The sequence below is a fragment of the Roseateles sp. GW821-FHT03B02 genome (assembly GCF_059421025.1).
Genome location: NZ_JBWKUV010000006.1, coordinates 55,112 through 281,656 on the forward strand (window position 1 = coordinate 55,112; position 226,545 = coordinate 281,656).

204 protein-coding genes and 1 pseudogene (2 of these 205 only partly in view) are annotated in these 226,545 nt (G+C 68.4%); 122 read left to right on the top strand and 83 right to left on the bottom strand.

Going from position 1 to position 226,545, the window contains the following annotated elements; genetic code table 11:
* The 8 genes in view from AC07VX_RS16910 to wecB are tightly spaced (at most 21 nt apart) and all read left to right on the top strand, a layout consistent with a single transcriptional unit that may run on beyond the window.
* Window positions 1–588: the final stretch of a hypothetical protein gene (locus AC07VX_RS16910; RefSeq protein ID WP_493165745.1), read on the top strand. The gene continues 711 nt to the left of window position 1, outside the view; the window shows 588 of its 1,299 coding nt (coding positions 712–1,299); its start codon lies beyond the left edge, outside the window; the stop codon is at window positions 586–588.
* A complete protein-coding gene (locus tag AC07VX_RS16915) occupies window positions 582–1,862 on the top strand; it encodes an oligosaccharide flippase family protein (protein ID WP_493165744.1) in 1,281 nt (426 codons plus the stop codon). Before AC07VX_RS16910 ends, AC07VX_RS16915 begins: the two co-directional genes overlap by 7 nt.
* Window positions 1,863–1,873: 11 nt before the next feature.
* Window positions 1,874–3,082 (top strand): glycosyltransferase family 2 protein, encoded by a 1,209-nt coding sequence (locus AC07VX_RS16920; RefSeq protein ID WP_493165743.1) that lies wholly within the window; start codon window positions 1,874–1,876, stop codon window positions 3,080–3,082.
* Window positions 3,079–4,128, top strand: coding sequence for a glycosyltransferase (locus tag AC07VX_RS16925; protein ID WP_493165742.1), 1,050 nt, complete (start codon window positions 3,079–3,081; stop codon window positions 4,126–4,128). The genes AC07VX_RS16920 and AC07VX_RS16925 overlap by 4 nt, the downstream gene beginning before the upstream one ends.
* Window positions 4,125–5,342 (top strand): glycosyltransferase family 4 protein, encoded by a 1,218-nt coding sequence (locus tag AC07VX_RS16930; RefSeq protein WP_493165741.1) that lies wholly within the window; start codon window positions 4,125–4,127, stop codon window positions 5,340–5,342. The genes AC07VX_RS16925 and AC07VX_RS16930 overlap by 4 nt, the downstream gene beginning before the upstream one ends.
* A 16-nt stretch (window positions 5,343–5,358) precedes the next feature.
* Window positions 5,359–6,231, top strand: a complete 873-nt coding sequence (locus AC07VX_RS16935) for a dTDP-4-dehydrorhamnose reductase family protein (RefSeq protein WP_493165740.1) — start codon at window positions 5,359–5,361, stop codon at window positions 6,229–6,231.
* A 21-nt stretch (window positions 6,232–6,252) separates the two neighbouring features.
* Window positions 6,253–7,263 (top strand): SDR family NAD(P)-dependent oxidoreductase, encoded by a 1,011-nt coding sequence (locus AC07VX_RS16940; protein ID WP_493165739.1) that lies wholly within the window; start codon window positions 6,253–6,255, stop codon window positions 7,261–7,263.
* Window positions 7,256–8,392 (top strand): non-hydrolyzing UDP-N-acetylglucosamine 2-epimerase, encoded by a 1,137-nt coding sequence (gene wecB, locus AC07VX_RS16945; RefSeq protein WP_493165738.1) that lies wholly within the window; start codon window positions 7,256–7,258, stop codon window positions 8,390–8,392. The genes AC07VX_RS16940 and wecB overlap by 8 nt, the downstream gene beginning before the upstream one ends.
* Window positions 8,393–8,405: 13 nt before the next feature.
* Here wecB and AC07VX_RS16950 read toward each other — a convergent pair whose 3' ends face one another.
* Entirely contained in the window at window positions 8,406–9,512 is a 1,107-nt protein-coding gene (locus AC07VX_RS16950; RefSeq protein WP_493165737.1) for a Wzz/FepE/Etk N-terminal domain-containing protein, read from the bottom strand.
* Between the two features lie 2 nt (window positions 9,513–9,514).
* Window positions 9,515–11,416 (bottom strand): SLBB domain-containing protein, encoded by a 1,902-nt coding sequence (locus tag AC07VX_RS16955; RefSeq protein ID WP_493165736.1) that lies wholly within the window; start codon window positions 11,414–11,416, stop codon window positions 9,515–9,517.
* 266 nt (window positions 11,417–11,682) lie between these two features.
* On the opposite strand from AC07VX_RS16955, the gene AC07VX_RS16960 reads away from it, so the two are divergent.
* Window positions 11,683–12,810 (top strand): MraY family glycosyltransferase, encoded by a 1,128-nt coding sequence (locus AC07VX_RS16960; RefSeq protein ID WP_493165735.1) that lies wholly within the window; start codon window positions 11,683–11,685, stop codon window positions 12,808–12,810.
* Window positions 12,811–12,849: 39 nt separating this feature from the next.
* Window positions 12,850–14,334 carry a DEAD/DEAH box helicase gene (locus AC07VX_RS16965; RefSeq protein WP_493165734.1) on the top strand — a complete coding sequence of 495 codons (1,485 nt, stop codon included), beginning with the start codon at window positions 12,850–12,852 and terminating at the stop codon, window positions 14,332–14,334.
* Here AC07VX_RS16965 and AC07VX_RS16970 read toward each other — a convergent pair.
* A complete protein-coding gene (locus AC07VX_RS16970; protein ID WP_493165733.1) occupies window positions 14,331–15,092 on the bottom strand; it encodes an SAM-dependent methyltransferase in 762 nt (253 codons plus the stop codon). The genes AC07VX_RS16965 and AC07VX_RS16970 overlap by 4 nt on opposite strands.
* Window positions 15,093–15,276: 184 nt before the next feature.
* On the bottom strand, window positions 15,277–15,852 hold the full coding sequence (locus tag AC07VX_RS16975) for a Maf family nucleotide pyrophosphatase (RefSeq protein WP_493165732.1): 576 nt from the start codon (window positions 15,850–15,852) through the stop codon (window positions 15,277–15,279).
* A 32-nt stretch (window positions 15,853–15,884) separates the two neighbouring features.
* On the opposite strand from AC07VX_RS16975, the gene AC07VX_RS16980 reads away from it, so the two are divergent.
* The 21 genes from AC07VX_RS16980 (at window position 15,885) to acpS (ending at window position 32,807) form a co-directional block, all read left to right on the top strand.
* Window positions 15,885–16,436, top strand: coding sequence for a YceD family protein (locus AC07VX_RS16980; RefSeq protein WP_493165731.1), 552 nt, complete (start codon window positions 15,885–15,887; stop codon window positions 16,434–16,436).
* Between the two features lie 161 nt (window positions 16,437–16,597).
* On the top strand, window positions 16,598–16,783 hold the full coding sequence (gene rpmF / locus AC07VX_RS16985; protein WP_056876082.1) for a 50S ribosomal protein L32: 186 nt from the start codon (window positions 16,598–16,600) through the stop codon (window positions 16,781–16,783).
* A gap of 111 nt (window positions 16,784–16,894) precedes the next feature.
* Window positions 16,895–17,989 carry a phosphate acyltransferase PlsX gene (gene plsX / locus AC07VX_RS16990; RefSeq protein WP_493165730.1) on the top strand — a complete coding sequence of 365 codons (1,095 nt, stop codon included), beginning with the start codon at window positions 16,895–16,897 and terminating at the stop codon, window positions 17,987–17,989.
* A gap of 73 nt (window positions 17,990–18,062) precedes the next feature.
* On the top strand, window positions 18,063–19,046 hold the full coding sequence (locus AC07VX_RS16995) for a beta-ketoacyl-ACP synthase III (RefSeq protein WP_493165807.1): 984 nt from the start codon (window positions 18,063–18,065) through the stop codon (window positions 19,044–19,046).
* A 41-nt stretch (window positions 19,047–19,087) separates the two neighbouring features.
* The gene (gene fabD, locus AC07VX_RS17000) at window positions 19,088–20,035 is read left to right on the top strand and encodes an ACP S-malonyltransferase (RefSeq protein ID WP_493165729.1); all 948 of its coding nucleotides are present in this window, start codon (window positions 19,088–19,090) and stop codon (window positions 20,033–20,035) included.
* A 1-nt stretch (window position 20,036) separates the two neighbouring features.
* Complete coding sequence (gene fabG, locus AC07VX_RS17005) at window positions 20,037–20,780, top strand: 3-oxoacyl-ACP reductase FabG (protein ID WP_493165728.1); 744 nt, start codon at window positions 20,037–20,039, stop codon at window positions 20,778–20,780.
* A gap of 88 nt (window positions 20,781–20,868) precedes the next feature.
* Window positions 20,869–21,108 (top strand): acyl carrier protein, encoded by a 240-nt coding sequence (acpP, locus tag AC07VX_RS17010; protein WP_056204266.1) that lies wholly within the window; start codon window positions 20,869–20,871, stop codon window positions 21,106–21,108.
* Window positions 21,109–21,145: 37 nt separating this feature from the next.
* Entirely contained in the window at window positions 21,146–22,390 is a 1,245-nt protein-coding gene (gene fabF, locus AC07VX_RS17015; RefSeq protein WP_493165727.1) for a beta-ketoacyl-ACP synthase II, read from the top strand.
* A gap of 13 nt (window positions 22,391–22,403) precedes the next feature.
* Window positions 22,404–22,652 carry a hypothetical protein gene (locus AC07VX_RS17020; protein WP_493183919.1) on the top strand — a complete coding sequence of 83 codons (249 nt, stop codon included), beginning with the start codon at window positions 22,404–22,406 and terminating at the stop codon, window positions 22,650–22,652.
* Entirely contained in the window at window positions 22,646–22,783 is a 138-nt protein-coding gene (locus AC07VX_RS17025; protein WP_493165725.1) for a hypothetical protein, read from the top strand. Before AC07VX_RS17020 ends, AC07VX_RS17025 begins: the two co-directional genes overlap by 7 nt.
* Window positions 22,780–23,361, top strand: a complete 582-nt coding sequence (locus AC07VX_RS17030; RefSeq protein ID WP_493165724.1) for a sigma-70 family RNA polymerase sigma factor — start codon at window positions 22,780–22,782, stop codon at window positions 23,359–23,361. The genes AC07VX_RS17025 and AC07VX_RS17030 overlap by 4 nt, the downstream gene beginning before the upstream one ends.
* Window positions 23,355–23,870, top strand: a complete 516-nt coding sequence (locus tag AC07VX_RS17035; protein ID WP_493165723.1) for a hypothetical protein — start codon at window positions 23,355–23,357, stop codon at window positions 23,868–23,870. The genes AC07VX_RS17030 and AC07VX_RS17035 overlap by 7 nt, the downstream gene beginning before the upstream one ends.
* 64 nt (window positions 23,871–23,934) lie before the next feature.
* Entirely contained in the window at window positions 23,935–25,398 is a 1,464-nt protein-coding gene (locus AC07VX_RS17040; protein WP_493165722.1) for a Do family serine endopeptidase, read from the top strand.
* 572 nt (window positions 25,399–25,970) lie between these two features.
* Window positions 25,971–27,779 (top strand): translation elongation factor 4, encoded by a 1,809-nt coding sequence (gene lepA, locus AC07VX_RS17045; RefSeq protein ID WP_493165721.1) that lies wholly within the window; start codon window positions 25,971–25,973, stop codon window positions 27,777–27,779.
* Window positions 27,780–27,810: 31 nt separating this feature from the next.
* Window positions 27,811–28,788, top strand: coding sequence for a signal peptidase I (lepB, locus tag AC07VX_RS17050; protein ID WP_493165720.1), 978 nt, complete (start codon window positions 27,811–27,813; stop codon window positions 28,786–28,788).
* A gap of 7 nt (window positions 28,789–28,795) precedes the next feature.
* On the top strand, window positions 28,796–29,176 hold the full coding sequence (locus AC07VX_RS17055) for a DUF4845 domain-containing protein (RefSeq protein WP_493165719.1): 381 nt from the start codon (window positions 28,796–28,798) through the stop codon (window positions 29,174–29,176).
* 25 nt (window positions 29,177–29,201) lie between these two features.
* A complete protein-coding gene (gene rnc / locus AC07VX_RS17060; protein WP_493165718.1) occupies window positions 29,202–29,894 on the top strand; it encodes a ribonuclease III in 693 nt (230 codons plus the stop codon).
* Window positions 29,891–30,814 (top strand): GTPase Era, encoded by a 924-nt coding sequence (gene era, locus AC07VX_RS17065; RefSeq protein WP_493165716.1) that lies wholly within the window; start codon window positions 29,891–29,893, stop codon window positions 30,812–30,814. Before rnc ends, era begins: the two co-directional genes overlap by 4 nt.
* Before the next feature lie 112 nt (window positions 30,815–30,926).
* A complete protein-coding gene (gene recO, locus AC07VX_RS17070) occupies window positions 30,927–31,640 on the top strand; it encodes a DNA repair protein RecO (protein WP_493165714.1) in 714 nt (237 codons plus the stop codon).
* Window positions 31,637–32,404, top strand: a complete 768-nt coding sequence (locus tag AC07VX_RS17075) for a pyridoxine 5'-phosphate synthase (RefSeq protein WP_493165713.1) — start codon at window positions 31,637–31,639, stop codon at window positions 32,402–32,404. Before recO ends, AC07VX_RS17075 begins: the two co-directional genes overlap by 4 nt.
* A gap of 4 nt (window positions 32,405–32,408) precedes the next feature.
* The gene (gene acpS / locus AC07VX_RS17080) at window positions 32,409–32,807 is read left to right on the top strand and encodes a holo-ACP synthase (RefSeq protein WP_493165712.1); all 399 of its coding nucleotides are present in this window, start codon (window positions 32,409–32,411) and stop codon (window positions 32,805–32,807) included.
* Window positions 32,808–32,810: 3 nt separating this feature from the next.
* Here the strand turns inward: acpS and AC07VX_RS17085 are convergent, their stop codons facing one another.
* The 4 genes from AC07VX_RS17085 to AC07VX_RS17100 form a co-directional block, all read right to left on the bottom strand.
* Entirely contained in the window at window positions 32,811–33,821 is a 1,011-nt protein-coding gene (locus AC07VX_RS17085; protein ID WP_493165711.1) for a hypothetical protein, read from the bottom strand.
* A 108-nt stretch (window positions 33,822–33,929) separates the two neighbouring features.
* Window positions 33,930–35,609 carry a COG3904 family protein gene (locus AC07VX_RS17090; protein ID WP_493165710.1) on the bottom strand — a complete coding sequence of 560 codons (1,680 nt, stop codon included), beginning with the start codon at window positions 35,607–35,609 and terminating at the stop codon, window positions 33,930–33,932.
* 122 nt (window positions 35,610–35,731) lie between these two features.
* Complete coding sequence (locus tag AC07VX_RS17095) at window positions 35,732–37,288, bottom strand: POT-type proton-dependent oligopeptide transporter (protein ID WP_493165709.1); 1,557 nt, start codon at window positions 37,286–37,288, stop codon at window positions 35,732–35,734.
* A gap of 91 nt (window positions 37,289–37,379) precedes the next feature.
* Window positions 37,380–40,256 (bottom strand): Rne/Rng family ribonuclease, encoded by a 2,877-nt coding sequence (locus AC07VX_RS17100; RefSeq protein WP_493165708.1) that lies wholly within the window; start codon window positions 40,254–40,256, stop codon window positions 37,380–37,382.
* 673 nt (window positions 40,257–40,929) lie between these two features.
* Between AC07VX_RS17100 and AC07VX_RS17105 the strand changes: the two genes are divergently transcribed.
* The 4 genes from AC07VX_RS17105 to AC07VX_RS17120 are packed head-to-tail and all read left to right on the top strand — an operon-like array spanning window position 40,930 to window position 43,900.
* Window positions 40,930–41,868, top strand: a complete 939-nt coding sequence (locus AC07VX_RS17105; RefSeq protein ID WP_493165707.1) for an RluA family pseudouridine synthase — start codon at window positions 40,930–40,932, stop codon at window positions 41,866–41,868.
* Entirely contained in the window at window positions 41,865–42,524 is a 660-nt protein-coding gene (locus AC07VX_RS17110) for an HAD family hydrolase (protein ID WP_493165706.1), read from the top strand. The genes AC07VX_RS17105 and AC07VX_RS17110 overlap by 4 nt, the downstream gene beginning before the upstream one ends.
* Window positions 42,517–42,903 (top strand): Rieske (2Fe-2S) protein, encoded by a 387-nt coding sequence (locus AC07VX_RS17115; protein ID WP_493165705.1) that lies wholly within the window; start codon window positions 42,517–42,519, stop codon window positions 42,901–42,903. Before AC07VX_RS17110 ends, AC07VX_RS17115 begins: the two co-directional genes overlap by 8 nt.
* A gap of 1 nt (window position 42,904) precedes the next feature.
* Entirely contained in the window at window positions 42,905–43,900 is a 996-nt protein-coding gene (locus tag AC07VX_RS17120) for a S49 family peptidase (RefSeq protein ID WP_493165704.1), read from the top strand.
* A 15-nt stretch (window positions 43,901–43,915) separates the two neighbouring features.
* Here AC07VX_RS17120 and AC07VX_RS17125 read toward each other — a convergent pair whose 3' ends face one another.
* Both AC07VX_RS17125 and AC07VX_RS17130 read right to left on the bottom strand, forming a co-directional pair.
* The gene (locus AC07VX_RS17125; RefSeq protein ID WP_493165703.1) at window positions 43,916–49,276 is read right to left on the bottom strand and encodes a hypothetical protein; all 5,361 of its coding nucleotides are present in this window, start codon (window positions 49,274–49,276) and stop codon (window positions 43,916–43,918) included.
* A gap of 621 nt (window positions 49,277–49,897) precedes the next feature.
* The gene (locus AC07VX_RS17130; protein ID WP_493183920.1) at window positions 49,898–50,062 is read right to left on the bottom strand and encodes a hypothetical protein; all 165 of its coding nucleotides are present in this window, start codon (window positions 50,060–50,062) and stop codon (window positions 49,898–49,900) included.
* A 274-nt stretch (window positions 50,063–50,336) separates the two neighbouring features.
* On the opposite strand from AC07VX_RS17130, the gene AC07VX_RS17135 reads away from it, so the two are divergent.
* Both AC07VX_RS17135 and AC07VX_RS17140 read left to right on the top strand, forming a co-directional pair.
* The gene (locus AC07VX_RS17135; RefSeq protein ID WP_493165702.1) at window positions 50,337–50,633 is read left to right on the top strand and encodes a helix-turn-helix domain-containing protein; all 297 of its coding nucleotides are present in this window, start codon (window positions 50,337–50,339) and stop codon (window positions 50,631–50,633) included.
* Window positions 50,630–52,021, top strand: coding sequence for a HipA domain-containing protein (locus AC07VX_RS17140; protein ID WP_493165701.1), 1,392 nt, complete (start codon window positions 50,630–50,632; stop codon window positions 52,019–52,021). The genes AC07VX_RS17135 and AC07VX_RS17140 overlap by 4 nt, the downstream gene beginning before the upstream one ends.
* Before the next feature lie 432 nt (window positions 52,022–52,453).
* On the opposite strand, the gene AC07VX_RS17145 is transcribed toward AC07VX_RS17140, so the two are convergent.
* Window positions 52,454–52,792 (bottom strand): hypothetical protein, encoded by a 339-nt coding sequence (locus tag AC07VX_RS17145; protein WP_493165700.1) that lies wholly within the window; start codon window positions 52,790–52,792, stop codon window positions 52,454–52,456.
* A gap of 122 nt (window positions 52,793–52,914) precedes the next feature.
* Here AC07VX_RS17145 and AC07VX_RS17150 point away from each other — a divergent pair, with 122 nt between their 5' ends.
* The 4 genes from AC07VX_RS17150 to AC07VX_RS17165 all read left to right on the top strand — a co-directional run bounded on the left by AC07VX_RS17150 (window position 52,915) and on the right by AC07VX_RS17165 (window position 56,985).
* A complete protein-coding gene (locus tag AC07VX_RS17150) occupies window positions 52,915–54,537 on the top strand; it encodes a gamma-glutamyltransferase family protein (protein WP_493165699.1) in 1,623 nt (540 codons plus the stop codon).
* Window positions 54,534–54,908: a PPC domain-containing DNA-binding protein gene (locus AC07VX_RS17155; RefSeq protein WP_493165698.1), complete on the top strand. Its 375-nt coding sequence runs from the start codon at window positions 54,534–54,536 to the stop codon at window positions 54,906–54,908. Before AC07VX_RS17150 ends, AC07VX_RS17155 begins: the two co-directional genes overlap by 4 nt.
* A 144-nt stretch (window positions 54,909–55,052) precedes the next feature.
* Window positions 55,053–56,321 carry an MFS transporter gene (locus AC07VX_RS17160; protein ID WP_493165697.1) on the top strand — a complete coding sequence of 423 codons (1,269 nt, stop codon included), beginning with the start codon at window positions 55,053–55,055 and terminating at the stop codon, window positions 56,319–56,321.
* Window positions 56,322–56,394: 73 nt separating this feature from the next.
* A complete protein-coding gene (locus tag AC07VX_RS17165) occupies window positions 56,395–56,985 on the top strand; it encodes a GNAT family N-acetyltransferase (RefSeq protein WP_493165696.1) in 591 nt (196 codons plus the stop codon).
* Window positions 56,986–57,147: 162 nt separating this feature from the next.
* Here the strand turns inward: AC07VX_RS17165 and AC07VX_RS17170 are convergent, their stop codons facing one another.
* The 6 genes from AC07VX_RS17170 to AC07VX_RS17195 all read right to left on the bottom strand — a co-directional run bounded on the left by AC07VX_RS17170 (window position 57,148) and on the right by AC07VX_RS17195 (window position 63,216).
* Entirely contained in the window at window positions 57,148–58,140 is a 993-nt protein-coding gene (locus tag AC07VX_RS17170) for an alpha/beta hydrolase family protein (protein WP_493165695.1), read from the bottom strand.
* A 281-nt stretch (window positions 58,141–58,421) separates the two neighbouring features.
* Complete coding sequence (locus AC07VX_RS17175) at window positions 58,422–58,844, bottom strand: hypothetical protein (RefSeq protein ID WP_493165694.1); 423 nt, start codon at window positions 58,842–58,844, stop codon at window positions 58,422–58,424.
* A 444-nt stretch (window positions 58,845–59,288) separates the two neighbouring features.
* Window positions 59,289–60,548: a hypothetical protein gene (locus tag AC07VX_RS17180; protein ID WP_493165693.1), complete on the bottom strand. Its 1,260-nt coding sequence runs from the start codon at window positions 60,546–60,548 to the stop codon at window positions 59,289–59,291.
* Entirely contained in the window at window positions 60,545–60,958 is a 414-nt protein-coding gene (locus AC07VX_RS17185; protein ID WP_493165692.1) for an ExbD/TolR family protein, read from the bottom strand. The genes AC07VX_RS17180 and AC07VX_RS17185 overlap by 4 nt, the downstream gene beginning before the upstream one ends.
* Before the next feature lies 1 nt (window position 60,959).
* Window positions 60,960–61,865: a MotA/TolQ/ExbB proton channel family protein gene (locus AC07VX_RS17190; protein WP_495122021.1), complete on the bottom strand. Its 906-nt coding sequence runs from the start codon at window positions 61,863–61,865 to the stop codon at window positions 60,960–60,962.
* The gene (locus AC07VX_RS17195) at window positions 61,813–63,216 is read right to left on the bottom strand and encodes an MFS transporter (RefSeq protein WP_493165690.1); all 1,404 of its coding nucleotides are present in this window, start codon (window positions 63,214–63,216) and stop codon (window positions 61,813–61,815) included. Before AC07VX_RS17195 ends, AC07VX_RS17190 begins: the two co-directional genes overlap by 53 nt.
* Before the next feature lie 68 nt (window positions 63,217–63,284).
* Between AC07VX_RS17195 and AC07VX_RS17200 the strand changes: the two genes are divergently transcribed.
* Window positions 63,285–64,223, top strand: a complete 939-nt coding sequence (locus AC07VX_RS17200) for a LysR family transcriptional regulator (protein WP_493165689.1) — start codon at window positions 63,285–63,287, stop codon at window positions 64,221–64,223.
* Between the two features lie 97 nt (window positions 64,224–64,320).
* Here the strand turns inward: AC07VX_RS17200 and AC07VX_RS17205 are convergent, their stop codons facing one another.
* From AC07VX_RS17205 to AC07VX_RS17220, 4 genes are read right to left on the bottom strand one after another with little or no spacing between them, the layout of a single operon-like run.
* Window positions 64,321–65,511, bottom strand: a complete 1,191-nt coding sequence (locus tag AC07VX_RS17205; RefSeq protein ID WP_493165688.1) for an MCP four helix bundle domain-containing protein — start codon at window positions 65,509–65,511, stop codon at window positions 64,321–64,323.
* Window positions 65,512–65,537: 26 nt separating this feature from the next.
* On the bottom strand, window positions 65,538–66,215 hold the full coding sequence (locus AC07VX_RS17210) for a hypothetical protein (RefSeq protein WP_493165687.1): 678 nt from the start codon (window positions 66,213–66,215) through the stop codon (window positions 65,538–65,540).
* A 38-nt stretch (window positions 66,216–66,253) separates the two neighbouring features.
* Complete coding sequence (locus AC07VX_RS17215; RefSeq protein ID WP_493165686.1) at window positions 66,254–67,570, bottom strand: cytochrome-c peroxidase; 1,317 nt, start codon at window positions 67,568–67,570, stop codon at window positions 66,254–66,256.
* Window positions 67,571–67,599: 29 nt separating this feature from the next.
* Window positions 67,600–68,037, bottom strand: coding sequence for a FixH family protein (locus AC07VX_RS17220; protein WP_493165685.1), 438 nt, complete (start codon window positions 68,035–68,037; stop codon window positions 67,600–67,602).
* 397 nt (window positions 68,038–68,434) lie between these two features.
* Here AC07VX_RS17220 and AC07VX_RS17225 point away from each other — a divergent pair, with 397 nt between their 5' ends.
* On the top strand, window positions 68,435–68,683 hold the full coding sequence (locus AC07VX_RS17225) for a hypothetical protein (RefSeq protein ID WP_493165684.1): 249 nt from the start codon (window positions 68,435–68,437) through the stop codon (window positions 68,681–68,683).
* 48 nt (window positions 68,684–68,731) lie between these two features.
* Here the strand turns inward: AC07VX_RS17225 and AC07VX_RS17230 are convergent, their stop codons facing one another.
* The 3 genes from AC07VX_RS17230 to AC07VX_RS17240 form a co-directional block, all read right to left on the bottom strand.
* Window positions 68,732–69,538: a LytR/AlgR family response regulator transcription factor gene (locus AC07VX_RS17230; protein ID WP_493165683.1), complete on the bottom strand. Its 807-nt coding sequence runs from the start codon at window positions 69,536–69,538 to the stop codon at window positions 68,732–68,734.
* Window positions 69,539–69,603: 65 nt separating this feature from the next.
* Window positions 69,604–70,674, bottom strand: coding sequence for a sensor histidine kinase (locus AC07VX_RS17235; RefSeq protein ID WP_493165682.1), 1,071 nt, complete (start codon window positions 70,672–70,674; stop codon window positions 69,604–69,606).
* A 153-nt stretch (window positions 70,675–70,827) separates the two neighbouring features.
* Window positions 70,828–71,322: a DUF2938 family protein gene (locus AC07VX_RS17240; RefSeq protein WP_493165681.1), complete on the bottom strand. Its 495-nt coding sequence runs from the start codon at window positions 71,320–71,322 to the stop codon at window positions 70,828–70,830.
* A gap of 821 nt (window positions 71,323–72,143) precedes the next feature.
* On the opposite strand from AC07VX_RS17240, the gene AC07VX_RS17245 reads away from it, so the two are divergent.
* A complete protein-coding gene (locus AC07VX_RS17245) occupies window positions 72,144–73,649 on the top strand; it encodes a lyase family protein (RefSeq protein ID WP_493165680.1) in 1,506 nt (501 codons plus the stop codon).
* A 43-nt stretch (window positions 73,650–73,692) separates the two neighbouring features.
* Here the strand turns inward: AC07VX_RS17245 and AC07VX_RS17250 are convergent, their stop codons facing one another.
* The 10 genes from AC07VX_RS17250 to AC07VX_RS17295 form a co-directional block, all read right to left on the bottom strand.
* Window positions 73,693–74,409 carry a hypothetical protein gene (locus AC07VX_RS17250; protein ID WP_493165679.1) on the bottom strand — a complete coding sequence of 239 codons (717 nt, stop codon included), beginning with the start codon at window positions 74,407–74,409 and terminating at the stop codon, window positions 73,693–73,695.
* Complete coding sequence (locus AC07VX_RS17255) at window positions 74,406–75,074, bottom strand: SCO family protein (RefSeq protein WP_493165678.1); 669 nt, start codon at window positions 75,072–75,074, stop codon at window positions 74,406–74,408. Before AC07VX_RS17255 ends, AC07VX_RS17250 begins: the two co-directional genes overlap by 4 nt.
* Before the next feature lies 1 nt (window position 75,075).
* Window positions 75,076–75,576, bottom strand: a complete 501-nt coding sequence (locus tag AC07VX_RS17260; protein WP_493165677.1) for a c-type cytochrome — start codon at window positions 75,574–75,576, stop codon at window positions 75,076–75,078.
* A 111-nt stretch (window positions 75,577–75,687) separates the two neighbouring features.
* Entirely contained in the window at window positions 75,688–76,290 is a 603-nt protein-coding gene (locus AC07VX_RS17265; RefSeq protein ID WP_493165676.1) for a cbb3-type cytochrome c oxidase subunit II, read from the bottom strand.
* Between the two features lie 11 nt (window positions 76,291–76,301).
* Window positions 76,302–77,876, bottom strand: coding sequence for a cbb3-type cytochrome c oxidase subunit I (locus tag AC07VX_RS17270; RefSeq protein ID WP_493165674.1), 1,575 nt, complete (start codon window positions 77,874–77,876; stop codon window positions 76,302–76,304).
* Window positions 77,877–78,011: 135 nt separating this feature from the next.
* A complete protein-coding gene (locus AC07VX_RS17275; RefSeq protein ID WP_493165673.1) occupies window positions 78,012–78,734 on the bottom strand; it encodes an MgtC/SapB family protein in 723 nt (240 codons plus the stop codon).
* A 5-nt stretch (window positions 78,735–78,739) separates the two neighbouring features.
* Window positions 78,740–80,116: a patatin-like phospholipase family protein gene (locus AC07VX_RS17280; protein ID WP_493165672.1), complete on the bottom strand. Its 1,377-nt coding sequence runs from the start codon at window positions 80,114–80,116 to the stop codon at window positions 78,740–78,742.
* A 29-nt stretch (window positions 80,117–80,145) separates the two neighbouring features.
* Entirely contained in the window at window positions 80,146–81,513 is a 1,368-nt protein-coding gene (locus AC07VX_RS17285; protein ID WP_493165671.1) for an efflux transporter outer membrane subunit, read from the bottom strand.
* A gap of 14 nt (window positions 81,514–81,527) precedes the next feature.
* Complete coding sequence (locus AC07VX_RS17290) at window positions 81,528–82,670, bottom strand: HlyD family secretion protein (RefSeq protein ID WP_495119393.1); 1,143 nt, start codon at window positions 82,668–82,670, stop codon at window positions 81,528–81,530.
* Window positions 82,627–84,228, bottom strand: a complete 1,602-nt coding sequence (locus AC07VX_RS17295; protein ID WP_493165669.1) for an MFS transporter — start codon at window positions 84,226–84,228, stop codon at window positions 82,627–82,629. Before AC07VX_RS17295 ends, AC07VX_RS17290 begins: the two co-directional genes overlap by 44 nt.
* 553 nt (window positions 84,229–84,781) lie before the next feature.
* Between AC07VX_RS17295 and AC07VX_RS17300 the strand changes: the two genes are divergently transcribed.
* On the top strand, window positions 84,782–85,942 hold the full coding sequence (locus AC07VX_RS17300; protein WP_493165668.1) for an AraC family transcriptional regulator: 1,161 nt from the start codon (window positions 84,782–84,784) through the stop codon (window positions 85,940–85,942).
* Between the two features lie 143 nt (window positions 85,943–86,085).
* On the opposite strand, the gene AC07VX_RS17305 is transcribed toward AC07VX_RS17300, so the two are convergent.
* Both AC07VX_RS17305 and AC07VX_RS17310 read right to left on the bottom strand, forming a co-directional pair.
* Complete coding sequence (locus AC07VX_RS17305; RefSeq protein ID WP_493165667.1) at window positions 86,086–86,922, bottom strand: alpha/beta hydrolase; 837 nt, start codon at window positions 86,920–86,922, stop codon at window positions 86,086–86,088.
* Between the two features lie 401 nt (window positions 86,923–87,323).
* The gene (locus AC07VX_RS17310) at window positions 87,324–88,367 is read right to left on the bottom strand and encodes a hypothetical protein (protein WP_493183926.1); all 1,044 of its coding nucleotides are present in this window, start codon (window positions 88,365–88,367) and stop codon (window positions 87,324–87,326) included.
* Between AC07VX_RS17310 and AC07VX_RS17315 the strand changes: the two genes are divergently transcribed.
* The 3 genes from AC07VX_RS17315 (at window position 88,263) to AC07VX_RS17325 (ending at window position 91,130) form a co-directional block, all read left to right on the top strand.
* On the top strand, window positions 88,263–89,702 hold the full coding sequence (locus AC07VX_RS17315; protein WP_493165665.1) for an aminotransferase-like domain-containing protein: 1,440 nt from the start codon (window positions 88,263–88,265) through the stop codon (window positions 89,700–89,702). The genes AC07VX_RS17310 and AC07VX_RS17315 overlap by 105 nt on opposite strands.
* 120 nt (window positions 89,703–89,822) lie before the next feature.
* The gene (locus tag AC07VX_RS17320; protein ID WP_493165664.1) at window positions 89,823–90,077 is read left to right on the top strand and encodes a DUF6364 family protein; all 255 of its coding nucleotides are present in this window, start codon (window positions 89,823–89,825) and stop codon (window positions 90,075–90,077) included.
* Between the two features lie 222 nt (window positions 90,078–90,299).
* Window positions 90,300–91,130 (top strand): PEP-CTERM sorting domain-containing protein, encoded by an 831-nt coding sequence (locus AC07VX_RS17325; RefSeq protein ID WP_493165663.1) that lies wholly within the window; start codon window positions 90,300–90,302, stop codon window positions 91,128–91,130.
* A gap of 83 nt (window positions 91,131–91,213) precedes the next feature.
* On the opposite strand, the gene AC07VX_RS17330 is transcribed toward AC07VX_RS17325, so the two are convergent.
* Window positions 91,214–92,251: a PEP-CTERM sorting domain-containing protein gene (locus AC07VX_RS17330; RefSeq protein ID WP_493165662.1), complete on the bottom strand. Its 1,038-nt coding sequence runs from the start codon at window positions 92,249–92,251 to the stop codon at window positions 91,214–91,216.
* 620 nt (window positions 92,252–92,871) lie between these two features.
* Between AC07VX_RS17330 and AC07VX_RS17335 the strand changes: the two genes are divergently transcribed.
* The 4 genes from AC07VX_RS17335 to AC07VX_RS17350 all read left to right on the top strand — a co-directional run bounded on the left by AC07VX_RS17335 (window position 92,872) and on the right by AC07VX_RS17350 (window position 95,837).
* Window positions 92,872–93,969, top strand: coding sequence for a D-alanyl-D-alanine carboxypeptidase family protein (locus AC07VX_RS17335; RefSeq protein ID WP_493165661.1), 1,098 nt, complete (start codon window positions 92,872–92,874; stop codon window positions 93,967–93,969).
* Window positions 93,970–94,758: 789 nt separating this feature from the next.
* The gene (locus AC07VX_RS17340) at window positions 94,759–95,046 is read left to right on the top strand and encodes a toxin-antitoxin system TumE family protein (RefSeq protein ID WP_493165660.1); all 288 of its coding nucleotides are present in this window, start codon (window positions 94,759–94,761) and stop codon (window positions 95,044–95,046) included.
* Complete coding sequence (locus AC07VX_RS17345; protein ID WP_493165659.1) at window positions 95,043–95,444, top strand: HVO_A0114 family putative DNA-binding protein; 402 nt, start codon at window positions 95,043–95,045, stop codon at window positions 95,442–95,444. Before AC07VX_RS17340 ends, AC07VX_RS17345 begins: the two co-directional genes overlap by 4 nt.
* A 54-nt stretch (window positions 95,445–95,498) precedes the next feature.
* On the top strand, window positions 95,499–95,837 hold the full coding sequence (locus tag AC07VX_RS17350) for a YnfA family protein (RefSeq protein WP_493165658.1): 339 nt from the start codon (window positions 95,499–95,501) through the stop codon (window positions 95,835–95,837).
* Window positions 95,838–95,992: 155 nt separating this feature from the next.
* On the opposite strand, the gene merR is transcribed toward AC07VX_RS17350, so the two are convergent.
* Complete coding sequence (gene merR, locus AC07VX_RS17355; RefSeq protein WP_493165806.1) at window positions 95,993–96,415, bottom strand: mercury resistance transcriptional regulator MerR; 423 nt, start codon at window positions 96,413–96,415, stop codon at window positions 95,993–95,995.
* 52 nt (window positions 96,416–96,467) lie between these two features.
* Between merR and AC07VX_RS17360 the strand changes: the two genes are divergently transcribed.
* From AC07VX_RS17360 to AC07VX_RS17370, 3 genes are read left to right on the top strand one after another with little or no spacing between them, the layout of a single operon-like run.
* Window positions 96,468–96,809, top strand: coding sequence for a mercuric transporter MerT family protein (locus tag AC07VX_RS17360; RefSeq protein WP_493165805.1), 342 nt, complete (start codon window positions 96,468–96,470; stop codon window positions 96,807–96,809).
* 11 nt (window positions 96,810–96,820) lie between these two features.
* Window positions 96,821–97,099 carry a mercury resistance system periplasmic binding protein MerP gene (gene merP / locus AC07VX_RS17365; RefSeq protein ID WP_493165657.1) on the top strand — a complete coding sequence of 93 codons (279 nt, stop codon included), beginning with the start codon at window positions 96,821–96,823 and terminating at the stop codon, window positions 97,097–97,099.
* Between the two features lie 17 nt (window positions 97,100–97,116).
* Window positions 97,117–97,338 (top strand): GDCCVxC domain-containing (seleno)protein, encoded by a 222-nt coding sequence (locus AC07VX_RS17370; RefSeq protein ID WP_493165804.1) that lies wholly within the window; start codon window positions 97,117–97,119, stop codon window positions 97,336–97,338.
* 120 nt (window positions 97,339–97,458) lie between these two features.
* Here AC07VX_RS17370 and AC07VX_RS17375 read toward each other — a convergent pair whose 3' ends face one another.
* Window positions 97,459–97,689 carry a hypothetical protein gene (locus tag AC07VX_RS17375; protein ID WP_493165808.1) on the bottom strand — a complete coding sequence of 77 codons (231 nt, stop codon included), beginning with the start codon at window positions 97,687–97,689 and terminating at the stop codon, window positions 97,459–97,461.
* A 172-nt stretch (window positions 97,690–97,861) separates the two neighbouring features.
* Entirely contained in the window at window positions 97,862–98,848 is a 987-nt protein-coding gene (locus AC07VX_RS17380; RefSeq protein ID WP_493165656.1) for a LysR family transcriptional regulator, read from the bottom strand.
* A 48-nt stretch (window positions 98,849–98,896) separates the two neighbouring features.
* On the opposite strand from AC07VX_RS17380, the gene AC07VX_RS17385 reads away from it, so the two are divergent.
* The 3 genes from AC07VX_RS17385 to AC07VX_RS17395 all read left to right on the top strand — a co-directional run bounded on the left by AC07VX_RS17385 (window position 98,897) and on the right by AC07VX_RS17395 (window position 102,051).
* The gene (locus AC07VX_RS17385; protein ID WP_493165655.1) at window positions 98,897–99,970 is read left to right on the top strand and encodes a porin; all 1,074 of its coding nucleotides are present in this window, start codon (window positions 98,897–98,899) and stop codon (window positions 99,968–99,970) included.
* 213 nt (window positions 99,971–100,183) lie between these two features.
* A complete protein-coding gene (locus tag AC07VX_RS17390) occupies window positions 100,184–100,987 on the top strand; it encodes a substrate-binding domain-containing protein (RefSeq protein WP_493165654.1) in 804 nt (267 codons plus the stop codon).
* A gap of 41 nt (window positions 100,988–101,028) precedes the next feature.
* Entirely contained in the window at window positions 101,029–102,051 is a 1,023-nt protein-coding gene (locus AC07VX_RS17395) for a DctP family TRAP transporter solute-binding subunit (protein ID WP_493165653.1), read from the top strand.
* 230 nt (window positions 102,052–102,281) lie between these two features.
* Here AC07VX_RS17395 and AC07VX_RS17400 read toward each other — a convergent pair whose 3' ends face one another.
* The gene (locus tag AC07VX_RS17400) at window positions 102,282–102,944 is read right to left on the bottom strand and encodes a hypothetical protein (protein ID WP_493165652.1); all 663 of its coding nucleotides are present in this window, start codon (window positions 102,942–102,944) and stop codon (window positions 102,282–102,284) included.
* 436 nt (window positions 102,945–103,380) lie between these two features.
* On the opposite strand from AC07VX_RS17400, the gene AC07VX_RS17405 reads away from it, so the two are divergent.
* The 5 genes from AC07VX_RS17405 (at window position 103,381) to AC07VX_RS17425 (ending at window position 105,349) form a co-directional block, all read left to right on the top strand.
* A complete protein-coding gene (locus AC07VX_RS17405; protein WP_493165651.1) occupies window positions 103,381–103,830 on the top strand; it encodes an Hsp20/alpha crystallin family protein in 450 nt (149 codons plus the stop codon).
* Between the two features lie 25 nt (window positions 103,831–103,855).
* Window positions 103,856–104,248, top strand: a complete 393-nt coding sequence (locus AC07VX_RS17410) for an Hsp20/alpha crystallin family protein (RefSeq protein WP_493165650.1) — start codon at window positions 103,856–103,858, stop codon at window positions 104,246–104,248.
* Between the two features lie 16 nt (window positions 104,249–104,264).
* Window positions 104,265–104,810 carry an Hsp20/alpha crystallin family protein gene (locus tag AC07VX_RS17415; protein WP_493165649.1) on the top strand — a complete coding sequence of 182 codons (546 nt, stop codon included), beginning with the start codon at window positions 104,265–104,267 and terminating at the stop codon, window positions 104,808–104,810.
* Window positions 104,811–104,924: 114 nt separating this feature from the next.
* Entirely contained in the window at window positions 104,925–105,092 is a 168-nt protein-coding gene (locus AC07VX_RS17420) for a hypothetical protein (protein WP_493165648.1), read from the top strand.
* Window positions 105,089–105,349 (top strand): hypothetical protein, encoded by a 261-nt coding sequence (locus tag AC07VX_RS17425; RefSeq protein WP_493165647.1) that lies wholly within the window; start codon window positions 105,089–105,091, stop codon window positions 105,347–105,349. Before AC07VX_RS17420 ends, AC07VX_RS17425 begins: the two co-directional genes overlap by 4 nt.
* A 274-nt stretch (window positions 105,350–105,623) precedes the next feature.
* Here the strand turns inward: AC07VX_RS17425 and AC07VX_RS17430 are convergent, their stop codons facing one another.
* Entirely contained in the window at window positions 105,624–106,031 is a 408-nt protein-coding gene (locus AC07VX_RS17430; RefSeq protein WP_493165646.1) for a choice-of-anchor D domain-containing protein, read from the bottom strand.
* A gap of 534 nt (window positions 106,032–106,565) precedes the next feature.
* Between AC07VX_RS17430 and AC07VX_RS17435 the strand changes: the two genes are divergently transcribed.
* The 4 genes from AC07VX_RS17435 to AC07VX_RS17450 all read left to right on the top strand — a co-directional run bounded on the left by AC07VX_RS17435 (window position 106,566) and on the right by AC07VX_RS17450 (window position 113,655).
* A complete protein-coding gene (locus AC07VX_RS17435) occupies window positions 106,566–107,051 on the top strand; it encodes an RNA polymerase sigma factor (RefSeq protein WP_493165645.1) in 486 nt (161 codons plus the stop codon).
* Entirely contained in the window at window positions 107,048–108,106 is a 1,059-nt protein-coding gene (locus tag AC07VX_RS17440) for a FecR family protein (protein ID WP_493165644.1), read from the top strand. The genes AC07VX_RS17435 and AC07VX_RS17440 overlap by 4 nt, the downstream gene beginning before the upstream one ends.
* 78 nt (window positions 108,107–108,184) lie before the next feature.
* The gene (locus tag AC07VX_RS17445) at window positions 108,185–111,214 is read left to right on the top strand and encodes a TonB-dependent receptor domain-containing protein (RefSeq protein ID WP_493165643.1); all 3,030 of its coding nucleotides are present in this window, start codon (window positions 108,185–108,187) and stop codon (window positions 111,212–111,214) included.
* A 98-nt stretch (window positions 111,215–111,312) separates the two neighbouring features.
* A complete protein-coding gene (locus AC07VX_RS17450) occupies window positions 111,313–113,655 on the top strand; it encodes an alpha/beta hydrolase family protein (RefSeq protein ID WP_493165642.1) in 2,343 nt (780 codons plus the stop codon).
* Between the two features lie 138 nt (window positions 113,656–113,793).
* On the opposite strand, the gene AC07VX_RS17455 is transcribed toward AC07VX_RS17450, so the two are convergent.
* The 3 genes from AC07VX_RS17455 to AC07VX_RS17465 all read right to left on the bottom strand — a co-directional run bounded on the left by AC07VX_RS17455 (window position 113,794) and on the right by AC07VX_RS17465 (window position 116,549).
* Complete coding sequence (locus tag AC07VX_RS17455) at window positions 113,794–115,629, bottom strand: asparagine synthase-related protein (protein ID WP_493165641.1); 1,836 nt, start codon at window positions 115,627–115,629, stop codon at window positions 113,794–113,796.
* A 13-nt stretch (window positions 115,630–115,642) separates the two neighbouring features.
* Window positions 115,643–116,362 (bottom strand): lasso peptide biosynthesis B2 protein, encoded by a 720-nt coding sequence (locus AC07VX_RS17460; protein ID WP_493183921.1) that lies wholly within the window; start codon window positions 116,360–116,362, stop codon window positions 115,643–115,645.
* Between the two features lie 67 nt (window positions 116,363–116,429).
* Window positions 116,430–116,549 (bottom strand): rubrivinodin family lasso peptide, encoded by a 120-nt coding sequence (locus tag AC07VX_RS17465; protein ID WP_493165639.1) that lies wholly within the window; start codon window positions 116,547–116,549, stop codon window positions 116,430–116,432.
* A 355-nt stretch (window positions 116,550–116,904) separates the two neighbouring features.
* Here AC07VX_RS17465 and AC07VX_RS17470 point away from each other — a divergent pair, with 355 nt between their 5' ends.
* Window positions 116,905–117,870 carry a transposase gene (locus AC07VX_RS17470; protein ID WP_493165638.1) on the top strand — a complete coding sequence of 322 codons (966 nt, stop codon included), beginning with the start codon at window positions 116,905–116,907 and terminating at the stop codon, window positions 117,868–117,870.
* Window positions 117,871–117,909: 39 nt separating this feature from the next.
* Here AC07VX_RS17470 and ugpQ read toward each other — a convergent pair whose 3' ends face one another.
* Entirely contained in the window at window positions 117,910–118,641 is a 732-nt protein-coding gene (ugpQ, locus tag AC07VX_RS17475) for a glycerophosphodiester phosphodiesterase (protein ID WP_493165637.1), read from the bottom strand.
* A 49-nt stretch (window positions 118,642–118,690) separates the two neighbouring features.
* On the opposite strand from ugpQ, the gene AC07VX_RS17480 reads away from it, so the two are divergent.
* From AC07VX_RS17480 to AC07VX_RS17490, 3 genes are read left to right on the top strand one after another with little or no spacing between them, the layout of a single operon-like run.
* On the top strand, window positions 118,691–122,548 hold the full coding sequence (locus AC07VX_RS17480; protein WP_493165636.1) for a DUF3683 domain-containing protein: 3,858 nt from the start codon (window positions 118,691–118,693) through the stop codon (window positions 122,546–122,548).
* Complete coding sequence (locus tag AC07VX_RS17485) at window positions 122,545–122,910, top strand: 2OG-Fe(II) oxygenase (protein ID WP_493165635.1); 366 nt, start codon at window positions 122,545–122,547, stop codon at window positions 122,908–122,910. Before AC07VX_RS17480 ends, AC07VX_RS17485 begins: the two co-directional genes overlap by 4 nt.
* Window position 122,911: 1 nt before the next feature.
* Window positions 122,912–123,352, top strand: coding sequence for an HIT family protein (locus AC07VX_RS17490; protein ID WP_493165634.1), 441 nt, complete (start codon window positions 122,912–122,914; stop codon window positions 123,350–123,352).
* On the opposite strand, the gene AC07VX_RS17495 is transcribed toward AC07VX_RS17490, so the two are convergent.
* Window positions 123,325–123,825 carry a hypothetical protein gene (locus AC07VX_RS17495; protein ID WP_493165633.1) on the bottom strand — a complete coding sequence of 167 codons (501 nt, stop codon included), beginning with the start codon at window positions 123,823–123,825 and terminating at the stop codon, window positions 123,325–123,327. The genes AC07VX_RS17490 and AC07VX_RS17495 overlap by 28 nt on opposite strands.
* Before the next feature lie 434 nt (window positions 123,826–124,259).
* Here AC07VX_RS17495 and AC07VX_RS17500 point away from each other — a divergent pair, with 434 nt between their 5' ends.
* Both AC07VX_RS17500 and AC07VX_RS17505 read left to right on the top strand, forming a co-directional pair.
* Window positions 124,260–126,077: a S8 family peptidase gene (locus AC07VX_RS17500; RefSeq protein WP_493165632.1), complete on the top strand. Its 1,818-nt coding sequence runs from the start codon at window positions 124,260–124,262 to the stop codon at window positions 126,075–126,077.
* A 177-nt stretch (window positions 126,078–126,254) separates the two neighbouring features.
* Entirely contained in the window at window positions 126,255–127,094 is an 840-nt protein-coding gene (locus AC07VX_RS17505) for a hypothetical protein (protein ID WP_493165631.1), read from the top strand.
* A 215-nt stretch (window positions 127,095–127,309) separates the two neighbouring features.
* Here the strand turns inward: AC07VX_RS17505 and AC07VX_RS17510 are convergent, their stop codons facing one another.
* Window positions 127,310–128,677 (bottom strand): Fic family protein, encoded by a 1,368-nt coding sequence (locus tag AC07VX_RS17510; RefSeq protein WP_493165630.1) that lies wholly within the window; start codon window positions 128,675–128,677, stop codon window positions 127,310–127,312.
* A 357-nt stretch (window positions 128,678–129,034) separates the two neighbouring features.
* Window positions 129,035–129,292 carry a helix-turn-helix domain-containing protein gene (locus tag AC07VX_RS17515; RefSeq protein WP_493165629.1) on the bottom strand — a complete coding sequence of 86 codons (258 nt, stop codon included), beginning with the start codon at window positions 129,290–129,292 and terminating at the stop codon, window positions 129,035–129,037.
* Between the two features lie 191 nt (window positions 129,293–129,483).
* On the opposite strand from AC07VX_RS17515, the gene AC07VX_RS17520 reads away from it, so the two are divergent.
* On the top strand, window positions 129,484–130,092 hold the full coding sequence (locus AC07VX_RS17520) for a hypothetical protein (protein ID WP_495122022.1): 609 nt from the start codon (window positions 129,484–129,486) through the stop codon (window positions 130,090–130,092).
* Window positions 130,093–130,116: 24 nt separating this feature from the next.
* Window positions 130,117–130,590 carry an RNA polymerase sigma factor gene (locus tag AC07VX_RS17525; RefSeq protein WP_493165627.1) on the top strand — a complete coding sequence of 158 codons (474 nt, stop codon included), beginning with the start codon at window positions 130,117–130,119 and terminating at the stop codon, window positions 130,588–130,590.
* Window positions 130,591–130,656: 66 nt separating this feature from the next.
* On the opposite strand, the gene AC07VX_RS17530 is transcribed toward AC07VX_RS17525, so the two are convergent.
* Window positions 130,657–132,684, bottom strand: coding sequence for a M13 family metallopeptidase (locus tag AC07VX_RS17530; protein ID WP_493165626.1), 2,028 nt, complete (start codon window positions 132,682–132,684; stop codon window positions 130,657–130,659).
* 102 nt (window positions 132,685–132,786) lie between these two features.
* On the opposite strand from AC07VX_RS17530, the gene pstS reads away from it, so the two are divergent.
* The 17 genes from pstS to asnB all read left to right on the top strand — a co-directional run bounded on the left by pstS (window position 132,787) and on the right by asnB (window position 151,039).
* The gene (pstS, locus tag AC07VX_RS17535; protein WP_493165625.1) at window positions 132,787–133,830 is read left to right on the top strand and encodes a phosphate ABC transporter substrate-binding protein PstS; all 1,044 of its coding nucleotides are present in this window, start codon (window positions 132,787–132,789) and stop codon (window positions 133,828–133,830) included.
* Between the two features lie 14 nt (window positions 133,831–133,844).
* On the top strand, window positions 133,845–134,237 hold the full coding sequence (locus tag AC07VX_RS17540; RefSeq protein WP_493165624.1) for a gamma-butyrobetaine hydroxylase family protein: 393 nt from the start codon (window positions 133,845–133,847) through the stop codon (window positions 134,235–134,237).
* A 5-nt stretch (window positions 134,238–134,242) separates the two neighbouring features.
* Window positions 134,243–134,974 carry a bifunctional demethylmenaquinone methyltransferase/2-methoxy-6-polyprenyl-1,4-benzoquinol methylase UbiE gene (gene ubiE, locus AC07VX_RS17545; RefSeq protein ID WP_493165623.1) on the top strand — a complete coding sequence of 244 codons (732 nt, stop codon included), beginning with the start codon at window positions 134,243–134,245 and terminating at the stop codon, window positions 134,972–134,974.
* A 253-nt stretch (window positions 134,975–135,227) separates the two neighbouring features.
* Window positions 135,228–136,187, top strand: coding sequence for an EpsD family peptidyl-prolyl cis-trans isomerase (locus AC07VX_RS17550; RefSeq protein ID WP_493165622.1), 960 nt, complete (start codon window positions 135,228–135,230; stop codon window positions 136,185–136,187).
* Window positions 136,184–137,014 carry a polysaccharide export protein EpsE gene (gene epsE, locus AC07VX_RS17555; RefSeq protein ID WP_493165621.1) on the top strand — a complete coding sequence of 277 codons (831 nt, stop codon included), beginning with the start codon at window positions 136,184–136,186 and terminating at the stop codon, window positions 137,012–137,014. Before AC07VX_RS17550 ends, epsE begins: the two co-directional genes overlap by 4 nt.
* A gap of 16 nt (window positions 137,015–137,030) precedes the next feature.
* Window positions 137,031–138,461: a chain length determinant protein EpsF gene (gene epsF / locus AC07VX_RS17560; protein ID WP_493165620.1), complete on the top strand. Its 1,431-nt coding sequence runs from the start codon at window positions 137,031–137,033 to the stop codon at window positions 138,459–138,461.
* A 31-nt stretch (window positions 138,462–138,492) separates the two neighbouring features.
* Complete coding sequence (locus AC07VX_RS17565; RefSeq protein ID WP_493165619.1) at window positions 138,493–139,347, top strand: polysaccharide biosynthesis tyrosine autokinase; 855 nt, start codon at window positions 138,493–138,495, stop codon at window positions 139,345–139,347.
* Window positions 139,348–139,364: 17 nt separating this feature from the next.
* Entirely contained in the window at window positions 139,365–140,252 is an 888-nt protein-coding gene (gene xrtB, locus AC07VX_RS17570) for an exosortase B (RefSeq protein ID WP_493165618.1), read from the top strand.
* A complete protein-coding gene (gene epsI, locus AC07VX_RS17575) occupies window positions 140,249–140,956 on the top strand; it encodes an exosortase-associated protein EpsI, B-type (protein WP_493165617.1) in 708 nt (235 codons plus the stop codon). The genes xrtB and epsI overlap by 4 nt, the downstream gene beginning before the upstream one ends.
* A gap of 20 nt (window positions 140,957–140,976) precedes the next feature.
* On the top strand, window positions 140,977–142,101 hold the full coding sequence (gmd, locus tag AC07VX_RS17580) for a GDP-mannose 4,6-dehydratase (protein WP_493165616.1): 1,125 nt from the start codon (window positions 140,977–140,979) through the stop codon (window positions 142,099–142,101).
* 10 nt (window positions 142,102–142,111) lie between these two features.
* Window positions 142,112–143,062: a GDP-L-fucose synthase gene (gene fcl / locus AC07VX_RS17585; RefSeq protein ID WP_493165803.1), complete on the top strand. Its 951-nt coding sequence runs from the start codon at window positions 142,112–142,114 to the stop codon at window positions 143,060–143,062.
* Complete coding sequence (locus AC07VX_RS17590; protein ID WP_493165615.1) at window positions 143,062–144,582, top strand: lipopolysaccharide biosynthesis protein; 1,521 nt, start codon at window positions 143,062–143,064, stop codon at window positions 144,580–144,582. Before fcl ends, AC07VX_RS17590 begins: the two co-directional genes overlap by 1 nt.
* Window positions 144,579–146,021 (top strand): O-antigen ligase family protein, encoded by a 1,443-nt coding sequence (locus AC07VX_RS17595; protein WP_493165614.1) that lies wholly within the window; start codon window positions 144,579–144,581, stop codon window positions 146,019–146,021. Before AC07VX_RS17590 ends, AC07VX_RS17595 begins: the two co-directional genes overlap by 4 nt.
* Entirely contained in the window at window positions 146,018–146,929 is a 912-nt protein-coding gene (locus AC07VX_RS17600; RefSeq protein ID WP_493165613.1) for a glycosyltransferase family 2 protein, read from the top strand. Before AC07VX_RS17595 ends, AC07VX_RS17600 begins: the two co-directional genes overlap by 4 nt.
* A gap of 1 nt (window position 146,930) precedes the next feature.
* The gene (locus AC07VX_RS17605; RefSeq protein ID WP_493165612.1) at window positions 146,931–147,794 is read left to right on the top strand and encodes a glycosyltransferase family 2 protein; all 864 of its coding nucleotides are present in this window, start codon (window positions 146,931–146,933) and stop codon (window positions 147,792–147,794) included.
* Window positions 147,791–148,942: a glycosyltransferase family 4 protein gene (locus tag AC07VX_RS17610; RefSeq protein WP_493165611.1), complete on the top strand. Its 1,152-nt coding sequence runs from the start codon at window positions 147,791–147,793 to the stop codon at window positions 148,940–148,942. The genes AC07VX_RS17605 and AC07VX_RS17610 overlap by 4 nt, the downstream gene beginning before the upstream one ends.
* A gap of 216 nt (window positions 148,943–149,158) precedes the next feature.
* Window positions 149,159–151,039, top strand: coding sequence for an asparagine synthase (glutamine-hydrolyzing) (asnB, locus tag AC07VX_RS17615; RefSeq protein ID WP_493165610.1), 1,881 nt, complete (start codon window positions 149,159–149,161; stop codon window positions 151,037–151,039).
* A 28-nt stretch (window positions 151,040–151,067) separates the two neighbouring features.
* Here asnB and AC07VX_RS17620 read toward each other — a convergent pair whose 3' ends face one another.
* Complete coding sequence (locus AC07VX_RS17620) at window positions 151,068–153,446, bottom strand: heparinase II/III domain-containing protein (protein ID WP_493165609.1); 2,379 nt, start codon at window positions 153,444–153,446, stop codon at window positions 151,068–151,070.
* A gap of 171 nt (window positions 153,447–153,617) precedes the next feature.
* Here AC07VX_RS17620 and AC07VX_RS17625 point away from each other — a divergent pair, with 171 nt between their 5' ends.
* From AC07VX_RS17625 to AC07VX_RS17645, 5 genes are all read left to right on the top strand, one after another.
* Window positions 153,618–154,772 (top strand): glycosyltransferase family 4 protein, encoded by a 1,155-nt coding sequence (locus AC07VX_RS17625; protein WP_493165608.1) that lies wholly within the window; start codon window positions 153,618–153,620, stop codon window positions 154,770–154,772.
* Window positions 154,769–155,923, top strand: coding sequence for a glycosyltransferase family 4 protein (locus AC07VX_RS17630; protein ID WP_493165607.1), 1,155 nt, complete (start codon window positions 154,769–154,771; stop codon window positions 155,921–155,923). Before AC07VX_RS17625 ends, AC07VX_RS17630 begins: the two co-directional genes overlap by 4 nt.
* Window positions 155,916–156,665 carry a WecB/TagA/CpsF family glycosyltransferase gene (locus tag AC07VX_RS17635; RefSeq protein WP_493165606.1) on the top strand — a complete coding sequence of 250 codons (750 nt, stop codon included), beginning with the start codon at window positions 155,916–155,918 and terminating at the stop codon, window positions 156,663–156,665. The genes AC07VX_RS17630 and AC07VX_RS17635 overlap by 8 nt, the downstream gene beginning before the upstream one ends.
* Before the next feature lie 40 nt (window positions 156,666–156,705).
* Window positions 156,706–157,713, top strand: a complete 1,008-nt coding sequence (locus AC07VX_RS17640; RefSeq protein ID WP_493165605.1) for an NAD-dependent epimerase — start codon at window positions 156,706–156,708, stop codon at window positions 157,711–157,713.
* A gap of 63 nt (window positions 157,714–157,776) precedes the next feature.
* Window positions 157,777–159,102, top strand: coding sequence for a UDP-glucose dehydrogenase family protein (locus AC07VX_RS17645; RefSeq protein WP_493165604.1), 1,326 nt, complete (start codon window positions 157,777–157,779; stop codon window positions 159,100–159,102).
* Between the two features lie 3 nt (window positions 159,103–159,105).
* Here the strand turns inward: AC07VX_RS17645 and rfbC are convergent, their stop codons facing one another.
* From rfbC to AC07VX_RS17685, 8 genes are all read right to left on the bottom strand, one after another.
* Complete coding sequence (rfbC, locus tag AC07VX_RS17650) at window positions 159,106–159,666, bottom strand: dTDP-4-dehydrorhamnose 3,5-epimerase (RefSeq protein WP_493165603.1); 561 nt, start codon at window positions 159,664–159,666, stop codon at window positions 159,106–159,108.
* Between the two features lie 2 nt (window positions 159,667–159,668).
* Entirely contained in the window at window positions 159,669–160,559 is an 891-nt protein-coding gene (rfbA, locus tag AC07VX_RS17655; protein WP_493165602.1) for a glucose-1-phosphate thymidylyltransferase RfbA, read from the bottom strand.
* Window positions 160,556–161,452 (bottom strand): dTDP-4-dehydrorhamnose reductase, encoded by an 897-nt coding sequence (rfbD, locus tag AC07VX_RS17660; protein ID WP_493165601.1) that lies wholly within the window; start codon window positions 161,450–161,452, stop codon window positions 160,556–160,558. The genes rfbA and rfbD overlap by 4 nt, the downstream gene beginning before the upstream one ends.
* Window positions 161,449–162,507: a dTDP-glucose 4,6-dehydratase gene (rfbB, locus tag AC07VX_RS17665; protein ID WP_493165600.1), complete on the bottom strand. Its 1,059-nt coding sequence runs from the start codon at window positions 162,505–162,507 to the stop codon at window positions 161,449–161,451. The genes rfbD and rfbB overlap by 4 nt, the downstream gene beginning before the upstream one ends.
* A gap of 80 nt (window positions 162,508–162,587) precedes the next feature.
* A complete protein-coding gene (locus AC07VX_RS17670; protein WP_493165599.1) occupies window positions 162,588–164,021 on the bottom strand; it encodes a mannose-1-phosphate guanylyltransferase/mannose-6-phosphate isomerase in 1,434 nt (477 codons plus the stop codon).
* A 17-nt stretch (window positions 164,022–164,038) separates the two neighbouring features.
* Window positions 164,039–165,061, bottom strand: a complete 1,023-nt coding sequence (gene galE, locus AC07VX_RS17675) for a UDP-glucose 4-epimerase GalE (RefSeq protein ID WP_493165801.1) — start codon at window positions 165,059–165,061, stop codon at window positions 164,039–164,041.
* Window positions 165,058–166,305, bottom strand: a complete 1,248-nt coding sequence (locus AC07VX_RS17680; protein ID WP_493165598.1) for a porin family protein — start codon at window positions 166,303–166,305, stop codon at window positions 165,058–165,060. Before AC07VX_RS17680 ends, galE begins: the two co-directional genes overlap by 4 nt.
* Complete coding sequence (locus tag AC07VX_RS17685) at window positions 166,295–167,683, bottom strand: undecaprenyl-phosphate glucose phosphotransferase (RefSeq protein ID WP_493165597.1); 1,389 nt, start codon at window positions 167,681–167,683, stop codon at window positions 166,295–166,297. Before AC07VX_RS17685 ends, AC07VX_RS17680 begins: the two co-directional genes overlap by 11 nt.
* 133 nt (window positions 167,684–167,816) lie before the next feature.
* On the opposite strand from AC07VX_RS17685, the gene AC07VX_RS17690 reads away from it, so the two are divergent.
* The 6 genes from AC07VX_RS17690 (at window position 167,817) to aspS (ending at window position 174,379) form a co-directional block, all read left to right on the top strand.
* Window positions 167,817–168,359: a hypothetical protein gene (locus AC07VX_RS17690; protein WP_493165596.1), complete on the top strand. Its 543-nt coding sequence runs from the start codon at window positions 167,817–167,819 to the stop codon at window positions 168,357–168,359.
* The gene (gene ubiB / locus AC07VX_RS17695) at window positions 168,356–169,918 is read left to right on the top strand and encodes a ubiquinone biosynthesis regulatory protein kinase UbiB (protein ID WP_493165595.1); all 1,563 of its coding nucleotides are present in this window, start codon (window positions 168,356–168,358) and stop codon (window positions 169,916–169,918) included. Before AC07VX_RS17690 ends, ubiB begins: the two co-directional genes overlap by 4 nt.
* 66 nt (window positions 169,919–169,984) lie before the next feature.
* A complete protein-coding gene (locus AC07VX_RS17700; protein ID WP_493165594.1) occupies window positions 169,985–171,448 on the top strand; it encodes a high affinity choline transporter 1 in 1,464 nt (487 codons plus the stop codon).
* A 55-nt stretch (window positions 171,449–171,503) separates the two neighbouring features.
* Window positions 171,504–171,809 carry an FmdB family zinc ribbon protein gene (locus AC07VX_RS17705; protein WP_493165593.1) on the top strand — a complete coding sequence of 102 codons (306 nt, stop codon included), beginning with the start codon at window positions 171,504–171,506 and terminating at the stop codon, window positions 171,807–171,809.
* Window positions 171,810–171,820: 11 nt separating this feature from the next.
* Window positions 171,821–172,501 carry a DUF502 domain-containing protein gene (locus AC07VX_RS17710; RefSeq protein ID WP_493165592.1) on the top strand — a complete coding sequence of 227 codons (681 nt, stop codon included), beginning with the start codon at window positions 171,821–171,823 and terminating at the stop codon, window positions 172,499–172,501.
* Between the two features lie 87 nt (window positions 172,502–172,588).
* Window positions 172,589–174,379 (top strand): aspartate--tRNA ligase, encoded by a 1,791-nt coding sequence (aspS, locus tag AC07VX_RS17715; protein ID WP_493165591.1) that lies wholly within the window; start codon window positions 172,589–172,591, stop codon window positions 174,377–174,379.
* Between the two features lie 537 nt (window positions 174,380–174,916).
* Here the strand turns inward: aspS and AC07VX_RS17720 are convergent.
* Together AC07VX_RS17720 and AC07VX_RS17725 are read right to left on the bottom strand one after the other, a co-directional pair.
* Complete coding sequence (locus AC07VX_RS17720; RefSeq protein ID WP_493165590.1) at window positions 174,917–175,441, bottom strand: hypothetical protein; 525 nt, start codon at window positions 175,439–175,441, stop codon at window positions 174,917–174,919.
* 12 nt (window positions 175,442–175,453) lie between these two features.
* Window positions 175,454–176,572, bottom strand: coding sequence for a helix-turn-helix domain-containing protein (locus AC07VX_RS17725; RefSeq protein ID WP_493165589.1), 1,119 nt, complete (start codon window positions 176,570–176,572; stop codon window positions 175,454–175,456).
* Between the two features lie 762 nt (window positions 176,573–177,334).
* Between AC07VX_RS17725 and AC07VX_RS17730 the strand changes: the two genes are divergently transcribed.
* The 4 genes from AC07VX_RS17730 to clsB are packed head-to-tail and all read left to right on the top strand — an operon-like array spanning window position 177,335 to window position 180,674.
* Window positions 177,335–178,132 carry a curli production assembly/transport component CsgG gene (locus AC07VX_RS17730; RefSeq protein WP_493165588.1) on the top strand — a complete coding sequence of 266 codons (798 nt, stop codon included), beginning with the start codon at window positions 177,335–177,337 and terminating at the stop codon, window positions 178,130–178,132.
* 18 nt (window positions 178,133–178,150) lie between these two features.
* Window positions 178,151–178,627: a dihydroneopterin triphosphate diphosphatase gene (gene nudB / locus AC07VX_RS17735; RefSeq protein WP_493165587.1), complete on the top strand. Its 477-nt coding sequence runs from the start codon at window positions 178,151–178,153 to the stop codon at window positions 178,625–178,627.
* Window positions 178,624–179,415, top strand: coding sequence for an endonuclease/exonuclease/phosphatase family protein (locus tag AC07VX_RS17740; RefSeq protein WP_493165586.1), 792 nt, complete (start codon window positions 178,624–178,626; stop codon window positions 179,413–179,415). Before nudB ends, AC07VX_RS17740 begins: the two co-directional genes overlap by 4 nt.
* Window positions 179,412–180,674: a cardiolipin synthase ClsB gene (gene clsB / locus AC07VX_RS17745; RefSeq protein ID WP_493165585.1), complete on the top strand. Its 1,263-nt coding sequence runs from the start codon at window positions 179,412–179,414 to the stop codon at window positions 180,672–180,674. The genes AC07VX_RS17740 and clsB overlap by 4 nt, the downstream gene beginning before the upstream one ends.
* On the opposite strand, the gene hutH is transcribed toward clsB, so the two are convergent.
* Both hutH and hutU read right to left on the bottom strand, forming a co-directional pair.
* Window positions 180,668–182,173, bottom strand: a complete 1,506-nt coding sequence (gene hutH, locus AC07VX_RS17750; RefSeq protein ID WP_493165584.1) for a histidine ammonia-lyase — start codon at window positions 182,171–182,173, stop codon at window positions 180,668–180,670. The two genes, clsB and hutH, sit on opposite strands and share 7 nt — an antisense overlap.
* A gap of 8 nt (window positions 182,174–182,181) precedes the next feature.
* A complete protein-coding gene (hutU, locus tag AC07VX_RS17755) occupies window positions 182,182–183,858 on the bottom strand; it encodes a urocanate hydratase (RefSeq protein ID WP_493165583.1) in 1,677 nt (558 codons plus the stop codon).
* Between the two features lie 67 nt (window positions 183,859–183,925).
* Between hutU and hutC the strand changes: the two genes are divergently transcribed.
* The 6 genes from hutC (at window position 183,926) to AC07VX_RS17785 (ending at window position 190,316) form a co-directional block, all read left to right on the top strand.
* Entirely contained in the window at window positions 183,926–184,645 is a 720-nt protein-coding gene (hutC, locus tag AC07VX_RS17760) for a histidine utilization transcriptional repressor HutC (protein ID WP_493165582.1), read from the top strand.
* A gap of 70 nt (window positions 184,646–184,715) precedes the next feature.
* Complete coding sequence (locus AC07VX_RS17765; RefSeq protein ID WP_493165581.1) at window positions 184,716–185,255, top strand: HutD/Ves family protein; 540 nt, start codon at window positions 184,716–184,718, stop codon at window positions 185,253–185,255.
* Window positions 185,252–186,442: an imidazolonepropionase gene (gene hutI / locus AC07VX_RS17770; RefSeq protein WP_493165580.1), complete on the top strand. Its 1,191-nt coding sequence runs from the start codon at window positions 185,252–185,254 to the stop codon at window positions 186,440–186,442. Before AC07VX_RS17765 ends, hutI begins: the two co-directional genes overlap by 4 nt.
* Window positions 186,439–187,239 carry an N-formylglutamate deformylase gene (gene hutG / locus AC07VX_RS17775; RefSeq protein ID WP_493165579.1) on the top strand — a complete coding sequence of 267 codons (801 nt, stop codon included), beginning with the start codon at window positions 186,439–186,441 and terminating at the stop codon, window positions 187,237–187,239. The genes hutI and hutG overlap by 4 nt, the downstream gene beginning before the upstream one ends.
* Window positions 187,227–188,615: a formimidoylglutamate deiminase gene (gene hutF, locus AC07VX_RS17780; protein ID WP_493165578.1), complete on the top strand. Its 1,389-nt coding sequence runs from the start codon at window positions 187,227–187,229 to the stop codon at window positions 188,613–188,615. Before hutG ends, hutF begins: the two co-directional genes overlap by 13 nt.
* A gap of 147 nt (window positions 188,616–188,762) precedes the next feature.
* Complete coding sequence (locus tag AC07VX_RS17785) at window positions 188,763–190,316, top strand: methyl-accepting chemotaxis protein (RefSeq protein ID WP_493165577.1); 1,554 nt, start codon at window positions 188,763–188,765, stop codon at window positions 190,314–190,316.
* A 739-nt stretch (window positions 190,317–191,055) separates the two neighbouring features.
* Here the strand turns inward: AC07VX_RS17785 and AC07VX_RS17790 are convergent.
* The 6 genes from AC07VX_RS17790 to AC07VX_RS17815 all read right to left on the bottom strand — a co-directional run bounded on the left by AC07VX_RS17790 (window position 191,056) and on the right by AC07VX_RS17815 (window position 201,171).
* Complete coding sequence (locus AC07VX_RS17790) at window positions 191,056–193,041, bottom strand: hypothetical protein (RefSeq protein WP_493165576.1); 1,986 nt, start codon at window positions 193,039–193,041, stop codon at window positions 191,056–191,058.
* Window positions 193,042–194,135: 1,094 nt separating this feature from the next.
* Window positions 194,136–194,738 (bottom strand): hypothetical protein, encoded by a 603-nt coding sequence (locus tag AC07VX_RS17795; protein ID WP_493165575.1) that lies wholly within the window; start codon window positions 194,736–194,738, stop codon window positions 194,136–194,138.
* A gap of 140 nt (window positions 194,739–194,878) precedes the next feature.
* Window positions 194,879–197,965, bottom strand: a complete 3,087-nt coding sequence (locus AC07VX_RS17800) for an efflux RND transporter permease subunit (protein WP_493165574.1) — start codon at window positions 197,963–197,965, stop codon at window positions 194,879–194,881.
* 12 nt (window positions 197,966–197,977) lie between these two features.
* Window positions 197,978–199,057, bottom strand: coding sequence for an efflux RND transporter periplasmic adaptor subunit (locus AC07VX_RS17805; RefSeq protein ID WP_493165573.1), 1,080 nt, complete (start codon window positions 199,055–199,057; stop codon window positions 197,978–197,980).
* A gap of 24 nt (window positions 199,058–199,081) precedes the next feature.
* Window positions 199,082–200,533: an efflux transporter outer membrane subunit gene (locus tag AC07VX_RS17810; protein WP_493165572.1), complete on the bottom strand. Its 1,452-nt coding sequence runs from the start codon at window positions 200,531–200,533 to the stop codon at window positions 199,082–199,084.
* Window positions 200,530–201,171, bottom strand: a complete 642-nt coding sequence (locus AC07VX_RS17815) for a TetR/AcrR family transcriptional regulator (protein WP_493165571.1) — start codon at window positions 201,169–201,171, stop codon at window positions 200,530–200,532. The genes AC07VX_RS17810 and AC07VX_RS17815 overlap by 4 nt, the downstream gene beginning before the upstream one ends.
* A 412-nt stretch (window positions 201,172–201,583) precedes the next feature.
* On the opposite strand from AC07VX_RS17815, the gene AC07VX_RS17820 reads away from it, so the two are divergent.
* On the top strand, window positions 201,584–202,126 hold the full coding sequence (locus AC07VX_RS17820; protein ID WP_493165570.1) for a hypothetical protein: 543 nt from the start codon (window positions 201,584–201,586) through the stop codon (window positions 202,124–202,126).
* 308 nt (window positions 202,127–202,434) lie between these two features.
* Here AC07VX_RS17820 and AC07VX_RS17825 read toward each other — a convergent pair whose 3' ends face one another.
* A complete protein-coding gene (locus tag AC07VX_RS17825) occupies window positions 202,435–202,785 on the bottom strand; it encodes a nuclear transport factor 2 family protein (RefSeq protein ID WP_493165569.1) in 351 nt (116 codons plus the stop codon).
* 11 nt (window positions 202,786–202,796) lie between these two features.
* Window positions 202,797–203,816, bottom strand: coding sequence for an NADP-dependent oxidoreductase (locus AC07VX_RS17830; RefSeq protein ID WP_493165568.1), 1,020 nt, complete (start codon window positions 203,814–203,816; stop codon window positions 202,797–202,799).
* 129 nt (window positions 203,817–203,945) lie between these two features.
* Between AC07VX_RS17830 and AC07VX_RS17835 the strand changes: the two genes are divergently transcribed.
* Both AC07VX_RS17835 and AC07VX_RS17840 read left to right on the top strand, forming a co-directional pair.
* Window positions 203,946–204,839, top strand: a complete 894-nt coding sequence (locus AC07VX_RS17835; RefSeq protein WP_493165567.1) for a LysR family transcriptional regulator — start codon at window positions 203,946–203,948, stop codon at window positions 204,837–204,839.
* Between the two features lie 661 nt (window positions 204,840–205,500).
* Window positions 205,501–205,626, top strand: coding sequence for a hypothetical protein (locus AC07VX_RS17840; protein WP_493165566.1), 126 nt, complete (start codon window positions 205,501–205,503; stop codon window positions 205,624–205,626).
* A gap of 262 nt (window positions 205,627–205,888) precedes the next feature.
* On the opposite strand, the gene AC07VX_RS17845 is transcribed toward AC07VX_RS17840, so the two are convergent.
* Both AC07VX_RS17845 and AC07VX_RS17850 read right to left on the bottom strand, forming a co-directional pair.
* Window positions 205,889–206,932, bottom strand: a complete 1,044-nt coding sequence (locus AC07VX_RS17845; RefSeq protein WP_493165565.1) for an asparaginase — start codon at window positions 206,930–206,932, stop codon at window positions 205,889–205,891.
* Between the two features lie 47 nt (window positions 206,933–206,979).
* Window positions 206,980–208,686, bottom strand: a complete 1,707-nt coding sequence (locus tag AC07VX_RS17850) for a GGDEF domain-containing protein (RefSeq protein ID WP_493165564.1) — start codon at window positions 208,684–208,686, stop codon at window positions 206,980–206,982.
* A 38-nt stretch (window positions 208,687–208,724) separates the two neighbouring features.
* On the opposite strand from AC07VX_RS17850, the gene AC07VX_RS17855 reads away from it, so the two are divergent.
* Entirely contained in the window at window positions 208,725–209,537 is an 813-nt protein-coding gene (locus AC07VX_RS17855; protein ID WP_493165563.1) for a DUF429 domain-containing protein, read from the top strand.
* A 165-nt stretch (window positions 209,538–209,702) separates the two neighbouring features.
* On the opposite strand, the gene AC07VX_RS17860 is transcribed toward AC07VX_RS17855, so the two are convergent.
* Together AC07VX_RS17860 and AC07VX_RS17865 are read right to left on the bottom strand one after the other, a co-directional pair.
* The gene (locus AC07VX_RS17860) at window positions 209,703–210,203 is read right to left on the bottom strand and encodes a GNAT family N-acetyltransferase (protein WP_493165562.1); all 501 of its coding nucleotides are present in this window, start codon (window positions 210,201–210,203) and stop codon (window positions 209,703–209,705) included.
* The gene (locus tag AC07VX_RS17865; protein ID WP_493165561.1) at window positions 210,200–210,484 is read right to left on the bottom strand and encodes a type II toxin-antitoxin system TacA family antitoxin; all 285 of its coding nucleotides are present in this window, start codon (window positions 210,482–210,484) and stop codon (window positions 210,200–210,202) included. The genes AC07VX_RS17860 and AC07VX_RS17865 overlap by 4 nt, the downstream gene beginning before the upstream one ends.
* Before the next feature lie 289 nt (window positions 210,485–210,773).
* On the opposite strand from AC07VX_RS17865, the pseudogene AC07VX_RS17870 reads away from it, so the two are divergent.
* The 3 genes and pseudogenes from AC07VX_RS17870 to AC07VX_RS17880 form a co-directional block, all read left to right on the top strand.
* Window positions 210,774–210,932: pseudogene (locus AC07VX_RS17870) on the top strand (transposase); the annotation flags it as partial.
* 117 nt (window positions 210,933–211,049) lie between these two features.
* Window positions 211,050–211,181 carry a hypothetical protein gene (locus AC07VX_RS17875; protein WP_493165560.1) on the top strand — a complete coding sequence of 44 codons (132 nt, stop codon included), beginning with the start codon at window positions 211,050–211,052 and terminating at the stop codon, window positions 211,179–211,181.
* A gap of 122 nt (window positions 211,182–211,303) precedes the next feature.
* Entirely contained in the window at window positions 211,304–213,991 is a 2,688-nt protein-coding gene (locus tag AC07VX_RS17880) for a TonB-dependent receptor (RefSeq protein ID WP_493165559.1), read from the top strand.
* A gap of 43 nt (window positions 213,992–214,034) precedes the next feature.
* On the opposite strand, the gene AC07VX_RS17885 is transcribed toward AC07VX_RS17880, so the two are convergent.
* From AC07VX_RS17885 to AC07VX_RS17915, 7 genes are all read right to left on the bottom strand, one after another.
* Complete coding sequence (locus AC07VX_RS17885) at window positions 214,035–215,654, bottom strand: glycoside hydrolase family 43 protein (RefSeq protein WP_493183925.1); 1,620 nt, start codon at window positions 215,652–215,654, stop codon at window positions 214,035–214,037.
* Between the two features lie 88 nt (window positions 215,655–215,742).
* Entirely contained in the window at window positions 215,743–216,495 is a 753-nt protein-coding gene (locus tag AC07VX_RS17890; RefSeq protein ID WP_493165557.1) for an ABC transporter ATP-binding protein, read from the bottom strand.
* Window positions 216,492–217,337: an ABC transporter ATP-binding protein gene (locus tag AC07VX_RS17895; RefSeq protein ID WP_493165556.1), complete on the bottom strand. Its 846-nt coding sequence runs from the start codon at window positions 217,335–217,337 to the stop codon at window positions 216,492–216,494. The genes AC07VX_RS17890 and AC07VX_RS17895 overlap by 4 nt, the downstream gene beginning before the upstream one ends.
* Entirely contained in the window at window positions 217,337–218,224 is an 888-nt protein-coding gene (locus AC07VX_RS17900) for an ABC transporter permease (protein ID WP_493165555.1), read from the bottom strand. Before AC07VX_RS17900 ends, AC07VX_RS17895 begins: the two co-directional genes overlap by 1 nt.
* Window positions 218,221–219,252 carry an ABC transporter permease gene (locus AC07VX_RS17905; RefSeq protein WP_493165554.1) on the bottom strand — a complete coding sequence of 344 codons (1,032 nt, stop codon included), beginning with the start codon at window positions 219,250–219,252 and terminating at the stop codon, window positions 218,221–218,223. The genes AC07VX_RS17900 and AC07VX_RS17905 overlap by 4 nt, the downstream gene beginning before the upstream one ends.
* Entirely contained in the window at window positions 219,249–220,871 is a 1,623-nt protein-coding gene (locus AC07VX_RS17910; RefSeq protein ID WP_493165553.1) for an ABC transporter substrate-binding protein, read from the bottom strand. The genes AC07VX_RS17905 and AC07VX_RS17910 overlap by 4 nt, the downstream gene beginning before the upstream one ends.
* Before the next feature lie 8 nt (window positions 220,872–220,879).
* The gene (locus tag AC07VX_RS17915) at window positions 220,880–222,037 is read right to left on the bottom strand and encodes a mandelate racemase family protein (protein ID WP_493165552.1); all 1,158 of its coding nucleotides are present in this window, start codon (window positions 222,035–222,037) and stop codon (window positions 220,880–220,882) included.
* 174 nt (window positions 222,038–222,211) lie between these two features.
* Here AC07VX_RS17915 and AC07VX_RS17920 point away from each other — a divergent pair, with 174 nt between their 5' ends.
* Together AC07VX_RS17920 and AC07VX_RS17925 are read left to right on the top strand one after the other, a co-directional pair.
* Complete coding sequence (locus AC07VX_RS17920) at window positions 222,212–222,973, top strand: FadR/GntR family transcriptional regulator (RefSeq protein ID WP_493165551.1); 762 nt, start codon at window positions 222,212–222,214, stop codon at window positions 222,971–222,973.
* Window positions 222,974–223,028: 55 nt separating this feature from the next.
* Complete coding sequence (locus tag AC07VX_RS17925; protein WP_493165550.1) at window positions 223,029–225,869, top strand: TonB-dependent receptor domain-containing protein; 2,841 nt, start codon at window positions 223,029–223,031, stop codon at window positions 225,867–225,869.
* 144 nt (window positions 225,870–226,013) lie between these two features.
* Here the strand turns inward: AC07VX_RS17925 and AC07VX_RS17930 are convergent, their stop codons facing one another.
* Window positions 226,014–226,545 carry the 3' portion of an amidohydrolase family protein gene (locus tag AC07VX_RS17930; protein ID WP_493165549.1) on the bottom strand. 890 nt of this gene lie beyond the right edge of the window, so only the last 532 of its 1,422 coding nucleotides appear in the window; its start codon lies off the right edge, out of view; the stop codon is at window positions 226,014–226,016.

Consider the following 226,545-nt stretch of genomic DNA (forward strand, 5'->3'; position numbering starts at 1 on the left):
GTGGTGGCCGTGCTGGTGCTGGTGTGGGTGTCGCCCTATCGCGACGACGCGCTGGCGCGCGTGGCCGGCGTCCAGGAGACCGAGGTCGGCGCCAACGCGTCCAGCATCATCTACGTGATGGGCTGGGAGCATGCGCTGGAGAACCTCGGCGTGACCGGCGGCTTCGGGCTGGGCTTCAACCGCATGGGCTGCGAGCCCCGGCCGGTGACGGACACCGCCGACATCATCGAGCTGATGGGCCTGGGCGAGGCCAACTACAACGACGGCTCGTTCACGATCTCCAAGGTCCTCAGCGAGCTCGGCTGGCTGGGCATCGCCCTGTGGGCAGCGATGTGCCTGGTCTTCATCGCCTTCCTGCGCGGGCTGGCGCGTGGCGTGCGGCCGGGCCGCCGGCTGATGGTGGCGCTGCTGGTGGGCATGGCGTCGGTGCTGCTGCTGGGCAGTTTCATCCGCGGCACCGGCTACTTCTCGGCGCCCTTCCTCGCCGGCCTTTTCGCCCTCTTCGCGTTGCGCCGCCTGCTGGCCGAGGAGGCGCAGACCAATGCCATGCCGGCCGTGCCGGTGCAACCGGCGGAGGAGCCGTGCTGAGCCGCGGCCGCATGCTGCGCGACTCGGCGGCCAACCTGCTGGGCTTCGGGCTGCCGCTGGTGGCTGCCTTCTTCTGCATCCCGCAGCTCATCCACGGCCTGGGCGCAGACCGCTTCGGCGTGCTGACGCTGCTGTGGGCCGTGGCCAGCTACCTGGGCCTGCTGGACCTGGGCCTGGGCAAGGTGGTGACGCAGGAGCTGTCGGCCCCGGCGCCCGGTCGCGTCGCGCTGCCGCGCCCCGTCGTCGTCGGCAATGCGATGCTGCTGCTGGGTCTGCTGAGCCTCATGATCATCGCCATTGCCGGGCTGCTGCTGCTGGGCGCGGGCCTGCAGTCCAAGCCCCAGCCCTGGAAGCTGGACGCGCTGTGGGCCGGCGGCGTCATGCTGCTGGGCATCCCGGCGCTGGTGCTTTCCAACGGCTACAAGGGCATCCTGGAGGCCGACGGGCATTTCTCGATGGTCAACGCAGTGCGCGTGCCCATCGGCATCTGGACCTTTGCGGCGCCGCTGGCGGTCTGCGTGTTCTACGGGCCTTCGCTGGTGGGCATCTCCTCGGCGCTGGTGCTGGGCCGGCTGGCCAACCTGGCGGCTTACATGATCGCGTCAGGCGAATCGTGCTCGCCGCGGGCCTGGTTGGCGCAGCGCGACCGCAAGGTCCTCAAGGGCCTGGCGACGACCGGGGGCTGGATGTCGCTGAGCAGCCTGCTGAGCGCCTTCATGGGCTATGTGGACCGCTTCGTCCTGGCCTATGTGGCCGCGCCGGCCGTGGTGGCGTACTACGCGGTGTCGCAGGAGATCGTGACCAAGCTCTGGATCTTCCCGACCAGCGTCGTCACGGCCACCTTCCCGTCCATGGTCAAGGCGCATGCCGAGGCCGGCGTCGCCCGGCACGTGCTGTGGCGCTCGGCGGCGCTGGTGCTGCTGACCGTTGTACCCATCTGCGCCGTGCTGGGCATCTGGGCCCAGCCCATCCTGACGTTGTGGGTGGGCGAGAAGTTCGCCGCCGAGTCGCACCAGGTGCTGTCCATCCTCTGCGTGGGCATGGTGTTCGGCGGCGTCGCGGCCGTGCCTTTCACCGCGCTGCACGCCATGCGCAAGCAGCGGGTTGCCGCGCAGATCCACGCGGCCGAGTTCCCGATCTTTCTGGTGCTGATCGTGGTGCTGGCCAGTCAGTTCGGTGCCGTGGGCGCCGCCGTCGCCTGGGCGCTGCGCTGCGCGATCGATTTCTTCATCATGACCTTCTGGTGCGCGCGTGCCCTGATGGAAAAAGCATGAGCGCCGCTGCGATGAACCAAGCTCCGATCCGTCCCTTCCTGCTCTCCATCGTCATCCCGACGCGCAACCGCTTCGACTGCGCAAGCGCCTGCATCGCCGCCGCCCGCATCGCGGCGCCGCATGCCCAGATCGTCATCGCCGACTCCAGCGACGGCGACGAGCTGGCGGACCACGTGGCCGGCCTGTCCGTGCCGACCGGCCGCATCGACTACCGGCGCAGCCCCAGGGACGCCAACGTCGTCGAGAACTTCGAGTTCGCCCTGACGCATTGCGAGGGCGACTACGTCATCTTCACCGGCGATGACGACCTGGTCGGGCCGCAGGTCGAGGACGTCGCGGCCTGGGCGCAGCGGGAAGCGATCGACGCCGTCGTGCCCTACGGCAACCGTTTCGGCGTGGCCTATTACTGGCCGGGCGTGGACTCCAAGTATTTCGGCTCGGCCTACAGCGGCAAGGTCTTCGTCTGGTCGGCCAGCGGCCGCTGCACCGCCGTCGACCCGATGGCCGAGCTGCGCCGTGCCGAGCAGCATGTCGGCCGCGGCCTGGCGCTGCTGCCGCGCATCTACCACGGCATGGTGCGCCGGGCCACGCTGCTGGAGGCCAAGGCGCGCTTCGGTGCACTCTTCGGCGGCGTCAGCCCCGACATCTACAGCGCCATCCTCATCGCCAAGGTGGCGCGCCGCGTCGTCCACCTGGACTTCCCCTTCTTCATTCCGGGCGCTTCGCCGCGCAGCGAGGCCGGCTCCGGCGCCGCGCGCACCGACCGCGTGTCCTTCGACGACAGCCCCTACCTGAGGCGCTTCAAGGGCCTGCGCTGGAATCCGCTGGTGCCGAGGTTCTTCTCGCCCTACACGGTCTGGGGCTACTCGATGGTCGAGGGCATGCAGGTCGCGGGCCTGCCCGTCACGGCGCTGACCTATGCGCGCATCCATGTGCGCTGCCTGGCCTATTGCTTCGCCTACCGGCGCGAGATCTTCGCGGCGGTCGCAGAGGCCCGGGGCCGCTTCGGCCGCGGGCCGGTGGCGTTGGCCATGGCCGTCGCGGCGGCGGAGGAGGCGTGGCACACGGTGCGGCGCCTGCTGCCTCGGCTGCTGGTGCCGCGTGCCGGCGGCTGGGCGCGCCGCCATGGTGACGTGGCCGATTCCGTGGCCGCGCTGCGCCTGGTCACGGCCATCGTCGAACCCTTTCGGGCGCCGCACCTGAAAGGCCCCGAATCGTGACCGAGCAGGCCGGGCGCCTGCTGCTGTACGCGCCCAATGTCCATACCGGCGGCGGCTTCGTGCTGCTGCAGGCGCTGCTGGACGCATGGCCCGGCGGCCGTCCGTTCGTGGCCTGGCTGGACGAGCGGGCGCGTGAGCTGCTGGTCCTGCCGGCCGGCGCCAGCGTGCGATGGGTGCAGGCCTCGTTCGGCTCCAGGCTGGGGGCGGAGTTTTCGCTGTACGCCCAGGCCCGCGCCGGCGACCGCCTGCTGTGCTTCCACGGCCTGCCCCCGCTGCTGCGCAGCGCGGCGCCGGTCTGGCTGTTCCAGCAGAACCGCATCTACCTCGGCCAGATGCCGCTGGCCGCCTTCGGCTGGAAGACCCGGCTGCGCCTGCGCGCCGAGCAGGCCATCAGCCGCGGGCTGCGCCACCGCGTCGCGCGCTACTGGGTGCAGACGCCGTCGATGGCCCGGGCCGTGCAGGACTGGTATGGGCCGCAGCCGGCCGACATCCGGGTGCTGCCCTTTACGCCACCACCGCCACCGGCGCCGCAGACCGTGCCGGCGACGGCCGCGACCTGGGACTTCATCTACGTCGCCGACGGCGAGGGGCACAAGAACCACAGCGCGCTGGTGCAAGCCTGGCGGCTGCTGGCCGAGCGCGGCCTGCGGCCCACGCTGGCGCTGACGCTCACGGCCCGCGACGCCGGGCTGGTGGCCTGGGTGCAGGCGCAGGCCGCCGAACACGGCCTGCGCATCACCAACCTCGGGCCGCGCAGCCACGCCGAGGTCCTGGCGCTGTACCGCAATGCGCGTGCGCTGGTCTTCCCGTCCCGCAGCGAATCCTTCGGCCTGCCGCTGATCGAGGCGCGCCAGGCCGGCCTGCCCATCCTGGCCGGCGAGCTCGATTTCGTGCGCGACGTCTGCGAGCCGGTGCAGACCTTCGACCCCGGCTCGGCCGTGTCCATCGCGCGCGCCTTGCAGCGCTTTCTCGGCGAGTCCGAGGCGCCGCTGGAGCCTGCGCGAGCTGCGGACTTCCTGCAGGCGCTTTTCGCCCCAGATGCATGAAGGTGTTGCTGCTGAGCCAGCATTTCTGGCCCGAGTCCTTCCGCATCAACGAGGTGGCGCAGTCCCTCGTCGAGCAGGGCTGCGAGGTCACGGTGCTGACCGGCAAGCCCAACTACCCGGAAGGGCGGCTCTTCCCCGGCTACCGTGTCGGCGGCATCCAGCGCGAGCGCCACGAGGGCTACGAGATCGTGCGCGTGCCGCTGCTGCCGCGCGGCGCGGGCGGTGCCAAGGGGCTGGTGCTGAACTACCTGTCCTTCCTGTTCTGCGCCTGCCTGCTGGGCCCCTGGGCGCTGCGTGGCCGGCGCTTCGATGCCATCTTCGTCTACGGCACCAGCCCCATCCTGCAGGCCATCGCGGCCATCGTGCTGAAGTGGCTCAAGGGCGCGGCTCTGGTCGTCTGGGTGCAGGACCTGTGGCCCGACAGCCTGCAGATCACCGGCTTCGTGAAGAACCCGCGGCTGCTGGCCGCCGTTGCGGCCGTCGTGCGCTGGATCTACCGGCGCAGCGACCTGCTGCTGGTGCAGTCGCCGGCCTTCGTGGCGCCGGTGCAGGCCATGGCCGGCGGCACGCCGGTGCAGGTGCACGAGAACCCGGGCGACCGGGCCTCCTCTGCGCCGCGCGTGCCGACGTCGCTCAGGCTGGACGCGGCCGAGTTCAACATCGTTTTCGCCGGCAATCTGGGCACGGTTCAGTCGCTGGACTGCGTGCTGGACGCGGCCGAGCGTCTGGGCGCCGGCAGCGGCGTGCGCTGGGTGCTGGTGGGCAGCGGCGCGCGCGACGGCTGGCTGGCCGCGCAGGTGTCGTCGCGCGGGCTCCGGCAGGTGACGCTCGCCGGGCGACTGCCGCCCGAGCAGATGCCTGCCGTCTTCGAGCAGGCGGATGCGCTGCTGGTCAGCCTGACCGGCGGGCCGGCCTTGAGCCGCACGGTTCCGAGCAAAATACAGGCCTACCTGGCCGCCGGCCGGCCCATCCTCGCGTCGATGGACGGGGAGGGGGCTCGTGTCGTGCAGGCCGCGGGCGCCGGCATGGCCAGCGCGGCGGAGGATGCCGAGGGTCTGGCCGCCGCGGTGCTGACCTTGCAGGCCATGCCGCCCGAGCAGCGACAGGGGATGGGCGAGGCGGGCCGGCGCTACTACGCCGAGCATTACGAGCCCGAGCGCCTGGCCCGGGCCTTGGTGGGACATTTCGAGCGCGCCGTCGCGGCGCGCCGTTGACGAGAGTGATGGAGCGATGAATCAGAACAAGCGGCGCCTCCTGGTGCTGGGCGCCAGCGGCATGCTGGGCAACGCGGTGCTGCGCGTGTTTGCGGCCGATCCGGCCTACGAGGTGTTCGCCTCCGTCCGCAGCCACGGCGTGATCGCCACGCTGCAGGCCAAGGCGCCCACGGCGCAGTTCGTCGCCGGCGTCGACGTCGAGAGCCTGGACAGCCTGACGCGGGTGTTCGCCCAGGTGCGGCCGGACCTCGTCATCAACTGCATCGGCGTCGTCAAGCAGCTCGCCGAGGCCGACGACCCGCTGACGGCCATCCCCATCAACGCGCTGCTGCCGCACCGCCTGGCGCGCCTGGCGCAGGTGGCCGGTGCCCGGCTCATCCACGTCAGCACCGACTGCGTGTTCTCCGGCAAGAAGGGCGGCTACGTGGAGACCGACCCGTCGGATGCCTACGATCTCTACGGCCGCAGCAAGCTGATGGGCGAGGTCGACTACGAGAACGCGGTCACGCTGCGCACCTCCATCATCGGCCACGAGCTGTCCAGCGCCCACGGCCTGATCGGCTGGTTCCTGGCGCAGACCGGGCCGGTGCGGGGCTTCACGAAGGCGGTGTTCTCGGGCTTCCCGACGGTGGAGCTGGCCCGCATCATGAAGGACTTCGTCGTGCCGCACCCCCAGCTGCGCGGCACCTGGCATGTGTCGGCCGAGCCCATCGACAAGTACAGCCTGCTCAAGCTGGCTGCTGCCGAGTACGGCCGCGACATCGCCATCTCGCCCGACGACAAGCTGGTCATCGACCGCTCGCTGGACTCCAGCCGCTTCCGCGCGGCCACCGGCTACGCGCCGCCCTCCTGGCCCGAACTGGTGCGCGAGATGCGCGCCTTCGGCTGAACCGTACCTAGAAAGAATCCCATGTTCAAAGACAAAGTCCTGCTGATCACCGGTGGCACCGGCAGCTTCGGCAACGCGGTGCTGCAGCGTTTCATCAAATCCGACTTCGCCGAGATCCGCATCTTCAGCCGCGACGAGAAGAAGCAGGAGGACATGCGCATCGCGCTGAAGAGCGACAAGGTCAAGTTCTACATCGGCGACGTACGCGACTACGACAGCGTGCATGACGCGTTGAGCGGCGTGGACTACGTCTTCCACGCGGCGGCGCTCAAGCAGGTGCCGTCCTGCGAGTTCTACCCGATGGAGGCCGTCAAGACCAACGTCGTCGGCGCCGAGAACGTCATGCGCGCGGCCATCGCCCAGGGCGTCAGCCGCGTGGTCGTGCTGTCCACCGACAAGGCCGTCTACCCCATCAACGCGATGGGCATGTCCAAGGCCATGATGGAGAAGGTCATGGTCGCCAAGTCGCGGCTGTGCGACCCGGCCAAGACGGTGCTGTCCGCCACGCGCTATGGCAACGTGATGGCCTCGCGCGGCTCGGTGATCCCGCTGTTCCTGCAGCAGCTGCAGGACGGCAAGCCGCTGACCATCACCGACCCGACGATGACGCGCTTCCTGATGTCGCTGGAGGAATCGGTCGACCTGGTGCTGTACGCCTTCGAGCATGCCCGCCCCGGCGACATCTTCGTGCAGAAGGCGCCGGCCTCCACCGTGGGCGATCTGGCCGAGGCCATGCGCCAGCTGCTCAAGAAGGACAACGCCATCAACATCATCGGCACACGCCACGGCGAGAAGCTGTACGAGTCGCTGGTCTCGCGCGAGGAGATGGCACGCTCCGAGGACCTGGGCGGCTACTACCGCATCCCGGCCGACTCGCGCGACCTGAACTACGCCAAGTATTTCGTCGAGGGCCAGACGGCCATCTCCGAGATCGACGACTACACCTCGCACAACACCAAGCGGCTGAGCGTGGAAGAGGTCAAGCAGGTGCTGCTGCAGCTGGACCTGATCCGGGAGGCCGTCGATGCTTAAGGTCATGACGGTGGTCGGCACGCGGCCGGAGATCATCCGGCTGTCGCGCGTGATCGCCCAGCTCGACCTGCATTGCGAGCATGTGCTGGTGCACACCGGCCAGAACTACGACTACGAGCTCAACGAGGTCTTCTTCAGCGATCTGGGCATCCGCAAGCCCGACCACTTCCTGGAGGCCGCCGGCGCCACCGCCGCCGAGACCATCGCGCTGGTGATCCAGAACGTCGACAAGGTGCTGGAGCAGACCCGGCCCGACGCGCTGCTCATCCTCGGCGACACCAACAGCTGCCTGGCGGCCATTGCCGCCAAGCGCCGCAAGGTGCCCATCTTCCACATGGAGGCCGGCAACCGCTGCTTCGACTTCCGCGTGCCGGAAGAGATCAACCGCCGCATCGTCGACCACACGTCGGACATCAACCTGAGCTACAGCCAGATCGCGCGCGACTACCTGCTGCGCGAGGGCCTGCCGCCGGACCAGGTCATCGTCACCGGCAGCCCGATGCGCGAGGTCATCGAGCATTACCGCCCGGGCATCGAGGCTTCGGACGTGCTGCAGCGCCAGGGCCTCACCGAGGGACGCTACTTCGTCGTCAGCTCGCACCGCGAGGAGAACGTCGACGCGCCCGAGAACCTGCAGCGCCTGCTGAATGTGCTGAACGCGCTGGCCGAGCGCTACGACGAGCCGGTCATCGTCTCCACCCACCCGCGCACGCGCAAGCGCCTGGAGGGGCTGCTGGCCGCGCAGGCCATGCATCCCCAGGTGCAGTTCATGAAGCCCTTCGGCTTCCTGGACTACATCCAGCTGCAGTGCGGCGCCCGCGCCGTGCTGTCGGACAGCGGCACCATCACCGAGGAGTCGTCGATCCTGAACTTCCCGGCGCTGAACCTGCGCGAGGTGCACGAGCGCCCCGAGGGCTTCGAGGAGGGCGCCGTGATGATGGTGGGCTTCGACGTCGAGCGCGTGCTGGACGGCCTGCGCATCCTGCAGAGCCAGCCGCGCGGCGACGAGCGGCTGCTGCGACTGGTGCAGGACTATGCGCCGGCCAACGTGTCCGACAAGGTGCTGCGCATCATCGTCAGCTACACCGGCTTCGTGAACCGCAAGGTCTGGCGCAAGCCCGGCGCCTGAGGCCGGCCCGGCCTCAGGCGGGCCGCTTCTTCGCGGCGAATTCGCGGCTCAGCACGAAGGCTGCGCACAGCGCAAAGGCCAGGCCGAAGGCCACCAGCATGAAGATGCTGCGCTTGGGCTTGGACTTGCGCTCCGGCACCTGGGCCTCGTCGACGACCTGCAGCTGGCCGCCGTCGCGGCTCTCGTCGATCTTGGCGACTTCGTACTGGCGCGCGATCAGGTCGAACAGGGCTTCCTGGTACTTGAACTCGCGGTAGGCGCTGATGTAGCCGTTCTGGCTGCCAGGGGCCTCGGCCTGGCCCAGCTTGGCGACTTCGGCGCGCAGGCTGGAGACGAGGGTGGACTGGGCCACCACCTCGGCAGCGCCGTCGGCCATGGCCTGCCTGAGCACCTGCAGCTTCACTTCCGCCGCGGTCAGCTCGGCCTTGAGCTTGGCGAAGCCCTCGGCGGTGGCCTTGGGCTCGGCCTTGAGCGCGCCCGCGTTGATGCCCGTGCCGGAAAGCGCCTGCTGGGCGTCCGTCAGCTTGTCGCGCACCTGCTTGAGCTGGCGCTCGAAGAAGGCCCGGCGCTGCTGGGCCTCGGTCAGCGCGAGCCGCGCCGTGAGCTGGCGCAGCTCCTCGATGTAGGCACTGGCCATGGCGGCAGAGGTCTTGGGGTCCTCGTCGTCGACCTCGAGGGTGATGAGCCCGTCCTTGCGGCCCAGCGCCAGCCGCGTGCTGGCGGCCAGCTTGGTGCGGGCGTCGACCTTGAAGCGCTTGTCGTAGCGGTTCACGAGGTCGAAGCGCTCCACCAGGCGGTCGGCGACGGTCGTGCTCTGGGCCAGTGCCAGGTACTGGTCGCCCGAGGTCTTGACGCCGCCTGCGGCCACACCGGCCAGCGCGCCCAGCGAGGCCAGCGTGCTGGCCGCCGTACTTTGCGGCTGCTGCGGCGGCAGGAAGCTGACGCGGGCCGTGAAGGTGGGCGGCACCAGATAGCTGACGCCCAGCCCGATGGCGCTGGCCAGCAGCGGTGCGCCGATCATCAGGAACTTGCGGCGCCACAGGGCCGAGAGCAACTCGCCGGCCGACGGCGTCTCCGGGTTGGCCGCAGCCATGTCCATGCCGATGCTTGAGCTGTTCATCTTCAGTTCTTCAGGGTCTTCAGAGCCGCGGCACCCAGACCGAACTGGTACAGGATCTGCGTCCATTCCTTCGCCTCCTGGCTGAAGGAAGTCTTGTTCAGATCCTCGGGAACGAAGATCGTGTCGCCGGGCTGGGCGGTGAGCATCGCGAAGCTCGTGCTCATGCTGAACCAGCCGCTGCTTTGCTGCTTGGCGCTGACGACGCTGCCGTTGGCGCGGATGACGAAGGTGCTGGTCGTGTCGGCGCCGCGCGTCGGGCCGCCGGCCAGGCGCAGCATGTCGTCGATGCTGGCGCCGGCGTTGAACACGAAGCTGCCGCCGTTGAAGACGCTGCCGAACACGCCCACGGTGCTGGGCCGTGCGGGAATGACGACGCGGTCGCCGTCCTCCATGGCCAGGTCGGGCAGCGCGGCCGCGGTCGGCGCGATCTGCAGCACGATGCGGCCCGTCGGCTTGACGGCACGCAGGCGGTCGATCAGGCGGTTGGAGTTCTGGCTGCGGGCGCTCTGGGCGCTGGCCTCGTCGGCCGTCAGCGCCTTCTGCGTCACCTGCACCCGAGCGAATTCGGTCTCCAGGTCGCGCAGCGCGCGCTCGTACTGGCTTTGCTGCGAGATGCGCACGCTCTCGCGGCTGAACTCGGTGCCGTAGACGAAGGCGCCGTTGGTCAGGCCGCCTGCCGCCTTGACGACGTCGGTCAGCGTGCTGGTCGGCGGCACGATGTATTCGCCGGGCTTCTGCACCTCGCCCTCGACGCGCACGCGCTTGTTCTGGCGGTGCTGGGGCAGCACGGCGTCCAGGGCGTTGAAGGCGCGCACCACGTCGCCGCCGCGCAGCTGGACGTTGCCCTGGCCGGGCAGTTTCACCTCGGCGATGCGCACGTCGTTGCGCGTCTCCATGCTCTCGATGGCCAGCCGGTTGCGGTCCGCCACCGCGCTCAGGCCGCCGCCCATCAGCAGCAGGTCGTTGACCGTCTCGCCGGGCTTGAGCTCGAAGATGGCCTGGCGGTTGACGCTGCCGATGAGTGCGACCTGCTGGCCGATGGGGCCGATGTGCACGACGTCGTCCGCCTGAAGCACGCGGTCGCCGCTGCGGTCGCCGCGCAGCAGCAGGTCGTACAGGTCGAAGCTGCTGACCAGCTTGCCGCCGCGGCGCAGTTCGAGATTGCGGAAGCTGCCCGCCGCTGCCGGACCGCCCGATTGCACCAGCGCGTTGACGACAGTCGACAGGCTGCTGACGGTGTAGGCCCCGGGGCGCTGGGTGAAGCCGGTCACGTAGACGCGGATGCTGCGCAGCTTGCCCAGCGAAGTGCTGACGCGGTAGTTGCGGAACATCTGGCCGATGCGCTGGTCCACGACGGTGTTCAGGTCGGCATAGCGCACGCCGGCCACCATCACCGGGCCGACGCGCGGGATGGTGATGCGGCCGCTGCGGTCGACGGTGAGGCGCAGGTCGGCCTCGACGGCTCCCCACACATTGACCTGCACTTCGTCGCCGACGCTGATCACATAGTCCGACGGGATCTGGCTCGAGGTCTCGCCGAGCGGCGCCGAGCCCGGGCGCAAGATCGGCGCCATCAATTCCGAGCCGAAGCGCCGGATGTCGACGTCCTCGCCCACCGTGCGCTGCACATGGCGCTCGAATTCGGTCTGCAGCGCGTTGCGCGTGGCCAGGGCTTCGCGCGTCAGCGGCAGCGTGGGCGGCACCTGCAGCTGCAATTGCTGCTGCTGCAGTTGCAGCAGCTGGGCCTCGCGGTCGCGCGGCGTGTTGGTCGTGGCGGACTCGTTCTGGTTGTCGCTGCCGGCGCGGCTGGGAGCCACCAGGCGCACCGGGCCGGTCGGCGTCGCGTCGCTGTTCTCACCCGCGGCCAGGGCGGTGCCCGCCAGCCCCGCGGCCAGGGCGATCATGGCCAGCGCCTTCAGCGGTCCGGCTCCGCGCGCGGGTGGCAAGACGGACGGGCGATCCTGGGACGCGCTGATATTCATTGACGAGGCTCGTGTGGGTGAACGGCTTGCGCAAAAGGCATGCGCGAGCTTTGGGCGGAAGCGGCGCGGATTCTAGCCAGCGCTCCGGGGGGCTCCCGGCGCCGCGAGGGGGCTTGGCTACACTTCGTCCATTGGGTCGATAGGCGGGCTGGCCGCCACGCGTCCGTGCCCTCGACCCGCCGAAATCAATGCTGCCCATCCTCGCCCTGAGTTTTGCCGTCGCGGCGGCTGTGACGCTGCTCATCATCCGTTCCTCGCACCTGCATGGTGCCCTGTCGGCCGACCACGACCTGTCCGGCCCCCAGAAATTCCACTCGCGTCCGGTGCCCCGCATCGGCGGTCTCGCCATCTTTGCGGGCTTTGCCGTCGGGACGGCCCTGCTGGCCTGGCGCTTCCCGGCGATGCGGCAACTGGCCGCGCTGCTGCTGATCTGCAGCGTGCCGGCTTTTGTGTCCGGCGTCATCGAGGATCTGACCAAGCGCGTCAGCCCGTTGCGGCGCATGCTGGCGACCCTGCTGGCTGCGGCTCTGGGCGCCTGGCTGCTCGGGGCGCAGATCAAGGAGACGGCCATCCCGGGCCTGGACCTGATCGCGGCAACGGCGGTCGGGGGCTATGTGCTGGCCCTGCTCGTCGTCAGCGGCGTGTCCAACTCGATCAACATCATCGACGGCATGAACGGCCTGGCCTCCATGTGCTCGGCCATCATGCTGGCCGGCCTGGCCTATGTGGCCCTGCAGGCGGGCGACCCGCTGGTGGCGGCCATGGCCATCGCCGTCATCGGCGCCGTGCTGGGTTTCTTCATGTGGAACTACCCCTTCGGCCTGATCTTCCTGGGCGACGGCGGGGCCTATTTTCTCGGCTTCATGCTGTCCGAGCTCGCCATCCTGCTGCTGGTGCGCAACCCCGACGTGTCGCCGATGTTCCCGCTGCTGCTGTGCGCCTATCCGGTCTGGGAGACGGTGTTCTCTATGTACCGCCGCAAGGTCGTGCGCGGGCGCCCGGTCGGCATGCCCGACGGCATCCACCTGCACAGCCTTATCTACCGCCGCCTGATGCGCTGGGCCCTGGGCAGCAAGGACGCCGCAGTGCTGACGCGCCGCAACGCGCTGACGGCGCCTTATCTGTGGGTGCTGTGCAGCCTGTCGGTCGTGCCGGCCACGATCTGGTGGGACGACACCGTCATGCTGCAGCTCATCCTGGGCCTGTTCGTCGTCTGTTACGTGCTGCTTTACTGGCGCATCGTGCGCTTTCGCACGCCGCGCTGGATGGTGCTGAACTCGCGGGATTCCCGGCCCCGGGTAGCCCGGCCGGAGTAGGGCTGGAGGGGTTCCCCGTCCATCCGGGATAATCGCCGGATGCAAGAAACCCCTGAGTCCGCAGTCGCGGCGCCCGTCGAGGCGCCCGCGCCCGCCCGTTTTGACACTCTTCCCCTGGATGCCAAGCTCATCCGTGCGGTCGCCGATTCCGGCTACCTGACGATGACGCCCATCCAGGCCAAGGCGATCCCCATCGTCCTGGAAGGACGCGATGTCATGGGTGCGGCGCAGACCGGCACGGGCAAGACGGCGGCGTTTTCCATCCCGCTGCTGCAGCGCATGCTCAAGCACGAGAACCCCAGCGTGTCGCCCGCCCGCCATCCGGTGCGTGCCCTCGTGCTGGCGCCCACCCGTGAGCTGGCCGACCAGGTGGCAGAGAACGTCAAGAAATACGCCAAGCACACCCAGCTGCGCTCGGTCGTCGTCTTCGGCGGCGTGGACATGAAGCCGCAGACAGCCGCGCTGAAGGCCGGCGTCGAGGTGCTGATCGCCACGCCCGGCCGGCTGCTGGACCACATCGAGGCAAAGAACTGCGTGCTCAACCAGGTCGAGTACGTCGTGCTCGATGAGGCCGACCGCATGCTGGACATCGGTTTCCTGCCCGATCTGCAGCGCATCCTGAGCTACCTGCCCAAGGCGCGCCAGACGCTGCTGTTCTCGGCCACCTTCTCGCCCGAGATCAAGCGCCTGGCCCAGAGCTATCTGCAGGACCCCATCCTGGTCGAGACGGCCCGCCCCAACCAGACCGCGTCGACCGTCGAGCAGCGCTTCATCAGCGTCACCGACGACGACAAGCGCGCGGTGGTCAAGCAGATCCTCAAGGAGCGCTCGATCCGCCAGGCCATCGTCTTTGGTAACTCCAAGCTCGGCGTGGCGCGGCTGGCCCGTTCCTTCGAGCGCGACGGCCTGCGCACGGCGGCGCTGCATGGCGACAAGTCCCAGGACGAGCGCCTGAAGTCGCTCGACGCCTTCAAGCGCGGCGAGGTTGATCTGCTCGTAGCAACCGACGTGGCCGCACGGGGCCTGGACATCGCCGACCTGCCCGCCGTCTTTAATTTCGACGTGCCCTTCAACGCCGAGGACTACGTCCACCGCATCGGGCGCACCGGCCGTGCCGGCGCCTCGGGCCTGGCGGTCACGCTGGTCACCAAGTCCGACGCGCGCCTCATCGCCGACATCGAGAAGCTGATCAAGCGCAAGATCGACCTCGACGCCTTCGAAGTGCAGGACAGCCGCCCGCCGCGCTTCGAGCGCCCCCGCGAGGACCGTGAGCCTTCCTTCGAGGCCCGCCCTGCGGCGCGCCCCGCGTATCGCCCGCCCTATCACCCACCTGTGGCGCCCAAGGACCCGTTCTTCGACAAGCCCTACGAGGCCAGCGCCTCGGGCGAGCCGCCGGCCTGGGAAAAGGCCAAGGCGGCCGCGCCGGCAGGCGTCGGCAAGGGCCTGTCCAGCTACATCAAGCCCAAGAAGCAGGTTGCTGCGCTGTTCGGCGCCAAGCGCGCGCCGGCTCCGGCGGAGTCCTAGGCCAGGATCGCAAACACGGCCGGGATGCGGTCGGGCAGGGTGGTGCGATTGGCTCGCCAGTCGGCCACCGTGGCGGTCTGCGTCCAGCCGCCCGGCAGCGTCAGGCCGACGCTGATCGACAGCCGCGTGCCAGGCTTGAGCGCCGCCAGCAGCGCCTGGCGCAGCGCCTCGTTGCGGTAGGGCGTCTCGATCAGCAACTGCGTCTGCTGGGCCTTGGCCGACAGTGCTTCCAGCTCGCGGATGCGGGCCGTGCGCGGTGCGGCGTCCACCGGCAGATAGCCGACGAAGGCAAAGCTCTGGCCGTTCAGGCCGCTGGCCGCCAGCGCCAGCAGCAGCGAGCTCGGCCCCGACAGCGGCACGACCTCGATGCCGGCCTCGTGGGCCAGCGCGACGAGGCGCGCGCCCGGGTCGGCCACGGCCGGCAGGCCGGCTTCCGAGATCAGGCCCAGGTCATGTCCCGCCAGCGCCGGCGCCAGCAGAGCCTGCCAGGCGGCGCTGTCGTCGCCGGCCGGCCGGCCGCCCTTGGGCGGGCGCGGCAGCTCGGCGATCTGCATCGCCTGCAGCGGCTGGGCCAGAGGGGCGATCGCATCGACCCGCTTGAGCAGCGCCCGCGTCGTCTTGGCGTTCTCGGCCGCCCAGTGCGTGAGCCTGGCAGCCTGTTCGATGACGCGCTGGGGCAGCACCTCGCGCAGATCGAGCGTGTCGTCCACGCCGAAGTCCAGCGTGTTGGGCATGAGAAAAAGCCGTCCTTGGCTCATGACGGGGTGCCTTCACGAGTGGTTGCCGCGATATCGGTCTTTTCGGGCCGAGCGCTGGGCCGCTCCCGAGCCGGCCCGCTCTGGCGATGTGCTTGCGGTTCAATGCTGCAAGCATTGCCGTCCCCTCGGGGGGGCGACCACGTTGGCGCGCGTTCAGCGTCGCAAGACTGGGCGAGGCGCGCCGTCATGCCAGCGGCTCCAGGCCGGCGCGGCGCAGCAGCGCACAGGTACGGATCAGCGGCAGCCCGACCAATGCCGTCGGGTCGTCGGACTCGACGGAGGCCAGCAGCGCGATGCCCAGGCTCTCGACCTTGGCGCTGCCGGCGCAGTCATAGGGCTGGTCGGCGAGCAGATAGGCCTGGATGGCGGCATCGCTCAGTTCGCGCAGCCTCACGCGCACCTCGGCGCGCTCGATGGCTGCGAGGCCGGGCGCCACGACGGCCACGGCAGTCTGGAAGACGACCTCGCGGCCACTCATGCGCCGCAGCTGTGCGGCGGCGGCGGCGTGCGTGCCCGGCTTGCCGATGGCCTCGCCGCCCAGATCGGCGACCTGGTCCGAGCCGATGACGACGGCCCCGGGATGCAGCGCGGCGACCGCACGCGCCTTGGCCATGGCCAGACGCTCAGCCAGCGCCGCAGGTGCCTCGCCGGGCAGGGCGGTCTCGTCGACTTCCGGCGCCACCGCCTCGAAGGGCAGGCGCAGCCGGGCCAGCAAGTCCTGTCGGTAGCGCGAGGTGGAGGCGAGGATCAACTGGGGCATCGGGGCATTCTCGCCCGCCTAAACTCCAGGCCATGAAATCGCGCGCCTTTGTTCCCGAGAAGCTCGACGTCGCGGCGCTGGCCCATGACGACGCCAGCCTGGCCGGCGAATGGCCAGCCGTCCTGCTTGCGCGCCTGGCTGACTCGGCCGCTCCCGAGGCACCGGCCAGCGGCTGGCCGGCGCTGCAGTGGAGCCTGCACGGCGAGATGCGTCAGCCCAAGGGCGGCAAGGCCCAGACCTGGCTGCACCTGACCGCGTCGGGCCAGGTCGCGCTGACCTGCCAGCGCTGCCTGAAGCCGGTGCATGAAGACATCGACATCGACCGCTGGATCCGCTTCGTCGACACCGAGGCCGAAGCCGCGGCGCTCGATGTCGACAGCGACGACGACGTGCTGGCGCTGCCTCGCCACCTCGACGCGCGCGAGCTGATCGAGGACGAGTTGCTGCTGGCCCTGCCGCTGGTGCCCCGCCACGAGGTCTGCCCCGAGCCGCTGGCCCATGCCGACGACGAGGCCGAAGCGCAGGCCGAGGAGCGTCCCAACCCCTTCGCCAAGCTGGCCGCGCTGAAGCGCCGCGACGGCTGACGCCATGACCGATTGCGCCAATCCACGCTTCATGCAAGGTGTGTCTTGGCGATTCAGTGATCCGGTGCTACACTCGTGGGCTTTTCTGCGGCCTGGAGTTCGAGCTTTGATCTCACTCCCTGGGGTCGCGTCCCCAAACCCCGCAGATTCTGGAGAATTTCATGGCTGTTCAGCAAAACAAGAAGTCGCCTTCCAAGCGCGGCATGCACCGTTCCCACAACGCCCTGGTGACCCCGGGCACGGCCATCGAGCCGACGACCGGCGAAGTGCACCTGCGTCACCACATCAGCCCGACCGGTTTCTACCGTGGTCGCAAGGTGCTGAAGAGCAAGGCCGACGCGGCCTGATGGTGGCCGGTGCCGCCTGGTGCGGCGCCAAACTGTCGATGAATCTGCCGACCCGGCCTGCGTACCGCGCAGTGCCGGGTTTGGTCTTTGTGGCTCACGAAAACCACTGACATGACCGCGCCCCTGCCCGAAGCTATCCGCCTGGCCGTCGACTGCATGGGCGGCGATCACGGCCCCTCGGTCACGCTGCCCGCCTGCCGCGCCTTCCTCGACAAGCATCCCGGCGCCGAACTCATCCTTGTCGGCAAGCCCGAGGCGTTGACCGCCGCCGCGGCCTGGCCGCGCTGCCGCATCGTCGCGGCCAGCGAGGTCGTCACGATGGACGACCCGGTCGAGGTCGCGCTGCGCCGCAAGCGCGACTCGTCCATGCGCGTCGCCATCCAGCAGCTCAAGGCCGATCGCGACGGCAGCCCGGCCCTGGCCCATGCCTGCGTGTCCGCCGGCAACACCGGCGCGCTGATGGCCGTCGCGCGCTATCTGCTGAAGACCCTGGACGGCATCGACCGCCCCGCCATCGCCACCGTCATGCCCAACCAGCGAGGCCGCTTCACGACGGTGCTGGACCTCGGGGCCAACGTCGACTGCACGGCCGAGCACCTGCTGCAGTTCGCCGTCATGGGCAGCGCCCTGGTGTCGGCCGTCGAAGGCGTTGATGAGCCCAGCGTCGGCCTGCTCAACATCGGCGAGGAAGCCATCAAGGGCAGCGAGACCATCAAGCAGGCTGGCGAGCTGCTGCGCGCCGCCGGCAGTGCCGGCCAGCTGAACTTCTTCGGCAACGTCGAGGGCAACGACATCTACAAGGGCACGACGGACATCGTCGTCTGCGACGGCTTCGTCGGCAACGTCATGCTCAAGACGTCCGAGGGCCTGGCCACCATGATCGGCGCCTTCATCAAGGAAGAGTTCAGCCGCAATCTGCTGACCAAGGCCGCGGCCCTAATCGCGATGCCGGTGCTGAAGGCCTTCAAACACCGCGTCGATCACCGCCGCTTCAACGGTGCGGCCCTGCTGGGCCTGCGCGGCCTGGTCTTCAAGAGCCATGGCTCTGCCGATGCCTTCGCCTTCGAGAACGCCTTGGCCCGCGCTTATGATGCCGCCCGCAACCGGCTGCTTGACCGGGTCCACGACCGCATCGTCGCAACGCTGCAAGCCAAGGCGAACGATGCTGGAGACAACGCGGCGAATACCGTCGCGCAGGCTGCGTGAGCGACGCATGGCCGCCCGAAGGCGCTCGCGCCGCAGTGCGTAGCACGGAGGCTACCTTTTGACCCCCACTGGAATCCAACCCCCCCGCTATTCCCGCATCCTCGGCACCGGCAGTTTCCTGCCCGCCGACCGCGTGACGAACCAGGCCCTGGCCGAGCGCCTCGCGGCTGACGGCATCGAGACCTCCGACGACTGGATCGTCGAGCGCACCGGCATCCGTGCCCGCCACTTCGCGGCGCCCGACCAGGTCGCCAGCGACCTGGCCTTCCCGGCCGCGCAGGCGGCGCTGGAAGCCGCCGGCATCGTCGCCGAGGAGCTCGACCTCATCATCGTCGCGACGTCCACGCCGGACATGGTCTTCCCTTCCACGGCCTGCCTGCTGCAGCGCAAGCTGGGCGTGCATGGCTGCGCGGCCTTTGACCTGCAGGCCGTCTGCTCGGGTTTCGTCTATGCGCTGAGCGTGGCCGACTCGATGATCAAGAGCGGTGCGGCCAACAAGGCCCTGGTCGTTGGCGCCGAGGTGTTCTCGCGCATCCTGGATTTCAAGGACCGCACCACCTGCGTGCTCTTCGGTGACGGCGCCGGCGCCGTCGTGCTGGGTGCCAGCAGCGAGCCGGGCATCCTGGCGACCGAGCTGCACGCCGACTCGCGCCACGTCGACATCCTCTGCACGCCCGGCACGGTCTCGGGTGGACAGGTGATCGGCAGCCCGCTGCTGAGGATGGATGGCCAGGCCGTCTTCAAGGTGGCCGTCGGCGTGCTGGAGAAGGTGGCGCGCTCGGTGCTCGACAAGGCCGGCCTGACCGATGCCGACATCGACTGGCTCGTGCCCCATCAGGCCAACATCCGCATCATGCAGGGTACGGCCAAGAAGCTGAAGATGGACCTCAACAAGCTCATCGCCACCGTTGACGAGCATGGCAACACGTCGGCCGCCTCCGTGCCGCTGGCGCTGGACGTCGCCGTCCGCAGCGGCCGCATCCAGCGCGGTGACACCGTGATGCTGGAAGGCGTCGGCGGCGGCTTCACCTGGGGCGCCGCGCTGCTCAAATACTGAGCAGCGCCGGCAGCGCCGACGCATCAACTGGAACTGAACCTATGACTGCACCTTTTGCCGTTGTCTTTCCCGGCCAAGGCTCGCAGGCCGTCGGCATGCTCGACGCCTGGGGCGACCACACCGAAGTCCGCCGCACCCTCGAGGAGGCCTCTGCCGCCCTCGGTGAAGACATTGGCGCGCTGATCCATGCCGGCCCCAAGGAGCAGCTGGACCTGACGACCAACACCCAGCCCGTCATGCTGACGGCCGGTATCGCCTGCTGGCGCGCCTTCGTCGCCGAGACCGGCGCCATCCCGGTGGCCGCCGCCGGCCATTCCCTGGGCGAGTACACCGCCCTGGTTGCTGCCGGCGCGCTGAGCCTGGCCGACGCGCTGCCGCTGGTGCGCTTTCGCGCCCAGGCCATGCAGGAGGCGGTGCCCGTCGGTGCCGGTGCGATGTACGCCATCCTGGGCCTGGACGGTGACGCCGTGCGCGCCGGCTGCGCGCAGGCCGCAGCCGAGACCGGCGAGGCCATCGAGGCGGTCAACTTCAACGACCCCAAGCAGACCGTCATCGCCGGCAGCAAGGCCGGTGCCGAGAAGGCTGCCGAGATCCTGAAGGCTGCGGGTGCCAAGCGCGCGCTGCCGCTGCCGGTGTCCGCGCCCTTCCATTCCAGCCTGATGAAGCCGGCCGCCGAGCGCCTCAAGGAGAAGCTCGCCACGGTGCAGTTCCAGGCCGCAGCCTTCCCCGTCATCAACAACATCGACGTGGCCGTCACCGACAGCGATGCGGCCCTGCGCGACGCCCTGTACCGCCAGGCCTTCGGCCCGGTGCGCTGGGTCGAGGTCGTGCAGGCCCTGAAGGCCCGCGGCGTCGGCCACATCATCGAAGCCGGCCCGGGCAAGGTGCTGACCGGCATGGCCAAGCGCATCGACGGCGAGCTGCAGGCCGCCTGCGTCTTCGACCCCGCCTCGCTGGCCGAGGCCCGTGCGCTGCTGGGAGGTGGCTGAAATGACTGAATCCGCAAGCAAGGGCGTCGCCCTCGTCACCGGCGCCAGCCGCGGCATCGGACGCGCCATCGCGCTGGCCCTGGCCAGCGAAGGCTGGCGCGTCATCGGCACGGCCACGACGGAATCCGGCGCCGCCGCCATCACCGAGGCCCTGGCGGCCCATGGTGGCCGCGGCATCGCGCTGAACGTGACCGACGCCGCCGCCAGCCAGGCCGCCGTCGACGACATCGTCGCCAGGGAAGGCGGCCTGCACGTCCTCGTCAACAACGCCGGCATCACGCGTGACGGCCTGTCCATGCGCATGAAGGACGAGGACTGGGACGCGGTGATCGACACCAACCTCAAGGCCGTCTTCCGCCTCGCCCGCGCGGCCACCAAGCCGATGATGAAGCAGCGCTCGGGCCGCATCATCAACATCACCTCCGTCGTCGGCGCTTCCGGCAATGCCGGTCAGGCCAACTACGCCGCCGCCAAGGCCGGTCTGGCCGGCCTGACGCGCTCCCTCGCCCGTGAGCTGGGCAGCCGCGGCATCACGGTCAACTGCGTCGCGCCGGGCTTCATCGCCACCGACATGACCGAGGTGCTGCCCGAGGCACAGAAGGCCGCGCTGCTGGCCCAGATCCCGCTGGGCCGCCTGGGCGCGCCCGAGGAAATCGCCGCGGCGGTCGTCTTCCTGGCGTCACCCGGCGGTGCTTACATCACGGGCAGCGAGCTGCACGTGAACGGTGGCATGTACATGGCCTGATCCGGCCCGGGAGCCTCGATTTAGGGGCGCCCATCTAGAGCCCGTAGAATGCTGGGCTGTTTTCTGCAAACCTCTCCTGGAGGAGTTCATGAGCGATATCGAAGCACGAGTGAAGAAGATCATTGCCGAGCAACTCGGCGTGGCGGAAGCCGACGTTACGAATGAGAAGGCTTTCGTCGCCGATCTGGGCGCCGATTCTCTGGACACCGTGGAACTGGTGATGGCCCTCGAAGACGAGTTCGGCATCGAGATCCCGGACGAAGAAGCCGAGAAGATCACCACCGTGCAGCTGGCGATCGACTACGCCGTCAAGCACCAGAAGGCCTGAGCGCCTTCCTTCTCTCTGTAACTCTGATCCGCACTGCATGACCCGTCGCCGCGTCGTCGTCACCGGTCTTGGCCTGATCAGTCCCGTCGGCAACTCCGTTGCCGAAGGTTGGGCCAACATCCTCGCCGGTCGTTCCGGCATTGCCACCGTCACCCGTTTCGACGCCAGCAACCTGGCGTGCCATTTCGCGGGTGAGGTCAAGGGCTTCAACATCGAGGACTACATCCCCGCAAAGGAAGCCCGGCACATGGATGGCTTCATCCATTACGGCCTGGCGGCGGCGATCCAGGCAGTGCGTGACTCCGGTATCCCGACCGGAGACCAGCTGACCGAAGAACAGGCCGAGCGCATCGGCGTGCTCGTTGGTTCCGGCATCGGCGGCCTGCCGCTGATCGAGGAGACCAAGACCGAGCTGATGAACCGTGGCCCGCGCCGCATCTCGCCGTTCTTCATCCCGGCCTCGATCATCAACATGATCTCGGGCCACGTCTCCATCCAGTTCGGCTTCCAGGGCCCGAACCTGGCGATCGTGACGGCCTGCACCACGGGCCTGCACGCCATCGGTGAAGCCGGCCGCCTCATCGAGTACGGCGACGCCGACGTGATGATCGCGGGCGGTGCCGAAGGCGCGGTGTCGCCGCTGGGCATCGGCGGTTTCGCCGCGGCCCGGGCGCTCTCCACCCGCAACGACGACCCCGCGACCGCGTCCCGCCCCTGGGACAAGGACCGCGACGGCTTCGTGCTGGGCGAGGGCGCCGGCGTGCTGGTGCTCGAAGAGTACGAACACGCCAAGAAGCGCGGCGCCAAGATCTACTGCGAACTGGCCGGTTTCGGCATGGGTGCTGACGCGTACCACATGACCGCGCCCAACGTCGACGGCCCCAAGCGCTCCATGCGCGCGGCGCTGCGCAACGCGGGCATGAACCCCGACCAGGTCCAGTACATGAACGCCCACGGCACCTCCACGCCCCTGGGTGACGTGAACGAGACCAATGCCATCAAGCTGGCCTTCGGCGATCATGCCAAGAACATGGTCATCAGCTCGACCAAGTCCATGACCGGCCATCTGCTGGGCGGCGCGGGCGGCATCGAGTCGGTCTTCACGGCGCTGGCCATCCACGACCAGGTCGCGCCGCCGACGATCAACATCTTCAACCAGGATCCCGAGTGCGACCTGGACTACTGCGCCAACCAGGCGCGGCCCATGAAGATCGACGTCGCCGCGAAAAACAACTTCGGCTTCGGCGGCACCAACGGCACGCTGATCTTCAAGCGCGTCTGACCGCGCGCCGGCGATGCGCCGAACGCCGCCGGTCGTGTTGCATCTTCAGCCTCAGCCGGCCGTGCAGGCCGTCGTCGCGTTGATCGCGGCCCTGGCGTCGGGTGGCGTCGCCGCCTGGGCGTTCAGCCATCAGCCGCGGCTCGCCTGCCGGGCCTGGCGCGAGGCCGCCGTGTTGCCGCGTCGGCTCCTTTGGGACGGCCAGGCCCGGTGGCTTGCCGATCCCGGCCGCGAGACGACGCTCGGGTTGAACTCGCCGTGCTGATCGACCTCGCTGCCTGGCTGCTGCGCGCCAGCCCCGGCCCGCGGTGGCTGTCGCGCCGCCAGCAGGCGGCGCAATGGGGCGCCTTGCGCGCAACGCTGTCTGCCGCACCCGGCGGCGCCGTGCATCGATGAGTGCCGACGCCGACGCGCTGCTGGTGCGCGAAGCCCAGGCCGGCAGCCGTGCCGCCTTCGACATGCTGGTGCTGAAGTACCAGCGTCGCGTCGAGCGCTTGCTCGCGCGCAGCGTACGCGACCCCGCCGACGTGGCCGATCTCTGCCAGGAGACCTTCCTCGCCGCCTACCGGGCGCTGCCGGCCTTCCGCGGCGAGAGCGCCTTCTACACCTGGATCTACCGCATCGCGATCAACGCGGCCAAGCGCCACCGGGCGCGCCAGCGGCCCGTCGAGTCGCTGGACGACGACGAGGGAACTTTCGGCAGGGACGCGGCTCCAAGCGACGATGCGACCCCCGAGGCCCTGCTCGCCGGTCGCCAGCTGGCCAGGGAGCTGGACGATGCCGTCGCAGCGCTGGCCGAGGACCAGCGCCGTGCGCTGCTGCTGCGGGAGGTGGATGGTTTGAGCTACGACGAGATCGGCGAACTGATGGACTGCCCGCCGGGCACCGTGCGCTCGCGCATCTTTCGCGCGCGCGAAGCCGTCGCCGCGCGGCTGCGGCCGCTGCTGGGCGGCGGGGGAGGGCGGCGATGGTGAACCCAGCCGACGATGCGCTGAACGAGGCGCTGTCTGCCGTGATGGACGGGTGCGCCACGCCGGCCGACTGGGCGCGCGTGCAGGCCGCCTGGGCGAACGACCCGGGCCTGCGTGAGCGCTGGGCGCTGTGGCATGCCGCGGCCGATGGCCTGCGGGCCGCGGACCTGCCCGAACTGCGCCGCGAGCCCGCAGCTCTGCTCAGTGCGCTGCACGCCCAGCTGCCCGCCGACCACGCCGGGCACCGGCGCCCGCGCGACTGGTTCGCACCCGCCGCCGTCGCAGCCGGCTTCGTCGCCGTGGCCATCGGCATCGGCACGCTGCGGCCGCTGCCGGCGACGGACGCCGCGGTCGCTTCTGCACCATCAGCAACACCGCGGGCGCAGGGTCTTGGCGGGCTGAGCTTTGCGCAGACGGCGGCAGGCCGTACCCTCGCGGCCGATGCGCCGCTCGAGGTCATCGACTGGGGGCTGTCTCTTCCGGAGCCCCCAGCGTCCCAGTCGCAGCCTTGAAGCGCAGCCTGCCTGCCCCATCTGTCCCGTCCGTCACTGCCCCGCTGAGTCCCTGGAAATCCACATGCACGCTGAGAACCGCCTCCATCCCGCGCGCGCGCGCTTCCTGTTTTCGAGCACGGCCCTGGCGCTGGCCCTGGCGCTGGGCCAGGCCCCGGCCACGGCGCAGCCGCGCGAGTTGCCTGACTTCGCAGAGTTGGTGGAGCGCGTCGGCCCGGCGGTCGTCAACATCCGCACCGCCGAGAAGGTCAAGATGGCCGAAGGCCAGGGCGAGATGAACGAGCAGATGCAGGAGTTCTTCCGCCGCTTCGGCATCCCGGTGCCCAACCAGCGTCGCGGCACGCCGCGTGGCGGTGGCACGCCCGACGACGATGGCCCGATGCGCCGCGGCGTCGGCTCGGGCTTCATCCTCAGCGCCGACGGCTATGTGCTGACCAATGCCCATGTCGTGCAGGGTGCCGACGAGGTCATCGTCACGCTGACCGACAAGCGCGAGCTCAAGGCCAAGATCATCGGCGCCGACCAGCGCTCCGACGTGGCCGTCGTGAAGGTGGAGGCCAGCGGCCTGCCAGTCGTCAAGGTGGGCGACAGCAACAAGTCCCGCGTCGGCGAGTGGGTCATGGCCATCGGCTCGCCCTTCGGCCTGGAGAACACCGTGACGGCCGGCATCATCAGCGCCAAGCAGCGCGACACCGGCGACCTGCTGCCGCTGATCCAGACCGACGTGGCCATCAACCCGGGCAACTCGGGCGGCCCGCTGGTGAACATGCGCGGCGAGGTCATCGGCATCAACTCGCAGATCTACAGCCAGAACGGCGGCTACATGGGCATCTCCTTCGCGATCCCCATCGCCGATGCCGTCCGCGTGGCCGATGAGCTGCGCGCCGGCGGCCGCGTCGTGCGCGGCTTCCTGGGGGTGCTGCCCCGCGACATCACGAAGGAGGAGGCCGAGGCCCTGGGCCTGGGCAAGCCGCTGGGTGCCGTCGTGAGCAGCGTGACGCCTGGCAGCCCGGCCGAGAAGGGTGGCATCGAAGGCGCCGACGTGATCACCAAGGTCGACGGCAAGGTGGTCGAGAAGGCGCTGGACCTGCGCCGCATGATCGCGGCCGTGAAGCCGGGCGCCAAGGCGACGCTGACGGTGTTCCGCCGTGGCAGCTACAAGGATGTCGTCGTCACCGTCGGCGAGGTCGAGCGGCCCAAGGCCGGTGCCGAGGGCTCGGCCGAGAAGGAGGCGCCCGCCGCTGCCAATGCCAGCGCGGCGCTGGGGCTCAAGGTGTCCGAACTGACCGAGGCCCAGCGCAAGGAGCTGAAGCTCAAGTCCGGCGTCAAGGTCGACGGCGCCACGGGTGCCGCGGCCCGCGCCGGCCTGCGTGAGGGCGACCTCATCCTGTCGGTGGACAACGTCGAGGTGTCCACGGTGAAGGCCTTCCAGGCGCAGATCGCCAAGGCCGACAAGGCCAAGGTCATCAACCTGGTGGTGCGCCGCGACGACGTGGTCAGCTTCGTGCTGCTCAAGCCGGCGCGCTGAGCGGGCGCCGTGGGCTGGACAGCCCACGACGGCCGGTGCCAGGCGGATACCGGCATGGGGCGGTAAATCCTGGGCTGTCTGCTCGGGCTTTCCGCGATGCGGCAAGCCTGCGTCGGCCGCGAGTCGAGGTTGTCCACCGCTTAAGAAAGTTGGCGCCGGCTAACTTACCAAGAATGACGGGGATTGTTCGTGCGGGCCGTTAAAATGCAGCATTGATGAGCCCGGGATTGGGTGTCCGGAGGTGGAATCGATGCCCTCCGGCAACACCCCGATTTGATCCACAGGCGATCCACAGGAACTTGTGGATAAGCTGTGGTTAAAAATCCTTGTTGGCAGCCTGCAACGGCCGGAAAACCAATGCTGGTGCGGTTTCCCGGCCGGGCCTTTTGGCTACAATGAAGGCCCAACAAGCAGTTGCCATACCTTTTGTTGGAAGGCACGTCGCCTCTTCGACGTGCCTTTTTTTTGTTTACGGCGCGGCCCTTCGCGGGCCTTCACATCGCTGCGCGATATGAGCCTCCAACGCAACGGCTTTGCCGTTGCATGCCCGGCCACGCAGAGCAGCAGTCAGCATGAACCACATCCGCAACTTCTCCATCATTGCCCACATCGACCACGGCAAGAGCACGTTGGCCGACCGCATCATCCAGCGCTGCGGAGGACTGTCGGACCGCGAGATGGAAGCGCAGGTGCTGGACTCCATGGACCTGGAGCGCGAGCGCGGCATCACCATCAAGGCCCAGACCGCGGCGCTGCAGTACAAGGCCAAGGACGGCCAGGTCTACAACCTGAACCTGATCGACACGCCGGGGCATGTGGACTTCTCTTATGAAGTGAGTCGCTCGCTGTCCGCCTGCGAGGGCGCGCTGCTCGTCGTCGACGCGAGCCAGGGCGTCGAGGCGCAGACCGTGGCCAACTGCTACACGGCGCTGGACCTGGGTGTCGAGGTCGTGCCGGTGCTCAACAAGATGGACCTGCCGTCGGCCGACCCCGACAACGCCAAGGCCGAGATCGAGGACGTCATCGGCATCGATGCCGACGACGCCATCCCCTGCTCGGCCAAGACCGGCATGGGCATCGACGAGATCCTGGAAGCCGTCATCGCCCGCATGCCGCCGCCGCGTGGCAACCCCGACGGCGCGCCGCGCGCCATGATCATCGACGCCTGGTTCGACAACTACGTGGGCGTCGTCATGCTGGTGCGCGTGGTGGACGGCGAGCTGCGCAAGGGCGAGCGCATCCGCATGATGGCGACCAACACCGTCTACCCGATCGAGCATCTGGGGGTGTTCACGCCCAAGAGCGAGAACCGCGACGGGCTCAAGGCCGGCGAGGTGGGGTTCATCATCTGCGGCATCAAGGAGCTGGCGGCCGCCAAGGTGGGCGACACCGTCACGCTGGAAAAGAAGCTGCCCAACAACGCCGGCCCGGCTACCGAGGCGCTGCCCGGTTTCAAGGAAATCCAGCCCCAGGTGTTCGCGGGCCTCTACCCGACCGAAGCCAGCGAATACGACCAGCTGCGTGACGCGCTGGAAAAGCTCAGCCTCAACGACTCCTCGCTGCGCTACGAGCCCGAGGTCAGCCAGGCCCTGGGCTTTGGCTTTCGCTGCGGCTTCCTGGGCCTGCTGCACATGGAAATCGTGCAGGAGCGCCTGGAGCGCGAGTTCGACCAGGACCTCGTCACGACGGCACCCAGCGTCATTTATGAGGTCGAGCTGAACACCGGCGAGGTCATCCAGGTCGAGAACCCGTCCAAGATGCCCGAGATCGGCGCCATGCGCGAGATCCGCGAGCCCATCGTCACCGTGCACCTGTACATGCCGCAGGACTACGTCGGTGTCGTCATGACGCTGGCCAACCAGAAGCGCGGCGTGCAGCTCAACATGGCCTACCACGGCAAGCAGGTCATGCTGACCTACGAGATCCCGCTGGCCGAGATCGTGCTGGACTTCTTCGACAAGCTCAAGAGCGCCTCGCGCGGCTACGCGTCCATGGACTACGAGTTCAAGGAATACCGCGCCGCCGACGTCGTCAAGGTCGACATCATGATCAACGGCGACAAGGTCGACCCGCTGGCCATGATCGTGCACCGCAGCCAGAGCCAGTACCGCGGCCGCGGCGTGGCCGCCAAGATGCGCGAGCAGATCCCTCGCCAGATGTACGACGTGGCCATCCAGGCCGCCATCGGCGCCAACATCATCGCCCGCGAGAACATCAAGGCGCTGCGCAAGAACGTGCTGGCAAAATGCTACGGCGGCGACATCACCCGCAAGCGCAAGCTGCTGGAAAAGCAAAAGGCCGGCAAGAAGCGCATGAAGCAGATCGGCTCGGTCGAGGTGCCGCAAGAAGCCTTCCTCGCCATCCTGCAAGTCGACGACTGACCCCACCCCTCCTGCCTTGAAAACCTCCTCGATGAGTGCTCTGACCGGTGTTTTGTACGCGGCCCTGGTGGCCTACCTGGGCGGCTGGTACACCGGTCGATGGAGCGGCAACTTCGCGCTGCTGCTCTTCGTCCTCACTGCCGTGACGCTGCTCTACTGGCTGGCCGAGCGTTTCCATTTCGCGCCGGCCCGCCGTGCCGCGGCTGATGCGCTGGCAGCCAACGACGCCAAGCGCCGTGAAACCCTGGCCGCCCAGGGCATCGCCCGCGTTGACGGCGACATCGAGCCGGCCCGCCAGCAGATCCTGCAGCAGCCCTGGTGGCTGGACTGGACCGCCGGCCTCTTCCCGGTGATCCTGGTCGTGTTCCTGCTGCGCTCGTTCCTGTTCGAGCCCTTCAAGATCCCGTCGGGCTCCATGGTGCCGACGCTGCTCGTGGGCGACCTCATCCTCGTCAACAAGTTCCACTACGGCATCCGGCTGCCGGTGCTGAACAAGAAGATCGTCTCCAACAACGACGTCAAGCGCGGCGACGTGATGGTCTTCCGCTACCCCGAGGACCCCAGTACCGACTTCATCAAGCGCGTGGCCGGCATCCCGGGCGACGAGATCAGCTACGTCAACCAGAAGCTCTACGTGAACGGCCAGCCGGCGCCTGTGCAGCCCCAGGGCAACTTCTACGACGAGGACGGCCGCGTCTACCGCCAGCGGTTTCTGGAGAAGCTGGGCGACAAGGAGCACCAGATCCTCGTGCAGCCGGATGCGCAGCGCTTCTTCCGTGCCGACCGTGCCGACGGTCCCTTCCCGTTCAGCGAGAACTGCCGCTACACCCTCGAAGGCGTGACCTGCAAGGTGCCGGCCGGCCACTACTTCATGCTGGGCGACAACCGCGACAACTCGCGCGATTCGCGCTTCTGGGGCTTCGTGCCGGATGAAAACATCGTCGGCAAGGCCTTCTTGGTCTGGATGAATTTCGGTAACCTCAAGCGCGTCGGTACCTTCTTCGATTGATGCCCAGATGAGCCCCTGCCGCAGCCCCTCGTCCTCCCCCCGTCGCCAGCGCGGCCTTTCGCTGATCGGCCTGCTGTTCTGGGGCGGTGTCATCGCCGTCACCGCCGTCGTCGGCATGAAGGTCTTCCCGACCGTGCTCGAGTACTACACCGTGCAGCGGGTCGTCGACCGCATCGCCGCGAGCAATCCGCCCACCGTGCCGGCCGTGCGCCAGGACTTCGACAAGGCCATCCAGGTCGAATACTCCATCCAGAGCATCAAGGGCAGCGACCTCGTCGTCACCAAGGACAGCAACGACAAAGTCGTCATCGAGTTTGCGTGGGACAGGGAGATTGACCTCTTCGGGCCGGTCTACCTGATGATCAAGTACCGGGGCAAGTCGCATTGACGGCGTCGACGCCCGCCTCGGGTCAATGAACGCCTCGCTCGACGACCTGCAACGCCGCCTCGGCCATCGCTTCCAGCGGCCCGAGCTGCTGGTGCGGGCCATCACCCACCGCAGCTATGGCGCCGACCACAACGAGCGCCTGGAATTCCTCGGCGACGCCGTGCTGAGCCTGGCCGTCTCCAGCCTGCTCTACGAGCGCTACGCCGGCTCCGACGAAGGCGACCTGACCCGCGTGCGCGCCCACCTCGTGCGCGAGGACAGCCTGCACAGGCTGGCCCTGACCCTGGGCCTGCCGGCGGTGCTGAAGATGTCCGACGGCGAAGCCCGAGGGGGCGGCGCCCAGCGCCCCTCCATCCTGGCCGATGCCGTCGAGGCGCTGCTCGGTGCGGCCTACATCGACGCGGGCTACGACGCCGCCCTCGACATCGTGCGCCGCCTGCTCGGCGAGACCATCGCCACCTCGGCCAGCGCCGGCGATTTCGCCAAGGACGCCAAGACGGCGCTGCAGGAATGGCTGCAGGCCCGCCGCATTGCCGTGCCCAGCTACCGCATCGTCGCCACGCGCGGCCAGGCCCACGCCCAGACCTTCGAGGTCGAATGCGCCGTCCCTGCGCTCGACGTGGCCGAACTCGGCGAGGGCCGCTCGCGCCGCACGGCCGAGCAGGAGGCAGCCCGCCGTCTGCTGGATAGACTGAACGCCGAACGAGGCAAACCATGACCGAGCCCACTGTGCCCGCACCCGAAGTACCGCAGCCGTCCGCTCAACGTTGTGGCCTGATCGCCATCGTCGGCCGCCCCAACGTGGGCAAGTCGACGCTGCTGAACGCCCTCGTCGGCCAGAAGGTCAGCATCACCTCCGACAAGGCCCAGACCACCCGCCACCGCATCACCGGCGTGCGCACGGTGGACGAGGCCCAGTTCGTCTTCGTCGACACCCCCGGCTTCCAGACCAAGCACAACGCCGCGCTGAACCGCACGCTGAACCGTACCGTGCATGGCGTGCTGGCCGACGTGGACCTGGTGCTGTTCGTCGTCGAGGCCGGTCGCTTCGGCCTGGACGACGCCAAGGTGCTGGGCCTGCTGCCCGAGGACAAGCCCGTCGTGCTGATCGCCAACAAGCTCGACGCCGTGCACCGCCGCGCCGAGCTGGCGCCCTGGCTCAAGGGCATGCAGGAGCGCCGCAACTTCGCCGAGTTCGTGCCGCTGTCGGCCAAGAAGGAGGCCGACGTCACCCGCCTGTTCAAGATCCTCAAGCCCTATCTGCCCGAGCAGGGCTGGTTCTACGACGAGGACGCGCTGACCGACCGCAGCGAGAAGTTCCTTGCCAGCGAAATCATTCGCGAGAAGCTGTTCCGCCTGACCGGCGACGAGCTGCCCTACACCTCCACCGTTGTCATCGACAAGTGGGAAGAGGAGGGCGAGCTGCGCCGCATCAGCGCCAGCATCGTCGTCGAGCGCGACGCCCACAAGGGCATGATCATCGGCCAGGGCGGAGAGCGCCTGAAGCGCATCGGCTCGGAGTCGCGCCAGGAGCTGGAGCACCTGATGGACGGCCGCGTGTTCCTCGAACTGTGGGTCAAGGTGCGCTCGGGCTGGGCGGATACCGAAGAGCATCTGCGCAGCTACGGCTACGAGTGACATGGCGGCGTCGTCGGGCCGAGCGCCGGGCCGCTCCCAAGCCGGCCCACGCCCCCCCGGGGGACCGACCGGCGTACCCGCCGGGCGAGGGGCTCCAGGACAGCCGGCCTACGTGCTGCACCAGCACGACTGGAGCGAGTCCAGCCTCATCCTGGACCTGTTCACGCGCGAGTCCGGCCGCGTAGCCGTCGCAGCCAAGGGCGCCAAGCGGCCCTATTCGCAGCTGCGCGCCGTGCTGCTGCCGCTGCAGCGCATCACCGTCTCCTTGAGCAAGCCGGCCAAGGCGGACGGTGGCGAGGTGCAGACCCTGCGCGGCGCGGAGTGGGGCGGAGGCGCCACGCTGCCGGCCGGCGCCGCTCTGTTCTCCGGCTACTACCTGAACGAGCTGCTGCTCAAGCTGCTGGCCCGCCACGACCCCCATCCCCGGCTCTTCGATGCCTACGCCGACACGCTGGCCCATCTGGCCGAGGGCGATGCCGCGCTGCGCGCCTTCGAGCTCAAGCTGCTGGCCGAGCTGGGCCTGCTGCCCGACCTCAGCGTCGTCACGCCCACCCAGGCGGCCATCGACCCGGCGCGGCGCTACCAGCTGTCCGCAGAGTCCGGCCTCATCCCGCCCACCAGCGACGCCAGCCTGCCCGGCGTGCTGCTGATCCAGCTCCAGGCCGCGCTGCTGCACGGCAGCATGGCCGCGCTGCGCCAGGCCTGTGCGGCCGCACCCTCGACGCTCAAGACCACGCTGCGCGGCCTGCTCCACTACCATCTGGGCCACCAGCCGCTGCGCACCCGCGCCCTGCTGGTGGACGTGCAACAACTGCTCGATTCATGAACCCGCTCGCTCATGCCGGCGCCCGCTGCGCCCTGTCGGTCAACGTCAACAAGGTCGCGCTGCTGCGCAACACCCGCCACCTGGGCATCCCCAGCGTGCTGCGCGCCGCCGAGCAATGCCTGCTGGCGGGCGCGCAGGGCATCACGGTGCACCCGCGTCCGGATGCCCGACACATCCGCGCCGGCGATGTGGACGACCTTGCCGCGTTTCTGAAGGACTGGCCCCAGGCCGAGTTCAACATCGAGGGCAACCCGACGCAGAACCTGATGGACTTCGTGCGCAAGCACCGCCCCCACCAGGTCACCTTCGTGCCCGACTCGGAAGACCAGTTCACCTCCGACCACGGCTGGATGCTGCCGCAGGACGCCGAGCGCCTGAAGCCGCTGATCCAGGAGGCCCGGAGCCTGGGCGTGCGCGTCAGCCTCTTCATGGACCCCAACCCGGCCGCGATGGCCGCCGTTGCAGCGCTGGGTGCCGACCGCATCGAGCTCTACACCGAGACCTTCGCCAGCGCCTTCGGCACCGAACGCCAGGATGCCGTGCTGGCCGGCTTCACGGCCACGGCCGAGGCCGCACTGAGGGTGGGCCTTGGCATCAACGCCGGCCACGACCTCAACCGCGACAACCTCAGCGTGTTCCTGCGCCATGTGCCCGGCGTGCTGGAAGCCTCCATCGGCCACGCCCTCATCGCCGACGCGCTGGAGCTGGGCTACACCGAGACCGTGCGCACCTACCAGCGCGTCATCGCCACGGCCTACGTCTGACCGCGTGATCTACGGCATCGGCACCGACATCTGCGACATCCGCCGCATCGAGGTGACGCTGTCCCGGCGCGGCGAGCGCTTCGCCGAGAAGGTGCTGGGCGCCGACGAACTGCGCGTCTTTCGCGCGCGCCGCGCGCGCTCCGAGACGCGCGGCGTGCGCTACCTGGCCACGCGCTTCTCGGCCAAGGAGGCCTTCAGCAAGGCCATCGGCCTGGGCCTGCACCTGCCCATGCGACTGCCCGACTGCCAGATCCTCAACGAGGCCAGTGGCAAGCCGGTGCTGAAGCTGTCCGGCCCGCTGGCCGACTGGTTTGCCGAGCGGGCCCTGAGCGGGCTGGTGACGCTGAGCGACGAGAGCGACTACGCAGTCAGCTTCGTCGTCGTCGAACAGGCGCGCGCCTAGGCTTCAGGGCTTCTTCCTGGCCACCGGCCTGGCCAGCGACTCGCCCTTGGACTGCATGTCGATGTCCATGTCCATGAACATCCTGCCGTTGTCGGGGCCGTTCATCGTCATCTTCATGCTCATCGCCAACTGGCTGGACAGCGGCAGCCGGTCGGACAGGCGCAGGGCGCTCATGCCCTTGCCGCTACCCGTGATCTGCATCTGCAGCATCTGCGGCGGCGCATCGGGCGCCGCGGCGTCGGCTGCGGACGCGGCCGATGCCGCCGCCGCAGGCCTGGGCAGCGGGGTGTTGATGTCCATCTTCATGTCCATGCCCAGGTCGAAATAGGCCACGCCCTTGGCCACGCGGGCCAGCGTGTAGCGCACCTTGCTTTCCATGCCGCCCGCGCCGCCGGGCAGGGGCATGGGCAGGGCCATGGTCAGCGGCACCTCCACGCTCTCGCCGACCTTCAGCGGGCGCTGGGCCAGCGCCTTGTAGAGCTGCAGGCTCTCGCCGATCATGGCCTTGCCCTGCTTGCCCATGGCGGCGGCCAGCTCCGGCGGGGCGCCGTCGAACTTCTGCAGCTCGAAGGCGAAATCCCTGGGGTTGAAGCGGGCGGCGAAGCTCATGTCCGCCGCGTTGTTCTTGGGCAGGGGCATGGTGTTGCCACCCGCCTCCACGCTGCCGCCGCGGGCGGCGACGGACACCGTAATCGGCAGCCAGCCGTCGGCGTCGGCCGCATCGACCTTCAGGGTCTGCTGCATCTGCACGGACATCCTGACCGGCCCGGTCTGGTTCATGCGCTCGGCGGCCTGCGCGATCTTGGCGCGCTGCTCCTCGGTGGCGTCGGCGCCGGCCTCCACGCGCATCTTCATGACGGCCCGCATGTCGATCAGCTGGCGCTGATGCTGGCCGGTACGCGGCGTGGTGTCGAAACTGACGGCGATGGGCGTGGAGGGCGCCGCCTGCGCCATGAGGTGAAGGCCGAGCAGGGTGGCCGACAGGAGCAGGCGCAGCGGGAAGGCAGGGGTCACGAGAGCAGCTCCATGAAACATGCCGCCGGGCTGGCGGCCGGGCGGCATGGTAGGGGAGGCGGTGGATGGCTCGGTGCGGCGGGTGCCGGTAATTTGACCCGGCCCGGCTCAGCGAGCGTGGAACAGCAGGCGCTCCGCCAGCTCCCGGCGGGCGGGCGGCTGGGCCTGCAGGCGGTCCAGCATGGCGATGACGGGATCGCAGGGCGCTCCAGGCGCGCCGGAGGCTGCATCCGGCGCATCCACCCACAGGCGCGAGAGCATGCCCATCGCGGCCGAGCCCACGGAGCGGTCGAGCACTTCGATCTCGATGGGGCTGGGCGGCTTCGGCGTCCAGCGCGGCGGCGTGCCGGTGGCGGCGTCCAGCAGCCAGGCCGCCTCGCGGGCCTGCAACTCCAGCGGCAGTTGTTCGCGGGCGCTGAGGCGGCCGTCCAGCAGGTCACGGCAGGCCGGCCGGGTACCGGGCTGGGACGGCGTGCGCAGGGCCTTCAGCTGTTCGGTCACGAGCTGCACATAGCGCCGGCGCAGCACGCCGTCGGTGCCGTTGACCAGCCCGGGCACCTGCGCGGCCAGCGGCGCCAGCGCAGCGGCCTGCACGCCCTCGTCCGGGGCGCCGGCCGCGCGTGCGGCCAGCATGCGCCTGGCCACGCTGTCGACGGTGCCCGCAGTGCGCTTCTCCAGAGCGGCCCAGACGGGGTGGATGCGCAGCGCGTCGTCGTAGTCGGCCAGCGGTGCGCCGGCTGCCGGCAGCGGGACAGCCATCGTGCGCGGCGACGGCGCGATCAGTGAATAGGCCTGCAGCTCCTCGCGCGGCACGAACCACATGCCGCGCGACGGCGTGCGCAGCGTCTTGTCGATCATGGTCTCGGGCAGGCCCAGCTCGCGGTAGGTCTTGGCCAGCTGCTGGTTGGCCAGTTCCTCGAAGACGGGGTTGTAGGTGCCCGTCGACGCACGGTGGAAACCGAGCTGGCCCTCCGGCGCCAGATGGCGCGGGTTGCCGGCCAGGAAGACCAGCGTGCAGGCACTTGCGCAGGTACCGACGGCACGGGCTTCCTGCTTGTGCGCCTTCAGCGCCGTGGCCATGCGCTCGGCCTCGCGCACGCGGCCGCCGGGCGACACCAGCTCCACCCGTTTCAGGCCCTGCGCCGCCTCGCTGGTCAGCAGGCCGCGCAGGCGCTCGCCGTCGCCCATGCCGATGACGCCCTCCAGGCGCAGGCTGCGGCCATCGGGCGACAGCGTGAAGCTGGCCTGGCCGATGGGGTCGATGCCGCGCGCCATCTGCCAGAACTCGCCGAGGCTGGGCAGGAAACCGAACAGCACCGAGGCCGCCAGCTGCAGCGTGCCCACCACCAGGCTGATGCGGGCCAGCCAGCCCCACAGCAGCGAACCGTGGTGGCGCAGATAGGACGTGGCCGAGCGCCAGGTGCCGACCAGGCACCACACGTCCAGCGCAATCAGCAGCGGGAAGCCCAGCAGCACGACGATGGCGCTGAGCTGCAGCGAGTCGCCCTTGACGCTGATCCAGCTCATCAGGCCGGTCAGCAGCAGGGCCAGCGGCGTGGCGACGAGGAAGTTGTTCAGCCAGTAGCTGCGCGGCAGGCTCTGCTCGCCGCGCCAGTGGGCGGCGAAGTAGCCCACCTTGGGGGGCGTGGCCGGGCGCGGGGCGCGTCCGGCCCTGGGGCGAGGCCGGTGCGACGCCTCCTGCCAGGCGGCTGGCGGCTGCGCCGGCGGGGGCGGGACTTGGGCGTCGGCCGCTGCCGAGGTCGGGTCGATGTAGGGACGCTGAGTCATTCAGGGACCGCCAAAAAGAAATGCCGCCCGGGGGCAGTCGGGCGGCATCGTAGAGCGCAGCGGCGCGGTCGGGCGCCGCACGGCGCGGGTAATTTCACCCAGGCCGGCGGTGCGGCGTGACATCAGCCACGGTAGTTATCCTGCATCGGGTAGCGGCGCGCCACCAGCGCGAACAGCAGGGCCGCCACCAGCGCGAAGCCGGCAAAGAAGAACATCAGGCAGGCTGTCTCGCTGTAGCCCGTGGACTTGATGGCCTGCAGGGCGCCAGGGCTCTTGATGCTGACGTTGGACAGCAGCACCCACAGGTTGCCCACCGTCACCGACAGGCTCCAGAAGCTCATGATCGTGCCCTTCATGGACAGCGGCGCCTGGCTGTACGCGAACTCCAGGCCGGTGGCCGAGACCAGCACCTCGCCCAGCGTCAGCAGCGCATAGGGCAGCATCTGCCAGACGATGCTGACCGCGTCCCCCGCGTCCAGCCACAGCTGCAGTACACCCGCCACGATCCAGGCCGCGCCGGCCAGCGCGATGCCCGCGCCCATGCGGCGCAGCGCCGTCACCTGCAGGCCCATGCGCGAGAGCAGCGGGTAGAGCACGAGGTTGTTGAAGGGGATGAGGATCATCACCAGCGCCGGGTTCAGCGCCTGCATCATGGACGACTGGAACCACTCGGGCTTGCTCATCTGGTCGGCCTGCAGCACCCAGGTGGAGGCCTTCTGGTCGAACAGCGACCAGAACGGCGTGACCAGCGCGAACAGCACCAGCACGCGCAGCACGGCGCGCACGCCGTCCACGGCCTCGTCCGGGTGCACGCCGCGGGCGCGGTCCAGCTGCAGTGCGGCGCCGAGGCCGCCAAAGCCCATCACCAGCACCAGGGCCAGGCAGGCCGCGGCGACGAAGCCCAGGCCGCCGATCTGGCTCAGGCTGTAGGCCGCGCCTACGACGCCCAGGCCCGCGATGCCCATGCCCAGGCCGCCGGCCTTCAGCGCGGTCCACACCACCTTCAGGAAGTTGTGCGGGTTGGCGCCGCGCGGCGGCTGGTGGACGTACTTCTTGCGGCCGCTCCACAGGATCAGCGTGGCCAGCGCCATCAGCACGCCGGGCAGGCCGAAGGCCACGCTGGCGCCGAATCCCTTCAGGATGACGGGCATCAGCAGCGAGGCGAAGAAGCTGCCGAAGTTGATGATCCAGTAGAAGGCGTCATAGACCTTCTGGGCCAGCGAGCGCGAGCTCTTGTCGAACTGGTCGCCGACGAAGCTGCTCACCAGCGGCTTGATGCCGCCCGAGCCCAGCGAGATGAGGAAGAGGCCGAAGTAGAAGCCCCGGATGTTGTTCTCGAAGACCGCCAGGCAGGCGTGGCCGCAGCAGTAGACGAGGCTGAGCCAGAAGATGGTCGGGTACTTGCCGAAGAAGCGGTCGGCCAGCCAGCCGCCCAGCAGCGGGAAGAAGTAGACGCCGATGACGAAGGTGTGGAACACCTCCTTGGCCTCGGCCTTGCGCATGCTCTCCGGCACGGCCAGCAGCAGGCTGGTCATCATGAACACCGTCAGGATGTTGCGCATGCCGTAGAAGCTGAAGCGCTCGCATCCTTCGTTGCCGATGATGTAGGGGATCTGCGGCGGCATCTTGGCCGCGGGGCGGGCCGCGGTGGCGGCGTCGGCGGTGAGAGTGGTCGTCATGTGGGGCCTCGGGGTTGGGGCGCTGAATGTGAGAACGCCGCCCGGCTTGTGGCCGAGCGGCGTTCCTGAGGGGTGGATCAGCCGAGCTGGATCATGCCTCGAAAGGCAGCTTCACCTGGCTCAGATCCTTGCGGGTTTCCACGAGCACCAGCGGGCCCTCGTCGACGACGACGACCGGCGCCGGCTCGCGGCCCAGCGGGGCGGGGGCCGGCTCGGCCGCGATGGCAGCCTGGGCGGCGGCGATCTTGTCGGCGTCGGAGTTGACCCACTGCAGGCCTGCACCTTCGGCGATGGCCTGCAGCTGGCCCAGCGGCAGCTCGAAGGCTTCGACGACAGGCGCAGGGGCCGCGACCGGTGCGGCTGCGGCGGCCACGGGGGCCGGGGCCTGGACCGGCGCGGCAGGCGCCGCCGCACTGGCCATCGCGTCCTCGATCAGCGAGCTCTGCACGGGGGCGGCCGGCTCGGCCGTGCCGGCCTGCTCGTCAGCGGGCTCCTGGCCGTCGGCTGCGCCTTCCTCGCGGCGGTTGCGATTGCGACCACGGCCACCACGGCGGCGGCTTTCGCGGCCATGGCCTTCGCCGACGTCGTCGCTCTCCACGGCGGGCGCGGCTTCAGCGCCAGCGTCGGCCGGGGCGTCGGCGGGCGCGGCGTCCGCGCTGGTCTCGCCGGCGGCCTCGTTGCCGGTGGCCTGGTCGTCGCGGTCACGGCCGCCACGGCGGCGGCGGCGGCCACGGCCCTGGCGCTCTTCACCGGCCGGCGTGTCGCCGGTCGGGGGCAGGGCGGCTTCAGCCTGGCTGTCGACGAAGGCGGGCGGCGCGTCATGCACGGCGGCCAGTTCTTCGGTCAGCGGCGCGGCGACGGGCAGCGCGGCCTCGACCGGCGGGCGCTCCTGGCGCTCGCCACGCGGGCGGCGCTCGCCGCGCTCGGGGCGGTCGCCACGCTCGCCACGTTCGGCGCGCTCGCCGCGCTCCGGACGTTGTTGCTGCTGTTCTGGCTTGTCGGCGCCCTCGGCGCGCGGCTTGCGGTCGCCGCGCTCGCCACGGCCTTCGCCCGGCTTGCCATCGCGGCGGCTACCCTGGCCGCGCTGTTCGTTGCGCTCGCCGCGCTCGCCACGTTCACCGCGACGACCGCCGTCGCGGCGGCCGTCACGGCCACCTTCGCGCTTGGGCTTGTCGGTCGCAGCCGGCGCTGCCGGGGCGGCCACGGCCGGCTCCGGCGCGGGGGCGGGGCTGGCGCCGAACAGGTTCTTGATCCAGCCGAAGAAGCCGCCGCCGGCAGCCGCCGGCGCGGGCGCAACGACCACCGGTGCCGGTGCGGGCGCAGCCACGACGGGCGCGGGCGCCGGTGCCGGCATGGGCGCGGGCTGCTCGGGCAAGATGCCCTTGATGACCGGTTCCTGCTTGTTCTTCTTCTCGACGTCGCCGCGGCGGGTGATGCCCACCTCGTCCGTCGGCTCCTCGATCATCGTGTAGCTGGCCTGCAGGTTCTCCAGGCGCGGGTCGTCGTGGCGCAGGCGCTCCAGCTTGTAGTTGGGCGTCTCCAGGTGCTTGTTGGGCACCAGCAGCACGGTCACGCGCTGCTTGAGTTCGATCTTGGTGATCTCGGTGCGCTTCTCGTTCAGCAGGAAGGACGTGACTTCCACCGGCACCTGCACATGCACGGCGGCGGTGTTGTCCTTCATGGCCTCTTCCTGGACCATGCGCAGGATCTGCAGCGCGCTCGACTCGGTGTCGCGGATGTGGCCGGTGCCGTTGCAGCGCGGGCAGGTGATGTGGTTGCCTTCGCTGAGCGCCGGGCGCAGGCGCTGGCGGCTCATCTCCAGCAGGCCGAACTTGCTGATGGAGGCGAACTGCACGCGGGCGCGGTCGTTGCGCAGCGCGTCGCGCAGGCGCTGTTCGACGTCGCGGCGGTTCTTGGACTCCTCCATGTCGATGAAGTCCACGACGATCAGGCCGCCGAGGTCGCGCAGGCGCATCTGGCGGGCGATCTCGTCGGCCGCTTCGAGGTTGGTGCGGGTGGCCGTTTCCTCGATGTCGCCGCCGCGGGTGGCACGCGCCGAGTTGACGTCGACCGACACGAGGGCTTCGGTGTGGTCGATGACGATGGCGCCACCCGAGGGCAGGTTCACCGTGCGGCTGTGGGCCGTCTCGATCTGGTGCTCGATCTGGAAGCGGCTGAACAGCGGCGCGTCATCGCGGTAGCGCTTCACGCGATGGCCCTGGTCGGGCATCACGTGGTTCATGAACTGGTGGGCCTGCTCGAACAGGTCGTCCGTGTCGATCAGGATCTCGCCGATGTCGGACGTGAAGTAGTCGCGGATGGCGCGGATGACGAGGCTGCTTTCCTGGTAGATCAGGAAGGCGCCCTTGCCGGCCTTGGAAGCGCCGTCGATGGCCTCCCAGAGCTTGAGCATGTAGTTCAGGTCCCACTGCAGCTCGGCGGCGGAGCGGCCGATGCCGGCGGTGCGGGCGATCAGGCTCATGCCCTTGGGGTATTCGAGCTGGTCGAGGTTCTCCTTGAGCTCCTCGCGGTCCTCGCCCTCGATGCGGCGGCTCACGCCACCGCCGCGCGGGTTGTTGGGCATCAGCACGAGGTAGCGGCCGGCGAGGCTCACGAAGGTGGTCAGCGCCGCACCCTTGTTGCCGCGCTCTTCCTTCTCGACCTGGACCAGCAGCTCCTGGCCTTCCTTGATCGCGTCCTTGATGGTCGCGTTCTTGACGTCGGTGCCCTCGCGGAAGAACTGGCGCGAGATCTCCTTGAACGGCAGGAAGCCGTGGCGGTCCTCGCCGTAGTCGACGAAGCAGGCTTCGAGCGAGGGCTCGACCCTTGTTACGACGGCCTTGTAGATGTTGCCCTTGCGCTGCTCGCGGCCTTCGATTTCGGTCTCGAAGTCCAGCAGCTTCTGGCCATCGACGATCGCGAGGCGCCGCTCTTCCGGCTGCGTCGCATTGATCAGCATGCGTTTCATGTCATCACTCCTCACGCGCCGGGCGGGTCGAAACCGCCGCGAAGCGCGTACGTTCATCGTGCCGTCCGAAGACGGCTCAAGATGCACGGGCGATGGCTGAGAACCGAGGAAGGAATCGCCCTGGACCGAAAGCGCGGCCGACCGTGGGGGTCAGCGCGCAACCGGCGTTGGCGCGTGCGCCACAGCAGCGCTCACATGATCCGAGCTGCCGGCTCCCGTGCGCACCCGCCCGGCCGAGGGCCGGGGCAGGGCGGCCACACCGGGATCTAGCCGGGGCCGCAGGGGTGCGTGTGGGGGGAGGGGCATGCTCATCCGCGTGGGCTGCTGGACGCTGGTGACAGCTCGCGCGGCCCGGGGGCCTCGGCGCTCTGTCGCCATGGAAACCTTGTTGTCTGCGGGCGCCGTGTGCCTTGAAAACAATCCAGGGCAGCGGGGCTCGCGGGTTCTTGTGTCATCGCTCTGCCGCGTCGGGCGGCGGGCCGTTCACTCACTCGGGGAGCAAACCTGCCGGCCAACTTTCGCGTTGCATCGCCTGTGACCACCGGGGCTGGGCCCCGCCGGCCACACGTTACCGCCGCTAAAATCAAAAAAATCAAACACTTACGGCAGCAACGTGGTGAAAAGGATTATAGGGGCAGCCCCCGGCGCCCCTGCCACGGGGTCAACCACCGCCGTGAGTACGGACAAACCCGCGGTTCGGCGCGTCGTCGTCGACGAAGGTTCGGCCGGCCAGCGCCTGGACAACTTCCTGCTCCGCGAGCTCAAGGGCGTGCCCAAGACCCATGTCTACCGGGTCATCCGGGCCGGCGAGGTGCGGGTGAACAAGGGGCGGGCGCAGGCCGACACGCGCCTGGAGATCGGCGACGAGGTGCGCATCCCGCCGGTGCGCGTTCCCGAGAAGGCGGCAGCGCCCGAGGCCCCGGCGCGCGAGTTCCCGGTCGTCTTCGAGGACGAGCATCTACTGGTCATCGACAAGCCGGCCGGCGTGGCCGTGCATGGCGGCTCCGGTGTCAGCTATGGCGTCATCGAGGCGCTGCGCCGCGCGCGGCCGACGGCCAAGTTCCTGGAACTGGTGCACCGGCTCGACAAGGAGACCTCGGGCCTGCTGATGATCGCCAAGAAGCGCAGCGCGCTGGTCAACCTGCAGGACCAGCTGCGCGATCGCGAGACGGGCAAGACCTATGCCGCCCTGGTCTGGGGCGAGTGGCCGGACCGGCTCAAGGTCATCGACGTGCCGCTGGTGAAATTCGTCGGCAGCGACGGCGAGCGCTGGGTGAGGCCGGGCAAGGAAGGCGAGGAAGAGGCCAAGCGATCGATCAGCCTGGTCAAGGTGATGCAAAGAGCGCCGCGCTTCAGCCTGCTGGACGTGACCATCAAGACCGGCCGCACCCACCAGATCCGCGTCCATCTGCAGCAGGCCGGGCACGCCATCGTGGGCGACCCCAAGTACGGCGACTTCGAGCGCAACCGCGAACTGGCCCGCGGGCCGCTGAAGTTCGACCGCATGTTTCTTCACGCCCGCCGGCTGCGATTCACCCACCCTGCCACCGGGGCCGAGATGACGCTGGAAGCGCCGCTGCCGCCCGAGTGTGCGAAGCTGATGAACCCATGAGACCCCAACGTTTTGACCTGATCGCCTTCGACTGGGACGGCACCCTGTTCGACTCCACCGCGCTGATCGCGCGCAGCATCCAGCGCGCGGCTGTCGACATCGGCCTGCCCGAGCCCGAGTTCGAGCGTGCCAAGTACGTCATCGGCCTGGGCCTGCGCGATGCGCTGGAGCATGTCGTTCCCAACCTGCCGGCCGAGCGCTACCAGGACCTGGGCCTGCGCTACCGCCACCATTACCTGGCGTCCGAGAACGACGTGTCCCTGTTCGATGGCAGCCTGGAGATGCTGCAGGCGCTCAAGGCCCGCCACCACTGGCTGGCCGTGGCCACCGGCAAGAACCGCGTGGGCCTGGACCGGGTGCTGGCCCATGCGGAGCTGACGAACATGTTCGACGGCACGCGCACGGCAGACGAGACGCGCTCCAAGCCGCATCCGCAGATGCTCAACGAGCTGATGCGCGAGTTCGGCGTGGAGCCCGAGCGCACGCTGATGATCGGTGACACCACGCACGATCTGCTGCTCGCCGCCAATGCCGGCGTGCCCAGCGTGGGTGTCAGCTTCGGTGCCCACGACCACGAGACCTTCGCCGAGCACAAGCCGCTGTTCATCGCCCACTCCACGCGCGAGCTGCACGACTGGCTGATCCAGCATGCCTGAGCAGGACATCGCGCCGCTGCAGCGCCTGTGCGCCTCGGCCGAGCTGGCGGAGCGCGGCAAGGCGGTCAGCTTCGACGTCATCCAGTGGCGTGAGCCGGTGCGCGCCTTCGCGCTGCGCTTCGACGGCCGTGCCGTCGCCTACCTGAACCGCTGTGCCCATGTGCCAACCGAGATGGACTGGCAGGAAGGCGAGTTCCTCGACCACGACAAGCGCTACATCATGTGCAGCATTCACGGCGCCGTGTACGACCCGCTGACCGGCCAATGCCTGATGGGCCCCTGCAACCGCGGCCGGCTGACCAAGATCGAGCTGACCGAGCGCGACGGCGAGGTGTTCTGGCACCCGACGCGCGACACAAAACCCGCCTTTGAAGGTTGATATGAGCACCCCCGACGACGACCTGCCGCCTCCCATGCAAGAGCCCGTGGGCGTGCCGCCTGCGCCGCTGGTGGCGCCCCAGCATGAAGCCTTGCTGGCCCAGCTGGCGCGCGATTTCCTGCGCGAGCGGCGCCTGGAGCGCCGCTGGCGCACCATGTTCCGGCTGTTCTGGCTGGGCCTGGCGGGGCTGCTCGTCTACAGCTTGTGGCTGCAGGGGCGCCACGTCACGCCTTCGACGACGCCGCACACCGCCCTCGTCGAGGTGCGCGGCGAGATCGCCGCCGACACCGAGGCCAGCGCCGAGCTGCTGCTGGCCGCGCTGAAGGATGCCTTCAAGGACGACGGCGCCCAGGCCGTGGTGCTGCGCATCAACTCGCCCGGCGGCAGCCCCGTGCAGGCCGGCATCGTCTATGACGAGATCAAGCGGCTGAAGAAGCAGTACGACAAGCCGGTCTACGCCGTCGTCGAGGAGATGTGTGCCTCGGGCGCCTACTACATCGCCGCCGCGGCTGACGAGATCTACGTCGACAAGGCCTCGGTCGTCGGCTCCATCGGCGTGCTGATGGACGGCTTCGGCTTCACTGGCCTGATGGACAAGCTGGGCGTCGAGCGCCGCCTGCTGACCGCCGGCGACAACAAGGGCATGCTGGACCCGTTCAGCCCGGTGTCCCCGAAGCAGCGCGCCTATGCCCAGGCCATGCTGGACCAGATCCACCAGCAGTTCATCACCGTCGTGCGCGAGGGCCGCGGCAAGCGGCTCAAGGAAACGCAGGACACGTTCTCCGGCCTGTTCTGGAACGGCGAGCAGGCCGTCAAGCTGGGCCTGGCCGATCACTTCGGCAACCTGGACTACGTGGCGCGCGAGGTGGTCAAGGCCGAGGACGTCGTCGACTACACGCCCCGCGACAACGTCGCAGAGCGCCTGGCCAAGCGCTTCGGCGCCGCCATGGGTGCGGGTGCCGTGAAGGCGCTGCGGGAGCTGGCGCCTATCCGCTGACCCGATCCCGGCCGGCTACGCCGTCATGGCGTAGACCATCTCGAGCACGAGCAGCGGCCTTGGCTTCACGGCATCGACGGTGGCGTTCAGCATCAGCGTGAATGCCCACTGTGCCGGGCTGCCCAGGGACTGTTGCTGCCGTTGCCAGTTGGCCAGGGCCTGGGCTGCAGCCTGGGCCGTGGCCTCTGCAAGGGGCAGCTCATGCCCGAGGAATACCGGCACGGACGTCTGCAGGGCGGGGCGGGCGGCGTCCGGTGGTGCCAACGCGTACTGGCAGCGGGCCGCCAGGGATCCCAGCCACGGACCATGCTCCTGCCCAGGCGGCGCCAGCGCGGTGAACACGGCGGCCAGCGCCTGCGCCACGGTGTCTCCCAATGCCGAGATGTCCAGGGGCGCCTGCCAGATGTTCAGCGGCGCCATGCTTTGCTGGGCCTCGAGGTCCGGCGTGCGCAGGAGGAAGCCGTCCTGCGTGTCCGGCCCCTGTTCGCCGAGCAGCCTGGGGTTGCGCTGCACGGACAGCGAGGCCTGCGCACATTCGAGGACAGGCAGCGACAGCCCCGTCCAGGCGAAGCGGAGCTGCGGGACGATGCCTGGCAGCAGGCTGGATGCGACGCCGAGCGGGTAGGTCCTGGTGTCGCCGACAGGCTTGTCAGCCGTCAGCAGCATGGCTTCGCCGTCGGGCTGGATGACGCTGACGTCGGGCCAGAGGTCCAGCGCGGCGGGGGCCTCCAGGCGGGTCAGTACGAGGGCTGCAGGGGGTGCAGCGGCGTCGGCGGGGCGCGCAGCCGTGAGCCGCACCCGGTATGACAGGCGTTGCGGTTGCGGCGGTGCGGCATGGGCCGAGGAGCGGGCGTGGCCGCTGAAGCCCCCGGCGTGCTCCCAATGCTTGTCCCAGGCTTTCGCAACGGCGACCACCTGCTTGGCGAAGGTCTGCGCCAGGCGGGCCAGCGTGGCCTCGTCCGGGCGCGTGGAAGGATCGGCAAGACCGCCCAGCCGGGCCCAGAGCGGGTCGGCGACAGCCATGTACCGGGCCAGCGCGGAGGCCAGATCGGACCCTGTGGCATGGCGCGGGCCGAGCTGATGAGTTAGCCGTGGGGCATTGAAGTTGACCTCGACATGAACCTCGTCCTGGGCGGCATGCTCGCAGGCGTAGCTGAGCTCGTAGGTCCACCGGCTGGCCTCTTCCGGTGTTGCGGGGAGGGCAAAGCTGGGCACGGTGCGCTGTCCGAGCAGCACCGGCAGCGCGGGCAGGGTGCGCCTTGGCAGCGGCACCTCGGCGGCGCCCAGCGCCACCTGGGTGCTGGCCGGCCAGAGGGCCCCCTTGAGCGCAGGACTGAAGCCGATGCGTTGCAAGGCGTGGCCCTTGTCCGCTTCGAACTCGAGATCGCTGCATTCGTACTGCAGGTCAAGGTGGGCGCTGCTGTCGCGGGCTGCAGCGTCCGCGGCCACCAGCAAGGTCAGGAACGACGGGCTCGTGTCGAGCCGGATGCTGCCCGTCGCGGGCGTGCACGCAGGCGCGGATCGGACCTCTGTGGCCGCCGTTCCGACCGAGCCCTGCAGCCGGGCCCCGTGCCCGCCGGGCGACGTCCACGGCGACTGGACGGTCGTGTCGTACTGCAGGGCTGCCGACACCGCATAGGCCCGGGAGAGCTGCTCGCCCAGCGCCTGCTCCATGATGCTGCGGGCCTCGGCCTGCCCGGCGGCGGCGCGTGGATCCTCCAGAGCCAGCACGGCAGAGAGCCCGGCGGCGATGCCGCTGGACAGGGTCGCCTTGGCGCCCAGCACGTCGTCCAGTGACGCGCGGGCGGCTTTGTTGCGGTAGATGGCGTCGACGCAGGCTGCCGACAGGAACAGGTCCACGTCGGCAAGGAAACGTTGCGCCCAGGGCTCCGGGTCCACGTCCTCGAACGAGATGGCCGTGGCCATGGCCGAAAGCCCGCCGTCGTCCTGCAGGGACTGGATTTCCGCGCTCATGGAGACGGGGGCCGCATAGAGCGGCCTGAGCGCGAAGACGCGTGGCTGGGTGGCCTTGCCGTCGGGGGCCGTCACGCCCGGCGCGGCGCTGACTTGCGTGATGCCGCCGGTGCCGAAGTTCACCGCCCAGAGTTCGGTGCCGGCGTCGGCGGCCCGGCCTGTTGCCAGCCGCAACCAGGGCAGGTGCTCGTGCAATGCCGCCCCGGCAGGCGCCGTGCTCGACGCCGGGATGAAGGACTCGGACCGCTCGACCGGTCCGTCCCCGCGTCCGGTGCGAAAGGCCGGATCCACCGCATCGCCAGGGCGCTGCAGGCGCAACGCGACGCTGAGCCGGAAGGCCGCCGACGGGAACGGCCCCGCGCCGACGGCCGTCGCCGTGTCGAGCACCACCGCCGTCGGCGGCAGCAAGGCCATGGCCCCGGCCTTCAGGAAGGCGCGTCCCTGCAGGTCTTCCACCAGCTCGGCCAGGCTGATCACCACGCCCTGCGCGGCAAAGCGCCACACCAGGCTGTTGAGCGTGTCCCGATCGCGGGTCGTGAGGCGGCCCTGGGGGGTGTCGTGGTGGCTGAGCTGCAGCAGCAGGCCTGGCGCGACCAGGCCCGGCACGCCCGCATTGGCCTGCGCGAAGGCCACGGCGTCCAGGCCGTAGAGATCGGCGACCTCCGCCGGTGTCAACGGCGTGTTGCCCGGCAGCAGGGCCGGCGGACAGATCAGCAGTGCGCCCGGTGCCAGATGGTCGCTGGCGTCGCCGATGGCGGCGACGAGGTCGGCCAGCGTGATGGTGCTCGACCGCGCCTGAAGCTGGGCGAGCACGCCGCCCAGCGAATCGCCCGCCCGGGCCGTGACCTGGACGCCCGCCACCGTGATCGTGCCGGCAGCGAGGGTGCCGGGCATGGCCAGGTTGGCGGCGGCAAGCCTGAGGGCCGCATCCGTGCCGCCCGCTGCAGGCAGGAAGAGGGCGGCCACCCTGGCCAGGCTGTCGTCCGCCTGCACGGTGTAGGGCACCCGGACCTGCGCTGCGTCGGCCGGCAGCGACGCGGTGGCCGGCACCTGCAGCGGTGAGCCTGCCGGCACCCGCAATGCCGCATTGGCCTGCAGCAGCTGGGCGGCGGTGATGCCGTGGCGCAGGGCGAAGTCGTGCAGGCTGCACGGGTCGCCCGCGGCGGGCACCGGCGACTGCATGCTGCCCCAGCCGAGGCTGGCGCCGGCGTCGAAGAGGCCTGCGTTCTTCCCGTTGAGCGCTGCCAGTTCGGTGGCGCTGGCGCCGCTCGCGTTGCAGGACAGGCTGTCGGCAGCCGAGCCGGCACCTGCGGCGCGGCTCACGTAGTGCAGGGTGGTGAGCTGGGCCCCCGGCATGAACATGCCGTCCTGCGCCCCGTTGCGGGCAGCGATGGCGTCGAGGCCGTCGCTCACGCCCAGGGCTGCGAATGCCTGGCACACCTCCTCCAGCGTTCCGACGGGCTGGGTCTGGCCGGCGGGCGTCGCCCCCACCGTGACGGCGACATCGCCCATCTTGAAGACGAAGCCGTGGCGCAATACCCCCGGGGTCTGGCGGCAGTCGCCGGCGAGCAGCGCGGCGGTGGTGTGGTGCTGCGCTGCCAGCGCGTCCAGCGACTCCGACCCGGTCACCGGGACGACGGCGGCGGGCCTGGCGAGCACGGCGCCGGCACGCAGCGGCAGCTCGGCGTTGCGCATCAGCAGGGCGGCCGCCGTCAGCGCCGGCCAGTGGGCCGGTGCCCGGGCGACCAGCCCGTCAGCGGTGTCTGCCGCGGCGAAGTCGACGTGCAGGGGCACCGTCACAGCCTGCGCGCCCAGCAGCGCGGCGATCGGCGTGGCGGCGTTGGCCTGGGCGAGCTCGGCCCAGTCCGGCCCGTAGAGATCGCGCACCGAATCCAGCGTCCCGGGTGCAGCGGCGAAGGGACGCACGGGCTGCAGGGCCGCCGCGGCCCTGGCCGCCACGAAGGTTGCCGCGACGAAGGCCCGCAGCGGCTCCAGCCCCTCGAGCGCGACGGGCTCGGGATCACCGCGGCCGCCCTGGCGCAGCGAGGTGACGACCGACAGCGAGAGCTCCGGTTGAGCTAGCTGGAAGTGGATCGCAGCGAAGCGTTCGGCGAGTCGACGGGCGCCGTCCGTAAAGTCGTCGTGCGCCTGCCCGGGGCAGGGCTGCAGAAGGGATGGCTGCGCGGCGACGGTGATCCGGAGCTGCGCGCCGCCCTGCGCCGGCTGGAGCGTGAAACCGGTGGCCACGCCAGGCCAGTCGGCGACGGCGCCCAGCGGGTCCGTGTAGCCCACGGGGAGGGTGAGCGTGCCAGCGGCGGGCTGGGGCGCAGCGATCGCATCCCCCGGTGGGTCGGAAAAATCGAGCCGTATCACCACGCTGGATCCCACGCCGCGGTAAGGGTCCTGCTCGGGGTCTGGCAGTCCGGGAACCGCCGGGGCCCGGGATGGCGGCCCGAACCGGGCCACAGCCACGACCTGGTCGTGGCGCCAGCAACCGCCGTCCGGCTCGGCGGCGACCGTGCGGCCGGCACGGCGCCAGCGGTCGTTGCGGGCACGGCGCCGCGCATGCAGACCCAGCCCGTCGCAACTGACGGGCCCCGGCTGTATCGCGAATACTGGCGTCTCAGCAGGCGCTGCCACCCACTGGCAGGTCGCCTTTGAGAGCAGTGCCTGCAGCTGTGCCTGCCGCGTCAGGCTGCCGGATGCGGGCAGCATCAGGCTGAAGCCCACATGGCCCGGTGGTACCCGTGCGATCAGCGCCGTGTCGGATTCGTCGGCCGCCTCCAGATCCAGCGCCGTCGTCGTGGCGTCCAGTCCGGGCCCGACCAGCGCGGCGTTGTTGAAGGGCAGCAGCGTGCGTCCTGTCGCCAGCGCCGAGGCCTGCTGATCGCCGACGATCACCAGCAGTGTCAGCGTCACGCCGCCGTCGGCATCCAGTGCGCTGGCCGGCAGGTCGCCGCCGTCGCTGCCCGTGAAGCCGAAGCAGTAGCCCTGGCCACCGACCGCGCGCGCCTCGCAGAGCAGGCGCAGCCATGGCGCAAGTTCGTCGAGCGACGCGCAGCAGCTGTCCGGCTCGAATGCATCGACAAGACGGCCGATGGGGTTCTCCGACGCCATCCCTGCCGTCGCACGCGTCTTCACGATGAAGGTGAGGGACGGGTCCGTGGCCAGCTCGTCGAGGCAGGTCGTGCCGTCCGCACTGTCCGCACGGGCAATCAGCAGGCGGGCGACCGTGTCTTGGCCGCCGGTGGTTGCAAGATGGTGCTGCAGATCCGTCAGCAGCTCACGGTCGCCGGCGTCCGTGCCCTGCAGCGCGTACTGATGGGCGATGCCTGCGAGCCGGCGCAGCCTGACGTCGATCAGGGTGGCCCAGGTCACGTTCTCCAGAATGTCCGGCGGCACGCAGGTATCGGAACCTCTGTCGGCCGGCATCACGTCGTACGGGGTCGTGGCGCCGGCCCGTGCCCGTGCCCGCAGGGGGCCTGGAAAGGGCCACACGGTCGCAGTTCCCGTGAGCGATGCGTCCGTGGGGCGCGGGTGCGTGGCCAGGGTGGGCTGCAAAATGGGCAATGCCGAGTGGTGCAGCAAGGGCAGTCGGCGATCCAGCCGATAGGTACGCGGTGCCGAGGTCGCCAGCTTGAGCGACTGGGGTCCGGCGGCGATCGGCAGCGCGGGAGGTTCAACTTCTGGACGAATGGCGGACATCGCGCTGTTCTCCCCGTTGAGCGCCAAGGCGTCGAATTTGAATATGCCGCCGGCACCGCCCTGCCGGGTCTGTCAGGCGGTGCGATTGCAATGTGCTCAGCTTCGCGCCGACGCGCCGTTCACCGCTTGACGTGGATCATGCGCCCGCGCAGCGACCGCCCTGGCATCGGGCGGATGCCTGTGTCCACGACGGCATGCGTGGCCGCCGGGGCACTTCGGAGCTGGCGCGGCAGGACCGGGGACACCGGTATTCGCCGGTCGTCTTCCGGTCGATGCAAGCGCCCGCAAAGGGGGCATCGGCGTCGACGGTCAGCATCGTCAACGTCGGGACTTCTGATCGCTCGCAAGAAGGCCGAAGTCCTCGTCTTCAGTCATGTCGGACAAGCCGATGGGAATCGGTTCGTGCCATCGGGCACTCCGGGCCCGACGCTGACGGACGGCGCGAATGTGCTGAACCGCGAGCTCGCCGGTGAGTTCGCCCATGGCGCTGAGGCCTTGTCGATGAGTGACAAGTCGGCGTAGGACCTCGACTTGGGCTCTCGCCAGACCGGGCACGTCACCGGGCTCTGAACCTCGCCGGCGGCGCTTGAAGATTTCGGAATTCCAGTGCCAGCGTTCGTGGCGAGTCCTGGCGAGACCTCGTTTCGGAATTCAAGGAACTTGTTGCCAGCCGAGGCTTGGCAACGGTACGATTTCGGAATTGCAGAAATAGTTTCTTGACTTGCCTTGTAGACGCTGAAATTCCTGGAACTCCGAAATGACGCAAATCGCCACCTCCGATGACCTCCTGCGCATCGGCTCTTCCGCGGATCTCGGCCCTGCCATCCGTGCTCGGCGCCGGGAGCAATCGCTCAGGATTGACGACGCTGCTTCGCTGAGCGGCGTCTCCGTTGACTTGCTGTCCCGTCTTGAGAATGGCAAGGGCTCCGTGCGGGTGGACAAGCTGTTGACCGTGTTGGACAGCCTGGGCCTTGCCCTCATGCTGGGGCCCAAGAGCCATCCCCTGATGCAGGCTGAGCTGCAGGCTGGCGGTGAGTTGCCGGAGCATTCATGAGCGGTTCCGGCGTCCCAACCGTTGTCGCCCATCATCCCTGGCACGAGTTGGGCCTTTGGGCCGATGGCCAGAAGGTGGCCATGCTGGCCCACGAGCCTTTGAACGACCAGTGGGCGCTGCACTACGACTCAGCGTGGGTGGCCAGGCCGGGGGCGTTTGCGCTGTCGCCTGCGCTTCCCTTGCGGCCCCCTGCCGCTGGCTACGCCCGCGGTGCGGTGAAGCGCTTCGTGGAGAACCTGCTGCCCGAGGGGCGCGCGCTCGACATCACCGCCTCGACCTTCCACGTCTCGAAGTCGAACGTCTACGCACTTATCAGCGCCCTTGGCGCGGAGACCACGGGGGCATTGCGTTTCTGGCCTGCGGATGAGGCACCGTCGGCCATCGCGACCGCGCCGCCGCGAGAGGTGACGCGCGAGGAGCTCGACAGACGGCTGGCCGAGCGGGACCAGACGCCTTTGGTGGTTTGGGATGGCAAGGTTCGCATGTCCATTGCGGGCGTTCAGGACAAGTTGATGGTCTACCTCGACCGTCCGCTGGACGAGGGCGGTCGCTTGTTCCTCGTCGAGCCGCCCTTGGCCTCGACACACATCCTCAAGCCCGATCCCGGACGAGAGCTAACAGCGTATCTCGTCGTCAATGAGCACTTCTGCATGACGCTGGCTCGGCGCATGAAATTGCCGGTGGCGGACGTCGCCATCTACAGGACGCCGCGGCCAGTGCTGCTCGTCCGGCGCTTCGACCGCACCGCATTGCAAGGGGAAGCCGGCCCCGTCGTCCAGCGCGTGCACATCATCGACGCCTGCCAGGCCTCGGACCTGCCAGTGACCTACAAATACGAACGGAACCTCGGCAGCGGCGAGCACCTGCGCCACATCCGCGACGGAGTGAGCTTCGAGGTCCTATTCGGCAGGGCCGAGCAGACCGTGAACAAGGCTGCCGCGCGCATGACCTTGCTCAGGTGGGCCCTGTTCCAGTTCCTGATTGGCAACAGCGATGCACATGGCAAGAACTTCTCGTTCTTTGTCCACCGCGAGGGTCTGGAGCCGGCGCCCTGGTACGACTTGGTCAGCGTAGTCCAGTACCCCGGCATCGACCATGAGTTGGCCATGGCCTGGGGCGATGCGTTCTCGCTGGAAGAGGTGACGGCGTTTGCATTGGCGGACTTTGCGCAACGGTGCGGGGTCGACCGGCAGCTGCTCAGGCGCGAGGCCAGGCGGATGGCCAGGCTCGCCGTCGAACACGCGCCGCAGCAGGCTCAGGCCACCGACTACATCGACGAGGCCGAGCGGGCCTTCGCAGGCCAGTTGCGGGATTTCATCGTGGGACAGGCCGGGCGACTGACCCGGTTGGCCGATGACGCCGCGAAGATGAGAAGCGAGTTCCTGTGACAGTCAGCGGAGTCTAGGCAAGGTCTGTCCAAAAACCCGCCCATGACGTGCGCGCAGATGATTTGAGCTCGGGGCCGGCAGCAGGTCGCGCGCTGTAAGCTGATTGACGCCGCGGCGGGCACTTCTGGTCCGCCTGCGCAGCACTCGCCCGCGTCGGGAACTTCCCCTTTATGTGTCCAGCCGAGGAGGTCCTGCATTTCTTCTCCTCGTCGACCTCACCCCGCTCGGCGCGGATGATGGGGTCGCGCGCATGCGCGCCGGAATCGCAGACTCCACCGCCACCGCCACCGCCACCGTCGGCGACATTGAGCGACGGAAACTGACGCTGTTCGCAGGCGCGGTGAACACATCTTGAGAACGGGCGCCACGGCGTCGAGAACAAAAAAGCCGCAGCCCCTGGGGGCTGCGGCCTTGCGCGGAGCGCTGATGCGCTTACTGCGTCTTGGTTTCGGTCTTGGCGGGCATGTCGGTCTTGGCCGCCGCGTGGTGCTTCTTGGCGTGGTGCTTGCCGGCATGCTTGGCGCTGCTGGCGGCTTCGGCCGGCGCGGCGGCGGTCGCTGCTGCGGCAGGGGCCGTCGTGGCAGCCACGGGGGCGGGCTTGGCGGTCGTCGTGGCGGCCGGAGCCGGCGTTGCGGCCTGAGCCACGGCGCTCGCGGCGGTGGTCTTCGCGGCAGCCGGTGCGGCAGTGGCCGGGGTCGGGTTTTGCGCCAGGGCCACGCCAGAGGCGAGCGTGATGAGGGCGGTGGCGATGGTGGTCTTCAGCGTGTTCATCTTGAGGGCTCCAGGGTGGTTTCGGGATTCGGTTCGGCTTCGCGAAAGCTTGTGGAGACAACGACGCCTGCGCGCTCGGCGTTGACCCCGTTGCAAAGCCTTACAACGGCAGAATCACCCTCATGAACATCCCGCACCCTCCGCACCGCTTCGACTGGAAGGCTGGCTACCCGAGCCGGCGCAGCCCGCTGTTCGCGCGCAACATCGTGTCGACCTCGCATCCGCTCGCGGCCCAGGCCGGGCTGCGCATGCTGCAGTCCGGCGGCAACGCGGTCGACGCGGCGATCGCCGCTGCGGCCTGCATGACGCTGGTGGAGCCCTGCAGCAACGGCCTGGGCTCGGACGCCTTCTGCATCCTGTGGGATGGACGGCAGCTGCACGGCCTCAATGCCTCGGGCCCCGCGCCGGCGGCGTGGACGCCGGCGTTCTTCGGCGAGGCGGCCATGCCCCGGCGCGGCTGGGGCTCGGTCACGGTGCCCGGTGCGGTGGGCGGCTGGATGGCCCTGAGCGAGCGCTTCGGCCGGCTGCCCTTCGCCGACCTGATGCAGCCCGCCATCGAGATCGCCGAGCGCGGCTACGCGGTGCCACCCATCGTGCAGGGCAAGTGGGCCCTGGCCGCGGCCCTGGCCGAGATCACCTCGCAGCCCGGCTTTGCGCCGGCCTTTCTGCCGCATGGCCGCGCGCCCGAGGTGGGCGAGCTGTTCCGCTTTGCCGACGCGGCGCGCAGCCTGAAGCTCATCGCCGAATCCAGGGGCGAGGCCTTCTACCGCGGCGAGATCGCGGCGGCCCTGGCCCGCTTCGCGCGTGACACCGGCGGCGCGATGACCGAGGCCGACCTGGCCGCCTACCGGCCCGAATGGGTCACGCCGCTGGCCAAGGACTTCGGCGGGCATACGCTGCACGAGATCCCGCCCAACGGCCAGGGCATTGCTGCGCAGATGGCGCTGGGGCTGCTGGAGCACTGCAACCTGACGGCGCACGAGGTCGACAGCCCCGAGGCCCAGCACCTGATGATCGAGGCGATGAAGCTGGCGTTTGCGGATGTCTACCGCTTCGTCGCCGAGCCGAGCGCGATGACGGTCAGCTCGGCGCAACTGCTGGACCCCGGCTACCTGGCCTCGCGAGCCCGCCTCATCGACCCGGCCCGCGCCCAGGTCTTCGGCGCTGGCAACCCCGTGAAGGGCGGCACCATCTACCTGACCGCGGCCGACGAGTCGGGAATGATGGTGAGCTTCATCCAGAGCAACTACATGGGCTTCGGCTCGGGTCTGGTGCTGCCGGGCTATGGCATCAGCCTGCAAAACCGTGGCCACTGCTTCACGCTGGAGCCCGGCCATCCCAACCAGGTTGCGCCGGGCAAGCGGCCCTTCCACACCATCATTCCCGCCTTCCTCACCCGGGACGGTGCGCCGGTCATGAGCTTCGGCGTCATGGGCGGCAACATGCAGCCGCAGGGGCACCTGCAGACGCTGGTGCGCATGCTCTGCTACGGCCAGAACCCGCAGGCCGCCTGCGATGCGCCGCGCTGGCGCTTCAACGAGGGGCTGTCGATCAACGTCGAGCCACACATGCCCGCTGCCACCATCGACGCGCTGCGCGTGCGCGGCCACGAGATCGGCGACATCCACGACAGCTACCAGGACTTCGGTGCCGGCCAGTTCATCTGGCGCATGGGCGAGCCGGGCGTGGCGGGCTATGTGGCCGCCAGCGATCCGCGCCGCGACGGCGCAGCGGTGGGCTGGTGAAGGTGCAGGCGCTGCGCCTGAACCCCGGCGACGACCTGCGCGGCGCCCTGGCTCAGCGCACCGGCTTCGTCATCGCCGGCATCGGCAGCCTCGCGCAGGCACAGCTGCGCTTTGCCGGCGAGCCCGGCCCGACGCGCATCGAGGGGCCGCTGGAGATCCTGACATTGAACGGAAGCCTCACGCCAGACGGCGCCCACCTGCACGCCAGCGTGTCGGATGCCTCGGGGCGCGTGCTCGGCGGCCATGTCTGCGCGGGCTGCGAGGTGCGCACGACGGCCGAGTTGCTGGTGGCGCCGCTGCCGCCCGGCACGCTGTCGCGCGAGTTCGACGCTGGCACCGGCTACGCCGAACTGCGCATCCTCAATCCATGACCGCCGGCACGCGACACCGCCCGGCCGCGCTGCTAGCATGCTGCGCATGACCAAGCTGCTCGACCTCGACTGACGCCCGGCGCGTCGCCCATCCCGGCGGGGCCTGCCCCGCCTGTCGAGTCCTGTCGGAGCCATCCAAGCGTCATGTTCTCCAATTTCTTCACCCTCGCGCCCGGCGATCTGCTGCGCGACGTGGTCTACCGGCGGCTGTGGTCGTCCATCCTCATTTCCTCCCTCGGCGGTCAGGTCACCATGCTGGCCCTGCCGCTGACGGCGGCCGTGCTGCTCAATGCCAGCCCCACGCAGATGGGTCTGCTGCAGGCGATGGAGATCCTGCCCTTCGTGCTGTTCTCCCTGCCTTCGGGCGTGCTGCTGGACCGCGTGCGCAAGCTGCCGGTCTACGTGGCCGGGGAGACGCTGCTCGCCTTCGCGGTCGCCACCGTGCCGCTGGCCGCCTGGATGGGTTGGCTCAGCATGGGCTGGCTCTATGTCGTCGGCTTCGTGCTCGGCGCCGTGCACACCACGGCGGGCAGCGCCGCGCAGATCGTGCTGACCCAGGTGGTGCCGCGCGAGCGCCTCGTCGAGGCCCACGCCAAGAATGCGCTGGCCGGCTCGGGCGCCGAGGTGGTGGGGCCGGGCCTGGCGGGGGTGCTGATCAAGCTGCTCGGCGCACCGCTGGCCCTGGCGGTGGATGCGCTGGCCCTGCTGGCGTCGGCCGTCATCCTGCGCGGCATCCGCGTGAAGGAGCAGCTCTCTCCCGCTCGCGGGGCCTTCTGGGCCTCGCTGAAGGAAGGTCTGGCCTTCGTGCGCTCGCAGAAGCTGCTCGTCAGCCTGGCCACGGCCTGTGGCGGCTGGCAGCTCTTTCACAACGCGGCCCTGGTCGTGCAGATCCTGTTCGCCACGCGCGAGCTGCAGCTGGCGCCCCAGGTGGTGGGCCTGTCCTATGTCGCGCTGGGTGCGGGCACCGTGCTGGCCAGCATCTTCGGCCACCGCATCAGCCGCCGCATCGGGCCTGGGCCCTGCCTCGTGCTGGGCTATGCGGCCTGCGGTATCGGCTGGCTGCAGCTGGCGCTGGCGCCCGCGGGGCAGCTGGGCGTGGTCAGCTTTGCGCTGATGCTGTTCGCTTTCGGTGTCGGTGCCGTGCTCATCTTCATCAACTTCCTGTCGCTGCGCCAGGCCGTCACGCCCGCGCCCATGCTGGGCCGCATGACCAGCACGATGCGCTGGCTCATCCTGCTGCCGGCCGGCCCGGGGGCGCTGATCGGCGGCTGGCTGGGCGAGCACATCGGCCTGCGCGCGGCGCTGGCCTTCTCGGGCGTGGGCGCCTGCCTGCTGGCGGCGGCGGCCTGGCGGCATCCGGTCATCCGTGGCGTGCGCGAGCTGCCCAAGCCGGTGGAAGTGCTGGCGGCATGAGTGCCGTGACGCACCGCCCAGGGCCACGGCTCTTGTGCCCGGCGGGCCAGGCCGCAGGCCTGAGGGGGCGCCGGTGAGCGAGCAGGATCCTGTCCTCATCGACGTTCCCGAGCGCCTGGACGGCGAGCGCACGGTGCTGCTGGCGCCGCGGGCCGGGCTGGGCGCCGAGATGGCCGTCGTCATCACGCAGTCGCTGTCGCATCTGCGGCCCTGGATGCCCTGGGCCCAGAACGCACCGACGGCGGATAGCTCGGAGCTGGTGGTGCGCCGGATGCACGCCGACTTCATCGCGCGGCGTGACCTGTGCTTCCACATCTACGCCCGCCGCGCCGACGGCAGCCCCGGCCGCCTGCTGGGCGGCACGGGTCTGCACCGCATGGACTGGGCCGTGCGGCGCTTCGAGATCGGCTACTGGATCCGTCCCGAGGCAGCGGGTCGGGGGCATGTCAGCGAGGCCGTGCGCCTGCTGGTCGCGATGGCCTTCGACACGCTGGCGGCCAACCGCGTGGAGATCCGCATGGATCCGCGCAACCTGAGGAGCCGTGCCGTGGCAGAGCGCTGTGGCTTCGAGCTCGAAGGCATCCTGCGCAACGAATCTCTCGGCGTGGACGGGCGCCCCCGCGATACCTGTGTCTACGCGCGGCTGACTCGCCCGGCAGGTTGATCCGCCGTGGCAGAGCCCGCCTGAACTTCTCCTTCGGGCAGCGCACGGCGCCTGCCGGCCGTGCTGCGGCATGACGTTCCTGCGGTGTTGCACATGTCCGGCGACCATGGCGGCGGGTGATTGCGCACGGTCGGCCCGGCAGGCTGGCCACCCTTCGTGCCGTCAGCGCCTGAGGACGCGGTCGAAGAACGCCACGACCTCCAGGTTCATGCGCCTGTGGAAGGCCGCTCGGTCAAAGCCTTCAGGGTCGGTGCAGAGTTCGGGAATCTTCACTGCGCCGCAAGGCGCAGTGAACGACAGATGCCCCGCATCGGGAACGGCATGGAAGTCAGCGGTCTGGCCGTTCTGTGCGAGTGCCTCGATGATGAGCTTTGCATTGGTGGCATAGGGCACCTTGTCGTCCTTCTCGCCGCTCCACACCTGCACGGGAATCCTCACGGCAGACAACGCCGCAGGTGTCATCGTGAAACCGAGCCCCGGGCCGGCGACGACGATGGCCTTGATCCGCTTGCTGGTCTGCATCGGCTCGCCGGACTGCGCGTCCGCGTTCAGCAGCGCAGACTTGTGATGGTCGAGCACCTTGCAGACGAATTCAGGCGAGGCTGCGCAGTGCTTCGCTATGAGATTCATGTCCGGCTGTGCCCCGGCTGCCGTCAGGACGGTGAAGCCACCCGCCGAGAAGCCAAACGCACCCACCCTCTCCGCATCCAGGGCGTCGTGTGCATGCCACTTCGTCAGCATGTGCTCCACCGCCACGCGGAGCTGGCGATTGCGGCCGCTGTAGAGCGTGGCCGACCCGGAAGCACTCGGGTCCTGGAAGTTGTCTCCCGCGTGCATCGGCGCAGCAACCACGTAGCCGGCACTGGCGAGCGCGAGTGCCAGGTCGATGTGGCTGGCCATGCCGCCACCGTTGCCGTGCGAGATGATGACCAGGGGCAAGCGTCTGCCTTGCACCGCGGCATCCGGCACCGCGCCCATCGGACCCGGTGCGGCCCGCGAGTCGGTGGGGTACCAGACGCCAACGGCGAACACCTTCCCGTCCGTGTCGTTGGCGCCTGTGACTTCAAAGCCAACTCGCGCTTCCTCGGATCGCGCCGGCACACTCGCCATGGTCAGCAGTGCGACGGCTGCAAGTGCTCGAAAAATCCGGTTCATGTCGTCTCCTCGAAAGTCGGGTGACAGGCGCAGGTTACGGCCACCAGCCACCCGGCGGAACTGGCAGGAAGGTGCGCCAGCCGCACCTTCATGTCGCGGTCCTCAGTGGACCGGGCTCGATGAAGCCGCCAGGCAGCGCGGTGGAGCGACTCGTGAGCTCCCGGCAGGAAGCCCTTGGCGGGCGTCATGCGCGTCTTGGCCAGGCCCAACGGGCCGTGCCGGCTCCCTCGAGTCCCGCAGCGATCGGGTGCGATGGCGTTCTCGATCGCATGGCGCCGTGCTCAGCGAAGACCAAGGCCGCGCCGCTTTGCATCGCCGCGGGTGCGAGCCAGCATGCCCCAGCCCACCAGCACGGCCGCGGTGACGTCAAAGCTCATGCAGAACCCCGGCCAGGCCTGCGGTACGCCGGCGTTGTGCACGAGGTGGTGGTGCAGGGCGTCCATGACGCCGTGCCCGCCCAGTGCAGCCACGGCGATCCATGGATTCAACTTGAACCCCGCAACCGCCGAGACGATGAAGATGGCCGCTATCGCCACCTCGGCCGACATGACGGCGCCGCGGCCGTCGACGACGGCGAACGCAAGGTAGTACGACGCCACCGTCATCACGACGGCGGGGTAGAACGCCCGCTCACGGTCCAGCCCCAGTCCGGCGGCGGCCGCGCAAAACAACACCGCGAGGGTGATGCCAACGATGTATTCCATGTCTTGATCTCCTTGAGTCAGGGCAGCAGGTGCCGCAGGGCCTCGGGCGCTGGTACCCGGCCCGCCGCCTCGCACGGGTCGCCGCGCTTCAGGCCGGCCGACGGCATTTGCCAGCGGATGACGGTGTCCCTTCCCGTTCTCTGCCGGGCCGGGACCTGCGTCCGTTGGAGATGCCGCAAGGCGGCCTCGGGGCCGGGCCGCCGCGGGGCCCGGCCGGCCTGCTGCACTGCCTGTTCTTCAGCGTCGTCCACGTGGATGCTCCTGGTTGACGCAAACGCGACCTGCGTTCGCTGCGGTGCACTGTCGGCGTCAGCCACAGGCAGCGACAGCGGCAGGCGCCCAACGGTCGAAATCCGTCCGGCAAGGGTCCGAACGCACGACCGGACGGCGGGCGCCGGCACACGCGGGCCACAGCCCGGCGACGCGGCGGCATGGCCCTGGACTTCAGGCCGGTCGCAGCACGACCGAGAAGAACTTGATCCCGCTGGCGTTGTAATGCTTGAGCAGCAAGGTATTGCGGCCGGCGCGCAGGCGCACCCGCACCGTGGTTTCGACCAGGCCGTAGTTCATCAGCTGCGTGTGCAAGGTGTAGTAGGGCTGCCGATACCAGGGCTTGTCGCCGCTGTCGCTGGTCCAGACGGGCGCATCGTTGAGCCACAGCTTGCCTTCGTCGTCGACGCCGAGGTCCAGCCACACCTCCTGCGCCTGGTCCACGTGCAGTTCCGCATAGGCGTAGTAGATGCTGTTCTCGGCGTGAGGCTTTGCCTCGACGGGATAGGGCTGGTCGCCGCTGTAGCGCCACCCCAGCGTGCGACCGCCCTTGCCTGCATAGGCGGCATCCAGATCGACGCCCCACTCCGGCGGATAAGGCGCTTCCAGGCTGGCCCGCCCCTGGGCCTCGAACGGACCGGCGATGTACCAGCGGTCGAGGTAGATGCGGTCGGCAAACTGCCCACCGGCACCGAGACGGTGTCCGGTTCCCGGCCGCTGCGCCGGCGGCAGGTTGAGCGGCCGGCGCTCGGTGTAGATGTGATCCTCGAAGAACGCATACCCCGGGCCGCCGGATTTGCCGCCGCCCGGACCGCCAGGTCCGCCCCGTCCACCGGCTGCGCCACGCCCGCCCGGCGCCGGGCTCCTGACCAGTTGCACCGGCGCCCCGTGCAAGCCGGACTGCCGGCGCGCGGCCTCACGCGCCACGGCCGCCTGCGCCTGGCGCTCCAGTCGCGACAACTGCTCGTCGATGGTCCCGCCCTTGGCGCTCTCGGCAGGCATCTCGGCCTGAACCTGTCTCAGCGCCTGGTGCAGCGACAGCTTCAGCAGACGCGACAGGTCCTCGGCCCGCCGGCGCTGCTCGGCCTGCCGGATCGCCTGGACGGCCGCCTGCGCACGTTCGATCAGGGCTTGTGGCTGCGGGGACGGCACGCTCACGCTTTGCGCCGGCGCGCCCGCCAGCGCGCGTCGCGCCGCCTCCAGTGCCCGGACTCGCCGCTCCAGGTGCATCTGCCGGGCCGACTGCACCGAGGCATCGATGCGTGCCTGGTCCTTCGCACTGCGCAGTGCCTCCCTTGGCGGCCCGGCGGGCTGCGGACCGATGACCCACAGCAGCGCCAGCAGCACGGCATGCAACAGCAGCGAACCGACGAGGAAGGGATGGCGGTCAAGCCAGCCCAGCGCGTCACGCCGTGCCCAGCGGGACGGTTTCATGGCCGGGTGCGCAGCGAGACCGATGTCAGACCCTCACTGGCGCACAGGTCGAGAACGTGAACGATGTGCTGGTAGCTGGCCCGGCGGTCGCCCTCGATGCGCACCGTGCGCCGTGGCTGTTCGCGCGCCTCGTCGCGCAGCCGCTCGCGCAGAACCTGCACGCCGACCGTCTGGCCGCCGAGCTGGAAGCAGCCGCGCGCATCGACGCCGATCAGCAGGGGCTCGGTTGGCGCAGCCTGCGCACGCTGCGGCGTCACCTCGGCTGCGGGCAGTTCGATGGGAAGGTCCTGCGGCTCGCGGTCACCGGCCTGCTGCTTGAAGGCGGTGGCGACCATGAAGAACATCAGCAAGAAGAAGATGCAGTCGATCAGCGCGATCAGACCGATCTCCGGCTCCTCGGCATCCTGCATGTCAATGCGCATGGTGATGCACCGCCACCTGGAGTGATCTGTCCAGCACCTCGTTCAGCTGCGCTTCCAGTGCCAGCCCCACGGCCGTCAGGCGGTGCTTGAAGAAGTGGTGCAGTGCCAGCGCGGGCAAGGCGACGGACAGGCCGGCTGCCGTGTTCACCAGCGCCTTGCTGATGCCCGCGGCCAGCAGGGCGGGGTCGCCGAGACCGCCCGCGGTGGCGATGACATGAAACGCCTCGATCATGCCGATCACGGTTCCCAGCAGCCCGACGATGGGCGCCACCGTGGCCACCACCGCAAGCGCGTAGGCCTTCAGCTGCTGTTGCCGCAGGGCATGCGAGGCCATCTCCGCCGCCCGCGCCGCCAGGACGCCGGCATCGACATGGCGGTGTTCGAGCACGAAGGCCAGGATGCGAGCCAATGCGCTGCGATCGCAGTCCAGCAGCGAACGTGCCTCTTCGAGCCGCCCGGCATCCAGCAGCGACAGGAACTGGGGTACGAGCGCGGCCGGGGCCCAGCGCCCGGCCCTGAAATGCACGAGGCGCTCGATGGTGACCGCCAGGGCCAGCACCGACAGGGCGCCAATGGCGAGGACGCTGACGCCGGCATGGCGCAGTTGATGAAGCACATCGAGCTCCTGGGCCATGGCACAGGGGGCAGACACGAGCATCAGCGCGAACGCGAAGCTTTGGCATGAACGACGAGCTGGCATGGAAGCGTGAAGTTGAAGGCTCGGAAGATCGATGCTGGCCCGGCGGGCTGCCTGATCTCGCTGAACGCCACTGTCAGCCGCGCCGCCCGGGGGCGCGAGCGGCATGCGATCAAGGGTCTGATTCGCGGCGCGGTTGGTGCCGTCACGAGACCGGGTGGTGCAGGTCCGTGCCGACCGACCCGCCTGGCGTCGCATGGGGCGCCAGGCGCGGCGGCAACGCGCGGGCCGCCAGGCAGGCCGGCACAGCAGCCACGGCGGCCGCCGTGAAGGCGCCGGCCAGCGCGGTGACGAGCCCGAAGCCCGCATGGCGCGACAGGTACTCCGCCAGCACCGACACCCCGGTCGCACCGCCCAGGGCGCGCAGCATCATGGGCAGCGCGGTCGCGATCCCGGCCTGGGCTGGTGGGGCAGCGCGCTGCGAGACGATGGTCGTGACTGGCAGGACCAGCCCCAGCCCTGCGCCCAGCGGCAGCAGCACGGCCGACACAGCCCAGGGCGAGGTGATGCCGGCGTGCAGCAGAGTGGCCAGGAGCGCCAGCGAGCCGGCCATCAGGGTCGATGCCGCCACGGCCAGGGAGCGCGGCGCCCTGCCGCGCCGCAGCAAGGCGCCGGCGCGTCGCGAGGCGACCAGCAGTCCCGCCATCAGCGGCATCAGGTGTCCGGCCGATGCGGTGGGCGTCAGGTTCCGGACACCCTGGAGGAACAGGGGCACGAACACGACAGCCGTGAAAAGCGACATGCCGGCACTGGCCGCCAGCCAGGCATTGGCCGCAAAGCCCGGGCGGCTGAACAGGGACAGCGGCACGATGGGGTCGGCGGCACGGCGCTGACGCCAGAGCCAGACCGGCAGCAGCGCCATCGCTGCGGCGGCCAGGCCGGTGGCCGCGCTGGCGCCCACCAGGCGATGGCGCGTGGCCAGCAGTGCGCACACCAGCATGGCCGCCAACAGCGCCGCGCCGGGCCAATCCAGTGGGCGTCTTTCGCCTTGCGGCGGGGGCATCGGCGTGCGCGCGAGCCCGACCCAGGCGATCAGTGCCAGGGGCAACGCAGCCAGGAAGGCCCAGCGCCAAGAAAGATGCTCGGTGACGATTGCGCCCACCAAGGGTCCCGCCATGGTCGCCAGGCCGTAGGCGGCGCCAAGGCGTGCCACGCCCAGGCTGCGCGCACCTGGTCGTGCCAGCGCCGAGGTGGCCAGCAAGGTCAACGTCATCAGCCCGCCGCCTCCGAGGCCCTGCACGACCCGCGCGGCGACCAGCGCCTGCATTGTTGACGCAGTGCCACAGGCCGCTTCGCCCACCATGAACAGCCCGGCCGCCACCAGCAGGAGCGGCTTCACGCCCCAGCGGTCCGCCAGCTTGCCGTAGACCGGGATCGCCACGGTGGACGCCACGAGAAAGCCGGCAAACACCCATGACGAGCGGTCGGCTCCGCCGAGTTCGCGCACGATCGTCGGCAGCGCTGCCGACAGCAGGGTCTGGTCCAGGCCGGACAGCACGAGCAGCAGCGCCAGCAGCGCGGGGGTGGCGGCAGAGGGCGCGGTCTTCATCGGCGCGCAGTGTCGGAAGGCAAGTCACTTCCGTACAGTGCAATGTTTTGAATCATTGATTGCATCAGATGAAATCATGGGACCTCAACCTGCTGCGTGCGCTGGATGCGCTGCTGACGACCGGCAGCGTCACGGCCGCGGCAGAACTCCTGCACCTGTCGGTACCGGCCACCAGCCACACACTGGCGCGGGCTCGCGAGGCGATGGGCGACCCGCTGTTCGTGCGCGCCGGCCGCCGCCTGACACCGACGCCGCGCGCCCTGGCGATGAAGCCGGCCATCGCCCGCCTGTTGGCCGAAGCCGACGCGCTGGTGGCTGCGCCCGGCGAACGCGACGCCGCGGCGCTCGAGCGCAGCTTCGTCGTTCGCGCGCCCGACGGCCTGGTCGTGGCCTACGCCGCCGCGCTGGCGCTGGCGCTGCGAGAGGCCCTGCCGCGCGCCACGCTGCACTTCGTGCCCGAATTGCATGATGACCGCGGCGCGCTTCGCGACGGCCGCATCGACCTGGACCTCGGCAGCTTCACCGGACGCGACCCTGAAGTCGAGGCGATCGAGCTTTCGCGGCACGCGCCGCTGGGGGCCGTGCGGGCCGACCACCCACTGGCGCGGGGCAGGCTCACGGTGCAGCGCTACCTTGACGCGATGCACGTGGCGGTGACGCCGCGGCGCGGCGAACGCTCACCGGTGGACGACGCACTGGCGCAGCACGGTTTCGCGCGCCAGCTCGCGCTCACTGTCCCCAGCAGCTATGCCGCGCTGGTGGCCGCCGCGCGCTCCCCCTGGGTGGCCACGGCGTCCGAGCGCATCGTGCGCGCCATGGCGCCGGCGCTCGGGCTCGTCGCGTTCGCGCTGCCATTCGAGGCGCCGCCAGAACGCCTTTGGATGGCCTGGCATCCACGTCACGGCGCCGACGCTGCGCACCGCCGTCTGCGCGAGACGGTCCAGGCCGTCCTGATGCACGGTCCGGCCGCGACTTCGCCAAAAGGACAGCGCGCAGCGCGGCGCTGAGCCGCATCCCACCGGCGAGCCGGCCAGGCTCGGGCGTCGGCGCCCCATTCGCCAGCCGCGTGCCGGCTTCTGCACCCCGCTCGATTGGCACCCTGTGTCAATCAGACGCGACCTTGAAGGCATCGACGGCACGCACGAGCCCGGCGGCCTGGCGCTGCATGTCGAGCGCCGCCGCCGCCACCTCCTCGACCAAGGCGGCATGCCGTCGCGTGGCTTCGTCCAGGCCGTTGACGATCACACCTGCTTGCCCTGCACCTTGAGCCTGCTCTGCGCTGGCCATGCTGATCTGGGCGACGGGTTGGGCCAGATGGCTGTTGCCGGCGACGATGTCGGTGATCCTTCGGGAACTCAGGCTGATGCTCTGCATCGTGTCGGCCACCCGGCCCGCCGCGGCACCACCTTGCGCCACCACTGAACTCGCGCCCGCGGCGAGTTGTCCGGCCGTGTTGGCGTGGCCTTCGGCCTGCCGCACGGTCGCGCCGCGGGGCGCCGCCGAGGCGATGCGCGCGACAGCCGCCTGCATGTCGGCCATCGTGGCCAGCAGCGGACTGAATTCATCGCGCCTGTCGTCAACGACCCGCTGGGTGAGGTCGCCATCACGCACGCGCTGGGCCACCAGGCAGCACGCGGCGATGCGTCGCCGCATCAGGCGGGTGAGGCACAGGGAAGCGACGAGGCAGACTGCCGTCGCCGCGATCACCAGGCCGAGCAGCAGGTGGCGCGTGCCGTGCGCGTGGTCCCGGATCGCCTGGACTTCGGCGTCAAGCGCTGCGCGCTGACGCGTCTTCTCCTGATCCAGCGCGGACAGCAGTTCATCGTGCAGCGGGATGGTCTGGTCAACCAGGAACTCCAACGCCCGGTCGTTGCTGCCTGCCTCTGCCAGGCTGACATTGCCGGCGCCCGCGCGCCAGAACTGTTGGACCAGCGCCCAGATCCGATCCGTTGTGACCCGTTCCGCCGCGGTGTCATGGCGGCTTGCGAAGGCTTGAAAAGCGCCTTCGATGCGTCCGCGCTTCGTTTCGATGTCGGCCAGGGTCGCGGCCCGCTCCGGGGCCGCTTTCGCCAGCATCAGGTGCCGGATCTGCAGGGATATGTGCGTGACGTTCAGCTCGATGTCGGCGATGGTGACGAGCTGGGCTGCGCGTTTTGCGCCGGCATCGTTGGCGGCGTCGGCCATGTCGGCCAGTGCTGACCAGGCCACCGCCGCGACGCCGGCCATGGCAACGACCAGCAGCAGCCACGCTGCAAAGAGCCGCCTGGCGATACCAAGGTGGGCGGAAAACTTCATGGGTTCGTTGGTCCGATGGGGGGGCGTCAGCGGCAAGTCATCGCATGCAGCGTCGGCACCGGGGGCGCACCCGGCTTGACGAGTCCAGGGTCTGCGTCCTTCATTGCCACGGTGGCGGCGGGGGCGATCTCGTGAGGGCACGCCGGCGGTTCATCGAGTTCGCAGCGGCGCATGTCGATGCGGGCCAGGTGCAGCGCCACCCTGGCGGCAAGTCGCTTCAGCAAGGCGCGCTCGCCGCTTGCCCATAGGCGCGGGCCGCCGTCATGCCGGCAGCTCAGCACACCAATGGCTTCGGCGTTGATGGCCAGCAGCGCGTCCATGAAGGCACCCGGCGGGTCGCCCGGGGCGTCGCCACGTTCCAGTGCGCGTCCCAGCGCGTCTTCATGGCTGTCGCTGCAGGCGTACACGCCCAGCACGCGCACCTGCGCAAGATAGAGGTCCAGCGCTGCCCCCGGCGGCACCTGCAGCTGCGGCCCTCCCACCGAATCGGCCCGGCAGTGGCCCATGCGGACCAGCGTGCGGTGGCCGCAGACCACCGCGACACGCCACAGGTCGACCGTCGAGCAACAAAGCTGTCGGCGCAGATGGCAGGCCAGGGTGTCCGAATACTCCTGCCACGCCAGCAGGCCATCCGACATGGAGAGCGCCAGCGACTCGAGCGTGTGGGCAAGCTGGCGCGGAATTGCATCGAGCTGATGGGGCATGGGTTGCTCCCGCAGGCCCTCGGTGGGCGGGGCCGCGCTCACGGTGCAGCGCCTGCCAGGGGCTGCTCGGCACTCAGCGATCCAAGGAAGCTCACCACGTCCGCCAGTTCGGCATCGCTGAGCTCGATCGGGGGCCGCGTGTTGGCTTGCAGTGGCCGCCTGCCTGCTCGGCGGGCGGTGAGTTCCGATCGACCCACCGCGGCGCCCGGCGCTGCGACGTAGTGGCGGACAACCTGCTCCAGCGTGTCGAACTGGCCCGCATGCATGTAGGGCGGCCGCTGGGCCACGCCGCGCAGGCCGGGCGTCTTGAACGCCCCCTCCAGCGCCGGATCGTCGCTGACGATGAAGCGCAGCTCCTGGCACTGAGCGGGCTGCGCGTCGCTGAACGGCCCCAGGCAGTTGAACTCGTCGCCAAGCACCCTCGCCACCGCTGCGGCACGGCCGCGATCGGGGTTCGCGGCGCTGCGCGGCGGCACGCCTGTGTTGTGGAACTGCTGGTCGGTGAACAGCGGCCCGTTGTGGCAGCTGACACACTGGGCCTTGCCGATGAACAGGCGCAGGCCGCGCAACTCCGGCGGGCTCAGCAGGCCGGCGGCGGCGGGGTCGCGGCGGGCCAGGCCGTCCAGGTAGCGGTCCAGCCGCGAGGGTGCCAACGCAAGCGACTTTTCGTAGGCTGCGATCGCCTTGCCGATGTTGGCGAACACCCGGGACACGTCCTGCCGCTCGTGCGCCTGCATCGCCGCCCATGCGGCCTGCTGGGCCGCCGGCCCGAGGGGGCCGGCGTCGGGCGGCAGGCCGCCGAGCGGGGGCATCGTGCCGAACACGGCTTCATAGGCCACGCGGTGATGCTGCGCGATGGTTCGCGCGAGGCGCGTGCGGTTGGCGCCGTGCTCGGCGGCGTCTTCCAGCGGGCCCAGTGCCTGGGCCCACAGGCTGTCCTTGCGGCCGTCCCAGAGCAGCCAGGTGGCGTGGCCGCTGCCAACGATGGGCATGGCCCGGCGCGTGCCCGTCCCCAGGCCGCGGCTCACCGCCAGCCCATCCTGGAACTGCTTGCGCGCGTCGTGGCAGCTCGAACATGACACCGCGCCGTTGCTGCTCAGGCGCGGGTCGTTGAACAGCCGCTGCCCCAGCACCACGGCGGCGGGCAGGCGCTCCACCGCGTTGGACGGGTCGGCCGGCTGGGGCGGCAGGCGCTTCAGGCTGAGCGAGGCGAGCGTATCCAGCTCCTCGGCGTTCCAGCCCGAGGCGGCGCGCGGCGGTTCGGCGACATCGGCGCTGGCCCGTGTCACCACGAGCGCCACGCTGGCGGCGACGGCGCCGATCAGCAGCCAGATCATCGAGTCAGGTCGGCTCATCACGGTCTCCTTGCGAGGGGCGGCGCGCTTCAGCGAGCGGCGCCCGGCTGCGTGACCACCGTGTTGAACGTCAGCCTGTCGGCGCCTTGCGCGCCGTCGATCGCCAGCTTGATTTCCCACCAGCCGGTCATGCTGAACTTCATGCCCTCGATGAGGTAGGTGCCGGCCCGCAGCTCCTGCGTGACCCGGGGGCGTGTCGGCAGGCCGTGACCGTGCTGCGGCATGCCGCCATCGACCTGGATGCGGGCATGCGTCACCGGCACGCCGGCCGGGGTGGCGACGCTGACCTGCCACGCATGCAGCTGGTTGATGGCGGCAGGTGCAGCGGGAGGCTGCAGGGTCACGACGTACTTGCTGTCGACGCTGGTGCGCGTCAGCGCCAGGTCGAGGTCCTTGGGCGCGGACATGCAGCCCGCCGTGACGGCAAGCCCGGCGAGCGACAGCAGGGTGAGGAGAGGGCGATGCATGGGGTGGCTCCTGAGCGGTGGGGGTTGAGAGGGCCGGCCCGCAAGCGGGCTCGGTCAGTTGGTGAAGCCACTGTGCGGCGCGGCCCGCTGGCCCGACAGCCTCAGGCGACCAGCCGTGCGCTGGCGTCCGGCAGTGGTCGAACCTGGCGACCGAGCGGTCGGAGCGCGGCTGCCGGCGCCATCACGGGCGCGGGACGTTGCCGGGTTCGGCGCGGCCGGCTTGCAGGCGCTGGCCGGGCACGGCGTCGCGAGCCAACCCGCCATCCGGTCGACGCTGGCAACCGCTGCAGCCCCCGGGCGCGTCGCCCGTCGCACGGCGCTGTCGGGCTGCCCTGTCAAGCCGCGACAGTGGCGCCCATCGCAGACATCCCATCGATCAACCTTGAGAGAGCGCCCCATGAACCCAGCCCGAATCCCTGCCTGCTTCTCCTGCACTGCGGACCGGCATGGCACGCCGTCGCCGGACTGTGTGGACGGCTTGTCCGCCGATGCCGGGCGGCGCGTGGCCACGCCGCTGCGGCGGGCCGTGGCGGCGCTGTTCGCCGGATGCCGCGCGGCAAGCGCCGCCGAGCAATACCTTGCCGGCGCCGCTGATGCGCAGGACCTGCAGGTCCGACTGCACGCGCTCGAGCGCGCGCGCCCGTGACCCCCGGGCCCGGCGCGCCATGCGACCGGGCCCGGGGCACCGCCAGGCTCACATGGGCTTGAACAGGTGACCGAACGCGCGGCTGACCCTCAACGGCCGCTGCAGGCCGCGCACCGAGAGGCTGTAGTGGCCGTTCTCGTCGCGCGTGGCGCTGAGGATGGCGGTGCTGTTCACCATCACGCTGCGGTGCACCTGGATGAAGTCGGTCGAGTCGATCTGCGCCATCAGCTCGCGCAGGCTCATACGGACCAGCGCCTCGCCGGCCGGGGTCACGACGTTCACGTACTTCTCGGTGGCCTCGAAGCAGACCACCTCAGTGACCGGGATCATCCGCACGGTGTTGCCCACGCCGGCGCGGATGACCTTGATGCGCTCGACCGGCGCACCTTCGGGCTTGGCGATGGACTGCATGCGCTGCATCAGCGCCGCCATGTCCCCGGCCTGGGGGGAGGCCGCGCGGTCCGCCAGGCGCGACTTCAACCGTTCCACGCTTTGCTGCAGGCGTTCGGCCGTGGCAGGCTTGAGCAGGTAGTCCACGGCCGCGCGCTCGAACGCCGGCACGGCGAAGTTGTCGTAGGCCGTGATGAACACGAACAGCGGTTCGGCCCGCTCATCGGGCCAGTCGTCGGCGACCACCTCGGCCACCTCGATCCCCGTGCGGCCGGGCATCTTGATGTCGAGGAACATCACGTCAGGCAGGGACGCCAGCGCCAGCCCGGTGGCCTGCAGCCCGTCGTCGGCCACGCCGACGATCTGAAGTTCCGGCCACACCTGCTCCAGCAGGCGGGTCAGCGTGCGTGCGAGAACGGGCTCGTCCTCGGCGATGACGGCAGTCGGTGGTCGGCTCGGGGTCATGCAGCTCTCCTCGGCATGCGACTTGGGGGCTCCGTGCGCGTAGTAGCGCTCGATGCGGGCGGGATTCAGGTGGGAATGAACACGACGGCGCAGACGCCGGTGGGCTCGCGGCGTTCGAGGCTGAGGCGCGCGGCCGGGCCGTAGAGCGCGCGCAGGCGGTCCCGCACATGCTGCAGGCCATAGCTGGAGTTGGCCGGACGCGTCGTGGGGCCCTCGTCCTCGTCGGCCGGCAATCCCAGGCCACTGTCACTCACGCGGATCTCGATGCCCGTGGGCATGGCGCGCGCCACCACCTCGATGCTGCCTTGGCCAACCTTCGGTTCCAGGCCGTGCTTGATGGCGTTTTCCACCAGCGGCTGCAGCAGCATGGGCGGCACCTCGGTGCGCTCCAGCCCGGCCGGCAGCTCCAGCCGATAGCTCAGGCGCGGACCCATGCGCAACGCCATGATGTCCAGGTAGGCGCGCAGTTGCGCGAACTCCCGGCTGAGCGCCACCGACTCGGTCTGAGAGGCGGCCAGGGCGCTTCGCAGGTAGACGATGAGCTGGTCGATCATCAGCTCGGCGCGATCGACGTCCTCCCGCACCAGGGAGCGCACGTTGGCCATTGAATTGAAGAGCATGTGCGGATCCAGCTGCGCCCGCAGCAGCCGAAGCTGGGCCTCGACGGCTAGGCGCTGAGCCTCGGAACGTGCCGTCGCTTCCTTCGCAAGGGTTTCCCTGGTCGCGAAGTAGTGCAGGGCGATGCCGCCGGCCAGCACGGTGAAGAGGATCGGAATCAGGCTGATCTGCTGGTGCCCCACCATGCGTGTCGGCTCGCCCAGCAGGATGAAGGCGAACTGGTGGCCGACGAAGTAGCCCGTGGGGATCGAGATCAGCCCGATGAGCAGCCAGCGCAGAGCGGGGTTGAACTTGTCAAACCGACGCGTGCGCAGCAGCACATGGACACAGGCCATCAATGTCAGGCCGACGCATTCATGAAACACCAGCAGGCGTGGATAGGTTTCGAGCCCGGGAGCCATGAAGAACAGCAGTGTCGAGGCAAAGGCCCAGAAGGCCGCAGCGGCCGCGATGACCACGAGCGCACCCTTGAGCCGGTCCGGCCAGTAGCGGGCGATGGAGGCAGTTGACGAAGACATGCGAGCAACGGTGTTGCGAATCGAAAGTGGCCGAACCGACTCTAAGTCCGGTGTGGCCCACCACCAAGCGGCGGCGGGGCGAGCGCGCGGGCATGTCCATGAACGGTCGATTCTTTCGACCGAACGGTCTGCGCGAGCTTGTTCCATGGCGCTTCAGGACAGCGGGAATCCGCGGCCCAGGGCCATGACCGCGCCGATGCCGAGGCCATAGGGAATGTGCGCAAGCGGGCTGGCGAGCCAGGCATTGGCGCCGCGTGGGCCGCGCCGGCCGAACCAGCCCCAGCCGAATGCCGGCAGCAGCACGAACCAGGGCAGCGCAGACGTGGCCAGGCCGAACAGCAGGCCGCTCAGGACGGGGGACCAGGGCATGTCCAGCCACGCCAGGACCGCCGGGTAGAAGAGCGCCACGCCGCCACCACCGATGAGCAGGTGAAAAGCCCACCCCACGCCAGTCTCGCGTGGGTTCGAGGGAGACGCCTGGATGTCGGTGTGGGCGACGCGCCCCCGTGCCAGACCGAGGCACCAGCGGCCGACCAGGGCGACATTGACGCCACTGCGGATGCCGGCCCTGGCCATTGCGGCTTCGGTGATGTCCATCAGGACGGCACCAAAGATGCCGCCAACGAAGGCAAGTGCGAAGGTGTTCATGCAAACCTGCGGCGTGTTGCGTGGCGATTGAAGCCTAGGGTGCCGACGGGGGGCTCCCGCCGGCATGTCCCCTCGGCGCGGCTCAGCGCTTGGCGCAGCTGCAGCCCTGGCCGCATTGGCACTGCGGGCCGCAGGCGCAGGCCGACGGCGCCTGTGCCGCTGCGGCGGGCTTCTGGCAGCCGCAGGTGCACGAAGCGCCCGGGCAGGTCATGCAGGTACAGGGGGTCGTTTGCTGGGTGTCGTTCATGGCGAATCTCCTGGGTGGCTCGACGACGGGATGTCCTCGATGGCCTGACTTTCGGCGCGATGACTTGCCATCGACAGGCGTTCGCGACGAGCGGTCTGCGCATGTGCCTGACTGGTCGCGCATGTCGACCGAATCGTCCGGAGCCTGTCCCGAAGCGGGCCGAACCTTGCGGTGTTCCGAGTCGGGCCGATCCTGGATCGGGACCCGCGCTGGACGGCATGGACCGGCGGGCCGCGAGTCGCCCAAGGCCGCCACCGTGCCGGCCCTACCTGCGGGGCGGGCGGCCGCGAGCTTCGCAATGCGGGTGCAGGCGCGACCGAGGACTGCGCGATGGCGGGGTCAGCACTTGCGTGAGCGGCACCTCAGGCCAACACCTCCTTGTGTGATGCCTGCCCCAGGCACAGGTCGCGGCGGCCGCCGGTTCCCGTCAATGAACCGGCATGCCAGGTGTCGCCATGGCGTCTCTCAGAGTGGATGCACGCACCGACACCTGCCCGCGTTCGTAAGATCGGCGAGCCGGACCCTCTGCCGAGTCCAGCCTCATCGACCAACGACCCGATAGAACGAGGCAACCATGAGACGTTCCACGCCAGGCCTGGCGGCAGTCCTGTCGCTTTCTCTCCTGTCACTCGCCTCGCAGGCCCAGCCCCGTGCGGTGCGCGACGAGTTCTTCTGGCTTGGCGAGATCAACAAGGCCACGGCCGTCATCAACACCGACGAGGGCCTGCTCGACCGGTCGATGACGCGGCTGGTCCATGCCGGCATCACGAAGGTGCTGGCTGACGGCGACAGGCCGGGTGGCAAGCGGCCCACGAACGTCATCACCTTCGAACCGCTATTGATCGAGGCGGCCGGCCCGCAGATCACCCTGCTGCATGCGGGCCGCTCGAGTCAGGACATGCTGGCCACCCTGCGCTCGGCCATCCTGCGCGATGACATGCTGGCCTTGGCCGAACAACTCAACAAGACGACCCATGCACTGGTGACGCTCGCGGCCAGGCACAGGGAAACCATCGTCCCGAACTACACGAACGGTGTCGCGGCCCAGCCCAACAGCTACGGCCACTACCTGCTGGGGATCACGGCGGGACTGGAGCGAGATTCCCAGCGCATCCGTGAGGCCTATGCCCGTGTCGACCGCTCGGCCATGGGCACCACCGTGCTCAATGGCACCAGCTGGCCGCTCAACCGCAGGCGCATGGCCGACTACCTCGGCTTTGCGGCGATCGTGGACAACGCCTATGACGCATCGCAAGTCTCGTCCGTGGATGAGCCCATCGAAGCAGGTGCCATCGTCGCTTCCATTGCCTTGCGTGCGGGCACCTTCGTCGAGGACGTCATGGTCCAGTACTCGCAGGCCCGTCCCTGGATCCTGCTGCGGGAGGGCGGAGGCAACACCTATGTGTCCAGCGCCATGCCGCAGAAGCGCAACCCCGGCCTGCTCAACAGCACGCGCCGCGATGCGTCGATGGCCCTGACCCTGGGGATCGGTGCAGCGCTCCAGGCTCACAACCTTCCGACAGGCATGAGCGACGCCAAGGAGTCCAGGCCGGCGAGCGCGATGGTGCGCAGCGCCATCGGCGTGCTCGACAACTGGGAAAAGATCCTGGGCGCCTTGGTCGTCGATCCAGACCGTGCGCTGGAAGAGCTCAACAGCGACTGGACCGCCTCGCAGGAGTTGGCCGACGTCTTGATGCGCAGGTACAGGCTGCCCTTCCGCGTGGGGCACCATTTCGCATCGGAAGTGGTCGAGTACGCGAAGCGCAAAGACATCAAGCCCCTGGACTTTCCCTACCTGGAGGCGCAGCGCATCTATGCCGAAGCGGTGAAGGGCTCCGACTTCGCCGCCACGTTGCCGATGCCGGAAACCGAGTTCCGCAGCACGCTGAACCCGGTGGCCATTGTCAGGAACCGCCAGACCCTCGGTGGCCCGCAGCCCGCCGAGATGGACCGGATGCTCAAGGAGGCATCACAGCGCATCGCGCAGCAGGGTGACTGGATCAAGGCGCGACGTGACCGGATCTCGTCTTCGCTGTCGCGGCTGGATGCCGACTTTGAGAAGTTGGGGGCCGAGCGCTGATCGACATGCCGGTGCCGCTTTCGGGGAAGGGCAGTTGTGGATGTCAATCCGCTTCAGCAGGCAGTCCGGCGAGCCGTTCATCGCCGTTCGGCTGCGCTGACGGGCTGAACACCGTCATCGTCGTTTCGGCTTTGTCGCCGTTCGCAGCACGGCCCTCTGTGTTGCGCGAGCGCGTTGATGGCTGCTGCCCGAGCTGAAGTGATTGCCCGTCCACGCGGGGAGAGAACAGGGGTTTCAAGACCTTCCATGCGAACGCTGCCAGCGCGACACCCCATGCCATCAACGCAAAGCCGGCTGCTTGCTGGTCGTCGATGAGGTAGTTGACACAAAGCTGCTGCTCGGCATCCAGATAAAGAAGCCCTGCCGTCGCTGTCATCCATGCTGCATTCAGCAGGAAGAACGCGGCGACGACCGGCGAATGTCGGTCACGTGCACCGCGTAGCAAGGCGCCTGCGGATATCCACTGGACGTACTTCAACAGTCCGACGCCCGGCTCCATGATGGCCATGTCGAGGGCTGCCGGCACCATCCACATCGCCAGGACGCACGCGGCAATCGTTGCACAGAGCAGTCCTTCGGCGTCCATGCGCGCCAGCAGCTTCCAGCGTGCGGGCGCTGCACCTGCAAGGATCCAGCCGCTGAGCATCAACAGCGGCAGCTCCACCGCCATGTGCAGGCTCATCCGGCTTTCCAGCCACGCCCGCACTGCAGGCGAGCCCAGCAGCAGGAGCAGCAAGCCGCGACGCGCCCATCCGTTCATGGATTGCGCTGCTCCAGCCGGGCCGCCAACGCGAGCGCGGGTCGCCATTCGGCCGTGTCGAAGATCCCGGCGACACGGCCACGTGGATCGACGACGTGGATGGCCCCGTTGTGGATAAAGCCGCCAGTGCCGTCAGCCACGGCGATGACGCCCAGCGTCCGGCGGGCCTGCCGCCCCTCGTCCGCCGTCCGCGGGGCGGCAATCGTCCAGACCGAAGGGGCCGCCCGGTGACGCGCAGCATAGGCGGCCAGCGCCTCTGGCGTGTCGCGCGCGGGGTCGATGGAGATGGACAGCAGTCGCATCCGCCGACCTTCGCGCTGCAGCTGCTGCTGAGCCTGAAAGAACTCCGCGCCGAGCGCCTGGCACACGGACGCGCAGCTCGTGTACACGAAGTCGACCACCATGACCTGGCCCGTGCCGCCGGCCGGCAGGCGCAGCAGCCGGCCGTTTGCATCGACGAGGTCCATCGCCGGGAACACCATGCTGCCCTCGATGGCTTCTTGGCGTCGTCGTGCCTCGAACGTCCATAGCTCGAAACCTGCCGTGAGCCTTGCTATGGCGACGATGAAGACTGAGGTCACCAGCGCGCACGCGAGCAGCGTGAGCCCCAGACGTCCCGGCGGCGCGGGCTCCGCCAATGCCTTGACGTCTTGCAGCGGCGTCATGTCAATCGTGTGCCGGCAGGTCGTTGTCGCCCTCGAATGGCGCCGTGCGCAGCTGGTGGGCGGCGCGCGCCTGCGCCACGGTCTCGGGGCTGACCGCTGCAGCTGTGTTTCCCCACTGGGAGCGCACATGGGTCAGCACCGCAGCGATCTGCTCATCGCTGAGCTGGCCGCCGAAGGCGGGCATGGCGCCTTGGTACCTGACGCCCTTGACAGTCAGACTGCCATTGACGCCATGAAGCACGATGGCGGCCGTGGCTTCGGCCTTGCCTTGCACCCATTCGCTGCCGGCCAGGGGCGGAAACACGCCCGGCAGTCCCTGTCCGCTTGCTTGATGGCAGGCTGCGCACAGCGACACGAACAGCGCGGCGCCATCGACTTTGGTGGTGCCGGGCGCTTTGCTGTCGCCCAGCTCGGCGGCCTCTCGCCCATCGCCCCAGGCGGCCGGAGTCTCGATATTCGCCGCGCTGATGTAGGCAATGCAGAAGACGATCAGCATGGCCATCAGGAGTCGCATCGACCACGGGACGGGGTGTCCCTGCTCATGCGGGTCGGGGTTCTCGCGCTGCTGAGGCGCCGGGATCTGCGAGTCGGGTGTCATGTCGGCTCCTGAAGTTCAGCGCTTGTCGGCCAAGGTTGAGGACGGGGCGGTCACCGCATAGGTGTGGTCGAGCGCCTTGAGGTAGGCGACGAGATCCAGGGCGTCCGGGGTGGCTGCAACCAGCTTGCCGGGCGGCGCTTCGCCGGGCGGCAATTGCAGCTGCACGTCGCCCCGGTCGAGCCGGTCCTTGACGGTGAACAGGAAGGGGTAGCCCGGCATTACGCTGCCCGGCACATAGGCCCGGGGTTGGTACAGGTGTCCCAGGTGCCACTGCTCGCTGGGCTGCCGTGCACCGATGTTGAACAGGTCGGGGCCGGTGCGCATGGTGCCCAGCAGGTGCGGTGCGTCATAGGCGTAGTCCGCGGCGACGCTGGCCCGCCCCCAGCCCCGGGCGTGGTCGGGGGCGAAGCTCTTCGCCCGCGGCTGCTGGGAATGGCAATAGACACAGCCGTTGGCGATGTAGACCTGCCGCCCGCGCAGTTCTGCGGCGGTGTAGGGCTTGAGGCCCTCGGGCGCGCGCACCTCACCCACCGTCATGTAAGGCACCACGACGAGGGCGCTCGTGGCGATGCTCAGCATCGTCATGCCGCCTGCGATCAGCCGGGTTTCGTTTTGCATTTCAGGTCTCCTCAGCGCGCGGCCAGCAGCGTGGGCGCCGTGCGACCTGTCGTGCGACCGGCCAGCAGCCAAATGAAATGAAACGCGAACACCAGGTGGCTGAGCCCCATCAGTGCACCGCCCACCGTGCGCGCCTTGAGATACGGCAAAGTCACCGCGACGGACTCCATGAAGGGCCGGCTCTCGTCCAGCATCGCCAGACCTTGCAGCCAGCCACCCACCGTCAGCGACACAAAATAGACCGTGATGCCCACGGCGGCAAGCCAGAAATGCGCGGCGATCAGCGTCTGCGACGGCCACTCACGGCCGCAGATGCGCGGCGTGATGAAGTAGATGGCGCCGAAGAACACCATCGTCACGAAGCCATACAGTCCCAGGTGAGCGTGCGCCACGGTGAAGTGGGTGAAATGGGCCACCGCGTTGACGCTGCGCAGCGCCTCCACGCTGCCCTGCACGGAGCAGGCCGTGTACATCAGGCCGCCGAACCCGATGAAGCGAAGCGTCGGGGAGGTTCGCAACGCACCCAGATGTCCCTCGAGCGTCTGGTACTGGTTGACGGTGAACGCGGCGACCGGCACGACCATCATCACGCTCTGCACGATGGACAGCGTGATCAGCCAGCCCGGCACGGGCCCGCCGATCAGGTGGTGGCCGCCGACCTGGCCGTAGAAGAAGGCCAATCCCCAGAAGCCGAGCAGGGACAGGTTGTAGCTCTGCACCGGCCGGCCGATGACCTTGGGCAGGAAGTAGTAGACCGAGGCCAGGGCCAGGGGCGTGTAGAACAGGCCCAGCACGTTGTGGCCGAACCACCAGTTCATCGTCGCCTGCTCCACGCCGCGGTGCAGCCCGGGCATGTTGGCCACCACGAACAGCACCGGGAACCAGAACAGCGCGCAGCCCATGTACCAGACCGACACGTAGAGATGCCGGACCCGACGGTGGAGCAGCGTCAGCACCAGCGGCATGCCCACCAGTGCACCGCCGATGACGAACAGGATGTCGATCTGCCAGGGGATCTCGAGCCACTCCAGGCCGTCGCTGATCCCGGCTGCGATGGCACCCAGGCCGGCGACCAGGGCTGCGTTCCACATCGCCGCGCCCATGAACGCGTAGCGCGCGCCCACGAGTTCCGTCTTCAGCAGCCGCGGGATGATGAACATCGCGATGCCCAGGCCTGCCATGGGCGCCCAGCCATAGGCCACGGCGTTCAGGTGAATGGTGCGGATGCGGCCAAAGGTCAGCCAGGGCTGTGCCGTCAGCCAGTCCGGCGCGTGCAGCTTGATGGAAGCGGTGAGTCCGGCGGCCGAGGCCACCAGCAGCCAGACGAAGGCACAGCACAGGAAGAAGAACACCAGCGGTGCCGTCGAGGCATCAGCCCGCGCGCGCTGCTGCAGTTCCTCGCTGGCGAGGGACGGCAGGACGCCGGCAGCCGGGTCTTCCATGCTGCCGACCTCACCCGACGCAAAGATGACCTCACCCCCGCTGGCGCTGCGTTCGAACAGACCGTGCCGCTGGGTCCAGACGAAGAGGAGCAGGGCGACCAGTGAGAGGACAAAGGCCGATAGCAGGATGCTGACGGTGCTCATGGGAGCGCTCCTTGAGAGTGAAGGTGGGAAGGCCGCAGCGGGGCCGGTGTGCGTGAGTGCGAAGCGCGTGAAAGCCGTTGGGCCGTGCCGCCTTGCGGCGTGCGGTTGCAAGTGCCGGTGTCGGGTTGCATGGGGCTACTCGCGGTTGGATCGCGTCATCACGAACGACTCGATTTCGGGCAGGGAGGACAGTTCCAGCGCGACCTCGCTCATCGTGATCGAGCGTGTTCCGCCATTGGCAAAGATGAGGCTGTCGATCTCGAAGTGCCCGTGCCTGAACTTCACGGTCATGGTGTTGGGCGGCATGCGCAGCCCGCGCGACGCCAGAAATTCCTGCACAACCTCCGTGCTTGGCTGATAGCCCTCGCGGAACTTCAGCGTGCTGCTGAACGCAGTGCGTGCGGGCAGCCGGTGCTCCAGTCTTGGCAGCAACTCCACGGCCAGGATGAACAGCAGCATCAGACCGATGGCCGGCAGGTAGAGGCCCACGCCGACGAGGATGCCCAGTGCCGCGACGCCCCAGATGGAGGCAGCCGTTGTCAGCCCGCGTACGTTCAAGCCGGTCTGCACGATCAGGCCCGCACCGAGGAAGCCGATGCCCGTAAGGATGGCGCCGATGACCCTTGTCGGGTCACCGCTGCCCGGCTCGAGGTGCGTGCCGCCATACCAGAGGCCCGGATGGCCGGCCAGCAGCGTCAACGCTGCCGAGGTGGCGCTGACCAGGCAATACACCTGGCTGCCGGCGGCCCGTCCGCTGAAGAAACGCTCGTAGCCTATGACCCAGCCGAGCAGCATGGCCAAGGTCATGTGGGCAATGAGGAGCAGGCCGGACACCAGCCATGAGGTTTCGGTAGGCATGGCGGTCACTCGGCGGTTGCGGGGCCTTGCAGGCTGCGCAACATCGCGCGGAATGCCGGCGCGGACCGCAGGCGTTGCCGGGCGTGCTGGCGCAGCAAGTCGACATCGGCCGCGGGCAATTCGAGTGTGGTGGGGATGGCCTTGAGCCGCTCGGACAAGGCGGCGTCCGGCCCGTCCAGGGTGACCTCGATGAGGTGGAACTCCACGTCAGGGGCAAACGGCGTGTCCTCGCCGCGCGCCTGGGCGCGGTGCACTTCTTCGCGCCAGGCCTGGACTGTTGCGCGCATTTGGCCCAGGGCGGCGTCGGAGTTGCGGTTGATCGGGATGTCGGCCAATGCCAGCGCCGTGCGCAGCGGCCCGGGTACCTGGGCACTGAGGTCTTCCGGCGCCCGGGCGCTGGTTTCCGCGTTGACCACGATGAACACGACCCGGCGCAGTCGTCGGTAGCCTGCGAAACGCGCGCTGCTGACGATGCCGCCGAACTGGCTGATGTAGTCCGTCGGCCCGCGCACGCTGACGTTGTCAGCGAGGCCGCCGTCCACGAGGTGGATGAACGGTCGGCGTGGGCCGCCGGCCTGCAGGTCGCGGTAGCTCTCCAGCTCGCTCATCCGCCGGCTGTTCGCTGCCACGGGCTGCGCAGCGGCGGCCTGGCGCAGCAGCGGCGGCCCGCAGTCCTGCCCAGGCGTGCCCGGCACATGGTTCCAGAAGGTCACCGGGCTGAGTAGCAGCGGCACGGCGCTGGAGGCGGCCACCGCGCGGGCGAGTTTCACGCCACCGAGGTCGCTGCACAGGAAGTCGAATTGCTCCTGCACGAACTCGAAGCGGCCGCCATTCACCATGTCGGACGCGTAGATGACGGCAAAGGGCTTGCGCGGGTGTTCGCTCAGGTCGGAGAAAGTCGTGCCGTGGAACAGGCGTTCATCAAGGAAACGCTCGAAGGCGTCGCTGCGCCCGAAGTTCGGCGAGCTCAACCGCCACAAGGTTGCTGGCGCGAGCAGGCCCAGTGCGAACTCGGACTGGGGCGACCCATGCAGCAAGGCCTCCTCGAAACTGGCAAGGCCGGCCTCGCCACCCATGGCGAGAGCGCCCACCAGCATGCTGCCGCCGGACAGGCCCATGATGATGTCGATCTGGTCGAACAGCCTTTCGTGGCGGCCGTCCCAGTCGATGGCGGTATCGCGCAGCTCGTCCAGCACGCCCAGGCCCAGCGTCGCAGCGCGCAGGCCGCCGCCCGAGAACGAGACATGCAGCAGCAGGCTGTCATCCGGGTCCTGCGCGACGAAGCGCTGCAGCCGGTAGCCCTTGTGCGGGTCGACCTGCACCAACCGCGGATTGATCGCGTAATGCGCGCTGGAACAGGCCGCGACCAGCAGGCAAATCACTGCGCCTGCGCAGCGCCTCAGCCACCGTGTCATGGTGACACCCCCGACCAGCCGCCGCCCAAGGCGCGGAACAGTGCCACCTGCGTCTGCAGCAGCCCGGACTTGAGGCTGGTGACACTCTGGTCCACGCCGAACAGGTTGCGCTCGGCGAGCCTTTCATCCAAAGCGGATGCGTAGCCCTCGCGGTAGCGCCGCTCGGCGATGTGCAGCGCCTCGGCCGTCGCCTGGCGCTGGGCCAGGGCCTCGCGCAGTTGGATCTGCTGCTGCTCGTGGCTGTTGAGCTGGATCTCGACCTCGGCCCAGGCCCCCAGCACCGTGCGTTCGTAGGCGGCCAGGGACTGATCCCGGCGGGCCTCGCTGGCCTGCGCTATCGCCTGCAGCCGGCCGCCATTGAAGATCGGTGCCAGCACGCTTGCACCGAGACTCCAGATCGTGAACGGGTCGCCTCGCAGCACGCTGGCGCCAACGTGTCCGAAGCTTGCGTTCAGCCGCAGCGACGGCAGCCATTGCGTGCGGGCGGCAGCCAGTTGCGAGTCGCTGGCCGCCAGCTGCAACTCGGCCCCGTGGATGTCGGGCCGCCGGCGCAGCAGCTCCGAAGGCAATCCGGCGTCAGGCAAGGCGCATGGGCGCAGTGCGGCCAAGTCGCCGCCCCGTTCGACCCGTCCTGGAGGACGACCGAGGAGCAGGTTGAGCTGCGCCTCCTGGCGCTCGAGCGCCCGCGTGAGCTGCGGCAGCGCCTGGGCGCCCGCGTGTTGCTCTGCCTCGACCTGGGCGAGTTCGAGGCCGCTGGCGTAGCCCTGCTCGCGGCGCTGCCGCATCAAGGCGACGGTGCGCTCCCTGGAGGCGAGCAGGCGTCTGGCGAGGTCCATCTGAGCGTCCAGCTCGAGCAGGCCGATGTAGGCCTGGGCAACGCTGGCCGCCACGCTCAGGGCCACGGCGTCCCGTGCGGCCCGACTGGCTTCTTCGCCAAGGTCGGAGGCGCGGGCCAGAGCGTCGACCCGACCCCACAGGTCGACCTCGTACGCGGCCTGGAACAGCTCCTGGTGGCCGCTTGAGAGGTAAGGCTTGAGCGTCACGTCGCTGATGCTGCGTGAGCGTCCGGCACCGAGGCCTGCATCCAGGCTTGGCCAGAAGGCAGCGTGCTGTGAGGTCGCTAATGCGCGCGCTTCTGCCACCCGTGCTGCGGCTTGGCGCAGGTCCTGGTTGTGCACCAGCGCCTCGCGGATGAGCGTCTCGAGCGTCGCGTCGCCGAAGCCGCGCCACCAGGCATCTTGCACAGAGGCTGCACCCCCCGCATGCCGCCAGGTGGCGGGCGGTGCTGGCGTCTTGACGTTCGTCAGGGGATGCCCGGCGCAGCCGGCAAGCGTCATGGCAGCTGCCATGGCCAGGGCGACCATGTTGAGATGCGGCTTCATGGCTGCTGCGCGCTCGTGTCCACTTCGGCGGTCACCGACATGCCCGGACGCAGCTGGCTGGCCAGCGGATCATTGGCGTCGACGGCAATGCGCACCTGCAGGCGCTGCGGGACTTTGGTGAAGTTGCCGGTAGCGTTGTCTGCGCGGAGAACGCTGAATTCCGATCCCATGGCCGGCGCAAGCCGCTCCACGCGTCCCTTGAGCCTCGCGTTACCCAGGCCGTCGACCTGCAGCTGAGCCGCCTGACCCGGCGCCATGTGCGCGGTCTGGGCCTCCTTGAAGTTGGCCACCACCCAGACCTGGGACGGCACGAGGGCGAGAAGCTGGGTGCCCGGTGTCACGTACTGACCTAGCTTGACGCCGATTTCGCCGGCGTTGGCAGCACGGGGAGCCCGGATGCGGGTGTTCTCCAGATCGATCTGTGCCAGCTGGACGGCGGCCTGGGCGCCCTGGATGGCGGCCTCCACGGCTTGTTTGTTCACATCGACCGCACGCAGGTCCTGCCGGGCCACCTGGATGGCGGCGCGGGCCTGATCGGCATGGGCAGCGGCCTGTCGTTGCCCGGCCTCGGCCTGGCGCAGCGCGCTTTCAGCCTGTTCTTGTTCGCGCCGGGACACCGAGCCATCGACCACCAGGGCCTGTGTGCGCAGCGCCTCCGCCTGGGCTCGGTTGAGCTGGGCGGCGACATTGGCCTGCTGGGCCTCGGCCGCCGCGAGCTGGGCCTGCGCATTGGCGATGCCGGCCTCCCGCACCCGGCGCGCCTGGGCGATGTTGGCCAGATTGGCTTCCTGCACCGCCAGTGAGGCCTTGGCCTGCGCCAGTCGTTGCTGGAAGTTGCGGTCGTCCAGCCGGACGAGCACCTGGCCGGCATCGACCGCTGCAAAGTCGCGCACCAGGACTTCGGCAACGTAGCCGTCGACCTTGGGTGCGATGACTGTCACGTTGCCGCGCACATAGGCGTTCTCGGTGGACTCGACGGCGCCCTGAAACGGCGGCAGGCGCCACGCATGGAGCACCAGCGCGACGCCGCCGATGGCAGCGGCCGCGATGGCAACGTTTGAGAGGCGAGGGATCTTGCGCATGATGGTTGTTGTTTCAGGATCTGGCGGTGGACTGGCGGCGCAGTCCCCGGATGGCAAGGACCGTGAGCCAGAGCAACATGGCCGCGGCCAGTGCGCCGGTGGAGGCGAATAGGTCGTCGTATGCCAGCACGAATGACTCGCGGCTGACTTGCTGATGCAGCAGTGCGAGACCTTGCCTGGCGCGCGCTGTGGGATCGGTCACGACGCGCGCCACAGAGCCAGCGAGTTGATGCAGGCGGATCGCTACTTGCGGATCGCCAATCTCCAGGCGTTCGACGAGGGCGGCGTAATGAAAGCTCTGGCGCCGGGCCACCCAGGTGCTGACCCACGCCGAGCCGAGCAAGCTGCCCATGAACTGCGCCGCGCTGAATGCGGCAAGGAAGCTCACGAGTTGGCGCCCGCCTTCCGCCATCACCGGCCCGAAGCCCTGCAGCAGTGAGGCAGAAAAGAACAGGCCCAAGCCGACCGCCAGCAGGGTCTGGCTCAGGTAGAACTGCTCTGGTCGGCTCAGGGCCGTGGCGTGGCTGTCCATGTACGCGGCACACAGCACCAACCCCACGGCGAGGACGGACAGCAAAGGTGCGCCGCGCCTGACGGCCAGGACAGCCGCGAGCACGAAACCGGTCAGCAGACCTGCGCTCGCCAGGGAGAAAAGCGTCCGCATCTGTGTGTTGGACTGGCCGAGCACCGACATCAGCCCGACGACGCCCACCGTCTGCTCCGACAGCACGATGCGAAACAGCAGCACGGCCAGCACGAAGCGCAGCATGTAGGGGCGAGCCAGCCACCGAATATCAAGCAGGGGACGGGGGCGGTTCAGGTCGATGAGGGTGTAGAGCGCCATGCAGGCGATGGCGAGTGCCAGGCACCAGCCCAGCCAGGCTGCGTCGGTCCACCAGGCCAGACGCCCCTGGGAGATGGTCACGCACAGCAGCGCCAGGCCGCCGGCATACAGAGCAAACGGCACCAGATCGCCTGCTTCGAACGCGGGCTGCCGTGGCTGCGGCCTCAGGGGCACGGCGTGGATGGCAGCCACGCTCAAGGCGGCCAGCGCAACGTCCAGCAAGAACAACCCATGCCAGCGGCCGGCCGCCAGCAGATCGGGCGAGATCACGCGGCTCAGGGGCCCTGGCAGCTGCAGGCAGGCGAAGCCGATCAGCAGCGCCAGCGGGGCCAGCTTCTGAGGAAGCGCCTCCATCATGTAGAAGACCGCCAGCGTGCTCAGCGGCGCAGCAGCGAGGCCGAGCGCGGCGCGCACCGCGATCGCTGAACCAAGGGTGTCCGTCAGCAGGTGCAGCGCGCTGATCGCCAGGAACAGCCACAGGCTGGCGACCGTGAACGCGCGCAGACCGTAATGCAGGCGCATCTTCGTGACGAGCAATGTGGCCCATAGCGCCGTTGCAAAGTAGGCGGTCGTGAGCCAGCTGGCCTCGGCTGCCGTTGCACCCAGTGAGCCCTGGATATCGCCGAGGTTGTTGGTGACCAGGTAGAGGCCGAAGCCCTGGGTCAGGCCGAGCAGCACCGCGGCCATGGCCCGCGCGAGCAGCAGGGATTTGTGGGTGGGCAGGTCCGCCGCCAAGCCGGGCTGCGCCATGGGAGCGAGTTCTGTGGTCATAGCGGTGCGTCCAGGGTGGGCCGGCACGTCGCGAATTGCGGCACTTCCGACCGCCCTGATACCGGTTGCTTGGGTCCGCATGTTGGCCTTGCCCCGTCTGCGTGCGTAGGTTCAGATACCGCTCGAAGAAGGCGTATCAGCCGATGCGGCAAGCGACGCGTGAACGGCCTCACCGAGCGCGGATCTGTCTGTGGCGCGAGGGCCGGCGCCGCCGGCGGCCACAGCGAGAACCGTCGAAGGGGGGTGAGCCACAGGCGTCGTGTTCGCCAGCGCCGCTGTCCAGAAGAAGCCTCGTTCATGCGGTTCCGATCGGGTGAAGGCCGTCGCGCCTGGTGGCGCCACGCCGGGCCGTCGTGCCCTGGATTGGGGCGTCGACGCAAGAGGCCACACGGTGGGCCGGCAGGTGGGCGAAGGGCGGCTGTGACTGGCGCCGTCTCGCTTCGCTCGACCGGAAGAATTCTGTGCAGGGCAGTGCCGCGCAAAAAGTCAGAGTCGGACAGAGGGCGCATCGGATCGGACAACTTGGCGTGCCGCGTCGCGCCGGACATGCAGAATGCGCGACGGCACCCTCCACTCAACGCTTTCGTTCGCGCCCGCCCGCACCATGCGCATTGCCTCTCGTCCCGCCGCGGACCTGGTGCCGCCGGTCCCACGCTTCCCGGCCCACGCCGCGGCCCGGGTGAGAGAGAAGATCTACGCGCCGCTGAAGATCCTGAGCGTCGTGCAAGCCTTGGCTGGGTGCGGCGTGGCCGGCGATGCCGCGCTGGCGGACACCGGCCTGAGCGCAGAGCAGATCCGCGATCCCGAGGTCAGAACCTCGGTGCAGCAACTGTTGATCGTGGGGCGCAACGCCGTCCGCCTATGCCCCACCCCCGGGCTCGGCCTGGTGGCCGGCCAGCGCATGCACGTCAGCAGTTATGGGCTGTACGGCTACGCGATGCTGTGCGCGGACTCCATGCGCCAGGGCTTCGAGATGGCGATGCGCTACCAGGACCTGGGCACGCCTGTGATGCCGGTAGCCTTGCTCGAGGAGGGCGACAAGGCGATTTGGCACCTGCCGAGCCATGCCGACGTCGAGATGCTGGGCCTGAGTGCCGAGCAATACGCCTTCTTCCTCGACATGCAGTTCGCGATCCACGTCACCCTCATCAAGGACGTGATGGGGCCGTGGTGCGTGCCGGCCGAAGCCCTCTACTCACTGCCGACGCCCAACCATGCCGAGCAGGTGGCGCGGATGCTGGAATGCCCCGTTCGCTTTGGTGAGGGCGTGAACGAGCTGCGCTACCCGCGCGCCTGGCTGGACCGCTCGCCGCATATGGCCAACCCCATCACGGCGGCCCAGATGTCCGAGACCTGCGAGCGACTGATGGCGCAGATCTCATGGCAGGCGGGGTTGACGCGCCGCGTCTACGAGGAACTCACGCGGACGCCAGGGCGGTTTGCGAGCATCGAGACCGTGGCGTCATCGCTGTGCATGACCTCGCGTACGCTCAGGCGCAGGCTGAACGCCGAAGGTACCTCGTTCAGCGACTTGTTGGCGCGTGTTCGCCACGCGCTGGCGCAGGACTACTTGCGCACAACCGACCTGTCCGTCGAGGACATCGCCGCCGCGCTGGGCTTCAGCGATGCGAGCAGCTTCCGGCACGCGTTCAAGCGCTGGTCGGGGAAGTCGCCGCTGGCGTGCCGCGGCAGCCTGGGCCGCTCCGGGCCGTGATGTCGATGTCGTCGGGTCAGCCGAGGGTGCGTTGCTGCCCAAGGTGCCCGGCGAAGGCGCTTGCGGTTCTCCGAACCGGCAGGCTGCTGCCGCAGGACGCGGGCGTTCGCGGGCAGCTTCACGCTGGCCGAATTCGAAGCCTCTTAGTGGCGGCGCAGCATCCATTCGGCCAGGCAGCCCATGACCTGTTCGCGCTCTGGCTCGTTGAAAAGCTCGTGCGCCAAGCCGTCGAAAAGCCTCGCCTGCACCACGCCGGAAGGCGCGGCCGCCGCAAATGCCGCGCTGCCGCGCGGCGCGACGCATCGGTCGGCACCGGCCCACATCAGCAGCGTTGGCACACGCCAGCGGGGCGCCAGCGAGCGGACGACCTTGCCGCCGTGAAGAATGAAGCGCGCGAGCCTCGGCGTGATGTGGTCGTGCACCAGCGGATCGGCGATGTACGCCTTCACGATGGAGGCATCGCGCGACACCCATTCGGGCTTCAAGCCGTTGCTCATGGTGAAGTTGGGTGCAACCAGGCCAGACGTGGTCAGCATCAACCTCTGCATGGCGTTGATGTCGGCGGCCAATGCCGGTGAAGCGAGCGCCAGGGCATCCACCTCGCGCGACCAGGCCGCCGGCCGTGGCCGCAGCGTTTCAGCCACAAAGCGGGATGCGATCAGACCTCCCATGCTGTGGCCGATCAGTACCAGCCGACCGGGGTACTGCGCGCGCACTGAATCGATCACGAGGGAGAGATCGGCAAGCAATGCATCATCGGAGTCGATGCGTCCTCGCGCGCCGCCGCTGCGGCCATGGCCTCGATGGTCGTACGCGATCGCGTTCCAGCCCCCGCGATTGAGAGCCGCTGCCGGGTAGCTGTAGCGGCCCCCATGGTCCCCGAGGCCGTGCACGAACAGCGCCGTGCCTCGTGGGTTCGGGCAGGGCCAGTGGTGCAGATGCAGCGCGAGGCCATCGGCGGTGCGGAGGTTCGGGGGCATGGACATGAACTGGCTTGGCATCCGTGTGAGGCATCTGCACACCGAGTTCCGCGAGTCGTGCGCAACCGGCGATCCCATGATGGACAGGCTTGCAGCAATCGCGACGCACTTCATTCCGCGGACATGGATTGCGTGGCCCGACTCCTGCAGGTATCCGGACTGTGCACAGGGTCGCCTCTGCGCGACAGGCTCAGAATCCGGTGGCAAAAGGGGTATCAGATGGGCTTTTGACAAGGTGCATCGGCGATGCGCGAAACCGCCACCCATGCCTGCCAGAGGGGACGCGATCCGGCCGGAGCCCATCTGCTGGAGTCTCGCGGTGGATGCACTGCTCTAGTGCGCGCGACGTGATGGCAAGGGTGCTGGCCGCCATCGGTTGCCATCGGGCTTCGGCGACCTCGTCAGAGCTGGCCAACGGGAGTCTTCGACTCAAGCCAGCGCCTCACGATCGAGTGCAGGTCCTGCAGTTCAGCCCGCATGGCAATTCGCAGTCCATCGGTGTCGATCAGCTCGTCTTCCCGCAGGAGCAGGTTGTCGAGCGACGCCAGTCGTGTGTCTGCGCTACCGCTCGCCGATTGCGGCAGAGCGGCAAAGCGCAACCCATCCCGCCCTCCGTCAAGCAGCGCCAGTCCTGGCGGGTGTGCGGCACTCCACTGGACGGGACACAGGAGCAAGATTGGGTGCAAGCCACCGACGTTGACTCGGCCAAGCGGACCGGTCAGCGTCAGCGCGTGCCCGGTATCGAGCGCCTGCACCGCGGCGCTTCCTCGATGCAGCATGTCCTCGATGGCGGAGCTGGGCCAGATGCCAGCGATGTCGCCGCGGGCAAGCGTCGCTATGCGATGGTCACGCAAGCTGGCATTTCGTCCGTCCAGTAACGCTCCGATGACGCATTGATGCGATGCCAGCACTGCCGCGGCCTTCGGCGCAGTCTGCTGAAGGCGAAGCACTTCGCTCAGCGCTTCTGCACGGTTCCCGCCAGTGCCGCCCAGCGATGCAGGGACGCCCGCCCGGGTCAGCCCCGCCTTTCTGAGCCAGGCGAAGACATCCCGCGCACCTGCCGCTCCGCAGCCGCAGCTGACAGTCGCCTGGCTCTTGGCAATGGCCCTTGAAGCCCGGACCGATCTTGGAATGCTCATGCGTGGTCGCTGAAAGGGGAAGCCATCAGGGAGGCTGGCGAAAGGGGAAGATTCGATTTCAGGCGGGTTGGCTGACAGGTCCGCTTCGGGCCTGGGGCCCAATCCATGGCGCGAAGCATGGTTGCTGCCGTCACCAGCGCATAGGGCCAGAATCGTCGAGAACGACCGTGTCAGGTCAGAGGCTGACTTGAGGGGAACGAGGTGCACCGATACAAGGAGTACGCCGATGAGCTCGCGCAGCGGATCCAGGCTGGTCACCTCAAGCCTGGCGATCGGCTGCCGTCCGTGCGCGAAGTGAAGCGCCAACGAGGAATCAGCGCATCGACGGTATTCGCGGCGTATTACCTGCTGGAAACGCAGGGCTACGTCGAGGCGCGCAACCGGTCGGGCTACTACGTCACCGAGAAGACGCCGGTCGTCGCGGAAGCGGAGCCAAGCGCCTCGGTTCCGCAGGCTTACGCCATGCCGGTGGACATCTCGTCCCTCGTGTTTCAGGTACTGGCCCAGGCCCGGCAGCGGGACATGGTGCCCATGGGCTCCGCATTCCCGTCGCCCGAACTCTTTCCGTTGCCCCAGCTGGCCATGGGGATGGGCCGGGCGATGCGACGAATGGATCCGTGGCAGACAGTGGAGGATCTATCACCGGGCAATCCCGCGCTGCGTCATCAGGTCGCGATGCGATACGGCGTGATGGGCATGGACGTCTCTCCGTCCGAGCTTGTGATCACCAGCGGCGCCATGGAGGCGTTGAACCTTGCGCTCGAAGTGACGACGCAGCCCGGAGACCTTGTCGCCGTCGAGACGCCAGCGTTCTACGCCGCCCTGCAAGCCCTGGAGCGTCGCGGGCTGCGTGCGGTCGAGGTCCAGACGCATCCGCGCACGGGCGTGGACATGGATTCGCTCCAGCGCGTGCTCGATGCCCATGAAGTGAAAGCTTGCTGGTTCATGCCGACGTTCCAGAATCCCATGGGATGCACGATGCCTGATGAGGCGAAGCAAGCGCTCGTCCGGTTGTTGACGGCCAAGCAGATCCCGCTGATCGAGGATGACGTTTACGGGGAGCTTCACCACGGCCCCAGGCGTCCGCCACCAGCCAAGGCGTGGGATCGGGATGGCTTGGTCCTGCACTGCGGCTCGTTCTCGAAGTCGTTGGCCCCGGGCTACCGGATCGGATGGGTCGCCGCGGGTCGATTCGCCACGCGGCTGGCTCGACACAAACTGATGAGTTCGCTGGCCACGGCATTGCCCTCACAGCTGGCGATCCTCGATTTCCTGCAGGAACGAAGCTTCGAGCGCCATCTTCGATCCCTGCGGCATGCGCTGGCTCGCCAGCAGGCAGCGGCGATTCGCGCGATCGAGCAGTATTTTCCCGCCGGAACCAAGGTGACGCGGCCGCAGGGCGGCTACTTTCTCTGGGTTGAGCTGCCGGAGCACATGGATGCACTGTCCATTCATCGTCAGGCCGTCCAGCAGGGCATCGGCATCGCACCTGGCCACCTGTTCTCCGCGGATCATCGCTACAGCCATCATCTGCGCATCAACCACGGTTATCCAGGGGACCCTCGGACGGAGGCATCCTTCCGGGTGCTGGGAGACATTGTTCATCGCGTGCGTGAACAAGCAGGGCCGCTTAGCAATTGAGGATCGGACGAAAAGCGTCTCGCTGCCGCAGGCGCCCATTGCGGCTTCCCGACATGGGCGAGTGACCAGCCCCGGGTCCTCAAGGGCAAGCGGGCAGCGTCGGCGATCGGCCTGGTCCAGATGCACCTCGTTGCACGGCTTGCGCTCGTCACGGGCGACCAAAAGCCGCAACTACCGGACAGACTGCTCGCCGGTGGGAAGGCCTTGGCCGCAAAGCTGCGGACCATCCCTGCGAGGTTGATCAAGGAAGGGTTGCAGTTGAGGTCGCGCCCGTCGGTGCAACTGCCGGTCTTCGAGGGGCGCGGTGGGGTGGTGGCTGGCCTGGGGCCGCGTAGCAAAAAGGCATTGCCGGAGGCGCTTGGCGGTGACGCCTGACGGCAACAACCCTGTGGCCAGTCGGTGGGGCGAATCGATCTGGTGCGTCAGGCGATGCCGGATGCGCCGCTGCGTCGGACGCGAGGTGCCTGGGCCACCGCAACCCAGGGTCTTCAGTCCCTTGAGTCCAGACGGGATTTCAGTGACATTTGCAGTTCGCCCTGCGCGCCAGGTTCACGGTGATCCTGCGCGCCCGATGCGGAGTTGGAAGGGTTCCCTGCCATGTCTAAGACTGCACTTCTTGCCTTGGCCGCCTGCGCCGTTGCCGGCAGCGCACAGGCCGCTGCGCCATTGATCGACAACTTTGACTTCCCGCAGGCGGCGGCGCAGGACAACTCGAACGGCACGGCGTCCTCGTCCGCTACGAAGTCGGGTCTCGATCTGGCATCGATCATCGGCGGCGAACGCGAGATCTACGTCAACGCCGTGAGCGGCGCAGATGCCTTCAACGGTACGCGTGCCGGTGTCTCGTCCTCCAGGTTCTCCTTTGCCAATGACGCCGGCGTCGCGGGCTTCGGCGCACTGCGGTGGGACGGGGCCAGCAACACTGGCTTCGACTTGACAAAAGCCGACTTTGGCATCGATCGAACCGGTTTCGCTGGCGTCAACTTTTCGTCCGTGGCGGACAGCCTGAAGCTCACCGTGCTGCGTTCCGACGCTGCCTTCCCGATCACGCTGCAATTCTTCTCGACCGACACCGACTGGACGAGCTTCACGTTCTCCGCGGTGCCCGTTTGCAGTGCTTCCGACAGCAATTGCCTGGCGCAATCCGGCGCAGTTGCCGGCCCGGTCGACTTCTACTTCAACTATTCGCTGATCAATCTGCTCGGCACGAAGTTCGGCACGGGCGCCGATTTCGCCAGCATCACATCGATGCAGATGATCTACAACTTCAACGTCTCGACGGGAACCGCCGGGCTGGCTGAGTCGGTTGATTTTTCGGTAGATTTCCAGACGGTCACCTCGTCCGTGCCGGAGCCGGGTGGTTTCGCGTTGACTGGCGTGGGCGTGATGGGACTGTGGTTGGCGGCGCGCCGCCGACGCGCCGGCTGAAACAGCCCGGCGAGGAACCAGGCGCTCTGACGAGTTGACACGGTTCAGCCCGGCTGGAGCTTCGGGCCTTAGGCCCGCACGGCTCAGGGCCTTGCTCGGCGCCGCGCCACGCCGCCCAGCAGGGCCAGGCCGGCCAGCAGCGTCGCCCACGTCCCCGGCTCGGGCACCGCTGCGTAGATGCCGGCGAGTTCGCCGTCGAAGGCCAGCCCCTGGGCGCTGACCAGGTCGGCGTCGAAGGAATGCGCGAAGTAGCCGCTCGACTGCGACGTCGTGCCCTGACCCATGGCCTGTACGAACAGGTTCATGTCGCCCGAGATCTCCAGCGTGTTGCCGACGAAGGTGGACACGGTGTAGCGGCGCAGGCTCGTATCCGGAAAGTGGCTCAATTGGTCGGACGCGCGGATGCTGTTGTTGACGTATACGTAGTCGTTGGCCGACGGCAGCGTGCTGCCCACCCATTCGCCTGGAGGCCCCCAGCGCGACTCGATCAGGCCTTCGGCGCCGGTCCAGGCGTCGACCTTGGCGTCGAACAGAACGTGCCCGTAATAGCCGAAGCTCATCACCTTGGCTGGACCGCACTCGCCGCAGCCTGGCACGCCCTGGTTCAGGTCGATGATGCGGTAGTCCACGCGTGCGTCGACGCTGGCCAGCGAGCGCGCGTTGCCGTAGGTCGGCATGCCGCCGAACGTCATCGGGTTGAGCCAGCCGGCGCCTATCTGTCCATCCACGCGCAGCAGCACGTCGAACTGGACCGGCGCGCCCCAGTCCAGACCCGACGTGCCGGGCAGCACCTGCACATGCTTGAAGAAGCTGGCGTCGGTGCTGGCGGTGAACAGGTTGGCCGCCGACGGGTGCCACGCGCTCAGCGTGGCCACGCCGCGCAGCGTCTGCTGCGCCGCCGCTGCCGTGCCCTGGTGCAGTGACTGCTGCAGGCCGCCTGCCAGCGCGCTATCCAGCGACAGCGGCGCCAGCACGGCCGCCTCGCCCGGGCCTGCCGACACGCTGCTGCTGAGCCCGTTGACGTCTCGGATCGTCACGCCGGACGAGGCGATGGGCGCGGCCTGGGCCAGCGGCCCCAGCAGCGCCACGCAGGTGGCGATCAAGCTACGCGAAATGGACACTTCGGCTCTCCTGCAGGGGTGGACGACGCCTTGCAGTGTGAGGACGGGTCGCGGGGCAGGCATTGAGCAGGATCAAGCATCGCGCGTTCGGCGCTCGGCGGCGGGCGCGCCCCGGAATGCAGGCCGCATGAACGGCCTGCAAAGCATCGGTACGCCGCGGCCTGCGACATCCGGCGCGCACCAGACGGTGTTGCCCGCACAGGACGGCAGCCGCCGCAAGGCAGACGGTCCACTACGGTTACAGGGGCAGGTGCGTTGATACCCTGAAGCGGTGAATCCGCGTCCAACGGACCTGACGATGTTTCGTTGTCGTCACGACCCGCATTGGCCCCGCAGCACGCGGGCCCCCACAATGGATGCCGTGACCGAATGGGCACGCTGCCCAAATTGGCGTCGTGACGACCCCTTGCGAGGGGTCGGCCCCCAACATGCTCCCCGTTGTCGCTTTGTTGAAAACGCACCTCTCGATGATTTCCCGCACCCCTTCTGCCTCCCTGCTTTGCGCCGTCCTTGCCAGCGCGTTCCTTGTCGCCGCGCCCATCACGGCCCTCAGCGCCCAACATGCCAAGCCGCGCGCAGCCGCGCACAAACCCAAGGCCGCCGCACCGGCTGAGCCCGCGATGACCACCGACGCCAACGGGCAGTCGGTGCCGGTGCTCGCCAACAAGGCCTGGGTGCTGATGGACTTCAACACCGGGCAAATCCTGGCTTCGTCGAACCCGGACGAGCCGCTGCCGCCGGCGTCGTTGACCAAGATGATGACCAGCTACCTGGTCGAGCAGGGGCTCAAGAGCGGCAAGCTCAAGCCCAACGAACCCGTCACCATGAGCCTGAGTGCCTGGTGCCGCGGCGGCAAGGAGGGTGACAGCTGCATGTTCGTGCCCCTCAATGCGCAGGCGTCCCTGATGGACATGCTGCGTGGCGTGGTCATCGCCAGCGGCAACGATGCCTCCAAGGCTCTGGCCGAACACATCGGTGGCTCGGAGGCCGGCTTCGTGGCGAAGATGAACGCCGAGGCCCAGAAGCTGGGCATGACCAAGACCAGTTTCGCCAACGCGGCAGGCCTGCCCGACCCCAACAACAAGGCCTCGGCACGCGACTTGGCCGTGCTGGCGGCCGCCATCATCCGAAACAGCGCCGAGTACTACCCCATCTACGCCGAGCGTGAGTTCAGCTACAACGGCATCAAGCAAGGCAACCGCAATGCGCTGCTGTACACCGACCCCACGGTCGACGGACTCAAGACCGGGCACACCGAGGAGGCGGGCTATTGCCTGACCGCTTCGGCCAAGCGCAATGGCATGCGCTTGATCTCGGTCATCTTGAATGCCGACAGCAAGCAGGCCCGCGCCGACCAGACCCGCGTGCTGTTCAACTGGGGATACGCCAACTTCGAGGAAGCTTCCCCCGCGCAGGCTGGCGCAACGCTGACCAGTGCCAAGGTCACTTATGGCGTGGCTCCGGAGGTGAATGCCGGCATTGCACAGCCCTGGACGCTGGTGGTGCCCAAGGGCCAGGCGGCGGCTGTCAAGACCGCGGTGACGCTGAATCCTGCACTCGAGGCGCCGATCGCCAAGGGCGCCGTGATCGGCAAGATCGTCGCCACGGCCAACGGCAAGCCCCTCGGCGAGGCCCCGGTCATAGCGCTCACCGATGTGGAGCGCGCCGGGTTCTTCGAGCGCCTGCGTCAGCGCATCGCCGGCTGGTTCTCGAAATAAGGCACCCGGTGGGAGGGCGACCCCCAACTCTCGCTGTCAAGCGCGGGGGGGGCGTCAGGCGGTTTGCGCACGCTCACCAACGAACGCTTTGCGGTGCGCCAGTGCCGGTCATCCTTGTGGCCGACGATGCGCTGCGGTTCATGCTGCTGAACACTACCAAGGTCACGACGCTGGACGCGAAGAACTTTGCCATAGGGGGCTGAGCGTAAACGCGTGAAGTCAGCTTCCTGAAGTTCTGAATGCGACCGGCGAATGGCGTTGACGTCGCGTAGCTCTTTTCTTCCAGGCGCCGTCAGGTCATGCAGACGCGCATTCAATCAGTTCTGTCGGCAATGGCGACGAGTTCGACATCTCGCCTCGCACTTGCGCGGCTACTGCGTGCACGGGAGCATGGCCAGCTTCTCGCAATGGTTGCGCCTGCCCAAGTACGTCACTGAAAGAGCTGCACTCCAGGCTGGAGGTCGAGTTCACGTCCGTCTGCTGGATTCCGGGGAAATCTTGGTGCGAATCGCCAGAGCCAGAACCATTCCTGCCGCCTTTCGACCCTTGGAGGGCGACGGCGTGCCGACCGCTGGCAAGCCCCTCACGGAAGAGGATGTCGCAGCATCGTGGTGACTCGTTGACCATACAGCCGATGTGCGCGGACTTGAACGCCTGGTCAACCTGTAGGCCGGCCTTACATGTTCACGGGGGGGCGGCTGATCCGAGGTCCTTGACAGCAGGGTTGATCTGATAAATCATGGCTGTAAAACGAAACGAAAGTCCCAGGAAATCTACGCGCCGAAGGACGTGGCGATCCCGGCCAGGCTGGGTGGTGGCATTCTGAAGGAGCGCGTCATCCGGGAATTGCCGTCCAAGAAGGTCGTCAGCTACGCGCTGGCCTACATCAATCCGAAGATTTGCGGCACCGACAACGGGCGGGTCTTGGGGTACGACAACAGCCACGGCTACTCACACCGGCACTACATGGGTGCCATCACGCCGGAGCCATTCACCGGCTACGAAGAGTTGTACGAGCGGTTCGAGCAGGAGTGGCAGACGATTGCCGTCAAGTTCGTCAATGGAGAAGTGATATGACGAAGCAGAAGATTTCGCTGGCGGATTTCGCAAAGAGCACTGTCCTGAAGCAGCATGCCAGCAGGAGCAAGGCCGTCGCGCGAGCCCTGGATGAAGAGGCGGACACGCTGCCGTACGCGAAGGTGTTCACCAGTTTCGAGTTCGAGTACTTCCTGACGCAGCTCACCCCGAAGCGATTCGAGCTGCTGCGCATTGCCAGCAAGGGGCAGTACTCCATCGCAGCTCTCGCCGAGGCCTCGCACCGCAATGTCAGCGCCGTGTCCCGAGACGTGTCCAAGTTGTCCGAACTCGGTCTCGTCAAGGTGGAGTCGGTCAGCAATCAGGGGCACGGGAGGAAGAAGGTCGTGATGCCAGTGGCAAGTACGATTTCCATCAACGCCTCGATTGTTGCAGCCTGAAGCCACTTGAGGAGCAAGCGCCTTCGACAACGACGCGCTGGCGAGAATGCCCGGATGGAACTCCTCAAGACCTTTGGTCTCTTCGTGGCCACGGCGGTCGCCGAGATCGTGGGCTGCTACCTGCCGTATCTCTGGATGAAGCAGGGCAAATCTCCCTGGCTGGTCGTGCCTGCGGCGATCAGCTTGGCAGCCTTTGCGTGGCTACTGGCCCAGCATCCAACGGCGGCTGGGCGGGTCTATGCCGCCTACGGCGGCGTCTACATCGGCGTGGCCGTGCTGTGGTTGTGGTTGGTCGACAAGATCCGACCCTCAATCACGGACTGGGTGGGCGTCACTGTTTGCCTGATCGGCATGGGCATCATCATGCTTGGCGCGGAGGGGCGATCCGTATAGAGACCTTGCCGAGTCGGCGGATCCCCATTCGCTGATGCGCACGCAGCGCGCCTAGCCAGGTGCCATGAGATGGCGTGAGGTTGGCGGCGCCAAGACCGTCAACAAGAGTTGAAGTACAGGTACGGTGCTGTGCTGCATGGGTTCTGCCCAAGTCGTCAGCCGGCGGCTAGCGTGTCGATGATCGGGCAGCGATCATCTTTGCCCCCGGCATCGCACTGGAGCAGCAACGCAGCCAGTGCTTTGCGCATGGCCTTCAGGTCGGCGAGCTTGGCTTCGATGACCTGGAGCTTGTTCGCGGCCAAGACGCGCGTGTCGGCACACGCATGAGCCTCGTCGAGTTCGAGCAGGCTGCCGACCTCCTCCAAGGTGAAACCCAGCACCTGGGCCCGCTTGATGAAGCGCACGCGCTTGATGTCGGCCGGGTCGTAGCGCCTGTACCCGCCCATCGGCTTGTCGGGTTCCGCCATCAAGCCGCGACGCTGGTAGTAGCGGATGGTCTCGACATTCACGCCGGCCTCGTCGGCCAATCGCCCTATCGTTAGCTCGGTCGTCACCTGGCCCCCTTGACTCCGTACCATGGTACGGACTCTAGACTGCCAGCCATCGAGTAGGTTCACCCGGGTGTTGGTGATGTTCAGAGTCAAGGGTTCGTTGGTGGCCAGCGTGCTGGCGGCGGTCGGCGCGTCGGTGTGCTGCGTCGGGCCGCTGGTGCTGCTGACGCTGGGAATCGGTGGCGCGTGGGTTTCCAACCTGACCGCGCTGGAGCCGCTGAGGCCCTGGTTCATCGCCGTGACGCTGCTGTTCCTGGGCCTGGCGTTCCGGCGCCTGTACCTGCAGCCGCAAGTCTGCGAAGCCGGCGCCCTGTGCGCCGAGCCCGTCGTCCTCAAGCGCCAGCGGCTGATCTTCTGGGGTGTCGCTCTGGCGCTTCTCGTGTTGTTGGCGGTGCCTTGGCTGGCGCCGATTTTTCTCTGAAGGGACTCCCCATGCGCAAACTGATTGCTGCTGCGCTCGTTACGCTGATGCCGTTGGCCGCGTTCGCGGCAACGCCGCAGACCGCCGTTCTCGACCTCCAGAACATGACTTGCGAGCTGTGCCAGGTCACGGTGAAGAGGTCGCTGGAGAAGGTGGCCGGCGTGAGCCAGGCGCGGATCGACTTCGCCAAGAAGACGGCCACGGTAACGTTCGACGCCGACAAGACCAACGCCTCGTCACTGGTCAAAGCCACGACAGACGCGGGCTTTCCATCGACGGTTCACAAGTGATCGCGGCCCCACCTCAACTGGATTCGGTGCTGACCTGCCCCGAGTGCGGCCACGTCAAGCGCGAGGTCATGCCGACCGACGCCTGCCAGTTCTTCTACGAGTGCGAGCACTGCAAGACGTTGCTGCGGCCCAAGGCCGGCGACTGCTGCGTGTTCTGCTCGTACGGCTCGGTCAAGTGCCCGCCGGTGCAGATGCAGCGGGGCTGTTCAAGCTGCAGCCCTGACCGCCGCCAACGATGAGGCGGGCGCAGGTAGCAAGCAACTGCACACGGATTCGCAGCGGATGGCCCGCTACCAACCCAAGGCCGTCATGCGCACGTCCCGAAATCGGCCTCTGCACTCGCGCGCAACTCTGAGCCTTCATGGGAGGCTCAAGTCCATGCCGAGCATCCTGGCGAGTCCGAAAGTCAAGATCAGCAAGGCGATGAGCAACAGCACGAAGACTGCGACGAACTTGGCGCCCACGCGCAGTAGCGCGCGCCGGTCCGCCCACTGCTTCTCTTGGTCGTAATGCCACTTGATGGCGAAATACATGCCTGTGACGAACACCAGGCCCTTGAATAGAACGAAGACTACGAGAACCCAATCCACTTGAGCATTTCCTGCTATTGCTCGACACCATCTATCTTGACCGTAAACAAGAGCAGGTGACATTGGACGTTTTGACTCACTGCCTGCGCGCAGACGTGAAGCTGCCATCAGAAGCGTTCAAGTTCGATTGGCCTCCCAACTGGATCAAAGTGACGATTCACGAGCTCGGGGCTCAGCCGGCGCCGCTTGCTGAAGCGGTGCTTGGCCGAATCGCCAGTTCGCTATACAGCGCCTGCACAAGCGCTTGCGCCGGCCCGCCCAAGCGCCGGCCCTGGCGCGTGATCAGGCCCAGGGTGCGCTCGATGCGCGGCTGCTTGAGCGACACCCCCACCAGAGCTGCCCCGGGCCGCATGGACAGCGCCAGCCGCGGCACCACCGCCACACCAAGCCCTGCCTCCACCATGCCCAAGGCGCCGGCCACATGGTTGGCTTCGAACTGCACCACGGGCCGCTGCTTCAGGCGCGACAACGCCTGGTCGATCAACACCCGATTGCCGCTGTCACCGGCCACCGCCACCATGGGCTCGGCCAACAGGTCCCGCCAGCTCAAGCCGGCGCGCTGCGCCAAGGGGTGGTCCGTCCGCAGGGCCAGCACATAGTCCTCGGTCAACAGCGGCTGGAAGTTGATCTCGGGGTGCGAAGCGCCGGTGAAGCTCAGGCCCAGTTCGGCCTCGCCTGACTGCACCGCGCGCAAGACCTCGGGCGCCCCCTCGTCCAGCATGCGCAAGCGCACTTCGGGGTGGTCGGCAGCTAACCGGGCAAAGGCTCGCGGCAACAACGCACTGGCCACGGTAGGGATGCAGGCCACCGTGAGGCTGGCGGCACGGCGCGCCACCTCCCGCTCCACCTCGTCGACCCCGGTGCGCAGGGCCGCCAAGCCGCGCTCGGCATGGGCCAGGAACTCCCGCCCCTCCGGCGTCAACGCCACACGGCGTGTGGTGCGCTCCAACAGCCGCACGTCCAGGACCTGCTCCAGCTTTTCCACCCGGCGGCTGAGGGCGGGCTGCGAGAGGAACAGCGCGTCAGCCGCCCCCTTGAAGCTGCCGGCATGCGCCACGGCGACGAAGGCCTGCACTTCATCCAGCGTCAGATTGATGCGCTTCATGGAATAGTAGATCTGAATAATGCAATTTACAGATGAGTTTGCCAGCTGCACCATTGCTTCACAAGCAGGCAGCCATGCCTCCAGCACACATCGGAGACACCCTTGAAGCGAAAATCGATCCTGTCGGCAGCCCTCCTGTCCCTCGCGGCGGCTGGCGCGGCAGCGCAAAGCAGCGTCGTCGTCGGCGGCGTCCTTGACTCGGCCGTCCGCTACGTCCACAACGACGGCGGCGACTCGGTCAAATCCCTGGTAAGCGGCTCCAACCAGACGAGTCGTCTGTACTTCCGCGCGGACGAAGACCTCGGTGGCGGCCTGTCAGCGGGCTTCTGGCTGGAGTCCGGCGCGAGCGTTGACACCGGCAGCAGCACTGGAGGCACGCAGTTCTTCGACCGTCGCGCCACGTTGTCTCTGTCGAGCCGCGGCATCGGCGAACTTCGACTGGGCCGCGACTATGTCCCGACCTACGCCATCTGGGTGCGCCACGACCCCTACTCGCACGTCGGTGTGGCCGGTTCGAACAACTTCTCGTCCTCGTCTCAGCAGGGGCCGATCCGAAGCGCGTTCAGCACGGGCCCGAACACGACGGTCCGATCCAGCAACGCCGTGGAATTCCTCCTGCCGTCCGACCTTGGTGGTCTTGAGGGGGGCCTGATGGTTGCAGCCGGCGAAGGCGGAACTGCGGCGAATGGCCAGGACAAGCTGATCGGTGGCCGCATCGGGTGGCAGAGCGCCCGCTTCGGCGCCCACGCCAGCAGGGTGACCACCTCCAATGACCTCACGGCGTCCGGCAAGTTCAAGGACACGCTGTTCGCCGTGAACGGGACCGCCGGTCAGGTGCGGATGAACGCAGCGCTACGCAAGTATGAGCAAGCCTTGTCCGAGCAGACGATCCTCATGCTTTCGGCAGTGGCGACCATGGGCCAGGTAGAGCTGAAGGCGTCCTATCTGCGGGCCAACATGAAGGGCAAGGTCGGCACGACGGTGATTGACCCCAACGATGCGACGCAGATCGGCCTGGGTGCGGTCTACAACCTGTCCAAGCGGTCGGCGCTCTATGTCCAAGGCGCACGGATCAACAACGACGGCAGAGCGAGCTTCTCGATCCCGGGTGGCACGACGATGCTCGCCGGGGGCAGCTCCAAGGCCCTTGAAGCCGGTATGCGCCACAACTTCTGACGCTGGTCTCAGGCCACGGACGCCGACTTGATGAACAGCTCGATCCGTCGCTGTTCGCCCGGTCGCTAACGACCACGCGGCGCTCCGTCGTCGCTCCCCTTCTGCAGGCCACCGTGAGTCTGGCGCAGCTGCGCACGACCTCACGCTCCACCTCATCGACCCCGGTACCCGGTGTGCCGGTTGCCCCATCGCTTCACAAACAGGAGACCAGCCATGATTCCCACGCGTCGCGGCCACCAGCTGATGCCCCGCTTGGCCCTTTTCCTCGTCACCAGCCTGCTACTGATGCTGGCCGGCCCCATCGCCCGGGCCGACGAGGTGCGTGTCGTCAGCTCCGGCGGCTTCGCCGCTGCATACAAGGCCCTGGCGCCGGCGTTCGAGAAGGCCACCGGGCACACCCTGGTCAGCGGCTGGGGCCCGTCGATGGGCGAGACGAAGAACGCGATTCCCCAGCGGCTTGCGCGACAGGAGCCCATCGACGTGGTGATCATGGTGGGCAGCGCACTGGACCAGCTCGTGGCCCGGGGACAGCTCGATGGCGCTACCCGCACGGTGCTGGCCAGCTCGCGCATCGCTCTGGCCGTGCGACACGGTGCGCCGCAACCCGCCATCGCCACGGTGGAGCAGCTCAAACAGGCGCTGATCGCGGCCAGGTCCATCGCCTACTCCGACAGCGCCAGCGGCGTCTACCTGTCGCAGGTGCTTTTCCCGCGACTGGGCCTCGCGGAATCCTTGAAGGGCAAGGCCCGCATGATCCCCGCCGAACCGGTGGGGCAGGTGGTGGCGCGTGGTGAGGCGGAGCTCGGCTTCCAGCAGCTCAGCGAGTTGCAGCACATCGAGGGCATCGACGTGGTCGGCCTGCTGCCCGAGGCGGCGCAGGAGGTGACCCTGTTCTCGGCTGCGGTGGTCCAGGGCGCCGCTCACGCCCAGGCAGGTCAGGCCCTGATCCGCTTTCTGGCCTCGCCCGACGCCGCCCCCGTCATCAACGCCACCGGCTTGACAGCCGCCCAGCGCTGAGCCGCTGCTCGCGCCCATTCCCAACGATCTGGAGACCTCCCATGACACGTCGCACCTTTCTGCAGGCCAGCCTGGCCGTCGGCCTGACTTTCGCCCTCGCGCCCACCCTCAGCCAGGCCCAGTCGGCGCCCATCGTCATCAAATTCAGCCATGTGGCCGCAGTGGACACGCCCAAGGGCCAGGGGGCCGAGCGCTTCAAGAAACTGGTCGAGGAACGCGCCAAGGGACGGGTCAAGATTGAGGTCTACCCCAACAGTCAGCTTTACAAGGACAAGGAAGAGCTCGAAGCGCTGCAGTTGGGCTCGGTGCAGATGCTGGCGCCCTCGGTGTCCAAGTTCGGACCTTTCGGCATCAAGGAATTCGAGGTCTTTGACCTGCCCTTCGTCACGCCGGACCAGGCCAGTTACCAGAAGGCCGTCGGCGGCGATTTCGGCAGAGCGCTGCTGAAGAAGCTGGACGCCAAAGGCGTGCACGGCCTGGCGTATTGGGACGCTGGCTTTCGCGTCATCACCTCCAACAAGCCGCTGCGCAAGCCCGAGGACTTCAAAGGCCTGAAGATCCGCATCAACTCGTCCAAGGTGATCGACGCGCAAATGCGGGCAGTGGGCGTGATGCCTCAGACCTTGGCGTTCTCCGAGGTCTACCAGGCGCTGCAAACCGGCGTGGTGGACGGGGCTGATGTGACGCTGTCCAACGCCTACACCCAGAGGCTTTACGAGGTGCAGAAGTATGTGACGCTGCTGCATCACTCTCACCAGGCCTATGCGGTGGTGGTCAACCGCAAGTTCTGGGAGGGCCTGCCCAAGGACATCCGGGACATGCTGGAGTCCGCCATGGCCGACGCGACCACTTACGCCAACGGCCTGACCCTCGCCGAAGAGCGCAACGCCTACGACAAGATCAAGGCGGCCGGCAAGGCCATGCTGGTCGATCCCACGCCGTCCGAGCGCGACGCCGTCCGCGCCGTGATGGTGCAGACCCACAAGGACATGGAAGGCCGCCTGGGTCGTGACACCATGCAGGCGTTGTACAAGGCAACGGAGTTCAACGTCGGCAAGCGCTGATCCAACGCCCCCAGGAGCTTCAGCGCTCCCGGGTGCTGCCATTCACGCTCGACAGGGGCGCTCACGGCGTCGCCTGCGTGCACCGCAGCGTTGGCAAAGCTGTCCTCGCGAGACGCCGTGATGTCGATGTCTTTGGAGAAGCGTGAAATGAGATCAAAGGCCTTCGAAATGCACCGGCCTGCCCCAGGCAGCGGGCCACGAAGACCTGGACGACCGGCTGGCCGACTGGATCAGTGGGGTCGGCGCAAACGCAGCACGGCAAGTGCCACCGCGATCAGCATGACCGTCGACGGCTCCGACACCGGCACCGCCGTTGACACTCGGCCCTCGCGCAGGGCGATGGCAGCAATGGGGCCCGTGAGCCAGCCAACCGGCACCGATGCCCCGCGGCCCATGTCGAAATATGAGCCCGGCCAATCAGTCCCCTGCCAGTAGTTCATCGGAACGAGGTTGTCGAACTCCCCTGGGTTGAGCTCGGCTGGCGTCACCGTGTTGTCCGGGTTCGCGGCATTGACCAGCGGAACCGTCAGGCCCAGTTCGTCGTAGAAGAGTTGCCCCAGTTCGGAGGTGGACGCGCACTGGCAATACGAGATCGCAGCGCTGCCGGGCTGTCGCCAGGCGGCGTCCGTCCAAGTCACGGTGTAGGCCGGATCGAGGGTGTAGACCAAGGATGCGTTGACCGCCTGGACATGCAGCCAGGAAAGGCCCGGGGCGTAACTGCCGGTGAAGTCCAGCCACACCAGCGACTTGCCGTTGTTGTCGTTGTCCCAGATGAGTTTGTAGGTCGGATCGTTGGCGGCCATCTGGCCGCTTCCGATCGTGACCAAGGCTGCCGACGCAATGATCGGCAGCGCGAGCACCAAGCTGAGCAGCACACGCGCAAGAGCCTTCATCGCCGTCACCTCTCGTCGTCACAACTACAGAGCTCAACCGGGCGAAGCTATCACGCAGGCGCTGCCTGAGCTTGAGCGGGATCAACGCCTGCATGCCGAGGCGCAAGATCGCCGGCAACGAGGCAGCGAACCTTGTCGACGGACAGGTCGCCTCCGGCGAGTTGAGCGCTGCAAGCTCGAAGTCGCTCACCCGTTGATGCCCCCCAGGTGGGAGCAATGTCCGGTGCCGCCATCCTTTGGACACCCGGGAGACCGCTCGGAACCGGGGAGCAGAAGTTCGGTGGCTGACCGGGCGGCGACGCGTCAGCCGCCGCCGGTTGATCTCCCTAATTCAAGGGGGAAGAGCTCCCCCTTGAAATGTCCTGGCCTGCTCCTAATTCGGCTGCGACCGGCTGGATGCCCCGGCCGGTGAACATCACTGAACGGAGATCAAGCCATGTTCAATTCATTGCTGACCCATCCGAACAGCCTGTTCGGACAGTTTGACCGCCTGCACCGCGAGCTCGACGAGATCTTTGGCATGTCGGGGCTGCCAGCCAGCATTCGCTCGGTGGCCTCCGGCACGATGCCCCAGGTCAACGTGGGGCGCACGCCGCAGAGCGTGGAGGTCTACGCCTTCGTGCCCGGCCTGGACGCCAGCAAGATCGAGGTCACCCTTGACCGTGGCGTGCTGCGCCTGGCCGGCGAGCGTGTGCTTCCCACCCCCGGCAGCGAGCGCCAGCGCTTTTATGCGCGTGAGCGTGCCAGCGGCCGCTTCGACCGTACCGTGGCGCTGCCTGACGACATCGATCCCGACCAGGTCAAGGCCAGCTACCGCGACGGCGTGCTGCAGGTGAGCATCGCCCGCAGCGAAGCAGCCCAGCCCAGGCGCATCGCCATCCAGTAACCGCCTATCTGAAGGAGCCATCATCATGAGCAAGGAGATCCTCAAGAGCGACGAGCCCCAGGCGGCCCCGGGCGCCGCTGCTGCCGAGCGGGCCGCGACCCCGGCCGTGGACGTCTTCGAAGACGAAACCGGCATCACGCTGCTGGCCGACATGCCGGGCGTACCGCGCGACCAGCTGGAGCTGCACGTGGAAGGCGATTCCCTCTTCATCGAGGGGCGCGTTCAGCCGCAGACGCCGAACGGCTTGGAGGCCGTCTATGCCGAACTGCGCGTGCCGCGCTACCGCCGCAGCTTCACCCTCAGTCGCGAGCTCGACACCTCCAAGGTCGATGCCAACCTCAAGGACGGGGTGCTGACGCTGCGCATTCCCAAGCAGGCGCATGCCCAGCCGCGGCGAATCGCCGTCAGCGCGGGCTGACCGGAGGGCCTGAACCATGACCCATCTTGCGGAGCAATTCAGACAGGGCGCCGGTCAGGCCTGGGAATCGCTGACGGAGGGCTGGCGCGAGCTGGGCTCTCGAGCGGGGAGCGCGTTGACGCGCTTCTGGAACGACACCGACGAGGTGGCGCCTGCCAATGCCGATGGCGGCAAGCCGGACAAGGCGGGCAATGCGGGCAAGGCCGATCGCTGGCTCCCGCCGACGCGCTGGGCCTTCATGGCGGTGGACGTCTATGGCGACCCTCAAAAGCTGGTCGTCCGCATCGAGGCGCCCGGCATGGCGCGCGAGGACTTCCAGATCGAGATGGGCTCGCCGGAGATGCTCAGCGTGCTCGGACGAAAGCGCTACGACCGCGAACACGAGAGCAGCAGCTACGCGCTCGTGCAATGTGCGTACGGCACCTTCCGTCGGGACATCCAGTTGCCGGCTCCGGTGGACGTCGAGCGTGCCAAGGCCACCTATGACGCCGGCGTGCTGCGCATCGAGCTGCCCCGGCGCGAGCTGGGCTCGCACCGCCGCATCGAAGTGCGCGTGGCGTGACCGGGCAGGGGCCGTGCAGCCCCTGCGGCCGCGCGCTGCGCGCGTGGCCGTGGGGGGGCGCAAGCCCTTGTCCGTTGCGCACCGCTTCCATTGATTCGGGTGAGGAACTGAACCATGTCCAAGTTGAACGCCTGCATCGCCGCGTCGGGCCGCTCGCCACGTACGCGGCCGTCCATGACGCCCTCCCAGATCCGGGCCTACCTGCTCGCGCGTGAGACGCTGCGCCGCCTCGCGCATGCCGCTGCGGTCGCTATGCCGCCGTCGACGGAGGCGCGGAAATGAGCATCGAGTGCTATCGCGTCAAGGTGCCCGAGGGCAGCCGGCTGACCGGCTTCACGGTTGCCGGACAGCGCGTGCCCCTGCTGCCGGGGGAATACCACGTCCACCGCTTGCGGCCCAGGGCCCGGCTGGCCGGTGGAGCCGCGCTGCGCTTCGTCGGTGCTCATGGAGGCGGCAACGATATCCATGTCAGGCTGCCCGAGGGCGCCGACTTGCGCCAAGCGCTGTCCATTGAGATGCAGCCTGCCGACGAAACTTGATGCCGGCCAAACCCGCGCTCGGATCCCGGGGCTCGCGAAGGCCTGCACGCGGGGGCAGGGCGCCTGGGCACAGGAGCGCCGAGGCCCCGGAGTACTTCAGCCCCGGGGCCAGCGGCTGCACCTCGTCGGCCAGCTGGCCGCCCTGGTCGCGCCGGGTCAGCTCGATGTCGTGCTGGGACTGCAGGTGGCGCCGGAACTGCGGCTCCACCCGGAAGGCCAGGCACGGGTCTGCAGGTGATCCCCTGCGCACCCGTACCCGCGCCCGCATCCGATATCAGCCTCCCTGCCCAGTGAGCTGGGCACGCGCACTGCCCTGATCGATGGGCAGCTCAACAAAATGTGCGAACGCCGAGCCGGTGTAGGCCTGTGTGTTGAGCGGCGTGAATCCGATCGTTACCGTGCAGCGACCGCCGACGGGCAACTCGCCGGTGCAGGAGCCGCCGCGCATCGACCAGGGCCCGCCTTCCGCGCCCGGGCTGCCAGGCCGCAACCGCAACGGTCCATTGCCCGTGTTGACGATGTTGAAGACGCGCTCAGCCGTGGTCCCCAGGGGCACCGCGCCAAAGTCAGCCGTCCCCGGTGTCATCGTCGCCGCGAGCCTCAGTTCACCTTGACCCCTGCCGACGAGGCTGGCCAGCGGATTGCCCTGGCCGTCCTGCAATTCGTTGAAGTAAAAGCGCACCGTTCCTGCGCGACGGCGAGTCCGAAGTGCTTGGCGCGTGGATCCGGCCTTCGGCCCCAGGCGACGGGTGGCCCATCGTCGCTACCGACCTGTTCGAGCGGGGCCTCGAGTGCATCGACATCGCCATCGCAGTCGGGCATGAGGCCGGGCTTGGCGAGATTCGACGTGCGTTTCCTTGCGCCATCGTGCTGCCACCCCTCGAGCGGTCTCAGTCCGGCGCAGCCGGTCCTGCCCCGTGTGCGCTGCTTCCCGGGCACACGGCCCAGACGAGGGACCTGGTGCTCCTGGGTGATCGCGCCGCCATCTCGATCCACCTTCAGCTGGCCGGCGCCATTCGGCGACATGGCAGCTTTCAATCTGCGCAGGCCGCACTAGACTTCATTGCCGCATCGCTGCAGCGCGATGAGCAACGGATGGTCAGCAGGCGGGCAGCAGGGATCTCTCAGCCCTGGATCCGACCCAGCCGCGTCGGGGCCAGGACGGTTGGGGCGAGTGCCATCTGAGGCGAACCGACGCTGCGAAAGCGGTTATCCAATGAGCAGGGACTGGTCCAGCGTATTCTCCCGAATCAGGTCCGCGCTGATGCGGCGCGGTCGTACGGAGCAGGATGCCGATGATCTGGTGCACGACGCCTGGATCAGGCTGGCCTGCTACGAACGTGACCATTGCGTGGAGCAGCCTGAGGCATTTCTGATGAGAGCGGCGCTCAACCTGTCGATCGACGCGCACCGTGCCCACGCGAGTCGCGGGGAAGAGGTGCTGCTTGAGGACGTGGTCCTCGTCGACGGCCGGCCGGGCGCCGAAGACGCGCTGCTGGCGCGTGAACGCCTGGGTCGCTTGAGCGAATGCCTGGCACGCATGAACGAGAAGACGCGCGCCGTCTTCCTCGCCCACCGGGTCGACGGGCTCAGCTACAAGGAGATCGCCGGCCAGCATGGCCTGTCGGTCAGCTCCGTCGAGAAGCACATCTCCAAGGCCGTGCTGCTGATCACGGGCTGGATGGAGGGCTGGTACCCATGATTCGGCCTCGTGCCGATACACCTGAAGACACGGACGCCCGACCCAAGGTGACGCCGGATATCGCTGCGGAGGCGGCGGTGTGGGTGACTCGCCTGCATGGCCCCGGGCGCTCGCTCCAGATGGAGCGCGACTTCCGTGCCTGGCAGGCGCGGTCGGCCATGCACCGCGAGGCGTTCGAGCGCTGCACCGATGTCTGGGAGGACGTCGCCAAGATCAAGCTGGCCACGGCTTACGAGACCGGCGCCGCCGCGCCATCCGACCGACCGGGGGGACGTGCTGGCCTGTACCGCTGGGCCGCGGCCGCCGTCGTGGTCGCCACGCTCACCGTCGGGACGGTCGCCGTGCAGCATTGGCAGGGCCGGGGCGAGTACAGCACCGGACTCGGCGAGCAGCGCCTCGTGCTGCTCGACGATGGATCGCGCGTGCTGATGAACACCGACACGCGCCTTCGCGTGAGCTTCGATGCCGGTCAGCGGACGGTGAGCGTCCGCGGTGGCGAGGCGATCTTCGAGGTTGCCAAGGACACGCTGAGGCCATTCGTCGTGCGGGTCGCCGGCAGCGAGGTGGTGGCTGTGGGCACCGCCTTCGCCGTGCGTTATGCGGACGCCACCGCGGGCGCCCCCGGTGCGGTGGCCGTCACCCTCATCGAAGGCCAGGTCAGCGTGCGACGGGCTTCCGATGTCGGTGCGGACGCCATCGCCCCCGACAAGGCCATCCTGATGCAGGCCGGCGAACGCCTGCGACTGGGGCGCGCGGCGAACGCCACGGCGGCGGCGCCCGCGAAGGTGGACCGACCAAACGTCGATCAGCTCACGGCCTGGAAGCGCAGCGAAGCCGTCTTCGACGCGACGGCGCTGCCCGATGCCGTGGCCGAGATGAACCGCTACAGCCGAACACCTATCGTGCTGGTCGATGGGCTGAGCGCCTCCGAGCTGCGCGTCAGCGGGCTCTACCGCACCGGCGACAACGCCGGATTTGCCCGAGCCATCGCGTCCTTGCACGGCTTGAGCCTGCGAACCGGCGACGGACGTTTGGAGCTCGGAAAGCCCCACTAGGACATCCACTGAACGTATTTCGCTCGACTGCGACGTCATCTTGTTGTCACTCCACCGACAGCACAACAAGGACATTCAATGCGTCGCACCATCGTCAGCCGGTTCCCCCGTCGCCTGGGAACGCTGCCCCTCGGATCCTGCCTCTACCTGCTGCTGGCCTGCGGCCCCGCCGCCGCGGCTGATCCCCCGCAGACCGCCCGCTACGTGATCGAACAGCCCGCCCAGGGCCTGGCCGAGGCGCTGCGCTCGATTGCCCGGCAGACCGGCACGTCGGTGCTGTTCGAGCCCGGCTCCGTGGCAGGGCGCGTGGCGAGCTCCGTGTCCGGCCGGCTGTCCCCCATCGAAGCCATCACCACGGCCCTGCAGGGCACGGGCCTGAGGGCCGAGCTCATGGCGGACGGCGCCATCGTGGTGAAGGCTGCCGGCACCGCCGTTTCGCTGCCGCCCGCGCCGGCGGCCAGCGCGCCGCGGCTGGCGCCGACCAGCAGCGCTCTGCAGCCGCTTGGCACCGACCCACAGCGCATTGCCGCGGCAGGCAAGGTGGAGGCGGCAGGGAACGAAGTCGCAGGGGCGCGTCCGGCCCCTGAGGAGCTGAGCCGGGTCGAGGTCACCGGCTCCCGCCTGAAGCGCATCGACGCCGAGGGGCCGGCCCCAGTGAACGTGTACACGAGCCGGGATATCGAGAGGAGCGGCCAGCCCAACCTGGGACGGTTCCTTGCCGGTCTCAACGAGGTTTCCGCGTCGTCGGGGGAGGGCACCTATGCCAGCACGATAGGCCAGGCCACGGTGCAGCTTCGAGGACTGCCGCTGGGGTCGACGCTCCTGCTGATCAACGGCCGGCGCGTGCAGGCAGTCGGCTCGTCGCCGGCCAACTACTTCAACCTCAACCTGATTCCCTTGGCCGCCGTCGAGCGGGTCGAGGTCGTGCCCATCGGCTCGTCGGCCGTCTATGGTGGTGATGCGCTGGCAGGTGTGGTCAACGTGATCCTCAAGAAGTCCGTCGACGGGCAGTCGCTGGTCGCGCGAATGACGACGGGCCGCGGATTCGAGGACGGCAGCATCGCGCTGGCCACAGGGGGACGTGACAACACCGGCAGCTACCTGGTGATGGGGACCTACAGCCACTCGACGCCGCTGACGGTGGCCGAGCGGCCGCTGATCGCCGACGCCGATTTCCGGCGCCTGGGCGGCACCGACCAGCGTCGGACCAACTGCACGCCCGGCACTGTCAGCAGCGCCAACGGGGCCAACCTGCCGGGGCTCGGCGCCAGCGTCGCCGCCATCCCCACCGTGCCGGCAGGCCAGGCACTGACCATCGCCGACTTCCAGGCCACCGCCGGCCAGCAGAACCTCTGCAACCTGTGGACGACGGGTGGTGGCGCGCCGCTGCTCTATGGCTACGAGACGCTGGCCCTGCATGCGACGGCGGAGCAGCAGGTCTTCGGGAGCTGGTCGGCTTTCGCGGAATTGACGCTGGCCAGGGAGCGCATGCAGGGCAAGGATGTCGGCCTGCTGCTCAGCAGCGTCCTGGTGCCGGCCAGCAACGCCTTCAACCCGTTTGGCGCTGCCGTCAGGGTGACGTCCGCCCTCGACCCGGTCAACGGCACGAGAGACCTCGCGCGCCAGACCGGCTTCACGCGCGTGCTGGCCGGGCTGAAGGGGGAGCTGGGCGCTGGCTGGGATGCCGAGGTCAACCTGTCTACGACCCAGGACCGTGGCAGCTCGCAGACCGGCAATGACATCAGGGATGCGGCGTCCCTGTCCGCGGCGCTGGCCTCGAGCACGCCGGCGACCGCCCTCAACCTGTTCACGAGCGGCCGCGCCGCCAGCGACGATGTGCTGCACCGCATCTGGACTGACCGGCTTCGCCACACGCTCGGGCGCAAGGATCAGGCGGGCGGCCAGCTGCGCGGCACGCTGCTGGAGCTGCCCGCGGGTCCCGTCGAGGCCGTCGTCGGTGCCGAACTCGCGCGCGACAGGTATGTCATCTCGGCCAATGCCGGCTCCCAGAGCAACGAATCGCGCACCGCCACCTCGGCCTACGGGGAGCTCCGCGCGCCGCTGCTGCGGTCGGCGCCGGAGAACGCCCCTGGCTGGGACCTGGCGGCCCTGACGCTCGCCGGCCGGCGCGACCGGTATTCCGACTTCGGGTCGGCCGGCACCTATCAGGTGGGCATGGAGTTCCGTCCCATGCGGACATGGCTGATCCGTGCCTCGGCCGCGGATTCGTTCAAGCCGCCAACGCTGCTGCAGACCGACATCACGGAGGCCACCTTCGACGCGGCGCTCTTCGGCCTCGTCGATCCGGCGCGCGGCGGCGAGCGTGTCAGCTCCGGCACCGTCGTTCGCACTACCAACCGCGGGCTTGGGCCCGAGCGGGGCAAGGCCCGCGGCATCGGCATGGTCTGGGAGCCGGATGGCGGGCTCGGCACCCGGTTCAGCGCCACCCATTGGCAGATGCGCATCCGCGGCATGATCTCGGTGCTGCAGCCGCAGTCCTTCCTCGACTATGAGGCGCTGTTTCCGGGCTTCGTCATCCGCGGCCCCTCCGTGAACGGACAGCCGGGGCCCGTGACGAGCGTCCGGTATGCCGAAGTCAATGTCGGCCGCCTGGATTCGGCGGGCACCGACCTCGACGCGGCCTATGCCTGGCGCACGTCCCTCGGCAAGCTGACGGCGGCGGTGGGGGCCACGCGGACGAACGAATACCGCGTCCAGCTGGCGCCGGGCGTCGCAGTGGCTGACCGGCTCGGCCGGCGCTTCGACGACTTCTGGTCGCCGCAATGGAAAGGCCGCGTGTCCGCGAGCCTCGACGCGGGGGCCTGGAACTTCGGCATCACCAGCCGCTACCTTGGCGGATACAAGGACGCCGGCACCAGCGACCGGCAGCTGGGAGACTTCTGGCTCCACGACCTGAGCGGCAGCCTCAACCTCAAGAAGCTGTGGCCCCAGGCCGTCGCCAGCTTCAAGGGGGCGTCCGCAGGCCTGAGCGTCGTCAACGTGGCGAACCGGGAGCCGCAGTACATCGCGGCCTCCCCCAACTTCGACATCACCCAGGCCGACTGGCGTGGGCGTTATGTGAGCCTGCGACTCTCGCTCGACTGGTAAGTCGAGCCCCGACGGCCGCGCTCCCGCGGCCCGCCCTCTCCCTTCCTTCAGCGCGGCCCCACCCGCAGGGCAGGGCCGTGCTGTGCGCATCCCTACCTATGCCTTTTCTACGCCTTTTCCTTCTTCTGGTGCCGCTGGCCGCTGCCTGCCTGTCGCCCCGCGCCGAGGCCGCTGCGGCGCCGGCCGGACCCACGGTTCGCGAGGTGGTCGAGTTCAGGCGCATCCTCCAGCCGCTCAACCACGATCCCCATGAATTCGCCCAGCAGGTCTCCCCCGACGGCAGCCGGGCCTTCATCGTCACCCGCAAGGCCGATGTGGCGAGCGACCGGAACCGCTACGAGATCCAGCTTCTGCATCTGTCACCCGAACGCCTCGCCGAGCGCCGCGTGCCACAGCCGGAGACGGTGTTCTCGGTCGACGTTGCCGATGACGGCAACGACGCCTTCCCGGCCGTCAAGTCCGTCCGCTGGTGGGACGACCGCAGCCTCGTCTTCCTTGCACGCCTGAAGGACGACAACCTGCAGGTGTACCGACTGGACCTGCCCAGGCGCGAGCTCGTGCAGCTGACCCGCGAGGGCAGTCCCGTCGTCTCGTTCGCCGCCTCGAAGGACATGCGGCGCCTGGTCTATGCGGTGCAGGTCCCCAACCCGCCCCTGCCGGCCGGCGCGCACAGCGTCGTCGTGGGCAACCAGTCGCTGTGGAACGTCAAGTTCGGCCAGGACCACCTGCCGCTGCAGGCGCGCAAGTACCGCTACTTCGTCGCGGACCTGGGCTCGAGCCAGGCGGCACGTCCCCTGGGCGAGGCCTTCCCGGAAGGCAATGGCAGCATGCCGGAAGCCGACATCTCGCCCGACGGGCGCTGGGCCCTGCTGTCTCGCTATGAGCCCGAGCGCACGCTGGCCTGGTCACGCATCTACCCGCTGCTCAACGAGACGATGACCCTGTACGGCCCGGGCCTGCGCAGGGATCCGCTGGGCTACTACTCCGGAACCTTTGTCTACAAGGCCCGGCGCATGGTCGCCTGGCAACTGGACGAAGCCCGGGAGCAGGCCGTCCTGGATGCACCCGACGATGCCTTGACGGGCTCTGCCCAGGGCAGGAAGGACAGGTTCTGGCAGAACGGCGGGTCTTCGGTCGTGCTGGCGGGCACCCACCTGCCGGTGACGGGCAGCGCGGCGGATGCCAGCGCTTCGCACGTCATCGAATACTGGCCAGACAGCGGGCGCTGGCAGGTGATCGCGAAGCTGGCTGGCCGCCTGAGCGAGGCCCAGCCGCTCAGCGACGGATTCCTCGTGGTTGATGGCGGCCGGCAGCGGCGTTTCCAGCGCCTGGCTCAGGGGAGCTGGCAAGAGCTTGCGCCGGCGTCGGTGCAGGCCACCGAGTCCAGGTCCTCCTGGACGCTGAAGGTCAATGAGGGACTCAACGAGCCGCCGGACGTGTTCGCGACATCCCCGCAGGGCCAGACGGTCCGGCTGACGACCCTGAATCCCCAGTTCGAGGCCAGGTCCTGGGGAACCATGCAGCCCTACACGTGGCGCGATGCCCGGGGCCGCCGATGGGACGGCGGGCTGATGGCATCCGGGGATGCTGGCCGCCGCGAGCGGCTGCCCCTGGTGATCCAGACCTACGGGTTCTCTGCGGCCCGCTTCTACCTCGACGGGCCCAACCGCGGGCAGGGCGCCACCAGCGCCTTTGCCGGGCGCGCCTTCCTTCGCGAGGGGTTCCTCGTGCTTGCCATGCCCATCCGGCCCGACCGCGGCCCACCGGGCGACGGCTACGAGCAGCTGCGCATGTTCAACGACGGCGTCAAGGCGGCCGTGAGAAGCCTCGTGAAGTCCGGCCGCGTGGACCCCGCACGCGTCGGGATCATCGGCTGGAGTGCGACCGGCCTGCGCGTGCTCAACCTGGTGACCTTCTCGCGGCTGCCCATCCGCGCGGCGACCCTCGCCGACGGCGATGAGAACTCGCTGTTCTCGTACACGCTGACCTATGGTTTCGCGGACTCCACCCGCCAGCACAAGGAGCTGACCAACCAGGGCCTGCCCTATGGTCCGACGCTCCAGCGGTGGGTCGACAACGACGCCTCGCTGCACACCGACTGCATCCGGTCCGCCCTTCGCATCGAGAGCTACGGCAGGCCGCTCAAGAACAACTGGGACGTGTACGGGCTGCTCCGCCGGCAATACAAGCCCGCCGAGATGATCGTCATCCCCGAAGGGGGCCACGCGCTGGCAACGCCGAGCGAGCGGATGATCTCGCTGCAGGGCAATGTCGACTGGTACCGGTTCTGGCTCAAGGGTGAGAGACGCGCCGAGCCGCAGTTCCCGCTCGAGAGCGTGGCGTCGTTGAAGGCCCAGTACGAGCGATGGCAGCAGATGCAGACGCTCAAGGCCAGAGACGATGCCGGGCCGAGATGTCGTCTTCCCGAAACCTGGAAATGAACCTGCGCCTCGGTCTGCGGCCCTGCGCCACGCAGGACCCGCAGCGACAGCGGCCTGGGGTGTCTGCCTGCTGACCCTGGCCGCGCCCCCGACGGGCAGCGGCGCCGAGCGTGCAGGCCCAGGCCGTTGCCGGAAACGTCAGGACCCAGGGGTGGTTTCGCCAGTCGCCCCCGGGGCGAATCGCCGCAGCCAGCATTCCACCGCGATGCAGTTGTGGATCTCGCCCACGTGGGTCCCTCCGGCCGAGGGCCGGTCGGACAGCGCAGCTTCCAGCCTGGTGCGGTCGAGCAACCCCTGCCGGGCCAGGTGACCGCCCAGCAGCAGGTCACGCGCAAAGTCCAGGTGGCGACGCAGCACCGCGGTCACATGGTCATGGGTGCTGCCCTTGGAGCGCCGCTGGGCGATCTCCGCCGGGATGGCGTCGGCAAAGGCGCGTCGCGCCAGGCCTCGCCCGATGCCCCCCGCCGTCAGCACGAAGCTGGGCATCGCCAGGCAAAGCTCCACCAGCGGCTGTGACCTGAAGGGGGTGACGAGTTCCGGCGCGGCCTCGGCCAGGTAGGGGTCGTAGACCTCGGCCGGGCAGATCAGCTCGCAGACCTGGTGGTACTTGCAGATGGGCAGGTCCGGGGCTTCGAGCAGGTCCGGGTGCACCGCCCGGGGCAGCTGCCGCACCGCGGCCTGCCGCGCCTCGGCGTCAAGCAAGGTCTCCTGCCCGACGGCTTCGTCGAAGGGGTTCCCACGGAAGGCGCGGTCCCTCACCGCGTTCAGCATCGATTGCCAGACCGAGACCCGCCCCAGGCGGGCCGCGTCCATCGCAGCCCGGACGAAGCCGCTGCCTAAGCCGTGCAGCTTCAGATAGTCGGCGGCGGGCCAGGTGCAGCGGCGCTCGAGGAAGACCTGGTCGCCGCCCGACCCCGTGAAGAGGGCCCGGGCCCCCACGGCGGCGGCGGCCAGCGCATCCAGCCGGCCCGATCCCATGCGGCCCAGGTAGCTGGCGGGCCTCGGCGTACGGGCAACCTGGAGCACGCCCGGCAGGTCGAAGTGGCTGTCACGGACCTGCTCGATGAGCGGCACGCCTGCCCGGAGCGCCGCCAGGCGCGCATAGACACGCTCGTCGCTGTCCGCTCCCGGCGAGTGGTAGTTCAGGCAGGCCAGGCGCTCGTGCGGCCGTCCCTCGCAGAGGCTGCTCAGCAGTATCGAGGAGTCCACGCCGCCAGACAGCCGCAGCAGGATCGATGGGTAGCAGGCCGCCCAGTGCTGCGCGCAGGAGACCACGACCTGCCGGAGCTGCGCGGCGCCTTCGTGGACGTCCTGCCCGCTCGGTTGGCGGGCCACCTGGACGGCGCTCCAGAGCAACTGCGGGCCCGGGCCCGGTGAGTGCAGCGCGGCCAGCTCGCCCGGCAGGACCGGCACGACCTCGCGCAGTGCGCTGGCACGCCCGCCCAGCTGACCGAGCATCAGCTGAGCCATGACCATCTCCCAGTCGACGCTGAAACGCGGGGGAACCTCGAGGACCTCGAAGAGGTCCTCCAGCCAGGAGAAGGCGATGCACACGCCGTCGACCAGTGTCCGGTAGCAGGGCAGCAGGCCCGAGGGGTCCCGCAGCACACGGCCCTGTCCCGTCCAAGAGGGCAGGAAGGCGACATAGCGGCCCCAGAAGTCCTCGACCAGCGAGCGGCCGTCCGTGAAGACGATGCGATGCGCCTCATCCGCCGAAAGCACGACGTCGCCCGACGCGGCCGGCCTGGCGTCGCGCCGCCGGAACAGCCGCCCAAGGATCACGCCCTGGCGGGACGGCAGGGGATAGGCGCCGTTCACGCCAGGCTCGTCGCCGCAGACATACACCAGCAGGCCCGGGCCGCGCAGCACCGGCCGCCACGCCGCGTTGCCCGCGAGTCGCCGGTCGATTCGGCTGGCGGCATCGGCCTGGTCCTTGGCGCAGGCCTGCCAGCACAGGGCGACGTAGCGGAACATGCGTCAGGTCCGCTCAGACGACCAGGATGGGCTGGTAGCGCCGCACGTTCTCGTGCAGGTCGTTCAGCACCACCGGACCGTCCTGCACCCACGAATGGGCAGCAAAGGGCCGCGTGCGCACGCCCACGACCCATCGAGGGAAGAGGCCACGCCTGCCCAGAAATCGGACCAGCGTCAGGGAGTCATGCAGGCAGCGGTCATGGGCCGAGAAGACGAAGGGGCGCACGGCCATGTACTCGGCAACAGCGGCAGACAGACGCTCATGCGATGCGGTGGGGCGGGTGCCGGCCCGCTGGCGCCGGGTAGCGACGGCCCGCGCGATTGCCGCCAGGCTGCTGCGCCGGAGCCGAAAGGCGGTCACGGCGGCGTCTGCCCACAGCTGGACCAGCGGCCGCCATCCGAAGCGGGTTGCCTGCAACGCGTCCTCGAGCGGCAGCGTCCCGAGCGGCTCGTCCAGTCGGGTGTGAACAGGCAACGGCTGGGTCCAGGGGCTCAGCAGCTGCCGCTCGACCAGCGTCGCGATCTGCGCCGCCAGCTTTTCTTCTTCGAGGCCGCCGGCGCCTTCGTCGCCGGCCTGGGGCCAGCCGCCGATGGTCCGGGCCAGTGCCGGGAGCAGCGGGCCCCCGACGCCGAGGTACCGGTTGCGGATCAGGTCCAGCAGGATCACCTGGTCACCGACCCGGCAGGCTCGCACGTGGTCGGCGAGGCGCCATCGGCCGTGGGAGGGGGACATCGGGGGGGCGCCTGCTGCAGGAAGGCGTGCGGCCGCGGGGCCGCACGCCCGCTGATCGCTCAAGCGATCAGATCTCGCGCCGGGTCAGGACCGGGTCTTCCTCGGTGAGCAGGCCAAAGGCCGAGCCCTTGGTCTCTTCCTTGGCGTCGCCCAGCTCGACGATCTCCAGTTCCAGTGCTTCGTTCATGACGTTCTCCTTCAGTAGGTTGAGGTCGGAATCGCCTGCCGCGGCATGCGTCAGGCCAGCAAAAGTTAGCGGTCACCACGCCTGCGCCGCAATCAAAATCTCCGATGAATTGAGGCGTTCGGTTTTCCGACGCGCTCGAGGTTCATGGGCGGGAAGCGACGCGGCGGACCACGCGGAGCTGGCGCAGCCGCGCTTCATTCGTTCGGAGCGTCGACGGCATCCGGCGCGCCGGGGCGCGCCGTCGCGGTGCCGGACAGCGGATACAGCCGTCCCGTGGCGCGTCCCTGACCGAACGTTTGTTGTGAGGGTCGTTCGCCGGCATTGAGGTTTTTGCGCGCCGAATCGTCATGGAGTCATGGAGCACGCCATGGCGCCCAGCGCACTGTCGACGACCTGGCACATCTGCTGGCAGGCGGCGATGGGCCGCAACCTCCTGGCGGACCCGTTGCTGATCAGGCGGATCCGGGGGCGCCTGCTGCAGGCCCATGGACGGCATGGCCGGACCCTGCTGGACTATCTCCTGACGCCGACGGAGATGCATGTGGTGTCGATGCTGCCGCCCGGGGACAGCCCGGGCGCGATGGACAGGGAGGTCGCGAGCATCGTTTCGCGCTGGGTCCGGGAGACCCAGGGCACACGCGGTCCGGTCTTCGTCGACCGCTATCGCGCGCATCGGATCGAGACGGTCAGCGAACTCAGGGCCGAGATCCGGATGCTCGCCTGGCGCCCGGTGACGGCCGGGCTGTGCCGGCGGCCGACGTACTACGTCCATGCGGCTGTGCGCATCGCGCTGGGACTCGCGCTATCCGATGGGTTCGATTCACGCGCCTTGCTGGGCTTGTTCGGCGGGACCGTGCCGCAGGCACGACGGACGCTGCATGCCTTCATCGTGCGTCGCCCCTCGGCGGAGGAATCCGTCGCGTGGGAGCTGGCCCATGGGCTGTGCCTGGCCGTCGGCTGCCTGGGCCCGAAGTCACGCATGGCGCGTGAGGTCAAGGCATGCACGGCGGCCCTGGTCGCGGCCGCCCACCCCCACGGGATAGACGGCGCGCTGCGCCTGCTCGAGGCCTGGGTCGCCTGCAAGCTCGCCCAGCCAGAGACCGACCCGGCGGCAGGCCCGCGCGCTCGGGCCCTGGTTGCGGGCCTGGCCGTCAAGCTCGAGCTTTGTCCGGCCGCGTCGGTGGCACGCTACTTCGGACGGGCCCGGGCAACGCTGTGCGAACAGATGGCCGACAGCCGACGCCGGCCGCTCGACCAGCAGATCCTGAGTACCCCGCTGCCCAGAGTCGTGGAGGAGGCCGTGGCACTGTCGCTCAAGTAGGCGAGGAGCGCAGGCGTCGAGGCCCGCCGCGAGGCAGGCTCAGCCCGGGCCCAGCCGATCCACGGCGTCCGTGATGATCCCGTCGATGCCGTCGGCCATCAGCCGATCGGCCACCGCCGCGTCGTTGACCGTGTAGACCAGCGCGCGCCAGCCGCGGGCGTGCAGGCGCTCGATCAGGCTGCGGTCCATCAGCCGCCAGTTCGTGATGACGGCGACGACGCCCAGGGACTCGGCCGCCTCGGCCCAACCATCCCAGAGCTCATCCAGCAGCAGGCCGCGGGGCAGGGCGGGTTCGGCGTCGCGCGCCGCCGCCAGGGCCTCGGGCTTGAAGCTGCTCAGCAGCGGGGGCAGGGCACCCGCCCACAGCCGTGCGGCCTCGCGCGCCACGGCGGCACCGGTGCGGGCCTCCTCGCCGGGGCAGGGCTTGATCTCCACGTTCAGCGCGCAGCCGTTGGCCTGGCAGAAGGCGGCGATCTGCGCGAAGCGGGGCAGGGGCTCCGCGGCATAGGCCGGGCTGTGCCAGCTGCCGGCGTCGAGCCGGGCCAGGCCCGCCCAGTGCTGCACCGCCGGCGAGCCCTGGCCGCTGGTGGTGCGCTCCAGGGTGTCGTCATGCAGCAAAAAGGCTTCGCCGTCCTGACTGAGCTTGACGTCACATTCGAAGGCTCGGAAGCCAAAACTGCTGCCCAGCCTGAACGCGGCCAGCGTGTTCTCCGGGGCGAGCTTGCCGGCGCCGCGGTGGGCGAGCCAGAGGGGATAAGGCCAGGGCTGCATTCACCGGATTCTGAGGGGAAATACCCCGCTGCGATAATTCGTCCCCTCTATGAATGCCCCGCATCCCCTGGCGCCGGCTGCCGCTGAAGCAGCCGACACCGACGCGCCGCGCCTGCGCGAGATTCCCTACAACTACACGTCGTTCTCCGACCGCGAGATCGTCATCCGCCTGCTGGGCTCCCGAGCCTGGCAGCTGCTGGATCAACTGCGGCTGGAGCGGCGCACGGGTCGATCCGCGCGCATGCTCTACGAGGTGCTGGGCGACATCTGGGTGGTGCAGCGCAACCCCTACCTGCAGGACGACCTGCTGGACAACCCCAAGCGCCGCGCCCTGCTGATCGAGGCCCTGCACCACCGCCTGGGCGAGGTGCAAAAGCGCCGCGACCCGGCGAGCGACCCGCAGCGCGACGCCGCCGTTGGCGAGCTGCTGGAAGCCGCACGCGGCGCCGTGACGGAGTTCGCCAAGTTCTTCGACAGCGTCGGCAGCCTTCGCAAGCGTGCCGCCAAGACGCTGGCGCGGCACACGGCCAAGGACAACATCAAGTTCGACGGCCTCTCGCGCGTGTCCCACGTGACCGACGCGACCGACTGGCGCGTGGAATACCCCTTCGTCGTGCTGACGCCTGACACCGAGGCCGAGATGGCCGGGCTGGTGGGCGCCTGCTTCGAGCTGGGCCTGACCGTCATCCCGCGCGGCGGCGGCACCGGCTACACCGGTGGCGCGGTGCCGCTGGTGTGGAACAGCGCCGTCATCAACACCGAGAAGCTGGAAGCGCTGCGTGGTGTCGAGATGCTGCGCCTGCCGGGCCTGGACCGCGAGGTGCCGACCATCTTCAGCGAGGCCGGCGTCGTCACGCAGCGCGTGGCCGACATGGCCGAGGCCAACGGCTTCGTCTTCGCGGTTGACCCGACCTCGGCCGAGGCCAGCTGCATCGGCGGCAACGTGGCCATGAACGCCGGCGGCAAGAAGGCCGTGCTGTGGGGCACGGCGCTGGACAACCTGGCCAGCTGGAAGATGGTGACGCCCGAGGCCAAGTGGCTGGAGGTGATCCGCCTCAACCACAACCTCGGCAAGATCCACGACGTCGAGGTGGCGAGCTTCGAGCTGCGCTACTTCGACGCCTCGGGCACCAAGCTTGAAAAGACCGAGGTTCTCAACATCCCCGGCCGCGTCTTCCGCAAGGAGGGCCTGGGCAAGGACGTGACGGACAAATTCCTCGCCGGCCTGCCGGGCATCCAGAAGGAAGGCTGCGACGGCCTCATCACCAGCGCGCGCTGGATCGTGCACCGCATGCCGGCGCACACCCGCACCGTCTGCCTCGAGTTCTTCGGCAACCCCAGGGACTGCGTGCCCAGCATCGTCGACATCAAGGACTACATGTTCTCGATCGCTGACACCGGTGTTTTGTTGGCCGGCCTGGAGCACCTGGACGACCGTTACCTGAAGGCGGTGGGCTACGCCACCAAGAGCAAGCGTGGCGGCCTGCCCAAGATGGTGCTGGTGGGCGACATCGTCGGCGATGACGCCGACGCTGTGGCGCGCGCGACCAGCGAGGTGGTGCGCCTGGCCAACGGCCGCTCGGGCGAAGGCTTCATCGCCGTCAGCGCCGATGCGCGCAAGAAGTTCTGGCTGGACCGCAAGCGCACCGCGGCCATCAGCAAGCACACCAACGCGTTCAAGGTGAACGAGGACGTCGTGATCCCGCTGCACCGCATGGGCGAGTACACGCTGGGCATCGAGCGCATCAACATCGAGCTCTCCCTGCGCAACAAGCTGGCCCTGGTGACGGCGCTGCAGGCGCTGTTCGCGGCCGGCAGGCTGCCGCTGGGCAAGAGCGACGACGCCGGCGAGATCCCGAGCGCCGAACTGCTGGAAGACCGTGTGCAGCAGGCGCTGGTGCTGCTGCGCGAGGTGGGGGGGCTTTGGCGGCAGTGGCTGGACGGCCTGGACACCGGCTTCTTCGAGGGACTGCAGACGCACGAGCTGCGCGCCTCGTGGAAGGTGCAGATCCTCAAGCCCCTGCAGTCCATCTTCAGCGGCGCAGCCTTCGAGCCGCTGCTGGCCGAGTGCCGCCGCATCCACAAGGAGGTGCTGCGCGGGCGGGTCTGGGTGGCCCTGCACATGCATGCCGGCGACGGCAATGTGCACACCAACATCCCCGTCAACAGCGACAACTACGAGATGCTGCAGACGGCCCACGAGGCCGTGGCGCGGATCATGGTGCTGGCGCGGTCGCTGGACGGTGTGATCTCCGGCGAGCACGGCATCGGCATCACCAAGATCGAGTTCCTCAGCGACGACGAGCTCGCCAACTTCACGGCCTACAAGAAGCGCGTCGATCCCGAGGGCCGCTTCAACAAGGGCAAGCTGCTCAAGGACGCCGCGCTGCCGGCCGATCTGCGCAACGCCTACACGCCGTCCTTCGGCCTGATGGGCCACGAGTCGCTGATCATGCAGCAGAGCGACATTGGCGAGATCGCCAATTCGGTCAAGGACTGCCTGCGCTGCGGCAAGTGCAAGCCGGTCTGCGCCACGCATGTGCCGCGCGCCAACCTGCTCTACAGCCCGCGCAACAAGATTCTTGCCACCTCCCTGCTGGTCGAGGCCTTCCTCTACGAGGAGCAGACGCGCCGCGGCGTGTCGATCAAGCACTGGCAGGAGTTCGAGGACGTGGCCGACCACTGCACGGTCTGCCACAAGTGCCTCACGCCGTGCCCGGTCAAGATCGACTTCGGCGACGTGACGATGAACATGCGCAACCTGTTGCGCAAGATGGGCCAGAAGACCTGGCGCCCCGGCAACGCGGCGGCCATGTTCATGCTGAACGCGACCAACCCCGAGACCATCAAGCTGGCCCGCACGGCCATGGTGGGCATCGGCTTCAAGGCCCAGCGCCTGGCGGTGGACCTGTTCAAGCCCGCCGGCCGCAAGCAGACGGCAGCGCCCCGCGCCACCGTCGGTGCGGCGCCCATCAAGGAACAGGTCATCCACTTCATCAACAAGAAGCTGCCGGGCGGCCTGCCCAAGAAGACGGCCCGGGCGCTGCTGGACATCGAGGACAAGAACTACGTGCCCATCATCCGCCCGCCCGAGAGCGCGAGCGAGACGGAGGCCGTGTTCTATTTCCCCGGGTGCGGCTCGGAGCGCCTGTTCAGCCAGGTGGGCCTGGCCACGCAGGCCATGCTCTGGCATGCCGGCGTGCAGACGGTGCTGCCGCCGGGCTATCTGTGCTGCGGCTACCCGCAGCGCGGCTCGGGCCAGTTCGACAAGGCCGAGAAGATGATCACCGACAACCGGGTGCTCTTCCACCGCGTCGCCAACACGCTGAACTACCTCGACATCAAGACCGTCGTGGTGAGCTGCGGCACCTGCTACGACCAGCTGCAGGGCTACAAGTTCGAGGACATCTTCCCCGGCTGCCGCATCATCGACATCCACGAGTACCTGCTGGAGAAGGGCATCACGCTCGGCTCCAAGACCAGCTACCTGTACCACGACCCCTGCCACTCGCCGATGAAGCAGCAGGAGCCGATGAAGACCGTGAAGGCGCTGGTCGGCGAGAACGTCGTCAAGAACGAGCGCTGCTGCGGCGAGAGCGGCACCCTCGGTGTGACGCGCCCCGACATCTCGACGCAGGTGCGCTTCCGCAAGGAAGAGGAGTTGCGCAAGACCGAGGCCGCGCTGCGCGAGAGTGGCAAGGTCGGCGCCAACGAAAACCTGAAGATCCTGACCTCCTGCCCGAGCTGCCTGCAGGGCCTGACCCGCTACGGCGACGACCTGCAGAACGGCCTTCTCGAAGCCGACTACATCGTCGTCGAGATGGCGCGCCAGATCCTTGGCGAGAACTGGATGCCCGACTACGTGGCCAAGGCCAACAACGGCGGCATCGAGCGGGTGCTGGTGTGACACTGGCCGGGTACCTGCGCACCGCCTTGCGGTGGCAGCGCGGGCGCCAGGGCAGTGGCTACGACAAGATGCTGCTGCTCACGGCACGCTGGCCCTTGCCCTTCGACAGCTACCTGATCCGCTACCCCGAGGGCAGTTCGATCCCGCCGCATACCGATCCGGTGCAGGCCGGGCGCCACTACCGGCTCAACGTCGTCGTGAAGGCTTCGCCGCGTGGCGGCGACTTCGTCTGCGCAACGCCGATCTGGCAGAGCCGGCGCATCAAGTTCTTCCGCCCCGACGCCTGCGAGCACAGCGTGACGCGCGTCGAAGGCGGCAGCCGCTATGTGCTGTCGCTGGGCTGGGTACTCGGAGACCGATGACATGAATTGCCCGCTCTGCACGGCCGACGGCGGCCTCGTCGTCGCGCGCACCCCGAAGTTCCGCGTCGTGCGCGTCGTCGAGGGCGACGAGGCACGCCGTTTCCCGGCCTTCTACCGGCTCATCTGGTCCGACCATGTCGCCGAGTTCAGCGACCTCCCGGTCACGGATAGACACGCCTGCATGGAAGCTGTCACCGAGATCGAGCGGACCTTGAGGTCTTTGCTCGTGCCGACCAAGGTCAATCTCGCCACGCTGGGCAATGTCGTGCCGCACCTGCACTGGCATGTCATCGCGCGCTTCGACTGGGACAGTCACTTCCCGGCGCCCGTCTGGGCCGCCGCGCAGCGCGATGCGCCCGCCGATGCGGCAGCCCGCTTGAGGCTGCCGCTGGCACGTGTGGACGAGGCCCTGGCTCAGTCCTTCAGCAGCGCCAGCCGGTAGCCCGCGCGCGTGAAGCCGGCCATCTGCTGGCGGCGGTCGTCGGGGTCGATGAAGTCGACGCGGAAGCGGTAGATCTGCGGGCCTGACGATGCGACCTGCTGGCCGCAGTCCAGGCCATTGATCGCCTGGCGCACGGAGCGCTCCACGGCGTTGGAGATGCCGCTGGCGCTGACGGCGGTGATGTCGCCGCCGTCCATGACGATCTGCACCTTCACCTGGCCGACGCGGCGCTCGCGTTCCCAGGTGGTCTGCAGCGCGTCCTGCAGCTGCGTGTCGATGGCCGCGCAGCCGGCGCGCAGGTCGTAGCGCACGGGGGCCTCGACGACGCGGCCGCTGATTTCGACGCGTTCGAGGTCGCCGGGAGCGGCCAGGGCCGGGCCGGCGGTGAGGGTCAGTGCGGCGGCGCAGGCGATGCCGGCGAACAGGCTGTTGAGCAGGGGTGTGCGCTGGGCAATCGAGTAGCGGGTGGACATGACAAGCTCCTGTCGGGGTTCTGGGGCAGGTGGCGCAAAACGCGTCGACCTGTGCTCAGGCTAGGCGCGCGGTCGAACGGACCCAAGCCGCAAGCGATGAGTTGCCGGTGGCATGCGACGACACGCTGAAAACGCCGGTTGAATTGCGCAGGCCGCCGCGCGTGCGTTTGAGCGTGCGGATGCCACTCGTCACGGGTGCTGTCATCGGGGGTTCCCCGCTCGGGTTACTTCCGTCACTGCGGTGGGTGACAAGCCTGACTTCGCGCCGCGGACACACTGCGCGCCGCTTCGGATGGCGCCATGTCGGCCGCGGACGTTGGGTTGTTGGGTAAAGAGTCCTGCCGGCGAACTGAAAAACCAGTGGCGCTCCACGCGGAGATCCCGCAGGCCGAGCCGGCACGCCGTCCGCCACGGTGACTTTTCGGAACCACCAAATGAGTTTTGCTTTTTCCAACAAGAGAACCCTGCTCGCCCTGGCCTGTGGCCTGCTGACGGCGGGTGCGGGTCAGGCGGGCGTGTCCAACGCCCAGGTCGACCAGGGCCTGGCCAGCGTGGCCCCGCGTGCTGCCAGCACCGACCGCCTCATCGTCAGCTACCGCGACGCCTCCATGGCCGACGCCAAGGACGCCACCGTGCTGCGCGCGGTCGGTGTATCCGCCTCGGCGCTCGACGCCCGCCTGAGCGCCGTGAACGCGGCGCTGGCCGTGCGCGGCGCCAAGGCCCGCCTGCTGCGCCAGATGGGCACCGGCGCCCACATCTACAAGCTCGACAAGTCCCTCTCGCACGGCGAGATGCAGAGCCTGGCCAACCAGCTCAAGGCGGCCGACGCCAACATCGCCTACGCGGAACCTGACCGCAAGATGTACCCGATGTTCGCGCCCAACGACACGAGCTACGGCTCGCAATGGGACCTCTACGAGACGACCGGCGGCATTCGCGCCCCGGCGGCCTGGGACCTGGCGACGGGCACGGGCGTCGTCGTCGCCGTCATCGACACGGGCTACCGCCCGCACGCCGACCTGTCCGGCCAGATCGTCGCCGGCTACGACATGATCAACGACACCGCCGTCTCCAACGACGGCACGGCGCGTGACAGCGATCCGAGCGACCCGGGCGACTGGGTGGCCGCCGGCGAATGCGGCACCGGCCAGCCGGCCAGCAACTCCAGCTGGCACGGCACCCATGTGGCCGGCACCATCGCTGCCAAGACCAACAATGCCACCGGCGTGGCCGGCATCGCGTTCAACGCCAAGGTGCAGCCGGTGCGCGTGCTGGGCAAGTGCGGCGGCTACACCTCGGACATCGCTGACGGCATGGTCTGGGCGTCGGGCGGCACGGTCTCGGGCCTGCCCGCCAACGCCACGCCCGCCAAGGTCATCAACATGTCTCTGGGCGGTGGCGGGGCCTGCGACACGACGTCCCAGAACGCCATCAACAGCGCCCGCTCGCGCGGCACGACCGTCGTCGTGGCCGCCGGCAACGAGAACCAGAACGCCAGCAACTCCAACCCGGCCAACTGCTCCGGCGTCATCGCCGTCGCAGCCACGGACCGCAACGGTGCGCGCGCCTACTACTCGAACTACGGTGCCATCGTGACGCTCGCCGCGCCGGGCGGTGACGTGCGTTCGAGCAGCAGCAACGGCATCCTGAGCACGCTGAACGCCGGCACCACGTCGCCGGGCGCCGACAGCTACGCCTATTACCAGGGCACCTCGATGGCCACGCCCCATGTGGCCGGCGTCGTCGCCCTGATGATGAGCGCCAAGCCCACGGCCACGCCCGACCAGATCAAGGCCGCCCTCGTCAGCAGTGCCCGTGCCTTCCCGGGCAGCTGCTCTGGCTGCGGTGCCGGCATCCTGGACGCCGCCGCCGCCGTCACGGCCATCAGCGGCACGACGCTGCCGACGGTCAACGAGACCGAGTCCAACGGCAGCATCGCCACGGCCAATGCCGTGACGTCGCCCGCCATCGTGGCCGGCTCGATCAGCTCGACAAGCGACACCGACTACTTCAAGGTGACGCTGCCGGCCGGCAAGACGCTGGCCGCGACGCTGACCATGGGCAGCAGCAGCAACGACTTCGACCTCTACATCAAGAACAGCGCCGGCACGACGCTGGCCAGCAGCGAGAAGGCGGCCGGCCAGGTCGACAGCGCGAGCTATGCCAACGGAGGCTCGGGCTCGGTGACGCTGTACGTGCAGGTGCTGCGCTACAGCGGCACGGGTGCCTACACGCTGAAGCTGCAGTGGTGAGCGACACGGATCGCTGAAACGGACGGGGCCTGGACAGGCCCCGTTTTTGCCTCGGGGCAGCCGGGAGGAATCTCCACAGTGCTGTGGATTCCGTCGGACGCCGCCGGGTGCACATTTCGGTGTCGCGCCCGACCCCGGCTTTGCCCAGGGTCCGCGCCTGTGACGCCAGGAGACGCCATGACCTCGGTTGCCATCAAAGGGATTCGCTACAGAGTCAAGCCCGAGGAGGCGGACAGATACGGCCCCTTCCAGCGCAAGTTCCTCGCGGAGGGGGATTCGTGGATGGACGCCAGCGCCTGGAACCAGGGCTCGCTGCCGGAATACCTGGCCCGCGAATACAACAATCTCGGGCGCACCAACCTCATCGTCAACATCGCCACGTCAGGCCACACGCTGACGCGCATCACGGACATGATGAGCGACGACTTCATCTGGTGGCTGGACCAGGACGAGTACAGCGGCATCCTGCTCAGCGCCGGAGGCAACGACTTCATCGATGCGGCGCGCGACGTGCCGGCCGGCATGGGGCTGCTGCACGACATGCGCAACAAGCCGGTGCCGGCCAACGGCTACGAATGTGTCCGGCAGGACGCGCTCAAGGATCTGGTGGCCTATCTCAACAAGAACTTCGACGCGATCTATCAGGCGCTGCGCCACAACCAGAAGAACGCGAACACCCCGCTGTACCTGAACTGCTACGACACGCCGGTGGCGCGCGATGCCCCGGCGTTTCGTGATTTCTCGGGTCCCTGGCTCTACACGGCCTACCAGAAGAACGGCATCGATCCGGGCCTGTGGAAAAGCCTGACCGATGGGCTCTTCGCGGACATCCAGAAGACTGTCGAGGGATGGGCCACCGGCCGGGTCGGCGTCTTCCCTGTCAAGACGACAGGCCTGCTCAGCCCGGCCGATCCCGACGCAAAGGGCGAAAGCGGCGACTGGGTCAACGAAATCCATCCGAACAAGAGCGGCTGGAAGAAGCAGGTCCCGGCCTGGCTGGCCGTGCTGCCGCCCTGAACGGAGCGGGCCGCCTGCGGAGCATCAAGAAAACGGGCCCTGTCGGGCTAGCCGGTGGCTTAACTGTTGATGGACCAGGGGCCTCGCGGGGGCCCTTCAGACCGCCTGATTGGAGGCCGCATCCCTTGGGTGCGGCCTTTCCTCTTGGCGCTTTGGGTCGCAGCGACGGCTCGCGCCCGGAGACTGTGGTCGTCAGACTGCCTCAAATTGGCAGGTTACCTGGGCCGTCCGGCGACAATCCATCTCTGTGTCACCCCTCGCGCGAGGTTATAGCGGGCACAGTTGTACTGCTCCAGGTGGTCCAGTTCGGTGTTCGCAATGGAGCGCAACGCCGCCAGGTCAGCGGCGTCGACGGGCACCTCCGAAAATGCGTCATCCAGTGTTCGACCGTAAAAGACGACGAGCTGCATTAGCTCATTCAGGCCCTGTCGATACCGGGCTCGAAGCGGGTCGGGAACGGCCAGGGACGCTCGCAGCACGCTGTACTTCTGAATCGAGCGACGGTAAATGAATTCAAACAGCTCGACTGCTGCGGCGACGTTGCGCTGTTCGTAGATACCGAGCATGGCTGTCGCATAGTCCGTGCGCTCGACGTCCAAGAAGGACAAGGGCGCGCAGTTGTACAGCATGAGCGGCATGTTGGCGCTCAGGCGACTCGTGCGCTTGTTGCCATCCTCAAAGGGCTGCAGGTAAGCCACGTTGACCCAAAGGAAGAATGCCGCCTCCACTGGGTTTCGAATGCGCCGGACCTTGTCGATGATGGACTTCAGCGTCTCTTCCAGGAGTGTGGGGATGTTGCTCGGGGTATAGACGGAGCCGTCGATGTTCACCACGCGCCGACGGATGCTGCCAATGTCCCGCGCGTCCTTCAGGAGGTCCTTCATCAGCTTCGCCTGTAAGTCGACGATGACTGGCATCGTGATGCCCTCTGTCGGCACAGCGTCGACCATGAACTCGATGGCGTTCTTATGGTTGAGCAGCATCAGGGCGTCTTCATCGAGGGGGCCTGACTGCTCCCCGAGCTCGAACAGGACCTTGGTGTCGAGCAAGCTCTTGTTGTTGCCCTCCAGGCGAGCTGACGACCAAGACAGGTCGATGAGGAGCTGTTCCAGAACCTCTCGGGCATAGGTTCCTGCCGGCTGCTGGTCTCGGCTACGGCCTGCATTGAACAAGTCTGTGGCCAGCTGCGGTGGCAGCAAGCTGGACTGGTTCGGGATGTAGTCGTCCACAAAACTGCTTTCGTAGCCTACGGGGGTGCGAGTTCCCAAAGGCGCGCGAAGCGCTTCCACCAAAGGTAGGGCAGCCGGCGACCACTGCAGCAGCCCAAGCCCCGGCGTGGGCGTGGCTGGAGGCAAGACGCTCAGCGCAGCCTTGGCCGCAACTGTGGCCACGTAACGGGTAGACCGGCCGTCACCCAGCTTCTCCAGAAAGCCAGAAGCCAGGAGGTCTCGCAAGGCCCGGTTGATGGTGGGCCGAGATGCCTGGAGGGCTTGCTCCAGTGCAGCAGGCTGTACTGGAGCCGTTGCGGCCAGAACTAGGCGCAGCAATGCCCCGTGACGGGGAGGCAGGGGCGGGGCGGTCATTCGGAAGGGAATCTTGTCAATCTCGTCATCCGAGAAGATTTGGCGCTTAATTTCGTCATGACGACAAGATTAAGGGCTAATCTTGTCGAGCTGATAAGTTTATGACAAGATTGATGATAAGAATAGGGGCGGGCGGAGCTCCCTGGCTGCGCCGGCTTGCGGGCTTCGTATGGCCGATCGCTTGTCAAGCCACGCCTACTTTGAACTGAACGAACGCAAGTGGCCTGCGGCGATGCGGGGCAGCTCTCTGACCAACCCGCGGATATCAGTCTGATCCATCGCCACAGCAGACTTTGCGCCGCATGTCCGCAGGCCGCTTGCGTTCGCTATCGACATGTTTGACAGCGAGCGGCCATATCAGGCGTTATCGAGCGGGTCCGAGAACCTCTCCGGATCGACGAGGTCGCGCAGCGGGACGCTCAGCGCTGCTGCCAGCCTGCTCATGCTGTCGATTGAGAGATTGCGAGCTGCCCGTTCCACGTCGCTGACAAAGGTTCGGCTCAATCCAGCCTCATAGCCGAGCACGTCTTGCGACAAGCCGCGGATAAGGCGAGCGCGCTTCAAGTTCTTGGCGAAGACCAGGCGGTCGGGGGTCGGCTTCTTCGTCTCTGTCATCTACGCGAAGCATCCGAAATCAACGCGCTGACTACCACTTTGTTTGAGAGTCCTTGTGCTTTATTTGAGAGTCATTTAAGCTTGGTTCGTTGACCAAACAACCCCCGAACAGCGCGAATTGCCCGTGCGCGGCGTTCCTCGGCGCGCAATTTCGATGCACTGCGCGAGACGGCTTGGCCAAGGAGCAAGCGATGAAGACGTCCATGACCAGCACCATCGGCTTTGCGGGGCTGCCTCTTTGTCGCTCGTATGTCGCTGTGCAGTTCGACCTTGTTTCGGTGCGACTGTCCGCAGAACAGGGCTTGTGCAGCGAGCCGCTGCTCTGGGGGCTGGGGGGCCTTTGCGACGGCTCGCCCGATTTCATCGGAGCCTGGGAAGTGCTTGGCGCTCCGGGTTCGCTCTGGCGCGAGGTTGCGCAAGACCTGCGGGTTCGCGGTGTCGAGCGCCTTCGATTCGCGCTTGGCCGGGACACCGGGGACATGCGGGCCGCTCTGGGTGATCTCGCGGGGTGCGAGGTCCTGGGAGTAGAAGGGGCGACCCTCGATGCCGCTGCGCTGGAAGCATTGCTGCCCGGGCACCGACCGTATGTCGAGCGTTTGCTCGAGGTGACGGCGGCGGTGCATCGACGCCTTGAGCGAGCGCTGAATCGCCATGGACCGTTTTCCGGAACGGCCCCTGCGTCCAGGTTGCTTCATCAAGCCGCTGCGCGCGCAATCGGCGCCGAGTGGCCGGCACCGCCGGCAATGCCGATCCGGATTCCGCAATGCTCGGTGGCTGAGCGGCCCGTCGCCGGCCGCTGATACCGGCTGGCGCTGCCGGTAGTCATGAACCTGAAGACGACATTCGCGAGTGTGCGCGCCGCACTGCTGCGCCGCGGGCGCAGCGCCCAGGAAGCGGATGACCTGGTGCAGGAGGCCTGGGTACGCCTGGCCTGCTACGAGCGCGATCAGGTGGTCGAGCAGCCGGAAGCGTTCATGATGCGCACTGCATTGAATCTGTCCATCAATGCGCACCGAGCCCGGCTGACTCGCGGCGACGAGGTGCTTGTCGAAGAAGTCGTGCTCATCGACCTCTCGCCGACGGCAGAGGCCACCTTGCTGGCCAAGGAACGGCTTGAGCGCCTGAGCCTGGGCGTCAGCCGCTTGAACGCCAGGACGCGTGCCATCTTCCTTGCGCACCGGGTAGATGGCCTCGCCTATGCCGAGATCGCGAGACTCCACGGCGTGAGCGAGACCGCCGTCCAGAAGCATGTCGCCAAGGCCATGGTCCAGCTCACGGCCTGGATGGATGGCTGGTAGCCACGCAAGCGACCGCGGCCCCACCGCAGTGGGGCCGCAGGTGTGCCTGGCTGGCTCTGCTGCTTCTTACCAGACCGAGATCGGATCCGCCGAGACCATCGGGCTGCCTGGCTTGCAGCTGAAGGCCTGAGCGAAATACGGCGTGTTGCTCATCGGTGTCAGCACGCGGTACCTGGCGGGCGAGTGCGAGTCGGTGCGGATCTGGTTGATCAGGAACTCCATGCGCACCTTGGTGCGCCAGATCAGCGCGTTGCTGATGAAGAAGCGCTGCGCCGGCGTGTAGCCGTCGATCTTCTTGTCGGCCTGCCCGGTGCGCTTGAGTGCGCGCTGCAGGCCCTCGAAGGCGATGGGCATGCCCGAGACGTCCGAGATGTTTTCGCCCAGGGTCAGCTTGCCGTTGATGTTGTAGCCCGGCAGCGGCGAGATCGCGCCGTAACGCGCCGCCACCTTGTCCGCGCGGGCCTGGTAGCCGGCCGCGTCGGCAGGGGTCCACCAGTCCGTCAGCGAGCCGCCGGCGTCGAAGTTGCGGCCGCTGTCGTCGAAGTGATGCGTGATCTCGTGGCCGATGACCATGCCGATGCCGCCGTAGTTGCTGGCGTCGTCGGCCTTGGCGTCGAAGAAGGGCGGCTGCAGGATGCCGGCCGGGAAGGTGATCTGGTTGAGCCCGCCCGCGAAGGCGTTGACGATGTGCGGGCTGGTGCGCCAGCGACCGCGCTCCACGGGCGAGTCCAGGTCCTTCATCTGGCGATCGCTGTGCCACAGCGCCACCTTGAGCCAGTTGCCGGCGAAGTCGTTGCTGCTCAGCTGCAGGCCTTCGTACTGCGGCCACTTCTCGGGCGCGCCGATCATGGGCTGCATCTGCGCCAGCTTCTCCAGGGCGCGGGCCTTGGTGGGCGGCGTCATCCACTCCAGCTTCTCGATGCGTGCCTTCATCGCCGCGCGCACGTCTTCCACGAGCAGCAGGGAGCGGCGCTGAGCCTCGGGCGAGAAGGCGCGGGCGACGAACAGCTCGCCCAGCGCCAGCGCGACCGGCTCCGTGCCGTAGCGGCCGCCGATCTGCACGATGACGTCCTCGTTGCGCGGCGGCGGTGCCTGCAGGCCCGTGACGGCCTTGCCACGGTATTCGAAGGACGCGTTCGCGAAGGCCTTGGGCAGGCGTGGCGCGGCGGCGTCCAGCACGCGCAGGGCCAGGTAGCTGCGCCAGACCTCCAGCGGCGTCTGCGCCGCCAGCTTGGCCACGCGCGTGGCGAACTCGGGCTGGGCCACGATGAATCGCTGCGGCAGCTTGGCGCCGGACGTCAACACGGCGAGATAGCTGCTCCAGTCCAGCCCCGGTGCGGCGGCGGCCAGCTCGGCCGGGCTCATGGGGTTGTAGTTGGCGTTGGGGTCGCGCAGCTTGGCGCGTTCGCGCGAGGCCTCGGCCAGCTGAGTTTCGAAGGCTAGCAGCGCGTCGATCTCTGCATCCCCGGCCGGGCGGCCCGCGGCGCCCAGCACGGCCCTGGCGAACTGGCGGTAGGCGGCCGTCAGGCCGCGGGTGCGCTCGTCGCTGCGGAAGTAGTCGTCGCGGTCCGGCAGCCCCAGGCCCGACTGGCCCAGGCCCAGCACGTTGCGGCGGGTGTCCTTGCGGTCGGGCTGCACGCCATAGCCCAGCGGCGCGGCCACGCCGCTGCGGGCCAGCAGCGCGATCAGGGCGGGCAGGTCCTCGCGGCGCTGCAGCGCGTCGATGCGATGCAGCAGCGGCGCGATGGACGTCAGCCCGCGCGCCTCGATGGCGGCCTCGTCCATGCCGGCGGCGTAGTAGGCGGCGATGAGCTTGAGCCCGGGCGTGGTCTGCAGCGTCGGCTCGTCGGCCAGCTCCTTCAGCGCGCGGTTCAGCAGCTCGTCGTTGGCCTGGCGCAACTGCTCGAAGCTGCCGATGCGGGCCCGGCTGGGGGGCAGCTCCGTGGCGCTCTCCCAGTTGGCGTTGACGAAGGCATAGAAGTCGTCACAGGGCTTGACGTCCTTGGACAGTCCATCCAGGTCGAGGGCCTGGGCGGCCGTGGCCAGGCCGACCAGCATGGCGGCGGCCAGGCGATGCAGGGGAAAGCGGTTCATGGGATGGAGGTGAAACCTTTGAAAACAGCAATTAGAGGATGGCTTCATCAACATGATGGAAGACACGGGGCATGATTACGGGTTTTCGCTAGTTTCTCGGTCATGTCATTTTTCTATCGCCTGACGCTGTCTCTTGCGGGCCTGTGCCTGTCCACGATCGTGTCCGCGCAGTCCGTGCACGGCCAGGGCGCCACCTTCCCGGCCAAGGTCTACGACACCTGGGCCAAGGCTTTTGACAAGAGCGGCGGCGGCAACGTCGGCTACAAGGGTACGGGCTCGGGCGATGGCATCAAGCAGATCTCGGCCCGCAAGGTGGATTTCGGTGGCACGGACGCGCCGCTGCCCGCCGCCGAGCTGGCCCGCCAGAAGCTCGTTCAGATCCCGATGCTGGTCGGGGGCGTCGTGCCGGTCGTCAACCTGCCCGGCCTGGGCGCCCCGCTGCAGTTCGATGGCGAACTGCTGGCCGACATCTTCATGGGCCGCGTGAAAGCCTGGAACGACCCCCGCATCGCGGCGCTCAATCCCGGCGCCGGCCTGCCGGGCCTGCCGATCAAGCGGGTCGTGCGCGCGGAGAAGTCGGGCACCAGCGAGGGTTTCAGCCGCTATCTGGCAGGGGTCTCGGCCGCCTTCAAGGCCGAGGTGGGCATCGCCCAGGCGCCGGCCTGGCCCGGCGAGCCGCTCAAGGCCGAGGGCAACGACGGCATGGTGCAGACGCTGCGGGCTACGCCGGGCGCCATCGCCTACGTCTCCTACGACCGCGTGCTGCGCGACAAGCTGGCTCCCGTGAAGCTGCGCAACGCGGCCGGCCGCTTCGTGCTGCCGTCGGAGCCGGGCTTTCGCGCGGCCATCCTGGAAAGCGACATGTACCGCCAGGGCGACGACCTGGCCACGCTGCTGGACCGCCCGGGCAACGATGCCTGGCCCATCACGCTGACCAGCTTCGTGCTTGTCGACGCTGAGCCGGCGACCGCCGCCAAGGCCCTGGGCACCTTGAGGTTCCTCTACTGGTGCTTCATGCACGGCGACGACCTGACCCGCGGCACCGGCTTCGCGCCGCTGCCCGTCAGCGTTCAGTCCCGCCTGGCCGCGCGCTTCACCCAGGTCAGGCCCCTGGACGGGCAGCTGCCGGCCTACCAGGCGTTCTGAGGGACACTTCCGGCATGGCCTCGCCCACCGAACTCACCGTCCACCAGCACTCCCGCGTGCTGGAGATCGCCTTCGACGACGGCGCGCGCTTTCGCATCCCGTTCGAGCTGATGCGCGTCTACAGCCCTTCGGCGGAGGTCATGGGCCACGGCCCGGGCCAGGAGGTGCTGCAGACCGGCAAGCGCGACGTGGGCATCACGGGCCTGGAGCCCGTCGGCCACTACGCCGTGCGCCCCGAGTTCTCCGACGGCCACGCCAGCGGCCTGTTCTCCTGGGACTATCTCTACAAGCTCGGCAGCCAGCAGGACGCGCTGTGGCGCGACTACGAGGCCCGCCTCGCCGCCGCCGGCAAGGGACGCGACGACCCGATGCCGGTCAAGGCTGGCGGCTCCTGCCACTCGCACTGATTTCCATGACTCAAACCCACTTCGGTTTCCAGCAGGTCAACGAGAACGAGAAGGCCAGCAAGGTCCGCGGCGTCTTCGACTCGGTCGCGTCCAAGTACGACCTCATGAACGATGTGATGTCGGCCGGCCTGCACCGGGCCTGGAAGGCCTACACCGTGCAGGTCGCCAACCTCAAGCCCGGCGAGCGGGCGCTGGACATCGCCGGCGGCACGGGCGACCTCTCGCGTGCATTCGCCCGCAAGGTGGGCGAGACCGGCCTGGTCGTGCACACCGACATCAACGAGGCCATGCTGCGCCAGGGCCGCGACCGCCTGCTGGACGAGGGGCTGATCCTTCCCACCAGCCTGGCCGACGCCGAAAAGCTGCCCTTCAAGAGCGAGAGCTTCGACCTCGTCAGCGTGGCCTTCGGCCTGCGCAACATGACGCACAAGGACCAGGCACTGGCCGAGATGTGCCGCGTGCTCAAGCCGGGTGGCCGGCTGCTGGTGCTGGAGTTCTCCAGGATCGCCGAGCCGCTGCGCAAGCCCTACGACTGGTATTCCTTCAACATCCTCCCCAAGCTGGGCTCGCTGTTCGCCGGCGATGCCGACAGCTACCGCTACCTGGCGGAGTCCATCCGCATGCACCCCGACCAGGCGACGCTGAAGGCCATGATGAAGACGGCCGGCTTCGGCCACGTGGACGTGCACAACCTCAGCGCCGGCATCGTCGCGCTGCACGCCGGCATCAAGTGCTAGGGCCGTAGCGGCTCGCCACGCCTGCCCGCCCGGCCGGACCGCGCCGGCGGTCCCTTTTCGACTGCTCGATTTCCCTCCCCCCAAGAACGTGGGGGAGGCGGAACTTCGTGCTTGAAATCGCTCTAACCGCGGGTCGCTCGCGAAGCCGGTAATGGCTTCGTAGCGGTCCCAGAAGCGACATATGCCGCCGCTACACTCGTCCGCTCATTAGGGCGGGGGAGCCCTTCCTCCAGATAACAAGGACCTTCAAAAGATGGCAACGCGACTCATCAATCACCGTGCCTCCCTGCTGCTGACCGTTGTTGCGGCCACGGCTCTGCTGGTGGCCTGCGGTGGCGACAAGGGTGACAAGGCCTCCCAGACGGCGGCCAAGGTCAACAAGGAAGAGATCACCGTCCACCAGATCAATTTCGTGCTGCAACGCCAGCCCGGCCTCAAGCCCGAGCAGGCCGAGGCCGCCAGCCGCCAGGTGCTGGAACGGTTGATCGACCAGGAACTCGCAGTCCAGAAGGCCCAGGAGCAGAAGCTCGACCGCGACCCCCGCGTCGTGCAGCAGATCGAGGCCGCCAAGCGCGAAATCATCGCCCGCGCCTATGCCGAGCGCGTCGGCGAGTCCGTCGCCAAGCCCAGCGCCGACGAGATCTCCAAGTACTACAACGACAAGCCGGCCCTCTTCAAGGACCGCCGCATCTACAGCCTGCAGGAACTGCAGATCGAGGCCAAGCCCGAGCAGTTCGAGGCCATCCGCGCCAAGCTCGCAGCGGCCAAGAACCTCAACGAGTTCGCCGAATACCTGAAGTCTGCCGAGCTGCGCTTCAACGGCAACCAGGCCGTGCGCGCCGCCGAGCAGCTGCCGCTGGCCAGCCTGGACGCCATCTCCAAGATGAAGGACGGCGACTCCATGCTCAGCCCCAACCCGGCCGGGCTGACGGTGCTGTTCCTCGTCGGCTCGCGCAGCCAGCCCGTGGACGAGGCGCGTGCGCGCCCGGCCATCGAAGCCTTCCTGCTGAACCAGCGCAAGGCCGAAGCCGTCCAGAAGGACGTGAAGGCGCTGCGCGACGGCTCCAAGATCGAGTACGTCGGCAAGTTCTCGCAGCCCGCACCGGCCGGCGCGCCGGCAGCACCCGTGCTGCCCGCCGCCTCCGAGGCTCCTGCGCCCGCTGCCAGCGGCCTCGACTCCGCCTCCATCTCCAAGGGCATGGGCCTGAAATGATGCGCATCGAAGCACTGCTCCTCGCCGCGGCCCTGGGCCTCGGTGCTCTGGGCGCCCAGGCCCAGGTTCAGGCGCCGGCCACGGCGGCAGCGGCCGAGTACCGGCTGGGCGCGGGTGACGTCGTCCGCGTCGTGGTCTACCAGAACCCCGACCTGACGCTGGAGACCCGCGTCTCCGAAACGGGCGTCATCAGCTACCCGCTGCTGGGCAGTGTGCGCATCGGCGGCCTCGGCGTTAGCGCCGCTGAAAAGCTCATCGCCGACGGCCTGAAGAGCGGCAACTTCGTCAAGTCACCCCAGGTCACGCTGATCCTGCTGCAGGTCAAGGGCAACCAGGCCAGCGTGCTGGGCCAAGTCAACCGCCCGGGCCGCTATCCCATCGAGACGACCGACATGCGCATGACCGACCTCCTGGCCAATGCCGGCGGCGTGGCCACGACTGGCGGCGATATCCTCGTGCTCAGCGGCACGCGCGCCGGCAAGCCCTACCGCCTGGAGATCGATCTCCCCAGCGTCTTCGGCCCCAACACCGAGGCAGGCCGCGCCAACGACGTGCTGATCCAGAACGGCGACGTCCTCTGGGTCGACCGCGCGCCCCTCGTCTACATCTACGGTGAAGTGCAGCGCCCTGGCCCGATGCGGCTGGAGCGCGGCATGACCTTGATGCAGGCCCTGGCCTCCGGCGGCGGCCTGAACCAGCGCGGCACGGAGCGCGGCATCCGCGTCCACCGCAAGGCGGCCGACGGCAAGGTGCAGGTCGTGCAGCCGGGCATGGACGACGCGCTCAAGGACGGTGACGTGGTCTACGTCAAAGAGAGCCTGTTCTGATTTCGGGGATGCAGCAATGAACTTTGTCCAATTCCTGGCCATCTTGCAGGCCCGCTACAAGGTGGCGCTTGGCGTGTTCGCCAGCATCGTCATCGTCGCCCTGGTGGCCAGCCTGGTCTGGCCCAAGAGCTACACGGCAGCGGCCTCCGTCGTCATCGACTCCACCAAACCGGACCCGCTGGCAGCCGTGCTGTATGCCGGCGGCGTCAACCCGAGCCTGGTGGCGACGCAGATCGACGTGATCCAGAGTGATCGCGTGGCCTTCAAGGTCGTGCGCAACCTCAAGCTCACGGAGAACCCCCAGATCCGCGAGCAGTGGCAGAGCGCAACCAAGGGCGAGGGCTCCATCGAGCAGTGGCTCGGCACGGTCTTCCAGCGCGCGCTGGACGTGAAGCCCTCCCGCGAGTCCAACGTGGTCACCGTCACCTACAAGGCTGCCGACCCCAAGTTCGCTGCGGCCCTGGCCAATGCCTTCGTGCAGGCCTATCTCGAAACCAATATCGAGATGCGTGTCGAGCCGGCCCGCCTGTACTCGTCCTTCTTCGACCAGCGCGGCAAGGAAGCCCGCGAGGCGCTCGAAAAGGCGCAAACCCGGCTGTCCGAGTTCCAGAAGGAGAAGGGCATCATCGCGACGGACGAGCGCCTGGACGTCGAGAACGCGCGCCTGAGCGAGCTGTCCTCCCAGTATGTCGGCCTGCAGTCCCTGGCCTCCGACTCGGGCAGCCGCCAGACCGCTGCCCGCGGTGCCGGTGCGGACCGCATGCAGGAAGTGCTGAACAACCCGCTGATCGCCGGCCTCAAGGCTGATCAGGCACGCCTGGAAGCCAAGCTGCAGGAACTGACCGCCAAGCTCGGCGACAGGAACCCCCAGGTCATCGAGGCGCGCGCCAATCTGGCCGAGCTCAAGACCCGCATCGAAAGCGAAACGACCAAGGTTGGCAGTTCGCTGGGCATCGCCAACAACATCAACCAGCAGCGGGCTGGCGAGATCAAGGCCCAGCTGGAAGCCCAGCGTGCCAAGGTGCTGCAGATGAAGGCGGTGCGCGACGACGGTGCCGTGCTCGTGCGCGATGTCGAGAACTCGCAGCGCATGTACGACCAGATCATGGCCCGCCTGAACCAGGCCACGATGGAAAGCATGGCCACTCAAAGCAATGTGTCGGTGCTTTCCCAGGCCGTGCCTCCGGTCGAGCCGACGTCACCGCGCCCGACGCTGAACATGGCGGTGGCCGTGTTCGCCGGAACGCTGCTGGCCATCGCCATCGTCGTGGCGATGGAAATGCTGGACCGCCGCGTGCGCAGCGCCGAAGACGTCGCCCAGGCCGTGGCCCTGCCCATCCTCGGCGTCCTGCCATCGCCGAATGCCCGTCGCCTGTTCCGCAAGGCCACCACGGCCAATCTGATGCAGCAGCGCCTGCTCGGCCAGGCGCCGGGCAAGGGCGCCTGATCCGATGAACGCAGCAAATTCTGGAGCCTCCGTGAACGCCCCTGCCGAACTGCACGACCGCCCCATCGGCGACCTGATCCGCGACGCGCGCAACCTCAGCGCCGCGGAAGTCGAAAAGGTGCTGAGCTACCAGCGCGAGCATGGCGTGCGCTTCGGCGAGGCCGCCGTCACTCTCGGTCTGGCCAGTCCGGACGACGTGCTCAATGCACTGGCCCAGCAGTTTCACTACCCGCTGGCCAATGCCGAGCGCCGTGTGGCGAGCCCCGAGCTCGTCACGCTGCTGCAGCCCTTCTCGGTGCAGGCCGAAGCCATCCGGGCGGTGCGCAGCCAGGTCACCATGCGGCTCAGCAAGCCCGACGTCGTGCGTCAGGCCATGGCGGTCATCAGCCCCTCAAGCGGTGACGGCAAGACGTATTTCGCTGCGAACCTGGCCGTGGCGCTGGCCCAGCTTGGTGGCCGCACGCTGATCGTCGACGCCGACCTGCGCGGTCCGCGCCAGCACGAGGTGTTCAAGGTGAGCAACGCCGCCGGCCTGTCCTCGCTGCTGTCTGGTCGCACCGAATCCCAGGTCATTCAGCCTGTCGAGGGCGTCCCCGGCCTGTTCGTGCTGCCCTGCGGCCCCATCCCGCCCAACCCGCTGGAGCTCATCGAGCGCCCGGCCTTCGGGCTGCTCGTGCGCGAGCTGACCTCCAAGTTCGATCACGTTGTCATCGACACCGCGGCGGCTTCGCTCGGCTCGGACAGCTGTGTTGTCGCTGCCAAGTGCGGTGCAGCCCTGGTGCTGACGCGCAAGCACGAGAACAAGGTGGCTGCGCTGCAGGACCTTGTCGCCAGCCTGGCCGGCAGTTCAGTGCAACTGCTTGGCGCCGTCGTCAACGAATTCTGACCACGAGTGTTTCGGTGATGTCCGCGACCGCACCTCAGGCTGGCCGCCAGAGCCTGCTGCCTCCCGGCGTCGACCTGCCGGCCCTGCTGCTGGTGCTGACGGGCCTGCTCGTCGTCTACATCCCGGAGTACGTCGAGCTGGGCCAGACCATCTGGCGCAGTGATGAGCAGGGCCACGGTCCGATCATCTTCGCGGTCAGCCTGTGGCTGCTGTTCAACCAGCGTCATGCCCTGGCCGAGCTGCCCTCGCGGCCGGCCACCCCCAGCGGCGTGCTGGTGTTGGTGATTGGCGGGCTGCTCTATGCAATCGGGCGTTCGCAGGACATCTGGATCTTTTCCATCGGATCCCAGATCTGGGTGCTGGCCGGCCTGGCGCTGCTGTTCAAGGGCTGGCGCGGGCTGCGGCTGATCTGGTTCCCGCTGTTCTTCATGCTCTTCATGGTGCCCCTGCCCGAAGCCCTCGTGGCTGCGGTGACGGCGCCGCTGAAGTCTGCCGTGTCGCTGGTGGCGAGCAATCTGCTCTACGCCATGGGCTACCCGGTCGGACGCTCCGGCGTCATGTTGACGGTGGGGCAGTACCAGCTCATGGTTGCCGACGCCTGCGCGGGGCTGAACTCCATGTTCACGCTCGAGGCGCTGGGCATGCTGTACATGAACCTGATGCGCTACACCTCGGTGGCACGCAACGTGACGCTGGCCGTCATGCTGGTGCCCATCGCCTTCTGCGCCAACATCGGCCGCGTGATGATCCTCGTGCTCGTCACCTATTACTTCGGTGACGCGGCAGGCCAGGGTTTCGTGCATGGCTTCGCGGGCATGGTGCTCTTCATGATCGCGCTCATGCTGATGCTGGTGCTGGACAAGCTGCTCAACGTCTTCTTCAGGCCCGAGCGGGGTGCAGCATGAGCGGCGTGCTGACGCCCGTGAGGCTCCGCGCCCTGTTCGCGGCCTTGCTGCTGGTTTCGGCGTCCGGGCTTGCCCACGTGACCCGACCCACCATCCATCTGGCCGAACAGCATGCCAAGGTCGACCTCGAGACGATCTTCCCCAAGACCTTCGGCGGTTGGCGCCTGGACCCTAATCTGCCCGTCAGCATCGTTTCGCCCGACGTCGAGGCGATGCTGAAGTCGCTCTACGCCCAGACGCTGAGCCGCACCTACATCGGCCCTTCCGGCGAGCGCATCATGCTGTCCATTGCCTACGGCGGCGACCAGTCCGATGCGACGCGTGCCCACCGGCCCGACGTCTGCTACCCGGCGCAGGGTTTCGACATCCTGTCCGGCAGCTACACCAGCATCGACATCGGCAGCCCCGGCGGGCCATTGCCGGTGCGCCACATGTTCGCCAAGCTCGGCCAGCGCCACGAGCCCGTGACGTTCTGGTTCGTCGTCGGCGAGCGCGTGGCCGTGTCCGGCCAGCAGCAGAAGCTTGCCCAGCTCAGCTACGGCCTGCGCGGCGTCATCCCCGACGGCATGCTGGTACGCGTTTCCAGCATCGACCCCGACGCCGACGCGGGCTACCGCGTCCAGGCCCGCTTCATCGCCGACATGCGCGCCGCCATGCCACAGCCCTCACGGCTGAAGGCATTCGGCAGCGTGTTGGCCGGCTAGCTTCCTCCGAGTTTTCCATCATGAGCAGTTCCAAGAAGGTTGCGTTGATCACCGGCGTCACCGGCCAAGACGGCGCCTACCTGGCAGAACTCCTGCTGTCCAAGGGCTACGAGGTGCACGGCATCAAGCGCCGCGCGTCGTCGTTCAACACCGACCGCATCGACCACCTCTACCAGGACCCTCACGTCGACAACCAGCGCTTCAAGCTGCACTACGGTGACCTGACGGACTCGACCAACCTGATCCGCATCATCCAGCAGGTCCAGCCCGACGAGATCTACAACCTCGCCGCCATGAGCCACGTGGCGGTGAGCTTCGAGGAGCCCGAGTACACCGCCAACGCCGACGGCATCGGCACCCTGCGCATCCTCGAGGCCATCCGCATCCTGGGCCTCGAGAAGAAGACCCGCTTCTACCAGGCCTCGACCTCCGAGCTCTACGGCTTGGTGCAGGAGATCCCGCAGAAGGAAACCACGCCCTTCTACCCGCGCAGCCCCTACGCCGTCGCCAAGCTCTACGCCTACTGGATCACGGTCAACTACCGCGAGGCCTATGGCATGTATGCCTGCAACGGCGTGCTCTTCAACCACGAGAGCCCGCTGCGCGGCGAGACCTTCGTCACCCGCAAGATCACCCGCGCCATCGCCCGCATCGCACTGGGCCTGCAGGACTGCGTCTACCTCGGCAACCTCAGCGCGCTGCGCGACTGGGGGCATGCGCGCGACTACGTCGAGATGCAGTGGCTGATGCTGCAGCAGGACACCCCCGAGGACTTCGTCATCGCAACCGGCGTGCAGTACAGCGTGCGCCAGTTCGTCGAGTTCGCCGCCGCCGAGCTCGGCATCAGCGTCGCCTTCGAAGGCGAGGGCGAGCAGGAAATTGCCCGCGTCACCAAGATCGAGGGCAACCAGGCCAAGTGCAAGGTCGGCGACGTCATCGTCAAGGTCGACCCGCGCTACTTCCGCCCCACCGAGGTCGAGACCCTGCTGGGCGACCCCGGCAAGGCCAAGGAAAAGCTCGGCTGGACGCCCAAGACCACGCTGCGCGAACTCGTCGCCGAAATGGTGCAGGCCGACTACACCGCCGCCAAGCGCGACAGCCTCGTCAAGCTCGCCGGTTTCCAGGCCTACGACCACCATGAGTGACGTGGCGTCCATGCCCAGGGACGCGCGCATCTTCGTCGCGGGGCACCGCGGCATGGTGGGTTCGGCCCTGGTGCGCCGGCTGCAGGCCGGCGGCTACACCCGCGTGCTGACCGCGCCGCGACAGGAGCTCGACCTGCTGGACCAGCGTGCCGTGCACGCCTGGCTTCAGCAGCACAAGCCCGACTACCTCTTCATCGCCGCGGCCAAGGTCGGCGGCATCCAGGCCAATAACGTCTACCGCGCCGAGTTCCTGTACCAGAACCTGATGATCGAGGCCAATCTCATCCATGGCGCCCACCTCGCGGGCGTGCAGCGGCTGATGTTCCTCGGTTCATCGTGCATCTACCCCAAGCTCGCGCCGCAGCCCCTGCGCGAGGACAGCCTGCTCACCGGTCCGCTGGAACCCACCAACGAGCCCTACGCCATCGCCAAGATCGCCGGCATAAAGCTCTGCGAGAGCTACAACCGCCAGTACGGGCGGCAGTACGTCAGCGCGATGCCGACCAACCTCTACGGCCCCAACGACAACTACGACCTGCAGAGCAGCCACGTGCTGCCGGCCCTCATCCGCAAGGCCCACGAGGCCAAGGCGCGGGGCGATGCCGAGCTGGTGGTCTGGGGCACCGGTACGCCGCTGCGCGAATTCCTCTATGTGGACGACCTGGCTGACGCCTGCGTGCACCTGATGGAGACGGAGGCCGAGGACATCCTCACCAACGTCGGTGTCGGCGAGGACGTCAGCATCCGCGAACTTGCAGCGCTCGTCTGCGAGGTGGTCGGCTTCGGTGGCGAACTGGTCTTCGACACCAGCAAGCCCGACGGCACGCCGCGCAAGCTGATGGACGTGAGCCTGCTGGCCAGCCGTGGATGGCGCGCGACGACCGGGCTGCGCGAAGGCATTGCACTAGCCTATCGTGACTTCCTGACGCGCTTGGACTGCGCCGCTCTCGGGGCTGCCTGATGTCCGGCCCCGGGCTGGCAGCGCGTTCGATCTCGGCCGTCTTCTGGGGGGCAGGCGGCACTGTTGTGCGCATGCTGCTACAGGTCGGCTCGCAGGTCGTACTCGCCCGGCTGCTGGGGCCAGCCGAGTACGGCGTCTTTGCCATCGGCACGCTGGTCATCACCTTCAGTCTGTTCTTCGCAGATGTAGGCTTGGCCTATGGCTTGATTCAGAAACCCCAGGTGAGTGATCGCGACATCCGCTTCGTCTTCACTTGGCAGATCATCTTGGGCGCTTGTGTCGCTGCCCTTGTTGCGCTCGCGGCGGGACCGATCTCGGTCTTCTTCGGCGAGCCGCGTGCCGAGGACGTCGTGCGTGCCTTGTCGCTGCTGTGCCTGGTCAACGCACTGGCTGCACCGGCCATGAACCTGCTCAAGCGGGAGTTGAACTACCGTGCGCTACAAGGGGGTCAGATCGTCAGCTACTTTGTTGGCTTTGTGCTCGTGGGCATACCACTGGCCCTGGCGGGACATGCTGTCTGGTCTCTCGTCGCGGCCTGGAGCACACAGGCTGTGCTGGCGGGACTCATCGCCTACGCCCAGGTGCGCCACGCACTCAAGCCTTTGATCTGGTACGAAGAAGCGCGTGGCATGGGTGCTTATGGCGGCGTTGTGTTTGCCACCAATCTGCTGAACTGGTTCATCGCCAACATCGACCGTACCGTGGTTGGTCGCTGGCTGCCGTCGCGCGACATGGGTCTGTATAGCCAGACCTACAACCTGCTCTACAGCCCCAGCGCCAGTCTCCTGGGTGTCATCCAGCCGGTGTTCTTCTCTACAGCGTCCAGGGCGGCCGAACGTGAGGCCCAGGCCGAGACGCGGCGTGCATTCCTCGGCCTGCTGGGCGCAGTCGCACTGTTCGTCATGCCGGTTTTCGCCGCCACGGCGGCCCTGGCCGAGCCCTTTGTGCTCACCTTGTATGGCGCCAAGTGGCACGACGCAGCGGCCGTTTGCGCACCGCTCGCGCTTGCCATGCCGCTCTTCCTGATGTTCGGCCTGTGCACGCCCCTGCTCTGGACAGCTGGTCGGCCTTCCGACGAGATTCGCAGCCAATGGCCGATGGCGGTGGCCTGGGCGCTGGCATGTACATGGGCCGCCCAGTATGGCGTCGTGGCAGTGGCCTGGGCGGCACTTGCCTTCTTCGGGCTGCGCCTGGCCCTTGTGCTGCGCATCACAGCCAAGCGCACGTCGCTGCGACTGGTGGAGTTGTGGCGTGCGATGCGAGGGGGTGCACTTGTGTCGTTGGTTGGCGGGCTCGCCCTGGGCGCGCTGGATCACATGCTGCGGAATCTGAACGCTCCTCAACGGCTGGGTGCTGGGGTGGTTGCCGGGCTGCTGCTGGCCGTTGCCTTGCTGTACTTTTGCCCGCAGTTGGTCAGCATGGAATTGCGCGTACTGGTCGGGCGGGTGCTGCATCGACTGCCCGCAGGCGCCGGTCGCTATCTGGCCTTTCTTGGGCCGCGTGAGAGTGAGACAAGATGAACAACGCTGAACTGATAGGGATGCTGATCTACAGCGGCATTGCCCTGGTCTTTGCGCTCGGTCTTGTGCTGGTGCAGGGGATGTTCCTGTCGCTGGAAAGCCGCTTCTCGCGCTGGACGCTACCCGCCGTTCCGCTGAGCTTGTGCTTGGGTATGGCTGTCAGCAGCCTGCTCTCGGGGCGCAATCTGAAGTACGCCGCCTTGGATATCCGCACCATCAGCAGCGTGGAGGGCGCGGGTGGTGGCAACATCATGCGGGCCGTGACGGCGGTCGTGCTCGCGCTGTGCTTTGCAAAGATCGTGGCCAAGCTGATGAACCGTCAGTTGGGCCGCGGCACGGTCGTCGGCGGGCAGGCCCTGGTCGTCACCCTGCTGCTCTTTTTCGTCTCTACGCACCTGCTGTCGGCGGCATTGGGTGCTCACCCGGCCTTCATCCACAACAGTTACTACCCCATCATCGTCTTCGTCGCCTTTTTCATGGCGCGTTCCGAGGGCGTGGAGCCGGCCATCGATGCGCTGAGGCTGGGGCTGCTGCTGTTGATGCTGGGCAGTCTGGTTGCAGCCGTCGCTCTGCCGTCACTGGCCGTCCAGACTGACTACTCCGGCTGGATTCCAGGTTTCAAGATCCGCCTCTGGGGCCTGGGGTCCAACGCTAACAGCATTGGCCCTCTGGCCCTTCTGCTGGCCCTGCTGCTGTTCTTCAGGCCTTTCGGCCGGGCTTGGGTCAACGCGCTCGCATGGCTGTCGTTGCTGGTCGTTTTCGTCCTGGCGCAGTCCAAGACGGTATGGGCTGCCGGGGCAGCCTGCATGATCATCCTCATGCTCTATGGCCGCGGCCGGGACGAGCGCGGCCACATCAAGCCGGCCTTCGTGCTCGCCATGCTTCTGCTGACGCTGGCCGTCGTGTTCGGGCTGGCCGTTGCCGACCTCGGCCGCATCGCGAGCAAGATCGCCGCCACCAAGGTCGGCGGCGAGATCTCCACGCTGACCGGCCGTGCCACCATTTGGGCGGAGGCTTGGCGGACCTGGCAGGCAAATCTGTGGTTCGGCTACGGCCCCGAGGCGTGGGGGCCTCTGCACCGCGCGCGCATCGGCATGCCGTTTGCGTTTCATGCACACAACCAGCTTATGCAAAGCCTCTCCGGCGCCGGTCTGTTCGGCGGCCTGTCGATGCTGGCCTATCTGCTGTGCATGCTGGTTGCGTCTGTGAAAGCTGCGCGCCTCAGCCGCGGCGTTTCGATCGCTCTGGCCGTCGTCATGCTTGCCCGGATCATGACCGAGGCGCCGCTCGAACTCGAAGGGCTGTTCATCGGCGAGACCATCATCCATCTGGCGTGGTTCATGGTGGTGCTGCTGCCTTTTGCGCGGCCTGCGGGCAATGAGCGTTCCACACCGGCTGAGGCTGCCCCGATGCCGCGAACTGCGGCGATGGCCACATGACGACGCCCACGTTCAGCATCGTCATACCGCTCTACAACAAGCGCGACTTTGTCGCCGAGGCGGTCATGTCCGCTGCGACCCAGCAGCCCCTTCCTTTGGAGATCGTCGTCGTGGACGATGGCTCCACCGACGGCAGTGCAGAGCTGGTGGCCGGGCTGGGCCTGCCGGGTGTCAGGCTGCTGAGTCAGGCCAATGCCGGTGTTTCAGCCGCTCGCAACGCAGGGGTCAGGGCAACGCGGGGCGACTGGATTGCCTTTCTGGATGCGGACGACCGGATGGCGCCGGGTCATCTGGCATCGCTTGCGCGGCTGGCGGAGCAGTTCCCGGATGCAGGCATGCTGGCCACCGGCTATAGCCGACTGTGGCCAGACGGCCGCCGCGAGCCTGTCGCGCTGGATTTCGGGCCAGGCCTGCTTGACGATTTCTATGGGCGTTGGAGTCGGCTCTCATTTCTGTGTGCCAATTCGGTAGCGCTCCGTAGAGAAGTCATTCACATTCGCGGAATCGAATTTGAGCCTGGAGAGCGGCTTGGGGAAGACCAGGATGTCTGGTTTCGCGTGGCCGAGGCCGCGCCTGTGGCATATGTCGGCACGACGTTGGTGGACTACCGCCTGGAAGTGTCGGGCAGCGCCACCGCGGCTGCGCCGCGGCCAGTCGATCTGCTGCCTTGCTACCGTCGCCTTCTGAACAGGCTGCAGTCTGGACAAACGCCCCAATCTTTACGCGCCGGTGCGCGGCGCCTGCTCGGGTCTCATTGGCTCAATGTCGCGCGAGCCCGTTACGCCTCGGGCGAGCGCTCACAGGCCTGGGCGCTCTGGCGTGAAGCTCCTGCACGGGGCAACCCGGTCTATTGGCTGCGCACTGCCTTGCAGTGGTTGACGCTTCCGGGGCGTCCACGCGAGGCTTGACATGGCACAAGGTCCCTGTTTCAGCCTCATCCTCGCCACCTACGGGCGTGTCGACGAGATCGGCCGACTGCTGGATTCGCTGGCGGCCCAGTCCTGCCAGGACTTCGAGCTCATCGTTGTCGACCAGAACGCCGATGACCGGGTGTTGCCCTTCGTGCAGCGCGCGCTTGCCGCCGGCTGGGCGGTCCAGCACATGAGGCTGTCCAGGCCCAACCTTTCGGCGGCCCGCAATGCCGGCATTGCCGTGGCGCGCGGCGCCTGGATCGCGTTGCCGGACGACGACTGCTGGTACGAGCCCGATACGCTGGCCCAGGTCCGGGCCCGGCTGCTGGCCGATCCGGGCCTGGACGGCCTCGTCATCCAGTGGGTGGAGCAGTCGCATCACGTGGCTTCTGCGGCGGATTCGCCCCTGCGGTTGGCCGCCTGGCGGCGCTTCAAGGGGAGCGAGGCCAGCTCGATCACACTCTTCCTGCGCACCGAACTGGCCCGTCGCGTGGGTGGTTTCGACGAGCGCATGGGCGTGGGCCAGTGGTTCGGTGCCGGGGAGGAGACGGATTTCCTGCTCACCGCGCTGGCGCAGGAGGCCCGCATCGAGCGCCTGGACGATGCCCGGGTGCACCATGCCTTCGGCGCGCGCAAGGCGATGTCGCTGGGGGGGGAGTGGCGTTTCTCGCTGTCGCGTTCGCGCAGTTGGGGGGCGCTGTGCCGCAAACATCACCTGGGCTGGCCCGTGATCCTGCGCGGCCTGATAGGCCCTCTGGGCTGGATGTTGCTGCGCCCCAATGGGCTGGTGGGCGTGGTGCAGTCGGTGGCGGCGACGATCGGACGCTTCCAGGGCCTGCTCGGCTGGAGGGACCGCGTATGACGCCGGTGGTTCTGGTCGACATGGCGGTGGAGCGCCGCAGCCCGGCAGGCAGCTGTGTGCGCCTGCAGGCGCTGGCGCTCGGGGAGGACCGGCCCGTCGTCGTCGTGACCGGTGGCTGCGACCTGACGGAGCAGCCGGGCCTGAGAGTCGTGCGCGTTGCGCTGCCGAGCGGGCCGGTGCTGCTGCGCTATCTGGTCTTCCAGTGGCAGGCAGCGCGCGCACTGCGTCGCCTGCTGCCGGGCCTGCCGGCGGGCACCCTGGTGCAGTGCACCCAGGGCCAGTGGCCGGGTGCGCAGGTGGTTTACGCCCATTTTTGCCATACGGCCTATCTGCGTGGCGGCTGGGCGCAGGCCGGGGTGGGCCGGCTGCGGCGGTGGGCACGCTGGCTGAACCATCGCTTCAACGCCTGGACGGAGGCGCGCGCCTTTGGGCAGGCGCAGGTGGTTGTCGTGCCGTCCATGGGACTGGCGCGCAAGCTGGTCGATGTCTTTCCGGCGCTGCAGGGGCGCGTGCGGGTGGTGGCCAATCCCGTCGACCTGTCGGGCTTCCAGCGACCCGAGGTGTTCGACCGGGCAGGGCAGCGGGCCGCGCTCAGGCTGGAGCCGCAGGCCCTGGTGCTGAGCTTTGTGGCGCTTGGCAATTTCGAGCACAAGGGGTTGGGGCTGCTGGTGCAGGCGCTGGCGGCGCTGCCGCCTTCGCTGCGCGGGCGGCTGCAGTTGCTGGTGGTGGGCGGCCAGGCCGGTGAGGTAGCCCGCTATCGCGAGCTCGCGGAGCAGGCCGGCGTGGCCGACCGGCTGGTTTTCGCCGGGCTGCAGAAGGATGTGCGGCCCTTCCTGTGGGCCAGCGATGCCTTCACGCTGCCCTCTGCCTACGAGACTTTTTCGCTGGCGGTGCTGCAGGCCAGCGCCGCTGGGCTGCCGGTGCTGGTCAGCCAGGGCCTGCACGGCACCGAGGACTATTTAGAGGACGGCCGTCAGGGCTGGTTCGTCGAGCGGTCGGTGGCGGGGCTGGTGCACGGGCTGACGCGCGTTGTGGAGGGCGCCGAGCGGCTGCCGGCGATGAGCCTGGAAGCCCTCGCCGTGGTGCAGCGCTATTCCGAACCCGCCTTCCAGGCGGCGTGGCGGGCGTTCTACAGCGACCGCCACTGAGGCGCGGGCCCGGTGTGGCCTGGCGCAGCGCGTGAGCGCCCGGGAGAAGAGGCTCGTGATTCCGGCGCCTGGCTGTCTCTTTGCTGTCTAAGGCCCCTTTTCATACCCCCCGACGCGTGGGAGCGCCCCCGGCTGTCATCAGCTTCTCCCACTTTGAAGTTCAAATGCAAAAGATTGTGAAGTTATTAGCTGGACCGCATGGAAGGTGGCTAGGGGATGTGTGGCATTTCGGGGGTGGTGGGGCCTGGCATCGAGGATGCGAGTGAACTGAGACGGCAGGTGGAGCGGATGACGCAGGCCATCGCGCACCGGGGGCCGGACGGCTCGGGCCATTTCGTGGATGAGCAGGCGGCGCTGGGGCACCGCAGGCTGGCTATCCTGGATCTGTCGGACGCGGCGGCTCAGCCCATGCACAGCGACGACCAGTCGCTGGTGCTCGTGTTCAACGGCGAGATCTACAACTTCATCGAGCTGCGTGCCGAGCTGAAGGCGCTGGGGCATCAGTTCACGTCCAGTGGCGACACCGAGGTGCTGCTGAGGGCGTACCAGCAATGGGGCGCCGATTGCGTGCAGCGATTCAATGGCATGTGGGCCTTCGCGATCTGGGACCGGCGCGAGCGCACGCTGTTCCTGTCGCGCGACCGGCTTGGCGTGAAGCCGCTGTACTACACGGAGCAGGGCGGGCGGCTGTACTTCTGTAGCGAGATCGCCGGTCTGCGCGCGGTGCTCGATCTGCGCGAAGCGAACGCGGCCAAGCTGCATGACTACCTGGCCTTCGGCTATCGCACGAACGATGGCGAGACGCTGTTCGGCGGCGTGAAGGAGCTGAAGCCGGGCCACAACCTGTGCTGGCGCGCCGGGCGCCTGATGCACAGCCGCTACTGGGCACTGCCTGAGCAAAAGCTGGAGCTGGGGTTCGACGAGGCCCGGGAGCGCCTGCTGGCCTTGCTGGCCGATGCCGTGCGGCTGCGTTTCCGCTCCGATGTGCCGGTGGCCCTGCTGCAGAGTGGAGGCATCGATTCCTCGGTGCTTGCGACGCTGATCAACGACGACATCGAGCGCGGCGAGCTGCCGGCGGGCAATGTGACGGCCTACAGCGCCATTTTCCCGGGGCATGCGCTGGACGAGTCGCAGGACATTCGCGCACTGTTGAGCACCTGCCCACAGATCCGGGGTGTGACGCTGCATGCGGAGGCGTCCGACGTGGCGCGTGATTTCGAAGCGTACTGCCTGTCCATGCAGGAGCCGATGGCGGGGGCGCAGTCGTTCATGCACTGGAAGCTGATGCAGCAGGTCAGGGCGGCCGGCACCAAGGTGGTCATCAATGGCCAGGGTGCCGACGAGGCCTGGGCTGGCTATGGCTTCTATATCCGCGGCTATCGCCTGCTGGACCTGCTGATGACCGAGCCCGGCTCGGCGGTGCGCGAGCTGGCAAGCATGCGGCGCGAGATGGGCCTGGGCATGGCCAGCACGCTGGCACAGACGGTCAAGGCTGCCGTGGGCCGGCGTGCCGCCTCGCATTGGCGTGCGCGGTTCAAGGAGCGCACGGCCGAGGTGCTGACCCCGGACTTCCGCAGGGCGCATGCGAGCCATCTGCCCGACCTGCGCATGGTCTGGGGCGGCGGCAACCTGGAGCGCCATCTTCGCGGGCAGCTCAGCGACTATGGCTTCAACCAGATCCTGCACTACGAGGATCAGTCGTCCATGAGCCAAGGCATCGAGGTGCGCTCGCCCTTCGTGGACTACCGGCTGATGGAGCTGGCTTTCAGCCTCCCGGTGGACTACAAGTTCAGCGGTGGCCACACGAAGCGGCTGTTGCGCGAAGCCTTCGGCCAACGCGTGCCGGCGCAGATCATCCGCAGCCGCCGCAAGCTCGGCTTCGCGACGCCCACGGGTTCCTGGCTTGCCGAGGCGCCCATGCGCAATCTGGTGGCAGGGCTGACGAATGATGCCGACTTCCAGCAGCGCTCGCTGTGGGATGGTCGCCGTCTGGCTGCCAAGCTGGGCGATGCCAGCCAAGCCGAACGGGGTTTCCCGGCGTGGCGCTATCTGATGACGGCCGTCTGGTTGAAGCAGAACGGCATCCGCAACGTCTAGCCCGTTGCGGTGCGGCGGCCCGCCGACGTCACTGGGCCGTGATGCTGCTTTCGAAGACGGCGCTTGAGCCGTTCACCTCGTAGTAGAGGCTGTTACGGGTGGCGGGCATCGGCGTGTTGGGAGCCTTGCCGATGTACAGGCGCTGGGCGCCCGGTCCCCAGACCTTCAGCGTGTAGTTCTTGCTGCCCGGGCACTTGAGCGTGATTTGCCAGCTGGCCGTGGTGGTGTAGGTGGCGGTGGCCGTCCAGTAGCCGAATGCGGTGACGGCGGGCAGGGCAGGCTGGCCGGTGGCGGCCGTGACGCCGCTGCCAGGCACCATGTCGCAGGTGCTGCTGAAGGCCATGCCAAGGCGCTTGGACTTGCCGCTCGGGATCGTGATGCTGCTTTGCTCCACGAAGCCGCTTGTCGTCAGCCGGTAGCTGCGGCGCACGGAAGCGTCGGTCTGGAAGGCAGGCTGCTCCGCGGTCAGCGAGCTGGCCGCCGCATCGAAGCTGATGAGCGTGCCAGGCGCCCACTTGGTTTGGCCGTCGCCATCCACCAGCGGGGCGTTGGCTGCCGGGCCGCGCACGAAGTAGCCTTGGTGGGCGGGCGAGCCGTAGTTGGTGGTGCCAGGGTCGTAGGCGATGGGGGTGGTCCCGTCGTAGACCTCGAAGTTGAATTCTTCGTCCGGGGCATGGTTGGCTTTCATCGCGCCGTAGCGGACGAAGGCCTGCCAGTTGCCGGCACGAAGCACGGACCAGCGCAGGGATTCGAAGTTCTTCGTCGTCGGTGCGGGCACGACGGGCGCGGTCGTCAGTTTGTTTGCCGTCGGCGGATCGAGCAGGGATTCCCAGGTTCGCCAGGCCGTGGCCTTGGCGACGCCCCAGTAAGTCGGCATGGTGCGGAACATGTACCAATGGGCCAGGTCGTTGATCATGACCTGGGCCGAAGTGCTGTCGCCGGGGTTGGGCAGGCTACCGTTGTCGAAGCGGTATTCCATCGTCGTGAGCAGCATGCGCAGGGCGGCATCGGCCTCCGCGGTGAAGCGGTCGGCATAGCCTTCTAGGCTGGCCGCGACAAGGAGTCGGGACAGACAGTCGACGACGTAGGTGTTGTACGAGAACGTCCCTTCGATCCAGACGTTGTCGACCGTAAGGCCGGAGGCCATGTTGGCCTTGATGCCGGCGGCGTCGCTGACGGCGTAGTTGAACAGGGTCGCATCCTTGAAGCGCATCGCGATTCCGGCGATGGCGCTGGAATGCCAGAGCTGGATGTTGCTCAGAGGCGCACTGGTTGACTTCAGGTTCGTCGCCATTGGCTTGAACAGCTGATCGCGCCAGGTGGCGGTACGCGTGCCACCCGCATAGCTCTCCAGCAGGCGCGCCGTGTCGACGAGCTGGAACGAGGCGACGGCCTCGTCTAGACCCTGGCGGTACATGGTGCTGCGACCTTCGGCCGTGCTGACTGGCCAGAGGGTGTATTGCTTGGCGTAGAAATCCAGCTGCTTGGCGGCCCAGTCGGCGTACTTGGTGAGGCCGGTGGCGCGGTAGATGCGGGCTGCGGCCTGCATTTGGGCGATGTTGTAGTCGCGGCCGCGGGCCACCCAGGCGCCCTTGAGCTTCTTCTGGTAATCGGTCGTCCCGGCCGCTGGCTCCGGGTCGTTGGGCGTCCAGTTCAGCGGCAGACCGGTGGCGTCGACATAGTCGTTGATCCAGCCGCCGATCAGGTCGGCGCGCTCAAAGTTCTTCGCGATCCAGGCATCCACACGTGCCTGCTCGCCCTTGACCCAGTTGGCCACGTTGCTGTCGGTCTTCACACGGTTGACCAGGGTCGTCCAGTCTTCGCGTGCGGTACGGGCACCATTGAAGATGCCGGTGCTGGTGGAGGTCAGCAATGCCAACCCGACGAGTGCGTCGGTCTTGGGGGTGATGGGGGGCAGGCTCCAGAGCGGCGAGTTGCGTGCCGGCGCCGTCACGGCGGTCTGCTGGGCGCTTATCTGGCCGGTCAGCGGCGCGCTGATCGCCGCTGCCACGGTGGCAGGCGACACGGCAAGGCCGGTGGCGGCAGCCACCTTGACGGTGGGGCCGGCGCTGCTCGTGGCCGATGGGGTGGCGGTGGAACTCGTCGTTGAAGTCGTCGAGGATTTGGTCGAGGTTCCGCTCTTGGTGCCATCTGCCATCGCCGCTGGCACCGCGGCCTGGATCTTGACCGTCGCAGCAGCCTCGCTGGCCGCAGATGCGGCGCTGGCGGGCTCGCTGGCCGCTTCGGCCGCAGCGGCGACGGCGCTTGCTGCCTCGCTGACCGGACTGACCTGAGCCGACGCCGTGGCCGGCTTCTCGGCGCCTGATCCGCCGCCACAGCCGACCAGGGCGAGGCCGGCAAGGATCCCTGCGGCGGGACGGGGCAGGACGGACGAGCGAAATTTCATGGGGATCCTTGAGCGGGGTACAGCAGCTGGCATTGTTGCCAGCAGCGCCTGAGGTGTCGACAGCCGGCTTGCAACCTGGCGTGAAGCCTGGCACGGGGACAAGCGTTGGCTGGTGTAACCGAAAGTCGTCAAAGTGAAGCCCTAAACTGCCGCCGCCCAGCCGAGCCAGCCATGCCCATTGCTTCCGCGACGCCACGACAGGTGCTTGTCGTGCAGCGCCGCCTCACCCACTACCGAGTCCCTTTCTTCGAGATCCTGCGCGGCGACCTGCGTGCCGCCGGCCTGGATCTGCGTCTGGCCTGTGGCGAGCCGACCGCCGAGGAAGCAACCAAGCGTGACAGCGGCGAGTTGGATTGGGCGACACGACTACCCACCAGCTATTGGCTGGGAGGACGCCTGTGCTGGCAACCTTTCGGGCGCTTGGCCAACGACGCCGCGCTGACGGTGCTGACGGCGGAGAACAAGTTGCTGGCCAACCTGCCGCAACAGTTCGGCGCACCAGGTAGGCGGATCGCGCTCTGGGGGCATGGGGGCAACCTCCAGGGCGACCCCGCCAGCCTGCGGGAACGCTTCAAGGCCCGCGTCGCGTTGCGGGCGGATTGGTGGCTGGCCTACACGGAGATGAGCCGCGACCTTGTGCGGGCTCTGGGGTTTCCGGACGAGCGCATCACGGTGCTGAACAATTCGGTGGATACCACCGAGCTGGCGGCTCAGTTCGCCGCGGTGACGCAGCAGGCGCGCATGGCGCTGCATGCGGAACTGGGCCTGGAGGGCGGTCCGGTCGGCCTCTACCTGGGTTCGCTCTACGCAGAAAAGCGCATCGACTTCCTTCTGGACGCCGCCCGTGCCTTGCGCCGTGCGCTGCCAGGGTTCAACCTTGTCGTCATCGGTGGCGGGCCACAGCAAGACCTCGTGGCCGCGGCGGCTCAGCGAGAGCCCTGGATCAAGGTGCTTGGCATTCGCAAGGGCGCCGACAAGGCGTTGGCAGCATCGCTGGCGGACGTGATGCTGAATCCCGGCCTGGTCGGGCTCAACATCCTGGACAGCTTCGCTGGCGGTCTGCCCATGGTCACCACCGACTGTGGCCTGCATTCGCCGGAGATTGCCTATCTGGAGTCCGGCCGCAACGGCCTGATGACTGAGAATTCGCTGGAGGCCTACGTCCAGGCCTGCGTGGCACTTCTGGCGGACCGCGACCGTCTGCGAGACATGCGTCAGAACTGCCTCGCGGACGCGCGCCGCTACACGTTGGCTGAGATGTCGGCGCGTTTCACGAGCGGGGTGCTGGGGGCCTTGGCGGCACCGATTCGACGGGCCCGGGCATGAGGGTCCTGCTGGTCCACAACGCCTACCAGCAGCGCGGTGGCGAAGACAGCGTGGTGGCTGACGAAGCCGCGCTGCTCAGTGCAAACGGGCACGAGGTGATGCCGTTCTCCGCGCACAACGACGTGATCGCCGACATGGGGCGGCTCGAACTGCTGGGCCGCACGCTGTGGTCGCGGCCGGCTGCCGAGGAGATGCGTCAACGATGCGAGGCTTTCCGGCCCGACGTGGTTCATGTGCACAACAGCTTTCCGCTGCTCTCGCCGTCGGTCCACTGGGCCGCGCAGGCCGCAGGTGTGCCCGTCGTGCAGACCTTGCACAACTTCCGCCTGATGTGCCCGCAGGCCATGTTGCTGCGCGAGGGGAGGGTGTGTGAGGACTGTGTCGGCCATCTGCCCTGGCGTGGTGCGGTGCGCGGCTGCTACCGCGGATCGGTTGCGCAGAGCACCGTCTTGGCCAGCATGCTGGTCTTGCATCGCGGGCTTGGTACCTGGCAGCGGCGCGTGAACCGCTTCATCGCGCTCAATGATTTCTGTCGTGCCAAGTTCGTCCAGGGCGGATTGCCTTCGGAGCGTGTCGTGGTGAAGCCCAACTTCGTCGACCTGCCGCGGCCGGGAGAGCAACTGCGGGATGGGCTGTTGTTCGTCGGCCGGCTATCACCGGAGAAAGGCCTGGGCGCACTGGCGGCGGCGGCACGTCAGTCGCGGCTGCCTGTAAAGGTCGTGGGCAGTGGGCCCATGCAGGCGGACTTGGCGGCCGAAGCCGGTCTGCAGATGCTGGGCCCCATGCCCTTGGATCAGGTGTTGGACCAGATGCGTTCAGCCGTCGCATTGGTGATGCCCAGCGTCTGGTACGAGAACTTCCCGCGCACGCTCGTCGAGGCCTGGGCCAGCGGGCTGCCGGTGATCGCGAGTCGCCTGGGCGCGATGGCCGATCTGATCGAAGAAGGCGTTACGGGACTGCTTTTCGAGGCAGGCAATTCCCATGAACTTGCCGAGAAGATGCGCTGGGCGACGGAGCATCCGGGCGAGATGGCCGCGATGGGGCGCAGGGCGCGCATGCACTACGAAATGAACTACACCGCAGAGCGCAATCTGAAGCAATTGATGCACATCTATGGCGAAGCCGTTGCAGAGGGGCCGCGCCATGGCTGACCGCCGCCGCATTTCCGTGCTTGGCCAGCCGCTGGACGCGCTGACCTGGGAGGAGGCCCTGAGCCGCATCGGCGCCTGGGCTGCCAACCGTGAAAGCCGCTATGTATGCATCAGCAACGCCCATTCGGTGGTGACGGGCAGCCAGGACGCGACTTTCAGCAAGGTGCTGCAAGAGGCTGACATGGTCACGTCGGACGGCGCGCCCGTGGCCTGGATGATGCGTCGCCTGGGCGTGCCCCATCAGCAACGCATCAACGGCCCCGATCTGATGTGGCGCTACTGCGCCCTGGCCGCGCGGCGCGGCGAAGGCATCTTCCTCTATGGCGGCACGGACGAGACACTCGTGCTGTTGCAGCAGCGGCTGCGCGAAGCCTGTCCAGGCCTGGTCATCGCCGGTGCCGTGTCGCCGCCGTTTCGCAAGGCCACGCCGCAGGAGTTGGCACGGGACATCGAGGTCATCAACGCCTCCGGCGCCGGTACGGTGTGGGTGTCGCTCGGCTGCCCCAAGCAGGAGCTGTGGATGGCGGCCCAGCGCGGCAAGGTCAGAGGAGTGATGGTGGGCGTGGGGGCTGCGTTCGACTATCACGCAGGCACCATCCAGCGCGCGCCCCTGTGGATGCAGCATGCCGGCCTGGAATGGCTGCACCGCTTAGTCAGCGAGCCGCGGCGGCTGTGGCGTCGGTATCTGGTCACGAACAGCCTCTTCATCTGGGGGGCTGCCAAGCAGCTTCTGCGCGGCTGAAGCAGCGACAATCCCGCGCTGTTCTTCGGAGGGCCCAGGAGTGAAAGTTCTCGTCACCGGCGCGGCCGGCTTCATCGGCATGCATGTCAGCCAGATCCTGCTGGCTCGCGGCGACCAGGTCGTGGGCCTGGACAACCTGAACGACTATTACAGCCCCCAGCTCAAGCATGACCGCCTGGCGCGGCTGACGGGCAAGCCCGGCTTCAGCTTCGTGAAGTTGGACGTGGCCGACCGCGAGGGCATGGCCAGGCTCTTCGCCGAGCAGCGTTTCGACCGCGTCGTTCACCTGGCTGCCCAGGCCGGTGTGAGGTATTCCATCGAGAACCCGCACGCCTACATCGACAGCAACATCGTCGGCTTCACCAACATCCTGGAGGGCTGCCGCCACAACGGCGTGCAGCATCTGGCCTACGCGTCGAGTTCCAGCGTGTATGGCGGCAACACGCAGATGCCCTTCTCCGAGCATCACAGCGTCGATCACCCCATCAGCCTCTACGCGGCCACCAAGAAGGCCAACGAGCTGATGGCCCACACCTACTCGCACCTGTTCGGGCTGCCGACGACGGGCCTGCGCTTCTTCACGGTTTACGGTCCCTGGGGCCGGCCGGACATGGCGCTGTTCCTGTTCACCAAGGCCATCATCGAAGGCCGGCCCATCAACGTGTTCAACCACGGCAAGATGATCCGCGACTTCACCTACGTGGATGACATCGCCGAGGGTGTGGTGCGCGTGCTGGACCGCACCGCCACGGCCGACCCGGCCTACGACCCGGCCAAGGCGGATCCCGCGCGGTCGAGCGTGCCCTACCGCGTGTTCAACATCGGCAACCACGCGCCCATCGAGCTGATGAGCTTCATCGAGGCCATCGAGCAGGCCGTGGGACGCGAGGCGGAAAAGAACTTCATGCCGCTGCAGGACGGCGATGTGCCGGCTACCTACGCGGACGTTGAGGAACTCGCCGCCTGGACGGAATTCCGGCCGGCCATGCCTGTGCCCGAAGGCATCAAGCGCTTCGTGGCTTGGTACCGCGAGTACTACAAGGTCTGATCCACAACCCTGTCATGCGCCTGCGTTACAAAGGCGTGAATCGAATCTGAACGAGGACAAGCAATGAAAGTCACCGCCATCGGTACCGGCTATGTGGGCCTGGTCACCGGCGCCTGCCTGGCCGAAATGGGCAACCATGTCGTCTGCCTGGACGTGAACCCGGAGAAGATCCGCATCCTGAACGACGGTGAGATCCCGATCCACGAGCCGGGCCTGCTGGAGGTGGTGCGCCGCAACGTGGAGGCCGGCCGGCTGCAGTTCACGACCGATGTCGACATGGCCGTCCAGCACGGCACGCTGCTCTTCATCGGCGTGGGCACGCCGCCGGACGAGGATGGCTCGGCCGACCTGCAGTACGTCGTCGCCGCGGCCCGCTCCATCGGCCAGCGCATGACCGACTACAAGGTCATCGTCGACAAGAGCACGGTTCCCGTCGGCACGGCTGACCGCGTGCGCGCGGCCATCAAGGAGGAACTCGTCAAGCGTGGCCTCGCCGACATGTCCTATGCCGTCGTCTCCAATCCCGAGTTCCTCAAGGAAGGGGCTGCGGTCGAGGACTTCATGAAGCCCGACCGCATCATCGTCGGCGCCGACGATGAGCAGGCGACGCTGCTGATGCGGGCGCTGTACGCGCCGTTCAACCGCACCCAGGACCGCATGCTGGTCATGGACGTGAAGAGCGCCGAGTTCACCAAGTACGCGGCCAACGCGATGCTGGCCACGCGCATCAGCTTCATGAACGAGCTGGCCCTGCTGGCAGAGAAGGTGGGCGCGGACATCGAGCTGGTGCGTCGCGGTATCGGCTCCGACCCGCGCATCGGCTACCAGTTCCTCTACGCTGGTGCCGGCTACGGCGGCTCCTGCTTCCCCAAGGACGTGAAAGCCCTGGTCAAGACGGCTGCCGACAGCGGCATCCCCTTGAAGGTGCTCACTGCCGTGGAAGAGGCCAACGAGCGCCAGAAGCGCGTGCTGGTCGACAAGGTCGTGAGTCGTTTCGGCGACGATCTGAAGGGCCGTCGGTTTGCCGTCTGGGGCTTGGCGTTCAAGCCCAACACGGACGACATGCGCGAGGCACCTTCGCTGGTCATCATCGACGAACTGACGAAGCGCGGCGCGACTGTCGCAGCCTATGACCCCGTCTCCATGCCGGAAACGGCTCGCATCCTCGGCCCGCGCGATGACGTGGCGCTGGTGGAGCGTGCCGAGGCCGCGCTGCAGGGGGCGGACGCGCTGCTGATCGTGACCGAGTGGAAGGAGTTCCGCACGCCGGACTTCGACGCGATCAAGGCGGCGCTGAAGTCGCCCGTCATCCTGGACGGCCGCAATCTCTACGACCCCAAGCTGATGAAGGCACTGGGCATCAGCTACAGCGGCATCGGCCGCGGCTGAGCTTCAGCCGAAGGTCCTGGCGGCGCTCAACAGGGGCGCCGCCACGTCCTTGGCGGACAGCTGGGGCGCGATGCCGCCAAGCCGGTCCAGGGGCCAGGCGATGCCGATCTGCGGATCGTCCCAGCGCACGGCCCCTTCGCTGGCCGGCGCATATTCGCCGCTGGTCTTGTAGAGGAAGTCCGCGCTGTCGCTGAGCACGACGAACCCGTGCGCGAAACCTGGCGGGATCCACATCTGATGCTGGTTCTGGGCGGACAGTTCGTGGCCCACCCAGCGGCCGAAGTTGGGGCTGGTGCGGCGCAGGTCCACGGCCACGTCGAACACCGCGCCGCTGACGCAGCGCACCAGCTTGCCCTGGGCGTGCGGATCGAGCTGGTAGTGCAGGCCGCGCAGCACACCGCGCGCGGAGCGCGAGTGGTTGTCCTGCACGAAATGCACGGCATGGCCGAGCGCCGCGTTGAAGCGTGCTTCGTTCCAGCTCTCAAGGAAGAACCCGCGCTCGTCGCCGAAGACGCGGGGTTCGATCAGTAGAACCTCCGGGAGCGCAGTGGGCGTTACCTTCATGGTCAGTCGGCCAGGTCGGCCAGCAGCTTGAGCAGGTACTGGCCGTAGCCGTTCTTGGCCAGCGGCTGCGCCAGGGCCTCGACCTCGGCCGCACTGATCCAGCCCGCACGGAAGGCGATCTCCTCGGGGCAGGCCACCTTCAAGCCCTGGCGCTTTTCCAGCGTGGCGATGAACTGGCCTGCTTCCATCAGGCTGTCGTGGGTGCCGGTGTCCAGCCAGGCATAGCCCCGGCCCATGATCTCGACGCTCAGCTGGCCGTGCCGCAGGTAATGCGCGTTCACGTCGGTGATCTCCAGCTCGCCCCGTGCACTCGGCTTGATGCCAGCGGCGATGTCGCAGACCTGCTCGTCGTAGAAATACAGGCCCGTGACCGCGTAGTTGCTCTTGGGCGCCTTGGGCTTCTCCTCGATGGAGAGGGCGTGCATCTGCTTGTCGAACTCGACGACGCCGTAGCGCTCCGGGTCGGTGACGTGGTAGGCGAAGACGCTCGCCCCATGCTCGCGCGCCGTCGCGTTGCCGAGCAGGTGTGGGAAGTTCTGGCCGTAGAAGATGTTGTCGCCCAGCACGAGGGCGCTGGGCGAGCCGTCGATGAAGTCGCGGCCCAGGATGAAGGCCTGGGCCAGGCCGTCGGGGCTGGGCTGCACGCAGTAGCTGATGTTCAGGCCCCAGCGCGAGCCGTCGCCGAGCAGGGCTTCGAAGCGTGCCGTGTCCTGCGGGGTGCTGATCAGCAGGATGTCGCGGATGCCCGCGAGCATCAGCGTGCTCAGCGGGTAATAGACCATGGGCTTGTCGTAGACCGGCAGCAGTTGCTTGCTGACGGCGAGCGTGGCCGGGTGCAGCCGGGTGCCGGAACCGCCGGCGAGGATGATGCCCTTGCGGGTCTTGGTGCTCATGCGCGGGCCTCCGGCAGGATTTCGTTCAGCATGCGTTCCACCCCCTGCTGCCAGGGTGGCAGCACAAGGCCGAAGCGCTGTTGCAGCTTGCCCGTGGCCAGGCGCGAGTTGAGCGGGCGCTTCGCCGGCGTCGGGTAGTCGCTCGTCGGGATGGCAAGGATCTGCTCCGGCGCAACCCGGATGTTGACGCCGCGGGCGCGCGCGAATTCGATGACAAAGCGGGCGTATTCATGCCAGCTCGTCGCACCGCCGGCCACCGCGTGGTAGGTACCGGCGAGGGCAGGGTTCACGCGGGCGGCGCGCAGCATGGGCACGGTCAGATCCGCCAGCAGCTCCGCGCCGGTGGGCGCACCGATCTGGTCGGCGATGACCTTGAGCTGGTCGCGTTCGGCGGCCAGCCGCAGCATGGTCTTGGCGAAGTTGCCGCCCCGGGCCGCGTAGACCCAGCTGGTGCGCAGGATCAGGTGCTGGCAGCCGCTGGCGCGGATGGCGTCCTCGGCCTCGGCCTTGGTGGCGCCATAGACGCTCAGGGGGCCGACGGGCGCGTCTTCGTCGCGGGCGTGGCTGCCGCTGCCGTCGAAGACGTAGTCGGTCGAGTAGTGCACCAGCAGGGCGCCGGTGCGCCGGGCTTCGATCGCCAGCAGGGCGGGCGCCCTGGCGTTGATCTGGCGGGCGAGCTCGGGCTCGCTCTCGGCCTTGTCCACCGCGGTGTGGGCCGCGGCATTGACGATGACCTGCGGCTCGATGGCCTGGACCCGCGCCAGCAGCGCGTCGGGCTGCGTGAAGTCGGCACCGTCGTCATGGTCCAGCGCAACGACCTCGCCGGCCACGGCCAGCGAGCGCTGCAGCTCCCAGCCGACCTGCCCCCCCTTGCCGAGCAGCAGGATCTTCATGCGGTGTACTGCTTGGCGACCCAGTCCTTGTAGGCGCCGCTCTGCACGCGGGCGACCCAGTCCGGGTGGTCGAGATACCACTGCACCGTCTTGCGGATGCCCGTCTCGAAGGTCTCGGCCGGGCGCCAGCCGAGGTCGCGCTCGATCTTGCGCGCGTCGATGGCATAGCGGCGGTCGTGGCCGGGGCGGTCCTTCACATAGGTGATGAGGCGCGCGTAGGGGCCGGCGGCGTCCGGTCGCAGCTCGTCCAGCAGCGCGCAGACCGTCTTGACGATGTCGATGTTGGCCTTCTCGTTCCAGCCACCGATGTTGTAGGTCTCGCCCAGCTGGCCGCCGGCCAGCACGGCACGGATGCCGCTGCAGTGGTCGGTGACGAACAGCCAGTCGCGGATCTGCTGTCCGTCGCCGTAGACCGGCAGGGGCTTGCCCGCCAGTGCGTTGACGATCATCAGCGGGATCAGCTTCTCGGGGAAGTGATAGGGGCCGTAGTTGTTGGAGCAGTTGGTCGTGACGACCGGCAGGCCGTAGGTGTGGTGCCAGGCGCGCACGAGGTGGTCGCTGGCGGCCTTGCTGGCCGAGTAGGGGCTGTTGGGCTCGTACGGGTGCGTCTCGGCAAAGGGCGGGTCGCTGGGCTTGAGCGAGCCGTAGACCTCGTCGGTGGAGACGTGGTGGAAGCGGAACGCCGACCTGGCCTCGCCTTCCAGCCCGCCCCAGTGGGACCGCGCCGCTTCCAGCAGCGTGAAGGTGCCCTCGACGTTGGTCTTCATGAAGGCGCCGGGCCCGTGGATGGAGCGGTCGACATGGCTTTCGGCCGCGAAGTGCACGATGGCTCGCGGCCGGTGCTGCGCCAGCAGGCTGTCGACCAGCGCCCGGTCGCAGATGTCGCCCTTGACGAAGACGTGGCGGGCGTCGCCCGCCAGCGAGGCCAGGTTCTCGAGGTTGCCGGCGTAGGTCAGCGCGTCGAGGTTGACGACGGTCTCGTCGCTCTCACGCAGCCAGTCCAGCACGAAGTTGCTGCCGATGAAACCGGCGCCGCCGGTGACCAGAATCGTCATGTCGTCATTCTCAAGGGGAACCCGGGACGACGCATGCTAGACGCTGAGTGCCGCCCGCAGGCGCCGAAAAGCCCGGCCTTTCAGGTTCGTCCGTAGGTGTCTTCGAAACGGACGATGTCATCCTCGCCCAGGTAGGAGCCGGACTGCACCTCGATGATCTCCAGCGGGACCTTGCCAGGGTTGGCCAGGCGGTGGGTCTGTCCCAGCGGGATGTAGGTCGACTGGTTTTCGGTCAGCAGGATGGTCTTGTCGCCGTTGACGATCTCGGCCGTGCCGCTGACGACGATCCAGTGCTCCGCGCGGTGGTGGTGCATCTGCAGGCTCAGGGACGCTCCCGGCTTGACCATGATGCGCTTGACCTGGTGGCGCGGGCCGTTGTCGATGCTGTCGTACCAGCCCCAGGGGCGGTGCACCTTGCGGTGCAGGGCCTGCTCGCCGCGCTGTTCGGCGCCCAGCCGGTTGACGATCTGCTTGACCTCCTGGCTGCGCGCGCGGTCGCTGACCAGCACGGCGTCCGGCGTCTCGACGACGACGACGTCCTTCAGCCCGACGACGCCCACCAGCCGGCTGGTGGCGTGCACCAGCGTGTTCTGGCTGTCCGCGATCAGCGCGTCACCGACAGTGGCGTTGCCGTCGGCATCCTTCTCGGCGACCTGCCAGACGGCTTCCCAGGCACCCAGGTCGTTCCAGCCGGCGTCCAGGGCCACCATGCGCAGGGCCACGTCGGTGCCGGGGCAGCGCTCCATGACGGCATAGTCGACCGACTCGCTCGGCACGACGGCGAATTCGGCCTTGCCGGGGCGTACGAACTTGGCGTCCGTCTTGCGCACGTCCCAGGCGGCGCGGGTGGCGGCGGCGATGTCCGGGCGGAAACGCTCCAGCGCCTTCATCCAGACGCTGGCGCGCAGCACAAACATGCCGCTGTTCCAGTAGTAGCCTCCTTCGGCCAGATAGCGCTTCGCGGTGTCAAGGCTGGGCTTCTCGACGAACTGCGCGACCGCCAGGCCGGCGGCATCGGCGGTGGTGCGGATGTAGCCATAGCCAGTCTCGGGCCGGTCGGGCGTGATGCCGAGGATGGCGATGGCGCCTTCGGAGGCGATGCGCACGGCGTCCTGCAGCGCTGCGGTGAAGGCGGCGGGGCGGGTGACGGTCTGGTCGGCCGGTGTGACGACGAGGACCGGGTCCCGGCCGCCCTCGAGTGCGGCCAGGGCCGCCAGGGTCAGCGCGGGCGCGGTGTTGCGGCCCATCGGCTCCAGCAGCACGCTGCTGGGTTCCAGGCGGATCTCGCGCAGCTGGTCCAGCACCAGGAACCGGTGCTCCTCGTTGCCTACGATGCAGGGGGCGGCGAGTTCGAGGTCCGCCGAGGCCAGGCCGGCCAAGCGCTTTGCGGCGAGCTGGAACAGGCTTTCGTTGCCGGACAGCACAAGGAACTGCTTGGGGTAGCCGGCACGCGACAGCGGCCACAGCCGGGTGCCGGAGCCGCCGGCCATGATGACGGGTTGGACCTGGATCATTGCTTGTGCCCCCCGGCTCAGGCCGGGTTGAATCCGTGAGGGTTGAGGTGTTGCCAGCGCCAGCTGTCCTCGCACATGCGGGCGAGGTCGAGCTTGGCCTGCCAGCCCAGTGTCTCCCGGGCCGCTGCGGGATCCGCCCAGCAGGCCGCGACGTCGCCGGGGCGGCGCGCAACAATTTCATACGGAATGCTGCGGCCGCTTGCCTTCTCGTAGGCATGCACCAGGTCGAGCACGCTGTAGCCCTGGCCCGTGCCGAGGTTGACGGTCAGCGAGCCGGGGTTGGCCAGCAGCCAGCGCAGCGCGGCGACGTGGCCCTCCGCGAGGTCGCTCACATGGATGTAGTCGCGCACGCCGGTGCCGTCCGGGGTCGCGTAGTCGCCGCCGAAGACGGAGAGCCTGTCGCGCCGGCCGACGGCGACCTGGGCGACATAGGGCATCAGGTTGTTGGGCGTGCCGCGCGGGTCTTCGCCGATGCGGCCGCTCTCGTGGGCGCCGACCGGGTTGAAGTAGCGCAGGCAGGCGGTCTGCCAGGCCGGGTCGCTTGCACCGAGGTCGCGCAGGATCTGCTCGCCCATCAGCTTGGTGGCGCCGTAGGGGTTGGTCGAAGAGGTCGGGGCGTCCTCGCGCAGCGGCAGCTTCTCGGGTGCGCCATAGACGGTGGCGCTGGAGCTGAACACCATGCGCGTGCAGCCGTGGCGCTTCATGACCTCGCAGGTGTTGACGAGGCCGCCGAGGTTGTTGCGGTAGTAGGCCAGCGGCTGGCTGACCGACTCGCCCACCGCCTTGTAGGCGGCGAAGTGGACGACGGCTGCCGGCCGGTAGCTGCCGAAGATCTCGTCAAGCGCGGCGGCGTCGCAGACGTCGGCACGCTCGAATTCGATGGGCGCGCTGGCCAGCTCGGTCAAGCGTTCCAGCACGACGGGCGAGCTGTTGGCGAAGTTGTCGACGCCGACGACCCGGTAGCCAGCCTGTTGAAGCGCCAGCCAGGTGTGCGAAGCGATGTAGCCGGCGGCGCCGGTGAGCAGGATGGTGGACATCAGTAGACGATGGCTTGGCCGGTGCAGCCGTAGCTGCTGGCGCTGTAGATGTATTGCGACACGTTGCTGTCGCGGCTGGCGTGGTTGTACTGGCAGGAGAGGCTGAGCCCGCGCGAGAAGGCCCAGCTCAGTCCCAGGCCGTAGCTCTTGTCGTTGTCGAAGGCACCGTTCACCTGAGCCCCCGAATCGATGTTGCGATGGCTGCGATTGCGATTGGCGCTGGCGTTCAGTGTGAGCTTGCCGGTCAGGGCATAGCTGCCATTGAGCCGCCAGGTCGTGTAGACGCGGTTCACGTCGGTTGCGCCGATCGCCGTTTCCTGGCCGGTGTCGCGCGAGTACTGCACCCCGAACTGGATTTTGCCCGTGGGGCGCCAGTTCCAGCCCACGGAGCCGGTCGTGCCGCTGAAATCGCGCAGGGCGCTGAGGCTGTTCTTCAGGCGGCTGCGGCTCAGGCGCGTGTTGATGGCGCTGCTGCCGCCGGTGGTCCACTGGGTCGTGAAGTCGATGTCGTCACGCGTGTAGTCGTCGGCTTCGCTGAGAATCTCGAGCTGCAGCGTGTCCGGATTGATCCTCAACCCCGTGGGGTAGCGCGGGTACTGGCCCTTGGTGTGGCGGCCGACCAGACCCAGCTTCACGTTGCCGCCCGGCGTGGCATAGACGCCGAGCTGGCCGGTGTTCTGGTGGAACACGAAACGGTCGTACTCGACCGCACTGAAATCGCGGCGCCGGTAAGTCCAGCCGCCTTCGAGCGAGTAGCGCGTCGCCAGGCCGAGCCGCACGATGGCGGCGTACTCGTCGTTGCGCTCGGTGTTCTTCTCGAAGATCGGGTTCACGCCGCCGCCGATGTTGAAGTCCGCCAGCGAGCGGCTGGACATGGCGCTGAGCGTGCCCGACAGGTTGCCCACGGTCTGCCAGGCCAGCGCGCTGCGCAGCGTGTAGGACTGGTTGTTCAGGTCGCTGTTCGAGGAGTAGCGGTTGTTCTGGAGCGTGCCGTCGACGGTCAGGTGCTGGCGGCCGAAGCGCTGGTCGATGCCCGCAAGCACGCCGGTGCTCACGACGGTGTCGCTGTTGTTGCTGTTCGCCTGCCGGAAGACATTGGAGACATGGGACACGCCCAGGGAGCCGCCAACGTAGAACGGCGTCGTGTCGTCCGTCTGGGCCTGAGCCGACGGGGCCAGGGCAGTGGCCGAGACCAGCGCTGCAAGCGTGGTCCAGCGGCCGGGGAGGCGGGTGGGCTTAATAGGCATGTCGATCAAACACCACCAGCCTCACGGTGCGCAGGATGATCTGCAGATCCAGGGCCAGCGACCAGTTGCGCAGATATTCAAGATCGTATTCGACACGTGCCTTCATCTTGTCGATGGTGTCGGTCTCGCCGCGCAGGCCGTTGACCTGGGCCCAGCCGGTGATGCCGGGCTTGACCTTGTGACGCACCATGTAGGCCTTGATGAGCTTGCGGTATTCCTCGTTGTGCGCGACGGCGTGCGGGCGCGGGCCCACGATGCTCATGCGTCCCTGCAGCACATTGATGAACTGCGGCAGCTCGTCCAGCGAGGTGCGGCGGATGAAGGCGCCGAACGGCGTGATGCGCGGGTCGTCCTTGGTGGCCTGCTTGACGACGCTGCCGTTGTCCAGCGCGCGCATCGAGCGGAACTTGTAGACGATGATCTCCTCGCCGTCCAGGCCGTTGCGGCGCTGCTTGAAGATGACGGGGCCGGGCGAGCTGAGCTTGACGCCGACGGCCACCAGCAGCAGCAGCGGCGAGATCAGGATGAGGATGAGGCTGGCCAGCACGATGTCGCTGAGCCGCTTGACGAGCTGGTTGGTGCCCGTGAAGGGCGTCTCGCAGATGCCGACGACCGGCACGCCGTTCATGTCCTGCAGCCGGCCCTGGATGATGCTGATGCCAAACACGTCGGGCACGAAGAAGAGCGAGGCCGTCGTGCCCTGTACCTGCTCCAGCAGCTCGACGATGCGCGGCTGGGAGCCCAGCGGCAGGGTGATGTAGACCTCGCGCACGCCCTTGTCGCGCACGAACTCGCTGAGCTGGGCCAGCGTGCCGAGTATCGAGGCGCCGGCCTCGGGGTGCAGGCGCTCGGCGCTGCGGTCGTCGAAGTAGCCCAGGCAGATGACGCCCTGGGCCTCGCGCAGCGCGCGTGCCACCTTGTGGCCCAGCGGGCCGGCGCCGACGATGACCGCCGTGCGCCGCATGCCGGGGTCGCGGGCCCGCCACTGCTGGAGGCGGCGGCCCGCCTCGATGGCGGCGATCTGGGCGAGGGGCGTGATGCCGGCCCACCACAGCAGCACCTCATCCTCGAAATAGTGCAGGCTGTTGGTGGCATAGCCGCACAGCAGCAGGATGCCCAGCAGCACCAGCCACGACGACAGCACGTCGACGATGGCGCTGGCCGGGTGGTCGCCGAAGCGGTTGCGCCCCGGGAAGGTGAGGGCGAACACCAGCAGGCACAGCGTCAGCGCCGGCCGCATCACGGGCTCGTCGAAGTGACCGTTCACGAACAGGAAGGTCAGCACGATGATGCCCGGCTCGAGGAATGCGGCAATGAGGGACTCGACCGACTGCGGTGCGCTGTAGAACGTCCTCTTGTAGCTGCGGTCCTCAAACATCGTGGCGGGTTCGGTGGGCCTCGGGGCCGGGGCGGCGGGTGCTGGAAAAGCGATCCGGGATTCTCTACCAACAAATTTGACAGTCGCATCCTTGGCGTCCCTTGTTCAGGGTCCGCTGCCTACAATCTTGGCCATGTCTTCTTCCTGGCCCATGCCGCCCCTGCCGTCGCTCACGCCCCTGCTGATGCCGGCCCTGCAGGACCGCCTCGTGTTGTTGATCAACCATGTCGTGTCACGCGAGCCCATCGCGGCGCAGCGCCTGCAGCCCCTGGCCGGGCGCGGCCTCGTCCTGCACCTGGCCGGCTGGCCCTCGCTGCTGCCTGGCGCACCTGACCTGATACTGGGCGTGACGCCGGCAGGCCTGTTCGAGCGCCTGGACTCGCCACCCCCGGGCCCCGGCGGCCTGCGCGTCGAGATCGACGCGTCCAACCCGGCCCGGCTGGCACTCGGGGCGCTCAGCGGCGAAGCGCCGACGGTCAGCGTGCAGGGCGACGCCGCCTTCGCCGGCGAGATGCACTGGCTGATGGACAACCTGCGCTGGGATGTCGAGGACGACCTGGCAGGCATCGCCGGTCCCCTGGCTGCCCGCCAGATCGCCCAGTTCGGCCGCGCGCTGCGGCGCAGCCTGTCGGGCATGGCCGCGCGTTTCGCGACGACGACCGGCAGCGGCGCATGAGGTTTGTCTCCCGGCTGCTGGTCATCCTGTGGACGGTCTGGCGCTTCGGTCTCGATGACCTGGCCCTGTCGGGCCTGAGGCGGCGGCGCTTCCAGGTTCTGAGGCGGCTCACCCGGCTGGGCCGGCGCTGGCAGGAGCCCCGCGGCGTGCGCCTGCGCCTCGCCCTGGAGCATCTGGGCCCCATCTTCGTGAAGTTCGGCCAGGTGCTGTCGACGCGGCGCGACCTGCTGCCGGGCGACGTGGCGCTGGAGCTGGCCAAGCTGCAGGATCGTGTGCCTCCCTTCCCGGCGGCCCTGTCCCGCGAGATGGTCGAGCGCGCCTTCGGCCAGCCGCTGGAAGCGCTGTTCGCCAGCTTCGACGCCGAGCCCGTCGCCAGCGCCAGCATCGCCCAGGTGCACTTCGCCACGCTCAAGGACGGCCGCGAGGTCGCGGTCAAGGTGCTGCGCCCCGGCATGCTGGACGTCATCGACGACGACCTGTCGCTGATGCGCCAGCTGGCCGTCTGGGTCGAGCGCTTCTCGGCCGACGGGCGGCGGCTGAAGCCGCGCGAGGTCGTCGCCGAGTTCGACATGTATCTGCACGACGAGCTCGACCTCGTCCGCGAGGCCGCCAACGCCGCCCAGCTGCGCCGCAACATGGATGGCCTGGACCTGGTGCTTGTGCCGGAGATGCACTGGGACCTGTGCAGCCCTGAGGTCATCGTCATGGAGCGCATGAAGGGCGTGCCGATCTCGCAGAGCGCCCGGCTGGAAGAGGCTGGCATCGATATCAAGAAGCTGGCCCGCGACGGCGTGACCATCTTTTTCACGCAGGTCTTCCGCGACGGCTTCTTCCACGCCGACATGCACCCGGGCAACATCCAGGTGAGCCTGGCGCCGGAGACCTTCGGCCGCTACGTGGCGCTGGACTTCGGCATCATCGGCACGCTGACCGAGGTGGACAAGGACTACCTGGCGCAGAACTTCATCGCCTTCTTCCAGCGCGACTACAAGCGCGTGGCAGAGCTGCACATCGCCTCCGGCTGGGTGCCGCCCGAGACGCGGGTCGACGCGCTTGAAAGCGCGGTCAGGGCGGTCTGCGAGCCGCATTTCGACCGGCCGCTGAAGGACATCTCGCTGGGCCAGGTGCTGATGCGGCTGTTCCAGACCTCGCGCCGCTTCAACGTCGAGATCCAGCCCCAGCTGGTGCTGCTGCAGAAGACGCTGCTCAACGTCGAGGGCCTGGGCCGCCAGCTGGACCCTGAGCTGGACCTGTGGGCCACGGCCAAGCCGTTTCTGGAGCGCTGGATGAACGAGCAGGTCGGCTGGCCGGCGTTCAACAAGCAGCTGATGAAGGAAGCGCCGCGCTTCGCCCAGCTCATTCCCGAGCTGCCGCGACTGCTCCATGACGCGCTGAAGAACCAGGCCCAGCGCGGCGGCGACGCCGAGATGCGCGCCCTGGTGCGCGAGCTGCGCAGCACCAACCGGCTGCTGTCGGGCCTGCTCTGGGGGGCGTCCGGCTTTGCGCTGGGCATCACGCTTGCGTGGCTGGCGCTGCGCTTTCTCGAGCTCGGCCTCTAGGCCCGGCGGAGCGCGCCGCCTTCATAATCCGCGCCACTTTTTCCTGCCCACCCCGTTCCGACGCCCATGAACACCACGCTGATCGTTTTCGTCGTGCTTTATCTGCTCGGCACGCTGGGCATCGGCGTCTGGGCCGGCACGCGGGTCAAGAACACCGCGGACTTCGCCGTTGCCGGCCGCAGCCTGCCGCTGGTCATGGTCGTCACGACGACCTTCGCGACCTGGTTCGGCGCCGAGACGGTCATGGGCCTGCCGGCCAAGTTCGTGCAGGGCGGGCTGGGCGCCGTCGTGGAGGACCCCTTCGGCGCCGGCCTGTGCCTGGTGCTGGTGGGCGCCTTCTTCGCCGCGCGGCTGTACCAGAAGAACCTGCTGACCATCGGCGACTTCTACCGCCAGCGCTTCGGCAAGGGCGTGGAGATCTTCTGCTCGCTGGCCATCATCCTCAGCTACCTGGGCTGGGTGGCCGCCCAGGTCACGGCGCTGGGCCTGGTCTTCAACATCCTGACCGACGGCGCCATGAGCCCGCAGACCGGCATGATCGTCGGCCTGCTGGCGGTGCTGGTCTACGTCGTCATCGGCGGCTTCCTGGCCGTGGCCTGGACAGACTTCATCCAGATGATCGTGCTGGTGCTGGGCCTGGGCGTCATCGCCGTGTTCGCCTCGGACCTGGCCGGCGGGGCCGACAAGGTGCTGGACCTGGCCAGGTCGCGTGACCTCGGCCGCTTCTTGCCGCAGCCGAGCTTCACCGAGATGGCCATGTTCATCGGCTCGGGCCTGACGATGATGCTGGGCTCCATCCCGCAGCAGGACGTCTTCCAGCGCGTCATGTCCGCCAAGGACGCCAAGACCGCCCAGCGCGGCGCCATGATCGGCGGCTTCAGCTACATCGCCTTCGCCTTCGTGCCCATGTTCATCGTGCTGGCTGCCGTCAGCGTGATGGGCGACAAGGCGCTGGAACTGGCCCAGAACGACTACCAGCGCGTGCTGCCCAGCTTCGTCATGGGCCACATGCCGCTGCTGATGCAGATCCTGTTCTTCGGCGCGCTGCTGTCGGCCATCAAGAGCACGTCCTCGGCCACGCTGCTGGCGCCGACGACCAGCTTCGTCGAGAACATCCTCAAGCAGATCCGCCCTGACATGAGCGACAAGCAGCAGCTCGTCGCGATGCGCGTGACGCTGGTCGTGTTCGCCTTCGCCGTGCTGGCCTACGCCATCGCGCTGCAGGGCACGTCGATCTACGACCTCGTCAGCGCCGCCTACCAGGTCACGCTGGTGGCAGCGTTCGTGCCGCTGGTCTTCGGCCTGTACTGGCGCCGCGCCACGACGCAGGGCGCGATCTTCTCGATCTTTGCCGGCATCGCCGTCTGGGTGGCCTATTTCCCGCAGGTGACGACCTGGGGCGAGCGCTTTCCCGGCCAGCTGGCCGGCCTGCTGGCGGCCCTGGTCGGCATGCTCGCCGGTTCGCTGATGCCGCAGATCCTGACCAACCGCCACGAGCACGTCAGCCACCACCTGCCGCCTCACGGCTGAGCCGGCGGCGGCGCACCGCTAAAATGGCGGGCTTTTCGCCCCCGATCGACCTGCCATGCCTATCTACGCCTACCGCTGCAGCGCCTGTGGCCACGCCAAGGACGTGCTGCAAAAGCTGTCCGACGCGCCGCTGACCACCTGCCCGGCCTGCGGCGCAGAGAGCTTTTCCAAGCAGATCACCGCCGCCGGCTTCCAGCTCAAGGGCTCGGGCTGGTACGCCACCGACTTCAAGGGTGGTGCCGCGGCGGGCGCCGCCGGTGCTGCAGCGGCTCCTGCTGCGGCCGGCGGCGATGCGCCCAAGGCCGAAGCGTCGAGCGCCTCGTCCTCCACCCCCTGCGGCGGCTCCTGCGCCTGCCATTGAATCGGACCGACGTGGGCGCCTCACTTCGCAAATACCTCGTTGCCGGCCTGCTGGTCTGGCTGCCGCTGGCCATCACCGTCTGGGTGCTGAGCCAGGCGCTGGAGGTCGTCAACGGCGTCTTCGGGTCCCTGCTGACGGCGCTGGCCCTGGTGCTGCCCAGCGCCTGGCGCGCCGGCATCCTGGGCCTGCAGCATGTGCCGGGCCTGGGCCTGGTGATCGTGGCCGGCGGCCTGCTGACCACGGGTGTCTTCGTGGCCAACATCTTCGGCCAGTGGCTGCTGACGCAATGGGACCGGCTGATGTCCCACATCCCCATCGTCAAGAGCATCTACAGCTCGGTCAAGCAGGTGTCGGACACGTTGTTCTCCAGCAGCGGCAATGCCTTCCGCGAAGCCGTGCTGGTGCAATACCCGCGGGCTGGCAGCTGGACCATCGCCTTCGTCACCGGCACCCCCAGCGGCGAGGTGGCCTGCCACCTGGAGCACGAGCACGTCAGCATCTACGTGCCGACGACGCCCAACCCCACCTCGGGTTTCTTCCTCATCGTGCCGCGGGCGGACGTCAAGCCGCTGCAGATGACGGTGGACGAGGCGCTGAAATACATCATCTCCATGGGCACGGTGGCACCGCTGTCCCATCCGGGCGAGCAGCCCTGCCTGGCTGTCGACGGCAATCGAAATTCGCCGGGTTGAACGCCCCGGCAGGCGTTCAATCCTGAGAGCCGAGCGAGCTCGCCAGCGCCCCCAGAACACCCCCTGAAAAGAATCCGGAGAAATTCCATGCGTACCTGCTATGCCGGCCAAGTCAGCGAAAAGCTGCTCGACCAGACCGTGACCCTGATGGGCTGGGCCCATCGCCGCCGCGATCACGGCGGCGTCATCTTCATCGACCTGCGCGACCGTGAAGGCCTCGTGCAGATCGTCTGCGACCCCGACCGCGCCGACAGCTTCAAGATTGCCGAAGACGTCCGCAGCGAGTTCTGCCTCAAGATCGTCGGCAAGGTGCGCGCGCGCCCGGCCGGCACCGAGAACGCCAACCTCGTCAGCGGCAAGATCGAAGTGCTGTGCCACGAGATCGAGGTGCTGAACCCGTCGGTGCCCATCCCCTTCCAGATCGACGAGGAAAACCTCAGCGAGACGACCCGCCTCACGCACCGCGTGCTGGACCTGCGCCGCCCCTACATGCAGAACAACCTGATGCTGCGTTACCGCGTCGCGATGGAAGTGCGCAAGTTCCTGGACGAGCATGGCTTCGTCGACATCGAGACCCCGATGCTGACCAAGTCCACGCCCGAAGGCGCGCGCGACTACCTCGTGCCCAGCCGCGTGCATGACGGCCACTTCTTCGCGCTGCCGCAGTCGCCCCAGCTGTTCAAGCAGCTGCTGATGGTGTCGGGCTTCGACCGCTACTACCAGATCACCAAGTGCTTCCGCGACGAGGACCTGCGCGCCGATCGCCAGCCCGAGTTCACCCAAATCGATATCGAGACCTCGTTCCTCACCGAGGAAGAGATCCGCTCGATGTTCGAGGGCATGATCCGCCACGTCTTCCGCAAGGCGCTCAATGTCGAGCTGGGTGACTACCCGGTCATGAAGTACGCCGAAGCCATGCACCGCTTCGGCTCCGACAAGCCCGACCTGCGCGTCAAGCTCGAGTTCACCGAGCTGACAGACGCGATGACGACGGTGGACTTCAAGGTCTTCTCCGGCCCGGCCACCACGCCGGGCGGCCGTGTCGTCGCGCTGCGCGTGCCCAAGGGTGCAGCGATGAGCCGTGGCGAGATCGACGCCTACACCGAGTTCGTCAAGATCTACGGCGCCAAGGGCCTGGCCTGGATCAAGGTCAACGAAGTGGCCAAGGGCCGCGAAGGCCTGCAGTCGCCCATCGTCAAGAACCTGCACGACGAGGCCGTCGCGGAAGTGCTCAAGCGCACCGGTGCCCAGGACGGCGACCTGCTGTTCTTCGGCGCGGATAAGGCCAAGGTCGTCAACGACGCCATCGGCGCCCTGCGCCTGAAGGTCGGCCACAGCGAGTTCGGCAAGACCAACGGCCTGTTCGAGGACAAGTGGGCGCCGCTGTGGGTGGTCGACTTCCCGATGTTCGAGCACGACGAGGAGAACAACCGCTGGGCGGCCGTTCACCACCCGTTCACCGCACCCAAGGATGGGCACGAGGACCTGATGGTCAGCGATCCGGGCAAGTGCATCGCCAAGGCCTACGACATGGTGCTCAACGGCTGGGAACTGGGCGGTGGCTCGGTGCGTATCCACCGCGCCGAAGTGCAGGCCAAGGTCTTCGAGGCGCTGAACATCAGCGCCGAAGACCAGCGCATCAAGTTCGGCTTCCTGCTGGACGCGCTGCAGTACGGCGCGCCCCCGCACGGTGGCCTGGCCTTCGGCCTGGACCGCATCGTCACGATGATGACGAAGGCCGAGTCCATCCGCGACGTGATCGCCTTCCCCAAGACCCAGCGCGCCCAGTGCCTGCTGACCGGCGCGCCGTCGCTGGTCGACGAGAAGCAGCTGCGCGAGCTGCACATCCGCCTGCGCAATGCGACTCCGGCAGCCTGACCGGCGCCGCGACCGCGATGAAAGCCCCGCCTCGGCGGGGCTTTTTTCGGCCCCTGGGTGTTATCACGCAGATGGCAAGAACCAATGCGTGAAAACGACTTAGGTCATTTCCAGAGAGGCCTTCGGACAAAATTGGAGGGGTGTGGCGGGCGTGTTACGCCCGCGGTTGGAGTCCTGCTGCGCAAGGGACGCGGTTTTTGACCGTCTGGGTGTCACGTACATCGGTGAGGCTCGTCGCAAGGGGCAGTCCCTGCCGTTCATCGTGGTCTTCATCGAAGAGATGGCGGACCTGGTCATGCGAGGCAGTGCAAGGACCTGCGCAAACCACAGGGTCCGGTGCGGCCGCATCGCTGCAAAAACGTTTGCGTTCGTTATCGTTAAACGTCGTCGAAGGAGAACGTTTTTGCACAGCCCGTGCCGTCGGCAGGCAGGTGATGCAGCGCCGTCCTCAGCACGCTGCAGCGCGACTCGGAACAGGGGCTTCAACGAGCGACGCAGCTGGTGCGCGTCCACGCGGCAGAGGGCGCGGCCCCGCCCTCAGGGAATCGCGCCCAGGAAGACCTGCGTACGGATTGAAGCGAGCCAGGGAGCGCAGTACTGCGTCCCGAGCAAGGCCACCTTCGATTTGGCCGTGTTGGCCGATTGAAGGAGCTCTTCAAGCGACACCAGATGGTCCAGCCAGCCTGGCTCCTTCATGCTCGCGATGGCGCCCTTGTCTGCGGTGCTGACGACGATGAGCCGGGAGAGCGGGGACTCGTGCGCTTCAAGGTAGGCGAACAGGTTCAACTCACCAGGGTCAAGTACCGACATCTTCGGATACTTCAGCATCAGCTGATTGCGTTCCTTCTTGGTTACCGGGTGCGCTGTTTGAGCGAGACCCGACTCCAGGACCGCTTGGTCGACGGGCACGCGACCTGGACGACTGGTGCAGCCGGTCAGCGCCTCCGTCACAACGGTGGTGACCGTCTCCAGCTTGTGTCCGCGGGACAACTCACCCCAGACACCCACCCGAAAGCATTCGATGATGACGTTGGTGTCCAGAAAGACTCGCGGCGCCGGCATCGTCTACGCAGGTTAAAGCTCAAACGGCGCCGGCATCCCGTACACCTCGAACAATTCAGTCAGCGCGAACAGCGGCATGCCCAGTGCCTTCGCGACCTTCCGCGCAGAGACGCGTCCCTTGTCGAGCGCGACGTGGAGCTTCTGCACGAACGACAGGGAGAACAGGTTCGGGGTCGCTTGCCGGTCGGGCCGGCGCAATGCCGCAAGGGCTGCTCGTGTTTGCTCGTCGATGCGTTCCAAGTGCAGCAGACGCCACCCGAGTGCATCGGTGCTGACCTGAAGTTGGTCGGCGACATCCGCCAAGTGTTGAACGTCCTGCGCTCGGGCACGGTCAATGAAGTGGTCCAGTGACTTGCGCGGCATCAGCAGCGCGCTGGCAAAGTTGTTGGCCAGTTGCTCGACACGCTTGAGCCTTGCGCGGTGCTCGACGGAGTTCGACTCCCGGTGGCTGGGAGGCAGAGCCTCCCACGTCAGCGTGTGGAACAGCTCGTGAGCCAGGTTGAAATTGCGGCGTGCGGCGCTCTCCTGCCGATTGACCAGGATGGCGCTGAACACGTCAACTTGGCAGGCTGCTCCCGAAATCGCGTGCTTCGGCATCTTGTCCGAGGTGTCCACGAAGAGCACCGGGATGGCCAGCTTGGCCTCCAGGCACTCGGCCAAGGACGCGGCCGGCACCAGCCCAAGCTGCAGGACATCTGCGAGGCGCTCCCCGTAGTACTGCGCCTGTTCGAACGTGCTGCTCTCGTTCATGCGCAGGCTCAGGAAGTCGTAGTCAGCCCCCTCGCGCTGCTCCTGCAGGTGCAGCCAGCGAAGCACGCCCACCCAGCTGCTGGCGGACGCCTCAAAGCGGTCGAGCTCCTCCCCGGGCAGGTCATCGGCGGCGCGCCACGAGTACTGGGCCTCGGCCACGACATTGAACGGGTCGAGGAAGAACTCCACTTCCTGGTCCAAAGCGTCGCTCAGCTCAAGCAGCTCATCCGCCTTGACCGCGCGCTTGCCGTTCTCGATGTCGGAGATGGACTGGCGGTCCTTGAAGCCCAGCAGGGCCGCCAGCGCCTCCTGGGTCATGTTCAGCCGCTCCCGGGCGTACTTGACGCGGGGACCGACTTGGAAGGAGGTAGGCGAGTTCATTGCAGAGGGGGTGGTGGGTTCGCCTGCGTATAGAGCTGTGCATTATATTCTTGCGAAACGACACTTGCAAGATTGGCCTGGGCGGGGAGCGGTCACAAGACGAGCGCAAGCTGGCCCGCCCGACGCCAGCTCCGTCATCAACCGCACGCAAGCTGGCTTCGGACGTCATCACCAAATGAGCGAAGTTGGTCACGTCGATTCCCGCCGAGCCGGCAGCGGAGAGCGCCTGCAACACAGAGCACTTCAGGCGGCCCCGAGGACCGAGCTGTCCCCGGGCGTGGACCACGCCCGCAGCCTCTGATGACACGGTGGGTGCCAGGGCGGCCATCGTTGAGTCCAAGGCTGCCACCTTGCTGTGGACGGAGTCGAGCTGGGCTTGGAGCTCGAGAAGCTTCTGCCGCAGGCGCTCGGACTCGCCAGCCAGGACCGCGCGCTCGTTGAGGAGCCACTTCAGCACCGAAGGCGTGCGGGTGCGCTGCGGCGAGGACACGTCGGTGGACGGCGCCGAGGGGGCTGGTGAAGGTAGGGCGGACGGGGCGGACTTGGGCACGGAGGTAGCGCATGAGGGCACACTACCTCTGTGAAGGCACGCTTCCAGTTGAGGTCGGCGGCACCCGAGACCTGGGAACAGGTTCTCTAGTCCTCTTGGGCCATCTGCGTGGTAACCCCACGCCCCTGCTCGGGGGGAATGTCCCCCGTCCCTGGGGCATGACGGCGCGTTGCAGGGGGCAGACTCTTGCGCTTCGTCTTGAGGTGACCCGCATGAACCCCGTCCGCTCCCTTCTGGCCCTCGCCACCGTCCTGCTGATCGCGGGCTGCGGCAAGTCGTCCACCACGCTCGGCGACGGCGGCTCGGTCATCAGCGGCTCGGCCGGCCCGGCGGGCGCCCACAAGGCCAGCCGCGAGCTCGTCAAGTGCGATGCGCCGGTGGCGACGCTGGCCCTGGTCGAGAACCCCAACGGCTATGCCTATTCCGGCTACCAGCTGCCCTCCAGTCCCGTGCCGCTGGTACGCCTGCTGGCCCAGCAGAGCGGTTGCTTTCGCGTCGTCGACCGCGCGGCCGGCCTGAAGGCCACCGTGCGCGAGCAGGAGCTGAAGGAGGCCGGCATCCTGCGCCAGCAGGGCAACACGGTGAGCAAGGGCAAGGGCTACGAGGCCCAGTACAGCCTGACGCCCAGCCTCACCTTCAGCGAGCAGGACGCCGGCCGCCAGATCGGCGGCATCCTGCAGGCCATTCCCTACCTGAACAAGCTCGTCGGTGCGGCCGAGCAGGTCAAGCTCAAGCAGGCCCAGGCGGCCCTGCTGCTGACCGACAACGAAACCACCGAGCAGGTCGCCGCGTCCACCGGCTCGGTCGAGGTGGCCGACCTCGGCGTGGGCGGCGCGGTGCTGGGCAAGCTGGGCGGCGCGGCCGGCGCTGGCTGGAGCAATTCCAACGAGGGCAAGGTCATCGCCGCGGCTTTCCTGGACGCCCACAACCAGCTCGTTGCCCAGGTGCGCGAGCTGCAGGCCAGGGAACTGCCGCCGGCCGTCGCCACCCGCAAGCAGCAAGGCGGCTGACGTCGCTATGCTTTGGCCATGCAGTTGGCCAAGCCCTTCAAGATCCCCGAGTCGGTCCTCGTCGTCATCCACACGCCCGATCTGCAGGTGCTGCTGATCGAGCGGGCCGACCACCCCGGCTTCTGGCAGAGCGTCACCGGCTCCAAGGATGCGCCCGACGAGCCGTTCGCCGAGACCGCGCGCCGCGAGGTGCTGGAGGAAACCGGCTTCGACATCGCTGCCCTGGGTGGCGAGCTGCGCGACTGGCACCTCGCCAACGTCTACGAGATCTACCCCCACTGGCGCCACCGCTACGCGCCCGGCGTCACGCGCAACACCGAACACGTCTTCGGCCTGCAGCTGCCCGCGGCCTTGACGCCGACGCTGGCACCGCGCGAGCACCTGTCGTGGGTCTGGCTGCCCTGGGCGCAGGCGGCGGACCGCTGCTTCTCACCGTCCAACGCCGAGGCCGTGCTGCAGCTGCCGCGCTTTGCTGCCGCCCTCACCACGCCATGAGAGTCGTCGCCCGCCACAGCCCCCAGGCAGCCGGCGCCGTGCTGCGCGTGGCCACCTACAACATCCACAAGGGCGTGCGCGGTCTCGGGCCGGCCAAGCGCCTGGAGATCCACAACCTGCAGATGGGCGTCGAGGCGCTGGACGCCGATCTCGTCTGCCTGCAGGAAGTGCGCCTCTTCCACCACCGCGAGGCGGCCCTCTTCGACCGCACCTGGTTCGGCTGGCCGGAAAAAGGCCAGGCCGAGTTCCTGGCGCCCGAGGGCTACGAGGTGGCCTACCGCACCAACGCGACGACCAAGTTCGGCGAGCACGGCAACGCGCTGCTGTCGCGCTGGCCCATCGGCGACATCGGCCATCACGACGTGTCGGATCACTCCTTCGAGCAGCGAGGCCTGCTGCACGTGCCGGTGCACTGGCAGGGCACGGTGGTGCATGTCGTCGTCGCGCACTTCGGGCTGATCCATTCCAGCCGGGTGCGCCAGGTCGACCGCCTCGCGGCCTTCATGCGCGAGCATGTGCCGGCCGGTGCGCCCGTGCTCGTTGCCGGCGACTTCAACGACTGGGGCGAGCGCCTGGACGTGCCCATGCGCGCCCACGGCCTGCGCCGTGCGGCGCCGCCCCACGGTCGCGCCAGGGCCGCCACCTTTCCGTCGCGCCTGCCCGTCTTCGCGCTGGACCGCGTCTACATGAGCGGCCTGCGCTGCACCGGCGTGCAGGTGCCCCGCGGCACCAGCTGGGCGCGCATGTCCGACCATCTGCCGCTGCTGGTGGAACTGGCACTCGAATGAGGCGGCTCGGCTCGAAGCGGCGCCGCCGGCACCACGCCGCCGACCCCGGCTTCGTCGGCGGCAACGAGGTCGAACTGCTGCGCGGTGGCGACCAGCTGTTCCCGCACATGCATGCGGCCATCCGCCACGCGCGCAGCGAGGTCTGGCTGGCGACCTACATCTTTCACCACGACGAGACCTCGCTGGCTCTGGCCGATGCGTTGCTTGCCGCGGACCGCCGCGGCGTGCGTGTGCGACTCGTCGTCGACGGCTTCGGCAGCAATGCCAGCATCGGTGTGCTGAGGGAGCGCTTCGCCGGCAGCGGCGTCGCCTTTGCCGTCTTCCGGCCGATGGACCGCTGGTGGCGCTGGTTCCAGCCCGGGCAGCTGCGCCGCCTGCACCAGAAGCTCTGCGTCGTCGACGGCGAGCGGGCCTTCGTCGGCGGCATCAACGTCATCGACGACCGCCTGGACATGCACCATGGCATCACGGAGCTGCCGCGGCTGGACTTCGCCGTGGGCCTGCGCGGCGCGCTGGTGGATCTGGTGGGCCAGAGCGTGCGCGCCATCTGGTCGCGCGCCTGGCTGGGCCGGGATTTCGACGACGCCCTGCTCGACTACGTGCCGCTGCGCCGCCGCCTGGGCCTGTGGCTGACCCAGCTCTGGCGCGGCCCGCAGCGCCTGGCCGAGCCGCCGTCACGGCTGAAGCCCGTCAGCGCTGCCTTCGTGCTGCGCGACAACCTGCGCCGCCGCCGCACCATCGAGCATGCCTATGCCGATGCCATCCGTGGCGCGCGCGAGCGCGTCGACCTTGTCTGCCCCTACTTCTACCCGGGCCAGCGCATCCGCCACGAACTGCGCCAGGCGGCCGACCGCGGCGTGCGCGTGCGCCTGCTGCTGCAGGGCAAGCTGGACTACCGCATCGCCGGCTGGGCCGCCGAGGCCCTCTATGCCGACCTGCTGGGCCACGGCGTCGAGATCTACGAGTACACGCCCGCCTTCCTTCACGCCAAGGTCGCGGTGGTCGATGGCCACTGGGCGACGGTGGGCAGTTCCAACATCGACCCGCTGTCGCTGCTGGTCAACCTGGAGGCCAACGTCGTCGTGCAGGACGGCGGGTTCGCCGCGCGACTGGCAGAGGAGATCGAGTCGGCCATCGCCGTGTCACAGCGCGTGGGCGAGACCGGTGGCACCGGCCTGCGCGCACTGCTGCACCGCGCCGTCGTGGCCTGGTTCGCCTACGTCTTCCTGCGCGTGGCGGGGGCGACCGGGCGTTACTGAGCGAAGCCCGGGGCGCCGTCGGCGCGCAGCGCGCCGGCCTGCACCAGCGCGGTGGCCCGCTCGATGTCCGGCGCCAGGTAGTGGTCGGCCGGCATGCTGGCGCAGTCCGCGCGCAGGCGCTGGTGCAGGGCCTCCACGGGCGCCGAGCTCCGCAGCGGGCGCAGGAAGTCGATGCCCTGGGCCGCGGCCAGCAGCTCGATGGCGACGATATGGGCCGTGTTGTCGATCATCGCGTGCAGGCGCCGTGCGGCGAAGGTGGCCATGGAGACATGGTCCTCCTGGTTCGCGCTGGTCGGCAGGCTGTCCACGCTGGCCGGGTGGGCGATGCTCTTGTTCTCGCTGGCCAGTGCCGCGGCCGTCACGTGGGCGATCATGAAGCCGCTGTGCAGGCCGGCGTCCGCCGTCAGGAAGGGCGGCAGGCGCGAGATGCCCGGGTCGATCAGCATCGCGATGCGGCGCTCGGCGATGGCGCCCACCTCGGCGATGGCCAGGGCCAGGTTGTCGGCCGCGAAGGCCACCGGTTCGGCGTGGAAGTTGCCGCCGGAGATCATCACGTCCTCGAACACCAGCGGGTTGTCCGTCACGGCGTTGGCCTCGCGCACCAGCACCTGCGCGGCGTGGCGGGCCTGGTCCAGGCAGGCGCCCATGACCTGGGGCTGGCAGCGCAGGCAGTAGGGGTCCTGCACGCGCTCGTCGCCCTCGCGGTGCGAGGCGCGGATGGCGCTGCCGGCGAGCAGCTCGCGGTAGACGCCGGCCACTTCCATCTGGCCGGGCTGGCCACGCACCGCATGAATGCGGGCGTCGAAGGGGCCGTCGCTGCCGCGGGCGGCGTCCAGCGTCATCGCGCCGCTGGCCAGCGCCGTCGCGAACAGGCCCTCGAAGCGCAGCAGCGCGTGCAGCGCCAGAGCCGTGCTGGCCTGGGTGCCGTTGATGAGGGCCAGGCCTTCCTTGGCCGCCAGCGTCAGCGGCGGCAGCGCGAGGCGGGCCAGCTCGTCGCGGGCGGACACGCGCTGGCCCTTGACCAGGGCTTCGCCTTCGCCCATCAGCGCCAGCGTCAGATGGGCCAGGGGGGCGAGGTCGCCGCTGGCGCCGACCGAACCCTGCGCAGGCACATAGGGCACGAAACCGGCGTTGAGCGCGTCCAGCAGCGACTGCACGACCTCGCGGCGCACGCCCGAGAAGCCGCGCGCCAGGCTGCCCGCCTTGGTCGCCAGCATCAGCCGCACGACCTCGGGCGACATCGGCGCACCGACGCCCACGGCATGGCTGCGGATCAGGTTGAGCTGCAGGGCCGCCAGCTGGTCCTTGGCGATGCGCGTGCTGGCCAGCTTGCCGAAGCCGGTGTTGACGCCGTAGACCGGCGCATCGCCGGCGGCGGCGGCGGCGACGAGCGCGGCACTCTTGTCGACGGCCGACCAGTCGTCGAGCTGCAGTTCCGCGCGGCCGGCGGCGATGTCGGCGAGCTGGGCCAGCGTCAGTTGTCCAGGGATGAGTTTCATGGCGGGCATCACAGGGAAGGCAGGTTCAGTTCGTGCTTCTTGGCGCAGTCCACGGCGGTCTCGTAGCCCGCGTCGGCATGGCGCATGACGCCGGTGGCCGGATCGTTCCACAGCACGCGCGAGACGCGCTTGGCAGCGGCTTCGCTGCCGTCGCAGACGATGACGACGCCCGAATGCTGCGAGTAGCCCATGCCCACGCCGCCGCCGTGGTGCAGCGACACCCAGGTGGCGCCGCCGGCAGTGTTCAGCAGCGCGTTCAGCAGCGGCCAGTCGGAGACGGCGTCCGAGCCGTCCTTCATGCCCTCGGTCTCGCGGTTGGGGCTGGCGACGGAGCCGCTGTCCAGGTGGTCGCGGCCGATGACGATGGGGGCCTTCAGCTCGCCGTTCTTCACCATCTCGTTGAAGGCCAGGCCGGCGATGTGGCGCTCGCCCAGGCCCAGCCAGCAGATGCGTGCCGGCAGGCCCTGGAAGGCGATGCGCTCGGCCGCCATGTCCAGCCAGCGGTGCAGGGCGGCGTGCTGCGGGAAGAGTTCCTTGAGCTTGGCGTCGGTCTTGCGGATGTCCTCGGGGTCGCCCGACAGCGCCACCCAGCGGAACGGGCCCTTGCCCTCGCAGAACAGCGGCCGCACGTAGGCGGGCACGAAGCCGGGGAAGTCGAAGGCGTTGGCCACGCCCTGGTCCTTGGCGACCTGGCGGATGTTGTTGCCGTAGTCCACCGTCGGGATGCCCATCTGCTGGAAGGCCAGCATGCCCTTGACATGCTCGGCGGCGCTCCTGGCGGCGGCGGCCTTCAGCTCGGCGTGCTGGACCGGATCGGCGCCGGCGGCCTTCCACTGCTCCACGCTCCAGCCTGCCGGCAGATAGCCGTGGATGAGGTCGTGGGCGGAGGTCTGGTCGGTGACGAGGTCGGGCTTGATGGCCGAGCCCTGCCTGCAGCGTTCGGCCAGCTGAGGGACCAGGTCCGCCGCATTGCCCAGCAAGGCGATGGAGCGGGCCTCGCCGGCGGCCGTGTACTTCGCGATGCGGTCCAGCGCGTCGTCCAGATCCAGGGCCTGCTCATCCACGTAGCGGGTCTTGAGGCGGAAGTCGATGCGGGACTGCTGGCACTCGATGTTCAGCGAGCAGAAGCCGGCGAAAGTGGCTGCCAGCGGCTGGGCGCCGCCCATGCCGCCCAGGCCCGCGGTCAGCACCCAGCGGCCCTTGGCCACGCCGCCATAGTGCTGGCGCGCGGCCTCGGCAAAGGTTTCGTAGGTGCCCTGCACGATGCCCTGGCTGCCGATGTAGATCCAGCTGCCGGCCGTCATCTGGCCGTACATCATCAGGCCCTTGCGGTCGAGTTCGTGGAAGTGCTCCCAGGTCGCCCAGGCCGGCACGAGGTTGGAGTTGGCCAGCAGCACGCGCGGCGCGTCCGGGTGGGTGCGGAACACGCCCACCGGCTTGCCCGACTGAACCAACAGCGTCTCGTCATCGCTCAGCTCGCGAAGCGACTTGAGGATGGCATCGAAGGCATCCCAGTTGCGTGCGGCCTTGCCGATGCCACCGTAGACGACAAGCGCGTCCGGGTTCTCGGCCACGGCGGGGTCGAGGTTGTTCTGGAGCATGCGGTAGGCGGCCTCGGTCAGCCAGCTCTTGCAGCTGAGCTGGGTGCCGGTGGGCGCTTTGACGGGGCGGGGCAGGGCGGTCATGTCGAACTCCTCAAAGTGGGGCGGACTCTAGTTGTATATACAAGTCAAGTCAACTAGGATGGTCGCCATGCCGCGATCAGCCACCAGCCCCGAGCCCCAGTACCTGAAGGTCAAGAACCATCTGCGGGAAGGCATTGCCAGCAGCCACTGGGTGGCCGGCGACCTGCTGCCCAGCGAAGGTGCGCTCGTCGCCCAGTTCGAAGTGAGCCGCATGACGGTGAACCGGGCCTTGCGCGAGCTGGTGCAGGAGGGGCTGATCGAGCGCGTGCAGGGGGTGGGCAGCTTTGTGGCGCAGCTGCATCGCATCTCGTCGACGCTGAACGTGCGCGACGTGCACGAGGAGATCGTCGAGCGCGGCGGCCAGCACGAGGCGCGCGTGCACGCCCTGACCCGTGGCAAGGCCACGCCCCAGCAGGCGGCGGAGCTCGGGCTCAAGCGCGGCGCGCCGGTCTTCCTCAGTCTCATCGTGCACCTGGAGAACGGCGTGGCCATCCAGTGCGAGGAGCGCGCCGTCAATCCGGCCTGTGCGCCGGACTATCTTGCCCAGGACTTCACGCGCATCACGCCGACGCACTACCTGCTCGACGTGGCGCCGCTGTCGGAGGCGCGCTACATGATCGAGGCCGCCCTGCCCGGAGAGGTCGAAGCCAGGCTGCTCGGCATCAACCGCCGGGACCCCTGCCTGGTCGTCAAGCGCATCACCTACAGCCGTGGCGTGGCAGTAACCAGCGTGAAACTGACCCACCCCGGCGCACGTTACCAATTGCAAGGGAGCTTCTCGGCATGAGCTTCGCCGGCCGGAGCTGCGGAAAATGCGTGGTTCCCCGCCGAGTGAGGCCGAGTGCAAGGAAAAAAACATGAGTTGGAGCAAGGTCAGCGCGGCCGACGTGCAGCCGCAGGCCTGGAAGAACAAGGGCGGCACCACGCGTGAGCTGCTCGCCTGGCCGCATGCCCATGACTGGGCACTTCGCGTCAGCGTCGCCCGCGTCGAGCGCGACGGGCCGTTCTCGGCCTTCCCCGGCGTGCACCGCTGGCTGGCCGTCATCGGCGGCGCGGGCCTGCGCCTGTTCGACTGGCCGCAGAGCGTGGGCGACGACCCGCTGCGCTTTGACGGTGGCCTGGCGCCCGAGGCCGAGCTCATCAAGGGTGAGACCGAGGTCTTCAACGTGATGGAGAGGCGCGGCAACCTGGAGGTCGAGTCGGCCCACCACGTGCTGCTGCCCCGCACACCCTGGGTGGGCCTGTTCACCGTCAAGGGCGGCCTGCTGGAGCATGGCCACCGCGCGATGCCGCTGGCGCCGCTGACGCTGGCCTGGTGCGAGCAGCCGGTGGCGCAGAGCTGCGTCTTCACCGGCGAGGGCAACGCCTGGTGGCTGACCTGGAGCGACCAGGGATGAAGCTCTGGCGCGGTGGCACCCTTGCCACGCTCGCGGGTGACAGCGGCTGGGGTCTGATCGACGACGGCGCGCTGCTCGTCGACGACGCCGGCCTGCTGCGCTGGGTGGGACCCAGCGCGGACGCGCCGCCGGCCGACGAGGTGGTCGAACTTCGCGGCGCCCTTGTCACGCCCGGGCTGGTGGACTGCCACACCCACCTCGTCTATGGCGGCAATCGCTCCCACGAGTTCGAGTTGCGCCTGCATGGCGCGAGCTACGCCGATATCGCGAAGGCCGGCGGCGGTATCAAGTCCACCGTGGCCGCCACGCGCGCCGCGAGCGAAGACGAACTGCTGGCCTCGGCCACGCGGCGCGCGCGGGCGCTGATTGCCGAGGGCGTCACGACGCTGGAGGTCAAGTCCGGTTACGGCCTGGATGCCGTCACCGAGGCCCGCATGCTGCGCGTGGCGCGCCGGCTCGCCGACCTGGATGTCGACGTTCGCACGACCTACCTCGCCGCCCATGCGCTGCCGCCCGAGTTCACGGACGCCGATGCCTACATCGCCGCCGTCTGCGAGTGGCTGCCCGGGCTGCAGGCGGCCGGCCTCGTCGATGCCGTGGACGCCTTTTGCGAGCACATCGCCTTCAGCCCGGCCCAGGTCGCCCGCGTGTTCGACGCGGCCCGGCGCCTGGGCCTGCCCGTCAAGCTGCATGCCGAACAGCTGAGCGACCAGGGGGGCGCGGCGCTCGCGGCCTCGTGCAGGGCGCTGAGCTGCGACCATCTCGAGTACCTCAGCGAGGCCGGCATCCAGGCCATGGCCGCGGCCGGCACGGTGGCCGTGCTGCTGCCAGGCGCCTTCTATGCCCTGCGAGAGACGAAGCTGCCGCCCATCCAGCAGCTGCGCGAGGCCGGCGTGCCCATCGCGATCGCCACGGACCACAACCCGGGCAGCTCGCCCACGCTGTCCCCATTGTTGATGATGAACATGGCCTGCGTGCTCTTGCGGCTCACGCCCGAGGAAGCCCTGCGAGGCCTGACCGTCAACGGCGCCCGGGCGCTGGGGCTGCAGGACCGGGGCCGCCTCGTCGCAGGCCAGCGTGCCGACTTCTGTATCTGGGATGGTGGACACCCGCGCGAGCTGGCAGCATGCTTCGGACATAACCCGCTGATAGAGCGGGTACGCAACGCAAACCAGGGAGAAGCATGAGCGTCTTCAGACTGCAGCAGGGCCATGGGCCGCTGCTGATCAGCCTGCCGCATGTCGGCACCGAGATTCCCCCCGAACTGCGCGAGCGCTTCGTGCCGCGCGCCCTGGCCAGCGAGGACAGCGACTGGCATCTGGAGCGGCTCTACCGTCCGCTGGCCGAAGCGCTGGGCGCCAGTCTCATCGTGCCGCGCTACAGCCGCTACGTCATCGACCTGAACCGCCCGCCCGACGACCAGCCTCTCTACCCGGGCGCGTCGGGGGGCACCGGCCTGGTGCCGACGCGCTTCTTCAGCAGCGAGCCGCTCTACCGCGACGGCGCCGAGCCGGATGCTGCCGAGATCGCGGCGCGCCGCGAGGCCTGCTGGCGGCCCTATCACGAGGCCCTGGACGCCGAGCTGCAGCGCCTGCGCGCGGCGCACGGCCGCGCGCTGCTGTTCGACGGCCACAGCATCCGCTCCCAGCTGCCCTGGCTGTTCGAGGGGCAGCTGCCTGCCCTGAACCTCGGCACGGCCGACGGGTCGTCCTGCGCGCCGGCCGTCACTGCCCGCCTGGGTGCCGTGCTGGCCGGCCAGCAGCGTTTCAGCCAGGTCGTCAACGGCCGCTTCAAGGGCGGCTACATCACCCGGCATTACGGCCAGCCCGGCCAGGGTGTGCATGCCGTGCAGCTGGAGATGTGCCAGCGCTGCTACATGGACGAAGCCGCCGACCCGGCCGGTGCCTATGACGAGGCCCGGGCCGCCGAGGCCGCCCCGCTGATCGAACAGCTGCTGAAGGAGCTGCTTGCATGCCCGGTCTGAAGCGCCTTCATGCCCCCATGGCCTGGATCGATGGCCGCTGGCAGCGCGACGCTCTGCTTTGTGTCGACGCGAATGGCTGCTGGTCGGACATCACCGTCAACCTGCCTGCGCCGCCGGATGCCGAGAAGCTTGGCGGCCCGGTCATCCCCAGTCTCGTCAACGCCCACAGCCATGCCTTCCAGCGCGCCTTCGTCGGCCTGGCCGAGCGCCGCGAGGCCGGCCAGGACGATTTCTGGAGCTGGCGCGACCGCATGTATGCGCTGGCCCTGCGCATCTCGCCGCAGCAGCTGCGCGCGGTCGCCAGCCAGCTCTACGCCGAGCTGCTGCGCGGCGGCTACACCCAGGTCTGCGAGTTCCACTACCTGCACCACCCGGCGCAGGGACAGGTGTTCGAGGACGAGCTCGACATGGCCTGGGCGCTGGCCTCGGCTGCCGAGGACACGGGCATCGGCCTGACGCTGCTGCCCGTCGTCTACACGCGTAGCGGCTTCGACGTGAACGGTGCGCATCAGGGCCTCAGGCCCGACCAGCATCGATTCAATGCCGACGCCGACTGGGTCTGGCACGCCTGCCAGCGCGTCATGGCCGCCGGCCTGCCGCGCGTGAACGCGGGTGTGGCCCTGCACTCGCTGCGCGGCGCTGCGCCCGACGACATCACCCGGCTGCTGCACCAGGTCGGTGCCGCCGACCTGCCCATCCACATCCACGTGGCCGAGCAGACGGCCGAGGTGGCCGAGTGCCTGCAGGCCACGGGCAAGCGGCCCATCCAGTGGCTGGCGGAGCAAGGGCATCTGGACCCGCGCTGGCAGCTGGTGCACGCCACCCATGCCGAGCCGGCCGAGATCGAGGCCGTGGCCCGCAGCGGCGCCGGCATCGTCATCTGCCCGGGCACCGAGGCCAACCTCGGCGACGGCCTGGCCGACCTGCCGCGCTGGCTGGCCGAGGGCGTGCCGCTGACCGTGGGCTCGGACAGCCAGGTCACCCGCGGCTGGGTCGAGGAAATCCGCTGGCTGGAATACGGTCAGCGCCTGGCACTGCGCCAGCGCAACGTGGCGTCGGCGCCGGGCAGCCAGCCCTCCAGCGCGGCCCGCCTCTTCGACGCGGCCGTGGCCGGCGGCGCCCGCGCCGCGGGCTTCGCCGCCTGGGGCCTGACGCCCGGCGCCCGCGCCGACGCGCTGGTGCTCAACCGCGACGCCGACGCCTTGCGCGGCCTGCCCGACGAGGCCCTGCTCGACGCCGTCGTCTTCGGTAGCAACGGCTCGCCGTGGCAGTCGGTCTGGGTGGCTGGCCGGGCGCGGCCCTGGCGGCCGCCGCAGCGCGTGAGCGACGCCTTCGAGGCGGCGATGCGCGAGCTTTGGAGCCCCGACCCCGCCTGAGGCTTGGCGCCAGGGCGGCAAAGGGCTAGTCTCGCGCCACGACCCCGAATAAATCACGCCGCAGCGATCAGTCCTGGTCGGCTTCAGGCGCCTGGGAGGGACGACGGCTGCCGCCCGCTGCGGCTGGGCTCGTGGTGAGGAGTGGTGATGAAGCTCAGCGATTTCACGATCAAGGCGCGCCTGCTCGCCCTCGCCGCGCTTGCGGTGCTGGCCATGCTCGTCGTGGGCCTCCAGGGCCTGCGCAGCCTGGCGCAGGCCAAGCAGGAGTTCGTGCACTACGTCGACAACGACGTCGAGTCCCTGACCCTGCTGGCCGGCATCCGGGCGGGCGTCGGCAACCTGCGCCGCTACGAGAAGGACCTGCTCATCAACCTGGCCGACGCCAAGGCCGTGGAGCGCTATCGCAAGGAGTGGAACGAGACCTTCGAGAAGGTCTCGACCAGCCTGGCCAAGATCGCCAGACTCGATGTGCCGTCCGACGTGAAGCGCATGCCGGACGAATTGCAGAAGGCCTTGCAGGACTACCGCAGCGGCTTCAGCGGCATCCTCGAGCGACTGGGCAAGGGCGAGTTCGCCGACACCGCCGCGGCCAACCAGGCCATGGAGCCCGTGAAGGGCTCCGTGCGCGCCATGGACAAGGCGCTCGCCGAGATGACGGAGAAGGTGGACAAGCATTCCGTCGAGCAGGTGGCGCAGCTGGACGAGCATGAACAGGACATCCGCCGCAACCTGATGCTGGTCGTCATCGCGGCGGTGCTGCTGCTGGCCGCCTACACGACGCTCAACATCCGCTCCATCCTTGCGCCGCTGGCCTATGCCGTGAAGACGGCCGAGCGCATCGCGGGCCAGGACCTCAGCGAGCCCGTGCGTGTGGTCGGGCGAGACGAGACATCCGCCGTGATGCGTGGCGTGCAGGGCATGCAGGACTCGCTGGCCCGGGTCGTCACCGGCGTGCGCCAGAGCACCGACAGCATTGCCGAGGCCTCGCGCGAGGTGGCCGTCGGCAGCCAGGATCTCAGCAACCGCACCGAGCAGGCGGCCTCCAACCTGCAGCAGACGGCCTCTGCCATGGAGGAGCTGACGGCCAGCGTCACGCATAACGCCGAGTCCGCACGCCAGGCCAACCAGCTCGCCAGCGACGCCGCCGAAGTGGCCCGCCGCGGCGGCGCAGTGGTGGAGGAGGTCGTGCAGACCATGGGCCGCATCAGCGCCTCGTCCAGCAAGATCGGCGACATCATTGCCGTCATCGACGGCATCGCCTTCCAGACCAACATCCTGGCGCTGAACGCGGCCGTCGAGGCGGCCCGTGCCGGCGAACAGGGCCGCGGCTTCGCCGTCGTGGCCGGCGAGGTGCGCACGCTGGCGCAGCGCTCGGCCGAGGCGGCCAAGGAGATCAAGACCCTGATCCTCAGCAGCGGCGAGAGCGTGGACAGCGGCACGGCCCTGGTCGCCAGGGCCGGCGCGACCATGCAGGACATCATCTCGGCCATCGCCCGCGTCAGCGGCATCGTTTCCGAGATCAGCCTCGCCACGGGTGAACAGAGCACCGGCATCGGGCAGATCGGCCAGGCCATCGCCAACCTCGACCAGATGACGCAGCAGAACGCCGCGCTCGTTGAGGAGTCAGCCGCTGCGGCTCACAGCCTGCAGCAGCAGGCGGACGAGTTGTCGCGCTCGGTGGCGGTGTTCAGGCTGGGCTGAAGCACCTCTGCCGGGATTGGGCGCTCGTCTCGGCAATCAACGGCTCGAGGCCCAGCTAGGCCACGGGTCGCCCGAGCCAATCCATTCGTCAATTGATTGCTTCGTAGGAATTTCGGTCTGACATACCAGGCATCAGGAAGGCCGCTGGCGCCAACAAGTGACCAGCCCTTCAAGCCGACCAGTGCTCCGACAAGGTGGACTTCCTTTTTGGCCTTGCGCTGCTGATTACCTGTGAGTATCTGCAGCTCGGTCGACTCTCTGCCCGGAACTGCGGCGCTGCGGACTTGCGCCCTCTGCGGCGCCCGCACTTCATTCAGGTCTTTCAAACAGCGCGACCGGAACCGGGCTCAACGGACAGGTACTGAGGGGCCTTGGGCCGAACTGAGGCCGCGAGTGGCCGTGTTCGAAGGCGCATGTGATGGACTGACGGAGTGGGTTGAGTGGGGCTGCCGCCCGCGAAATCCAAAGTCCCCTGACTCGTGATGCTTGTTGACTGCGTTTTCAAAAATGTTCGCACATGGCAGTCGCCAACTTTTATCCGGAAACAGTTGGCCGCAGGGGTGCTATCGAATCTTCTGACGCCAAAGTTCTTGGCATCACTGCGGGCTGATTACTGCCAGCCTCAGCTGCATGACATCTGTACGGCACATCAATGTCAAAGTAGGACCACAAAGGAGCAGATTTCCGCGTCTAGGCAGTCTCACATGTGAATTTGCTTTCGCGCCGCATTGGGTGTCGATTATCTCGGATAGTTATCAATGCCTTCGCCCAGTGCGACAGCATCCAGGGACGCTACGATTCCATTCAATTGTGGCCATAGATCCACAATCCTGAGTTTTTCAAGGCTGACATTGCCACACGAAATGCCCTTTGCGGCAGCCATTTGCTGGGTGGCTGAATTGGCAAATGCGACCCAGGATGGGTACCAGGCAGGCCAAACATTGGAGTAGATGCCTCTCACTCCGTTTACGGTGATTTGACCTGCAATCCCGACTGATGATCCAAAGCGCATGTAGCACGGATCAGTCGAAGGCAGTCCGGTATCAATTTGGATGACATGTGCAGTCGGGGCCACTCCTCCCCCGGAAAATACGGATATCGTTGCTCCCGACGGATATTTCGAAAGATAAATTGGCTGGGCTAATTTGAAATACCCATTAGCTCCTCCGGGATTGACTGGGCTTTGTGATACGAAAATCCCATCTCCTGGTATTCCAGGATTGCCGAGGGCAAGTGATATATAGGCTGGCGTCCCCGATCTGGCGAGAAGTAGCACTGGATCAACGGTATTGGCCTGAATATATGCTAACGGACACCCAGCGGCGAGCACTCCTTTGAAGTTGACGAAGCTCTGCCCTGGACAGTGGCTTCCGGACACCGCATATAGCGGAGAAATTAAGTCCATTGACAGGGATTTCACTTCGACGTGGAGGTGGTAGCCGCCAACTTCAACTCCATTCACGATCTTGCCGGCACCCACATTGCCAGTTTGGCAAACTTCATCTCCTGCCCGGATCCTCAGGTCTTTCTTGCCATCGAGAGACCCGAGATTCTGTCCATCCCTGTGCAGGATGTGGGAGTCACAGTGGAGATAAAATATCCTGTATTCAGTGCCTCCCACCACCGAACGAATGATGAGTGTGGACTGCAGATTGTTGATGTCCTTGTTAAGGCGTGACTCCTCCAGCCAACCATCCACGATCGCGTGCGCCTGGGTGCCCATTTCAACAAGGAAGTCCATGCCCGCGTGATTCTGCATGGATTTATAATATTTGCTATAGCCATCCTGCAGATATCCCTCATCGACGCAGCCTTTTCCCTTGTAGTTTGGATTGGGGGACATGAATATCTGTTGAGATAGTTTTGCCATCGCCAGATCGTAGTTGGCGTCTCCCGAAGATATGCACAAGCCTGACACTTCCTTGAAGGTGTACGGGCTGAAGTGCTGGAGATCCGCTGTCAACGTATGGTTGGCGGTGTCGACTGTGGTATCCAAATCACTCCATTGGCCGTCCACGACCGTGGCGATCCTAAGAATCTCGTCAGCACTGTTCTGGAGAATTGCTGAGTCGTAATTCATCCTTAGCGTCACGGGATTGGCAAATTTCAGGCCGTCCGGGCCCAGTTCAACGACTGGCCCAAGATTTCCGCCGGGGACTGAAGTCGTTGTCTTGGTTATGGTAATTACTGTCGGCGAAGTAATTGCGCCATATGGAACTTCCAGGCGAATGGCGCCGCCGTCGCTAGCAACCACCCCGCCAGCAGAATTCAAAATTTGTGCTCCCCCCCGGATCGAGACTTGAAGCATTGATCCGGGCTTGCCTGACAGCCGAATGCTCAACTGGCTCGACGCCGTCAAACTGACGTTCAACGTCTTATGCCTGGCACCTACTTCTTCTTCCGCGCGAGGAGCCATCAACATTTTTCCGTCCAGGGTCACGGCACCGTCTGCTCCCTGAGAGCCTTGATCGTCGATATCGATCAAATAGCTGGTGCCGCTGACGCCCTTGATGGTCACCACTTCCGTTGTCGGCTTGCCCGCACCACGCGTAAAGGTGGCCGGGCCGAAGATGCAATCTCTGCACGTAGTGCCCTCGGGCGCTGCGGAAGTTTGCGCGGCAAGGGGATGCCGGAGTTCATCCGTCGCGGTATCAGTTGAGCCGCCGCAGCCCAAGAGCTGAAGCGACAGAATCACCAACGCAGTAATACCGCGACTCGAGTTCATGGATGCTCCCCCTCGATCGAGCTGTTCTGGCAGTGTTTGGCCAAGCCTTGTTTGCCGGCCCAAGGATTCGTGGCTGATCGCCTTCCGAGTATGTCGGTCGGTACAAGTGGTAACAACCTACGTTTTTAGCCCGACATCCCCTGGTTCAGGTGGCGCATCGGTGCCGAGGTCTGGGATCCATCAAGGCGCGATCTGAGTCGGGGCTCCTCGCGCGCGCTGCAGCCGCGACAGCCCTGCGGCCGCTACTGAAGCGATAGCCGAAGCAGCCGAGCGGATCATTGGGACGGCTTTGGATGAGGTCAATCGAGCGCTCAATCGTGGCCAGCCGCATGGTCGATTGAAGGCTCGGCAGCGCCGGCTGCCTACCGGTTCTGAACGGCCTGCGTACGCCGCCCGGAGCAGTGCAGCGCGCCATCCTGGCTTACGTTCGCCAATTGCCCCGCGTTCGCAGTCGCCAGTTCCGCTCGCCGATAGATCAGCGGCACTTCGGTCCAGCGCTCGATGGACCGTGCGCCACCTGACGGGGGTGTTTCAGATGCGTCGGGGTGCGGCTATTGGCCGGACAACGACGGACGTTGGCGCCAGCCCACCGATCGCAAGCTGTCCTGGGGCATCGCAATCACTAGCCGCCGAGGCAAGGCGTTCGCGTGTGCACGGTTACGGTTGCACGGCCCTGGTCGACAGGGCCGGCGAGACGATGCAAGAGATCCTTGGCGCCAACGCGACTCGGTTTTCGTCTCGGAGACCAGTGACGCCACCTGCGGGCAGAGCGCCGCCACCGGCCAGATCGGCCAGGCGTTCTCCAAGCCCGTCCTGGTGACGCAGCTCAAGGCTGCACTGGTCGCAGCGTCGGCCGCCACGGCGCATCGCTTGCAGCGCAAGGCAGGCCAGGTGTCGTGGTTGGTGGCGGAGTTCAACCTGTACCGCGGCGCCGCTGTTCGGTTGAGGAGGGCCCTCGTGGCATCTATGGCTTAAGTCGAGTTCCGCCGTGCAGGCGGCTCTCGCCACCTGCTCAGTCGATTTCCGGCTCTACTGTGGGTCGAGCCGTCCGCCGCCAAACGCTGCAGGTGCTCGCTTGCGCCATGCACGGATGCTCAGTGATCCGCGGGGCACCGCACACGCGAATTGAACGGCATGAACATGCCGGCGGGATTCTCGCGGTACAGCCAGATGTGCAGCTCGTAGTGGGGCTCGAAGCCGTGGGCCTCATCGATCGGGGTCAGCGGGTTGTCGATGACCTTGTAGTACTCGTTGCCATGGAACTCCGGCCGCTTCAGGTTGCCTGCCCCGTGCCAAGCCTGCGCGAACACGATGTTCTCCACTGCGACCAGGTCATAGCCGCCTTTGGGCTGAGGTTCGTACACCAGCACGGACGGGTGGGTGAAGTCGGTGTTCGTGCCCACGCCGTTCACGCGCGGCGTCACGGTCGTGATGCCCAGCAGGTCCGGTCGAATGACGTGCACGCCCATCCCGCCAAGCTGACGGGGCTCGCCCTCGGACGCTGCGGCGACGCAGTGCCCGGGCGGGGCGATCACATAGCCCTCGGACAGCGCGACGTTGATGTCGCGGAACTTGGAGGTGGCCTGGCGAATGCGGGCGAGATCGTTGGCCAGGTCGGCGGATTGCGCGCTGGCGGCCGCGCTGCCCAGCAGCAGGGCCATCGCGGTGATGAGCGGGGTCAGGAATCGGGTGGTCATGGAGGCTTCCTTGAAGGTGGTTGAACGCGGACGCAAGTCTTGCGTCCGGGCGTCCATGCGCCATCGCCCAAAGGAGCCACGCAGCCCGTGGGGACAGGCCATGCCCCGGGCCATGGCACTGCCAGCGGCCTTGCGCGCCATCAGGCAGACACCACTTCCCCCTTCGTCGCGCCGCGCCGGCGGCTGAAGCGCTGGATGAAGTCATCCACGATCTCGTAGAGCACCGGGATCACCAGCAGGCTCAGGAAGGTGCTGGTGATCAGCCCGCCGATGACGACGATGGCCATCGGGGCGCGGAAGCTGGGATCGGTGCCGAAGCCCAGCGCGATGGGCAGCATGCCGGCGCCCATGGCGAGCGTCGTCATGACGATGGGCCGGGCGCGCTTGTGGCAGGCGTCCAGCAGCGCCTCCAGGCGTGTGAGCCCCTGCTCGCGCTGCGCGACGATGGCGTACTCCACCAGCAGGATGGAGTTCTTCGTCGCGATGCCCATCAGCATGATCATGCCGATCATGGCCGGCATGCTGAGGTCGGTCTGCGTGACGAACAGCGCCAGGATGGCGCCCGGGATGGACAGGATCAGCGCGCCGAGGATGGTGACCGGCTGCACCCAGGCGTGGAACAGCAGCACCAGGACGATGTAGATGCAGGCCACGCCCGTTCCCATGGCCAGCGCAAAGCCCTGGCCCAGCTCGGCGAAGGCCTCGGCGTCGCCGATCTCGGCCTTGCTGACGCCCGGCGGCAGGCTGGCGATGCTGGGCAGGGCGGCAGCGGCGGCCTGCACCTCTGACAGCGGCTGGCCGTTCAGCTCGATCTCGAAGGTGACGTTGCGCAGCCGGTCGTAGCGGTCGATCTGGGCCGGTCCGCTGGTCATCGTGAGCTCCGCCACCTGGCGCACCGGCACGGGGCCGCGGGCGCCGGGCACGGTCAGCTCGCCCAGCAGGGCCAGGTCGGCGCGCGCCGAATCGGGCAGGCGCACGACGATGGGCACCTGACGCTGCGCAAGGTTGAGCTTGGGCAGGAACTGGTCGTAGTCGCCTGCCGTCGCGATGCGCAGCGTGTCCGCAATCGCTGCGGTGGACACGCCCAGGTCGGCCGCCCGCGCCGCGTCGGGCCGGATGATGAGCTCGGGCCGCTGCAGGCTGGAGCTGCTGGTCACCTGGCCGATGCCGGGAATGCCGCGCAGCTCCCGCTCCACCTTGGCGGCGTGGGCCGCCAGCAGCTCGCCGTCCTCGCCGGCCAGCACGAGCTGGTACTTCTCGTTGGAGCCGCCGAAGGTGACCTTCAGCCGCGCGCCGGCGATGTTCTCCAGCCGCTCGCGCAGCTCGCGCTCGATCTGCTGCTTGCTGGTGCCGCGGCGGTCCTTGCGCGGCGTCAGGTTCAGCGTCAGCGTGGCCTTGCGGGCCTCGGCCGCGCCGCTCATGGCGAAGGGGTCGCCGCCGGCACTGCCGCCGCCGACGGCCGTGTAGATCAGCTTCACATGCGGGTGGGCCGCGGCGGCGGCGCGCGCCTGCTCCGCGATGGCACGGGTCTGCTCGTAGGTGCTGCCGGGTGGCAGCTCGATGCTGATCTGCGTCTGGCTCAGGTCGTCCGGCGGCAGGAAGGCGCCGGGGATGGCGCCCATGAAGAGGGGCGTGCACGCCGCCACGCCGAAGGCCGCCGTGATGGCCATGGTCTTGCCCTTGTGCGTGAAGGCCCAGCGCGCGGCGCGCAGATAGCCGGGCATCCAGAACGGCTCCTTGTGGGCGGCCTTCGGTGCCTTGAGGATGTAGGCCGCCATCATGGGCGTCAGCAGCCGGGCCACCACCAGCGAGAAGAACACGGCGATGGAAGCCGTCCAGCCGAACTGCACGAAGAACTTGCCGACCACGCCGCTCATGAAGGCGGTGGGCAGGAACACGGCGATCAGCGTGAAGGTCGTCGCGATGACGGCCAGGCCGATCTCGTCGGCGGCCTCGCGGGCGGCTTCCAGCGGCGTCTTGCCCATCGTCAGGTGCCGCATGATGTTCTCGATCTCGACGATGGCGTCGTCCACCAGCACGCCGATGACGAGCGACAGGGACAGCAGTGTCACGACGTTGAGCGTGAATCCCATCCAGTGCATGACGAGGAAGGTCGGGATGGCCGACAGTGGCAGGGCCACGGCGCTGACGAGCGTGGCCCGCCAGTCGCGCAGGAAGAACCACACCACGAGCACGGCCAGCAGCGCGCCCTCCATCAGCAGCGACAGGCTGCCGTGGTAGTTCTCGATGACGGGGTCGACGAAGTTGAAGGCCTCGGTGACGGTGATGTCGGGGTGGGCGGCCTTGAGCTCCTCCAGCGCCGCACGGATGCGCTGCGCCACGTCCACCTCGCCGGCGCCCTTGGCGCGCACGATCTCGAAGCCGACCACGGGCTTGCCGTTGAGGAAGGCACCGGCGCGCGTCTCGGCCAGCGTGTCGGTCACGGAAGCAACCTGGTCCAGCCGCACGCGCCGGCCGTCGGCGAGCGGGATGTCCATGGCGGCCAGCTCATCCGCGCTCTGCACGGTGGCGATGGTGCGCAGCGACTGCTCGGCGCCGCCCAGCGTCGCGCGGCCGCCGGGGGCTTCCTGCTGCACCTGCTTCAACTGGCGCGACACCTCGGCCGCGGTCGCACCGAGCGCCAGCAGGCGTGCCGGGTCCAGCGCCACGCGCAGCTCACGGCTGACGCCGCCCACGCGCGCCACCGAGCCCACGCCGCGCACCGACAGCAGTCGCTTGGCGACCTGGTTGTCCACGAACCACGAGAGCGCCTCGTCGTCCATGCTGCTGCTGGAGACCGTGTAGGTCAGGATGGGCATGCCCGACAGGTTCATCTTCGTGATGACCGGGTCGCGCAGGTCGGCCGGCAGGTCGGCGCGGATGCGGGTCACCGCATCGCGGGTGTCGTCCAGCGCCTCCTGCAGTGACTTCTCCAGGCGGTACTCGGCCGTGACGGTGGCCGTGCCGTCCTGGACCTTGGTGTAGAGATGCTTGAGGCCCTGGGCCGAGGCCAGCGAGTTCTCGATCTTGCGCGCGACCTCTGTTTCCATCTGCGCGGGCGCGGCGCCCGGCAGCGAGGCGGTGACGACGATGGTGGGCAGCTCGATGTCGGGGAACTGCTGGATCTTCATCTTGCCGAAGCCGTAGAGACCGGCGGCCGTCAGCATGATGAAGAGCATGATGGCCGGCACCGGGTTGGCGATCGACCAGCGTGAGACGTTGAACATCCGGGTGTCTCCTTACTGCGCGACGCGCACCGCGTCGCCGTCCACCAGGAAGCCAACGCCGGACTCGACGACGGCCGCGCCGGCCGCCAGGCCGGCCCGCACCTCCACGCGGTCGCCCTCGCGGCGGCCCACCTGCACCTTGGTCTGGCGCACCTTGCTGCCGTCGATGCGGAAGACATAGCTGAAGCCGTCGCGCAGCAGCACGGCGGTCTGCGGCAGCGTCAGCGCGGGGCTCTCGCCGAGGACGAAGTCGCCACGCGCGAACAGGCCGGCGCGCAGCGTGTCGCTCGCCTTCAGGTCCACGTAGACCAGGCCGTTGCGCGTCTGCGGGTCGATCTGCGGCGCGACGCGCCGGATGCGTCCTTCCACCGCTGGCGCGCCGCTGGGCTGCACGCGCACCCGCTGACCGGCCTTGAGTGCGGCCAGCTCGGCACCGGGCACCTCGGCGCGCCACTCCAGGCGGCCCTGGCGCTGCAGGCGGAACAGCTCCTGGCCCGGTTGCACCAGGGCGCCCGGTGTGGCCAGGCGGACGTTGATGACGCCATCGTCCGGCGCGGTGATCTGCGTGTAGGACAGGCGCAGCTGGTCGGCCTGCACGCGGGCCCGCGCCGCGGCGACGCGTGCCTGCGCGGCGGCGTCGGCGGCCAGGGCCTGGTCGATGGCCTGCGGCGACAGCGCCTCGCTGCCCTGCAGCGTCTTCACGCGCTCGGCAGTCTGGTGTGCGTCGCGGGCGGAGGCCTCGGCCTCCAGCAGCGCCGCGCTGCTGGCGGCGAGGTCGGCTTCCAGCGTGCCGGGGCTGAGGCGGGCCAGCAGCTGGCCCTTCTTCACGCGGTCGCCGGCGTCCACCATCAGCGCGGCCAGCCGCTGGCCGCCGATCTCGGCGCCGATGACGACCTCCTGCCAAGCGGCGATGGAGCCGGTGCCGGACAGGGTCTGGTTCCAGTTGCCGGTCTGCGCGACGACGCGCTTGACCGTGAGCGCCGGCTTGGGCGCCGCGCTGGCGGCGGCCTGCTGCGCGAAGGCGGGGCCGGACAGGGCCGCGACGAAGGCCACGGCCAGCGCGGCGGTCAGGGCGGCGGTCAGGAGGGACATGCGGAGCTTGGGTGTCTTCATGGGTCAGCGGGCGACAGGCGTGTTCTGGGCGGTGTTGGTGAGGGTGTCGGCGGTCCAGCCGCCACCCAGGCTGCGATACAGGCGTATCCAGGCCAGCGCGTGCTCGGCGCGCACGCTGAGCACGGCGTCATACGCGGCCAGCGCGTTGCGGAACGTGGTGTTGCGCTGCATGCCGCTTTGCAGGCCGGCCTGGGCCTGCGAGAAGGAGCGGCGCGCGATGCCCTCCCACTCGCGCTTCACGGCTTCGACCTCGCGTTCGCGCTCGGCACCTGCCGCCACGCGTTGCAGCGCCTCCTCCACCTCGTTCACGGCAACCAGCCATTGGGCCTGCAGCGCCGCCGCGGCTTCGTCCGCCGCCGCCTGGGCGCCTTCACCGGCGGCAACCAGGGCGCCGCCATCGAACATGGGCAGGGTGAGGCTGGGGCCGAAGGACCACAGCGCGCCGTGGCTGCTCTTGCCACCCACGCGCAGCCGCGACTCGCCCGCCATGGCCGAGAGGCTGAGCTGCGGGTAGCGCTGGGCCTGCACGCTGCGCTGCTGCTGCACGGCGGCCAGCCAGCGATGGTGTGCGGCGGCGAGGTCGGGGCGCTGGGCCAGCGCTTGCGCGGGCAGGGCGCTCACGTCGAAACCCGGCACCCGGGGCTGGCTGCGGCGAATGTCGAAGCCTTCGCCGGCGACGGCCGGTGGCGCCAGCTCGGCGGCCAGCGTGTCAGCGCGCTCGGCGCACAGCAGGGCCAGCGTCTGCAGCGCCACCTGCGCCTCGGCCCGCCACTGGCTGCGCGACGCGGCGGCGACGGCTCGCTCGGTGTTGAGCAGTGCGGCGTCGCTGGCGCTCACCAGCCCGGCCTTCTGCTGTTCGCGCGCCCAGCCGGCGATCTGCTCGGCAAAGCGAGTGTCCAGCTCGGCGGACTCCTCGCGGGCCTGCGCCAGACGCAGCTGCACATAGGCCTGTGCCACATCGGCGGCGAGGCTGACGCGGGCGGCGTGCCAGTCGGCCGAGGCCGCGGTGGCCTGGGCGGCGGCGGCCGTGGCCGCCGCGCGCTGGCCGCCGAACAGGTCGATCTCCCAGCTGGCGCTGAACTGGGCGCTGGCCTGGGTGCTGTCACCGGCCACGCCGTTCAGTGCGCGCCCGCGCTGGACCTGGGCGCCGACGCCGCCCTGGGGCATCAGCCCGGCGCGCGCCTGGGCGGCACCAGCCTCGGCCTGGCGCCGACGGGCAGCGGCCTGCTCCAGCGTCGGGCTGCGCTCCTCGGCGCGGGCGACCAGACGGGCCAGCACCGGGTCCTCGAAAGCCTGCCACCAGGCGTTCAGCGCCGCCGTGCTGCCGCCATGGGGAAGGGGCGAGCGCCAGGCGGCGGGCACGGCCGCCGGTGTCGACGGCGGGGCGGGGGGCGCCGTCATGCAGGCGGTGAGCAGCGCCAGCAGCGGCGCGGCGAGAAGCAGGCGTGAGTTCATTCGGGCTTGGCGTGTTGGGCGCGCTCGTAGGCGACAAGGGCGCAGCCCCAGTCGGCCAGGCGCGCGCAGGTGCGTTCGAGCTGAGGGTCGTCGGCCAGCAGTTCGGGGTGAAAGGCGTCCAGCATCGGCCGCGTCATGGAGTAGTCGTGGGCCATGGCCTGCAGGCCCATGGCGAGCTGGTGGATGGCGGCCGTGGGCTCGGCCAGGCCGGCGTGGCGGGCCAGCAGGCGGGCGAATCGGTCGAAGAGGGGGCCGACCTCCTGCGCCACGGTCTGCATGAACACGGGACTGGGCGCCTGCATCTCGCGGAAGAACAGCTGGGCGCTGCAGGCGCCGTCGTCAAAGAGGAAAGGGCGCAGGAACCGGCAGATGGATTCGTGCAGGTCCAGCCCCGCGTCGTCGAAGCCGGCCAGCTGCTGCTGCAGCTCGCGCACCGGTTGGCGCAGCACCTCGGCGTAGAGGCCGTCCTTGTCGCCGAAGTGGTAGTGGATGGCGCCCGGGTTCACGCCGGCGGCGGCGCAGATCTCGCGGGTGGGCACGGCGTCCACGCCGCGCTCGCCGAACAGGCGCATCGCCTCCTGCAGCAGTCGTTCACGGGGCGGTAACGGGGAGGCGGCGGGCGGCTTGGCAGCAGGCATGGGGCCGGACTGTAAAGTCAACCAAGCGCTTGCTTGGTCTCGTTTTGTATCGTTTTATCTCGGGTGACTCCGACAAGTAGAGTCCGTCGGACTCGAATGAAGACTGTCGGGCGTTTTCCAGATTATGGGAACGGGGCGACTGAACTGGAGCGGGGTGATAGCCGCGTCTATACGTTCATCTGTCCGGTTATGCGGGGGCAAGGCCACACCGCCGTTCTGGGACCGTACTCTTCGATGAAGTGGTCGGTAGCGAAGGCAGCCGCGGGCTGGAGTTGGATGACGGCGCCCTCCGAAGCTGCCATTCGGCATCGGCGTCAGAACCGATCCCAGAACGGGCAGGCTTCCAATCGGTGCGTCTCCGCTATCCTGAGTCATCCAAGCCGCTGTGCGGCGGCGTCAATGGGAGGGATCCGTGGGTGACTACAAACCGCAGCAACCTGGTGACGCTAGCGGCAGGCCCGAGTCGGTGCCATGCAAGACCGATCTCCAGATGATCGAGGCTGCACAGTCCGCATTCGACGCGCGTCTGCGCGATACGGCCTCGGCGCTTGGTAATGTGATACAGATGACCGGCGCGCCGCAAGATCGCGTCGCCTACTTTGATGGCCTGCGACGCCTCATGTCTAGCGCGGCACATGTCGAGCAGGCAGACGAAGTCAACACCCAGGCGCATCGCATCCAGGAGATGATCGACGCCTTCGGCCGAGCCACGGGGCGCGTGTTGTCAGGCGACCAGCGCGCGTTGCTTGAGCAGGGGCTACAGGCGTTGGCGCAGATCAACGCAAGTGAGCGAAACCGTAAGGACCTCAACATCATCAAGTCGAACATTGGCCTCTTCATCGAGAGCCTGGCGCAGGTGTTGGGCAAAGTCTTCAGCGTTGGCGAAAGCCGCATGCTGACACGAGCGCTGGTGCGCATGGTGGGCGACGGCTCGCAGAACCCGGGGCCCGCATGAGAAGTTCGCCCATGCACGCCATCAAACTTTAGCTTCACCTTCTTGCACCGGCGCTGGCCTTCGCTGGCCAGAACGGGGTGCGGCACCTCGTACCGCGTGGCTTATCCACCAACGTGATCAAGCACTTTCGGTGCGAGACGGCTCTCAAGATAGTCTTGCGTCTTTAGAAGGTGGGGTGCCAGAACTCGAGTGAGCCAAGTCACTATGGGCTGTACGCGTCGCGCCAACTGGCGCCGGCTCGCATAAAGCGGCGAGACCGGCAGCGCGCTGCAGTCAGCGCATCGACTGCGCCCAGGGCCCTGGCTCGATTACAGCTCGAGCTTCAAGGTTGTCTCCTCGATTCGATTGAAGCGGCCGTCTGGGTCGCGTTCCGCGAACAGGTAGATCTCTTGCACGATCTGTTCGCCGTCGCGTTTGACCAGCTCGATGACATGCCGCTCTGCGTAGCGGCCACCAGCTTCGAACTCGTCCAGGACAGTGATGGTGGCGCGCTCCACGACCTTGCGGAGCAGAACGATCCGCGCGAGGAACGCGGCTCGGTCGTCCCACTGCCCGTTGACACGCTGGCGAAAGCCAGGGACGAAGTGCCGGTCCATGGCTTCGTCCACCGCCAGTCGGTCGTCGAATAGGTCATTGACGGCCTCTTTGAGGGTGCTCATCGCAGTCTTCCTCAGCGGACCTGGAGCACGATCTTCCCGGCAATGTGCCCGTTGGCCGCTCGCTCATGGGCCTTGCGCGCATCCGCCAGTTGGAACTTGCTGTCGATGGCGATGCGGATCGTTCCTGCTTCGAGCAAGGGGGCGACCGTCGTCAATTGGGCGCCGCTCGACCGAACCTGGGTTGTCGAGACCGTGACGCCCAGGCGCGCGGCCTCGTCGGCGCCTGAGAAGCCCAACGGGAAGATGGGGAACAGGGCGCCGCCGCGCCTGAGCGTGCGCAGGAAGCGGCCGGTGGTCGGTCCACCGACCGCATCGACGACGAGATCGACGTCCCGGACCACCTCCTCGGCGGCGGTTTGCGTGTAGTCGATGAACTCGTCCGCGCCGAGGTCGCGCACGAACGCTTCCTGCTGAGTCGAGGCCACGGCGATCACTCGCGCCCCCTGCCACTTGGCGAGCTGCAGCGCGAGATGCCCCACACCGCCCGCGGCGCCATTCACGAGAACGGTCTTGCCCTTGAGCGGCACCGGCTCATGCCGGTTCGGCTGGAGCGGGTTTTGCACATCGTGCCCCAGCTCGATCATGAACTGCCAGGCGGTGAGCAGCGACATCGGCGCCGCGGCGGCATGCAGGTGGTCGATACCGGCAGGCTTGAGCGCCACTTCCGATACCGGCACGCTGACGTACTCCGCATAGGCCCGGCTGTCGCCAGCCAGGCCGCTTGGGAAGCGGACCATCGAGTACACCTCGTCGCCGACGGCGAAGTCTTTGACGTCTGGCGCGATGGCCGCGACCACGCCCGACACGTCCGTCCCTGGGATGACGGGGAAGGACACCTTCGGCTGCCATTCGGGCGGCAGCATCTTGTAGCCGTCGCGCAGATACCAGTCGGGCGGGTTCAGACCCACAGCGTGGACGCGCACGAGCACCTCCCCCGGCTTCAGTTCGGGCACCGGTGCGTCCTCGTAGCGCAGCACCTCGGGGCCGCCGAACTCCTGCTGCTGAATCGCCTTCATCGTCTTGATCGTCATCGCTATGTCCTTTATCACCAATGGGACGGCACCTCGGCGGTGTCGTTGGCCAGGAGTGTGGACATTCGCCATCCATTTGATAATCGGTCTGAATATCACTTGTTATGTGCCATGGCGGAACATGTCAGCTTGGAGCGCCTCACCGGCATCGTCGCGTTCGCGAGAGCGGCCTCCTTGGGCAGCTTCACGGCGGCGGCGCGGTCGCTGTCCGTTTCGCCCTCGGCCGTCAGCAAGACCATCCAGCGCCTGGAGCAGCAACTGGGCCTGCGCCTCTTCACGCGGACGACCCGTTCGCTGGTCCTGACGCCTGAGGGGCGTGATTTGCAGGAACGGGCGCTGCACCTGCTGCGGGCGGCCGAGGATGTCGTGCAGTCGGCCGTGGCGGCGCGCTCCGAGCCATCTGGGACGCTGAAGATCGCGGCGCCACTGCCCATCGGCACGCGTCTGCTGGCGCCGGCGCTGCCCGAGTTCCGGCGCCGCTACCCCAAGCTCAACATCGACCTCCGGCTGAGTGACAGGTTCGTCAACATCGTCGAAGAGGGCATCGACGTGGCGATCCGCATCGGCCAGTTGGCCGACTCCAGCCTGATCTCGCGCGGCCTGGCGCCGGTCCGGCTCAATGCCTATGCGTCACCGGCCTACCTGGCGGTGCACGGAACGCCAGCCGGGCCGGAGGACCTGCGAGGACACGATTGCGTGAACTTCCGCTACCAGACTTCCGGGCAGACGCTGCAATGGATGTTCAAGGTAGGCAATCGCACGCTCGAGTTCACGCCTGATGCAGCCATCGTGGTGGACGTCAGCGATGCGGTGGTGGAGCTGCTGGCCGCGGGTGGCGGCGTAGGCATGGCGGCCTCGTGGATTGCGGCGCCTTATGTGCAGAGGGGGCTGCTGGTGCCCGTGCTGGGCGAGTTTTCAGTAGACAGTTCGACCATCACTGCAGTCTGGCCTGAGAGCCGGCGCGGGAATCCGGGTGTCAAGGCATTCGTCGCTTTCCTCGAAGAGATATTTCCTTCGCCATAGTTGAGCAAGGCGACGCTCCTGCACATCGAGTGACTAAAAGATACCGGGCCGCCAATTCCACTTCTCGCAATGGCGCAAGGCTCTACCCAGAGGAACGCCCATGTGCTGCGCGAATTCGCCGCGCGGCAAGTCGCGGCGGCGGTCCAGGACAGAGCGGCCTGCGGCGCGAGCAGACGTCTTTGGAGCAGGCGCCCGAGGGCTCCGCGCATGCGAACCTGGTCAAAGCCTTGCTTGCAGCTGATTGAGCTTGGGCAGCGTTTTCGTCGCGGTCTGCGTTTCTTGGGCTGTCCGTCCAAGATCGCGAGCAGATCGTCGATGGCCTGTTCCACGCGCCCCAGTCGCCTGCGTGGCCCCAAAGGAGGGGGTTCGGGTCGTGGCCGAAATGATCGTCAACCAGCTGCCGCAGGCGTTGCAACTTTTCCCGGACGAAGGTGTAGCGGCGCGTACAGGCGTCGAGGGAGGCTTGGCTGGGTCGCATCGCGGGCTCCGCGTGCATGGCAAGGCGACCTTTCAGGTGCTAATCAAGATTCAAGCCAGGGTGCGGAGTGCAATTGGCTTGGGCTGTTGCTGCACGAAAAGGCGATTCGTGAAATAGAAGAGTCTCCTTGCTGCAAACATCAGCCCCGCCATCGGCGCCGTCACCGGACAGAGTCCGCACACCGTGGGCAAGATCCTTGACGCAATGATCGAGCTGGGCCTGGTGCGTGAGGTGACGGGCATGAAGCGCAACCGCATCTACGAATACACCGCCTATCTGGAACTGCTGAACCGGGAAGGCGAGCCATGACGAACCTGGAAGTCCGTCGATGCCATTGACCCCGCTCCGGCTGGATGACAACAGCGATCCCGCAGCACCCCTCACCGGTGCTCACAAGCTCGGGCCAGTCGGCACATGGTCAACCGTCCGCCGGCCTGAAGTCGCGCATCCTCAAAGGACTTTCGAGCTGTCGCAAGCCGACAGGGAGTCAAAGACCTAGCGTCGCAGCCTGCGACGGACTTCATTTGTTCGAGTCTCGGGCCGGCCCCGTCTGCGGGCCGGCGCGCAGGGGTCAGTGCCTGCCCAGGGCCCGGGTCAGCGCCTCGGCCGGGCGCAGTGAGCCGACGTCGATGCCACGCCAGTTGCGCAGTTGCAGGTGGCTGTAGCCGCTCAGCAATTCGCCCTCGGCCTGCAACAGGGCCAGCGCCACGGCGGCCATCGCCGCCTCGGCGGCGCGGGCGGCGCCATCGTCGATCTTCAGCGCCACGCCCAGGCCCAGCCCGGGCAGGGCGGCGCAGTAGACGCCCTCGGCGCCGATCTTGCAGAACAGGCGCTCGCCCAGCGCCTGCATCACGCGCGTGTCGAAGCGGTCGGTGCCGCCCACCATGAAGGGCGCAGCAGCGGCGGCCTGGCGCAGCCGGCGCGCGGCGCGCGCATGGCCGTCGGACAGGCCCTGGCCGGTGCCGCAGCGGGCGAAGGCCAGCGCCAGCGAGCGCAGGGGCAGCGCAAAGGTCGGGATGGAGCAGCCGTCGGTGCCGCGCGGCGCCTGCTCGACGTCCACACCCGTCGCCGCCGACAGCGCGGCGGACACTTCGCGCATGACCGGGTGCGCGGCCGCGACATAGCCGCGCGCGAACTCGGCTGGCTCGGCGCCGGCGTTGCGGGCCCCCATCGCCATATGGCAGGCCAGGCAGAGGAAGCCCGAGTGCTTGCCCGAGCAGTTGTTGTGCAGCGGCGTGGCCAGCTCGCCGCGCGCCACCATGCCGCGCAGCACCGGCTCGCGGCTGGGCCATTGCGTGCCGCATTCCAGCGCGTCAGTCGTCAGCCCCAGCTTTGCCAGCACGCCGGCCGCGGTGGCCACATGCTCGGGCTCGCCACTGTGCGAGGCGCAGGCCAGCGCCAGCTCGGCATCGGTGAGCGCGAAGGCCTCGGCGGCGCCGCTGGCCACCAGCGGCAGGGCCTGCAGCATCTTGACGGCCGAGCGCGGGAAGACGGGGCGCTCGATGTCGCCCAGGGCCGTGTGCACGGCGCCGGAGGCATCGACGATGGCCAGGGCACCGGCGTGGCGAGACTCGACGGCGCTGCCGCGCAGGACTTCGATGAGGACGGGGTTCATGCCGGCAGTCTAGGCCGCCCGGGGCCTGCTGCCTCAGGGGGACAGACCTAGTCCACGTGCACCCGGTTGCGCCCGCCGCGCTTGGCGGCGTAGAGGGCGTGGTCGGCGCGGTTGAGCAGGCTTTCACCCTGCTGCTGCGGCGCGCCGCCGGCGATGCCGATGCTGACGCGCACGACCAGGCCGGGCGTGATGGCCGCCCAGTCGTGCTCGGCGACGGCCAGGCGCAGGCGCTCGCAGATCTCGGCGGCCTGCTGGGGCGCGATGCCCACCAGCACGGCCAGGAACTCCTCGCCGCCGATGCGGGCCAGCAGGTCGGCGCTGCGCAGCCGGTGGCGCAGCAGCTGGGCGAGCTGCTGCAGCACGGCGTCGCCGACGGCGTGGCCGTGGCTGTCGTTGATGCGCTTGAAGTGATCCACGTCCAGCGTCGCGACGCTGATGACCTGGCCGGCCATGCGCGCGCCTTCCACCAGCAGCGGCAGCGCGTACTCCGCATGGCGGCGGTTGTGCAGGCCGGTCAGCACGTCTTCGTGGGCGGCGCGGTCCAGGGCCATCGCGTGCTCGCGCAGGCGCTGCTGCTCGTTTTCCAGGTGCACGGCCCGGGCCCGCTCGCGGCGGGCGTCGGCAACGGCGCTGTCGGCGCGCGCCTGGGCCTGCTCGACCTGGTCGCGGATGAGGATGACCTCGGTCTGCAGCACGAGGTTGTCGCGGCTGATCTGGCGGTCCAGGCCGACGAGTTCCTCCAGCCAGCTCAGCGCCTCGCGGTACTGGCCGCAGGCCTTGTGGGTTTCGTAGAGCGAGCGGACCAGCAGCCGGCGCAGCTTGGGCGGCGGCTCGACGGCGGCGTGCAGCAGGGCCGCCAGGATGCGCGCGGCCTGCAGGGGCTCGCCCTTGAGGCGCAGGAAGACGGCGCGCTGCACATCGGCCTCGATGGCCAGCGTGCGGTAGCCGTGGTCGTGGGCAAGGTGGCCGAACTCGTTGAGCAGCGGCAGGGCATCGTCCAGCAAGCCGCCGGCCAGCAGCACGTTGACGAGGTTGGACAGGGCCACGGCGATCTGGAAGGGGCTGTCCGAGGCGCGCGCCAGCGCCGTCGCCTGCTCCGCCGTGCGGCGGGCACTGACGAGGGCCTCGGCCAGCGCCGTGTCGTCGCTGCCCAGGGCCCGGGCTTCCTCGACGCGGCGCAGCCAGAAATACGCCAGGTTGTTGTGGCAGGAGAACAGCACCTCGGGCACATGGCCGTGGGCGGCGATCTCCAGGGCCTGCTCGGTACAGGCACAGGCCTGGACGGGGTTGTCCAGGCTGGAATAGGCGACGCCGACGCGGTTGAGCGCCCAGGCCTCGCGTACAGGGTCGCCGACGCGGCGCGCGGCGGCCAGGGCCTTCATGCCCGACTCCAGCGCCTCGCGTGCCATCAGCAGCTGGCCGTAGACGTAGCACTGGCTGGTCAGCGCGTCGGCCAGCAGGCCGTCGTCGCCGACTCGCTCGGCCAGCGCCAGCGCCTCCGTGGCGCAGCGCGCGCTCGACGTCAGCCGACCCAGGCGAGGGTACTGGTGGGCCAGCAGGGCCAGGGCCTCGCCCCGGCGGCGCAGCTCGCTCGCGGGGCAGTCCAGCAGCAGCCGCTCCAGCGCCTCGCAGGAGGCCTGGTAGGCGCCGGCGGCGGCATGCTGCCGCGCCGCGGCGAGGGCGGCGTCGAACGCGGGGGCGTCGAAACCGGTCTCGTCGGCGGGCTTGGCGGGGAGGTCGAGCAGATCTGACATGGAAGTCAACAATTTTGCCTAGGCTCAGAATGCCACTCATGACTGACAACGATGTTTTCGGGGTCGACTTCACGAGTGCGCCCCGCACGGCCAAGCCGATCCGCGTAGCAGGCGGCCGTCGCCACGGCGCCGTCGTGCGCCTGGCCGGGCTGGAGGCGCTGCGCAGCCTGGACGAGTTCTCCGCCTGGCTGGCCCGGCCGGGTCCCTGGGTGGCAGGCCTGGATCTGCCCCTGGGCCTGCCGCGCGAACTGGTCGAGACGCTGGGCTGGCCGACCGACTATGCGGCACTGATGGCCCACTACGGCAGCCTGGGGCGCGACGAGATCCGCGCGCGCTTTGTGGCCTTCTGCGATGCGCGGCCGGCCGGGTCCAAGTTCGCCCACCGCGCCTGCGACGGCCCGGCCGGAGCCAGCCCCAGCATGAAGTGGGTGAATCCGCCGGTGGCCTGGATGCTGCATGCGGGCGTGCCGCGGCTCATCGCGGCCGGCGTGCATCTGCCGGCACACCTGGCCGGCGACGCAAGCCGGGTCGCGCTGGAGGCCTACCCGGGCCTGCTGGCCCGCGAGCTGATCGGGCGGCGCTCCTACAAGAGCGACACCAAGGCCGCACAGACGCCGGAGCGGCTCATCGCACGCAAGGACATCGTCGACGCGCTGGAGCAGGGGCGTACCAGGTTAGGCCTGCGGCTGAAGCTGTCGCACGCGCAGCGCGATGAACTTGTGGACGAAGGCAGCGGCGACCGGCTCGATGCGGTGCTGTGCCTGATGCAGGCCGCTTGGGCGGCGAGCCGGCCCGGCTTCGGCCAGCCTGCCGGCATTGATCGCCTTGAGGGATGGATCGTTTCAGCCTGAACTGGCGCAAGTCCCGGTAAGTCGTGTTGCTCCGCTGAGCCAGTCCTGGGATGCTCGTATCCATCAATGACTTGGTGGGTGCGCACGCACGGCCTCGCGGCAGCCGGGTGTCTCAATGGCTTCTGTGGCGCTGGCTCAAGGCAACAATGTCAACCTGCTGCGCACTCAGGCTTGCATCGGCACGCTGGCCAGCGGCAGAAACAGTGTCAGGGCGGCTTCGGGCAGAGGGATGAAACCGTGGTGCAGGTAGAAGGCGCTGGCCTGCTCGTCCTTGGCGTCCACGAGCAAGGCGTAGGCGGTGATCTCGGATCGCACACAGCGGATCAAGGCATCGGCCAGCAGTGCAGCGCCCAGGCCTTGCCCCTTGAAGCTCGTATCCACGGCCAGGCGCCCCATGCGGACGGTGGGCACGGCGCGGTAACGAGGCAGCTTCTTGGTGATGGCAGTCGGCAGCTCGGTGAGTGGGATGCTGGCGGCGGCCAGGGTGTAGTAGCCGGCTATGCGCCCGGCGTCATTGCCGGCCACGAAGCAGGAGGCCACGCGGCGGCGCATGTCTTGGCCGGCCTGCTCGGCCAGGTAGCGGTTCAAGGCGGAGGAGCCGCAGTCAAAGCTGCTGCGGTCTTGCGAGGCGTCCAGCAGGGCCACCTCGAAAGGCGGGCGGGTCATTGAGCATCACGTAGCAAGGCGCGGCGACGGGCCACCGCACGGCTCAAGGCCGGCACGGCGGCAGGCGGGGCGAGCAGCGCCTGCGCAAAGCATTCCTGATCGGCGCGGGAGAGGCGCAGCACCTCCGCCTGCTCGATGGCACGCTGGGCCGCATCCTGCACGGCGGCCACGACGAAGTCGGTCATGGTGCGGCCTTGCAGCTCGGCGGCGCGCTTGAGCAGGCTGTGCAGGTCGGTGCTGATGCGGGCTTCCAGGCGGGCGCTGGCGGTGGTGGAAGGCATGGTGGTGGTCTCCAGGCCGGAAATTGTACGGCTGATGGCCGTACATTGCATGGTGCGGGCCAGAGCCAGACATCGGGCATCTCTGCCAAAGTACCGCGATGCTCAGTCATGCCGTCGCCCGCAAACCGGCGCCAGTGCTGGCGATGCGGTCTGTAGGGCTACGACTTCGCCACGGGGTTGATGCATCTTTGCGATGCGACAGGTGTGAATCGCCCCAGGTTCGGTAAACACCTTCGAGCCTCGGACTGAGGCACCAATCGGCGGTGCCATGCAGAGCAAGCAACCCTGACCAGAAGAATTCAAGATCGGGGTGGTCAAGCAGGTCACGGAGCGAGGCCACCAGGTGGCCGACGTGTCGGCCCGGATCGGCGTCAGCCAGAACAGCCTGTACAACCGGCTCAAGGCGTACTCGGCACCGGCTGCTGAGAGGCAGGCGCGGGTCTCGCAGCCCACACAGGCGCCGTAGCGGCTCATCGCGCGCAAGGACATCGTCGACGCGCTGGAGCAGGGCTGCTCGCGCCTGGGCCTGTGCCTCAAGCTCAGCCACGCCCAGCGCGACGAGCTGGTGGCCGACGCCAGCGGCGACAGCCTGTACGCCGTGCTGGCAATGCTGCAGGCGGCCTGGGGCGCACAGCAGCCGCGCTTCGGCTGGCCGGCGGGCGTCGATCCGCTGGAGGGCTGGATCGTCGGCGCCTGAGCGGCGGCGGCGTTGTCTGCAGCCGACGGTCCGGCGGATTTGTGGCGGCAGCATGACGGCGCGGTTCTTGCTGAATCGAGAATCGCGCCCTCCCTCAACCCGACGCCACAGGTGATCCCGAAGTGAACGCCACCGCCCGCCCGCTGCTGCTGCCCCTTGTCATGGCCCTGAGCTGCTGTTTCGCGCCCGCCTTGTGGGCGCAGACGGCCACCGGCGATGGCGCGGCGGGCGACGAGGCCAAGGCAGCGCTGGCGCGTGTTGTCGTCACCGGCTCCAACATCCGCCGCGCCGACGCCGAGACGCCCAGCCCGGTGCAGAAACTCACCGCGGCCGACATCGCGCGCACCGGCTACAGCACGCTGGGCGAAGTGCTGCAGCACCTGTCTGCCAACAACATGGGCTCGCTGGGCCAGGCCACGCCTGGCGCCTTCGGGGCCGGTGGCAGCGGCATCTCGCTGCGTGGCCTGACGGTGGGCGCGACCCTCGTGCTCATCGACGGCCACCGCATGGCCTCCTACCCGTTGCCGGACGACGGCCAGCGCGACTTCGTGGACATCGCCTCCATTCCCGTCGAGGCCGTGGAGCGCGTGGAGGTGCTGAAGGACGGCGCCTCGGCCATCTACGGCTCGGACGCGATGGCCGGCGTCGTCAACGTCATCCTCAAGCGCAGCCATGCCGGCACGACGCTGCAGGCGGAGCTGGGCAGTTCGTCCAGGGGCGACGGCCGCATGGTCAAGGTCTCGGGTATCCGCGGCTTCGGCGACCTGGACCGCGACGGCGTCGCGGGTTATCTCGCGGCCGGCTTTCGTCGCCAGGGCGCGGTGCTGCTGAGCGACCGCCCCGCGCTGGGCGGCTCGGACTGGACGCGCTATGGCGGCGAGGACCTGGGCCTCGTGGCCAACCCGGAACTGCAGGTGGCGCCCGAGACGCGCAACTACAGCCTGCTGGGCAAGGTGACGGCGCTGCTGCCGCAGGACTGGACGCTGTCTGTTGCCGCCTCCCTGCTGGGCAGCCGCGCGACCCAGGTGGGCCTGCTGAACTGGGTGTCGCCCGACGGCGGCATCACGACCTTCAACTTCGGCCCGGCGCACCCGACGCCTCAGCCCACGGCGCTGAACGGCACCAACGTCATCGACCCCGCCACTGGCAGCCCGGTGGACTACGAGTTCGGCGACCTGCCGGCGCAGCGCTCGCGCACGGCGACCCAGTCGCAGCGCTTCGTCGCCGAGCTGTCGGGCGGCTGGGCCGGCTGGGACCTGCAGGCGACGCTGGGCCTGACCCGCGTGGCCACCGAGCTGACGCTGAAGAACTTCGTCAGCCTGCCGGCGCTGCAGGCCGCGCTGAACAAGGGCAGCTACGTCATCGGCGGCAACAACGCCGCCAGCGTGCTGGCCGGCCTGACGCCCGAGGGCCGCTCCACGTCCACCAACACGCTGAACTTCGTGTCGCTGCGCGCCAGCCGCGACCTCATGAAGCTCGCCGGCGGCAACCTCGCGCTGGGCACGGGCGTGGAGTTCTCGAAGCGTTCGCTGGACGAACATTTCCCCGACGGCTTCGCCAGCGGCGCCCAGGCCAGCAACATCTACGCCTTCGGCGTCGGCAAGCAGACCATCACGGCGGGCTACGTCGAGCTGCTGGCGCCGCTCACCAAGCAGCTGGAACTCGACGCTGCCGCGCGCATCGACCACTACGACACCTATGGCTCGTCGGTCACGCCCAAGGTCGGCGCCAAGTACGTGCCGGTCAAGGAGCTGACGCTGCGCGGCACCTGGGCCGGGGGCTTTCGCGCGCCCAACCCGGTGGAGATCGGCACCTCGGGCTCGAGCGCCGGCTACCTGCCGCCGCTGGTGGACACGGCGCTGTGCAAGCTGGTGCAGCCTGGCCAGCCCTGCGACATCGGCGTGGGTGGCACGCAGCTGCAGCTGCCGGGCAAGGACCTGCGGCCCGAGAAGTCGCGCTCGATGACGCTGGGTTTCGTCTTCGAGCCCGTGCCGGCGATGAACGTGTCGGTGGACTACTACGACATCAGGATCCGCAACCAGATCGTCTCGGTGGGCCTGTTTGGCCAGGGCCAGATCGACACCCCCGAGGCCTACGGCACCAAGCTCTACCGCGTCAACAGCCCGACGACGCCCAACGCCGCGCCGACCAGCGCCGACGACACCATCCTCTACGGCACCTATCCCTTCATCAACCTGGGCAGCGCGCGCACCAGCGGCGTTGACCTGGACCTGCGCATGAGCGTCGATGCCGGGGGCTGGGGCCGCTTCACGCCGCAGCTGCAGTGGTCGCACATGATCCGCTACACCATCGACCGCGGCCCCGGCCAGGTCTACGAGATGGCCGGCACGCACGGCCCCAGCTTCGTGTCCACCAACACCGGCACGCCGCGCGAGCGGGCTGCGCTGAGCCTGGCCTGGTCGCGCGGGCCGGTGGAGCTGACCGGCACGGTCAACTACATCAGCGGCATGAAGGTGGAGGACAGCAGCTACAACCTGCCCGACTGCGCCTCGGCGCTGTCCACGGTCTTCCCGAACGGCCTGCCTGGACCCGCTCCAGGCAGCTCGCCGCTGTGCCGCGTGCCGTCGTTCACGACGGTCAACCTCAACGCCAGCTGGCAGCTCACGCCCGCCTTCAGCCTGCGCGCATCGGTCACCAACCTTTTCAACCGCGCAGCGCCCATCGACGCGTTCGCGTCGGGCTCGACGGGCGGCGGCGTGTCATCGGGCGGCGCGCACTACAACCCGTCGCTGCACCAGGAAGGCGCCGTGGGCCGCTACATGACGGTGGGGGCGAGCTATCGGTTCTAGGCCTCGGCCGTCTCGTGAGCCACCGAAGCGCGCAGGCACAGGATCACTGTTTTCCAGCGGCCTTCCGCGGGGCCCGATGGGCGTAGACGCCGATCATGGTGCCGACATAGCTGGTGGCGCCGGTGCTGGTCGAACGCGCGGAGCTCAAGGTCTCGGTCGGCACCTGTCCGGACAGGGCGGTGCCGTTCGCCTTGCAGCTGATCGAGGTCTCGTCGATGCTCAATTCCAGATGGGCCGCCTTCCCGTCGTGGCTTGATTGGGCCACGACGATGTCCTTCTCGGGTCTGGCCTTGCCGTCGCGCATGGACAGAACGATCCGCTCCTGGCCGGCATCCTTCTGCGGGCCGCAGAACACGTAGAAGTCGTCGGACTGCATGGCCACAAGGCCCGCGGTATCGCCGTCGTCGCGCAGGCTGAACTGGACGCGGGTCTTGAAGCTGACCGCCTTCTGCGGTTGCCGCAGGGCCCAGAAGCTGGGGCTGCGCTGGATATCGCCGACGAGGGCGTCCGACGCCTCGATCACCAGGCTGCGCTCGCCGGTCCAGCGGTGAAACGGCGCCTCGGGTGTCCGCAGGCCCATCCAGCCCAGGCGCCCTTCCGGGCTGAACGGGCTGGCGCGAGGCCGCGTGGGCACCCGGGCCACATAGCTGCGGTCGCCATGAAAGGCCGGCACGGCCGTCTGCGGGGGCAGGATGAGCGGCCACTCGCCCGACCAGTCCGCCTTCAGCAAGAAGGTCTCGCGGCCGGTGTTGTAGAAATCGCCCCGGTAGGGCCGGGTGCCCAGGAACACGGCCCACCAGTCGCCATCCGGCCCTTCGACGAGGCTGGCATGGCCGGTCGAGGTCACGGGATGGGGGCGCGGCGCGGCGACGTCCCGTTGCGTGAGGATGGGGTTGCTCTCGAACCCCACATAAGGCCCCCAGATGTCTTTGGATCTGAACACCACCTGCGCATGGTTGAACCGCGTGCCGCCCTCGGCGGCCAGCAGATAGTAGAACCCGTTCCTCTTGTAGATGCGGGGGCCTTCGATGGTGGCGGTCTGCGCCGCGAGATTGGTGCCGCCATCCACTAGCACCTTGCGCTCCCCGACGAGCTTCAGCGTTGACAGGTCCAGTTCCTGCAGATACAGGGATCGGTGGCTTTTGTAGAGCTTGGGATAGGGCGGTACGCCGTTGCTGACGATGTAGGCCTTGTCGCCCTCGAGGTAGAGCGCGGGGTCTATCCCCTCGAAATCGAACCAGACCGGCGCCGACCACGGGCCTGCGGGGTGGGGGGCGGTGATGATGAAGTTGCCGCCGCATTCCCGGCAGGTATTGGCGATGTAGAAAACGCCGCGGTGGTGGCTGATATCCGGCGCATACAAGCCGCGCGATGCCGGGATGCCCTGGAGAGGGACGGCCTTCGGATCAGACACGGCATTGCCGATCTGGGTCCAGTTCACCAGGTCGGTCGAATGGAAGACCGGCAGGCCCGGGAAATAGGCGAAGGTGGACGTGACCAGGTAGTAGTCGCGGCCGACCTTCACGATGCTGGGGTCGGGGTAGGAGCCGGGCAGGATGGGCTGCGCCGCCGGCGCCGCGGAAGTGCCCACGGTCTGGACGGCGTCGTAGTCGAGTTCCGAGAACGTGGCCGTGTCATTCGCCTGAACCGGGTTGGCGGCCATGAGCAGCGCAAGGGCCAAAGCCCACGCGCCACGGACTTTCCTGCAGAGGCTCATTGCCATCTCCGGCGTTGCGGGTGACCGGCAGCGTTCAGGCGTCTGCCGCCGCCACCAGGGCGCGGGTGTAGGCGTGCTCGGCGCCGTCGTTGCAGAGCTGCTCGCGCGTCAGCGTCTCCACGATGCGGCCCTGCTGCATCACCGCCAGGCGCTCGCACAGGTGGGCCACCACGCCGAGGTCGTGGCTCACCAGCAGATAGGTCAGGCCGTGCTGCTGGCGTAGTTCGGCCAGCAGGTTGAGCACCTCGGCCTGCACCGAGACGTCCAGCGCCGAGGTGGGCTCGTCCAGCAGCAGCAGCGGCGGCTTCAGGATCAGCGCTCGCGCGATGGCCACGCGCTGGCGCTGGCCGCCCGAGATCTGGTGCGGGTAGCGGAAGCGGAAATGCAGCGGCAGTCCCACCTGCTGCAGCACCTCGTCGATGCGCTCGTCGATGCGGTCCAGCCCGTGCACGCGCAACGGCTCGGCCAGCGCAGTGCGCACCGTGTGGCGCGGGTGCAGGGAGCCGTAGGGGTCCTGGAACACCATCTGCGCGCGGCGGGCATGGGCCGGGCTGCGCTCGCCCTGGTAGGGGGCGCCGTCCAGCGCCACCTCGCCCTGCCAGTGCCGGTACTGGCCGGCCAGGCAGCGCAGCACGGTGGTCTTGCCCGAGCCCGACTCCCCCACCAGACCGAAGGCCTCGCCGCGCGCGACCTCGAAGCCCACACCGTGCAGCACGGCGCGCGCCTCGGTGCCCTCGCCGAAGGACAGGCGCAGGTCGCGCACCGACAACATCGGGGCCGCGGTCATGCCTGGCTCCAGGCGGCGTCGCGCTGCAGCACGGGCAGCACGGCGCGGCGGTGCTTCAGGCTGGGCAGCGAGGCCATCAGGCCCTGCGTGTAGGGGTGGCGGGCGTGGGGCAGGTCGGCTGCGTCCAGCGTCTCGACGATGCGGCCGGCATACATCACCAGCACGCGGTCGCAGAAGTGGCGCACCAGGTTCAGGTCGTGGCTGATGAAGAGCAGCGCCAGGCCCTGCTCGGCCACCAACTCGTCCAGCAGCGCCAGTACCTCCTGGCGCACCGACACGTCCAGCGCCGAGGTGGGCTCGTCGGCGATCAGCAGCTGCGGGCGCTGGGCCAGCATCATCGCGATCATCACGCGCTGGCCCATGCCGCCCGAGACTTCGTGCGGGTACTGCGCCGCCACGCGCCGGGGCTCACGGATGCGCACCCGCGCCAGCAGCGCCTGGACATGCTCCTCGCACTCGGCCCGGGACAGCCGCTGGCCGCGCTGCACCGCCTCGCCGATCTGCCGGCCGATGCTCATGACGGGGTTCAGCGAGTACTTGGGGTCCTGCATGATCATGGACAGGCGGCGGCCGCGCAGCGCGGCCATGGCGCCCTCATCGGCCGCCAGCAGGTCCAGGCCATCGAACTGCAGGCGCTCGGCGCTGATGCGGGCCTGCCGCGGCAGCAGCTTGAGCAGCGCGCGGCCCACCGTCGTCTTGCCCGAGCCCGACTCGCCCACCACGGCCAGCTTCTCGCGGCCCAGCGTGAAGGACACGCCGTGCACCACCGGCACGGGTGCCGCGGGGGTGCCATAGGCCACCTGCAGGCCTTGCACCTGCAGCAGGGGTTGGTCGTTGCTCATCATGAAGCCTGGCGCGGGTCGAGCGCGTCGTTGAGGCCGTCGCCCAGCAGGTTGAAGGCCATGCTGACGGCCAGGATGGCAGCGCCCGGCGCCGCCACGGTCCACCAGCTGTCCAGCATGTAGCGGCGGCCCTCGGAAATCATGGCGCCCCACTCGGGCAGCGGCGGCTGGGCACCCAGGCCAAGAAAGCCCAGGCCGGCGGCCGTCAGCACGACGGAGGCCATGTTCATGGTGAGCCGCACCAGCACCGAAGGCAGGCACAGCGGCGCGAGGTGGCGGGACAGCACGCGCAGGTGGGAGGCGCCCTGCAGCTGCGCGGCGACGATGAAGTCGGCGTTGCGCAGCGTCATGGCCTCGGCGCGGGCCAGGCGGGCGATGGGCGGCCAGGCGGTCAGCGCGATGGCGAGCACCGCGTGATCCAGCCCCGGGCCCAGCGCGGCAACGAAGGCCAGCGCCAGCACCAGGCTGGGGAAGGACAGGAAGACATCGGCCACGCGCATGCAGACCAGGTCCACGCGCCCGCCGAAATATCCCGACACCACGCCGATGCCCATGCCCAGCGGGCCGACGACGACGGTCACCAGCGTGACGATGAAGAGGGTGATGCGGGTGCCGTGCACCAGGCGGCTGAAGACGTCGCGGCCGAACTCGTCGGTGCCGAACCAGTGCGCCGCGCCGGGCGGCTGCAGCGCGCTCGCGAGGTCCTGGCGCAGCGGGTCGTGCGTGGCGATCCACGGCGCGAACAGTGCCACCACCACCAGCAGGGCGATGACGGACACGCCGACGGCGGTGAGCGGGTTGGCCAGCAGCTTGCGCGCCGTGCTGGCGGCTTCAACGCGCCAGGCTTGCCAGGCGCCGGCCGCGGCGGGAAGGGCGGTAGTCGTCATGAACGGGCTCTCGGGTCGAACACGCGGTAGAGCGCGTCGGCGGTCAGGTTCAGGGCGACGAACAGCAGACCGATGACGAGCACCGAGCCCATCACCGCGTTCATGTCGCCCAGCAGCAGGCTGCCGGTCAGGTAGCTGCCGAAGCCGGGCCAGCCGAACACCGTCTCGACCAGCACGGCGCCTTCCAGCAGGCCGCCATAGGCCAGCGCCAGGATGGTCAGCAGCTGCACGCGGATGTTGAGGAAGGCATGGCCCCACACCACCTGGCGCCGCGTGAGGCCCTTGACGCGGGCGGTGGTGATGTACTCCTGGCTGAGTTGGGCCAGCATGAAGCTGCGCGTCATGCGGCTCAGATAGGCCATGGAGTGCAGGCCCAGCACGCAGGCAGGCAGCAGCAGGTGGCGCAGCGCGCTGCGAAAGGCCGCGGTGTCGCCGGCCAGCAAGGTGTCCACCAGCATCAGGCCGGTGACGCTCGGGATGGCGCCCTCGAAGCCCAGGCCGATGCGGCCGATGCCGCCGGCCCAGCCCAGCCAGGCGTAGAACACCAGCAGGCCCATCATGCCGAACCAGAACACCGGCGTGGAATGACCCAGCAGGCCCAGCACGCGGGCGAGATGGTCGGGCCAGCGCTTGTGGTGGCTGGCCGCCCACACGCCCAGCGGCACGCCCAGCAGCGCGCCGAGCAGGATGGCCAGCGTGGCCAGCTCGACGGTGGCGGGCAGCACCCGCGCCAGGTCCTCGGTGACGGGGCGGCCGGTGAGCAGGGCGCGGCCCAGGTCGCCGTGGGCCAGGTCGCCGAGGTAGCGGCCGAACTGCGCCCACAGCGGCCGATCCAGGCCGAGCTGACGGTAGACCTGCTCGTAGGTGGCGCGGTCGGCGTCGGGGCCGACGATGGCCAGCACCGGGTCCAGCGGCATCACGCGGCCGATCAGGAAGGTCAGCAGCAGCAGGCCCAGCAGGGCCAGGGCGGCACTGCCGCCGCCGCGCAGCCATTTGGCGGCCAGGTTGGCGGCCAGCTTGGCGGTCATGGACGCACCTCCTTGTAGACCTCGCGCAGCCGCGTGGCGCCGCTGGGGTGGCCGTGGTAGCCGCGCACCGCGCGGCGCAGCACCTGGGTGTCCAGCATCTGGGCGATGGGCTGGATGGCGCCCACCTCAGCGTCGAAGCGCTGCTGGGCCTGGCGGTACAGGGCTGTCTGCCCGGCCGGGTCGGCCGTCAGCAGGGCCTGCTCGATGAGGCGGTTCAGCTCGGGGTCGGCATGGCCGGTGCGCCAGCCCTGGAAGTTGCTGAGCCGGGCGCTGTCGCGGTTGTCGGGGTTGTAGACCAGGGCCCGCAGGCTGGAATGCGGATGCGCCTCGGCGCCACCGCCGCCGCGGCCCACGACGATCTCGAAGCGCCGCTCGCGCATCGCGCCATAGACCTGGTTGCCCGTGCCCGGCAGGATGCTGGCGCGGATGCCGCCTTCGGCCAGCGTGGCCTGCAGGCTGGTGGCGATGCCGGTGAAGGGCGCCTCGGCGACGACGCGGATGGTCGTCTCGAAACCGTCGGCCAGGCCGGCCTCGGCCAGCAGGCGGCGCGCGGCCGTGGGGTCGAAGGCGTAGCCGGGCTGGGGCAGGGAGGCCGGCAGGCCGGGCGGCACGGGCCGCATCTGCAGTTCGCCGTAAAAGGGCAGCACGCCGCCGGCGACGCCCTGGAAGTCGATCAGGTGGCGCAGCACGGCGCGGCGCACGCGCGCGTCGGCAAAGCGCGGGTGGCGGGCATTGACGGCCACGTAGTACATCGTCGCGCGGCGCACCTCTTCGACGACGAGCTCGGGCCGCCGGGCGAGCGCGCGCACGTCGGGCGCGGACATGCCGCCGGCGATGTCCAGGTCGCCGCGCATCAGCATCAGCCGCAGCGTCTGAGACTCGGTCATGTGGCGGAAGACCACGCGGCGCAGCTTGGCGGCGGGCTGCCAGTAGCCGGTCGAGCGGCGCATGGTGAGCAGCTCCTTGGGCCGCCACTCTTCCAGCTCGAAGGCGCCCGAGCCGGCGGCGTGGGTGGTGAGCCAGGCGTTGCCGAGGTCGCCGCGCTGCTCATGGGCCAGCGCGGTCTCGCGGTCGATGACGTAGCCGCTCATGGAGGTGGCCAGCGTCATCAGCACCAGGGTCGGGTCGGTAGGCTGGGGCAGGTCCAGCACCAGGGTCCCGGCATCCTCGGCGCGAATGGCCGTCATCGCGTTGGCAGCGCTGAAACCGTAGCTCTTCCAGACCGAGGCCAGGGCCAGGTTGAGCTTGAGCACGCGCTGCAGCGACCAGGCCGCGTGGGCGGCCGTCAGCGGCCGTCCGCTGGCAAAGCGCACGTCGCTGCGCAGCTTCAGCGTGATGCGCCGGCCGGCCTCGCCCACTTCCCAGGATTGGGCCAGGCCGGGCCGCAGCCGTGTCGGGGCCAGCGCATCGACTTCGAGCAGGCTGTCGTAGAGATTGCAGGCGACCGTCACCGCGTCCAGGCCGGTGGCCGCCGCCGGATCGAGGGAGAGCAGGTTGTTCATGCTCATGCCGATCAGCAGCTGGTCGTCGGGCGACTCGGCGCGGGCCGCGCCCCAGCCGGCGGCCAGCAGCGCGGGAAGGTGGCGGCGGCGCAGGGGCCACGAGGATGCCGGGAACATGGTGGCGCTCAGTACGTGGCGACGGTGTGCTTGGCGATGTAGTCGAAGTTGATGTCTTCGCCCAGGCCCGGCGCCTGTGGCAGCGCCACGAAGCCGTCCTTGTCCATCGGGTCCACCAGCGCGTTCATGTAGGCCGGCACTTCCTCGTAGTCCAGGAAGGGATGCAGCAGGCCGCGCTCGTACCAGCGGCAGTTGCGGATGGCCCCGCACACGGCGAGGTTGGGTGCGCCGTTGCCGTGCACCTCGCAGTTCATGCCGAAGGACTCGGCCAGGGCCGCCACCTTCATGGTCGGGCCGATGCCGCCGCAGCCGGTGACGCCGGCGCGCAGGATGTCGCTGGCCTGGGCCGTCACCCAGCCGGCGCGGGCGTAGTGCTTGCCCGAGAGGCTCTCGGGGCCCAGGATGGGCACGTCGAGCTGGCCGGCGAGCCAGGCGTAGGACGCCGTGCTCTGCTCGTTCATCATCTCCTCGAACCACGCGAAGCCGAGCTCCTCCAGCGCGCGGCCGATGCGCAGCGCATCGGTGCGGCTGTACTCGTGGTAGCCGTCCAGCATCAGCTCGATGTCGGGGCCCACCGCGCGGCGCACGGCGGTGCAGGCCTTGATGTCCATGCCCGGGTCCGGCGCGAAGGACACCGGCGGCATCCAGGTGTGCAGCTTGATGGCCTTGTAGCCGCGCTCGACGAGCTGCAGCGCGAAGTCGGCGTACTCCTCGGGCGTGGACAGGCCGCCCTTGAGCTCGTCGCCGCACATGGTGCTGCCGTAGGCCGGCAGCTTGTCGCGGTAGCCGCCCAGCAGCTGGTAGACCGGCACACCCAGCGTGCGGCCGATGAGGTCGTGCAGCGCGCTGTCCACCGCGCCGAGCGCGCGGTCGGTCAGCTGGCCGGCGCTGCCGCGCTGCCAGTGCTCCAGTTCAGCCCACAGCTTCTCGCGGTTCAACGCATTGCCACCCACCAGCACGCGGCGCACGAACTGGTCCAGCACATGCGGGCGCACGACCTGCGGCGGCGCAAAGCAGTGGCCCTCCACGCCATCGGTGCTGCGGATGCTCAGCAGCGCCAGGCGGCCGGTGCCGAGCGGACCGGGATGGGAGTGGCCGGCGGCATCCACCGATCGGCGCGTCGGGTGGGTGAACTCCACTGCGCGGATGCTTTCTATCTTGATCATTGGCGTTTATTCATCAGTCGTCTGATGACTTGAAGTGTAGCCGAGTCACTCATTTGCGCCAGTGTTTGCTGGTGAAATCGCTTATTTCCTAGGGTTTTTCGGGATTCGTGCGGCGTTCTCATCTCTATACTTGCGTCGGTCGTCAGACAACTAAACATCTCGGCAAGGTCCCCCGTGAACACCGATCGCATCCCGTCCAGCCGCCCCGCCAGCCTGTCCCAGCGCGTCGTCGACGCGTTGGCGGAGCGCATCGCCAGCGGCGCGCTCAAGCCCAACGAGCGCGTGCCCACGGAGCCGGCGTTGATGCAGGAGTTCGGCGTCAGCCGCAGCGTGGTGCGCGAGGCCATCTCGCGGCTGCAGGCCGGCGGGCTGCTGCGCACGCAGCAGGGCGTGGGCAGCTTCGTGCTGGCGCCCAAGGTGAGCAGCCCGCTGATGCCCGACGTGGCCGGCGCGGAACTCAAGGTGCAGCAAAAGCTCGCCATGCTGGAGTTGCGCCTGTGCCTGGAGCCCGAGGCCGCGGCCCTGGCCGCGCAGCGGCGCACGCCCGAGCAGCTGAGCGCCATGGAGCGCGCGCTGAAGGACTTCGACACCCAGCGCAGCACCGGCGAGGCCACCACGGAGGCGGACTTCCGCTTCCACGAGCTGCTGGCCCAGGCCACCGGCAACGAGTATTTCGTGCACGTGCTGCACTCGCTCAGCAGCGCCACCATCCCCCGCCAGCCGGCCACGGCGGCGGCACCGCGCCGCGGCCGCCCCCCTCAGGTGGCGCGCTTCGGCGAGCCCTCGCCGGAACTGCGCTCCGGCAAGGACATCACGGCCCAGGAGCACCACGCCGTGCTCGAGGCCATCCGCCGTGGCGATGCCGCGGCGGCGCGCGCGGCCATGTTCCTGCACCTCAACAACAGCCGCGAACGCATGAAGAACGCCGGCCGCTGAACCTGCGCTCAGCGGCTGGCGCCTCGCACAACAACACGCCTTACGGAGACACGCCTTGCGCCACCACCCCTCACGCCCCACCTCCCTCGCGCTCGCCCTGCTGGGGCTGAGCGCCTCGCTCGCCCAGGCCCAGCAGGCGCCGGCCCCGGAAACCCAGGTGATGAACCGGGTCGAGATCACCGGCTCCATCATCCGGCGCTCGATCAACGACGAGGCCGCGCTGCCGGTGACCTCGATGAAGGCCGTGGAGCTTGACCAGCGCCTGAACACCGAGCTCAAGGACATGATGCTGGAGCTGCCCCAGGCCAACTCGGTGGGCAGCTATGCCGGCACGGCCGGCCCCATGACCAGCCTGCGCGGCTTCGGCCCCATGCGCACGCTGACGCTGCTGAACGGCCGCCGCCTGGCCAAGGAGCCGCTGACCAACCAGTACGTCAGCGTCAACGTGATCCCGCGCATGGCGCTCAACACCGTCGACATCCTGCGCGACGGCGCCTCCTCCAGCTACGGCTCCGACGCCATGGGCGGCGTGCAGGCCTTCTACACGCTGAACAGCTACAAGGGCGTGGGCATCAAGCTCGAAACGCTGCAGCCTGCACGCTCCGGCGGCGGCGCCAGCAAGTCGCTGGGCCTGATCGGCGGCTTGGGTGATCTGGGTAGCGACGGCTGGAACGTCTACGCCGCACTCGACGTGCAGCACCGCGACGTGCTGCCCCGCTCGGCCCGCCCCGAGCTGACCGATGGCTCCGCGCTGACGCAACTGGGCATCAGCACCGCGCCGGGCCTGGGCGCCAACGCGGCGCCGGGCAACTTCACCGACCCCACCAACCCGACGGCCGCGCTGCGCACCGTGCGCTACAACCCGATGTACGCCAGCGGCTGCCTGCCGCCGTACTCCGTGCCCAGCACCTCGGGCGGGCGCCAGACCTGTTTTCTGGACGCCAACACCCAGTACACGACCTTCAACAACAAGAACGACATCCTGAACTTCTACGCCCAGGGCAAGCTGCAGCTGCCGGGCGACCACCTGCTGACGGTCGAGCTCAACCACAGCCAGTACCAGGTGGACCAGTACAACAACCCGGCCGCCCCCACGGTGCGCCTGACCAGCACCCACCCCTACTACCCCGGCAACGGCAAGGTGCCGGCGGTGCCCGGCCTGAACCTGGCCGGCCGGCCCATCGACGTGCTGTGGTCGGTGGCCGATGCCGGCCCGCGCATCCGCAACGACATCCACACCAACGACCGCCTGGTGCTGACCACCGAGGGCGCCCTGGCTGGCTGGGACTACCGCGCCGGTCTCAACTACGGCCGCTCGCAGCGCGAGACCCAGGCAGGCGACGGCTGGCTTCGCGTGACCGGTATCGCGACGGTGCAGGGCACGACGTCGCGCACCCTGTTCCTGGACCCCAAGCTCAACCCCTTCGGCCTGCAGGACAGCGCCGGCCTCGCGCTGCTGGACAGCGCCTCCATGAAGGGCCAGACGCTGCGCCTGCACAAGGCCGAGAACGCGAGCGCGGACGCCACCTTCTCGCGCCCGCTGATGAAGCTGGCCGGCGGCGACCTGATGCTGGCCGCGGGCGCCGAGCTGCGCCGCGACACCTGGAAGGCCATCGGCCTGGCCAGCAATGATGTCTCCGCTGCGCTGAACGGCCAGATCGACCTGCTGGGTGGCGACAACATCGCCAGCGGCGCCACCTCGGCCACCAGCACCAAGATCAGCCGCGACGTCACCTCGCTGTTCGCCGAGCTGGACGCGCCCATCCGCCGCGACCTGACGCTGAACGTCTCGGTGCGTGGCGACAAGTACAGCGATCTGGGCGAGACCACGGTCAACCCCAAGATCAGCGCGCGCTGGACGCCCATCTCCAGCCTCGTGCTGCGCGCCTCGGCCAACACCGGCTACCGCGCGCCCAGCCTGCCGGAGATCTACACCAAGGAGACCGAGCGCACCTCGATGTCGGCCTTCAACGACCCGCTGCTGTGCCCGACGGTCAACGGCGTGCCCACGGCCAAGGCCGGCTACGCGCCGGAGCTGGTGTGCAACCTGACCGGCTACACCCAGATCACCAAGGTGCCCAACAATGCCGGCGTCAAGCCCGAGACCTCGCGCAGCCTGACCTTCGGCGCGGCCTTCGAGCCGGTGAAGGACTTCACGCTGACGCTGGACTACTGGCGCACCCAGATCGACAGCGTCATCGGCAACCGCGCCATCGACTACATCCTCGCCAACCCCGCCACCTACCCGGGCCTGTTCCTGCGCAATGCCGACGGCACGCTGGGCGTGATCAGCAGCAACGGCTTCAAGGACGCCGTCGTCAATACGCCGTCCAACGTGGGCTCGCTGCGCGGCGCCGGCCTGGACGGCAGCCTCAAGTTCGCGAGCCCGCGCCAGCCCTGGGGCCGCATCGTGGCCGGCATCGACGTGGCCTACCTGACGCGATGGGACGCCCGCTCCGAGGGCGTCAACAACGGCAACTGGGTCTCGGCCCTGGGCTTCTTCAACGACGTGGTGCCGGTCAACCCCAACGCCGGCCTGTCCAACGCCACCCGCGGCCTGAACAACCGCTGGCGCCACACGGCCCAGATCGCCTGGCAGGACAACGACTGGCTGGTGCAGCTCTCCCAGCGCTACCAGAGCAAGGTCTACGACCAGAACCTGGCCGCCGCCACCGGCGCGGGCACCACCGGCGCGCGCAACGTCAGCCCCTACGAGCAGTACAACCTGATGGTGCGCTACTCCGGCTTCAAGAACCTGAAGCTGTCGGTGGGCGTGAGCAACCTGTTCAACGACCAGCCGCCGCTGACCAACCACAACGCCTACCGCGGCTACCTCACCAGCGTGGCCGACGTGCTGGGCCGCGCCTATGTGCTGACGGCGGACTACCGCTTCTGAGCGGCGCCCACGGTCGCATCCCTCTTTCCCTGGTGTGTCTTCCATCCCGCCGCGGCCCTGCGGGCGGGTGAGGCGAAGACCTTCACTGCCCCCGGTGCGCAAGCCCCGGGGGCTTTTTTGCGCGTCCCTGGCCGGCGCGCGGGTTCAGCGCAGCCCCACCTGACCCTTCCAGGCATTCAGGATCTTCGCCCGGTCCCAGGCCCGGCCGGCCTTCATGGTCCAGGCGACGTCGGGCAGGGTGGGCTTGCCGGCGTCCAGCGGCGCGGCGAAGGCGATCAGGTCGGCCCGCAGGCCCGGGGCGATGCGGCCGACGTCGGCGGTGCGGCCGAGGTAGGTCGCGCCGTTGGCCGTCATGACCTTGACGGTCGAGGCCGCGTCGAACCCGGCCTCGCGCAGCAGCTCGAACTGGCGCAGCGACGAGAAGCCGGGGATGACGCCGCCGTAGCCGGTCGGGTCGGTGCCGGCCACGAGCAGGCCGCCGGCCTCATGGAACTGTTTCTCCCAGGCCATGTCCTTCGGCAGCACGCGGCCATAGGTGTTGGGCCCGCCGCGCTGGATGGCGGTGTAGCGGGCCACGTACTGCTCGCGCAGCTGCGGCATCAGCAGGTCCAGCGCCGCGGCGGGGGCCATGGGGCGACCGTGGGAGAAGGTCTCGAAGACGGTCAGCGTGGACGTC

Coding starts and splice junctions, on each gene's coding strand:
- AC07VX_RS16920 (WP_493165743.1), top strand. CDS start 1,874: ATGAACCAAGCTCCGATCCGTCCCTTCCTGCTCTCCATCGTCATCCCG.
- AC07VX_RS16930 (WP_493165741.1), top strand. CDS start 4,125: ATGAAGGTGTTGCTGCTGAGCCAGCATTTCTGGCCCGAGTCCTTCCGC.
- AC07VX_RS16935 (WP_493165740.1), top strand. CDS start 5,359: ATGAATCAGAACAAGCGGCGCCTCCTGGTGCTGGGCGCCAGCGGCATG.
- AC07VX_RS16940 (WP_493165739.1), top strand. CDS start 6,253: ATGTTCAAAGACAAAGTCCTGCTGATCACCGGTGGCACCGGCAGCTTC.
- wecB (WP_493165738.1), top strand. CDS start 7,256: ATGCTTAAGGTCATGACGGTGGTCGGCACGCGGCCGGAGATCATCCGG.
- AC07VX_RS16950 (WP_493165737.1), bottom strand. CDS start 9,512: ATGAACAGCTCAAGCATCGGCATGGACATGGCTGCGGCCAACCCGGAG.
- AC07VX_RS16955 (WP_493165736.1), bottom strand. CDS start 11,416: ATGATCGCCCTGGCCGCGGGGCTGGCGGGCACCGCCCTGGCCGCGGGT.
- AC07VX_RS16960 (WP_493165735.1), top strand. CDS start 11,683: ATGCTGCCCATCCTCGCCCTGAGTTTTGCCGTCGCGGCGGCTGTGACG.
- AC07VX_RS16965 (WP_493165734.1), top strand. CDS start 12,850: ATGCAAGAAACCCCTGAGTCCGCAGTCGCGGCGCCCGTCGAGGCGCCC.
- AC07VX_RS16970 (WP_493165733.1), bottom strand. CDS start 15,092: ATGAGCCAAGGACGGCTTTTTCTCATGCCCAACACGCTGGACTTCGGC.
- AC07VX_RS16975 (WP_493165732.1), bottom strand. CDS start 15,852: ATGCCCCAGTTGATCCTCGCCTCCACCTCGCGCTACCGACAGGACTTG.
- AC07VX_RS16980 (WP_493165731.1), top strand. CDS start 15,885: ATGAAATCGCGCGCCTTTGTTCCCGAGAAGCTCGACGTCGCGGCGCTG.
- rpmF (WP_056876082.1), top strand. CDS start 16,598: ATGGCTGTTCAGCAAAACAAGAAGTCGCCTTCCAAGCGCGGCATGCAC.
- plsX (WP_493165730.1), top strand. CDS start 16,895: ATGACCGCGCCCCTGCCCGAAGCTATCCGCCTGGCCGTCGACTGCATG.
- fabD (WP_493165729.1), top strand. CDS start 19,088: ATGACTGCACCTTTTGCCGTTGTCTTTCCCGGCCAAGGCTCGCAGGCC.
- fabG (WP_493165728.1), top strand. CDS start 20,037: ATGACTGAATCCGCAAGCAAGGGCGTCGCCCTCGTCACCGGCGCCAGC.
- acpP (WP_056204266.1), top strand. CDS start 20,869: ATGAGCGATATCGAAGCACGAGTGAAGAAGATCATTGCCGAGCAACTC.
- fabF (WP_493165727.1), top strand. CDS start 21,146: ATGACCCGTCGCCGCGTCGTCGTCACCGGTCTTGGCCTGATCAGTCCC.
- AC07VX_RS17020 (WP_493183919.1), top strand. CDS start 22,404: ATGCGCCGAACGCCGCCGGTCGTGTTGCATCTTCAGCCTCAGCCGGCC.
- AC07VX_RS17030 (WP_493165724.1), top strand. CDS start 22,780: ATGAGTGCCGACGCCGACGCGCTGCTGGTGCGCGAAGCCCAGGCCGGC.
- AC07VX_RS17035 (WP_493165723.1), top strand. CDS start 23,355: ATGGTGAACCCAGCCGACGATGCGCTGAACGAGGCGCTGTCTGCCGTG.
- AC07VX_RS17040 (WP_493165722.1), top strand. CDS start 23,935: ATGCACGCTGAGAACCGCCTCCATCCCGCGCGCGCGCGCTTCCTGTTT.
- lepA (WP_493165721.1), top strand. CDS start 25,971: ATGAACCACATCCGCAACTTCTCCATCATTGCCCACATCGACCACGGC.
- lepB (WP_493165720.1), top strand. CDS start 27,811: ATGAGTGCTCTGACCGGTGTTTTGTACGCGGCCCTGGTGGCCTACCTG.
- AC07VX_RS17055 (WP_493165719.1), top strand. CDS start 28,796: ATGAGCCCCTGCCGCAGCCCCTCGTCCTCCCCCCGTCGCCAGCGCGGC.
- rnc (WP_493165718.1), top strand. CDS start 29,202: ATGAACGCCTCGCTCGACGACCTGCAACGCCGCCTCGGCCATCGCTTC.
- era (WP_493165716.1), top strand. CDS start 29,891: ATGACCGAGCCCACTGTGCCCGCACCCGAAGTACCGCAGCCGTCCGCT.
- AC07VX_RS17075 (WP_493165713.1), top strand. CDS start 31,637: ATGAACCCGCTCGCTCATGCCGGCGCCCGCTGCGCCCTGTCGGTCAAC.
- AC07VX_RS17090 (WP_493165710.1), bottom strand. CDS start 35,609: ATGACTCAGCGTCCCTACATCGACCCGACCTCGGCAGCGGCCGACGCC.
- AC07VX_RS17095 (WP_493165709.1), bottom strand. CDS start 37,288: ATGACGACCACTCTCACCGCCGACGCCGCCACCGCGGCCCGCCCCGCG.
- AC07VX_RS17100 (WP_493165708.1), bottom strand. CDS start 40,256: ATGAAACGCATGCTGATCAATGCGACGCAGCCGGAAGAGCGGCGCCTC.
- AC07VX_RS17110 (WP_493165706.1), top strand. CDS start 41,865: ATGAGACCCCAACGTTTTGACCTGATCGCCTTCGACTGGGACGGCACC.
- AC07VX_RS17115 (WP_493165705.1), top strand. CDS start 42,517: ATGCCTGAGCAGGACATCGCGCCGCTGCAGCGCCTGTGCGCCTCGGCC.
- AC07VX_RS17120 (WP_493165704.1), top strand. CDS start 42,905: ATGAGCACCCCCGACGACGACCTGCCGCCTCCCATGCAAGAGCCCGTG.
- AC07VX_RS17130 (WP_493183920.1), bottom strand. CDS start 50,062: ATGGGCGAACTCACCGGCGAGCTCGCGGTTCAGCACATTCGCGCCGTC.
- AC07VX_RS17135 (WP_493165702.1), top strand. CDS start 50,337: ATGACGCAAATCGCCACCTCCGATGACCTCCTGCGCATCGGCTCTTCC.
- AC07VX_RS17140 (WP_493165701.1), top strand. CDS start 50,630: ATGAGCGGTTCCGGCGTCCCAACCGTTGTCGCCCATCATCCCTGGCAC.
- AC07VX_RS17145 (WP_493165700.1), bottom strand. CDS start 52,792: ATGAACACGCTGAAGACCACCATCGCCACCGCCCTCATCACGCTCGCC.
- AC07VX_RS17150 (WP_493165699.1), top strand. CDS start 52,915: ATGAACATCCCGCACCCTCCGCACCGCTTCGACTGGAAGGCTGGCTAC.
- AC07VX_RS17160 (WP_493165697.1), top strand. CDS start 55,053: ATGTTCTCCAATTTCTTCACCCTCGCGCCCGGCGATCTGCTGCGCGAC.
- AC07VX_RS17170 (WP_493165695.1), bottom strand. CDS start 58,140: ATGAACCGGATTTTTCGAGCACTTGCAGCCGTCGCACTGCTGACCATG.
- AC07VX_RS17175 (WP_493165694.1), bottom strand. CDS start 58,844: ATGGAATACATCGTTGGCATCACCCTCGCGGTGTTGTTTTGCGCGGCC.
- AC07VX_RS17180 (WP_493165693.1), bottom strand. CDS start 60,548: ATGAAACCGTCCCGCTGGGCACGGCGTGACGCGCTGGGCTGGCTTGAC.
- AC07VX_RS17185 (WP_493165692.1), bottom strand. CDS start 60,958: ATGCAGGATGCCGAGGAGCCGGAGATCGGTCTGATCGCGCTGATCGAC.
- AC07VX_RS17190 (WP_495122021.1), bottom strand. CDS start 61,865: ATGCGACGCCAGGCGGGTCGGTCGGCACGGACCTGCACCACCCGGTCT.
- AC07VX_RS17195 (WP_493165690.1), bottom strand. CDS start 63,216: ATGAAGACCGCGCCCTCTGCCGCCACCCCCGCGCTGCTGGCGCTGCTG.
- AC07VX_RS17200 (WP_493165689.1), top strand. CDS start 63,285: ATGAAATCATGGGACCTCAACCTGCTGCGTGCGCTGGATGCGCTGCTG.
- AC07VX_RS17205 (WP_493165688.1), bottom strand. CDS start 65,511: ATGAAGTTTTCCGCCCACCTTGGTATCGCCAGGCGGCTCTTTGCAGCG.
- AC07VX_RS17210 (WP_493165687.1), bottom strand. CDS start 66,215: ATGCCCCATCAGCTCGATGCAATTCCGCGCCAGCTTGCCCACACGCTC.
- AC07VX_RS17215 (WP_493165686.1), bottom strand. CDS start 67,570: ATGAGCCGACCTGACTCGATGATCTGGCTGCTGATCGGCGCCGTCGCC.
- AC07VX_RS17220 (WP_493165685.1), bottom strand. CDS start 68,037: ATGCATCGCCCTCTCCTCACCCTGCTGTCGCTCGCCGGGCTTGCCGTC.
- AC07VX_RS17225 (WP_493165684.1), top strand. CDS start 68,435: ATGAACCCAGCCCGAATCCCTGCCTGCTTCTCCTGCACTGCGGACCGG.
- AC07VX_RS17230 (WP_493165683.1), bottom strand. CDS start 69,538: ATGACCCCGAGCCGACCACCGACTGCCGTCATCGCCGAGGACGAGCCC.
- AC07VX_RS17235 (WP_493165682.1), bottom strand. CDS start 70,674: ATGTCTTCGTCAACTGCCTCCATCGCCCGCTACTGGCCGGACCGGCTC.
- AC07VX_RS17240 (WP_493165681.1), bottom strand. CDS start 71,322: ATGAACACCTTCGCACTTGCCTTCGTTGGCGGCATCTTTGGTGCCGTC.
- AC07VX_RS17245 (WP_493165680.1), top strand. CDS start 72,144: ATGAGACGTTCCACGCCAGGCCTGGCGGCAGTCCTGTCGCTTTCTCTC.
- AC07VX_RS17250 (WP_493165679.1), bottom strand. CDS start 74,409: ATGAACGGATGGGCGCGTCGCGGCTTGCTGCTCCTGCTGCTGGGCTCG.
- AC07VX_RS17255 (WP_493165678.1), bottom strand. CDS start 75,074: ATGACGCCGCTGCAAGACGTCAAGGCATTGGCGGAGCCCGCGCCGCCG.
- AC07VX_RS17260 (WP_493165677.1), bottom strand. CDS start 75,576: ATGGCCATGCTGATCGTCTTCTGCATTGCCTACATCAGCGCGGCGAAT.
- AC07VX_RS17265 (WP_493165676.1), bottom strand. CDS start 76,290: ATGCAAAACGAAACCCGGCTGATCGCAGGCGGCATGACGATGCTGAGC.
- AC07VX_RS17270 (WP_493165674.1), bottom strand. CDS start 77,876: ATGAGCACCGTCAGCATCCTGCTATCGGCCTTTGTCCTCTCACTGGTC.
- AC07VX_RS17275 (WP_493165673.1), bottom strand. CDS start 78,734: ATGCCTACCGAAACCTCATGGCTGGTGTCCGGCCTGCTCCTCATTGCC.
- AC07VX_RS17285 (WP_493165671.1), bottom strand. CDS start 81,513: ATGGTCGCCCTGGCCATGGCAGCTGCCATGACGCTTGCCGGCTGCGCC.
- AC07VX_RS17295 (WP_493165669.1), bottom strand. CDS start 84,228: ATGACCACAGAACTCGCTCCCATGGCGCAGCCCGGCTTGGCGGCGGAC.
- AC07VX_RS17300 (WP_493165668.1), top strand. CDS start 84,782: ATGCGCGACGGCACCCTCCACTCAACGCTTTCGTTCGCGCCCGCCCGC.
- AC07VX_RS17305 (WP_493165667.1), bottom strand. CDS start 86,922: ATGCCCCCGAACCTCCGCACCGCCGATGGCCTCGCGCTGCATCTGCAC.
- AC07VX_RS17320 (WP_493165664.1), top strand. CDS start 89,823: ATGCACCTCGTTGCACGGCTTGCGCTCGTCACGGGCGACCAAAAGCCG.
- AC07VX_RS17325 (WP_493165663.1), top strand. CDS start 90,300: ATGTCTAAGACTGCACTTCTTGCCTTGGCCGCCTGCGCCGTTGCCGGC.
- AC07VX_RS17335 (WP_493165661.1), top strand. CDS start 92,872: ATGACCACCGACGCCAACGGGCAGTCGGTGCCGGTGCTCGCCAACAAG.
- AC07VX_RS17345 (WP_493165659.1), top strand. CDS start 95,043: ATGACGAAGCAGAAGATTTCGCTGGCGGATTTCGCAAAGAGCACTGTC.
- AC07VX_RS17350 (WP_493165658.1), top strand. CDS start 95,499: ATGGAACTCCTCAAGACCTTTGGTCTCTTCGTGGCCACGGCGGTCGCC.
- merR (WP_493165806.1), bottom strand. CDS start 96,415: ATGGTACGGAGTCAAGGGGGCCAGGTGACGACCGAGCTAACGATAGGG.
- AC07VX_RS17360 (WP_493165805.1), top strand. CDS start 96,468: ATGTTCAGAGTCAAGGGTTCGTTGGTGGCCAGCGTGCTGGCGGCGGTC.
- merP (WP_493165657.1), top strand. CDS start 96,821: ATGCGCAAACTGATTGCTGCTGCGCTCGTTACGCTGATGCCGTTGGCC.
- AC07VX_RS17380 (WP_493165656.1), bottom strand. CDS start 98,848: ATGGTGCAGCTGGCAAACTCATCTGTAAATTGCATTATTCAGATCTAC.
- AC07VX_RS17390 (WP_493165654.1), top strand. CDS start 100,184: ATGATTCCCACGCGTCGCGGCCACCAGCTGATGCCCCGCTTGGCCCTT.
- AC07VX_RS17395 (WP_493165653.1), top strand. CDS start 101,029: ATGACACGTCGCACCTTTCTGCAGGCCAGCCTGGCCGTCGGCCTGACT.
- AC07VX_RS17400 (WP_493165652.1), bottom strand. CDS start 102,944: ATGAAGGCTCTTGCGCGTGTGCTGCTCAGCTTGGTGCTCGCGCTGCCG.
- AC07VX_RS17405 (WP_493165651.1), top strand. CDS start 103,381: ATGTTCAATTCATTGCTGACCCATCCGAACAGCCTGTTCGGACAGTTT.
- AC07VX_RS17410 (WP_493165650.1), top strand. CDS start 103,856: ATGAGCAAGGAGATCCTCAAGAGCGACGAGCCCCAGGCGGCCCCGGGC.
- AC07VX_RS17415 (WP_493165649.1), top strand. CDS start 104,265: ATGACCCATCTTGCGGAGCAATTCAGACAGGGCGCCGGTCAGGCCTGG.
- AC07VX_RS17420 (WP_493165648.1), top strand. CDS start 104,925: ATGTCCAAGTTGAACGCCTGCATCGCCGCGTCGGGCCGCTCGCCACGT.
- AC07VX_RS17425 (WP_493165647.1), top strand. CDS start 105,089: ATGAGCATCGAGTGCTATCGCGTCAAGGTGCCCGAGGGCAGCCGGCTG.
- AC07VX_RS17435 (WP_493165645.1), top strand. CDS start 106,566: ATGAGCAGGGACTGGTCCAGCGTATTCTCCCGAATCAGGTCCGCGCTG.
- AC07VX_RS17440 (WP_493165644.1), top strand. CDS start 107,048: ATGATTCGGCCTCGTGCCGATACACCTGAAGACACGGACGCCCGACCC.
- AC07VX_RS17445 (WP_493165643.1), top strand. CDS start 108,185: ATGCGTCGCACCATCGTCAGCCGGTTCCCCCGTCGCCTGGGAACGCTG.
- AC07VX_RS17450 (WP_493165642.1), top strand. CDS start 111,313: ATGCCTTTTCTACGCCTTTTCCTTCTTCTGGTGCCGCTGGCCGCTGCC.
- AC07VX_RS17455 (WP_493165641.1), bottom strand. CDS start 115,629: ATGTTCCGCTACGTCGCCCTGTGCTGGCAGGCCTGCGCCAAGGACCAG.
- AC07VX_RS17460 (WP_493183921.1), bottom strand. CDS start 116,362: ATGTCCCCCTCCCACGGCCGATGGCGCCTCGCCGACCACGTGCGAGCC.
- AC07VX_RS17465 (WP_493165639.1), bottom strand. CDS start 116,549: ATGAACGAAGCACTGGAACTGGAGATCGTCGAGCTGGGCGACGCCAAG.
- AC07VX_RS17470 (WP_493165638.1), top strand. CDS start 116,905: ATGGAGCACGCCATGGCGCCCAGCGCACTGTCGACGACCTGGCACATC.
- ugpQ (WP_493165637.1), bottom strand. CDS start 118,641: ATGCAGCCCTGGCCTTATCCCCTCTGGCTCGCCCACCGCGGCGCCGGC.
- AC07VX_RS17480 (WP_493165636.1), top strand. CDS start 118,691: ATGAATGCCCCGCATCCCCTGGCGCCGGCTGCCGCTGAAGCAGCCGAC.
- AC07VX_RS17490 (WP_493165634.1), top strand. CDS start 122,912: ATGAATTGCCCGCTCTGCACGGCCGACGGCGGCCTCGTCGTCGCGCGC.
- AC07VX_RS17495 (WP_493165633.1), bottom strand. CDS start 123,825: ATGTCCACCCGCTACTCGATTGCCCAGCGCACACCCCTGCTCAACAGC.
- AC07VX_RS17500 (WP_493165632.1), top strand. CDS start 124,260: ATGAGTTTTGCTTTTTCCAACAAGAGAACCCTGCTCGCCCTGGCCTGT.
- AC07VX_RS17505 (WP_493165631.1), top strand. CDS start 126,255: ATGACCTCGGTTGCCATCAAAGGGATTCGCTACAGAGTCAAGCCCGAG.
- AC07VX_RS17510 (WP_493165630.1), bottom strand. CDS start 128,677: ATGACCGCCCCGCCCCTGCCTCCCCGTCACGGGGCATTGCTGCGCCTA.
- AC07VX_RS17515 (WP_493165629.1), bottom strand. CDS start 129,292: ATGACAGAGACGAAGAAGCCGACCCCCGACCGCCTGGTCTTCGCCAAG.
- AC07VX_RS17520 (WP_495122022.1), top strand. CDS start 129,484: ATGAAGACGTCCATGACCAGCACCATCGGCTTTGCGGGGCTGCCTCTT.
- AC07VX_RS17525 (WP_493165627.1), top strand. CDS start 130,117: ATGAACCTGAAGACGACATTCGCGAGTGTGCGCGCCGCACTGCTGCGC.
- AC07VX_RS17530 (WP_493165626.1), bottom strand. CDS start 132,684: ATGAACCGCTTTCCCCTGCATCGCCTGGCCGCCGCCATGCTGGTCGGC.
- pstS (WP_493165625.1), top strand. CDS start 132,787: ATGTCATTTTTCTATCGCCTGACGCTGTCTCTTGCGGGCCTGTGCCTG.
- AC07VX_RS17540 (WP_493165624.1), top strand. CDS start 133,845: ATGGCCTCGCCCACCGAACTCACCGTCCACCAGCACTCCCGCGTGCTG.
- ubiE (WP_493165623.1), top strand. CDS start 134,243: ATGACTCAAACCCACTTCGGTTTCCAGCAGGTCAACGAGAACGAGAAG.
- AC07VX_RS17550 (WP_493165622.1), top strand. CDS start 135,228: ATGGCAACGCGACTCATCAATCACCGTGCCTCCCTGCTGCTGACCGTT.
- epsE (WP_493165621.1), top strand. CDS start 136,184: ATGATGCGCATCGAAGCACTGCTCCTCGCCGCGGCCCTGGGCCTCGGT.
- epsF (WP_493165620.1), top strand. CDS start 137,031: ATGAACTTTGTCCAATTCCTGGCCATCTTGCAGGCCCGCTACAAGGTG.
- xrtB (WP_493165618.1), top strand. CDS start 139,365: ATGTCCGCGACCGCACCTCAGGCTGGCCGCCAGAGCCTGCTGCCTCCC.
- epsI (WP_493165617.1), top strand. CDS start 140,249: ATGAGCGGCGTGCTGACGCCCGTGAGGCTCCGCGCCCTGTTCGCGGCC.
- gmd (WP_493165616.1), top strand. CDS start 140,977: ATGAGCAGTTCCAAGAAGGTTGCGTTGATCACCGGCGTCACCGGCCAA.
- fcl (WP_493165803.1), top strand. CDS start 142,112: ATGCCCAGGGACGCGCGCATCTTCGTCGCGGGGCACCGCGGCATGGTG.
- AC07VX_RS17590 (WP_493165615.1), top strand. CDS start 143,062: ATGTCCGGCCCCGGGCTGGCAGCGCGTTCGATCTCGGCCGTCTTCTGG.
- AC07VX_RS17595 (WP_493165614.1), top strand. CDS start 144,579: ATGAACAACGCTGAACTGATAGGGATGCTGATCTACAGCGGCATTGCC.
- AC07VX_RS17600 (WP_493165613.1), top strand. CDS start 146,018: ATGACGACGCCCACGTTCAGCATCGTCATACCGCTCTACAACAAGCGC.
- AC07VX_RS17605 (WP_493165612.1), top strand. CDS start 146,931: ATGGCACAAGGTCCCTGTTTCAGCCTCATCCTCGCCACCTACGGGCGT.
- AC07VX_RS17610 (WP_493165611.1), top strand. CDS start 147,791: ATGACGCCGGTGGTTCTGGTCGACATGGCGGTGGAGCGCCGCAGCCCG.
- asnB (WP_493165610.1), top strand. CDS start 149,159: ATGTGTGGCATTTCGGGGGTGGTGGGGCCTGGCATCGAGGATGCGAGT.
- AC07VX_RS17620 (WP_493165609.1), bottom strand. CDS start 153,446: ATGAAATTTCGCTCGTCCGTCCTGCCCCGTCCCGCCGCAGGGATCCTT.
- AC07VX_RS17625 (WP_493165608.1), top strand. CDS start 153,618: ATGCCCATTGCTTCCGCGACGCCACGACAGGTGCTTGTCGTGCAGCGC.
- AC07VX_RS17630 (WP_493165607.1), top strand. CDS start 154,769: ATGAGGGTCCTGCTGGTCCACAACGCCTACCAGCAGCGCGGTGGCGAA.
- AC07VX_RS17635 (WP_493165606.1), top strand. CDS start 155,916: ATGGCTGACCGCCGCCGCATTTCCGTGCTTGGCCAGCCGCTGGACGCG.
- AC07VX_RS17645 (WP_493165604.1), top strand. CDS start 157,777: ATGAAAGTCACCGCCATCGGTACCGGCTATGTGGGCCTGGTCACCGGC.
- rfbC (WP_493165603.1), bottom strand. CDS start 159,666: ATGAAGGTAACGCCCACTGCGCTCCCGGAGGTTCTACTGATCGAACCC.
- rfbA (WP_493165602.1), bottom strand. CDS start 160,559: ATGAGCACCAAGACCCGCAAGGGCATCATCCTCGCCGGCGGTTCCGGC.
- rfbD (WP_493165601.1), bottom strand. CDS start 161,452: ATGAAGATCCTGCTGCTCGGCAAGGGGGGGCAGGTCGGCTGGGAGCTG.
- rfbB (WP_493165600.1), bottom strand. CDS start 162,507: ATGACGATTCTGGTCACCGGCGGCGCCGGTTTCATCGGCAGCAACTTC.
- AC07VX_RS17670 (WP_493165599.1), bottom strand. CDS start 164,021: ATGATCCAGGTCCAACCCGTCATCATGGCCGGCGGCTCCGGCACCCGG.
- AC07VX_RS17680 (WP_493165598.1), bottom strand. CDS start 166,305: ATGCCTATTAAGCCCACCCGCCTCCCCGGCCGCTGGACCACGCTTGCA.
- AC07VX_RS17685 (WP_493165597.1), bottom strand. CDS start 167,683: ATGTTTGAGGACCGCAGCTACAAGAGGACGTTCTACAGCGCACCGCAG.
- AC07VX_RS17690 (WP_493165596.1), top strand. CDS start 167,817: ATGTCTTCTTCCTGGCCCATGCCGCCCCTGCCGTCGCTCACGCCCCTG.
- ubiB (WP_493165595.1), top strand. CDS start 168,356: ATGAGGTTTGTCTCCCGGCTGCTGGTCATCCTGTGGACGGTCTGGCGC.
- AC07VX_RS17700 (WP_493165594.1), top strand. CDS start 169,985: ATGAACACCACGCTGATCGTTTTCGTCGTGCTTTATCTGCTCGGCACG.
- AC07VX_RS17705 (WP_493165593.1), top strand. CDS start 171,504: ATGCCTATCTACGCCTACCGCTGCAGCGCCTGTGGCCACGCCAAGGAC.
- aspS (WP_493165591.1), top strand. CDS start 172,589: ATGCGTACCTGCTATGCCGGCCAAGTCAGCGAAAAGCTGCTCGACCAG.
- AC07VX_RS17720 (WP_493165590.1), bottom strand. CDS start 175,441: ATGCCGGCGCCGCGAGTCTTTCTGGACACCAACGTCATCATCGAATGC.
- AC07VX_RS17725 (WP_493165589.1), bottom strand. CDS start 176,572: ATGAACTCGCCTACCTCCTTCCAAGTCGGTCCCCGCGTCAAGTACGCC.
- AC07VX_RS17730 (WP_493165588.1), top strand. CDS start 177,335: ATGAACCCCGTCCGCTCCCTTCTGGCCCTCGCCACCGTCCTGCTGATC.
- nudB (WP_493165587.1), top strand. CDS start 178,151: ATGCAGTTGGCCAAGCCCTTCAAGATCCCCGAGTCGGTCCTCGTCGTC.
- AC07VX_RS17740 (WP_493165586.1), top strand. CDS start 178,624: ATGAGAGTCGTCGCCCGCCACAGCCCCCAGGCAGCCGGCGCCGTGCTG.
- clsB (WP_493165585.1), top strand. CDS start 179,412: ATGAGGCGGCTCGGCTCGAAGCGGCGCCGCCGGCACCACGCCGCCGAC.
- hutH (WP_493165584.1), bottom strand. CDS start 182,173: ATGAAACTCATCCCTGGACAACTGACGCTGGCCCAGCTCGCCGACATC.
- hutU (WP_493165583.1), bottom strand. CDS start 183,858: ATGACCGCCCTGCCCCGCCCCGTCAAAGCGCCCACCGGCACCCAGCTC.
- hutC (WP_493165582.1), top strand. CDS start 183,926: ATGCCGCGATCAGCCACCAGCCCCGAGCCCCAGTACCTGAAGGTCAAG.
- AC07VX_RS17765 (WP_493165581.1), top strand. CDS start 184,716: ATGAGTTGGAGCAAGGTCAGCGCGGCCGACGTGCAGCCGCAGGCCTGG.
- hutI (WP_493165580.1), top strand. CDS start 185,252: ATGAAGCTCTGGCGCGGTGGCACCCTTGCCACGCTCGCGGGTGACAGC.
- hutG (WP_493165579.1), top strand. CDS start 186,439: ATGAGCGTCTTCAGACTGCAGCAGGGCCATGGGCCGCTGCTGATCAGC.
- hutF (WP_493165578.1), top strand. CDS start 187,227: ATGCCCGGTCTGAAGCGCCTTCATGCCCCCATGGCCTGGATCGATGGC.
- AC07VX_RS17785 (WP_493165577.1), top strand. CDS start 188,763: ATGAAGCTCAGCGATTTCACGATCAAGGCGCGCCTGCTCGCCCTCGCC.
- AC07VX_RS17790 (WP_493165576.1), bottom strand. CDS start 193,041: ATGAACTCGAGTCGCGGTATTACTGCGTTGGTGATTCTGTCGCTTCAG.
- AC07VX_RS17795 (WP_493165575.1), bottom strand. CDS start 194,738: ATGACCACCCGATTCCTGACCCCGCTCATCACCGCGATGGCCCTGCTG.
- AC07VX_RS17800 (WP_493165574.1), bottom strand. CDS start 197,965: ATGTTCAACGTCTCACGCTGGTCGATCGCCAACCCGGTGCCGGCCATC.
- AC07VX_RS17805 (WP_493165573.1), bottom strand. CDS start 199,057: ATGTCCCTCCTGACCGCCGCCCTGACCGCCGCGCTGGCCGTGGCCTTC.
- AC07VX_RS17810 (WP_493165572.1), bottom strand. CDS start 200,533: ATGAACTCACGCCTGCTTCTCGCCGCGCCGCTGCTGGCGCTGCTCACC.
- AC07VX_RS17815 (WP_493165571.1), bottom strand. CDS start 201,171: ATGCCTGCTGCCAAGCCGCCCGCCGCCTCCCCGTTACCGCCCCGTGAA.
- AC07VX_RS17825 (WP_493165569.1), bottom strand. CDS start 202,785: ATGAGCACCCTCAAAGAGGCCGTCAATGACCTATTCGACGACCGACTG.
- AC07VX_RS17830 (WP_493165568.1), bottom strand. CDS start 203,816: ATGACGATCAAGACGATGAAGGCGATTCAGCAGCAGGAGTTCGGCGGC.
- AC07VX_RS17845 (WP_493165565.1), bottom strand. CDS start 206,932: ATGAACCCCGTCCTCATCGAAGTCCTGCGCGGCAGCGCCGTCGAGTCT.
- AC07VX_RS17850 (WP_493165564.1), bottom strand. CDS start 208,686: ATGTCAGATCTGCTCGACCTCCCCGCCAAGCCCGCCGACGAGACCGGT.
- AC07VX_RS17855 (WP_493165563.1), top strand. CDS start 208,725: ATGACTGACAACGATGTTTTCGGGGTCGACTTCACGAGTGCGCCCCGC.
- AC07VX_RS17860 (WP_493165562.1), bottom strand. CDS start 210,203: ATGACCCGCCCGCCTTTCGAGGTGGCCCTGCTGGACGCCTCGCAAGAC.
- AC07VX_RS17865 (WP_493165561.1), bottom strand. CDS start 210,484: ATGCCTTCCACCACCGCCAGCGCCCGCCTGGAAGCCCGCATCAGCACC.
- AC07VX_RS17885 (WP_493183925.1), bottom strand. CDS start 215,654: ATGGCCGCCAACCCGGTTCAGGCGAATGACACGGCCACGTTCTCGGAA.
- AC07VX_RS17890 (WP_493165557.1), bottom strand. CDS start 216,495: ATGACCGCGGCCCCGATGTTGTCGGTGCGCGACCTGCGCCTGTCCTTC.
- AC07VX_RS17895 (WP_493165556.1), bottom strand. CDS start 217,337: ATGAGCAACGACCAACCCCTGCTGCAGGTGCAAGGCCTGCAGGTGGCC.
- AC07VX_RS17900 (WP_493165555.1), bottom strand. CDS start 218,224: ATGACGACTACCGCCCTTCCCGCCGCGGCCGGCGCCTGGCAAGCCTGG.
- AC07VX_RS17905 (WP_493165554.1), bottom strand. CDS start 219,252: ATGACCGCCAAGCTGGCCGCCAACCTGGCCGCCAAATGGCTGCGCGGC.
- AC07VX_RS17910 (WP_493165553.1), bottom strand. CDS start 220,871: ATGTTCCCGGCATCCTCGTGGCCCCTGCGCCGCCGCCACCTTCCCGCG.
- AC07VX_RS17915 (WP_493165552.1), bottom strand. CDS start 222,037: ATGATCAAGATAGAAAGCATCCGCGCAGTGGAGTTCACCCACCCGACG.